Consider the following 224,770-nt stretch of genomic DNA (forward strand, 5'->3'; position numbering starts at 1 on the left):
CGTCGAGGAATTCGATCGGCTCGACACCAAGTTCTGGTTCGTTTCGGACGGCTGGAACAACGGAGCCCACCAGAATTGCACATGGTCGAAGAAACAGGTGGCTCTACAAGGCGGTGTCCTCGAGCTGCACTTCACCGACACCAGGACGGGCGAGCGCGACTACGCCTGCGGCGAGATCCAGACACGCGCCCGCTATGGCTACGGCACCTATGAAGTGCGCATGAAGGCGGCCACGGGCTCCGGCCTGAACTCCGCCTTCTTCAGCTACATCGGCCCGGTCGACAAGAAGCCGCATGACGAGATCGACTTCGAGGTTCTCGGCAAGAACACCGACGAGGTCCAGCTCAACCAGTATGTCGCCGGAAAAGGCGGAAACGAGAAGCTGGTGCCGGTTGCCGGTGGAGCCGACAAATCGTTCAACGACTATGCCTTCATCTGGGAAAAGGACCGCCTCCGATACTTCGTCAACGGCGAGCTCGTTCACGAAGTCACGGATGAATCGAAGATCCCTTCGAATGCCCAGAAGATCTTCCTCAGCCTCTGGGGGTCGGACAGGCTGCAGAACTGGATGGGACCGTTCTCCTATGTGCGGCCGTCCAGCATGAGCGTTGAACGCATTGCTTTCACGGCACTGGGGGAAGAGTGCCGTTTTCCGGAATCGGTGCTCTGTGCTCTCGACTGATCGGAGCGCCGGGTCGCATTCACCTCATCACGGCGGAGGCTGAGACGGATGACGCTGCAAATCCTCTATCTGGCGCATGATCTGGCGGATGCCGCTATCCGTCGACGCGTGCTGATGCTGAAGCAGGGCGGCGCGCGGGTGTCGGTGGCCGGGTTCCAACGTGCCGGAAACGTGCTTGCCGGCGAGGCCGACGTGCCGACGGTGGTGCTCGGGCGCACGGCCGATGCGCGCTTCGCACAGCGTGTTTCTGCGGTCATGTCCGCGGCCTTGCAGCTGAAGTCCAGTCTGGCTGGTTTGCCGGTCCCCGATATCATTGTCGCTCGAAACCTGGAGATGCTGGCGCTCGCGGCACGGGCCTCTGCCCTGCATGGGCCGCGGATTCCGGTGGTCTATGAATGCCTGGACGTCCATCGTCTGCTTCTGGATAGCAGGTTGGGAGGAGCACTCTTTCGGCGCGCCGAAGGCTTCTTCGGACGGCATGCGTCACTCCTGCTGACCAGTTCGCCGGCCTTTGTGGAGAATTATTTCCGGAGGCTGTCGCGGTTGAAGCTCCCGACGATGCTCGTCGAGAACAAGGTTCTCGATCTTTCGGGCGAATTCCGCACAATCCGGCCGCGAGCCCGCATGCCCAATGTCGGAGAACCCTGGAGGATCGGCTGGTTCGGCGCCATCCGCTGCCGCAAGTCGCTGGCCATCCTGACCGAGTTTGCGGAGCAGATGAAGGGCAGGGTGCAGATCGTGCTGCGGGGGCGTCCTGCGTATGGTGAGTTCGACGACTTCAATGCCCTGGTCCGGCAGTCGCCCTACATGAAATTCCACGGCGCGTACCGAAATCCTGAAGACCTTGCTGCGGTCTATGACGATGTCCAGTTCGTGTGGGCGATCGACTTCTTCGAAGAGGGGCTGAACTCGAACTGGCTGCTGCCGAACCGGCTCTATGAAGGGTCGCTTTTCGGAGCGGTCCCGATCGCCCTCAGTTCGACGGAAACGGGCCGTGTCCTGGACCGGCGCAATCTTGGATTGACGCTGGAGAAGGCCGATCCGCAGGAACTGGTTCGGCAGTTCGAGGCGATGGATGCGGACCGCTACCGGAGGCTGTTCGATGAAATCGGCAACACGCCCCGTTCCATGTGGCTGGCGAATGCCGATGACTGCAGCGCGCTGGTCACCCGGCTTGCGGGGCTGACGGCCATCCCGGCTATCCAGATGCCGCCTGCCAGCATTTCCTCGGTTCGTTCGTGAGGGACGTCATGACAACATCGGCTGCATCCCGGATGAAGACACTGATCGTCATTCCATGCCTCAACGAGGCGGCCAACATCGAACGGCTTCTCCGACAGCTTGCTGCAGGTCGGAGAGAAACGAACACCATCATCGTCGTCGCGGACGGAGGAAGCACCGACGGCACGCCCGAGATCGTCAAGCGACTGATGCCGGAGCTTGGGGGCATCGCGCTCCTCGACAATCCGAAGCGCCTGCAGGCGCCGGGAATAAACTTGGTGGTAGAGCGTTTCGGTGACGGGTGCGAATACCTGATCCGTATCGATGCCCATGGCGGTTATCCCGACGACTTCTGCCGGGTGCTTCTGGAGGAGGCGGAGAGCATGGGTGCCGACTCGGTGGTGGTCGGCATGAAGACGATCGGATTCGGTGCTCTCCAGAAGGCCGCTGCCGTGGCGCAGAACTCGAAACTCGGCAATGGCGGATCGAGGCACAGGGACGGCGGTGGTGGCGAGTGGGTGGATCACGGCCATCATGCCTTGATGCGTCTCGCCGCCTTTCGGGCCGTGGGTGGATATGACGAAAGCTTCAGCCACAACGAGGATGCCGAACTCGATCACCGGCTGCGGGAGGCAGGCTTCCGGATCTGGATGACCGGCAGGACCTTCATGATCTACTATCCCCGCTCGACGCTGCCGGCATTGTTCCGCCAGTATCTTGGATACGGGCGGGGGCGGGCCCGAAACCTGCTCAAGCATCGCGCGCTTCCGAAAATACGCCAGGCGCTTCCGCTGGCGGTCGTTCCCGCCTTCCTCGGACTGTTCCTGGCTCTGCTCCACTGGGTCGCGGCGGTCCCCTTTGTACTCTGGGCGAGCCTCTGCCTCGGCTACGGCATGTGGCTGGCGGTGGCTCAGAAAAACCCCCACGCACCGCTCGCAGCCGTCTCGGCGATGATCATGCATTTCGCCTGGTCGGCAGGCTTCTGGCTGGAGCTTCTTCGCTCGAGAATGGGGAAGGTCGGGTCATGAACGCAATCAGCACCCAAGCCCTGACATCCATTGACATCGGGATCTGCACGTTCCGCCGGCCGGAATTGCGCGAGACGCTCATCTCGCTGTTCGCGCTTGCCGTTCCGCCAGGCACCACCATCCGTCTGCTCGTTGCGGACAATGACGGGCAGCCCAGCGCCAAGCCCCTGGTGGACGAACTCCGAGAGCTGTCGCCTCATCCGATCACCTATGTGCATTGCCCGAGATCGAATATCTCCATCGCCCGCAATGCCTGCCTCGCCGAAAGCACCGGTGACTTCCTGGCTTTCATTGACGACGACGAGGTCGCCTCTCCGTCCTGGTTGTCGGAGCTGTATCGGAAGGTTTGCGAAACCGGTGCCGATGCGGTCCTCGGCCCGGTGCGGGCCGTCTATGGAGACGATTGCGCCCAGTGGCTGCGCCGAGGAGATTTCCACTCTACTCGGCCGGTTTGGGTGGGTGCTTTTATCCGCACCGGTTACACCTGCAACGTCATCCTCGACATGCGTTCGCCCCATATCGCAGGTCGGCGCTTCGATCTCGCTCTCGGACAAAGCGGCGGAGAGGATACCGCGTTCTTCAGCGCGATGACCGAGGCTGGCGGCCGGATCGACTTCGCACCGGATGCGATCCTGGAAGAGCCTGTCCCGGAAAACCGGGCGAGTTTCGGCTGGCTTCTCAAGCGGCGCTTCCGCTCCGGCCAGACGCACGGCCGCATCCTCGCCGGCCGGCATCAGGGGACGGCGCGTTTCCTGCAGGCCGCTCTCGCTTCGGCAAAGCTCGGCTACTGTTGCGCCGCATCTCTGGCGACGGCCTTTTCGCCGGTCGGCCGTAACCGCTTCGCCCTGCGCGCGGCTTTGCACGCCGGGGCGGTCAGCGGGCTCTTGGGTGTCCGGGAGATCCGGCAGTACGGATTGGTGGAAGCATGATGGGCCGGGAAAACGAGATCGATGTCAGTGTCGTCATCGCCGCCTACAATACGGAGGAGACGCTTGCCAGGGCGATCGACAGCGCCCTGGCGCAGGAGGATGTTTCGGTGGAAGTCATCGTGGTGGACGACTGCTCCACGGACGGCACCGCCGCCATTGCCCACAGCTTTTCCGATCCTCGGGTCCGGTTGCTGAGACAATTGCGGAACGGCGGACCGGGAAGGGCCCGCAACGCCGGCTTGCTGGCGGCGCAAGGGAAATGGGTGGCGATTCTCGACTCCGACGATGAGATAATGCCTGCCCGGTTGCGCAGGATGACGGAACGTGCGGCGGGAGCCGGTGCGCAGGTGGTGGTCGACAACCTCGACGTCGTTCCGATGACGGGTGGAGCGCCGCAAAGGATGTTCGGCGAGGCGGAACTTCGCCAGGCCGGTGAACTGACACTTGCCGACTACATAGATTCCAACGTCATTTTCCGGAGTACGTTTAACTACGGCTACATGAAACCGGTCTTCCGACGGGACTTCCTGCTTCGGCATGATCTGTGGTTCGACGAAACGCTTCGTATCGGCGAGGACTATGTTCTCATGGCGTCGGCTCTCGCCTGCGGCGCCCGCTGTGTCATCGAGCCCTCCGCAGGCTATGTCTATCATCTGAGGGAGGGTTCCATCTCCCGCGTGCTTGAACGGCATCATCTGGATTCGATGCTTCTGGCCGACGAGGCTTTTCTGGCGCGTTTCAAGCTCCCCCTCTCCGCGCAGGCCGCGCAGAGCCGCAGAACGCGCAGCCTGGTGGAGGCGCGGTCTTTCCTCACCCTCGTCGAGGAGATCAAGAAAAGGTCTCCTGGCGGGTTTCTCAAAGCTGCGATCCGCAACCCGCGTGCCGTCAGGCACCTGAGGATGCCGATCGCCGTTCGCATGCGCCGGCTCATGGGAGCGGTCGGCGTCAATCCAATCGGATAGGACAAGCCCTCCAGAAAGGACCAAATCATGAAGCACAGCAAGCCAGTCCGCAAGGCAGTGATACCGGTTGCAGGAAACGGAACCCGCTTCCTTCCCGCCACGAAGGCTATGCCCAAGGAGATGCTGACGATTGTCGATCGACCGGTGGTGCAGTATGCCGTGGACGAGGCCATGCAGGCGGGTATCGAGAACATCATCTTTGTGACCAGCCGCAACAAGACCGCGATCGAGGATTACTTCGACAGCACGCCCGAACTGGTCTCCTCCCTCACGCGCTCCGGCAAGACAGCCCAGGTCGCACAGCTGGAAAAGATGCTGCCGGTCGCCGGGACCGTCAGCTATACGCGCCAGCAGGTTCCTCTCGGTCTCGGCCACGCCGTATGGTGCGCCCGCGAACTCGTCGGCGACGAGCCCTTCGCGCTCCTGCTTCCCGACATGGTCTCCTTTGGCTCGCAAGGCTGCATGGCCGGCCTCATGGATCTCTATCACGAGGTCGGCGGCAACGTGATCGCGGTCGAGGAATGCGTGCCGCAGGAAACCTCCAGCTACGGCATCGTCGGTGTCGGCAGACAGGTCGAGCACGGTTTCGAGGTGACTGACATGGTCGAAAAACCCGATCCGGCTGTCGCGCCGTCCAATTACTACCTGAACGGACGGTATATCCTGCAGCCGGAGATTTTCGAGCTTCTAGCCTCGCAGGAGCGCGGTGCCGGAAACGAGATCCAGTTGACCGACAGCATGCAGCGGCTGGCAAGAATTCAGCCGTTCCACGCTCATCGCTATGCCGGTCGTACCTTCGATTGCGGCAGCAAGCGTGGTTTCATCGAAGCGAATGTCGCCTTCGCCCTGTTGAGGTCGGATATGGGGGATGAACTCGCCCTCTCGATCCAGGAACTGGTGAACGACCGCAACCGTCAAATGAAGGCGGCCTGAGTAGAGATATGCGGGAGGCGCCGCCGCGGTGCCTCCCCACCCATAGCCGAGGCGATATGACCATGGACCAGCTAAACTTTCGACCGAAGCCGGGTTTTCACAACCAGGGCCCCGAGAGCGACAGCTTCATCGATCTGGACAAGCTGTGGAGCGCGGTTCTCCGCCGGCTGGGGATCATCATCGCCTGCGTGATGGCCGCGATCGTCGTCGCCGGGCTCTATCTGTTCATGGCGCAGCCGATCTACACGGCGATGACGCAGATCCTCATAGACGAGAACCTCTCCCGCTTTGCGGAGGAGGAGGAAAACGTCCAGACGGCCCAGCAGATCGACAACCGCATGTCGAGCGCGGTGGAGATCCTGAAGTCGAAGACGCTGGCGCTGAGGGTGGTGGACGAGGCCGAGCTCGCGCAGAACGACCTCATCGTCGATCCGCCGAAATCACCTGGTGATCTGGCCAAGGGCGCGGTTCGCAGCGTTATTTCCGCCTTCCTGCCCGGAGGGCCGCCCGCGAGCGAGGAAGCTGCCCGGGCGGGGCGCCGGGAGAAGGCTGCGGCGGTCCTGCAGCAGTCGCTGACCGTGGAGCGGGTGGGGCGCAGTTCCGTCATCGCCCTTGCCATTCGCTCTCCGGATCCGCTGCTCTCGGCAAAAATCGCCAAGACCTATGCGAATGCCTATCTGGAAGAACAGCTCAATGCCAACTTCGACGCGACGGAGCGTGCCTCCGTCTGGCTGCAGGAGCGACTGACGGATCTCAATGCGCGTTCGCAGCAGGCCGCCCTGGCGGTCGAGCAGTACAAGATCGAACACGGACTGGTATCGCCGCGTGGCGAACTGCTCTCGACGCAGCAACTGGCAGACCTCAACAGTCAGCTGATCGTGGCACAGGCCGATGCCGCCACAGCCTCCGCACGCTACGAGCAGTACAAGGCGATCCTGGATCAGGGACCGGACGCAGCCGTGAAGAATGCCGTCGTTTCGTCGAGAGATACGGATAATTCGATCCTGCAGGATCTGCGGAAGCGGTACACAGCGATCGATGATCGCGAGCGGGCTATCGTCCAGCAGTACGGCGCCGACCATCCACAGGCCCTGGCCCTGAAGACGGAGAAGGAGGATCTGTCCCGGCAGATCTTCGCCGAGCTTCAACAACTGACCGGAAGCTTCCGGAACGAATACGAGGTCGCCAGTTCACGCGAGAAATCTCTTCGCGAGAGCATAGAAAAGGTGGCGGGAAACAATTCCGAAGCCAATGTCTCCATGGTGCAGCTTGCCGAACTGGAGCAGAAGGCGGCTGCCCTGAAGACGCTGTACCAGTCCTATCTCGCCCGCTTCGAGCAGGCATCTCAACAGCAATCCTTTCCGATCGCAAAGGCGCGGGTGATTTCGGAGGCGGGCGTGCCGACCGCGCCATCCAGCCCGAGAAAGACGCTGACCATGGCGCTCTCGGTGGTGATCGGACTGCTGGCTGGTGGTGCGGCCGCCGCCCTGCTGGAGTTCCGCGAGCGCTTCTTCCGCACCGGCGAGGACGTCCAGGAGAAGCTGGGTTTGCGCTTCCTCGGCTATCTTCCGCATGTCGGCACGTCAAAGAGCGGTCCGGTTGCTGCGGCGGCCCCTGCCGATGCCGATGTGAAGCAGTCGCCTTCCGGCGAGGGAGAGCCGGCAGACTTCCGGCAGATGATGCGTATTGCAGTCGATTCGCCGCGCTCCTACTTCGCGGAAACCCTCCGCAACACGCGGCTGGCCTGCGATGTCGTGCTGCAAGGCAGGAAGTGCCGTGTCATCGGCGTGGTCTCCTGCCTTCCCGGCGAGGGTAAATCCACCGTCTCGGCCAATTTCGCAGGCCTGCTTGCATCGAGCGGGCTGCGCACGCTCGTCATCGATGCGGATCTTCGTAATCCCGGCCTGACGAAGATGCTGGCGACCGAACCCGAGAGCGGGCTTGTGGAAGTGGCTTTGCAGGAGACGGATTGGACGAAGGCAGTTCGGGTCGACCGCCGATCGAAGCTCGCGATCATGCCGATCGCAAGCCGGGGAAAGAAGGTCGCCCATACGAGCGAGCTCCTGTCTTCCTCGGGCATGGCGCAGTTCCTCGACAGCGTCCGGGAAACTTTCGATGTCATCGTGGTGGATCTGGCGCCGCTCGTGCCGGTCATCGATGCGAAGGCCTTCGAGCCTTACGTCGATGGGTTCATCTTCGTGGCGAAATGGGGCGTCACGCCGGTAAAGACCGTGCAGAACGTGCTGTGGGCCGAGCCGGAAATCGCCGCCAAGACGATCGGCCTGGTGCTGAACGACACGGAGATGTCGCAACTGTCGCGATATGCCGATCCGGGAGCGCCGGAGCAGTTTCGCGAGCAGTATATGGCCTACTACCAGAGCTGACCTACAGCGCCGACTGAGCCGCCACATTGCGCGCCCGCGAAACCCAGGCCGCACCCTCGCGTGCATGGAGGAAGCCGTTCGACAGGGGAGCGCCGGGATAGATGGTTTCGACCCGAGCGATGGCCTCCTCCACACCGACACGATCCTGCAGGAGGTCGTTGAACACGGCGGCGATCCCGACCATGTCGCAATCCTGCGGCGACAGCCGGAAACGAGAGATGCCGGCTTCCCGCAAGGCGCGCATCTCGGCGGCCACCATCTGGCAGGTGTGGGAGACGGTCTGGACACCGTTCAGCACCAGGAAGGACTGCCGGTCGAGGGTGCGGACCGGGAGGCCGTCCGGTTCGTCGGCGCACACGAACTGGCAGTTGTCCTTGATATGTCCCTTGGATCTGGCATGGGCGCATCGCGCCGAGATGGCCAGCGGCATCCGGCCGAAAGCGAAGATCTCGTAGTCCACGTCCGGCGCCCCTGCCGCGATCGCGGAGATAGAATCCATCGGAAGTTCCGGAGGCAGGCAGATCGTTCTTGCTCCCCGCGCGGCGAGGAGGCGTGCGGTTGCCGCGTTGTAGACATTGATGAGCGGTCCGATCACGTGAGGCTTCCCGTTCAGGAGCCCCAGTGCGGAAAGGTCGCTGGCCTCCACCAGGTCCGCCGCGTTCGCGATCAGATTGCGCACATGCTGGGTTTCCCGCTCCAGCGTCACCATGGCGAGCGTCGAAAAGACGACTTCCTTTCCAGCGGCCGTAAGCCGCTCGACCACCTCCGCGATATGGGGTTCCGTGAAATGCAGTCGCTTCGAGCAGACGGTCTCGCCGATCACCACCCGACTCACATCGGCCTCATCTGCGATCCGGAAGTAGAAGTCACGCCACTTCGGCCCGTCCCAGAGATAGAGGACGGGGCCGAGCGTCAGGGTTGCGGTAGTTTGCGGCATGCGCCTATCTCCATCGTTTTTCATAGGCGCCCGAGGTCGTCTTCTGCCCCTCGCTCAGGTGGCGCAGCTTGCTCAGAAGCGCTTGCCGCTCCGCTCCCTGCGCCGTCAGCGATCGCCTCAAGGTGGACACGACTTCGGCGACATAGGCCTTGCCGCGCTGGCGGCCTTCCACCTTGAGCGCACTTACGCCGGCTTCGCGCAGAGCGTCGATATGATCCATGATGTCGAGGGAGACGGGGTCCTCGAATGCGTAGCCGTGGCTGTCGCCGACTTCGAAGCGCCCCTTGCACAGAGTTGGATATCCTGCCGCCTCTCCGGGAGGGAAACGATTGATCGTATAGTCACCCAGCTCGGAAACCAGTTCGCCCCCATCCTGCCGGTATCGCACATGCGTTGCCGGCGAACAGACGCCGTTCATGTTCGGCGACTTGCCCGTGGCATAGGAGGACAGAGAACAGCGTCCCTCCGCCATCACGCACAACCCGCCGAAGACGAAGACCTCGATCTCACAGTCGATCTTGCGCGCGATGCGCGCGATGTCCGGAATGGTCAGCGTGCGGGGCAATACCACCCGCTTCACGCCGAAGGCGGTGACGAGGAAACGGATCGCCTCCACATTCGAGGCCGACGCCTGTACCGAGGCATGCAAGCGCTGCTCCGGGTAGGTTTCCGCAACATGGGCCATCAAGCCGAAGTCGGCGACGATCAGGGCGTCGACGCCGAGGGCGACCGCATCGGCGGCCCGTTGATACCAGAGTGCCTCGCTCCCCGCCCGCATGAAGGTGTTGAGCGCCACCAGCGTCTGCACGCCCTTCTGCCGGGCATAGGCTATGGAGTTCCTCAGTTCCTCTCGGCTGAAGTTCAGCCCCGGAAAATTGCGTGCGTTGGTCTCGTCGTTGAAGCCGCAGTAGACCGCATCTGCGCCGGCGTCCACGGCTTCCCGGAAGGCGGCCGGTGTTCCTGCGGGACAAATCAGTTCCATCGATGCTGCTCCTGGGGAAGAACCCTGCCGCGAACGCCGGCGGCCGCCTTGCTTACGAGTGAAGCGAATGGCCCGGCGAGCTTGCCGAGTTCCGTCGGCAGGTCGATCAGGCTGTCGTCCAGGGCATTGCGCAGGGCGAGCATCGCCTCCATGTCCCCCGTCACCGTGATCTCACGAGCAAAGAACAGGGCATCGGCGTCGCACCGACCTTCCAGGAGGGAGAGAAGGTGAACGATCTTTGCTTCCACGGTACAGTCCGCCTTCGCGTCGTCCGATTTTCTCAGGACGGAGAGGGAAGGCCGCGAGGGGTCGACGACGAAGGCAACAGGCAGGTCGGTCGGACGAAAGGCGAACCGCTTTTCCCGATAAGTTCCCAATCGCGCGAAAAGATCGGGATGTTCCGAAAGGACCTTGCTGAAGACGATCCGCGTCACGCGTTCGATCAGGGGGATCGGTACGAAGTGCAGAGGCGCGGAGACCATTGGGGGAATTTTCATGTGACGTATCCTTGGAGGCATCCGAACCTAGCCACGATTCGTCAAAGGTACTTGAGCTAGAGCAAAGACATCTTCGTTTTTGCTCGCGACAGACGGCGCATGGATATGCACCCTACGCCCCGCCGATACGCATCGCTCCGCCATTTCGCGGAGGAACTCGAACGACGCGGGCGGTTGAAGCGCATCGCCCGGCCGGTCAGTCTCGTGCACGAGGTGACCGAGATTCACCGGCGCGTGCTGCTGGCCGGCGGGCCGGCTCTTCTGTTCGAGAAGCCCGTGGACGCTTGCGGCCGCGTATCGGACGTCCCTCTGCTGACCAACCTGTTCGGTACCCAGGAGCGGATAGAATGGGGGTTCGGGTTGGAGAGCGGCGGTATCGGCCACCTTGCTGAGACCCTCGCTGCGCTGCGTCATCCGGAGCCACCGAAATCCTTCCGGGACGTGATGGCGAAGGTGCCCCTCCTCACCGCGGCGCTTTCGATGCGGACGAAACAGGTTGCTGAGATCCCGGCGCAGGAAGTCGTTTGGCGGGGGGAGGACATCGATCTTTCGCGGCTGCCGATCCAGTGGTGCTGGCCCGGCGAGCCTGCACCTTTGGTGACCTGGCCCCTGGTGATTACGCGCAGCCCCGATGATCCGTCGGACGTCAATGTCGGCGTCTATCGTATGCAGGTGCTGGGAAAGGACCGGCTCATCATGCGCTGGCTCGCCCATCGCGGCGGCGCCCGTCACCACCGCATGTGGCAGCGGCGCGGGGAGGACATGCCGGTGGCGGTCGTCATCGGCGCCGATCCGGCCATGCTTCTTGCTGCCGTCATGCCACTGCCGGAGGGAATGAGCGAGATCGCGTTCTCGGGCGTCCTTCGCGGGCAGCGCACCCGCAGCGCCTCGGCCCTCACGGTGCCGATCTCCGTTCCGGCGAGCGCGGAGATCGTTCTGGAAGGCCGGGTCTCCGCCACGGATACGGCAGATGAAGGCCCCTATGGAGACCATACCGGCTATTACAACTCGGTGGAGCCGTTCCCCGTCATGACGCTGTCAGCCATCACCAGCCGGCGGGATCCGCTCTATCTCTCGACCTTCACCGGCCGGCCGCCTGACGAGCCTTCCGTGTTGGGGGAGGCGATGATGGAACTCTTCCTGCCGCTCGCAAAGCGGCAGTTCCCGGAGATCGTCGACCTGTGGATGCCGCCGGAGGCCTGTTCCTACAGGGCGATGGTCGTCTCTATCGACAAGCGATACCCCGGACAAGCCCGGCGGATCATGATGGGACTCTGGTCGATGCTGCCGCAGTTCAGCTACACCAAGCTGATCATCGCGGTGGATCCGGACATCAACGTGCGGAGCTGGAGCGATGTGATCTGGGCCCTGTCGACGCGGTTCGACGCGAGCCGCGATCTTCTGGTGATCCGCGACACCCCGATCGATTATCTCGACTTCGCGTCACCCCAGCCGGGGCTCGGGGGGAAACTCGGTCTCGATGCGACCACCAAGCTTCCTCCGGAAACGGATCGGGAGTGGGGGAGGGTTCTGTCCATGCCGCCGGAAATCGTCTCCAAGATGGATGCCCTCTGGGCGGATCTCGGGCTGGAGCAGCGGCCATGAGCAGCTTCAGGGTCGTCATCGGTATCTCGGGAGCGTCCGGCGCTCTGATACCACTCAGGATCATGCGGCTGCTGGCGGAGACGGGCTCGGTGGAAACCCATGTCGTGGTCTCGCCCTCGGCCGAGCGGACGCTCGCCCACGAGGTCGGTGCCGATGGAATGGAGCAGGTCAGGCAAGTTGCGCATCGCATCTACCGGCCCGACGATATCGGTGCGGCGATCGCCAGCGGCTCTTTCCGCACGGAGGGAATGATCATCGCGCCCTGTTCCATGCGCACCCTCGCCGCGGTCTCTGCCGGCACGTCGGACAATCTGCTTCTGAGAGCGGCCGACGTGCACCTGAAGGAGCGCAGGAAGCTCGTTCTGCTGGCGCGGGAGACTCCGCTGCATCTCGGCCATCTGCGTAACATGTGCGCCGTCACGGAAATGGGCGGCATCATCATGCCGCCGGTGCCGGCCTTCTATCATCGGCCGAAGACGGTGGAGGACATCGTCGATCACCTTGCCGCCCGCGCCGTAGACCAGTTGCAACTGCCGATCGTTTCCCGAACGCGGGAATGGGACCCGGACCGCGGCTAGACTAGAAGCCGGCGATCCGCGGCAGCCAGGTGGAAAGGGCGGGAATGAAGGTCACGAGAAGCAGGACCACGAGATAGGCGATGAGGAAGGGCGATATCTCGCGGGTGATTTCGCTGACCCTGATCTTGACGACGGACGACACCACGAAGAGCAGCGCGCCAACGGGCGGCGTGATCAAACCCACCGTGAGGTTCAGGATCACGATCATCGCGAACTGGATCGGGTCGATACCAAGCTGGAAGGAGATGGGGGCGAGGATCGGCACCAGGATCATGACGCCCGGCAGCGGGTCCATGAACATCCCGAACAACAACAGAAGTATGTTGACGGCCAGCAGGAAAACGATCGGGCTGAGGTCCCAGCCGATGATCGTGTCGGCAAGGAACTGCGGAACGCCCTCGATGATCAGCACCCAGGCGAACGCACGGGCGGAAGCGAGGATCAGCAGGATCCCCACGGTAACCATTGCAGAGCGGAAGATGATCTCGGGCAGGTCCTTCACCTTCAGGGACCGGTAGATGAACATGCCGCAGAAGAGTGCGTAGAAGACCGCGATCACGGAGGCTTCGGTGGGCGTGAACCAGCCGAGGCGGATGCCGCCGACGACGATGACGATGAGGGCCAGGGCAGGGACGGCATAGAGCGTGTTCGCCGCCATCTCCTTCACGCTCGGCCGGATGTCCATGGAGCGATAGTTGCGCTTGCGGGAGATGTAGAAGTTCACGACGCACATCGCCGCCGAAATGACCAGGCCCGGAACGACGCCTGCCAGGAATAGGCCGCCCACGGAGACCCGCTGGTCCTGCAGCGCATAGATGATCATGGTGATGGAGGGCGGGATGATGGGATCGACGACCGCGACCGCCGCCGCGAGAGCGGAGGCATACCGCTTGTCGTAGCCGCTCTTTTCCATCATGCGGCTCGACATCGCGCCAGGCCCGGCGGCAGCGGCGAGAGCCGAACCCGAGATTCCGGCAAACAGCGTTGTGGAGATGATGCTCGCATAGCCCAGGCCGCCGCGGGCCCTGCCGACGAACTGGGAGGCCAGTCGCAGGAGATGATGGGTCAGCGCGCCGCCGGTCATCAGTTCAGCCGCGAGAATGAAGAAGGGTACGGCCAGGAGCGGGAAACTGTCCACGCCGGTGAACATCTCCTTGATCACCACGATCTGCGGATAGTTGCTGCCGAGCACGACGGCGAGCCAGGTGGCAATGGCCAGCGTGAAGGCGACCGGCACGCCGAGGGCCAGCAGGATGAAGAACGAGGCGAAGAGGATGATGATCATGGTGTTCCGGCGTCTTCGGCTGGGCGTGATGGGGAGGGTGCGACGTCAACCCGCAACCGGCGGAACGTCTTCCCCTTGCTGGAGAGCGCCCATTCCGCCGAGAAGGTAGGTTCTAAGGACCAGCAGAAGGTGGGCGATAAGCAGCCCGAAACCGATGGGCATGGCGAGGTAGATGTAGCCGAAGGGGATCCTGGTCGACGGCGTCGTCTGGAACATCGTCCGTTCCACATAGATCTTTCCGGCCCAGATCATCGTCAGGAAGAAGGCGATCATGATGAGGGCCACCAGAGCGCGGAGCGCGCGCGCCGATCGCCCGCCCAGCGTGGCCTGCAGATTGTCGATCGCGACAAGACCTCCGTGGCGGAGCGTCAGGCCTGCGCCGATGAAGGTCAGCCAGATCATCAGATGACGCGATACCTCGTCCGACCAGGTGATGGAGTGGTTGGTGAAGTAACGGAGGCACACGTTCAGGAATACGAGAACCGCCATGGCCGACAGAATCCCGATCATCGCCCAGCGATTGGCCTCGACGAAGATCATTTCCGCCTTGCGTATCAGCATTTTCCGGTCTCCCGTCGGAAGGAGCCCCGCAATCCTGCGAGGCCCCTCGAAGATCATTTCGTGGCGATGATCTGGTCGATCAGGTCCTTGGAGAAGGTCTCGTAGTACTGGTCGTACGCGGCCTGGATCGCCTTCTGGAACTGCGCCTTCTGCTCGTCGCTTAGCACGTTCACCTGCATCCCCGCCTGCTTGGCGGTTTCCACGCCGTTCTTCTCGGAGTTGTCGACGAAGGCGCGCATGGCTTCCTTGCCCTTGAGCGCTCCGTCAGCGAAGATCTTCTTGTCCTCTTCCGACAGGCTGTCCCAGAAGGTAGGCGAGACGATCAGCATGGCGGGGGAATAGACGTGTCCCGAAACCGTCAGGTACTTCTGCACTTCCCAGAGCTTGGCTGACACGATGACCGACAGGGGGTTTTCCTGTCCGTCGATGGCGCCCTGCTGCAGAGCGGGAATGACCTCCGGCCACGACATCGGCGTGGGGGCGGCACCAGCCGTCTCGAAGGCGGTGATGTGGACGGGATTTTCCATGGTCCGGATCTTCAGGCCGGCAAGATCCTCGGGCTTCTCGATGGGCTGGCGGTTATTGGTAATGTGGCGGAAGCCCTGCTCGCCCCAGGCGAGCGCAATCAACTGCCGGTCGGTGAACTTCGAGAGGATGTCCTGGCCGATCGGACCGTCGAGCACGGCACGCGCGTGACCGAGATCGCGGAACAGGAAGGGAATGTCCGTCACGCCGATCTCCGGCACGAAGTTCGACAGTGCGCCCGAGGAAACGACGACGGCCTGGACGCCGGTGCCGAGCTGCAGGCCCTCGATGACCTCGCGCTCGCCGCCCTGAGCGGAGGAGGGGAAGTGCGTGAAGGTGAACCGGCCGCCGCTGGTCTCGGTGACATATTTGTCCCAGCCGTCGGCGGCTGCGCCGTAATGCGATTCCCGCGCCAGGGCGTAAGCGATCTTTACTTCGGTACTCTGGGCAAGAGCGCCGCCGGTCCAAAGAGTGGATGCAGCCAAACCGAGGGCGGCAAAGCGCCCGATGAGTATGTTCATGAATGTTTCCTCCTTCTTCAGACTGCACGTGCAAGGTTTTCGTCGTCCATCCGCGAAAACCGTAGCAGGGTCAAGCTGTCGGACAACCAGAGGAGTACGCTTGATCGGCCGCTGCAGAAATATTTTGCAGTCTGCGTGGAATAGGAAGGCGCCGCAAGACGTATATCAGGGCATGAACTCAGGCAGAGACCCCTTCGACGTCATAGGCCAGTTGGCCGCGCTCCGGCGCTACGCTCGCTCGCTCGCACGCGACGGCGACGAGGCGGAGGATCTCGTTCATGACGCGCTGGTCCGGGCTTACGAGAAGAAACAGACGTTCCGGACGGGCGGGAACCTGAGGAACTGGCTGCTGTCGATCGTCCACAACACCTACATAGACCGGCTTCGGCAATCCCGGTCGCAGCGCCGGAAAGCGGCTGCGGCGGCCGATCTTGCGCAGGCCGATGATTCCTCCAATCCGGAGCATACGGTGCGGCTCCGGCAGCTGCGGGGGGCCTTTTTTCGTCTGCCGGATGAGCAACGGGATGCGCTTCATCTCGTGGCGATCGAAGGACTGTCCTACCAGGAGGCGGCCGAGGCGCTTGGCATACCCATCGGAACGCTGATGTCACGAGTTTCGCGTGCGAGAGAAAAACTGCGGGCTCTCGAGCAGGATTCTGCAGACCTGCGGCGGAACTCCCATCTCAAGGTCATCGGAGGCGGTAAAGATGAAAATGACTGATCCGATCGTTGCCGGAGATCTTGATGCCTATATCGACGACCAGCTTGATGTCGGCAGGCGGATCGAGGTCGAGGCGTACCTTTCCGAGCATCCCGAGGCTGCCGCCCGCGTCATGGCCGATCTCCGCGTGAGGGGAGAGCTGCGGCTGGCGCTTGCGCGCAACGACGTCCACGGCCGAGCCGAAACCCGCGAGGCCGCGCGCCGCCTCCAGGGTGCCCTTTCCAACCGGCGGCTCTTCAGGGCGATACAGCGAATGGCGGCTGCCGTGGCACTGGTCAGCCTGGGCTGGACGGCCAATGCCTATCTTGAGCCCTTTTCGCCGCGCCAGGTGGTGGCATCGGTGCCTGTACCCGCCTTCGTCGAGGAGGCCGTCCGCGCCCACAGTACGGCGATGCTGCGGGAGCAGATTTCCCGGCGTGCAATATCGGGATTCGATCCCGCGGAGGTTCGGGCGGCGACTGGCATCGTGATGCCGGAGCTTCCGCAGGATTGGGACGTCACGGACATGCAGATCTTTCCGTCCGCCTTCGGGCCGAGCGTCGAGATGGCCATACTCCGTGACGATCAAAGCCGGCTGTCGCTTTTTGCCGTCAGGCCGGGCCGCTTCTCCGTGCAGCCGGTCACGGTCGCTCGCATCGACGGAACGGAGGCATCCTACTGGCAAGCGGGAGAGGTCGCCTATGCGCTCGTCGCGAACGACGGCGATTCCGATATTCAACGGCAGGCGGAACAGCTTGCCAAAAAACTTTACTAACCTGAGGAGAAACGCATGAACACCATCCCGCCCCGCTTCGGCTATCAGGCGGCACAGTCGCAGGCCCTGTTCGACGAGGGGCTGCGCCAGCACATGCTGCGCGTCTACAACTACATGGGCCTCGGGCTCGTTGTCACCGGCATCGTCGCCTTCATCGTCGGCAACACCCCGGCGCTCTACGTGCCGATCTTCCAGTCGCCGCTCAAGTGGGTGGTAATGCTGGCGCCGCTCGCCTTCGTCTTCTTCTTCTCGTTCCGCATCCAGACGATGTCGGCATCGACCGCGCAGATGACCTTCTGGGCTTTCTGCGCCGTCATGGGCCTGTCGCTCGCCTCGGTCTTCCTCGTCTTCACCGGCGCGAGCATCGCCCGCACCTTCTTCATCGCCGCCACGATGTTCGGCGCCACGAGCCTCTACGGTTACGTCACCAAGCGTGACCTGTCGAAGTTCGGCTCCTTCCTGATCATGGGCCTGATCGGCGTCGTCATCGCATCCGTCGTGAATATCTTTCTCGGGTCGAGCGCGCTGCAGTTCGCCATCTCGGTGATCGGGATCGTCGTGTTCGTCGGCCTGACGGCCTGGGACACGCAGAACATCAAGGAACAGTATGCGGAGAACTTCGACCAGGAAGCGCAGCAGAAGATCGCCGTCTTCGGTGCGCTGTCGCTCTACCTGAACTTCGTCAACATCTTCCAGCTGCTGCTCAACTTCACAGGCGAACGCGAAGGCTGATCGATCCGGAGAAGAGATTGAAGACGGCGCGGCGCTCCCGCGCCGTCTTTGCGTTCAGCAGCCGGTAACGATCCGACCTCTGCCTTATTTCCATCGTCTCCACCCGGTCTATAGTGCGGCTGTTCGAACCTGTCCGAGAGGGAGCCTGGATGACGCAGAAAAAGGTGCTGGTGGTTGGCGGAGCCGGCTATATCGGCTCGCATACATGCCTCGTGCTCGCGGAGCGCGGCTATCAGCCGATCGTCTTCGACAATCTCTCGAATGGCCATGCGGAGTTCGTGCGATGGGGGCCGCTGGAGGAAGGGGACATCCGCGACCGGCAGCGGCTCGACGAGGTTTTCGCAAAGCATCGGCCCGACGCCGTCCTGCATTTCGCTGCGCTGATCGAGGTCGGCGAATCCGTCAGGGATCCGGCTGCCTTCTACGACAACAACGTCACCGGCGCTCTCACGCTGCTCGGCGCCGCGCTTTCCGCAGGCTTGGATGCCTTCGTGTTCTCATCCACCTGCGCCACCTATGGCCTGCCTGAGCGGGTGCCGATGGATGAAACCCACCGGCAGGCGCCGATCAACCCCTACGGGCGCACCAAGTGGATCATCGAGCAGGCGCTGAAGGACTATGATCGCTACAAGGGGCTGCGTTCGGTCATGCTGCGCTACTTCAATGCGGCCGGGGCCGATCCGCAGGGGCGGATCGGGGAATGGCATACGCCGGAAACGCATGCCGTCCCGCTTGCCATCGAGGCGGCTCTCGGTCGTCGGGACGGTTTCAAGGTGTTCGGCAACGACTATGACACGCGGGACGGCACCTGTGTCCGCGACTACATCCATGTCCTCGACCTCGCAGATGCCCATGTTCGTGCGGTCGACTACCTCCTCGGAGGTGGCGAAACGGTCGAACTGAATCTGGGAACCGGAACAGGCACCACGGTGAAGGAACTGGTCGGTGCCATTTCCGAAGTGTCCGGACGGCCGTTTTCGGTCGAATATGTCGGACGGCGAGACGGCGACTCCACCTCCCTCGTTGCCAACAACGACAAGGCGCGCGAGGTACTGGGCTGGCAGCCGCAATACGGTCTCGGAGACATCATCCGCTCGGCCTGGAACTGGCATAGCCGCACCAATCATGGCAGCGGCTGAAATAAATGTTAACGATCCGTTATCTGCCTCCTTTGGATCATTCTGCCATCACAATCGTTCCCTCCAACTGAAAATCGCATGTGCTCCTCTGGGCGCGTGCGGGGGCGTTTAACAAGGAGACTACAGATGAAGAAGTTTATCGCGTCCGTTCTTTCTGCGACCATGGCATCGGCAGGCGCTTCGGCGGCCCTGGCGGCCGACGCCGTGCGTTATGAGGATCCGGCGCCTGTCTACGAGATGGACGCCCGCAACGGTGTGAAGATCGGCTACCTCACCTGCGATATCGGCGGCGGTGTCGGCTACGTATTGGGATCGGCCAAGGAGGTAAGTTGCGTCTTCACCTCCACGGACGGCGAGAGCCGGGATGCCTATACCGGCGCCATCCGCAAGATGGGAATCGACCTCGGCTTCACCACGCGCGGCAGGATGGTATGGGCCGTCTTCGCGCCTACGGCAGGCTACCACACGGGATCGCTCGGCGGCCTCTACCAGGGTGCGACGGCCGAGGCCACCGTGGGCGCCGGCATCGGCGCCAACATCCTCATCGGCGGTACGTCCGGATCCATCCATTTGCAGACGGTCAGCGTCCAGGGACAACTGGGCCTCAATGTCGCCGCGACGGGGACCTCCATGACCCTCACGCCCGCCGGCTGACCGGCTGGCCAGTTATAAGCCTTGGGAGTGGCCATCCGGAGGGCCATTCCCAAGGCTGGTTCGGATTCCGGTGACGGCCGGAATCATTTCTCCGGCACCACGTCGCGACTAACGTCCTCTTCGGGTTGAGTCTGCAGCCGATCCGGGGTATTCGCCCCCTTTCTTATGAGCAAGCTCTGAGGTTCGGCGTGGCCAGCGGCATCCAGACCCCCTACTATCTGATCGACAAGTCCAAGTTGCTCCGCAACATGGAGAAGATCGCCCATGTGCGCGAAGCGTCCGGTGCAAAGGCGCTGCTCGCGCTGAAATGCTTTGCCACCTGGTCCGTGTTCGACTTCATGCGCGACTACATGGACGGCACGACCTCCTCGTCCTTGAACGAGGTCCGCCTCGGCCACGAGCGGTTTGGCAAGGAAACGCATGCCTACTCCGTCGCCTATGCCGACTACGAGATCGACGAGGTGGTCAGCCATGCGGACAAGATCATCTTCAATTCGATCGGCCAGTTGCAGCGTTTCGAGAGCCAGTCCTCCGGCATCGTGCGTGGCCTGCGCCTGAACCCGGGGGTGTCGTCGTCCAGCTTCGATCTTGCCGACCCGGCCCGACCCTTCTCGCGGCTCGGTGAATGGGACGTCTCGAAGGTCGAGCCGATCATGGACATGATCACCGGCTTCATGATCCACAACAACTGCGAGAACAAGGATTTCGGTCTCTTCGACCGCATGCTTGGTCAGATCGAGGAGAGGTTCGGGTCCCTGCTGGCAAGGGCGGAGTGGGTGAGCCTCGGCGGCGGCATCCATTTCACCGGCGAGGACTATCCGATCGACAGCTTCGTTGAGCGTCTGAAGCGCTTTGCGGGTGACCATGGCGTCCAGGTCTACCTGGAACCGGGCGAGGCCTCGATCACCAAGTCGACCACGCTCGAAGTGACGGTGCTCGACAGACTTTACAACGGCAAGGATCTTGTCGTGGTGGATTCGTCCATCGAAGCGCACATGCTGGATCTTCTCATCTACCGTGAAAGCGCGAAGATCTCCCCTGACCAGGGACCACATCGTTACATGGTCTGCGGCAAATCTTGCCTGGCGGGCGACGTCTTCGGCGAGTTCGATTTCCGGAACGAGTTGAAGGTGGGCGACCGGATCTCCATCCAGGACGCCGCCGGTTATACGATGGTCAAGAAAAACTGGTTCAACGGCGTGAAAATGCCGGCAATCGCCATCCGGGAACTGGATGGCAGCATCAGATCGGTGCGCGAGTTCAGCTACGCGGACTACGAACAAAGCCTCTCCTGAGGCTTCTGACGATTGGACACAAGGAGTTGGTCCCCATCATGAAGAAGAACGTCCTCATCATCGGCGCCGGCGGCGTCGCCCAGGTGGTGGCGCACAAGTGCGCCCAGAACAACGACGTGCTGGGCGATATTCATATCGCATCGCGCACCAGGTCGAAGTGCGACGCCATCATCGCCTCCGTCCACGAGAAGAAGGCGATGAAGCAGCCGGGCGTGCTGGAAGCGCATGCGCTGGATGCGCTCGACATCGAGGCAACCAAGGATCTGATCCGCAAGACGAAGTCCGAGATCGTCATCAATGTCGGCACCGCCTTTCTCAACATGTCGGTGCTGCGCGCCTGCATGGATACGGGCGTCGCCTATATCGATACCGCGATCCACGAAGAGCCGAACAAGATCTGCGAAACGCCGCCGTGGTACGGAAACTATGAATGGAAGCGGGCCGCAGAGTGCGAGGAGAAGGGCATCACCGCCATCCTCGGCGCGGGCTTCGACCCCGGCGTCGTCAATGCCTATGCCCGCCTTGCGAAGGACGAATACCTCGACAAGGTGACGGACGTCGATATCGTCGACATCAACGCCGGCAGTCATGGGAAGTACTTCGCCACGAACTTCGACCCGGAGATCAATTTCCGGGAGTTCACCGGCGTGGTCTATTCTTGGCAGGGTGGCGAATGGAAGGTCAACAAGATGTTCGAGATCGGCAAGGACTACGACCTGCCGGTCGTCGGTACGCGCCGCGCCTATCTCTGCGGCCATGACGAGGTCCACTCGCTGGCAAAGAACATGGACGGAGCGGACGTCCGTTTCTGGATGGGCTTCGGCGACCACTACATCAACGTGTTCACGGTGCTGAAGAACATCGGCCTTCTTTCGGAGCAGCCGGTGAAGCTGGCGGATGGTTCGGAAGTGGTGCCGCTCAAGGTCGTCAAGGCGTGCCTGCCCGATCCGGCTTCGCTCGCGCCCGATTACGAAGGCAAGACCTGCATCGGCGACTTCGTGAAGGGCATCAAGGATGGCAAGGAGCGGACGGTGTTCATCTATAATGTCGCCGACCACAAGGAAGCCTACAACGAAGTCGGCAGCCAGGGCATTTCCTATACGGCGGGCGTGCCGCCGGTCGCCGCCGCCATGCTCGTGGCGACTGGGGAATGGGATGTGAAGAAGATGGCCAACGTGGAGGAACTGCCGCCGAAGCCGTTCCTCGACATCCTGAACCGGATCGGGCTTCCGACCTGGATCCGGGACGAGCAGGGCGAGCGGCCGCTCACCTTCTCCTGATCTAGCCTCTCTTTAGGAACGCCGCGGGAAACCGCGGCGTTTCTCATTTCGCGCCGAGCCAGTCGTTGAGTTCGGCTTCCGCCCGTTCCAGCGCGCTGTAATTGATGAGCTTGCGCAGAAGCGCCACGGCCACGGCGCGGCTGCGCAGGTTGTAGCGGCCCTCCTCGCCGTCGTCGCCCACGCGCTGATAGACGTTGAGCTTCTCGTAGAGCTGCTGCAGGCGGTTCTGCACGCTGCGCAGCGACAGGTTGTGGCGCCTGGCGATCATCCGGTCCGTCAGCCCGAGCGCGATGTCGATCAGGATCTCGTACTCGACATCGGTAAAGCCATTGATGTGGCCGAGGCTTTTCTGCTGCATGCCACGCACTTCGCGGTCAATGACGCATTGCGCCTCCATAAAGATGCTGCGCAGCGCCAGCCGCAACCGGTCGTCGGAGGCCGACTTGAGGACGTAGCCATAGGCCGCCCCTTCCGGCACGATCCGCGAGACCCCTCGCACATAGGCTTCGTCCGCATAATTGGACCAGAACAGGATGCGGGTATCGGGCCGCTCCTTCCAGATCGTACGGGCAGCCTCGATGCCGTTGCGCTCCGGCATCTGCAGGTCCATGACGATATGGGCGGAGCGGTGCTGGCGGGCGAGGCTTTCGCCGACACGGCCGTTCTCGGCCTCCAGTACGGTGTCACATTCCGGAAGCGCGGCGCGCACGGCATCGTGCAGGTAGGAGCGGTGCAGGGGGTCGTCTTCGACGATGAGGATTTCCATCGGTCTCTCTATTGATCCTTGCGCCGGCCGGCGCGGCGAAGCGGCAGGGTGACTTTGACGCCGGTGCCGGGACCATCGGCACTGTTGCCGATCTCGAAGCGGGCGCCGATCAGCCGGGCGCGCGTGCGCATGTTGTCGATGCCATGACCGATCCGCTCGTGCGGATCGCCGATGCCGGTGCCGTCGTCGGTCACGGTGATGACGACCTCGCTGTAGCCACAGTGGAGCTGAACTTCGACCCGTGACGGCTGGGCGTGACGGATGGCATTGTTGACGGCCTCCTGAACGATGCGGAACAGCGCGATCGTGACGGTCTGCTCCAGCGCATCGAGCTTGCCGTCGCCGTCATCGACCACCTGCCAGTCGATCGGCAGGCCGCTGTCTCGGACGGAGCGCTCAAGATGGTTCTCGATGGCCTGAGCGACGCCGAACAGGTGCAGCACCGAAGGCTTGGCTTCCTCGATGATCTGCCGGAGGTCGTGCATGCAGTGCTGCAGGCTGCGGAACAGCGGTTCCAGCGCATCGCCAGGGACATCCGGCAGATGCGTCAGGCGCTCCATGCGCCGCGCGAGCCGCGTGAGATCGGCCAGCGTCTGGTCATGCAGGTCCATGCCGATCCGCTGGCGTTCGGCCTCTAGCGCCTCCGTCAGCTTCAGCGCTCCGAGCCGCAAGCCTTCCTCGCGAGCGCGAGCTTCCGTCTCCACCACGGCAGACCTCTTCGCCTGTTCGGCTGCCCGCAAGGCAAAGAAATAGGGTGCCAGGAGATCCGCGATGGAGCGTGCGTTCTCCACGTCCTGCATCGTGTAAAAATCCGGCTGGTGGCTCGAGCAGCTCAAAGCGCCGATGATGTCGCCCTGCACCCTGAGCGGGACGTGCAGGCGGCTGCGCAAGGAGAGCGCGATGATCGGGCTGGAGAAGGCGCCGTCGAAGTGGAAGCGGGGGTCGTCGCAGGCATTGCCTGAGAGCAGGTGGCCTACCTCCCCGGACAAGAGGCTGCGGATCGGGCTGCCGGTCAGGAGGGCCGGAGGCTGTTTGCTCCAAGCCGTTTCCAGGCCGCTTTCGTAGGCGATGTGGTACTTGCCATCGAGCATCTTGATACAGACGTCCAGATGGTCGTGCGGGATGATGTGGCCGATCTCGACCGCGACCGCCTGGATGATGGAATTGAAATCGAGCTGGCCGGCGAGCAGGCGGGAGATGCCGAGGTAATGATCGAAGAGCGGGCTTCGCGCGGTGTTGAGCATGCGGACGTCCTCCCAGCCGTCGGCGGATCGGGTTGCCGTGGTGCTTCCCACCTGATTAAGCGCCACAGCTTGTCGCTTGTCTTGCGGGATCCCGCATATTTTGCGCGCTGATCCGCATTTCTGTTGCTTGGATGCACCTTTGCAAGAGCAGGCATCTCCTTCATTCTTCTTTTACTGAGCGTGGGAACGCCAGTGCAACATCAATTCGCGGGCTCTTGAGGAGTAGCCCCGTGATGAGCCCGCAGGGCAAGAGGGAGGAATACCATGACCATCAAGAAGATGCTTCTGGCATCCATCGCCATCGTATGCGTAGCCGCACCGTTGTCCGTCTCGGCCGAGACGGCGGATAAGAAGATCGCGCTTTCCAACAACTATGCCGGCAATTCCTGGCGTCAGGCGATGCTCACCAGCTGGGACAAGATTACCAAGGAAGCCGTGAGCAACGGCGTCGTCGCTGCGGCCGATGCGTTCACCACGGCGGAGAACCAGGCGACCGAGCAGGCCGCGCAGATCCAGAACCTCATCCTGCAGGGCTATGATGCCATCGTCATCAACGCCGCATCCCCGACCGCGCTGAACGGCGCGGTGAAGGAGGCCTGTGATGCGGGCATGGTCGTCGTGTCATTCGACGGCATCGTCACCGAGCCCTGCGCCTGGCGCATCGCCGTCGACTTCAAGGCGATGGGCGAGAGCCAGATCGAATACCTCGCTAAGAAGATGCCGGAAGGTGGCAATCTTCTCGAGGTTCGCGGACTTGCAGGCGTCTCGGTGGATGATGAAATCCATGCTGGCATTCAGGCAGGTGTCGAAAAGAACCCGCAGTTCAAGATCGTCGGATCCGTAAACGGTGACTGGGCCCAGGACGTGGCGCAGCGCGCGGTTGCCGGCATCCTGCCAAGCCTGCCCGAAATCAAGGCCGTCGTGACTCAGGGTGGTGACGGCTACGGCGCAGCTCAGGCCTTTGCCGCCGCAAATCGGCCGATCCCGACCATCGTGATGGGCAACCGCGAGGACGAGCTTCTGTGGTGGAAGCAGCAGAAGGATGCCAACGGCTACGAGACCATGTCGGTGTCGATCGCGCCGGGCGTCTCGACGCTCGCTTTCTGGGTCGCTCAGCAGATCCTCGACGGCAAAGATGTGAAGAAGGACCTCGTTGTGCCCTTCCTTCGGATCGACCAGGACAACCTCGAAGCCAATCTCGAAAAGACCGAGAAGGGTGGCGTCGCAAACGTCGAATATTCGCTCGAGGATGCCCAGAAGGTCATCGGCGCGGCCATGTAAGGAGCAAAGCTCCTCCTCCCGAGCTCCGGATGCGGTTCATGCCGAGCCGCGTCCGGTGCTTCCTGTCACAGAACCGCAAGGCAAGACAGCGTCTCCATGAATGAAGCAGTGATGAGAGAAGAGGTGGTGGCCGCCCGCGGCATCAAGGTCGCCTTTGGAGCGGTCAAGGCGCTCGACGGCGCCGATCTGGTGCTCCGGGCAGGCGAATGTGTCGGCCTTGTCGGCCACAACGGCGCCGGCAAGTCGACCATCGTCAACGTCATCAATGGCGGCCTCAGCCCGCAGGAAGGCACTGTCAGCTATGGAGGTGCGGCTGGGTATCATGGCATTGCCGCCGCGCGCGCCAGCGGCGTCCGCTGCGTCTTCCAGGAACTTTCGCTTTGCCCGAACCTGACGGTGACGGAGAACGTGCGCGTCATGCACGGCGACCTCAAGGGCTTCGGCTGGCGACGCAGGGGCCTGTCGTTGGTCTCTGGGCAACTCGACGAGATATTCCCCGGCCACCGCATCGACTGCGACAGCACCGTGGAAGACCTTTCCATCGCCGAGCGCCAGATGGTGGAGATCGCCATCAGCTTCGCGGCGTGTACCGAGCGACCGAGGCTGGTCATCCTCGACGAGCCGACCTCCTCGCTCGATGCGGGGCTGGCGGCGCAGTTGATGACCTATGTCCGGCGCTTCGTGGCGGCGGGCGGATCGGTACTTCTCATCTCGCATATCCTCGGGGAAATCCTTTCCACCTGCGACCGGATCGTCGTGATGAAAGACGGCAAGGTGGTCGCAGACAGGCCGGCAACCGACTTCGATACCCGCCGCTTGGTCGAGACCATGGGCAGCGTGGTGCGCGAACACGGCTTTCAGCGGACGGCGAAGGAGAAGGCCCGCGAGCCGATCCTGTCCATGGAGGCGCGACATGGCTCGCAGCTCGGGCTTCAAGCCTTCAGCGGCGAGATCATCGGCCTCGCCGGGCTTGGCGGTCACGGGCAGACGGAAGCCCTGCTCGATCTCTATTTGTCCGCCAACAGCAACTGGTGGCCGGCGCGCGAGCCCAAGATGGCCTTCGTTGCCGGAGACCGTGCCCTGAACGGAACGTTCTCGTTGTGGAGCATCCGCAGGAACCTCAGCATCTCTTCGCTCAAGGCTCTGTCTTCACGCTCCATGGTCGATCCGGCGCTTGAAGATGGCCTCAGCGACACCTGGAAGAAGCGGATCGAGATCCGCACCCCGGACATGCACAATCCCATTTTATCACTTTCGGGCGGGAACCAGCAGAAGGTACTGTTTGCCCGCGCCCTCGCGACGACTGCACGGATTGTGTTGATGGACGATCCGATGCGTGGCGTCGACGTGGGGACCAAACAGGAAGTCTACGAGATCCTGCGGGCGGAGGCGGCGGCAGGCCGCACGTTCATCTGGTACTCGACCGAGATGGACGAAATCCGGCTTTGCGATCGGGTCTATGTCTTCCGTGACGGTGCGATCGCGGCCGAACTGGTCGGAGACCAGATTACTGAAGCCAATGTTCTGGCGGCGTCGTTCGCCGGAGGGGAGGCGGCATGAGACTGTCATCCGGCACCATCCGCATGATCATCCCGGCTGCATCGCTCGCTGTGCTGCTGGTTGCCGTCTTCTATATGCAGCCGCGGGCGATGAGCTATACCGGCCTCAACCTGCTCTTCAACCTCGCGGTGCCGATCGCGCTCGCCACGATCGCCCAGATGCTCATCATGGCGGTCAACGACCTCGACCTTTCGATGGGTACCTTCGTCAGCTTCACGGCCTGCGTCACGGCGACCTTCCTGCAGTCGTCACCGGCGCTCGGCGTGCTCATCCTGCTTGGAGCTGTCGCGGCCTATGCCCTCATGGGGATCGTCATCTACGTGCGGCAGCTTCCCTCCATCGTGGTCACGCTCGGCATGAGCTTCGTCTGGGGAGGTCTCGCGGTGCTGATGCTGCCATCGCCGGGCGGAGAGGCGCCGGGCTGGGCACGGTGGCTGATGACCTCCAAGCCTCCTTATGTGCCCATGGCGATTGTCGCCAGCATCGTCATTGCGGTTCTAACCCACCTGCTCGTCATGCGCTCCTCGTTCGGCGTGCTGATCCGCGGCGTCGGCGGCAATGCGCGGTCGGTGGAGCGGGCGGGTTGGTCCGTGGTGGGCGTCCGCGCCGCCGCTTACGGCCTTGCGGGCTTCTTCGGCGTCTTGTCCGGCATTGCCCTCGTCGGCCTGACGACCGCGGCAGATGCCAACATCGCGCTTCGCTACACGCTGCTGTCGATCGCCGGTGTCATTCTCGGCGGGGGCGAATTCGTCGGCGGACGCATCTCTCCGATCGGCGCGGTGATCGGCGCATTGACGCTGACACTCGCCGGCTCCTTCCTGTCCTTCATGCGCATCTCGCCGGACTGGCAGATCGGCGCCCAGGGCGCGATCCTGATCGTCGTGCTGGCGCTCCGCCTGCTCCTGAACCGGCTGGAAAAGCGGGAGAACAACCGATGACAGCGACCCGTGCATTGTTCGGCAAGGCCTGGATCTGGTCTTTCGCTGCGACCGCCCTCGTGTGGATCGTCACCGTGCTCTTTACCGGCGGGGCGAGTTCTGTCGGTCTGTCGCAGGCGGCGCTGACGTTTGCCGCCTTCTCCGTCATCGTCGGCATCGGCCAGATGTTCGTCATCACGCTCGGACCCGGCAACATCGATCTTTCGGTGCCGGCCAACATGACGCTGTCCGGCACCCTCGCGCTCAAGCTGATGGACGTGCAGGACGGGATGATCCTCGCCGGTCTTCTCGTCTCGATCCTGATCGGGATCGCGATCGGCGTCTGCAATTTCGCGTTGATCAAGCTGCTGCGCATCCCGCCGATCATCGCGACGCTGTCGATGAGCTTCATCGTGCAGTCGACAGCGATCTGGGCGAACCGCGGCCTGCGCATCAAGCCGCCGGAAACCCTGGCGAGCTTCAGTACCGCCTATACCTTCGGCATCCCGAACGTGGCGCTTGTGGCTCTCCTCCTGTCGTTCGTCGCCTGGGTGCTCCTGGAAAAGACGATCTATGGTCGCTGGATCGCTGCGATCGGCCAGAGTCCCTTCGCTGCCCGGATGGCTGGTATCCCCGTCGACGGCACCCGTTTCGTCACCTATGTGCTCTGCGCCGTGCTGGCTGCGATCTGCGGTTACCTGCTCGCAAGCTTTTCCGGCGGGGCGGCACTCAACATGGGCGCCGAATACCTGCTGATGTCGATCGCCGTCGTCGTGATCGGTGGTACGGCGGTGGCCGGCGGCAACTCCAATGTTCCGGGGATCTGGGGTGCATCGCTCTTCATGTTCCTGGTGGTGTCTATGCTGAACACCTACGGCTTCGGCGCGGGCATCCGCCTCATCCTCACCGGTTTTATCATCATCGCAGTCATCCTGGCCGCCGGCGGAAAGCAGGCGACCCGTTGACCACCTTCCCTCATCCCTCGAACGGGACAGTATCCATGCCGCAGACGAACTCCATCTACGAAATCCATGACGAACGGTTCCGACGGCTGACGGTCGCAAGTTCGGCCCTCGAGGAGCTTTATTCCGGCTGCCGCTGGGCCGAGGGCCCGGTATGGTTCGCCGATACGCAATGCCTGATATTCAGCGATATTCCAAACGAGCGCATGCTGCGCTGGGTGCCGGGAGGCGGCGTCTCGGTCTTTCGCGCTCCCTCCAACTTCGTTAACGGCAATACCCGAGACCGGCAGGGACGGCTCCTTTCCTGCGAGCATGGCGGGCGGCGTGTGGTCCGCACGGAGTTGGACGGCTCGTTGACGGTATTGGCGGACAGGTATCGGGGAAAGCGCCTGAACTCCCCGAACGACGTCGTGGTCCGCTCCGACGACAGCATATGGTTCACCGATCCCACCTACGGGATTATGTCCGATTACGAAGGCTACAAGGCGGAACCCGAGCAGGAAACCCGCAACGTCTACCGCCTGGATCCCAGGACGGGCGAACTGGAGGCGGTGGTCACCGATTTCGGGCAGCCAAACGGCCTGGCCTTTTCTCCCGATGAGACAAAGCTTTACGTCGCCGATTCTGCATCCAGCCACGACGTCAGGGCGCCGCGCCATATCCGCGTCTTCGACGTGATCGACGGGCGCCGGCTGGCCAACGGCCGCGTCTTCTGCGATGTGGACAATGGCCTGCCGGACGGCTTCCGTGTTGACGTGGAGGGCAATGTCTGGACCAGCGCCGGCGACGGCGTGCACTGCTTCTCCCCCGAAGGAAAGCTTCTCGGGAAGATCAGGGTGCCGCAGGTGGTCGCGAACGTCGCCTTCGGGGGCGCGCGCCGCAACTGCCTGTTCATCACGGCGACCCACAGCCTCTACGCGGTCTATCTGGCCGTCAACGGCATCTGAGAGGGAGCCTCATCCAGCATCTTTGCCTCGATGCAGGCGTGCAGGAAGGCTTCGCGGGCTGCCTCTGTCAGTCCAGGGTGCTCGACGGCTTCAGCGCAGAGCACCTTCGCCTGGCGGTAGTGGTCGCCATCGACCGCCGGCCAGCGGTAGTGGAGATAGCTGAGCGCTTCGTGCGGAGTTCTGATGGTTTCCGGAAATCCGTAGCCGATGCGGACACGCACGGGAGTAAGCCAGCGAACGTCGCTGGTCCTGATCATCATGTTCATTGCAGTACCCTGAGTTCGGGCGAATGAACGTGGAGGACGGGAAAAAGTTGCATGCTGCCGGGAAAATTCAAAAGTGTCCGGGTCCGGCGCCGAGGCGCCGGATCCGGTCGGTCCTTGCGCTTACAGGCTGACCTTTTCGTTCTCGCCCATGTCCGGCTTGGCGCTGGAAACGGCGGCGGCAGCCATCTTGATATAGCTCATCACGGTGCCGGGACTATCCCAGTATTCGGCGAAGGACGGCGTGATCTTGAGGACGCGGATGGAAGGGTCTTCCGCACTTTCCCACCAGGCCTTGGCAGGCGTAGACCATATCTCGCGGATCAACTCGCGATCGTTGGAAATCTCCGCGGAGCCGGAGACGGAGACGTATTTCTGTCCCTTGGTGTCGGCGAACGCGAGGCAGACATTGGGCCAGCGGGCAACTTCATCGTCCTTGTGGCTGGCGAGGTCGGTGAGGAAGTAGATGGCGTTGTCATTCTTCTTCGTGTAGGCCGACATGGGACGCGAGCGGATGTCCCGGCCATCCTGGGTTGCCAGCATGCAGAAGCCGATCCGGTCGATGAGTTCCCACACCTTCGCAATGTCGTCGTGATTGGACATGGAATGATCTCCTTTGATTGAGATCAGGAGAAACCCCCGGCGTGGCGACCGGTTCCCCTTCATCCCATACAACTCCCCCGTGAACGTCTCGTTCAGCAATTGCTGATACCGTTACTGGAGGGTGGAGTGTGCGGTATGCGTGAGTTTCTAAGAAGCCGTGCGGGCAAACAGTTCTTGTTCGCCTGCCTTGCTGCATTTGTTCTGTGGGGTGCAGCGTTCACCTTCAGGAGCGAGATCGTCGAGCAACTGCGCGCCATCAGCGGCGACAAGGCTGTGATCCTGCTTATTACGGCCAACGTCGCAGGCTTGATCAGCTTCGTCTACTCCGTCCTTCGCATCCTCGACATGAAGAACGAGATGCTTCGGCGCCGCGAGGCGGAACGGCGTGCGGACTATATCGCAACTCATGATCATCTGACGAAGCTGCCCAACCGGTATGCGTTCGATCGGCAGGGCCTTTGCGCGGTCGCGTCGCCGGCGGTCGATGACGAAGAGGCCGTAGCTTCCTCTGCAACAGTCTATTCCATAGATCTGGACGGCTTCAAGAAAGTCAACGACCTCATGGGGCACCAGGGTGGGGATGCCCTGCTCAAGGAGGTCGCGCGGCGGATTTGCGCGCTGGCGGAGCAGGACTGCGTCTTCCGGTTCGGCGGCGACGAATTCATCGCGATCGGCAGGAACCTGACGCGGGAGAAGGAGGAGCGGTTCGCGCAGTTGCTCATCCAATCCATCACCCGGCCCGTTAGGATCGGCAGCCTTACCGCCGAAGTGGGGGCCAGCATCGGCTATGCGCGCTTGCCGGATCATGGTGCCACGCTGGAGGAGGTCTCGCATGTTTCCGACATCGCTCTTTATGAGGCCAAGAGCCGAGGTCCCAACAACTACATTCTGTTCGAACCGGAGATGCAGGCGAAAGTGGCCCGAAGGGCGAAGCTCGAAGGTGAGCTCCGCCGCGCGATCGATCAGGATCGGCTCGCTGTTCACTATCAGCCGCTCGTCGATCTGAGGACGGGAGACGTCTGCGGCTTCGAAGCCCTCGCACGCTGGACGAATGAGGATGGCGAGCAGGTGCCGCCCAACGTCTTCATCCCCCTGGCCGAGGAGACCGGGCTGATCACCTTGCTGTTCCAGCAACTCCTGCGCCAGGCCTGCGAAGCGGCAAAATCCTGGTCCGACGAGATGGTTCTTTCCTTCAACCTGTCACCCGTGCAGATGGAGGATCGGATGCTTCCCGCCCGTATCCTGGATATTCTCGGGAAGGCGGGCCTGCCGCCTCAAAGACTGGAGATCGAGATCACCGAAAACGCGCTCATCGCGGATCCTGCCCTGGCGGAACAGATCATGCAAAGCCTGAACGCGGCCGGCATCCAGATCGCGCTCGACGACTTCGGCACCGGATACTCCAACCTTTCGCAGCTTGCCCGCTTCCGCTTCGACAAGATCAAGATCGACAAGAGCTTCGTGGCGACCTGCGGCAAGGATGAGCGATCGGAGAAGATCATCCAGGCAATGCTGAGCCTCAGCCGCAGCCTCCATGCCCGGACGACCGTGGAAGGAGTGGAGGACTATGGGCAGCTTGCCCATTTCGTCAGTCATGGCTGCGATATCGGCCAGGGCTATTTCTTTGGAAAGCCTATACCCGCGGAAGAGGTTCCGGGTTTTCTGCGGAGACGGGAACGGGTGCTCAGCACAGCCTAGGTGCAGCCCGCCGTCTATCGGGGATTGCACCGGGCTCACGGCGGTCGTAAGCAAGCCGGTGACTTCAGAGTGCAACGGATCGACGATGAGCGAGAATACCTATTTTTCCAGACTTGGCGGCCTTCCGGGGCAGGCGGAACTGCTGTCCAGCAAGGCGGTATTCACCACCGCCTATGCCGTCATCCCGCGTTCCGTGATGACCGATATCGTCACCAGCGTTCTGCCGCACTGGGAAAAGACGCGGGCCTGGATCATCTCCCGGCCGCTGACCGGTTTCTCGGAGACCTTCGCGCAATATGTCATGGAGGTCGAGGCGGGCGGCGGCAGCGAGCGGCCGGAGCCGGATCCTCGTGCCCAGGCTGCGCTCTTCATGACGGAGGGCGAGATGACGGTGGAACTGGACGGGGAGGCGCATGAGCTGAGGGCGGGTTCCTTCGCCTATCTTCCCGCGGGCGCAAGATGGCGCCTGTATAACCAAACCTCTGCTGCCGCCCGTTTCCACTGGATCCGGAAAGCGTTCCAGACGGTAGACGGGCTCGAACCGCCGTCACCGATCTTCACGCACGAAAGCGAGCTGCAGATGGTCGCCATGCCGGATACGGACGGCACATGGGCGACGACGCGTTTCATCGACCCGGCGGATGTCCGCTACGACATGCATGTCAACATCGTGACCTTCGAGCCCGGCGGCACGATCCCGTTCATGGAAACCCATGTCATGGAGCACGGCCTTTACGTGCTCGAGGGCAAGGCAGTCTACCGGCTTAACAAGGACTGGGTGGAGGTGGAAGCCGGAGACTTCATGTGGCTGCGCGCCTTCTGCCCGCAGGCCTGCTATGCGGGTGGCCCCGGCCGTTTCCGCTACCTCCTCTACAAGGACGTCAATCGGCACGTACCGCTTTGGTAGACCAGAATTGTAACGCCTGGCAGTCGCGGCAGGGGACTGGTTCCCCTGCAAGGATGCCGGCTTCACGGGACTGCTAGGACAGCGTGAGGTCTGCCTTCCTGCTTGCCGTCCGCACCAGCAGGCCGTTCGGCAGGTCGTTCTCCCGCACCTTGGCCCGCGCAGCGGCATCGTCCAGGCCGAGGTCGTGCCAGCGGCGCATGAGACGTTCCTCCAGCACCTCCACCGGCGGCATCAGCATGATGGACCAGTCAAAGAGATCCGCAATCTGCGCCCAGCCGGGCCGGTCGAGAAGCAGATAGTTGCCCTCGACAAGAACGATCCGGTCGCCGAGCCCGACTACGTGTGCCGCGGCGATGGCGAGTTCGCGGGACCGGTCGAAGAGAGGAACCAGTACCTCCTCCTCGTTCTTCCGCAACGCTCGGAGAATGTCCGCCAGACCTCGCCGGTCGAAGGTCTCCGGCGCGCCCTTCCGTCTCGCCAGATCTTTTTCCCGCAAGACGCGGTCGTCCATGTGGAACCCGTCCATGGGCACGACGGCCGTGGGCTGTCCGATAGCCCGCAGTGCCTCCGCCAGTTCCTCTACGAAGGTCGACTTGCCGGCTCCCGGCGGCCCGGCGATCGCCACCAGGAATCGCTTTCTGTCTCTCGCTTCGGCGAGAAGTGTTGCCGCAACGGCCTCAGCATCCGGAGTCATGCGGCGACGGGTTCGGCAGGCGTCTTCGCGCCGGTCATGAAGGCGACCGCATCCGACATGCTGTAGTCCTTGGGGTTGATGACGCAAAGACGGCGCCCCAGCCGGTGAATGTGGATCCGGTCGGCCACCTCGAACACGTGCGGCATGTTGTGCGAGATCAGCACGATGGGAATGCCTCGGCGGCGGACATCGAGGATCAGTTCGAGGACGCGGCGGCTTTCCTTGACACCGAGGGCGGCCGTCGGCTCGTCGAGGATGATCACCTTCGAGCCGAAGGCGGCGGCCCGCGCCACGGCGACGCCCTGCCGCTGGCCGCCCGAGAGGGTTTCCACCGCCTGATTGATGTTCTGGATGGTCATCAGGCCGAGCTCCGACAGCTTGTCGCGGGAGAAGCGTTCCATGGCGGAACGGTCGAGCTTGCGGAACCATTTGCCCATCGGGCCGGGCTTGCGCAGCTCGCGACCGAGGAACATGTTATCGGCAATGGACAGCGCCGGAGACAGGGCGAGGTTCTGGTAGACCGTCTCGATACCTGCCTTGCGGGCCTCGATGGGCGAACGGAACTGCACCGGCTTTCCTTCCAGCCGGATTTCCCCCTCATCCGGGGTGATGGCCCCGGAGATCGCCTTGATCATGGAGGATTTTCCGGCACCGTTATCGCCGATCACTGCCAGGATCTCGCCGGGATAGAGATCGAAATCGGCGTTGTCGAGGGCGGTTACCCGGCCGTACCGCTTGACGAGACCGCGGGCGCTGAGAATGGGGTCCTGAACCATCAGCCTGCCACCTTTCTAATCCACTGGTCGATCGCGACCGCCGTGATGATGAGGACGCCGATCAGCAGATAGGTCCATTGGGGATCGGTGCCGATCAGCCGCAGCCCGAGCGAGAAGACGCCGACGATCAGTGCCCCGAAGAGCATGCCGAGGATGGAGCCGCGGCCGCCGAAAAGAGACAACCCGCCAATGACAACGGCCGTGATGGATTCGATGTTGGCAAACTGGCCGGCCGTAGGGGAGACCGAGCCGATGCGGCCGATGAGAGCCCAGCCCGCCAGGGCACAGATGAGGCCGGAAAGGGTGTAGACGGAGACCAGCATGCGCCTGACGTTGACGCCGGCGAGTTCGGCTGCGTCCGGATCATCACCGACAGCATAGACGTGCCTGCCCCAGGCGGTCTGGTTGAGCACGTACCAGAGCAGGGCGACCAGCAGCACCATGGCAATCACGCCATAGGTGAACACGGCTCCGCCGAGACGCAGGTTCTGCCCGAAGAACTGCAGGATCGGTGCCTGTGCCGAGATGTCCTGAGCGCGGATGGTTTCGTTGGCGGAGTAGAGGAAGTTGGAGGCGAGCACGATCTGCCACATGCCGAGCGTGACGATGAAGGGCGGCAGCTTCATGCGCGCCACCAACTGTCCGTTGATCCAGCCGCACAGCGCGCCAACCGCAAAGCCGCAGGCGATCGCAAGCGTCGGCGGCAACCCGTATCGGAAGGTGAACTGGCCCATGACCACCGAGGACAGCACCATGATGGCGCCGACGGAGAGATCGATGCCCGCGGTCAGGATGACCAGCGTCTGCGCTGCCCCGACGATGCCGACGATCGCCACCTGCTGGAGGATAAGCGTCAGTGTGAAGGCCGAGAAGAACTTGCCTCCGAGCACCAGGCCGAAGATAGCGAGCGACAGGACGAGGACGATGAGCGGTACGGCGGCAGGGTTGGAGTGCAGGAAATGCTGGCACTGCTGCAGCCATGTCTTGTCATGGGTCTCGAAGGACGCGACCTCCTTGGCGCTACCCGACAGAACCGTTTCGTACTCGTGCTGATGATGTGCGGTTGCCTGTGGCTCGCCCATGACTTTTCCTCCCAACGGCCCTCTCCCAGGGGTTGATGGCTGACGCATATTACCACGAGTGCGGCGGAGCAGTAGAAATGCCCGGTACATACCGGGGGTGTGGCAAAGCGTGCGGGAAGGGCAGGCTGAGGCTGCCCTTCCCGATCGTCAGAGGGCTGCCGTCAGCCCCAGCACTTATCCATGCCTTCCTTGGTGTCGATGGATTCGACGCCTTCGGCCGGCTTGTCGGTCACCAGCGCCACGCCGGTATCGAAGAAGTTCTTGCCTTCGGTCGCCGCCGGCTTTTCGCCGGTGTCGGCGAACTTCTTGATCGCTTCGATGCCCATGGATGCCATCAGCAGGGGATATTGCTGCGACGTGGCGCCGATGACGCCTTCGGCGACGTTCTTCACTCCCGGGCAGCCGCCGTCGACGGAGACGATCAGCACGTCGCTCTCACGCCCTACCGACTTCAGCGCCTCATAGGCCCCGGCCGCCGCCGGTTCGTTGATCGTGTGAACGACGTTGACGGTCGGGTCCTTCTGCAGAAGGTTCTCCATCGCCGTGCGACCGCCTTCCTCGTTGCCGTTCGTCACGTCATGGCCGACGATACGCGGATCATTCTCGTCTCCGATCTTGTTGATGTCGGCCACGTCGATCCCGAAGCCCTTCATGAAACCCTGGTTGCGCAGCACATCGACGGAGGGCTGCGACGGAGTGAGGTTCAGGAAGGCGATCCTTGCATCCTTGGCCGCATCGCCCAAGGTCGCTGCCGCCCACTTGCCGATCAGTTCGCCGGCAAGCAGGTTGTCGGTCGCGAAGGTCATGTCGGCGGAATCGATGGGTTCCAGCGGCGTGTCGAGGGCGATTACCAGGATGCCCGCATCCCGTGCTTTCTGAACGGCGGGGACGATGCCCTTCGTATCGGAGGCCGTCAGCAGGATGCCCTTGGCGCCGTCGGCGATGCAGGTTTCGATCGCGGCGACCTGGCTTTCGGAATCGCCATCGATCTTGCCGGCATAGGATTTGAGCGTCACGCCCAATTCCTGGGCCTTGGCGGTCGCGCCTTCCTTCATCTTCACGAAGAAGGGATTGGTGTCGGTCTTGGTGATAAGGCAGGCGGATACGCTTTGTGCCTTGGCAGGCGCGCAAAAGGCCACGCCCATTGCAAGGGCTGCAAAGGCGGTAGCGTAGACGGTTTTCCTCATGGTCTCCTCCCAGAGAATACAGGTGGCCGATGGTCGGATGGGGTCTCGGACGCAATCCGGCGGAAAGCCTCCTCCAAAGCCGCCGAACCCAACGCTCAACATTAAGGAAGAAGACCGCAGCCTTGTCAATAAATAATTCGGATTGATTTATTTATCATCCATTGCCAGTCTGTAGGCGGAAATGCTCTGTGCATTCCTGGGAGCGGACCATGTCGGCAAGGGAAAACGTGTTTCAAACAACCTTGGTGTCCCATCAGGGGAGCCTCACTGGCGGCGCCAACCAGGTTCGCGTCCGAGCTTACAACGAGCGGCTGGTCCTGTCGCTCGTTCGCCTGCACGGTTCGCTCTCGAAGGCGGACATCACCCGGCGAAGCGGTCTTTCGGCCCAAACTGTGTCGGTCATCATGCGCTCGCTGGAGAGGGAAGGACTGCTGCTGCGCGGCGAACCGATTCGGGGAAAGGTCGGGCAGCCCTCTATCCCGCTGCGGCTCAACCCGGACGCCGTTTATGCTTTCGGCGTGAAGATCGGGCGGCGCAGTGCCGACCTCGTGCTGATGGACTTCCTCGGCCAGATCCGGCTCCAGCACCACGAGATCTACGCCTATCCCCAGCCAGACCAGATCATGCAGATCATCACGAGCGGCATCGCGGGGCTCGAAGGGCAACTGAGTGCGGAGAAGCGCGAGCGCATTGCAGGCGTTGGCATTGCCGCACCATTCGAGCTGTGGAACTGGGCCGACGAGGTGGGCGCGCCGCCAGGAGCCATGGATGCATGGCGTGATTTCGACCTGCAGGCGGAAGTGGCCGCACGTGTCGGTCATCCGGTCTACCTGCAGAATGATGCGACGAGCGCCTGCGGCGCAGAACTCGTCTTCGGCGTGGGGCCTTCCTATCCGGATTTCATATACTTTTTCGTCGGCTCGTTCATCGGCGGCGGGGTGGTGCTGAATTCGGCCCTTTATTCGGGCCGCACAGGCACCGCCGGTGCAGTCGGTCCCCTGCCGGTGCGCGGCAAGGCGGGCGAAACCCGGCAGTTGCTCGATATCGCCTCGATCTTTGTCCTGGAAAACCTGTTGCGGGAGCGGGGAATGGATCCTCAGCCGCTCTGGTACTCCGCGGACGACTGGATCGATTTCGGTGAACCGCTGGAACTCTGGATACAGGAAAGCGCTGCGGCGCTGGCGCAGGCGATCGTTGCGGCGGCTTCCATTATCGACTTCGGTGCTGCGGTGATCGACGGAGGCTTCCCCGAATGGGTGCGCGAGCGGCTGGTCACGGCAACGATCGAGGCCGTGGCACGGCTCGATCTGCAGGGCGTCATCATCCCGGATATCATCGAGGGCAAGGTGGGTGCTCAGGCGCGCGCGATCGGCGGAGCAAGCCTGCCGATCTTCGCGCGGTATCTCGTCGACCAGAACGTGCTTTTCAAGAACCTGGCCGAGCTCTGATTCCCCCAGGTCAACCGAGGCTGAGGGGAGGGCGGAGGTTTGCTCCGCCCTCGGCTTGCATCAGTTGGACTGCCAGCTCTTCACCAGTTCGTCGTAGTTGACGGTGATCGGCTTTTCCTTCTCGTTCTCGATCTTCAACTGCGGCGCAAGATTGCCCTTGGCTACCGCATCCTTGTTCCAGTATTCGAGATCATGCTCCTCGGCGAGCTTGGGTCCGATGTCACCCTGGACGCCAGCCCGTTCCAGCCGCTGCAGGACCTTTTCCTGCTCGGCGCAGAGCGAATCCATCGCCTCCTGAGCGGTCTTGGCGCCCGAGGACGCATCCCCGATTGCCTGCCACCACAGCTGTGCTAGCTTCGGATAGTCGGGAATATTCGTGCCCGTCGGCGACCACTGGACACGCGCCGGCGAGCGGTAGAATTCGATCAGGCCGCCGAGCTTCGGCGCACGATCGGTGAAGCTCTGATGCTGGATCGAGCTTTCGCGCGTGAGCGTCAGACCGACATGGCTCTTCTTGACGTCGACGGTCTTGGACGTGACGAACTGCGCATAGAGCCAGGCCGCCTTGGCGCGATCGTCGGGCGTGGATTTCAGAAGCGTCCAGGAGCCTACATCCTGATAGCCGAGCTTCATGCCCTCCTTCCAGTAGACACCGTGCGGGCTCGGCGCAAAACGCCATTTCGGCGTGCCGTCCTCATTCACGACCGGCAGTCCATCCTTCACGAAGTCGGCCGTAAATGCGGTGTAGGTGAACATCTGCTGGGCCACTTCGCCCTGTGACGGCACCGGGCCGGATTCCGAGAAGGTCATGCCCGCGGCTGCGGCCGGCGCATAGGCCTTCAGCCAGTCGAGATACTTCTGGATGGCATAGACCGAGGCCGGCCCGTTGGTGTCGCCCCCGCGTGCGACGCAGGAACCGACCGGACGGGAGTTCTCGTCCACCTTGATGCCCCATTCGTCGACGGGAAGCCCATTCGGGAGGCCCCTGTCGCCGTTGCCGGCCATGGAAAGCCAGGCGTCGGTGAAGCGCCAGCCGAGCGAGGGGTCCTTCTTGCCGTAGTCCATGTGTCCATAGACCTTCTTGCCGTCGATCTCGCGGCCGGTGAAGAACTCCGCGATGTCTTCATAGGCCGACCAGTTGACCGGAACGCCGAGGTCGTAGCCGTACTTCTCCTTGAAGTCGGCCTTGTTCTTCTCGTCGTTGAACCAGTCGTAGCGGAACCAGTAGAGGTTCGCGAACTGCTGGTCGGGAAGCTGGTAGAGGTCGCCGTCCGGTGCTGTCGTGAATTTCAGGCCGATGAAATCCTCGAGGTCGAGACCGGGATTGGTGACGTCCTTGCCTTCGTTCGCCATCCAGTCGGTCAGCGAGCGGGCCTGCTGATAGCGCCAGTGGGTGCCGATTAGGTCCGAATCGTTGACATAGGCGTCGTAGACGTTTTCCCCCGACTGCATCTGCGTCTGCAGCTTTTCAACGACGTCGCCCTCGCCGATCAGGTCGTGGGTGATCTTGATCCCGGTGATCGCAGTGAAGGCGGGAGCCAGCACCTTCGATTCATATTCATGCGTGGTGATCGTCTCGGAGACCACCTTGATATCCATGCCGGCGAAAGGCTTCGCCGCATCGATGAACCACTGCATCTCCTTCTCCTGGTCGGCGCGGGAAAGCGACGACATGTCGCCGATTTCGGCGTCCAGGAACTGCTTTGCCTCCTCCATGCCCGCGAATGCGGTACCCGTCATTGCCAGCAGCACGGCTGCGGTCGTTGTCATCAGATGCCGTCGCATATCATCCTCCCAAGGTTGCGATTGCACTCATTCACGTGGAGGCCGGGCTTTCCGCCTCCGTATCCGCTTGCCTCAGACTGTCCTGAACACGACGATCGCGTAGAGGACGCTGAGGGCAAGAGCCCACCACAGGCTGAGGTCGAACAGTCCCAGCCATGCGAGATGGATGAAGGCCGAGCCGAGCAGCGATATGAACAGCCGGTCGCCACGGGTCGTTTCGAAGCGCAGAATACCGATACGGGGATGTCCGCCGGGCCGCGCATATTCCCACACCGCCATGAGGGCGAGGAGGGCGAAAATCGTCAGGAAGAACATTGCCGTGGGAAAGGACCAAGCCATCCAGCCTCCCGGCACGAGCGGCGCGAACCAGTCCCGCTCTCCGTCTTCCACCGGGAGGGACAAGGCCATCCAGAGAGCCGCCGCACAGTAGAGGAGAAGGACGACCCCGAGGGCGATCGGCCAGCGTCGGTTCGAGGCGGATGCTGCAGCCATCATACCCTCCCCAGGGCGAAGCCCTTGGCGATGTAGTTGCGGACGAAATAGATCACGAGCGCACCCGGGATGATGGTCAGGACGCCGGCTGCCGCCAGCACGCCCCAGTCGAGGCCGGAGGCGGAGACGGTACGCGTCATCGTCGCGGCGATCGGCTTGGCGTCCGTGGTGGTGAGCGTGCGCGCGATCAGAAGCTCGACCCAGGAAAACATGAAGCAGAAGAAGGCGGCCACGCCGATGCCGGAGGCGATCAGCGGCATGAATATCTTCACGAAGAAGCGCGGGAAGGAGTAACCGTCGATATAGGCGGTCTCGTCGATCTCCTTCGGTACGCCGGACATGAAGCCTTCCAGGATCCACACGGCCAGCGGGACGTTGAAGAGGCAGTGGGCGATAGCCACGGCGATATGCGTATCGATCAGGCCGAAGGCGGAATAGAGCTGGAAGAACGGCAAGGCAAAGACGGCAGGCGGCGCCATGCGGTTGGTCAGCAGCCAGAAGAACAGGTGCTTGTCACCGAGGAAGCGGTAACGCGAGAAGGCATAGGCGGCCGGCAGCGCGACGGTAACCGAAATCACGGTATTCAAGACCACGTAAATGATCGAATTGATGTAACCATTGTACCAGGAAGGGTCGGTGAAGATCACCCAGTAGTTCCTGAGCGTCGGATTCTGCGGCCAGAGCGAGAATGCCCCCAGGATCTCGGAATTGGTCTTGAAGCTCATGTTGACGAGCCAGTAGATCGGCAAGATCAGGAAGACGATGTAGAGGGTCGGGACGATCCAGGACCAGCGCGGCGTGACGTTCGTGCTCATGGCCTCTCTCCTATCGCTGCGTGTCGTGGCTGGTCATGACGGTATAGAAGACCCATGACAGTAGCAGGATGATCAGGAAGTAGATGATCGACATGGCCGCGGCCGGGCCGAGGTCGAACTGGCCGACGGCCATCTTCACGAGGTCGATCGACAGGAACGTCGTCGAATTGCCCGGCCCGCCGCCGGTCACGACGAAGGGTTCGGTATAGATCATGAAGCTGTCCATGAAGCGCAAAAGCACGGCGATCAGCAGGACCCGCTTCATCTTCGGAAGCTGGATGTAGCGGAAGACGGACCAGCGTGACGCGCCATCGATCTTGGCTGCCTGGTAATAGGCGTCCGGGATGGAGACCAGGCCGGCATAGCAGAGCAGCACGACAAGGCTCGTCCAGTGCCAGACGTCCATGATGATTACGGTGGCCCAGGCATCCACCGGATCCTGCGTGTAGTTGTAGTCGACGCCCAGCACGCGCAGGTAATGGCCGAGAAAGCCGATATCGACGCGCCCGAAGACCTGCCAGATGGTGCCGACGACGTTCCAGGGAATGAGCAGCGGCAATGCCATGAGCACGAGGCATACCGGTACGCCGATCCCGTGCTTCGGCATGTTCAGCGCTATGAAGATGCCGAGCGGAATCTGGATGGCCAGGACCACGAAGGAGAAGATCAGGTTGCGACCGAGAGCATCCCAGAAGCGGCCGGAATGCAGGATGTCGCGGAACCAGTCGGTGCCGGCCCAGAAGAACTCGTTGTTGCCGAAGGTATCCTGCACCGAATAGTTCACGACCGTCATCAACGGCACGATGGCCGAGAAGGCGACGAGAAGCAGTACCGGCAGCACCAGGAACCAGGCTTTGTTGTTCCACGGCTTGTCCATGGTCAGCCTCCCGCCTCTACACGCCAGGAGTCGGCGTAGATGTTGATCCCGTGCGGCTCGAAGACGACCCGCGGATCCGCAGGAATTTCCTGATCTTCGGAGATGATGGCGGCGAGCGGCACGCCTTCGAACAGGGCGCGGACGATCTTCTGTCGCCCGACGTCCTCCACCTTGGTGACCTGTATGGGCAAGCCTTCCCTGCCGATGCGGACGTATTCCGGACGGATGCCAAGTTCCACCCTTGCTTCCGGTACCACGGTGGGGCCGGAGGAGAGCGGGATAGTCTGCCTTCCCACCGTTGCGGAGGCTCCCGACAGTTCCGCCGGCAGCAGGTTCATGCCCGGTGATCCGATGAAATATCCTACGAACGTATGGCGGGGCTTTTCGAAAAGCTCGACCGGTGTGCCTATCTGCACGATCTCGCCCTCGTACATCACCACCACCTTTTCGGCGAAGGTCAGCGCTTCCGTCTGATCGTGGGTCACATAGACCATCGTGTGGCCGAACGTCTGATGCAGACGCTTCAACTGCGAACGCAGTATCCACTTCATATGGGGGTCGATGACCGTCAGCGGTTCGTCAAACAGGATGGCATTGACATCGCTGCGCACGAGGCCGCGGCCAAGCGAGATCTTCTGCTTCTGGTCCGCCGTCAGGCCGCGTGCCTTGCGGTCGGCCCAATCCACCAGGTCAATCATCGCAAGCGTCTCGCGTACCCGGCGATCGACCTCTGCTTCGGGCACCTTGCGGTTCCGCAGCGGGAAGGCGAGGTTGTCGTACACCGTCATGGTGTCGTAGATCACGGGGAACTGGAAAACCTGCGCTATGTTCCGGCTTTCGGTGGGAAGGCGGGTGACGTCGCGGCCGTCGAACAGGATTCGCCCCTCGGAGGGCGTCAGCAGGCCGGAGATGATGTTGAGCAAGGTGGTCTTGCCACAGCCGGACGGGCCGAGAAGGGCATAGGCTCCGCCGTCCTCCCACTGGTGGTGGACTTCCTTCAGCGCGTAATCCTTTTCTGCGGAAGGTTTGGGCCCGTAAGCGTGCCGGATATGGTCGAGGGTAATCCGCGCCATCGCTACACGTCCTCCCGGGCATTGCTGAGAGCCCTGCCGTCCGTTCCGAAAGCCATGACATGGCGGCTGTCGAGGAAGATCTCGATCTCCCGGTCCGGCGCGATCTCGTGGACGCCGTGCTCCAGCATGACCCAGCGATTTCCGAGGAAGTCCACATGGACGAAGCTTTCCGAGCCGCCGATTTCGGAGACCAGCGTGGTGACCGGCAGGCGCGTTGCGGTATCGGTAGGCGGGCGCAGGGACAGGTGGTGGGGCTGGAAGGCGATCGTCAGCGGCCCGTCCGGGACGGCCGACAAGTGTGGCGGCAGGGCGATCACCTCGCCTCCCCGGGTCACCAATCCCGCTTCCGACTTCCCCACTTCGATCGTGTTGAGAGGAGGATCGGCAAAGGTCCTTGCCGTCAGAAGATCCGCCGGGCGGCGATAGACGTCGATGGTCCGTCCGAACTGCGTGATCCTTCCCTGGCTGAGGGTGGCGGTGTTGCCGCCCAGCAGCAGCGCCTCCGTCGGCTCGGTCGTCGCGTAGACGAAGATGGTCCCCGACTCGGCGAAGATCTTCGGAAGCTCCAGGCGCAGTTCCTCGCGCAGCTTGTAGTCGAGGTTGGCGAGAGGCTCGTCGAGCAGGACCAGGCTGGCATTCTTGACCAAGGCCCGCGCAAGCGCCGTCCGCTGCTGCTGCCCACCCGAGAGGTTCAACGGGGTCCGGTCCAGATAGGGTGTGAGCTTCAGCAGGTCGGCGGCGCGCCGCACCTCGCGGTCGATCGCAGCCTTGTCCCTTCCGGCAATACGCATCGGGGAGGCGATGTTCTCGTAGACGGTCATCGCCGGATAGTTGATGAACTGCTGATAGACCATGGCGACGTTGCGATCCTGTACGCGAACGCCCGTCACATCTTTGCCGTCGAAATGGATGGAGCCGCCGGTCGGCCTGTCGAGGCCTGCCATCAGGCGCATGAGCGACGTCTTACCGGAAAGCGTCGGTCCCAAGAGGACGTTCAACGTTCCCCGTTCAAGTGCAAGGTTGGTCGGATGAACATGATGTTCACCAGCCACCACTTTTTCGACGTTTCGCAGTTCCAGCATTACGGTTCCCGGGCCTCCTCCTCCGCGGGGACCACATGCGGCTAGCCGACGGATGCCGCCGGCACAGCAGCCATGTATTCCTCCAATGCATTCACCTGTTCTGCGGAAAGGCGCAGACCCTGCTTGGTCCTGCGCCATAATACATCTTCGGCTCGGTCCGCCCATTCGTGGACCATCAGCCAATCTACCTCGATGCCGTAGAGATCACCCCCGAAATGTTGCCCGAGGTCATTTCCGGATCGCGCCTGGCCAAGCAGATCGAAAGCTGCCGTTCCATACGCCCGGACGAGGCGCTCGGCATGGGGTCGGTCAAGGAAGGGATAGGCCGACGAAAGCCGGCGAACCTGTTCCTCGTAGCCCTGGACGGGAAAATCCCCGCCAGGCAGGCGGCTTCCGGCTGTCCACGCAGCACCTATGGCGCCGATCCGCTCACCGATCTTCTCCAGGGCATGCTCCGCAAGCCTGCGATAGGTGGTCAGCTTGCCGCCGAAAACGTTGAGGAGCGGGGCACCTTCGATATCTTCGACCTTCAGGACGTAGTCCCTGGTCGCCTCTTGGGCCTTCGATGCGCCGTCGTCGTAGAGGGGCCGGACGGCGGAATAGGTCCATACGATATCCTGCCGTGTCACGGGTGCGGCAAAATACTCGCTCGCCGCGGCGCACAGATAATCGATCTCGTCGGGACTTATTCCGACGTCCGCCGGATCGCCGTGGAAATCGCGGTCGGTGGTGCCGATCAGCGTGTAGTCCTTTTCGTAAGGGATGGCGAAGATGATGCGGTTGTCGGGATTCTGGAAGAAATAGGCGCGTGGATCGGCGAACTTCTTCTTCACCACGATGTGGCTGCCCTGCACAAGCCTCACATTCCGGCGGTCGCCGTATCCGAGCACGCCGGCCAACACCTGATCAACCCAAGGACCTGCAGCATTGACAAGCATGCGTGCCGTCAGCGTGCGCCGCGTGCCGGTATTGCCATTCTCCACCGTGATGACCCAGGCGCCGTTCTCCTGCCGCGCCGAGACGACTTTCGTGCGGGCGAGGATCAGCGCGCCGCGATCTGCCGCATCCCGCGCGTTGAGGACGACGAGGCGGGCATCGTCGACCCAGCCGTCGGAGTATTCGAACGCCTTCGTGAAGAGCGGCTTCAGCGGCCTGCCCGCCGGATCGCGCCTCATGTCGAGGCTCCTGGTCGCGGGAAGCAGCTTGCGGCCGCCAAGGTGATCGTAGAGGAAGAGGCCGAGGCGGATCAGCCAGGCGGGACGCACTCCGCCCTTGTGAAAAGGCAGGACGAAGCGCATCGGCCAGATGATGTGCGGCGCCATCGCCCACAGAACCTCGCGCTCCATCAGCGCTTCCCGGACAAGGCGGAACTCGTAGTATTCGAGGTAACGGAGGCCCCCGTGAATCAGCTTGGTGGAACCGGAGGAGGTGCCGGAGCCGAAATCCTTCATCTCTGCAAGCGCGACCTTGTAGCCCCGGCCGGCGGCGTCACGGGCAATCCCGCATCCGTTGATGCCGCCGCCAATCACGAAGATGTCGAACTCCGGGTCAGTCACATGCGGTTCCAGTATTTCGGGTATTTTCTGATATGGGCTTGGATCGAAAGTCTCTCCACTTCATATGAAGTTCAATCGAATGTCAAATGAAACGTCTCCCCACTAGTTCACCGCATTCGTCTCGATGAGGTCGACACCGTTCTCGTGGCAGAGGCGACGCAGCGAGGGAATTGGGCAGCTGTCGGTAATGAACGTCTTCACCTGAGTGATCTGGCCGATGCGCACCGGAGCCGTCCGTTCGAATTTGGTTGAATCGGCAACCAGGATAACGTGGCGGGCGTTGGCGATGATCGCCTGGGCGACTTTCACCTCGCGGAAATCGAAATCGAGCAGCGCACCGTCCGCATCGATGGCGGAGGCGCCGATGACGGCGAAATCGACCTTGAACTGACGAATGAAATCGACGGCCGCCTCGCCGACGATGCCGCCGTCGGAACCTCGCACGACGCCGCCCGCAATGATCACTTCAATGGATGGGAGTATCCGCAAGCGGTTGGCGACATTGATGTTGTTCGTGATGACCATCATCTCCTGATGGTCGGTCAGCGCTTCGCCCACGGCCTCTGTGGTCGTCCCAATATTGATGAACAGGGAGGCGTTGTTCGGGATGAGCCCGGCCGCCGCCAGACCGATCGCCTGCTTCTCCTGGGCGGCGATCTTCCGGCGAGCCTCGTACTGCATGTTTTCGGTGGAGCTTGGAAAGGTGGCTCCGCCGTGGATGCGGTTGAGGAGCTGCTGATCGCACAGATCGTTCAGGTCCTTGCGGATCGTTTGCGGCGACACGGAGAAGCGTGCCGAAAGGTCTTCCACGAGGATGCGGCCCTGAACTTTCGCAAGTTCGACGATTTCCGCCTGCCTGGGAGTGAGGAACATGAAGTAGCCTTTCGTTTGGCTTCGCAACGAAAGGCCGCATCATGAACGAGATCGAAAGTGAAAGCCAGCGCCTGAACCGGCGCCGGCATGGTGGTTCTAATGCTGCTTGTCCCCGGCGCTTTGGCCGTCAGCGCTACGGGAACGCTCTTCGAAGCGATCCGGGCCTTTGGCAAGGTCCGATCCTTTCTGATGCTCGACCCGCTGTTCTTCCTTCGCGGCGCTTTCCTCGAGGCCGCGAGCGGATTGCTTGCCAGCCCCGGTCGGTGCTCGTTCGGTACCCATTGTCTCCTCCATGGGATGAATGATGGCAAACGCGCGAACGGTCCGCGTGTTCCGGAGCCGAAGGAACCGCCATTGCTTTCAAGCATTTCAACTCGCTACCGGTGTGGCCCGCGGAGAGAGTGCCGAGCAATGGTCGAGAATGAAGCAAGCTGGAAAGCAGGAACGGATTTCGGTCGCGAACGAGCCCATCTGTTCAGGCGTCTGCGTCGCCTGAACAACCTGGCCCGTTTCCTGGACACGGCTTTACGCGTTCCCGGCACGAGCACCCGCCTAGGCGCGGATTCCCTGATCGGGCTGTTGCCTATCGTCGGCGACGCCAGCGGCGCCATCGTCGGACTCGCCATCGTCAACGAAGGACGCAGGCTCGGCCTGCCGTCGGAGAAACTGGCGCGCATGCTGACGAACATTGCCGTGGATGCGGTTGTCGGCGCCGTTCCGTTGCTCGGAGATGCCTTCGACATCTATTTCAAGGCGCACCGACGCAATATCGGCATCATCCTCGAGCACTTTGGGGTCGATGCCACCGATCTGGAAAGTCCCGGCCGCGAGCGGCGGCAGGGACCGTCTTTCGATGCTAGCCCAAGAAGTCGGCGCGGTGGGGCGTGAAGGAGTCGACGAGACGACCTTCCTCGAGCGCCTTCACGCCGTGGACGACGTTCGACGGGACGATGAAGGCGTCGCCGGCTTCCAGGACATCCACCCTGTCGCCGACCGTCACCTCGAAGCGTCCTGCCGCCACGTAGCTTGCCTGAACGTGAGGATGGGAGTGGGGAGCGCCTATTCCGCCCTTCTCGAAGGCGAACTCCACCATCATGAGTTCATCGGTATGCAGGAGAACGCGGCGGCGGTTGCCGCTGCCGAGATCGGTCCACTCGCCCTCGCTCTTCCGGCAAAAGATCTTTGCTGCAGTCATGTCGAAACCTCGCAGATCAAGCGCCTATCGCAGCGTTTCCATGGGGACGGCATCGACGTCGGTGTAGTCGACGTTATCTCCAGCCATGGCCCAGATGAAGGCGTAGTTGGCGGTGCCGCATCCGGAGTGGATTGACCAGGGCGGTGAAACGACCGCCTCCTCGTTGGCCATGACAATGTGGCGGGTTTCGGTCGGTTCACCCATGAAATGAAAGACGCGTGCGGTCTCGGCCAAGTCGAAGTAGAGATATGCCTCCATCCGCCGGTCATGGATATGGCAGGGCATGGTGTTCCATACCGAGCCCGGCGCAAGTTGCGTCATCCCCACCACCAATTGGCAGGTCTTGGCGCCTTCCGCATGGATGAACTGGAAGATCGAACGCTCGTTGGAGGTGGCTTGGCTGCCGAGATCGAGGCGCTTCGCATCGCAGATGCGGATGAGCTTGGTGGGGTATTTCTGGTGCGCCGGGGCACTGAGAAGATAGAACTTCGCCGGCGCGGATGCGTCGTCGGAGGAGAAGGATACCTTGCTCCCCATGCCGACATAGAGCATGTCCCGGCTATCGAGCGCAAACGTCTCGCCGTCGACCAGGATCGAACCCTTGCCGCCGATGTTGACGGCGATCATCTCCCGGCGGTCGAGGAAGTTCGCGGTTCCGGTAGGCTTTATGGCCTCGAGCTCCAGCGCCGATCCCTGCGGGGTGGCGCCACCCACGACCATGCGGTCATAGTGGGTATAGGTGAGGTTGATACGACCGGGAACGAACAGACCGCCGATATGGAAGTTGGCGCGCAGTTCGGCGCTACCCATGCGCGCGCCTGCTTCCGGGTCGAAGGCCTGGCGGATGGAATAGTCTGTGTGGCTCGATGTCATGACATCCTCGCTCTGGGGGTTGGGCAAAGGGCGCTCAGCGAGCGGCCGTGGATCCGAAGCGGTATTCCGCCTGCTGGTCTGTTAGTCGCTCGCGATAGCGTTGCTGGCTCTCGCTGAGATGAGCCCGCATCGCCGCACGCGCGGCATCGGCGTCGCCTGCGGAGATCGCCCTCAGGATTGCGAGATGCTCACGTTGCAGCATCACCTGGTATTCCCGGGAGAGTATGCTCTCCGTCCCCCAGGGAGAGGTGATGTCGCAGGGGATGGCGCGCATGCCGAGTGCGTCGAGAACCTCGACATAGAACGGATTGTTGGTGGCTGCGGCGATGGCGCGATGAAACATGAAATCGCTGCGGCCGGTGGCCTCGCCGAGGGCCAACAGGCGATCGAACTCGAAGAAGGCCTCGTGGATGGCGGCCTCCTGGGCGGCGTTCCGCCGGGCGGCGGCGAGGCCGGCGCTTTCGATCTCCAGCCCCATCCGCACCTCGATGACGTTGAGGGCGTGGGAAATCTTCATGCCGATTTCCTGGGTGATCGAGGCGAAGGCCATGACGGGGCGTTCGCAGACAAAGACGCCTGCTCCCTGCCGCGATTCCACAAGACCGTCGGCGGCCAGATTGGCCACAGCTTCCCGGACGACCGTACGGCTGACCCCGAAGGTTTCCGTCAACTGGCTCTCGGTGGGAAGTTTTTCCCCCCCGCGCATTTCACCGGAAATGATCTGCGAGCGAAGTGTAGAGGCAACCCTCTCGGATAGCTTCGGCTTTCGCTCGACCTTCAGGGACGCAGGGAGATCCGCCGCCATGTCAGGACCTATCGAAATACGCTCGGCAGCCACAGCGATATGGCCGGCACATAGGTGACGAGACCCAGCACGACGACCCCGGCCAGATAGAAAGGCCAGATCGAGCGCATGGCCTGCCAGACGGTTATCTTGCCCACCGCACAGGCGACGAACTGCACCGCGCCCACGGGCGGAGTGTTGAGGCCGATGCCGAAGTTCAGGATCATGATGACGCCAAAGTGGACCGGATCGACCCCATACGCCTGCGCCACCGGCAGAAAAATCGGGGTTGCGATGATGATCGTCGGGCCCATGTCCATGAAGGTGCCCAGGAAGAGCATCAGGACATTGAGAAGCAACAATATGATCAGCGGATTGTCTGAAATGGTATTCATCCAGGCGATCAACGCCGCGGGAACCCTGAGGAAGGCCATCAGCCACGAGAACGCGGCTGCCATGCCGATGATGAGCAACACCATCGCCGTGGTGCGTACGGCGCCCATCGTGGCGTGAACGAAGCCTTCCCACGTCATCTGCCGGTAGACGAAGACCGTAATCAGCAGCGCGTAGATGACGGCGATGCAGGAGCTTTCAGTTGCCGTGAATATGCCCGAACGGACGCCGCCGAAGATGATGGCAATCAGCAGGAGGCCGGGGATCGCGACGGCTCCGAGCTGAAGCGCGACCTGGAAGCCTGGGAAGGATTCCACCGGGTACCCACGGCTGCGGGCGACAAAATAGGCGGTGATCATCAACGCGAGCGCGAAGAGGAGACCGGGGATAACGCCCGCGGTGAAAAGATCGGCAATGGAAATCTTCCCGCCGGCGGCGATGGAGTAGATGATCATGTTATGGGAGGGCGGCAGGAGCAGGGCGATCAACGCGGCCATGGAGGTCACGTTTACAGCATAGTCTGCGCCGTAGCCCCTTTCCTTCATTTGCGGGATCATCAAACCACCGACGGCGGCTGCCTCCGCAACTGCCGAACCGGAAATGCCACCGAAAAGGGTTGCGGTCACGATGTTGACCTGACCCAGGCCGCCGCGCACATGGCCCACGAGGGATGCGGCGAATGCCACGATCTTCTGGGCAATGCCGCCGCGAACCATCAGGTCGCCGGCATAGATGAAGAAGGGAATGGCAAGCATCGAAAAGACGCTCATGCCGGAGTTCAACCGTTGGAAAACGACCAGCGGGGGAAGTCCGATATAGGCTACGGTGGCGAAGCTGGCGACGCCAAGGCAAAAAGCAATCGGGGTGCCGATCAGCATCAAAAGCGTGAAGACGCCAAAGAGGATCCAGTATTCCATGAGCATCAAGCCTTCACGTTCGCGGTGTCGAGTTCGGCCGCCACTTCCGCAGGCGGCGCCTCATCCAGGATATCGTCGATGGGGGCACCGGCGAGCCTCAGCACGATCCGCTCCAGGGTGAACAGCACGATCAGGAAACCACCGCCGACCAGCGGAGCGTAGTCCCAAGCGCCTGAAATGCCGAGCGACGGCAGTGTCGTGTTCCAGGTCAGCAGGATGAGCTGCCAGCCGTACCAGATCATGCCGACGCCGAAGGCGAATGCGACGATGTCAGAGATCATGCGCAGCCATTTCTTGCCGCTGCCGGGCAGGACGTAGAGCAGAACGTCGAAGCCGAGATGATAGTTTTCCCGCACGCCAACCGCCGAGCCGAGGAAAATGAACCAGCTCATCAGCATGACAGCGCCGGGCTCGGTCCAACTGGGGGAGTCGTTGAGGACGTAACGGCAGAAAACCTGCCATGCCACGAACGCGGTCATCAGGACGAGGCCGATGCCGGCGCTCCAGAGCGCGAGGGTATTGATGCGGCCAAGAAAGCCGGCAGCAGCTTTGAGGGGATCGGACATGGTGCGCTCTTATGCTGATTCACCGGAGTGCAGTTTCGTCGGCAGGAGTGCCTGCCAGATGGAGGAGGACGGCTGAAGAACAACCGTCCTCTTCGGCCGTTACTGAACAGCCTTGATGTCTTCGACCATCTTGACGAGGACAGGATCTGTCACGTGCTTGGCGTAGACGGGGGCCATGGCATCGATGAAGCCCTGTTTCTCCGGCGTCGTGATCTGCGCACCCGCCTCTTCAACGATCTTGCGGGACTCGCTCACCTTCGCTGCCCAAAGCTCGCGCTGCTTGGCGACACTGTCTTTTCCGGCCTGGCGAAAGATTTCCTGATCCTCAGGCGTCAGCTGGTCGAAGGCAGCCTTGTTCATCACGAAGACTTCCGGAAGGATGGTGTGCTCGTCGAGCGAGAAGTGCTTGGCCACCTCGTAGTGCTTGGCTGTGTCGTAGCTCGGGAAGTTGTTCTCCGCTCCGTCGATGACGCCGGTTTCGATCGAAGAATAGACCTCGCCATAGGGCATCGGCGTCGCGTTGGCGCCGAGGGCGGCGACCATGTCGACGAAGATGTCCGACTGGATGACGCGGAACTTCAGGCCCTTCATGTCTTCAACGCTGTTGATGGGTTTCGTCCTGTTGTAGAAGGAGCGAGAACCCGCATCGTAGAAGGCCAGGACCACGAGACCGGCTCCTTCGAAGGCGGTCTTGATCTGATCGCCGATGGGGCCGTCCATGACCTTGTGCATGTGTTCTTCCGAGCGGAAGAGGTAGGGGAGGGCCGGAACGATTGATTCCTTCACCGTGCCGTTGAAGGGAGCCATGGAAACGCGGTTGAGTTCGAGAACGCCGGAGCGAACCTGCTCGATCGTATCCTTTTCCTCGCCGAGCTGGGCGGAGTGGTAGACTTCTACCTCGTAGCGGCCCTCGGTTCGCTCCTTGATCAGCTCGCCGAAATATTTCACGCCCTCAACGGTCGGATATCCGTCCGGGTGAGTGTCCGATGACTTCAACACTGTTTGCGCCAGCGCGGTGCTAGCAAACAGCGTTGCTGCGACCGTGAAGGCAGCAGCGACCTTTCCAAAATGCAACATGATGTTCTCCTCCCGTTTGTGTCGGCGCCCTACGCGCCAGTCAAAGCCGATACGCCTTCTTTGCCAGCGTATAGGCAAGCTCCTTGGCCAGATCGAAGGCTTCCTCTTCCCTCAACCTGTGTTCGGCGACGAGGCGCGCCAGGAAGGCGCAGTCCACTCGTCGCGCGATATCATGGCGCGCCGGTATCGACGGGAAGGCGCGCGTGTCGTCGTTGAATCCCACCGTGTTGTAGAAGCCGGCGGTCTCCGTTGTCATTTCGCGGAAACGGCGCATGCCTTCCGGACTGTCATGGAACCACCAAGCAGGACCAAGCTTGAGGGCCGGGTAGACCCCTGCAAGCGGCGCCAGTTCACGGGCATAGGAGGTTTCGTCGAGTGTAAAGAGGACGACTGTCAGGTCCTTTTCCAGCCCGACCGCGTCCAGCAGCGGCTTCAGCGCGCCCACATAATCGGTGCGGGTCGGGATGTCGAAGCCCATATCGCGCCCGTGGCGCGTCATCATGGCGGGCGAATGGTTGCGCCAGGAGCCGGGATGGATCTGCAGGACGAGGCCGTCGTCCAGGCTCATCTTCGCCATCTCGGTCAGCATCTGGCCGCGGAACAGGCGGCGATCGGCGGCCTCGGCCTTGCCGCTGCGCACCCGGTTGAAGAGGGCGGACGCCTCCGCCGTCGACAGGTTCGCCGTGTCGGCCGTGGCATGTCCATGGTCCGAGGACGTGGCGCCGAAAGACTTGAAATATGCCCGCCGCTGGCGATGGGCAGCGAGATAGCCGGACCAGGTGCCGGTATCTTCGCCGGTCAGTTGCCCGAACTGGTCGAGATTGGCCGGGAAACCCTCGAAATCCGGATCGACCACCGCATCCGGACGATAGGCCGTGACGACCCGTCCGTCCCAGCCGCTGTCACGGATCATCCGGTGCCAGCGGAGATCGTCGAGGGCGCCTTCCGTGGTCGCGATCACCTCGATATTGAACCGCTTGAACAGCGCCCGCGGTCGAAACTCCGGCTGGCGCAGCTTGTCCGCGATCTGCTCGTAGCTGGTCTCCGCGGTCTCCGGTCCGAGAGGTTCGTGGATCTGGAACAGCGAAGACATGACATAGTCCATCCAAAGCCGGGTCGGGGTGCCGCGGAAGAGATGGTAGTTCTCGGCAAAGAGCCTCCAGATCCGGCGACCATCGGCTTCCACCGGAGAGCCGTCCAGGCGGCGCACGCCGAGATCCTCCAAGGCAATGCCTTGACTGAAAAGCATGCGAAAGATGTAGTGATCCGGGACGATCAGCAACTGGGCGGGGTCGGCAAAGGCTTCGTCGAGGGCGTACCAGCGCGGGTCCGTGTGACCGTGCGGACTGATGATGGGCAGGCCGGCGACCGTCTGGTAAAGCGCGCGCGCCGTCGCCCGGATGCCGGGGTCGGATGGAAACAGGACGTCCGCATGTACGAGTGAAGTCATTCCGGTTGCCGCTCCTCCTCGGCCAAGAAAGGGCTAGAGCAGCAGGGGCCGGTATGTCAACATACAAAAATACGTATTTTGTATGATGACTTGAAATAGGAGTGGGAGGGGAAATGCGAATTGGTGTGATTGGATTGGGCATGGCGTCGGTACCGCATGCGCAGAGCCTTCACGACATGGAAGGTAGAGTGAAGGTCGCGGCAGCCTTCAGTCCCAGTGCAGATCGGCGCGAGGCTTTCGCCCGCCGATGGGGAATGCCGGTTGTTGAAGACGTCGACACGATCTTCGACAAGTCATCCATAGACGCAGTTCTCATCCTGACACCGCCGAACACGCACCGCGAGCTCGTGGAACGGGCGGCGGCATCCGGCCAGCACGTGTTGCTGGAAAAGCCGCTTGAGGTGTCCTTCACCAATGCCGAGGCATTGGTGAAGGCCGCCGAGAAAACCGGCGTCACCCTGGCTGTCGTGCTGCAGCACCGGTTCAGGCCCGTCAGCGTCGCGCTGTCTCAGATGGTTTCCAATGGCCGGCTCGGAGAGGTGGTGAGCGCGTCCGCCAAGCTCTCCAACTGGCGGCCTCAAAGCTATTACGATCAGCCGGGTCGCGGCACCAGGGCAAGGGACGGCGGCGGAGTTCTCCTGACCCAGGGGATCCATACGCTCGACCTCCTGATTTCGGTGGCTGGCCTGCCGGTCGAGGCGATGGCCTATGCCGTGACGACACCCGTTCACCGGATGGAAACGGAGGATCTCGTTGCCGGAGCGGTGCGTTTCGAGAATGGTGCGATAGGCACCGTGAGCGCAACGACCTGCGCCTATCCCGGCGTTCCGGATTCCATCGAGGTGATCGGAACGAAGGGCATGGCGCGGATCGAAGGTGCGACGCTCATCGCGAAGTTCCATGACGGCTCAGACATCGAGATGGACGATGGAGAGGTCGGAGGTGGTGCCGGAGCCGATCCCATGGCCTTCTCCCACATGCATCATCGAGCGGTGATCGAGGATTTCGTCGACGCGGTGCAGCGCGGCAGGCCACCACGGGTCAGCGGGAGGGAGGCGCTCAAGGTCCACCGCCTGATCGGTGCCCTGTTGCGATCTGCCGAAACGGGTCGTCGCGAACCGGTCTGAGGCTCAGCCGCTTCCGCTGAACGTCCGGACGAAAAGCGCGCGGAACTCGCTCATCGGAAGCGGCGGCCGGTCGTCGTCCGGAAGCGTGCCCCGCGGCCAGTCCCATGAGGCCGTATGCTCGATGGCAGCCGGCGGACCGATGATGTGGATCGGGACATCCCGGGAGGCGTCCTCGCCGGTAATGATGGCGGCCGGCTGGTGATCGCCAACGATGACCATCACCGTATTCCGGCCACGTCGCTCGATATAGGACGAGAGCGTTTCCAGCACATAGTCGAGGCATGCGAGGTAATGCTGCCGGACACGGCCGGGATCGGCCCAGAGCACTGCCGGCGGTTCCCCGGCGAGCGCCTGCTCGTCAAATATGCTGCCGTCCCCGACGTCGTCCCAGTCGATCATCTGCGGAACGGGAGTCCAGGGCGCATGGCTGGAGATCAACGCGATCTGCGCCATCACGGGGCCACTCCTTCCCGACCGTTCCAACCGTTCGAAAGCCGATAGTGTGTACTGGTCGGGCATCGTCACCCAGTTGAACGGCTTGCCGCGATAACCCAGTCCCTCTGCGTCTCGGACCCTGTCATAGCCGAAATACGCGCTCTCCGGCCAGGCCATCGTTATGGCGGGCATGATCGCCGTCGTCCGCCATCCGGCCCGTCGGAAGAGGGCATTGATGGTCGGCCGCAGGCTGGCGGTCATCCGGTCGTAGCGCAACTGGCTGTCGGTCCAGAGACCGGAAAGAAGCGCCCCATGCGCAAGCCAGCTGAGACCCGAGACGGTGGGGGATGTCAGCCAGCCGCTGCGGGCTTCCAGTCCGGCTGCTGCTGCGCTTGCTTCCATCTGCGCCAGTCTTTTTCGGATGCTGCCTGCATAACGCTGATCCGAAAGTGCACTTCTTCCGTAGGATTCGACGAAGATGAACAGAACATCCGTTCCCTCCAGCTTCGAGAAAAGCTGTTGCGGAGGCAGGGCGGCAAGGGGGTCTGTGGCGAGCTCGTGTTGGAATTCGGCGAGGTCCGCCATCGATTGGCGGATCATCGAGACGCGGCTCAGAAGAAGGGGTAAGGCATCTGCGGATACGCGGGGAATCGACGGAGGCAGGAGGAGTATGACGCACCCCAGGAGCAAAGTCCCGGCCATCGCGGCTGCGAGAACGCGCGAGGCTTGAGCCGGAATCTGCCGGAATCCCGCCAGTGACCGGAAGAGAGTTGCCGCGATGAGCAGGCATGCCGCTATACCTGCCGCAAGGGCAAGAGCCGCCTCAGTCCGCCCGATCGAGCGGCTCAGGAGATCCCAGCCATCGCTGATGATCTTCAGATCCAGATAGGGGTTGAACGGTCGCTGGAACGCGGCCTGCGTCCCGAGGTCCGCCAGCTTCAGCAAAAGGAGAAGGATCAGGATGGAAACCACCGCAGGCCGGAGGATTGCAAAGCCGGCCCGAGGCAGCAGGAGCGCGGCAAGGGCGATCGCCGGAAGTTCCAGTGGAATGCCGAGCCACCCGCTGAAGGAAAAATCCGCAAGCCGGCTCGGAAGGTCAAGTATGGCCGCCATGACGGTGAAAGCGATGGCTATCCTCCGCCATGCGGACCTGCCCGAGCCGCCTTTCCGGCCATGGTCGCCGGCTCTTCCCCGCTCCGGGGTCCGAAGTTTCTTGTCGATATGTTCGGTCATTGAGCATGCCAAAGGCGCAACCGCTGAGGCGATTTTGCGCCGTCCGGCCTGATCGCGGCGGTGAACTCAGGCCTCACCTGTGATCTTCCTGTCGTTCAGAAGGTAGGTCACATCGGCCGTAAATGAATAGAAAAGCAATGCAAGAGCGAGCCCGAGGAGGGGTGCCGACAGGGCATGGGGAACAATCGGCATAAGCGCGACGGCAAGCGCCGCCCCCTGCAAGACGCAAATCAGTTTGCGTCGCCACGAGTCCCGCAGGTCTCCCCGCATCCTTGGGATCAGCCACTGGGCGAGGACGAAGGCGTAGCGCATCAATCCGATCATCAGAACCCATGGACCTGCCTTGCCGGCGAGTGCAGCCAAGGCCGACAGGAGAAGAATGAGGAAGGCATCCACCTCCATGTCGAAGCGGGCGCCATATCGCGAGACGGTCCCGCTTTTTCGCGCGAGGTGGCCGTCGACACCGTCCAGTCCGAGAAAGACGGCGGCAACACCCGTGACGATCCAGAGCGTGGAGGAGAGGGGAGCCTGCGACGACGGCAGGGCGGCGGCAACGATTCCGCCGATACCCGCGGCAAGGGCGGCTCGGAACGTGGTCGTGGCGTTCGCGGGCCCGAATGCCCCGTGGGGATAGAGGTGCAGATACCGAAGAGCAAGAAATCCGATCACGGAGAAGATCATCAGGCCGGCAACCGAAGCCGTTCCCGTTATTCCGGTCGCAGGCCCCATGACGTCTGCCGCGAGAAAGACGACCAGAGCCGAAGCTGTCATATACAGTACGGCCTGGGCGTGTACAGGCGGAGGCCGGCCGCTCCAACTCCGGCCTGGCTTCAGGGGCCGGCCTCCGTCAAGATTGCTAACCATCTTCCGGCTCCGGCGGGAGATGCAGTTCATCTGAACCGGCCATGCCGTTCCTGCAGACCCGAATTTATGAACTATGCATGACAGTCTCCACGGCAGCAATACATGGCGCATTCCTCGCCGCCGGGCAGATAGCGTCAAATTAACGTGAAGCCACCGGGCTTGGTGCAAGTCGAGGATCTTGTCCTGACCGCCGTGCCCGCTAAGTCCGATGACACTTAGGGGAGAGGATGAACGGACGTGAGGATCGCAGAGATCGGTCGTTTGGCTGGAGACCGCGACAACCGGGCGAAGGCCCTGTGGTTCGAGGAAGCGCGCACCTGCGTCCTCCGCGATGAGCCGCTGCCGCCTCCGGGTCCGAAGGACGCGACGGTGCGGGCTTTGTTCAGCGGCATCAGCCGCGGGACGGAGGCATTGGTGTTCGAGGGCCATGTGCCGGAAAGCGAATACGACCGGATGCAGGGACCTCACCAGGGAGGAAAGCTGCCCTTTCCCGTCAAGTACGGCTATGCGGTGGTGGGCGTCGTGGAAGAGGGGCCGGCGGAGCTTTCAGGGCGCACTGTCTTCTGCCTCCATCCGCACCAGGACCGGTTCCGGGTCGAAGCGTCGGCGGTCCATCCGGTCCCTGAAGATGTGCCTGCTGGCCGTGCCGTTCTGGCCGCCAACATGGAGACGGCGCTGAACATCGTGTGGGACGCCGGCATCCTGCCCGGCGATCGGGTGGCGGTGTTCGGCGCGGGGGTGGTAGGCCTCCTGACCGCCTATATCGCATCCCGTATCCCCGGTACGGAAACCGTCATCTGCGACACCTCCCCCGTGCGCGGGACGCAGGCCGGCGCTCTGGGGCTGGCCTTCGCTCTGCCGCAGGAGGGGCCGGTGAACTGCGACGTGCTCGTCAACGCTTCCGCGGCCCCGGAGGCGCTCGCCGGTGCGATCGACCACGCCGGCTTCGAAGCAAAGATCGTCGAGGCGAGCTGGTACGGCGACAGGTTGGCTTCCCTCTGCCTCGGAGGCGCCTTCCATGCCCGGCGGCTCTCCATCGTCAGTTCCCAGGTCGGCTCCGTCGCGGCGGGTCGCCGCGCCCGCTGGAACCCTGCAAGACGGCTGCGCAAGGCGCTCGACCTGTTGGCCGATGAGCGGCTGGATGTGCTGATCTCCGGAGAGACGCCCTTCGCAGATATCGCCGAACCCTATCCCGGCATCATCGCTTCGCCGGATACGCTGTGTCATCGTATTCGATACTGAAAGGAAACCCATGTACGCCGTCGAGGTCCGTGACCATATCATGATCGCCCACAGCCTGCCGCGACCGGTGTTCGGTCCGGCGCAGGGCATGCACGGTGCGACCTTTGTCGTCGACGCGGCATTCTTCACCGCTGATCTCGATGATAACGGGCTGGCGGTCGACATCGGCCTTGCAACGGCAGCGCTGGCCGAGGCTCTGAAGCCGCTGAACTACCAGAACCTGGATGAGCTGGAGCCTTTCCGCGGCAAGGTCACCACCACCGAATTCCTGGCGAGGCATATCTTCGACCAGTTGGCCGATGCGATCGCGAACGGACGGCTCGGTGAGGGCGGCAGCCGTATCAGGCGGCTGCGGGTGCTGCTGCACGAGTCGCATGCCGCGCGCGGCTGGTACGAGGGGGAGCTTTGAGCGGAACGCTTTATTTCGCCTATCCGGGCGACCTCCAGGCACGAACCGGGGGATATGGTTACGATCGCAGGCTGGTTGCGGAACTCGGGCACATGGGCTGGGACGTGCGGCTCCTGCCGCTGGGCAGCGGTTTTCCCGATATTGATCCGCAGCGCCTTTCGAAGGCGGCCGAGGTGCTCGATGCAGTTCCCGACGGGGCACTCGTGCTGGTGGATGGTCTGGCCTTCGGCGTACTGGATGAATGGGCTGCCCGGCGGCATGACGATGTCCGTCTCCTTGCCCTGGTGCATCACCCGCTGGCGCTGGAGACGGGGCTTCCGGCAACCGTTCAGGAGGAATATCGTCGGCGCGAAAAGCACGCGCTTTCATTCGTGCGCGGTGCCATTGTCACCTCCGCCGCCACCGCGCGGGAGCTTGAACAGAACTATGGCCTGTCCCAGGCAGCCATCGCGATCGCTTCTCCGGGAACAGATCCGGCCCCGCTCGCTGGAGGCAGCGGCGATATACCGGCCATTCTGAGCGTCGGATCGCTGATCCGACGGAAGGGACATGACGTGCTGATCGATGCGCTGGCCATGCTGCGTGATCTTTCCTGGACGTGCAGGATCGTCGGCAGCCGGGCACTTGATCCCGCAGCCGCCGACGCGCTCGAAGCGCAGATACTTGCCGCGGGTCTGGCTGACCGCATTGCGCTCGTGGGCGAGGTGGAGGACGTGCGCACCGAATATATGCGTGCCGATGTCTTTGCGCTGGCAAGCCGTTACGAGGGCTACGGCATGGTGTTTGCGGAAGCCCTGGTACACGGTCTGCCGATCGTGGGCTGCGCAGCCGGCGCGGTTCCGGACGTGGTGCCGGAAGGGACAGGCCTGCTCGTGCCGCCGGATGACCCGCGGGCTCTGTCTAAGGCACTGCGGCGCGTGTTGACGGACACGAATTTGCGCTCCGCAATGGCGGATGCCGCGGCCGTTGGCGGTGCGTCACTTCCGTCCTGGCGCGAGACGGCAGCGGTCGTTGCCCGGTTCCTGGAGGAGCGCGGATGAGCGGGTTCGACATTCGTTGGCTCGACCTGCGAGAACCCGCCGACCGGCGGGCGCGGGACGCAGGACTATTGGCGGCGGCATTGGCAGCTATCCATCGGGCAGGAACGGCGCGGGTGCTCGATATCGGCTGCGGCACCGGCTCGACCTATCGCATGCTCAGGACGTGGCTCCGGTCGACGGTGCAATGGCAACTTCTCGACCGAGATCCGCGCCTGCTCGCCGAGGCCAGGCGGCGTCATGGCGGAGATGCCCTTACCTTTGTGGAGGGCGATCTGGCCGAACTGGAGAGGCTGCCATTGGAGGGGGCGGCGCTGGTGACGGCGTCGGCGCTCTTCGATCTCTGCTCTGCCGACTTCATGGCCCGCTTCGTGTGTCGCCTGCGCCGCGCGGGTGTGGGTCTCTACGCGGCGCTCAACTATGACGGCGAGATGTCATGGTCCCATCGGCATCCCCTGGACGATGAGGTGGTGAAGTCCTTCAACGCGCATCAGAGCAGGGATAAGGGTTTCGGTGCCGCCGCAGGGCCGGATGCGTGGAGCATCCTTTCCGACAATCTCCACGCGCAGGACTTTCGCATCATGACGGCGGCCAGCCCGTGGATTCTCGGGGGGCAGGATGCCGAGCTCCAGCGATCGCTGCTGGACGGTATAGTGGAGGCTGTTGCCGAGGAGGGGAACCTGAGCGCGAAGGACCTGCAGGATTGGCACGCCTACCGGATTGCCGCGATCACCAGTCCGGTAAGCTCATGCCGTGTCGGACATCAGGATGTTCTCGCTCTCTGCTGACGATACCCTTCGCCGGACGGACCGGAAGTCGCAATCGAAGACGAAGTCGGTGCCGATGTCATAGACATTCACCTTCGGGCGGCGGGCCTCCGAGAGGCGGTCCACAGGGGCCAGCGTCGTGCCCATCGGCCCTGACCCGATGATGATCGGCGCGATCGAGACATGCAGGCGATCGACGAGATCGGCATCGATGAAGCGGGCGATGGTCTTTGCGCCACCTTCGACCAGGATGCCGGTCAAGCCGCGGGCTGCCAGTTCATCCAGGATATCGCGGGGATGAAGCCCGCCGCCACGGCGGGGAAGCCTCACCACCTCGCTCTCCGGAGGTGGCTCGGGAGCATCATCGGCCTGCACGATCAGCACGGGCGCGCCTCCATCCCTCAGCATCTTGGCATTGGGTGGGATGCGGCCGTTGCAGTCGATCACGACCCGGACCGGATTGGGACCGGGAACGGCGCGAACGGAAAGGCTGGGATCGTCCGCCACCACCGTGCCGACGCCGACGACAACGGCGTCAACCAGGGCGCGGCAGCGATGAAGATGGGCAATTCCGTCGCAGCCGGAGACGTCCTGTGCGTCTCCCGTCGGCGTCGCGACCCGGCCGTCGAGGGACTGCCCGACCTGCGCGAGGACCAGGGGACGGTCGCGCAGTGCGATGGGGGCGTAGAGGCGCCACGCCGCTTCCGCGTTGTCGGGCGATTGCGATGTTGCCGAAGGGTCTCGGCGAAGGGCAAGGAGCCGCTGCCAGATTTCCTCGGTCATCCTTGCCGCGTACATTTCCCCTCCCAAAAGCATGCGATCGATAGCCGTCAATGCCCGGCCGATCCGGATGTTCCGGAGCGGAGGCTGCTTCCAGGCGTACGATCCCTCAACATCCTCCCCGGTGCAAGGCAGCCTGGATCAGGTGCTCCTTCCACCCAGATCATCGAGATAGGTATTTTCCGCCCGTGACGCCGCATAGGCTGACAGATCGATGTCCGTCACGAGCAGCGCCTCGCCCTCCGCTGCCGCTTCTGCAAGCAAAGAGCCGTCCGGCGCGGCGATCCGGGAAAGGCCGGCATAGGCGAAATGCGGGTCGGAGCCGCAGTGGTTGACATAGGCGACGAAGACCTGGTTCTCGAAGGCGCGCACGCGGATCATGTGCTCGGCGATGAAGCGGCCCGACGAGCCGGCCGGCAAAGCCGTCGGGACCACGACCAGTTCGGCGCCCGCCCGGGCGAGCCGCCGCACGTTTTCAGGGAACTCGACATCGTAGCAGATCAGCATGCCGATCCTGACGCCGTCCACCGATGTGAGGATCGAGGCGGGATTGGCCGGGCGGAACCAGCGTTTTTCGTAAGGTCCGTAGAGATGGGACTTTCGGTAGACGGTCTGTTGGCCTTCGCCCTCGGTGAGGAGGGCGCTGTTGTAGACGTCGTCGCCGTCCCTTTCCGCGAAGCCGGCGACGATGGCAAGGCCATGCCGGCTTGCAATGGCTGCAAGCCGTTCGGGAAGATCACCGTCCGCAGAGTCGGCGAGGTCAGGGAAATGCTCGGCCGCGCCATAGCCCGTCAGCGCCAGTTCGGGAGCTATGAGAAGCCGGGCGCCGGTCGCGGCAGCCTGGGCGGCGGCCGTCTCGATCTTCATGAGGTTGGCGTCGATGTTGCCGACTGTGGCCTGCATCTGCAGCCCGGCGATCTTCATCGCTCGTCTCCCATTGCTCCCAGGAGCTTCGGCAGGTCACCGAAACGGGCGACGAGGCCGAAGACGAGCGCCGCGATCGCCAGGAACAGGACGGTGACCGAGGCCATGGTCGGCGTATATCCGTAGCGCAGCGCGTTGAAGATCTTGATCGGCAGCGTTTCCATCGTGAAGCCGACGGTCATGTAGGCGACGATGTATTCGTTCAGCGACAGCACGAAGGCGAAGGCATAGCCGGAAACGATGTAGGGCAGGATCAGCGGCAGTACGACCGTGCGGAAAATCACCCGGTCATCGGCGCCCATGGTTGCGGCGGCTTCGACCAGCGAGCGGTCGATGGCGGAAAAGCCGAGTGACAGCGTGACGAGCGGCAGCGTGACGAAAAAGATGGCATGGCTGATGGCGGCGGTCCAAGGCTGGCCGTAGAAGCCGGTGGTGGCCCAGAAGGTCAGTAGGCCAAGTGCGGTGATGACCGGCGGCAGGGTGAAGGGCGCCACGCCCAGCAGTTGGAAGATGTTCGCCCAGGGCGCCACCCGCCGCCACAGGAACCAGGCGAGTGGGAGCGCGATCACCAGCGCAAGCGCTGCCGAAGTCGCGGCAAGCGTCAGGGATGCCACAAGTGCGCTGCGCCATTCCGGATTGGTGAAGATCTCACTATACCATGACAGCGAGAAACCCTGGGGCGGGAAGGCAAGTGTCTGCTTCTCGTTGATGGACACGCCGGCGACGACGATCAGGGGCAGGGCGAGGAACAGCCCCACGGCAAAGAAGAACAGACGCTTCAGCAGGGAAGTCATGCAGCCTCCTTGCGGCGTCCGGCATAGACCGCCAGGCCGACGAGTGCGAGCGAGACGAGCACGAGGAAGACGGCCATGGCGGCGGCGAAAGGCATGTTCGACTGGTAGATCGCCTGGTCGGTGATGAGCACGGAGAGCGTCCAGTGCTGGGGGCGGCCGAGAAGCTGCGGCAGCAGGTAGGAGCCGAGCGCAAAGATGAAGACCATGATCAGCGTCGCCAGGATAGTGTTGCGCAGTGCCGGCACCACGACGGTGAAGAAGGCGCGTATCGGGGAGGCGCCGAGGGTGCGGGCAGCTTCCGTCAAGGTGGGATCGAGACGGACGAGTGCCGGATAGAGAACCAGGACGGTGTAGGGCAGGGCCTGGTAGGTCATCGCCGTCATCACGGCGCCGAAACTTGGCGTCAGAGCCTGCGGCGTCTCCATTATGCCGATCGCGACGAGGAGGTTGGTCAGCCCGGCGGTGCGGGAGAACAGGGTGGACCAGGCAAAGCCGATCATCACCTCCGACAGCGACAGGATCGACAGCAGGGCGACGAGCCAGAGAATCTGCACCTTCCGGGCGGCCCTGGACATCAGATAGGTGAAGGGAACACCGATCACGATGCAGGCAACAGCGACGGCGACGGCGAGGAAAAGCGAAAAGCCGAGAACCTTGCCGAAGAAGAGGCTGAGGAAGCGGGCGTAATTGTCCCAGACGAAGGCCGGCTGGTAGAAGCCGCCCTGCTCGCGCTCGAAGAAGGAGACCGCGATCATCGTCGCGAAGGGGATCACGAAGAAGACGATCAGCATCCCCGCCGGGAAGAGGAGCGGGCCGTAGTCGGCGAGCCGCTGGGGCGGTTCGCGCCTCATCGGGCAAGCACCACGCTGGTCGCGGGGTCGAGCCGGATGCCGACCTGCTGACCGACCGTCACCTCCGGCCGTGTGCGTGGAGCGGAGACGGCGACGATCTGCTGGCCGGAAGCTTCCACGAAGGTTTCCACGGTGCCGCCGAGGTCGCGGATGAAGGTGACGCTACCGTCGATGGTGCCGTTGCCGGGTGCGGTGATCTGCACGTCTTCCGGCCGGACGGAAATCGTCCCCGCCATGGCACCGGCGAGCGCGAGGCCCTCGACAGGCGTTCCAAACACGGTGGCCCGGCCGCTGCCGTCGACGGTGTAGGGGAGAAGGTTGGTTGAGCCGATGAAATCGGCCACGAAGGAATCCGCCGGCCGGCGGTAGATATCGACGGGTGCGGCGGCCTGGCGGATTTCGCCGCCGTTCATCACCACCACCGTATCGGCCATGGTCATGGCTTCGCGCTGGTCGTGGGTGACGACGATGGTCGTGATACCGAGCTGCTGCTGCAACTGGCGCAGTTCCACCTGCATTGCCTCGCGCAGCTTTGCGTCGAGCGCCGAAAGCGGCTCGTCGAGCAGGAAGAGCTTGGGCGAAATAGCCAAGGCACGGGCGATCGCCACGCGCTGGCGCTGCCCGCCGGAGAGCTTCGTGACGGAGCGGTCGGCGAAGCCTCCCAGGTGGATCATCGCCAGCAACTCGTCGACCCGTTTCGTCTGCTCCTCCTTCGGCACGCCGCGGATGCGCAGCGCATAGGCGATGTTTTCCCCGACCGTCAGGTGCGGGAAGAGCGCCAGCGACTGGAAGACCATGCCCAGATTGCGCTTGTGGGTCGCAACCTGGGTAATGTCCTCGCCGCCCAGCCGGATCGAGCCGCGGGTCGGCAGGTCCAGGCCGGCGATCATGCGCATCAACGTTGTCTTGCCGCAGCCCGAGGGGCCGAGCAGGCACACGAAGGTACCGTCCGGAACCGACAGGCTCACGTCGTTGACGGCTGTGAACGTGCCGAACTGCTTCGTCACGTTGCTGAGGATAAGTCCAGACATTCGCTCTCCGCTCTGGTTGCGCGGGCGCTCTTAGCTCAAAGGCATTCAGGCGGCCACCCTCTTTCGAAGAAGGCGGCCGCGATATGTCAGCCGGCGATCATCTCCGTCCACTTCTGGTTCAGGAAGTCGGACTTCGTTTGATAGAGGTCGTAGCGCGGAATGATCGGCTCGATGTCGGACGACACGGCGTTGAATTCCTCTGCCGTCAGGTCAAGCAGGTCGCGCTTGACGGTCGGCGAGGTGCCGACCTTGCGCGACAGCGTCGCCTGGATCGCGGGCTGGCACATGTAGTCAATGAAGACATGCGCCTCTTCGGTCTTTTCCGAGGCTCGCGACAGCGCCCAGCAGCCGGAGTCGAGGATGCCGCCTTCCTTCGGGAAGGTCGAGCGGACCGGATGTCCGTCGGAGGCAGCAAGGCCGGTAACATCATGATAATACTGGCCCATCGGGATCTCGCCCGATTTCAGCGCCTGCTCGAACTGTGCCTCGTCGCGATACCAGAGGCGGACATTCGGCTTTACTTCCGCAAGTTTCTCGAAGACCTTGAGGATGCCTTCCTCGGTGTCGAGCGCGTCGGTGCCGCCAAAGTGCGTCTTGGCCGTTACTTCCAGCAGGAAGGAGTTGGACACCAGCGCCAGGAGGCCGATCTTGTCGACATTGGCCGAGTCCCACAGCGCCGTCCAGGAGGTCGGCGCCTCCTTGTAGACATCCGTGTTGGTGACAAGCGTGATGTACCAGGAAACAGCCCCGATGCCGGCCACGCGGCCGTCCGGATACTTGTTGACGAATGCGTCGATCAGGCCGGAGGCGTTCTTGATCTTCGCCATGTCGAGCGGCGTCCAGAGGTCGGTTGCCTGACCCTTGAGCATGGCGACCTGAGACATCATGGAAACATCGGCCGGGGCCTGGCCGGCGCGCGCTGCCTGTTCCAGCTGAACGAGCCAGGCTTCGCCCGTGGGCTCTGCGATGGATTCCACGGCGATGCCGGTCGCCTTGGTAAATTCCGGGAAAATGTTCTTGTCGAAGGAATCCTTGAAGTAGCCGCCATAGACGCCGACCTTCAGCGACTTGTCCTGCGCCCGCAGAATGGACGGCATGGCCAGCATTGAGGCGCCCGCGAGGCCGGCGCCGAGGATCGTCCGGCGGCTGGCCTGGGTCTTGAGGATGTCACGCATTGATGTTCTCCTGTGTTTGCCGGCAGGTTCTTTTCGCCTGCCCGGCGCGTTCCCACTTCGTTTGTTACCTTACGTCAGCCGCGGCCCGTCACGGAAGGGCTGAAGACCATCAGGCTGAGGATTTCGAACAGTATCTGGGCACCAGCCTGCGCCGTGTTGGTCGTGGCGTCGTATTGCGGAGCCACCTCCACGACATCGCCCCCGACAAGATTGATGCCCTTCAGGCCGCGAACGAGTTCGAGCACCTCGCGCGTCGTCAGCCCGCCGATTTCCGGCGTCCCGGTGCCCGGTGCGAAGCTCGGGTCGAGGCTGTCTATGTCGAAGGAGAGATAGGTCGGGCCATCGCCAACGACCTGCCGTGCCTTTTCGATGATCGCCGGCATCCCCATGCCGGTGACCTCTTCCGCATGGATGACGGTCATGCCGGAGGCATAGGAGAACTCCCAGATGTACTCTGCCGCACCCCGGATACCGATCTGGATGGTGCGGGTGGGGTCGAGGACGCCGTCCAATACCGCATTGCGGAACGGCCCGGCATGATGGAACTTGGTATGGTCGAAGGGGCCGCCGGTGTCGCAATGGGCGTCGATGTGGATCATGCCCACAGGTGCGTTCCTTCCGACGGCCTTCAGGATCGACTGGCTGATGGAATGATCCCCACCGACCGCGAGCGGAACGACACCCGCATCGACGATCTGGTTGAAGCGCTTCTCGATGTCCTCGTGACACATTTCCAGGCTGTAGCGGCTACGCAACGGAACGTCGCCGATGTCGGCGACCCGCAGATCGAAGACCGGCGCCGTCTTCAGAAAGTGATTGTAGGGGCCGATCCGTTCGATCGCGCGAAGCGCCCGCGGTCCGAAGCGTGAACCGTTGCGGTTCGTCACGCCGAGATCCATCGGCACGCCGGTGATGGCGACCTGGAGATTCCCGAAATCGGGATTTTCCGCCTCCACCGGCATGTGCGGCGCTGAAAGGAAAGTCGGAATTCCGGCGTAAGGGGCAAGACGGGTGCCGCTCTTGGAGAAGATCTTGTCCGCGACCTTCTTGAAGTCCGGATCGTACAGGTTGCCGCCGTGGCCCGAGCCGTATTTCTCGCGCAGCTCGCGGAGCTTGCTCTCATCCATCGCCATCATGTCCTGTCGTTGAAGCTGGCTTGCCTAATTTTGGTTCCCGGACGTTTTTCGCCTCTGTTTTGGGCATTATCGGCAGAACAGAGCTGGAAATGCAATTGACGTTGTTCTAGCAGATGCTGTGAGAAAAATTCACGTCAGGCTTATGGATGTCAAACCGTCTTCCCCCGCTCAATCCGTTGAAGGCCTTCGAGGCTGCCGCGCGCCTCGGCTCGGTATCGGCGGCGGCTCGTGAACTGCGGGTCACCCACGGCGCAATCAGCCATCAACTGAAAACGCTGGAGGAAGCGCTTGCGACCGCGCTCCTCGACCGCAGCGGCAAGCGGCTCAAACTGACATCGGCCGGTGCGCTGCTTCTGCCGGCAGTGACGCAGGCATTCGGAGGGATCGCGGCTGCCACGGCCCAGATGAAGCGGCCGGCGACGTCCGGCAAGCTCGCCATCACCTGCGTACCGGCGCTCCTCTCCTTCTGGATCGTGCCACGGCTCAATTCCTTCACGGAACAGTATCCCGACGTCACGCTGACGCTGGCGGCGTCCAACGATCCGGCACACCTGCAGTCGCCCGAGGTCGACATCTGCATCCTTTACGGTGACGGGAACTGGCCGGACGTCTGGACGAGGTTGTGGAGCCATTTGCAGCTTTTCCCGATCGCCAGCCCGACGCTCCTGAACAGCCGGCCGCTTCGCTCGGTGAAGGATCTCGAAGACCATGTGCTCCTGCATGGGGACACGGACGGGCGGGAATGGAAGACGTGGCTGGCGGCCGCCGACGGCGCGCACCTGTCTCGTTGCAGGCAGCATTTCATGGGGGACGCACGCTTCTCGACCGAGGCCGCACTGCATGGCCAAGGCATCGCGCTCGGCGACACGATCACGGCGGCGAAGATGATCGCCCAGGGGGACCTGCTCGTGCCGTTCGATCTCGGCGTGCCGGCGAACGACGCATTCTACGTCGCCTGCCGGCAGGAAATGCGTGCCGCGCCTATCGTCCGCGTCTTCATCGACTGGTTGTTTTCGTCGCTCGATGCCGATCGGCTGCCGGAGCCGCGAAGCATGGCGAGGACCGTCCTTGCAGGCCGCATGGCAAAGTCGTGAGCAGGACGTTAGTCTCTGGATGTGCGCCCGCACTGCGGCGTGAAGGAGCCTCGACATGAACGTCACTATCTACCACAATCCGGACTGCGGAACGTCGCGGAACGCGCTCGCGATGATCCGCAATTCCGGGATCGAACCGGCCGTCATCGAATATCTGAAGATGCCTCCAAGTCGCGACCAACTGGTCGACATGATTGAGGCCGCGGGACTTTCTGTAAGGGAAGCGATCCGCCAGAACGGCACACCTTATGCCGAGCTTGGACTGGACGATCCCAGCCTCGGCGACGAACAACTCTTGGATGCCATGCTTGCGCATCCCATCCTCATCAATCGGCCGTTTGTCGTATCGCCGCTCGGCACGCGTCTTTGCCGCCCCTCCGAGGTCGTGCTGGACATCCTGCCCGACACGCACCGGGGCGCGTTTGCGAAGGAGGATGGCGAGCCGGTTCTGGATCGGGACGGCCGGCGGATAGGCTGAGGACGCGCCGGCCCCGAAAATCCGGAACGGCAGGCCCGGAGGGGCTGCCGTTCAGGTTATTGATCAGGCTGCCAGCACTGCAGTATTCAGACCTTAGCGCTTTCGCCCGCTTCGCGCAGATTGGCGAAGCGCATGGTAACTGTGCGCAGGTTGTCGTCGAGCCATCTCGCCATGTTCTGCTCTTCCTGCAGGTTGGTCTGCAACGCAGACGTGGCGAAGGGGAAGCCTCCGAGTTCGGCCACCGTAAGGAGCGACTTGTAGGCGGCGATCTCGAAGTTTTCGAAAGCGAAGTTGGCGAAGGAGTTCTTGAGGATTTCGTCGCCCGCCATGGTATGGCCCATGGCCGCCATGGCGCCGGTAAACGAAAGAGCCATGTCCTTCATGGAGGAATGGCTTTCATCCAGTTGCTGGAGCAGTTCCTCCAGACGGGCGATCTGCCCTTCGGTTTCCCGAATGTGCTCCTCCAGCCGCCGTGCGACCTCGGGGTAGTTCTCGATCCGCGAGACCTGCGGCTTCATGATCGACAAAGCCTGGTTTTCCATCGCGTGGGCGTTCTTCAAGCCGGTCACGAAGATTTCGCGGGTTGCGCTGGTATCAGCCATTTCCTTCTCCATTCAAAGGTTGATGTGCCGGCACAGGAACCCTCGGCACAGCTGAAAGTTCCGGGACGTCGATGTCCTGCGGGCCGATGGATTTTCTCATCTGGCCGGTTTATCCAGTTAGCCTTGGTTGGGGGATGGCGTGGACTGGTTGGTACTGAGCGAAGAGGAATGGGTCGCAGTCCGGTTGAGCCTGAAGGTTGCAACGGTCGCGACGCTCTGCAGCCTGCCCGTGGGGATAGCCGTGGCCTATCTCCTGGCCCGCGGTCGGTTCTGGGGAAAATCGCTGGTGAACGGCATCGTGCATCTGCCGCTGATCCTGCCGCCCGTGGTCACCGGCTTCCTGCTGCTCCTCACATTCGGGCGCCGCGGCGCGGTCGGGCAGTTCCTCTACGACTGGTTCGCAATCAGCTTCTCGTTCCGCTGGACGGGGGCCGCCTTGGCCAGTGCCATCATGGGATTTCCCCTGATGGTCCGGTCGATCCGTCTTTCGATGGAGGCAGTCGATCAGAAGCTGGAGGAGGCGGCAGGAACGCTCGGGGCCGCGCCTCTATGGGTTTTCCTCACGGTCACATTGCCCCTGACGCTGCCGGGAATAGTGGCAGGAACAATCCTGGCGTTTGCGAAGGCCATGGGAGAGTTCGGCGCCACGATCACCTTCGTCTCCAATATTCCCGGAGAAACCCAGACGCTTTCAGCGGCCATCTATGTGCTGACCCAGGTTCCAGGGGGAGACGCGGGTGCATTGCGTCTTACCGTGGTCGCCATCGTCATCTCCTTTGCGGCCCTTCTCGCATCGGAATGGCTGGCGCGACTGGCCGCCCGGCGGGTGGACGCGTGATGAGGCTGTTCGTCGAGGTGAGACAATCGCTCGGGGCCTTCCATCTCGATGCATCCATCGCCGCCGACGGTGGTGTGACCGCTTTGTTCGGCCGGTCGGGCTCCGGCAAGACGTCGCTGATGCGGGTCATTGCAGGACTTGCCAGACCTCAGTGGGGCCGGGTCGTCTTCGACGAGACGGTGCTGCTGGACACGGAGCGGAGCATATTCGTGCCGCCTCACAAGCGTCGCTTCGGCTATGTTTTCCAGGAGGCGCGGCTGTTCCCGCATCTGAGCGTAAGGGGAAATCTCGGATATGGCCGGTGGTTTTCACCCCCTGCACGCGACCGTGAGGATTACGACCGGGTGGTGGAGTTGCTCGGGATCGCGCCCTTGCTGGACCGTGCACCGGCCAATCTCTCGGGCGGGGAGCGCCAGCGGGTTGCCATCGGCCGCGCCCTGCTGGCCTCGCCCCAACTGCTGCTCATGGACGAGCCGCTTGCTTCGCTGGACGAGGAGCGCAAGGGGGAGATACTTCCCTATCTGGAAAGGTTGCGCAACGAAACGGATATTCCGATCGTCTATGTCAGTCATTCGGTGGCCGAGGTGGGGCGCCTTGCCGATCGGGTCGCGATCATGGCGGGCGGGCGTGTCGCCGCGATAGGAACGCCTTCCGAGGTTCTCAAGGGGAAACTGCTGTCGGCCCACGAGCGCCGGGAAAGCGGCAGCATCCTCGCCGGTATCGTCCGGTCGGTCGACGGGCAGCACGGCCTGGCTACGGTGGCCGCGGACGGCCTTCTGGTGGCCGTTTCCGATCCGGCACTTCATGAGGGGCAATCTGTCCGGCTTCACATCCCGGAGAGGGACGTGATGATCGCCACTGTCATGCCGGTCGGTCTCAGCGCCCTCAACGTCTTCGAGGGGGTCATCTCGACGCTGGAGGATGAGGGCAGCGGCGTCGTCAGAGTTTGCATCGCCAGTGGTGACGCACAGATATTCGCCCGCGTCACGGCCTTTTCCTGCGAGCGCCTGGGTCTCATTGCGGGCCGGCCGGTCTATGCCGTCGTCAAGTCGGTGGCGCTGGCGCGCTGAAGGGTCCATCGGCAAATCGCAGATTAGGTTCGAGACGTGCTGGCGCATTCCCTCCGCTTGTGCAAAATCCGTCCGGAGCTTGGTGGAGGAGCCAGGGGAGGAATGTCCATGGATTTCGTGCTCGACGAAGAGCAGGCCGCCATACGGCAGATGGCGCAGGATTTCGCTGATGAGGAGATCACCCCGTTCGCTCTCGAGTGGGACCAGAACAAGCACTTTCCGGTCGACACCATTCGCAAGGCCGGAAGGCTTGGGATGGGAGGGATCTACATACGCGAGGATGTCGGTGGATCAGGTCTCGGCCGCGTCGAATCGGCACTCATCATCGAGGCGCTGGCGAGCGGATGCCCGGCGGTTGCGTCCTACATATCCATCCACAACATGTGTGCCTGGATGATCGACCGTTTCGGCAGCGACGAACAGCGCCGGCGCTGGCTGCCAGGCCTCGTTACCATGGACATGCTGTCGAGCTATTGCCTCACCGAGCCAGCATCCGGGTCCGACGCTGCGGCCCTCAAGACCAAAGCGGTGCGGGACGGCGACCACTACGTGGTGACCGGCGAGAAACAGTTTATCTCCGGTGCCGGTGCCTCCGACCTCTACGTCATCATGGTGCGAACGGGCGAGGACGGCCCGAAGGGCATTTCCACGCTGGTCGTTCCCGCAGACACGCCCGGCCTTTCCTTTGGCGCCAACGAGCGGAAGATGGGCTGGCACGCACAGCCGACGCGCGCCGTCATTCTTGATGGAGTACGGGTTCCGGTCGCCAACCGGCTGGGGGAGGAAGGGGACGGCTTCAGGATCGCGATGGCAGGGCTCGACGGCGGGCGGTTGAACATCGCTGCCGCTTCACTGGGCGGCGCCCAGGCCGCGTTCGACAGGGCGCTGGCCTACATGAAGGAGAGGAAGGCCTTCGGCCAGCCGCTGACCGCATTCCAGGCCCTGCAGTTTTCGCTGGCGGACATGGCAGCAAACCTCGAAATGTGCCGGACCTTCCTCTGGCGCGCCGCAACAGCCCTGGAGGCGAAGGCGGATGATGCGACGACGCTGTGCGCGATGGCCAAACGTCTGGTGACGGACCGTTGCTTCGAGGTGGCCAACAGCGCGCTGCAGTTGCATGGCGGCTACGGCTACCTCGCAGATTACGGGATCGAGAAGATCGTGCGCGACCTCAGGGTGCACCAGATTCTGGAGGGCACGAACGAGATCATGAACGTCATCGTCGCCCGCTCGATCCTCGCGCGCTCGTCCTGAAATCATAGCAATGGCATCCGGGCGGCAACCGTAACTCCGTCCGTTCATGGGAGGAAAACATGGCAAGCAATCTCGCATTCATCGGACTGGGCAACATGGGCGGGCCGATGGCCGCCAACCTGGTGAAAGCCGGTTACGGCGTGAAGGGTTTCGACCTCTCCCCGGAATCGTGCGAGGCGGCGACGGCCAACGGGGTCACGGTCGTTGCCGGTGCAGTGGATGCGGTGAAGGATGCGGACGTGGTGGTGACGATGCTGCCTGCGGGCAAGCATGTGATTTCCGTCTGGAAGGAAATCACCGCTGCCGTGCAACCGGGAACGCTGCTGATCGACTGCTCGACCATCGACGTCGATAGCGCCCGGCAAGCCCATGTCCTGGCCAAGGAGGCAAGCTGCCTCTCGCTCGATGCACCGGTCTCGGGCGGTACCGGAGGTGCGGCCGCCGGTACGCTGACCTTCATGGTCGGCGGTGCTGCCGAGGCTTTTGCCCGCGGCGAGGCGGTGCTGCAGAAGATGGGCAAGAAGATCGTCCATTGCGGCGATGCCGGAGCAGGGCAGGCCGCCAAGATCTGCAACAACATGATCCTAGGCATCACCATGGCGGGTGTCTGCGAGGCGTTCGTCCTTGGAGAGAAACTCGGGCTTTCGCATCAGGCCCTGTTCGACGTCGCCTCCACCTCTTCCGGCCAATGCTGGTCTATCAATACCTACTGCCCCGTTCCGGGGCCGGTGCCGACCTCGCCGGCCAACAACGGCTACAAGCCCGGCTTTGCCGCCGCGCTGATGCTGAAGGACCTCAAGCTGTCGCAGGAGGCTGCCGGGGCGGCAGGCGCAACCACCGAAATGGGTGCGCATGCGGCAGACCTCTATGAGCGGTTCAGCGCACTCGGCCACGGCGGCGACGACTTTTCGGGGCTGATCAACTTCCTGCGGGAGAAACGTTAGCAAAGGCGCCGGTTCAATCGTCGGAATAGCGCTCCTCCGCCCAAGGGTCGCCACGCATATGGTAGCCGTTCTGTTCCCAGAAACCTGCCCGGTCGGCCGAGAGGAATTCGATCCGATTGAGCCACTTCGCGCTCTTCCAGAAGTAGAGGTGCGGCACGACGAGCCGCACCGGGCCGCCATGCTCCAGGCTCAGCGGCTCCCCCTGCCAACGGTGGACGAGCATTGCATCCTCGGCGGCGAAATCGGACAGCAACAGGTTGGTAGTATAGCCGTCATAGCTCGTCAGCATCACGGCGGCGGCCTCCGCCTTCGGACGGACGACTTGGAGAAGATCGCGGGTGGAAACGCCGGTCCACCGGTTGTCGTAGCGCGACCAGGTGGTCACGCAGTGGATATCGGAACGGGTTTCTGCCTGCGGCAGCTCCAGAAATTCGCTCCAGTCGAAGGTGCGGGCATTGTCGACGAGACCGCTGACCTCCAGCCGCCACTGCGCAGCCGAGACCTGCGGTTGCTGGCCGAGGTCGAGCACCGGCCAGTTCTTCACCAGGTGCTGCCCCGGCGGCAGCCGTTCCGTTTCGGAGCGTGAGACCCTGCCTGTGAGAAAGCGGCCCTCATCCGCCCATTGTCGCTTTGTACGTGTGAGCTTGGTGTCCTCGGGAGTGGGCTCGTCGGCCATAACCTGTCCTTTCGTGGCGATCTCGTCCTTGCCAGCGGCGATATTCTGGTAAATGAGTGGGCAGATCAAATGCCGCGCGCCGTATCGGAGCGCCATCCTTGGAATGTCTATGCCCGCCTTCAATCCTCTCGTAGAAAGACTTGCTCCGCCGCCAGTTCCATCCGTCTTCGCCTGGGGCAGGTCGTATGACGGCTCGCGCGGACCGCTGATCGACCTGTCGCAAGCCGTTCCAGGCTATCCGCCACATCCTCACATGCTGTCCCTGCTGGGCGAGATGGCTTCATCGACCGCCTATTGCGGCTACGGGCCGATCGAAGGCGATTCCGGCCTTCGCAGCGCCTATGCCGCGCATGTGAGCCAGATTTATGGTGTCGCGCTAACGCCCGATAACATGCACATCACCTCGGGCTGCAACGAAGCGTTCGTCAGCGCGATCATGGCAGTGGCCGGCCCCGGCCAGACTGTACTCATGACCAATCCCTTCTATTTCAACCACGACACCACGCTGGCGATGATGGGCGTGAAGATGCGGACCGTCTCCTGCCATCCGGAGGACGGCTTCGTTCCGCGGGTGGAAGCCCTCGCCGCTGCCGTCACGGCAGAGGTCCGGGCCCTGGCGCTGGTGTCGCCGAACAATCCGACCGGCGCCGTTTATCCGCCGGATCTGCTGCTGCGGATTTTCGAACTCTGCCGCGACAAGGACATCTGGCTGATCCTCGACGAGACCTACCGCGATTTCCTGCCGGAGGCCGGCCGGCCTCCGCACGGTCTCTTTGCGCAGAAGGGCTGGCAGGACCGGCTGATCGGTCTCTACAGCTTTTCGAAATCCTTCTGCATTCCCGGCCATCGGCTCGGAGCCATTACGGCCGGCCCCAAAGTCGTCGAACAGGTCGCCAAGGTTATGGACAACCTGCAGATCTGTGCTCCCCGTGCGGCTCAGGCCGCCGTCGCCAAGGCTCTCCCGCTGCTTGCGGACTGGCGCGAGGAGAACCGCCGGGAGATCGTGCGCCGTGCGGAGGCGTTGAAAGCCGTTATGGCGACGGTGCCGGACTGGCGGGTGGATGCGGTCGGAGCCTATTTTGCCTTCGTCCGCCATCCGTTCCAGTCGCTGGAATCCGCTGCGGTGGCCGAGCGTCTTGCGAAGCAGGCAGGGATCCTCTGCATTCCCGGAGACTATTTCGGGGAAGGCCAGCAGCACTACCTGCGCTTCGCCTTCGCCAATGCCGACGTGGGCACCATCATGACGCTCGGGGATCGGCTTCGGGAGTTCGATAGCCTTCGTTCCGAATAATCCTGTTTAGTTCTCCTAAGGCTGCTATATGCGTCCGATCCGAAACATCGGCTCATGACATGGCACAGAGATCAGGCAGCGCCGACCTTCCCCTTCACGGCGGACGAGTGCCACCGTGGCTCGGCCAGCGAATGACGCGTCTCGGTGCGTTGATCACCGAGGCGATCGTTCACCACTACGGGCGTGACGAGTTCCTGCGGCGCATGGCGCATCCGTTCTGGTTCCAGTCGTTCGGTGCCGTCATGGGGATGGACTGGCATTCATCCGGCATCACCACGAGCGTCATCGGGTCGCTCAAACGCGGCCTGGCACCGCTCTCGCGGGAACTCGGCATCCATGTCTGCGGCGGGCGCGGCCAGCATTCCCGCAAGACGCCGGAGGAACTGGCGGCGATCAGCAACCGCGTCGGCATCGACGGCGGTGCCCTGGCCGGCACGAGCCGGCTGGTGGCGAAGGTCGACAGCGCCGCTGTCCAGGACGGCTTCGATCTCTACCTGCACGGCTTCATCGTCACCGACGACGGCAAGTGGGTGGTGGTGCAGCAGGGCATGAACGGCGACAGGCGCCAGGCCCGTCGTTACCATTGGCTGTCGGAAGGCCTGGAGGGCTTTCTTGATTCTCCCCACGCCGCGATCGAAGGGCGGGGGCAGGGGGAGATCATCAACCTGGCGGACCACCGGGCGCACGCCTCCCGCTCCGTTCAACTCGACCTGCTCGCCTCGCTCGGCCCCGACAGGATCGTCTCCGAGGTGATTGCGCTGGAAGGTCGCGGACCGGTGGAGCGGGCTCAGCCCATGCTGCCGCATCTGGTCATGCCCGCGCATCACGACGTGCGGGAAAGCGACGTGAACATGAAGCGCCTTCACGGAACCCTGGCGGCCGCCGCAGACAGGGGACCGGCGGATTTCGAGCAATTGCTCCTGGTACCCGGAGTGGGCGCCCGCACGGTCAAGGCGCTCGCCATGGTGGCGGAGGTCGTGCACGGTGCGCCGTGTCGTTTTTCCGATCCGGCGCGTTTCTCACTCGCCCACGGCGGAAAGGACCGCCATCCTTTCCCGGTGCCCCTCCAGGTCTATGACGAGACGATCAGGGTGATGAAGTCGGCGGTCGGCAAGGGCAGGCTTGGGCGGGAGGAGGAACTGCAGGCACTCAAACGCCTCGACGACCAGGCGCGCCAACTGGAACGCTATGCGACGGGGCCCGATCTCAAAGAGATCGTCGCAGGCGAGTTTCGTGCCTCGCCAGCCCTCGGCGGACGCAGCGTGTTCGGCTGGGAAACTTCATCCGGGCCGGAGGGCGCCGGAGGCGGTAACGGTGGCCGTCGCCGATCCTCCTCCAGCCGGCCGTAGATCCGATCAGGCGGTGGCGCGCCGGCCGGCGGGCGCCGTCAGTCGGTGAGCCAGATCGGAGATGCGCTTCATCGCCACGAGAAGGACGTCGTCCGGCACCGTCAGGGATATGCGAAGAAAGCCGCTCGCCTGCTCTCCGAATGACACTCCCGGCATTACCGCGACCTTCTCCTGGCGAAGCAGTTCCCATGCGAAGTCCAGGCCGGTCAGGCCGGTGGCGGAGACGTCGAGCAGGATGAACATGCCGCCTTCCGGCAGCATAGGCCTCACCAGATTATCGCCTGCCAAGGCCTCCTCCGCGAGGACGGCGCGACGGCGGTAGTTCGCACGCATCGTCGGAGCCATGTGGAAGTCGCGGGAGAGCGCCAACGCCGTCATGTCAGCGATGAAGGGTTGCACTCCGAACAGCATGGTTTCGGAGACCGGCAGCAATCTGCGGCAGAATTCGGCAGGACCGGCCGCCCAGCCGCTGCGGAAGCCGGGGGCGGCATGGGATTTCGAAATGGAGGAAACCACGATCGTCCGTTCCGCCAGTTCCGGCATGTCGAACGGAGACGCGAAGGTGACGTTGTCGAACACGAGTTGTTCGTAGACCTCGTCGCAGACGATCCAGAGGTCGTGCCTGCGGCAAACTTCGCCGATAGCGGCAATCTCCTCGGCCGTCAGAACGGCGCCCGTGGGATTGTGGGGGGTGTTCAGCATGACGACGCGCGATTGCGGCGTCACGGCACGCTCGAGGTCGTCTGCCTGCATGTGGAACCGCTTCTCCGGACGCAACGGAACCATTACCGGATGCGCGCCGGTGGACGAGATGACGCCTTCATAGGTGGCATAGAGGGGATCGCCGACGAGAACCGCATCGCCCGTTTCCACAAGTCCCGTCATCACGGCATAAAGGGCCGTCTGCGTACCGGGAAAGCAGAGGAAATTCTCTTCCGTCACACCCTGTCGGCGGGCAGAATACTTCTCCACGAGCGCCTTGAGCACGGATGCCTCGCCTCGTCCGTTCGAATACTTGATCCGGCCGGAATGCATGGATCGCGCGGCTTCATCCAGCAGGGCCTTATCGGGAGCGACATCCGGCTCGCCGATGGTGAGCTCGATGATGTCTGCCCCCTCCTCCTTCATCCGGCGGGCGGCGATATGGACGGCCCAGCGGCCGGAGCCGAGATCTGCCAGTCGGTCGGTGATGGAGGCATAACGCATGTCTGGTCCTTTGCTGGTCACAATCTTAAGACAGTTCACCCCGGGAAAGCCTCAGCAGTGCTTCTACGGAAATGATGGCTGTTTCTGCGATTTCCTGATCCTTGAACATGTCCGGCGCAAGGGTGCCTTCGAGCCACAGTCCGTCGATCAGGCCGTTGAGCGCGATCGCTTGAAAACGGCATTCCCGCGAAGGCACCTGTCGGCCGCATTCCCGGAAGAAGTCCATCAACAGTTTCTCGGTCTCGCCGAGGAAGGTCAGGTAGCTTTCCCGGTGGATGGCTGCGAATGCGGGATCAAGCGGTATGTGGCTGATGAAGGCTGCCCACAGGGACAGCGTCCGGCTGTCGGTGACCGGGGGCGTGACGTTGGCGACGATGAAGCGCCGAAGCCGGGTGCGGGCATCGGTTCCCTCGGCGGCCGATGTCGTCGTCTCGGTAATCCCGCTCATCAACTGCCGGTAGGCCGCCTGCAGCATCTGATCCTTCGTGTTGAAGTAGTGGCGAATCAGGCCCGGCGTCACGCCGGCGCGTGCGGCGATCTCGCGGACGGTGGCACCCTGGATGCCGGCCTCGGCGATGCAGTCGAGGGTTGCGGCGATCAGTTCCTCACGGCGCTCCGTCTCGCTGGCACGGTGGTAACTGCGGCGCGTGTTCATTCTGTCCTTGCTGGATATGCTGCGATCTGCGGGATGCGAGCGTCCGCCGCATTGCCTTTCATTCCGCTTTCCGTCTGTTGTTATACGTCCGGATAACAACTTGCAAGCCGCCAGTATGTTCGCTGCATCAGCGGCGGCCATCGGCCAATTTCGCTGCCGCGGGAAGGCGGCGCAACCGCAGCATTGCGGCAGCGCCGACGAAAGGGCCGATAGCGAGGATCGAAAAGGTCCACTGCCAACCGCCCAGCACTTGCGCCAACCGTGGCAGTATCCATATCATTGCGATCGTGAGGGCAAACCCCATGCCCATCTGGAGGGAGAGTGCCGTGCCGATATAATTGCGATCGGCAAGTTCGGTGACCGCAGCGGAGAACTGGGCGGAATCACCGATGATGGTAACGCCCCAGATGATGACGAGGAGCACCAGAAGCCATGGCGGACCCTCGAAAACAAAGCCGATCAACAGGGCGCAGGTTCCCGAGACGATCATCATGCCCGCGGTTGTAGCCGTGCGTCCGATCCGGTCGGACAGGATACCGCCTGCGAGGCAGCCGGCCACGCCGATGGCCACTGCCGCGAAGGTGAGAAGCGAGGCCTGCGCAGCCGTGCCATAGCTGCCGGCCTCAAAGGCGGCGGTAATATAGGCGAGCAGCCAGGCCCACATCGCATAGAGCTCCCACATATGCCCTAGATAGCCGATATTCACGAGGGCGACGTTACGATCCCGAAGTACCCGCCCGATCTGCCGTGGGTCGAACACCGCCTTGCCATAGGGGAACGGGCCTTCACGCACGCATACGAGGAAGATGAGCATGCTGCCGAAGGCGGCCGCGCTGGACAGGATGACGACCTGCTGCCATGCGACTCCGGCCATGACGCCACGGAACAGGTGCGGCATGGATGAACCGGCCGTTATCGCGCCGATGACACCGGCGAAGGCAAGGCCGCGGCCCTGGACGAACCAGGTCGATACGAGCTTCAGGGCCGATGGATAGACACCTGCGAGGGCAAAGCCCGTCATCACCCGGCACAGGACGGCCCATGCAGGTCCCGGTTCCAGCAGCAGGAGGCCGTTCGAGACAGCCGCGAGTGCGGATGAACCGGCCATCAGCCGGTTCATCCGGATCAGGTCCGGCAGGTTGAACAGGCTTGCGAGCAGCGCTCCCAGAACAAAGCCGATCTGGACGCCGTTGGTGAGCCAGGCCGCTGCTGCCGGCGAAAGGCCCCATGCCCGGCTGAGATCGGGGGCGATTGCGGTTGCGGAGAACCATGTGGAAAAAGACAGAACGACTGCAAGGCAGAGTATCGTGAAGGTCGTCCACTTTCCAAGGGTTTCGCTTTCCAGCGAGGGAGTCGATTCCGCCGCCAATCCTCAGTCCTCCAGCCGGGCGTGCAGCTACGGTCCGGTCACGGACTGCTGCACTCCTCTCCTGGCTCAACTGTATCTTCCCTGCCGATGACGTCCAGCCCACTTCGGGCCGGAGCGTCCCGAACGGGGGCACGCATCCGTCCGGCGGCGCATCGACGTCGGGGGAAGCTCTCTAGCCGCCGAGCCAGAACTTGATGATCAAGCCCAGGACACCCACGGCTAGGACGCCTGCCAGCCATAGTCCGACAAACCAGAATATCCGGCGCAAGGTGCCCGGCTCGGCCATCAGTGATATCCTTCTTCCGGATCCACCTTGCCGCGGAACACCCAATAGGCATAGCCGGTGTAAGCGAGGATCAGCGGGACGAGAATCAGGGCGCCGACGAGAAGGAAGGCGAGGCTTTCATCCGGCGCTGCGGCGTCCCAAATCGTGACCGAGGTGGGGACGATATAGGGATAGAAGCTGATGCCGATGCCCGCATAGCCGAGCACGAAGAGCCCGAGCGAGGCGAGAAAGGGCCGGCTGTCGTGCTGGGTCCGCAGGCCGTTGACCAACGCAAGGAAACAGCCGGCTACCAGCACCGGGACGATGATGCTGAAGGCGGCCGTCGGCCAGCCGAACCAGCGCTGCAGATAGGTCGGCTCCAGGAACGGCGTCCAGAGGCTGACGACGCCCATGGCAACCAGTGTCCCGAGCGCCGCGCTGTAGGCGTACCGCCTGGCCCGTTCGGCAAGTTCTCCGGTGGTTTTCATGACGAGCCAGGTTGCGCCCAGCAGGGCGTAGCCCACCAGGATGGCTAGCCCCGTGGCAAGGGAAAAGGGAGTGAGCCAGTCCCACCATCCCCCGGCATAGGCCCGGTTCTCCACCGGAATGCCCTGAACCAGGGCGCCGAGCGCGACGCCCTGGGCGAAAGCTGCGACCATCGAGCCGCCGGCGAACGCCCAGTTCCAGAGATACTCGCCCCTCGTGGTGCGCCAGCGGTACTCGAAAGCGACCCCCCGGAAGATCAGGCCGAGCAGCATTGCGATGATCGGGGCGTAAAGCGCCGGCAGGATCGTTGCATAGGCCAGAGGGAAAACGGCCAGAAGCCCGCCGCCGCCCAGCACCAGCCACGTTTCGTTGCCGTCCCAGACGGGCGCGACGCTGTTCATCATCACGTCCTTCTCGCGCTTTTCTGAGAAGAAGGGGAACAGGATGCCGACGCCGAGATCAAAGCCGTCCAGGATCACATAGGCGAGGACGGCGAAGGCGATGATCGCGGCCCAGATGAAAGCGAGATCAAGTTCCATGGCGGGCACCTTCGTGTTTGGTGGCCTGCGGGGCAGGGGTAATGCCGGCGGTCCTGATCGGGCCCTCGTCCAGATCTCCCATGGGATCGCGGGGCAGGCGTGACATGAGGCGAAGGAGGTAGAATGTCCCTGCGCCGAAGATCAGGAAATAGACGATGATGAATGCGACCAGCGACGCGCCGACGGCCGGTGCTGAGATGGGAGATACGGAATCCGCCGTCAGCAGATGGCCGTAGATCGTGAAGGGCTGCCGCCCGACCTCCGTTGTGATCCATCCCGCAAGGACAGCCACGAAGCCGGCCGGGCCCATGACGATCGCCACCCTATGCAACCACTCGTTCCGGTAAAGCGTGCCGCGCCAGCGGCAATAGAGGCTCCAGACCCCGAGACCCAGCATGGAGAAGCCGATCAGGATCATGACGCGGAACGACCAGAAGACGATTGGGACCGGCGGGTGCAGTTCCTCCGGCACCGTGTCCAAGCCGGCCAACGGTGCGTTGCGATCGTGCTTCAGGATCAGGCTGGAAAGTTTCGGGATTTCGATCGCATAGTCGATCCGCTTCTCCTCGGGGTTCGGGAGCCCGAACAGGATGAGGGGCGCTCCATCGGAGTGGCTTTCGTAGTGCCCCTCCATGGCCATGACCTTCACCGGCTGGTGTTCGAGCGTGTTGAGACCGTGCATATCCCCGGCGACGATCTGGATCGGGGCCACCAATGTGAGCATCCACATCGCCATCGAGAACATCGTGCCGGCCCGCAGCGGAGAGGTGCGGCGGAGAAGATGCAAAGCGCCGACGGCTCCGACCACGAGGGCAGTGGTCAGGTAGGCGGCGAGGACCATGTGCACCAGCCGGTAGGGGAAGGAGGGATTGAAGATCACCGCCCACCAGTCCGCCGGCACGAACTGGCCAACCTCGTTGATGGCGAAACCGGTGGGCGTCTGCATCCAGGAGTTCACCGCCAGGATCCATGTTGCGGACATCAGCGTGCCGAAAGCGACCATAAGGGTGGCGAAGAAATGCAGGCTTGGGCCGACGCGGTTTCGCCCGAACAGCATCACGCCCAGAAAGCCTGCTTCCAGGAAGAAGGCGGACAGCACCTCGTAGCCCATCAGCGGTCCGATCACCGGGCCGGCCTTGTCGGAGAACACGCTCCAGTTCGTTCCGAACTGATAGGACATGACGATGCCGGACACGACGCCCATGCCGAAGGTGACCGCAAAGATCGTCTTCCAGAAGTCGAACAATTCCAGATAGACGTCCTGCTTCGTTCGCAGCCATAGCGCTTCGAGAACCGCCAGATAGCTCGCCAGTCCGATCGAGAATGCGGGAAAGATGATGTGGAACGACACGGTGAAGGCAAACTGGAACCGGGCCAGAAGCGTGGCGTCGAAGTTCTCGAACATCGCGTCCATTCCTCTCTCTTCTCGGGCGGTCGTAGAGACACGGAGGAAGATGGGTTAGGACGGACCAACGTCAATGAAGACAGATTGTCCCACTTAGAACCCCGATGCAAAAAAGAAGCGCCTCCTGAGGAGGCGCCGAGGTGGGGAGGGTACTTATGACGCTGTCGGCTGCCCTGACGAGGCATTCGACGAGGCCTCAACCCGGCGGCTGTCGAATTGTTCCCGGTCGATCCTCCACATTTTTCCTGCGGAACAATCCTCGATAGCCCCGGTTCTGATCTGAAGAATCAGGAGGCAATCATGAGCAAATCGATCGAAACCACCGATCACCAGGAAATTCGGAACTGGATCGAAGAGCGAGGCGGACATCCCGCGCGGGTAAAGTCTTCCGGCGAGGGCGGTATCCTGCGGGTCGACTTCGGCGAGCCTGAGGAGGCGCTCGAGGAAATCGGGTGGGACGACTTCTTCGAGGTGTTCGACAAGAGCAAGCTCGCCTTCCTCTATCAGGAGGAAACGTCTGGCGGGAAAACCAGCCGCTTCAACAAGTTCGTCTCCCGCACCAAACATTGACGTTCAGCCGAAGGAGGCCCCAATGCCCACGAGCAAGCATCTCCGCCCAGATCGCCCATCAGATGCCGACTTGGAGTCGGATCCCGGCATAGGGCAGTCGAAAGGTACCTCGAGATATTCCGGAGAGGACGACGCTGTCGGAACAAACACCGAGGAAGGTGACGTGATGAACGACACGCTGCCCACCGGCGGCATCGATCCGAACCAGCGGGGCCGCACCAACAAGTAAGAGGAAGCGAGGCAAGTCATGCAAGGCAACAAGACCCACCAGCAGCAGCGCAATATCATCGAGAAGCGCGAGAACACCGCGAATGCCGACGAGAGCTTCGATGCACGCGCGGATCTGAATCGGAGCGAGGCCGCGCGCGAGGCCTTCCGGAAGGGAGACAACCTCAACATGCGCACGGCCGAACTTTCGATGACGGACGATCCGTCGATCGTCCGCGGCGTCAACCAGGAAAGCGAGCACAACAAGGGCAGCGGCTCCTAGGCGTGTGCGTCGGTCAGGCTCCCGGAATGCGTATGGTTGCGAGCAGGGGAAGGTGGTCGGATGCCCTTCGCGCGAGAGGGGTGGAGATTACCTCCGCATCCAGGACCTCGATATTGTCGGAAACGAAGATATGGTCCAGGCGCATCAGAGGATAGCGAGAGGGGAAGGTGGGGCGTAAGACTTTTCCCGTCGAGGACTGGACATCCTTCATATGTCGGGAAACCAGGCGGTATGCCGCCGATCGCCCGATGGAGTTCAGATCGCCGAGCAAAATCAGCGGCTGACCGTCTCCCGCCGGGCCATCCAGCCAGGACGGTCCGAGCAGCGTCCTCATCTGGGTTACACGATCCTGCCGGCGTAAGCCGAGATGGGTGTTGAATATCTGGATCGGCTTTCCTCCGATCGTGACTTCTGTCCAGAGCGCTCCCCTTTGCTCGCCCGATGACGGCAGCATTCCGGCCTTCACGAGCTTCATCGGCAACGACGTCAGGATTGCGTCGCCATATCGCTCCTCCGCCACATGAAGAGCCGCGTGAAAATGGAAATCCATCTGCAGAAGCGACGCGATGACGTGCGCCTGGTCCGCGCCGCCCGTGCGCCGCCTCCCCACATCCAGTTCCTGCAGCCCGATGACATCGGGTGCCACGCTGGCGATGACCTCGGCCACCCGGCCGCAATTCAGCTGGCGGTCGGTGCCGATGCAACTGTGGACATTGTAGCTGAGAACCTTGAGGATCATTTCCTGCCGGGCGGGCGGTGGGTGCGCGATGTCTGACATGAGGCGGGGAACCCGTTTCGCTTGCTTTCGTTCCCTCGTTACCGTCGAGAGAAGGGGGGAAGATGATCACGTGGCGCCGGGTTTTCCAGTTGCTCATCGTCATTGCGATCGGTGTCGCCGTCCTGCTCGTCTATCGCAGCCTGGGCCGCTACTCGATCGAGGAGATCGAGGAGTCGGTCATGGCGATCGGCCGCCACAGACTCGGCTTCGCTTTCGCCTTCGTGATCGCTTCCTACATCTGCCTGACAGGCTTCGACTGGCTGGCCGTCCGCTATGCGGGAAAACCGCTTGCCTATCGCCGGACCGCGGTCGCGTCCTTCACGAGCCTTTCCATCGGCCATAATGTCGGAATGGCCGCCTTAAGCAGCGGTGCCGTCCGCTACCGCTTCTATTCGCGGTGGGGGTTGACGGGCGAACAGGTGGCGAAGGTCATCGTCTTTTGCGGCTTCACGGTCGGGCTCGGCCTTGTCACCCTGGCCGGCGTGGCGCTGCTGGCATCCCGCGGCGAGGGAGGAAATCTCCTCGACTTGAGTGGTCCCATGACGCTCCTGCTGGGGGCGACATGCTGGCTGGTTCCACTAGGTTACGTGGTGATATGCTGGCACGTGAAGCGCCCGATCGTGCTGCATCGCTGGCGGTTCGATCCGCCTCCGCTACGTCTTGCGGTCGCGCAGATTATCATCGGTACGCTGAATTTCGCCTGCGTCGCCGGCTGCATCCATCAACTCATGCTGGCCCTGTCCGACGTGGACTACCTGACCGTGGCGACCGCCTATGTCACAGCCAACATCGCAGCCTTGATCAGTCATGTTCCCGGTGGTCTCGGGGTCCTGGAAGCGACGATCCTCGGGATCCTGCCGTCGAGCGCCTCGATCGGCGCGCTCGTCGTTTTCCGGGTGCTCTACTTCTTCGTTCCGCTTCTGGTAGGGGTGCCTACTCTGATTGCGAGCGAGGCCTATTTCCGTCGGCAACCGCCGCCGGCCACTTCAGGACCGCCGGCGGGTTAGGCGAGAAAATGCCCGTTTTACGAAGACCAGCATGGGCCTGACCGGCCAGAAGGGCTGCTTCGGATCGATGATGCCGGTGCCCAACAGGGACTCGGTATCGCCCGTCCGAGGATCGACGTCGAAGGGGCGAAGGCCTCGCATGGAGGTGTTCAGCCTCTCGATCGCTGCAATCATCGAGCCGGTCTGCGCAACCAGTGCGGATACGCTCTCCGGTGATGCATCCAGATGTTCGGCGAGCAGGTCGTCACGAACCAGCCGGATTGCCTCGCGGCCTTCCACCGAACGGGTCTCGATTGCCAGATCGCACTCGGTGTCCAATCCCTCGGAACGGTTGTTGAGGTTGGATGAGCCGACGCGCACGAAGCGGTCGTCCACGATGATCACCTTCGAGTGGACCACGATTTCCCTTTCTCCACCCTTGCCGTCGGGCGCAACGGCATAGAAGACCCTAAGCCGATCATAGCGATCCGCCCGCTTCAGACGACGGATCAGGCGGTTACGATTCCTCCCCATCATCAGTTGCTCAAGAAAGCCGTGCGACTCGCGCGTGACGATCACCACGATCTCGGGGCCATTTCGTTCCTTGAGCCGCTTCGCCAGCGTTCTCGCGACGCCGAACGAGGCGAGATACTGCGTCTCGATATACAGGTGGCGCTCCGCAGACCGCAGGGCGTCGTGGGTGAGACGGATCGCTTCCCGGTGGCCGCGGCGGCCTTTCCATTTCCAGGCTTCCGTCAGGGCGAGTGCCGTGTGGCAGTTCGTCAGGGCCGGAGGCAGGTCCTCGGGCCAGGGTGTCGGCCCCTCGATCCGTCGCTCCGGCGGAAGCGTCTCGCCCGTCAGCTTGCGCCAGCGGCGCCTTGCCACATCGCCGACGAGAGCGGCCGCCGCCCCGGCGACGATGCTCTGGACGTCATGAACCGGGCCATAGGACGTCCCGTCGGTGGATTTCCGGAGCGGATTGTCCGGCCTGTGCGTCCGGTCGTCCCACCGTCTCGCCGTGAGATCGATGCCGCCGAGGAAGGCGGTCCGGTCGTCGATCACGACGAGCTTCTGGTGGTGACTTGCGCGGAGCGGGTGTTTGAAGTCGAACTTCAGCATAATCCGGGGGTGGTCGCTCCATTCCATCTTCCCGAATATCTTCAGGCTTTTTCCGGAATAGACGGGCCCCATGCCCCAGACCAGCAGACGGATGTGAAGGTCGGGCTGTGCTTCCACCAGCGCCCTTAGACGGTCGCCCATGGTTGGGCAATCGGGGTCTTCCGGCCTTAACCGGATCGTCGGATTGAAATCCCATCCGATGATGAAGATCGATCGCCGGGCTTGTCCCAGCACCTGGTCCAGCCGGCGGAAGTAATCGGCGCCGTCGATCAGAAAGGCCGCCTTCTCGGCACGGGCGCTACGCCAGGCGTTACGGCCGGGCTTTATGATCGGATTGACCTGGAAACTGTCTTCTGACGAATAAGCGGTCGTCGTCACGTCCACCTGCACACCCCTTGCTTGCGATCGCGGATGAACGCACGGATCCTTCCGCTTGTTCCGAAGCAGGCTGCATATTGCTGGGTGCTAGACAGGGCCTAGTCAAGCATAGGCGGGTGGGTTGCGTGTCTCGTCGGGGTTCGGGGTTGGAGTTTCATCTGGCAGCCTGTCCGGCTCCGGCTCGTCGATAGCCGGCTCCGGGTTCAGGTCCGGAGTCGGGACTGGCGGCCTTTCGCGCGGTTCTCTCGGATCGGGCAATTCGTCCTCCATCAGGTTCCGGGGTGGCCGGAAAGTCCTAGTTTTCGACCGCACCCGTCGGCTGTTCGTTGCCGGTGGCGCGGCCAGCCGGAAGATCCTGCACTGTGTCGGTGGGTTCAGGCTCGGCGATTTCCGCCGTTTGCAGCGAGGATTGCAGGAAATAGCCTGCGATCACCATGAGAACGACTACGACGGCTGCGCCGATCAATGCCTTGGCCTGGTTGGAGTTGCGCATCTTTTTCCCTGGTTCTTACATCGGTCGCATGAAGAACCGGCCGCACGGCCCAAAGTTCCCTTGAAAGCCGGAACCGGTCGGATCGGCGTGGCGTTCAAGGCACGGAACTGCAGCAGGCTTGCATTCAGGAGAAGACCGTGACGCATATGATGGATCATTTGGCAGCATGGCTCCGGGATGCCCATGCCATGGAGGAGCAGGCCCTTGCCATGCTTACCGCGCAGGCGAAACGTATCCAGAGCTATCCAGACCTGAAGGCGCGGATTGAGCAGCATATCGTAGAGACCAAGGGCCATGTGCGGCTGCTGCAGGACCTGCTGGATGCGACGCCGGCGGCCAAGGTCTCGCGCCTGAAGGGTTTCACAGGCAGGTTGGCTGCAACGGCTCAAGGTTTCGGAGGCGCGCTGACTTCGGATGAGGTGGTCAAAGGGGCCATGGCGGCCTACTCCTTCGAGCACATTGAAATCGCAGCCTACCGCGTTCTCATCGCTACCGCGGACGAGCTCGGCGAGGCGGGGGCGAAATCGGTGTTCGAGCAGATACTGCAGGAAGAGATAGCCATGGCCGATTGGCTGGCAGACAATCTTGGCGAGACGACCCGCCTCTACCTCCTCCGGGATGAGCGTGAGCTGCAGGCCAAGCGCTGAAGATCGCACTACCCATGGAGGTGGAAACGAAGGTCCTTCTCTTCCCGGACACCCTGTCTATAAAGTTCGAATATGCGGGCGGCGAGATCGTTGGCGGCGTCGCCGCGATTGCTCAACCCGCGTTCGGCGCAGGCGCCGCTGAACAGCCTCTGTATGCAGGCAAGCTCTTGCGGTTCGAATGTATCGGCGTATCCATCGTGATTCATTGGCGGCCTCCGTGATCCGGAGCAGGGGACGGTAGTCCCGTCGCTTCCTAAATTGAGAGAGGCCAGCCTACTCCTTCCGCCACCGCTTGCAAGGGCGGCGGAAGGTCTTATCGCATCTGTTCAAGAATCTCACGCAGACGTTATTGATCGTCGTCCTGCAGATGATTGGCCCCGTGGTCATGGAACTGTTCGGTCTGCACAGCCTTGCTGTCGAGCCCACGTTCGCGCGAATGCTGCGACTTGTCCCGGTTGGACAGCACCATGTTTTCGGGAAGCATATCCTTGTCGATATCTGTCATCGCCCCGCTGCCGTCGGACTTGCCCTGCGCACCTGCGCCCATGTGCCTCGAACTCGCATTCGCCATAGCTTTTTCTCCTTCTCTTTCGTCTGCGGTGCGCCGCAGGTCCCAGGCGGTGGATCGCCCGGCAGACTCCAAACCGCAGTGGGGGGAATTTGATCCTTGCGGCGGCGGAATCTATTCGATTTCCAGGAGAAAAAAGGTCGTGGGGCCGTGAGGCGTCTCGTTGCTCATGTCCAGCCGGACAGGCCCGCTCCCGCGGTATAGTGGAGGGTGCACGACGCCATCCAGCCCCACGGGCGAAATCCTCCACCGGCCGGAGCGGCCAGCCAGGGCAAGCCTGACGCTCCCTGGACGGATGCGCACCGGCAACGTTCCGAAATCCTCGATCACCTTCTCTTCCGGGTCGCGGAAGCGCATCCTGGTACTGCGTGCATCGGTGGCGTAGACCAGCAGCATTCGCTTGCTGTCGAGCAGGGAAGGTGTCTGATCGATGGCAGAGAGGGCCAGCAGGCCGCTACCCTGGGCGCTCTCGACATGGAGGATGTCGAGAGCCGCCGGCGAGGGGAGGGACGAGAATGCGATCGCTTCGGTGCGGGGTGTGACGATCTTTAGGAGACTGTTTTCCGTATCCAGCTCAAGCTGGCCCGTGTCGCTCTCGAAGATGCCTTTGGCGAGGTCGGTGCGATTGGCCGCGGAAAGAAGACCGGCGGTCTTCAAGGCGGCGATCATGTCCCGCCCTTTCTCGGAACTGCGCGGCTGGTCCACGGCGTGGGGAGCCCGCAGGCCGTTGCCGCGGCGAAGGCCGATGGCGGAGACCAGCGCCAGCGAGGTCAGGTCGTCCGGCTCCCTCGCCTGCATGTCGCCGTCGAGGTCGTCCAGCCCACGCATTGCAAAGGGAATGGTGTTGGTGGCGGCGGAAACATCGCCTCGTCTGAAAAGAAGAGCGGCCAGCGTTTCTCCAGCCCGGGCGACCGGGTCAAGAGCAATGGCATAGGGCAACATGCCCCGCTTGTGTGGGAATGGTTCGCCGTATCGCAGCGCGATCGGCCCATGGCCGTGCCGGCAGAGGATGTCCCAGCCTTGGAGGGCTGCATAGGCGGGTATGACCAGCCCGCCTTCGTAGCGGTGACGGTTCCAGAACACGTGGTCGTATTCGCTGATCGCGAACGGCTTGCCCAGCCACCGAGCTGCCGCGGCGGCCCGAAGGTAGGCGGCGGCCCCTGAAATTGCGCTATCATCCTTGATGGATGAGCCCGGCTCATACCCGTTGACACCGTCGTGGTAGGTGTTCATGGCGACCGCCTGGAGCTCCGATCGCGTCAGCGCTGTCTGGACGGTGGGCCAGTTGTTGTAGGAACTTATCAGCCCCTTGTAGCCAAGGCCGCGGAGGATGTCCGTCATTCTCCGCAGCAACGCCTGTTCGCTGTGGATGAAGTAGGCTTGGAGGTCACGCATGCGCGGCGTGTCGAGGTACCTGTCGCGCGGCAGCTCGATGCTCCCCGCCTCTAGCCGCTCCGAGGGCTGCAGGTCTCCCCAGGCTTCGCGCAACTCCGCGGTGGTTCTGTACTGCTGTTGAAGCCACGTGTTGAACGGCTGCTTCAGGCTGCTGGGATAGTGAGGCCGCCCCGGAATTTCATGAACGACCGTCTCGAATTCCATGCCGCCCTCATTGGCCAGGATCAGCAGGCCGAGGGCTTCATCATGGATGGGTGCAGTGCCGGTATACGGGTTGACCCTGGTCAGCATCTCCGTGACAAGCTGGCGCCAGTGTTCGAATGCCCGGTCGTCGTAATGCATCTCCAGTTTCAACCCCGGCGCCGGACCCCACCGGTCGTCGAAGCCGCCGTGGCCTCCACGCCAAGAGGTCAAGCCGTCCACCATCCAGTAGATGCCGTTCCGCTTCAACGCAGCCATCAGATAGTGCACCCGATCCAACGTCTCCGGATCGAGGTCGAAGTCCCGGCGGCGGCCCATCATCAGACTGGCGTCGAGGAAATGAAAACGCGCGATGTTGTAGCCACGCATCGCTAGCTGACGTGCGTAGACATCCGCGGTGGCGTGATCGGGAAAACCGCCGGAAGCCGGGCTCCAGGCAAGCGATGCACAGTGAAAGACTTCTTTTCCTGTCGGCGAAGCCTGCCTCGCCAGATGACCGCCGTCACCGACAGTCAGCCGCGCCCCGGCGCCGTCGATCGGCCGGTTTCGCAAGAACCGAGAGAAGTCGAGCGGGCTTCCGGTTTGAATGGAGAGGTCGGTTTCGCGGACCGGGAGCCAATCATCCGAGGCGGTAGCGTGGTTCTGGCATGTGATGACCGTCAGCAGGCCCATCAGCCACAGCGTCTTCCGCATCCCGTCCTCCTACCTCACGGCTTTCGACCCACAGGCGCGGATCCAGTCGCGGCCTGAAATATCCGAACGGCAGGGCGGCCGTGTGAAAAAGCCAGGCGACCACCGTGTAGATCCCCATCCGCAGGCTTGCCTTGCGAATGGATACCAGCCCGACCACGCACCCGGCCAGCAAAGACACCACGAAAACGGCGGCCAGCTTCTGGGGAATGAACAGAAGAAGCGCCACCGACAACAGCATCCAGCAGGCTACAGCTGCCCATAGCCTCAGTTCGGGCAGGCCGCCCAGAACCTGTTTCAGGTAGGGCTGGCCCATGGAAGCCCGCAGTACCTCACCGATCCCGAACAGGTATTTGGTCTTCCAACGGCGAACCAGCAGGCTGTAGGCATTGACGGAGTGCCCGTAGTGGGAAACGAAACGCCGGTCGAGCCGGTGGAGGCTCCAGCCGGCATGGCGCAATCTTACGCCGAGGTCGAACTCCTCGTGGCAGTGTAGGTTGCGGTCGGTAAAGTAGCCGATGCCCTCGATGGCCGAGCGCCGGTAGACACCCCCGCCGTTCATCCGGTCGATGTCACCGACCCGCAGCTCCGGCGGATTGCGTCCGACCCGCCGGGCGTATTCGAGGTTGTCGAGCATCTTCTCCTCGACATGCCCCGTCACCCCCGCCGCCCGTGGATGATCATCGAGATATCCTATGGCTTCCTGGAGGAAATCCGGTTCCAGCTCCATGTCGCCGTCGATCAGGCAGACGTAGCGCCCCGTTGAATACTGGTACCCGAGTTGCGGGCCGATGCCGCAGCTCGGCTGCGCCGGGGGCATGATCTGGACGATCCGCACAGGATAGCCTGAGGCGATCTCTATCGTGCGGTCGGACGACCCGCTATCGGCTAGGATGATCTCGCCTGTCGTCACCGACAGCGCAGCCAGCGCCGCTTCTATCGTCTGCGCTATCCGTTTCTCTTCGTTCAGCGTCTTGATGATGATGGAGACGTTCAATGGGACCTCTTGCCGGTTCGTGCCTCCAGAACGGAGCGGTAGACATCGGCGGTCGTTCTCGCGATCGACGACCAGGTGTAGTTCCTTTCGACATGGCGGATGCGAGACAGGGCCCGAGGCTCCTCGAACGGCTCTGCCAGTTTCCGGCGCAGCGCGGCGGCAAGGGCTTCTATGTCGCCGGGAGGGAAATAGTCCTCCGGCGGGAGTTCCACCTCGTGATTTGCGGGAATGTCGCTTGCCAGAACCGGCAGGCCGTAGCTCAAGGCCTCGAGCAGGGAAATGGGCATGCCTTCGTGCAGGGAAGGAAGAACGAAGAGCCCGGCCTGCGAATACAGGGCCGCGAGGGCTTCGCCGCTCTGAAAACCGGTCATCACCACGCCCGGTACGGCATTGGCGAAGGCCTCCACCTCGTTGAAATAGCGGCTGCGATGGTCTGCGTCCCCGACAATCGCGAGCTTCCAACCGGCCTGCGGAAGCCTTGCAAAGGCCGCGATCAAGTCCATCTGGCGCTTTTCCGGCACGATCCGGGCTACCATCACGATATACCGGCGGCGTTCGAGGCCGAAGCGTTCCAGCATATCCGGCATGGCCGTCGCCGGCCGCACCCCGACGCCGTTCGGCACATGCGCGAGGTCTCGAGCGTAGCGACGCCTCATGCTTGCCTTCACATCACGCGAGACGGCGATGGCGGCATTCGACGTCTGAACGGCCAGTCGCTCCCCGAGCCGCAGAACTCTCTTCGCCAGAGGCCCCCATTTCTCGCGGTCGTAGTCATAGCCGTGATGGGTGGTGACGACCTTCAAGCCGAAGACGCGTGCGAGGGGTGTGAAAAGACCAGGACCGATGGCATGGATATGCAGGATGTCCGGCCTCTTGAAGGCGGCGTAGACGACACCGGCAAACGTATGGACGAACGCTTCCAGCATCATCGACCGCGGCGCCCAGAGCGGCGTGACGAGGATGCCTTTCCAGATGGCATCCGTTTGCGATCGTAGATAAGGACTCCGGCCGATGACCTCGACCCGCCAGCCGCCGCGGATAAGCTCCTGAGCGAGCATCTCCACGTGGCGCTCGACGCCACCTTGGATATCCGGAACGCCCCGAAGGCCAAGCATCATGACGTGCCGTCCTGCGTTGGCTGCCTTTTGCGTTCCATCGGTCGGAAAAAGAACTTCCGATAGGGGTAACGGTGCAAGGTCCGGCGCCTCTGCGGCAACCACGCGAAGCGCCCCGCTTTCTTTCTGCTGCCGGTACGGTTCGGCGTCATCCTCGCGGACGGGATCAAGGGAACTGTCGAGGGGGGGAGGCGCAATTGCACGGGGCTGTACCTGCGGGCGCTTCTTCGTCGTCTCCAGGTGCAGCATCTTGTCGATCATGGGGTCCGGTCCAGAAATCATTTCCGGTCCCGTTCTACCGACAGGATATTCCCGCTTTGCAAATCCGGATGATAAAATTCTAATGATCCTGTGCCTGTGTGGCACAGGATGGGGGAATTAAGTGTCTTCGTCCTGTCCTATTTCGAAAGGGCCGGCATCCTGGCCGTGATCGCGGGCGCGAGTTCGCCGTAGAGCGCCAGCATCCGGTCGCGATAGGACGTGCGGGAGAAATCGCGGGAAACCCACTCCCTTCCGGCGGCTCCCATCTCTCGTCGCCGCGCCGGGCCGGCGTCCGCCAGTTGCGAAAGGGTATCGGCCAGTGTATCGACGGAGGCTGCGGGCGACGTCAGGCCCGTTTCGCCGGCCCGGATCATTTCGGGGATGCCGCCGATCTCGCTGCCTATGACGGGCCTGGCAAGTGCGTAGGCTTCAAGGATGCTGATCGGCGCGTTTTCATACCATTCCGACGGCAGGATCAATGCACGGGATTGGCCGATCAGCCGATGCAGTGCTTCGCCTGCCACGAAACCTGCGAACGTGATGTCAGCCCCGGCTTCGTCGGCCAGTTTGCGCAGTGATGCCTCCTCGGGGCCGGTCCCCGCGATGACGACCTTCTGCTTTGCTTGAGCCGCCGCACGGATCAGCGTGGATATTCCCTTCTCGGGTGCTAGACGTCCGGCGAAGACGAAGTAGTCGCCTTCTTCCCAATCGGTCTGGAAGAGACCCAGATCGACGAAGTTGGGGATGTAGACCAGTCGCTCCGCCTCCCATCCCCATTCTTCGAGCTTGTTGCGGTAGAAGCGGCTGGGCACGACGATACGATCGACCTTTGTCCGGTAGGTCCCGAGCAGGCGATGCAGGGAGGTCTCCGCATAGACGACCGCGCTCAGGGGAAGGGAGCCCTTGATGCAGCGGTGAAGGACGACATTGTGGATCTTTCCTCCCTTGCATTCCTCGCATATGCGCCCGTCGCGCAGCATCTTGTACGAGGGGCAGGCGATCTTCAGGTCATGGGCCGTCATCACCGTCGGAATGCCGGCATCCTTCAAGGTCGAGAAGATCGCCGGCGAAAGGTGATGGTAGACGTTATGGGCATGGGCGATGTCCGGCCGAGCCCTGGAGAGAAGGCGGCCGAGGTTCGCCCGGGCCTCCAGGGAGTAGATGACCTTCGATGCCTGGATTGCCTTGGCCAGTGCTCCGCTCTGCTGGCCGTACTCGATCTCCGAGACAAAATAGTCGGACCAAGGGGAGGGCAGGTTCTTCTCGTGCCGCATCGAGAATGGCACGACATTCCAGCCGATCTCCTCGAAGAGGGAGGAGTGATCGAGGAAGACGGCCTCCGCGCCGCCTCGCCGATAGAAGTAGTTGTTGATGTTCAGCAGGCGGGGAGACGGATAGATGCCGGGATGCAGGTTCATCGAGCTTGCTCCCAGCCCAGCCGGCGGATGGCCTCGGCAACCGTGACGACCGCGCAGCCGGCCTGGGCGGCATGGCCCACGAGGTGATCGAAGGTCGCGGGCGTGCATCCGTACGGCGTCGGTTCGTCGCTCACGTCATGGGTGAAGAAGATAAGCCAGCCGGGATTCTCCCTCACGTCATCGATCCAGCGCGTCAGTTGAACGGCGTGATCCTCCGGCTGACGGATTTCCACCGACTTCAACATCCAGGGATCGACATCTCCCCGGTTCACCGCCTCGCCGGCGCCGCGGCAAGTGGCATATCTTTGCTTCAGCGTTCGCCGCGCCGTCGGCCAGGCGGCGTTGTAGGGGAAGGCAAAATTCGTCGGGCGCTTGATTCCCAGATCGGCCAGATAACGGCCGTTGCGATCGAGATCGTCGGACAAGGAGCGGCCATAGCTGCGGACGCTGCGATGCGCATGGGTGTGGCAGCCGATCTCGTGCCCCCGTTCGAAGAGGGCGCGGCATCCTGCCGGGGAGATCAGCCTGCGATCGGGCTCCACCCGATCTGCCAAGCCGCCTGCGATGTAGAAGGTGCCTCGTGCGCCATGGTTTTCCAGGATCGCCGCACCATTGGTCAAAGCCGTGTCTGGAACATCGTCGAAGGTGAACGAAACGAGCGGCACGGAGGTCGTGACCGACCGGGTCCGCGGCGCCATCGTCCAGATCAGCCGGTTGCCGAGGCGGTCGATGAGTTGGTTGGCGCGCAGGATGAGGTCAGACATCCCGGCTTCCTCCCGCTCGCGCGTCTGCAACCTGCTGTGCGTCGGCCTCGTACTGGATACCGAAAAGGGCGATACCGAACATGAACCAGGTGAGATTGTAGCCGCTGGAGCTTTCGAAGAAGAAGCTCTCCAGGCCGGCACCGAAGATGAGGTAGAGCCAGATGCGCAGATAGAGCCGGGCGGCATGGCTGACATGGCCGCTTCGGTCGATCCTGCCAAAGGCACGCACCGGCACGACCAGAAACCAGAGGAGCGAGAGGAACAGCCCCGGAAGCCCGGTGGTCAGCAGGATTTCCACGTAGCCATTGTGGCTGTGGGCAGCGGTGACGGCCCAGGTTGCGATACCGCTCCCGCCGTATACCAGTTCCTCGGTCCTCCAGAAGGATTTGAGTCCGTAGCCGGTAAGCGGAAACTCCGAAATGGCGTTCATGGCGAGTCTCCAGACATCGGCCCGGTTGGTGAACGTCGCATCAATGCCGAGGGACTCGACCAGGCCAGTCAACGAAGGGGAAACGGCAGCCCCAACGGCCAACAGGTTGAGAAGCAGGACACCGCCGACGGCGAGCGGGATGCGCAGCAGAGGGAAGCGTTCGAAAATCCACGCCAGCATCAGGATGGCCGGAAGCATCGCCGACGCGGTCTTGCCGCCAGTATGGAGCAGGAACCAGACGGCGCCTGCCAGCAGCAGCACTCCGATGGGCCGCGACCATGTGTTCATCACGAAGAGGGCACAGAACGCGACCAAAACCATGGCCGCGGCCGCGTTGTTCTTGTGCGGGAAGTAACCGCGCCACAGGCCGGCATGCATCGGCTCCACAACTTCCGCGGCCGAATGGATGGAAAGCTCAGGCATGAAGCGCAGGCCGTAATAGCAGAGAAGCAGAACGGCACCGGTTCCGATGGCGAGCAGCTTGCCGAGATGCGGCTCGGACCGGGGCAGGAGAAGACAGCAGTTGGCAGCAACAAGAACCAGCGACGACAGGACCAGCGCCTTGAAGCTGTTGAAGCTGTGATTGGAGATTAGGGAGACGAGCAGGAACCATAGGAAGGTCAGGCCTACCAGCCATGCCGGCGGCAGCAGCCTGGTGCGCATCGGCGTCGCCAATGCTGTCGCTGCGGCGGCGATCGGCAGGCAGAGAAACAGCAACTGATTGAACTTGTTCGAGTTGTCCGTCGAAATACTGGCCCGCGACTGGAGCGTGAGATCAACGAACGGATCCAGCGAAATCCAGAAGAACAGGAAGATCGACACGAAGAGCAGACTGGCGAACAGCTTCCTGTCGACGATCGGCGGAGCGGCTTCGGCGGTTTCAACCTGCACCATGCCCTCCTCACCAGGCCTGCGGCGCGGCCTGTGTCGCTGCCCGGCGAAGATGGCCGGTGAGGCCGAAGAGGAGTGCCAGCCCGATGCCCAGCGCGATACCGGCAACCGTTCCGGCACCGACAAGGATGACCGTGCGCGGAGGCCAGCTTTTCGCGCGTGGCGGCACGGCTGGAGAAATTACGCGGACATTGGTCGTGTCGATCTGTTGACGCTCGGTAATCTGATGGGTGCGGGCCAGGAAGGTCTCATAGACCGCCGCCTTCGCCTGCGCTTCCCGCTGCAGTTCCCGCAGGCGCACCTGGGCATCGTTGTTGGTATAGACGGTACTGCGTTCTTCCGTAGCACGGTCGCGGAACTCTGAAAGTGCCGCCTTGGCCTGGTCCATTTCCGTCCTTGCCGACTGAAGGATCCGCTGAGCTTCGTCTGCCAATGCCGTCTCCAGCGCCGCCTGCTCCGACTGCAGCGCAATGAGGCGCGGGTGGCGGGCTCCGTAGGTCCGGGACAAGGAGCCGATCTCTTGCCGCAGGGTGTTGTAGCTGGCGCGCAGATTGGTCATGGCGGGAGAATCGAAAACGGCCGCATTGGCGGTCTGGCGGTTATCGAGAGCGGTCTGCATCTGCGTGAAGCGCGCCTCCGCCTGTATCGCCCGCTGCTGGGCCTCGACTACCTGCGTATCCAGCAGCGACGAAATCCGGCTGTTGGCGAGTTCTCCCGCGGTCGATTGAAGATCGTTCTCGCGCCGGAATGCCTCGACCTTTTCCTCTGCTTCCGTTACGGCGTAGCGCAATTCATCCAGCCGCTCTGTCAGACCGGCAGCCACCCGACCGGCGCTCTCGGCGGTCGACTGGAACAGCTCCGCCTCGAAGGCCCGGACGATCGATTCGGACAGCTGCACGGCCTTTTCCGGGCTTTCGCTCCAAACGGACAGGACGACGACAAAGGACCGTTCCTCCCGCCCCGCGCTGACCCGCTCGCTCAACTGCCGGAGGACGACAAGTTCCCGTTCCTCCTGCGTCGGTGCCGACGACGCCAGCGTCGTCAGGGACTGAAGCAGACCCGGCTTGTTGAATTCTGGGTCCTCCGTCAGATCGAGGTCGGCGATCACCTGGCGCAGGACGTTGCGCGACGTCAGAACCCGCAAGCGGCTCTCCACCTCGAGCAGTTGCGCTTCGCGCTGCTGGCTGGAGGCGAAGACGTCGTCGGTCACGACGTTGAGGTTCTGCGGGTCGACGATCAAATCCGTATGGACGGTATAGCGCGGAGTCGCGGTGACGGCATAGCCGAGAGCGGCAAAGGCACCGATCAGCGCCATGGCTACGACCAGCCGGATGCGATGCTGTACCCACAGAAGCACGTCTGCCGGGCCGAGCTCGCCCAGGCTGCGGATCAGCACGTGGATCAGGTGCTGGAGGTTCGACCGGTCGTCGGTCAGGAGAACGGGAGTTTGTCTGCGGGGCGCGCCTTCAGCCTGCGGCGGTGCCGGGTTCGCTTCGGCCGCCATGCTGGTGTAGGCTGCAAGGTCGCGTTGGGCGCCGGAGCGCTCGATCAGGTCGAGAAGCGAGGAAGGGCGCCCGGCGGCAGAGCCGGCTGGAGCAGCTCTCCGATCCGCTCTTTGCTGTTCTGGCTCCTTCGGCCGATACATTCCAAACTCCAACCGAACTGTTTCGTAGGGAGAGACCGCGGGTACGCCAGACTAACCTCGATGGATAGGCGAACGGCGTGAAGTTTGGGTTAATGGAAGTCCGACAGGAGGCGGCTCCAGCTCTCGGAAGCCAATCCCCCGACATAGATGTCACCGCTTGCGGCGGCTCGGCGCAAGTCGTCGTGACGGCTCACCATGCAGAAGTAGCCGCGGTGCCTGAAGCGCATCCTTCTGTTGCGCATCAGGGCGTTCATCAGGAAGGGCTGGGACATTCCGCGGGCCGCAACATGGCCTTCGTGGTCGAGTTCGTGGAGCATGTGCGCCACAACCTCGGTCTCATGACCCGCAGAGGCGAGCACGTCCAGCACCTCCGCCGTTCGCCCGGGATTGCGGAAATAGAGCAGGCAGCCGATGTCCTTGCCGGCGGCGTCCGAGACGATCCGACACTGCAGCTCGCCGAGGGTCCTGTTCAACCGGGCGCCGTCCATCAGCCAACGGACCTCCTCGGTGGTCCAGGCGGGCCGCAGCCAGAACCGTTCCGTCATTTCCTCGGCGTAGCGGCGGAAGTCGGAACTCGTTGCGTTTCGGGAGCGCCATCCGCTCACGGGCTGCATCGTGAAGGCCGAGAGGCGGGACCGGATCAGCCCGTCGGCAAGACGAACAGGCAGGGAGGATGCCATGGGCCGAAGCCATGTGATCTTCGCTCCGGCCTTTTCGAGACAGGAGCCGATCGGCCGGAACGTACGGCGCCATTGGAGGCTCTGAACGGGCAGCATCATCCCGCCGCCGGTGGTCCAGTGGTCTGCGCTTACGGGCGATGCATTGTCCGAGAAGCAGAAATCCGGCTGCGAGACGCGGATTGCGCGCGCCAGGCGAGCGGCTCCGGCCAGTCCCGCCTTTCCGTCGGCCATGAAGGCGCACAGAAGACGGGCGGTAATCTCCTGCCCGCCCATGGAAAACGTCATGGGCAGAGCCAGGAGTGCGCTGTCTATGCCGCCGCTCGCATTCACGTGGACGATCGAGCCGTGTGCGGGATCATAGACCGGAGATTCGAAGAACAGTCGGTGCAGGTAGTCGAGCTGATCCGGCGAAGGATCTCCGCTCCGGCCGCGAAAGACCTTGTTGAAGAGCCTGGCGACGGCCGTCAGATCCTCCGCCCGCATGGGACGCACGCCGCGGCAGGACGCTACGGTGGGAGCCAGGCGCTCGTCTTTTTCAACGATCTGCCTCATTCCGCAGGTGCTCCCGAGCGCGGATAGCTTTCGCCGGCCGATCTGAGCAGGGTCCGCAGATAGGTCAGCCAGGCCGCCATCATCATCGCGATCTCGATGACGTAGTAGGAGATCAGGGTTCCCTGCGGTGCCGCGTACCATGTCGCCCAGGCGGCAAGGGCCGCCCCCATCAGGCTGCCGCCGCCCAGTACGGCGCCGCGGGCGCCCTGGTGTCCGGCCGCCCCGAGTGCTTCCAGCGGGATTGCCCAGCAGGCGACCGGCACCACGACCCAGCAGAGGTAACGGACGAAGGTGACGAGCGAGGTATATTCGTGACCGAAGAGATAGGGCAGAATAGGCGCGCAGATCCAGACGGTGACCGAAGCGGTGATGCTGATGGCGAGTGCTGCCAGGAAGATACGCCGCACCCTGCCGACGGCATTGTGAAGGCCACCCATGCTGGCGCGCGCCGTTCCAGGATAAAGAATCCGGTTGAGGGCATCTACGGACAGGTAGCTGCTCTCGATGATCCGCCGCGCGACGCTGTAGCTCGACATGATCTCGGCGCTGGTGACGAGGCTGAGGACGAGGAGATCGGCGTTCTGGCGGGCGGCCTTCAGGATGAACGGGATGCTGAAGAAGAGCCCCAGCCGCAATTCCTCGCGGACGAGCTGGAAGCGTGGCAGTCCTAAGGGGGCGAGCACCTTGATGCACGCAACGAGAAAAAGCGCGTGGGCCGAGAACTGCCAGATGATCCAGCCATCCAGCGTCGAGACGCCGAGGAGCAGGCATGCGCAGCCCGCAGCCGCAGTCCGGACCAGCGCAAAGCCCACGACGGCCTTGTTCGCCGATGCGAAATCGGAAAAGGCGATGAACACCTGCTCGGTGAAAAGAATGGCGCGGACGAGGACGATGTTCGTCGCCAGCATTACGGTGATCAGGACAATGTTGGCGACCGGGTCGTCCGCCACCTTGAAGAAGAACGGCAGCACCATTGCGCCGAGAATCACGAGCAGGAGGCCGCTCGTCGTGATGAGGATCAGGTTGTGGCCCAGCATGACCGGGTAGATCTGCGGGTCGCGCGCCACACGGCGCACCAGGCACTCGGTGGCGCCCAGACCGCACAAGTGAACCGCGATGTTCGCCACGGCCGTGATGGCGACGAACAGGCTGAATTCGTGAACGCCCAGAAAGCGGGCAAGAATGGCGAAAGTCAGCAGTTGCGCGGCGGAGCTGATGACCAGGCTGCCTCCCGAGGCGGCATAGGAGGCGATCATCGGGAGAAGGGCGCGGTATTTCCGTCCTGCGGCTGTGCCTGTGGTCATGGCGGTCACTCTGCGGCCGCAATCGTTGCAGCCGGCATGGCGGTCAACGTCGGAGGTGATTTCCTCACGAATTGTTTGTGCCACAGTTGGGTGGACAGGATCCCAACGAAGGCCGCATTGTCGCGGAAGCCCGATGCGGGGCTCGTCCGGCATTTCTGGTGCAGTCTCGTGACCGCTTTCGGATTAAAGAGGCCCGCCGCCGCGATTTCTCCTTCGCCCAGGCAATCGGTCACATAGGCGTGCCCGCCGGGAGCGACGAAGGCGCTGCTGTCGGGTGCTCGGTAGGGCTGTTTCGAACGGCGGAGGATCCCGTCCGGGACCACTCCCTTCGCGACCTTCCGCAGGATGTGCTTTTCTTCGAGACCCCGCAGCTTCATCTCGGGGGAGAGCCTGCTGGAGAATTCCACGAGGCGATGGTCGAGGAACGGGAAGCGGCCTTCCACCCCGTGCGCCATCGCCATCCGGTCTCCCTGGCTGGAAAGGATGTAGCCGGGCAGGAGAAAACGCGCCTCAAGATACTGCGCCTGGTGAAGCGGGTGCCATCGGCGGAAATCGGCGGGGAGGCGCGAGGCGAGCTCTTCGGCGGCATCATATCCCTTCAGCATCAAACGCAGGTCGTCGGAATAGAAGATCTTCGCCGCAGCCGTGCTGCGGAAGCGTGGTCTGTGGGAAAACAACGGATCTTCGGGATGGTCGCTGCCCGCCCCGAAGAAGGCGGCGAGATAGTCCGGAGACTGCTGCTTCAGGCCCGGAAGATAGGGATAGAGCCTACGGAAGAGGTGCGGGCGAAGGCGCGATTGCGGCTGTCGTGCGCAGAAGCGCCGCACACGGGCCTCGCGGAAGATGTCATAGCCGGCGAAAACCTCGTCGGCGCCTTCTCCGGTCAGGACAACCTTCATCCCGGCGCTCCTGACCAGGCCGGAGAGACGGTGAAGCGGTGCAGGCGCAGTCCTCAGCACCGGCCTTTCGGCGAAGCGAACGACCTCGGGAAAATCGGCTGCGATGTCGCCTGCACCGCAACGCACGGATCGGTGTCGGGTGCCGAGGTTCTCTGCCACCATCTGCTGGAAGGGACTCTCGTCGTGCTCCCTGCTGTCGAAGGCGACGGAGAAGGTGTTTAATCCCTGGGGCGCCATGGGTGCGGCAAGCGCGGTGATGAGGGATGAGTCGAGGCCGCCCGAGAGATAGGCGCCTACAGGCACGTCTGCGCGCATTCGCAGGCGGACGGCATCCATGAGCAGGGCCGCGAGTTCCTCCTCCCGCGCCACTTCCCCCCGATCGGCGGCATCCCCGATGTCAGGGAACTGCAGGCTCCAGTACGGCTTTTGCGTGAGGACGCCATCTTCCACCGTCAGAAGGCTGCCGGGCTCGAGTTCGAGGATATTCCTGAACGCCGTTCGCGGTGCGATGGGCGCCCAGAGCGTGAAGATCTGGTCGAGGGCCAGCACATCGAGTTCTGCCTCGACGCCTGGAACCTCCAGAAGCGCCTTGATTTCCGAAGCGAAGTAGAGGGTGCCGTGGGACCGGGTGTAGAAGAGAGGACGGACCCCCATGCGGTCGCGGGCGAGGAGCAGCCGATGCCTGCGGCCATCCCAGATCGCGAAGGCGAAATCGCCGTTCAGGCGCTGAAGGCATTCATCGCCGAAGGTCTCGTAGAGCTGCAGCAGCACCTCCGTATCGGTCTCGGTGCGGAAGCGGCATCCTCGCGCCTTCAGTTCGTTGCGAAGTTCGACATAGTTGAAGATCTCGCCGTTGAAGGCGATGACGATGTCGCCTTCGGCATTGGCCATGGGCTGGCGGCCATCGTTGAGTCCGACGATGGAAAGGCGGACATGCGCAAGGCCGATGGCGGCCGCTGCAAAGGTTCCCCGCCCGTCGGGTCCGCGATGGGCGATCGCCTCCGCCATCGCGCCTAGAAGGCGTTCTGTTCCACTTGGATGATCTGCCTCACCCAGAAATCCTGCAAATCCGCACATGCCCAGCCACCTTCCCGCGCCGGGAAGCTAGCGAAAAGCCCTGATTTCCAGGTTAAGGGTGACAGGCAAAAAGCGGAAAGGGTGAACGGAAGCTTAAATCGGGGACATCTCCTGGACGACCGTTGGCCAGAGCTCCGACACCGTGGGGTGGATAGGCACCGCCCAACGCAGCGTATCGAAGGTTGCTCCCGCGTTCATCATGTCCAGCACACCATGGATGGCCTCGTCTCCGCCGGTTCCCAGGATGGCTGCCCCGAGAATGCTGCGGGTATCGGCGTCGGCGACGATCTTCATGAAGCCTTGCGTCTCGCCCTTTTCAATCGCACGTCCCACACGGCTCATCGGCCGTTTGCCGACCAGGACCTTCTTCCCGGCCTTTACCGCCTGGGTTTCGGTCATGCCCACCCGCCCCAATGACGGATCGATGTAGAGCGCGTAGCCCGGGATCCGGTCGGAAACCCGCCGGTCTTCCCCATCCAGAAGATTGGCCGCCACGATCTCGAAATCGTTGTAGGCGGTGTGGGTAAAGGCGCCCTTTCCGTTGCAGTCGCCCAGGGCCCATATACCTTCGACGGTGGTGGAAAGGTCGTCCTGCACCTTGATGTAGCCGCGCTCGTCAACCTCCAGGCCCGCCTTGTCCACGCCCAGATCGTCGGTATTGGGACGTCTGCCGGTGGCGAGGAGGACGTCGGAGCCGATGACAGTGGGTGCACCTTCCGTGCAATCCACCCCGACTGCCATGCCGTCCGGATGAGGGTCGAGGCGGATGCATTCGGCTCCTGTCCGGAATCGGATGCCTTCCTCCTCCAGGATTTTCCGAATAGCCTCCGAAACATCCGGATCTTCCCTGCCGATGACGCGGTCGCCTTTTTCGACCACGGTGACCTCGGCGCCGAACCGGCGGTAGATCTGGGCGAACTCCAAGCCGATGTAACTGCCGCCGATGATGACAAGATGAGCTGGCACGCGATCCAGCAGGACAATGCTGCTGTTGGTCAGATAAGGCACGCGATCGATGCCGGGAAAGTCCGGAACTGCCGCTCTCCCGCCGACATTCACGAATATTCGCGGAGCGCGCAGAAGCTCCTCGCCGACCCGCACGGTATTTCGGGATTCGAAACGCGCATGCCCCTCGATCAGGCTGCATCTCTCCATCCCCTGCAACCACTCGATATTATTCTTTCGCGCGTTCAGCGTCACCTGATGGGAGCGGGCCTTGACCTTCGGCATGTCCACCCTCAGCGTTCCATCCAGCTCAAGGCCGTAATCGGAAGCCCGGCGGGCAAGGTGGGCGGCATAGGCACTGGCAACGAGCGCCTTCGTCGGCATGCAGCCGGTGTTGACGCATGTGCCTCCGACATGCTTGCGCTCGATGATGGCGACGGTCATTCCCTCTGCCGCCAGACGTCCGGCGAGCGGCGGCCCAGCCTGCCCGGTGCCGATAATGATGGCGTCGAAGTCCCTCATGACACGGCAAAGACGGTGAGCGCGTTGATGATCAGCCATGCGCCCACGACGGCGATCGCATCCTCGATGAAGGCGGCTGGCGCATCGCGGCGGAAGGCTTTCGCCATTGCGGAGCGAAAAGCCGCCCCGCCGAACGTACCGGCCACCGCTCCTATGGCACCGGCGGCGAGGGCGCCCGGCCATTGCCCGAATCCGGCGCCGATAGCCGCTCCGGCGAAGGCTCCCGTGATCACCCGGGTCGCGAACTGCATCGGTACGGTTCGCTTGGGTGTGCTGGGAAGCTGATCCGTTATCAGTTCGGCAATCGCCAGTGCCGTCAGGATCAGCACGGTCCAGATCGAGCCGAGGAAGGCCAACCAGGTGCCGGTCAATCCCAGGAAGCCGAAATAGGCCCCCCAGCTCACTGCGGCAGGAGCAGTCATGGCGCGCAATCCGGCGATTGTGCCCATCAAAAACGCAAGCAGATAGATCATCGGGCGCCTCTCCGCGGACGAGCTTGTTGACTATGCCCGCCGATGCAATCACGACCACCGGAAGAGTCAAGCTGCAAAGAGCGCATGCAATAGATGACTGCCGGGTAGGCAGGAGTTCTTCGCTGCGCGGAAGCATATGGGAAATATGCCCGGCATTCTCTATGATCGTGCGGGCCTGCCTGGAGGAGCCGAATACTTGCGACGCCGTACCCTTGTCTCAGCTGTGCTTTTTGTTCTGCTCGCAGTCGCCGCCGTTGTGGGAGGCGGAGAGATCGCAGCGCGCCGGTACATGGAGGAGACCGCCGCCCAGGCTCGCACCACGCTTCGTCTTGCCGTCTCCGCGCTGGAGGGGCACCTGAAGCGATACGAGGCGCTGCCCGCCCTCATCGCCGACCAGACGCTCGTCGAGGAACTGGTACAGCAGCCGCATGACGAACAGCTCAGGGCTCAGACCAATGCCTATCTGAAGGAGATCAACAGCCTTCTCACCTCTTCCGACATCTATGTCATGACGCCGGATGGCGAGACGATCGCCGCGAGCAATTACGACGGGCCCCTGAGCTTCGTCGGCGAAAACTTCAGCTATCGCCCCTATTTCCAGGACGCTGCATCCGGAAAGCAATCTCGATTCTACGCCCTGGGCACGACCTCCCTGAAGAGGGGCTACTATTTCGGCTCGCCCATCAGGGTGAATGGGGATGTACGCGGCGTGATCGTCTTCAAGGTCGACATCGACGGGATCGAGCGTTCCTGGACAGGTGGCGAGAGCCGTATCTTCGTCTCCGATCCGGAAGGCATCATCTTCATGACGGGATCGCCCGAATGGCTCTATTCGACGATCGAACCGCTGACGCCGGAGCGCCTGGCGCGAACGGAAGCCTCCCGCCGCTATGCGGACGCCTGGCTTCGGGAACTGCCGGTGAGGCGCGGCAGCTATGCCGGCCATGACAGCATGCTCATCTCTCAGAACGCCACCGAGCGCGAGTATCTCGTCGTTTCGGCCCCGATGCCGGACGCCGGCTGGACCGTCAATGTCCTCATGGACACGGGAACGGTGCGGGCGCAGACGCAGACGACAATGGCGGCCATTTTCCTTTTCCTCTGCCTCGCGGGGCTTTTCCTGGCGATCATCCTGCAGCGCCGGGCGCGTCTCAACGAGCGCATCCAGTTGCAAGCGGAGGCCCGCAACGAACTGGAACGGCGGGTTGCGGAACGCACGGCCGATCTCGCGCGGGTCAACAGCCGGATCGAGAAGGAGATCGCCGAGCGCCGGCTGACCGAGAAGCGTCTGCGCCAGACCCAGGCCGACCTTATCCAGGCCGGCAAGCTGGCCGGGCTCGGCCAGATGTCGGCCGCCCTTTCGCACGAGTTCAATCAGCCGCTCGCTGCCGCGAAGACCTATGCGGAGAGCGCTGCAGTGCTGATCGAACGCGGGCGGACGGAGGAGGCGAGCGACAACGTCCGGCGCATCTCGGCGCTGATCGACCGGATGGCGTCGATCAGCCGCCACCTTCGCAATTTCGCCCGCAAGCCGAACGAGAAGCTGGGCCCGGTGGCGCTCGACGAGGTGGTGCGCGATACGATGGAGATCGTGGCGGCCCGCCTCAATGCAGCCGATGCCAGGATCGAGGTGGAGCTCGACGAGCACCTGCCGCAGGTGAGGGCAGGCACGGTTCGGCTGCAGCAGGTTCTGGTCAACATCATCACCAATGCCGCAGATGCCGTGGAAGGGCTCGAGAACCGCGTCATAACGCTTTCGGCGAACCGGAACGGTGCCAAGGTCGAAGTGCTCGTCCGCGACCGTGGCCCAGGGGTTGCCTCCGCCATCCGGGAGCGGATATTCGACCCATTCTTCACCACCAAGGGAGTGGGGCGGGGCTTGGGTCTCGGACTTTCCATCTCCTACACCATCGTCAAGGATTTCGGCGGCAACCTGACGGTTGCGGATCATCCCGAAGGAGGAGCGGTCTTCCGCATCGAGCTGGATGCGGCGTCCGAATCGACGCTGGAGGCAGCCGAATGACCGAGCAGCGGGTTCTTCTGGTTGACGACGAGGAGGAACTGCGCCGTTCGACGGCGCAGGCGCTCGGGCTGTCGGGACTTTCTGTGCAGGCTTTTGCAAGCGCCGACCAGGTGCTGGAACTCATCGGCTACAGCTTCGACGGCGTTGTCGTGACCGACATCCGCATGCCTGGCATGGACGGCATGACGCTCCTGCACCGCATCCGCGAGCTCGATGCAGAGATCCCGGTGATCCTCGTGACGGGGCATGGGGACGTGCAACTGGCGGTGAAGGCGATGCGGGAGGGCGCATATGATTTCCTGGAGAAGCCGTTCACGCCGCAGCATCTTGCCGGCATCATCCGTCGTGCGCTGGACCGGCGCGGGCTGGTCCTCGAGAACCGGCGTCTGCGGGCCGTTGCGGGCAAACGCGACGATCTGGAGACGCGCCTGCCGGGGCGCACGCAGGTCATGGTCGATCTGCGCTATCGCATCCGGGCCATCGGTGCCACCGATGCGGATACGCTGATCATCGGAGATACGGGTGCAGGCAAGGAGGTCGTGGCGCGCGCAGTGCACGACATCAGCCCTCGGGCCAACCGCCCCTTCATTGCCATCAACTGTGCCGCGCTTCCGCAGAACCTCATCGAAAGCGAGCTCTTCGGCCACGAGGCCGGCGCCTTCCCGGGCGCCATTCGCGCCCGCTACGGCAAGTTCGAGCATGGCCGGGGCGGCACGATCCTCCTGGACGAAATCGGGTCCCTGCCGTTCGACCTGCAGGCGAAGTTCCTGCGCGTGTTGCAGGAGCGGGTCATCACCCGGTTAGGTTCCAACGAGGTCGTGCCCCTCGACGTCCGCTTCGTCGCCACCAGCAAGGTCGATCTGGCCGCCGAGGTGGCGGCGGGGCGCTTCCGCGCCGACCTGCTCTACCGGCTGAACGTTGCGACCATTCATGTGCCGTCGCTGGAGCAAAGGCGAGCGGACATACCGCTTCTTTTCCTGCAACTGGTCCGCGAGGCGGCTGCCCGCTACGGACGTGAGGATCCGCAAGTGCCGCCGGACGTGATTTCCGCGATCGCCCAGCGCGACTGGCCGGGCAATGTCCGGGAACTGCGCAATGCCGCGGACCGCCTCGTGCTCGGCCTGGAAGCCGGGCCGGGCGAGGCGGGTACAGGTCCGCGGGAGGGAGCCGGGCGCCTGGCGGACAAGGTCGCCGCCTTCGAGCGCAGCATCATCGCCGGGGCCATCGCCGCTCACGGCGGAGCGTTGAGGCCCGTCTACGAAGCGCTCGGCATCTCCCGCAAGACGCTCTACGAGAAGATGCAGAAATACGGATTGGACAAGCGGATGCTGGGTCCGGACCATATCCTTTACGAGGATCAGGACGGGTAGTTCTCGAATGGTATGGGTGGATTCCCACACATGCCCGGCGCCGTTGTTTCCGAATCCACCCAATTCCCGGCTCAAAGCTGAAAATTCTACTGCCGAACAATGGCACAAACGATTGCTTCGGACCCTGAGGGGGCAACAAGGTCCGGTCAGGCCGGCCTTGAGGAGCAGTGTCGGCTGGATTTTGGAGGATCCCAATGAAAATCATGAACGCCATTCTTGGCGCGACGGCGATCGCTGCCGTCTCTCTTTTCGCTGCAACCGCCGGGGCACAAACCTATCCGGAGCGCACCATCACTATGGTGGTGCCGTTCTCCGCGGGCGGTCCAACCGATACCGTCGCCCGGCTCGTTGCCGAATCCATGTCCAAGGACCTCGGCCAGCAGGTGCTCGTCGAGAACGTCGGCGGCGCCGGCGGCACCCTGGGTGCGGCTCGTGTCGCGAATGCCGAAGCAGACGGCTATACCGTGCTTCTGCACCATATCGGCATGGCAACCAGCGCCACGCTCTACCGTAAACTGCCCTACGACACCTTGAACGCGTTCGAATATGTCGGCCTCGTCACCGAGGTGCCGATGACGATCGTTGCCCGCAAGGACCTCGAACCGACGGACCTGAAGGGGCTCATCGAATACGCCAAGGCCAACAAGGATACGGTGACCGTGGCGAACGCCGGCATCGGCGCGGCCTCCCACCTGTGCGGCATGCTGTTCATGAGCGCGATCGAAACGCCGCTCGTGACGGTTCCCTACAAGGGTACCGGTCCGGCGATGACGGATCTGCTCGGCGGGCAGGTCGACATCATGTGCGACCAGACGACCAATACGACCAAGCAGATCCAGGGTGGCACGATCAAGGCCTACGCCGTGACGTCGCCGGAGCGCCTCGACGTGCTCAAGGATATTCCGACGGCAACCGAAGGCGGGCTGGCCGACTTCCAGGTCGGCATCTGGCACGGGATCTACGCACCCAAGGGCACGCCGGCGGAAGCCGTCGACCGTCTGTCGCAGTCACTCAAGGTCGCGCTGAAGGATCCGAACGTCGCTGCACGCTTCGCGGAACTCGGCACCGAGCCTTCGCCGGAAGCCGATGCGACGCCGGATGCCCTGAAGGCGAAGCTGGAAAGCGAGATCGCCCGCTGGAAGCCGGTGATCGAAGCTGCCGGCGAATACGCCGACTGAGTTCAAATCTCCCGCAATTCACGCCCTCTCTCCGTTCGCGGGGAGAGGGACGTGCCATGCCCGCCGAATCAGGGGCGGTACTGACCGAACTCCCTATTGTTCGAGCGATATTGCGGTGGCGTGAGGAGCGGCATTACCTGCCTGCTCCATCCTCGACGGAGACATCATGAAGTCCCTCAAATTCGACACGACCAACCTCTTGTGCGGTCTGCTGTTCATCGGCCTCGGCCTGTTCTTCGCTTTGCAGTCGCTTGCGCTGGAACTTGGAACCGCCTTCCGCATGGGCCCCGGCTATTTTCCGTTCGTGCTGGCCTGTGCGCTCATTCTGTTCGGGGCGATCATTCTGATCCAGTCGGTCCGGGTGGAAGGCGAGCCGATCGGCCATATCGCCTGGCGCGGCATCTTCTTCATTCTACCAGCCCCCGTCTTCTTCGGGCTGACGGTGCGGGGCCTTGGTTTCGTGCCGGCGCTCTTCCTGACGGCGCTGATCGCGTCCTTCGCTTCCGGCCGGATGCGACCGCTGACTGCCGTCATCCTGGCGGCCGGACTGACGATCTTCTCCGTGCTGGTCTTCAGCTACGGTCTCGGCTTGCCGTTCCGCCGTTTCGGCCCCTGGCTCGGTCTTTGAGAGGGACAGATGGATTTCTTCAATAACCTCGCGCTGGGCTTTTCTACCGCCTCATCCTTGGAAAACCTGTTCTTCTGCCTGATCGGGGTACTGCTGGGAACGCTGATCGGCGTCCTGCCGGGGATCGGCGCCACGGCCACCATCGCCATGCTGCTGCCGATCACCTTCCAGCTGGAGCCCGTCTCTTCACTCATCATGCTGGCCGGCATCTATTACGGTGCGCAATACGGCGGCTCGACGACCGCCATCCTCATCAACATGCCGGGGGAATCCTCCTCTGCCGTCACCGCCATCGACGGCTACCAGATGGCGAAGAGAGGGAGGGCAGGGGCAGCTCTGGCAATCGCCGCGCTCGGCTCCTTCTTCGCCGGAACGGTCTCGACGTTCCTCGTCGCCATCTTCGCCCCTCCGCTGACGGAGATCGCGCTGCAGTTCGGGGCGGCGGAGTATTTCTCGCTGATGATCGTCGGTCTCGTGTCGTCGATCGCGCTCGCCCACGGCTCCATCATCAAGGCGCTCGCCATGGTGGCGCTCGGGTTGCTGCTCGGCCTCGTGGGCACCGACATCTACACCGGCACGCCGCGTTTCACGCTCGGCATCCGTGAGTATTCCGACGGGTTGAACTTCGTTGCCGTTGCCGTCGGCGTCTTCGGTATCGCCGAAATTCTGCGCAACTTGGAAAGCGAGAAGACGCGCTCGCTGCTGATGGCGAAGGTCAGCGGTCTGCTGCCGACGAAGGACGACTTCCGCCGCATGGTCGGGCCGGTGCTGAGGGGCACCGCCATCGGCTCGGCACTCGGCATCCTGCCGGGCGGCGGTGCCATCCTTGCCTCCTTCGCTTCCTATACCGTGGAGAAGCGGGTGTCCGACCGGCCGGAGGAATTCGGCCAAGGATCCGTCGCCGGTGTCGCCGGTCCGGAATCGGCAAACAATGCCGGTGCCCAGACCTCCTTCATCCCGCTCCTGACCCTCGGCATCCCGGCGAACCCGGTGATGGCGCTGATGATCGGCGCCATGATCATCCAGGGCATCGTTCCGGGTCCCAACGTGGCGACGGAGCAGCCGGCATTGTTCTGGGGCATCATCGCCTCCATGTGGATCGGCAATCTGATGCTCGTGGTACTGAACCTGCCGCTGATCGGGCTGTGGGTGAAGCTGCTGACCATCCCCTATTACGTGCTCTTCCCGATCATCATGGCCTTCTGCTCGATCGGGGTCTACAGCGTGAATTCGAACGTCTACGACCTCTTCGCAGTCGCCTTCTTCGGCTTCATCGGCTACGTGCTGGTCAAGCTGCGCTGCGAGCCGGCGCCGCTGCTGCTCGGCTTCGTACTCGGGCCGTTGCTCGAAGAGAACCTGCGCCGGGCCATGATCCTGTCGCGGGGCGATCCGAGCACCTTCTTCACGCGCCCGATCAGCGCCACGCTGCTCTTCATCGCGCTCGTGGTGCTTGTGATCGTCTTCCTGCCCAGCGTGCGCAAGAAACGCGAAGAGGTCTTCCAGGAAGAAGATTGAGACAGCCGCTGCAGGCGCTCAGATCGAGTGGAGCGCCTGCAGTTCCGAGACCGGTGGCCGCTCGGCTATCCGGCGCAGCAGCAGCCGGCCCATGGTGGCGCCGGCCTCCGCCAGATCCTCATAAATCGTCTCGACACGCGGCCGGATCTGATCGAACAGGCCTGAGGTCTGCTTCGCCACCAGCATCACGTCGCGACAAAGTTCCAGTCCGCGATCGGAGGCGGCGGCCATCACCGCCATTGCGGAGACCTCGCCGCCGCAGATGAAACCATCCGGGCGATCCGGCTGCTGCAGCCGTCGATAGATCACCTCGCGTATGGCGTCCGACTTGCTGTCGAGGGTCACCTCGGTCGGAATGTCGAAGGGAATGCCCTCTTCCCGAATGGCGGTCATGAAGCCATGGCGCATGTGGTGCGCGAAGGTGAACCGATCCGGCGGCAGGACAATGCAGAGCTTGCGGGCGCCTGAGGCGATCAGCTTGCGTGCCGCCTGATAGGCGAAGGCGTAATTGTCGAAGTCCACGTAGGGATGTGGTGTCGCCAGTTCCGTCCGGCCGTGGCAGATGAAGGGAAAGTCCTTTTCCAGCAGCAGCCTCACGCGCTCGTCAGAGGGCTCGGTCCGGGTGAAGATGATCCCGTCGGCGAGACGGTTGCGCATGATGTAGCGTACCGGTTCGATTTGCGGCGTATCGGAGAAATGCGGCGTGATCACCAGGTGATAGGGTGTCCCGCGCAGGGCTTCCGTCAGGCCGTTGATCATCGAGGTGGCATAGCCCAGAATTTCCTCGTGAGGGTCGAGCACCAGGCTGATGACATTGGTGCGGCCGGTCCGCAGCCTTTGCGCCGCCCGGTCGGGATGATAGCCGATCTCATCGGCCGCCCTTCGAACGCGAAGGCGCGTTTCAAGGGCGATCTGCGGAGCATCGGCAAGGGCGCGAGACACGGTCGTGACAGCAAGACCCGTCAGTTCCGCGAGCGTCTTCAGCGTCGGCTTCGTTTCCGATGCCTGGGCCGCCGTCCCCTCCCGCACGGCGTGCTTCTTGCGTCTGTCGTCAGACATTCATCTGGCCCTCGTCTCCCCGCGCTCCCGCAGCACCGGTGCCAAATATATCGTTACAAATGCGTGTGGCAATGTGGCGCGAACCTTTTGTTCTCCCGTGGTGTGATTTCAAAAACAATAGGTTGACGGAATCGAAGGGCTATCGGCAGCGGTGGTCGTCGGGGTTGACATTCCCTCCGCTTGTATCGTTATAAATCGTTATCCGGAGAGGAGCCCGGATCTAGAGGGAGATTCTCATGAACATCAGAACGTTTACGAAGCTGGCCGCCGGCGCCGCCGTCATCGCGCTTACCGCAGGTGCGGCAAAGGCCCAGGAAAGCGTCGAAGTCCTCCATTGGTGGACCTCGGGCGGAGAGGCCGCAGCGCTCAACGTGCTCAAGGAAAACCTGCAGAAGCAGGGGATTTCCTGGCAAGACATGCCGGTCGCGGGCGGCTCGGGCGTCCAGGCCATGACGGCCCTTCGCGCCCGTGTCACCTCCGGCGATCCGCCGACGGCCGTCCAGATGCTCGGCTTCGACATCAAGGACTGGGCCGAAATGGGGGTCGTCGGCAACCTGAACGATCTCGCCAACGAGCAGGGCTGGGACAAGGTCATCCCGGCTGCGCTTCAGGAATTTTCCAAGTATGACGGCGACTGGATCGCTGCGCCCGTGAACGTCCACTCCACCAACTGGCTGTGGCTGAACAAGGCAGCGCTCGACAAGGCCGGCGGTAAGGCGCCGGAAAACATGGACGAGCTTTTCGCCGTTCTCGACAAGTTCAAGGAGCAGGGCATCACACCGCTCGCCCATGGCGGTCAGCCGTGGCAGGACGGCACGCTGTGGGAGGCCGTCGTCCTTTCGGTCGGCGGCATGGATTTCTACAAAAAGGCCGTCATCGACGCCGATGCGGAAGCGCTTTCCAGCGACACGATGCGCAAGGTCTTCGACAACATGTCCAAGCTGCGCGAGTATTTCGACCCGAACTTCTCCGGCCGCGACTGGAACCTTTCCACCGCGCTGGTGATCGAAGGCAAGGCCGGCGCCCAGCAGATGGGCGACTGGTCGAAGGGTGAATGGCTGCGCGCGGAAAAGAAGCCCGGCGAGGACTTCGTCTGCATCCGCTTCCCCGGCACGCAAGGTTCCGTGCTCTTCAACTCCGACCAGTTCGTGATGTTCGACGTCGGCGAGGACAAGCGCAACGCTCAGCTCAAGATGGCTGCTGCGGTCGAGGACCCGGCCTTCCAGATCGCCTTCAACACGGTCAAGGGCTCGGTCCCGGCCCGCACCGACGTCCCGGACACGGACTTCGACGACTGCGGCAAGAAGGGCATGAAGGACCTGGCCGAAGCCGCTGCAAGCGGCAATCTTGCAGGCTCGCTCGCGCATGGCCACGCTCAGCCGTCCTCCGTCAAGGAAGCCGTCTTCGACGTCGTCACGCAGCACCTGAACGGCCAGATCACCACCGATCAGGCCCTGGAGCGGCTGCCGCAGGCGGTAGCGTCCGCTCAGTAACCGCAACGCGATACGCAACTGGAAATGGCCGGGTCTCGCCCGGCCATTTCCACACCGACACATGGCAAGGATCCGGCTTCGACCGGAGGTGGTGCATGACTCCAATCGAACCCGTTCCGTTTGTCACGCCAGAGCGTCCCAGACGCACCGTCGCAACCCGTCTCGGCACGCTGTTGCCGAAGATCGTGCTGGCGCCGTCATTCGCGATCACCCTCGTCTTCGTCTATGGCTTCATCCTCTGGACGGTCTATCTTTCGTTCACGCGGTCGCGCATCCTGCCTGTCTACGACCTCGTCGGCTTCGATGCCTATTACCGTCTCTGGTCGCAGCCGAACTGGTACATGGCGATCAAGAACCTCGCCATCTTCGGCGTCCTCTATATCAGCCTGTGTATCGCCATCGGGCTCTTCATCGCGATCCTGATGGACCAGCGTATTCGGGCCGAAGGCCTGCTTCGGCCGATCTTTCTCTACCCCATGGCTCTTTCCTTCGTCGTCACCGGCACGGCCTGGAAGTGGTTCCTGAACCCGGGCCTCGGACTGGAGAAGACGATGCAGAACCTCGGCTGGGAGAGCTTCAAGTTCGACTGGCTGATCAATACCGACATGGCGATCTACACGATCGTCATCGCCGGCGTCTGGCAGGCGTCGGGCTTCGTCATGGCGATGTTCCTCGCCGGGCTGCGCGGGATCGACGGAGAGATCATCAAGGCGGCACAGATCGACGGCGCCTCGAATACGGCCATCTACCGGCGGATCATCATTCCGATGCTCCGGCCTGTCTTCCTGTCGGCGGTCATCGTGCTCGCCCACATGGCGATCAAGTCCTACGACCTCGTCATCGCGCTGACCGGCGGCGGTCCTGGGAATGCGACGGAGCTGCCTTCCACCTTCATGTATTCCTATACCTTCACGCGCAGCCAGATGGCCGTCGGCTCCGCGAGCGCGGTGATGATGCTGATGGGCATCACCGCCATCATCGTTCCCTATCTTTATTCCGAGCTTCGGGAGAAGCGTTCATGAGTGCCGCCAGCGAAACCGTCAGCGCAGGCTCCGCCCGGACCGCGCGCATCGTCATCTACGGCTTGCTGTTCCTGCTGGCGGCCGTCTATCTCCTGCCGCTCTACGTGATGCTGACGACGTCGCTGAAGTCGCTGGCCGAGATCCGCGGAGGCGACATGCTCGCGCTGCCGCGCGAGCCTTCGGCGGAGGCATGGGTAAAGGCGTGGGGACAGGCCTGCATCGGCGTGACCTGCGAGGGGATCAAGGGCTACTTCTGGAACTCGATCAAGATGGTCGTGCCGGCGGTCGCCATCTCGACGGTACTCGGCGCCCTGAACGGCTATGTCCTGACCAAATGGCGCTTCCCCGGCCACAAGATCGTCTTCGGGCTGATGCTCTTCGCCTGTTTCATCCCGTTCCAGGCGGTGCTGATCCCGATGGCGCGAGTGCTCGGCGTGTTCGGTCTCGCGAATTCGACGGCCGGGCTGGTCTTCGTGCACGTGGTGTACGGCCTCGGCTTCACGACGCTGTTCTTCCGTAACTATTACGAGGCTTTCCCGGACGAACTCGTCAAGGCGGCGATGATCGACGGCGCGGGCTTCTTCAAGATCTTCTGGCGGATCCTGCTGCCCAGTTCGGGTCCGATCATCGTTGTCACCGTGATCTACCAGTTCACCAATATCTGGAACGACTTCCTGTTCGGCGTGTCCTTTTCCTCGGGTGCTGAGTCGCCGATGACGGTGGCGCTGAACAACCTCGTTTCCTCCTCAACCGGCGTCAAGGAATACAATGTCGACATGGCTGCGGCCGTGTTCGCGGCACTGCCCACCTTGTTCGTCTACATCGTCGCCGGACGCTATTTCGTGCGCGGCCTGATGGCCGGCGCAGTCAAGGGATAAACGCAATGAGCTTTCTCGAGATCAGGAACCTGACCAAGAAAATCGGCAGCAACGAGGTCCTGAAGAATATCAGCATCGAACTGGAGAAGGGCGAGTTCCTGGTGCTGGTCGGCCCCTCCGGCTGCGGAAAGTCGACGCTTCTCAACGCCATTGCCGGACTGATGCCGCTGACGTCGGGTCAAATCATCCTCGATGGTCAGGTCATCAATGACCTGCATCCCTCCAAGCGTGACATCGCCATGGTTTTCCAGAGCTATGCGCTCTATCCGAACATGACCGTCGAGGAAAACATCGGCTTCGCGCTGGAGATGCGAGGCGTGGACAAGGTGAAACGCAAGGAGGCGATCCGGGACGTGGCCGGCACGCTCCAGATCGAACACCTTCTGGACCGCCGGCCAAGTCAGCTCTCTGGGGGGCAGCGGCAGCGCGTCGCCATGGGGCGGGCACTCGTGCGGCAGCCGCGGGTCTTCCTCTTCGACGAACCGCTCTCGAACCTCGATGCAAAGCTCAGGGTCGAGATGCGGGCCGAGATCAAGGCGCTGCACCACAACACGAACACCACCATCATCTACGTCACGCACGACCAGATCGAGGCGATGACGCTGGCAACCAAGATCGTAGTGCTGAGGGACGGAGCGATCCAGCAGGTCGGCACGCCCCACGAGATCTACAGCAGGCCAGCCAATCTGTTCGTCGCCGACTTCATGGGTTCGCCGGCAATGAACATGCTGAAGGGCAGGGTCGTCACCGTCGACGGCGCCCGCCGGATCGCGATCTTCGACAACACCGTCAATGTCGCTGTGCCGGCTTCCGTCACGGTTGATCTTGCGGAGGGCAGGGACGTCATTCTCGGCCTGCGTCCCGAAGGCATCACGGACGAGAGTCTTGCCGATCCCGCTGCCGGTTCGGTCACACGCGTCGATGCCGAGGTGGCACTCGTGGAACCGACAGGATCGGATACGTTCGTGACCGCCAAGCTGCAGGGCGGGACCTTCACCGCCCGCGTACGCGCCGATGTCTCGGTTGCTCCGAAGGAGCGGTTCACCTTCTTGTTCAACCTGGACAAGGCCGTCGTCTTCGACCCGGTCTCCAAGCAGCGCCTCTCGTAGGGGATCGTCCGGAACAAACAGGTATCGCCTCGGTTGGATCGGTGGACGAAATCGATTGAGAGGCGACGATGATGGGCAGAGACCAGTCTGCATCCGGCGGCTACCGCAATGATGGGCTACGAAGCGAACGCGATCCGGCGATGGACGAAGGCGGATCACGGCCTGAAGGCGATGCGGGCCGGCAGTCCGGTGACATGGCACGGGATGCCTACGGGCAGAACGAGATGTCGAAGGCCTGGGCGCGGGAATCCTATCGCGCCGACTATGGGCGAATCTCCCGGGAGACCCGCAACGATTTCGGCACCAGGCGCGTTGATCATGTCGAGGAGCCGCGCAAGCCGGAGTAGATCATCCGTCTCCCCGTGTGCATTCCGAAGTCCGCAGGAGCGAAAAATGACGCAATCGAGAAAGCCGTCCGACGCCGAGGCGATCAGGCACGACGCAAAGGCGCAGTTTGCCAACGTCAAGGCAGGCGCGAAGAGTTCCGGCGTCGCGAGCGCCAAGCCCACCGTCATCACCGGATCGGAGGATGCGACCGCCCACAAGGCGCCTCCGGGCAAGCAGATGCCCAAGAACGAATGGGATTCGAACTACGACGCCGGTGAACATCCTACCGACCGGTAACGATATCTTCTGCTGTCCCGGATCGGCTCGAAACAGACGGAGACGACGTCAAATAGGGACAGCAGAACCTGCTGCCGCCGACAGATTTTTACCCCGACCGCGAAATCTCCATTGCAGGCAATCGATAATATTGGACGCTTTCGAAAAAGCGGCTAAGAAGTCGTCGTGCTATATTAGCAAAGGGCGGGAAAATGCGGTTTTCTGCTGATGCGACGTGGACTGACGTCGCAGAGGGGGTGTGCTAGTGCGGAAACTTTTCCGGTTTTCGCGTTCTGTCCCCACAGCGTCCATCGGTGTCTATCTCGTGGCGCTTTCGGCTGTGGTCGCCCTGCCGCTTGTCGTTTTCGTCATGCTGCTCATGATGGAACTGGAGCGCAGGGACCGGGAAATACTCGCCGCAAACACGGCAGAAGAAGCGCAGACGGTGGCCCGCTCGATGGACCGTACGCTGCAGGACATGACCACCACGCTGCGCGTCCTGGCAACGTCGCCGGAGCTGGAAGCGGGCAATCTCCAATCCTTCCACAACAGAACCCAAAAGAGCCTGCGCTCCAACTCGCTTTACGTCCTGGCGGCTGCAGCCGACGGGCAGCAGTTGCTGAATACACGCGTTCCGTTCGGCGCTCCATTGCGGAAGGTCTCCGATCCGGAGTCACTTGCGACTGCGCTTGAGACCAGGGTGACTCATGTCTCCGATGTCTTCTTCGGCGCAACCAGCCAGCAGTTCGTCTTCAATGTCGTCATGCCGCTGCCCGAGGATGTTGCGCGCTCTTCGGGCGCCGCGGCGTTGATCATGACCCAGAATGCCGCCGATCTGGGGAGGTTGATCTCCATAGAAGGGCTGCCGCCGCAATGGTCGGTGGCGATCGTGGACGGAGCAGGCAAGATTGTCATGTCGGCGGGGGAAAGCAACGCGTCTTCCATCAGTGCCTTTCCGGAGGAAACGTTGAAGTTGATGACGGGTATCAACGGGACGATCGAAGACGTCGACGGAGAGCCGCGGCAAATCTATGGTTATGCACAGGTACTCGGCTCGACTTGGAAGGCGGTCGTCTGGGGTCCCATCGAGGCTGCCCAGAGTGCCGTGATCGCCACCTCGCGGCGCCTGCTGATCGGCAGCCTGCTTTTCCTCGGCATCGGGATGCTCTGCGGCTACTTGATCGCCCGTCAGCTCAGAATCCCGATCAGTCAGATCGCCCGGATGGCGGAACGCATCGGCAAGGGTGAGATCGTCTCTCCCGTCGAGACCCGAATCAAGGAGGCGAGCCAGATCGCCGTCGCGCTGTCCAATGCATCCTTCGACCGCAGTCAGGCGGAAGACCGGATGCATCTCATCCTTCATGAACTGGTCCACCGAACCAAGAACATCCTGACGCTGGTGCAGGCGATGATGCGGCAACTCGCCCGGCAGTCCCGAAGCATGGATGAGTTCCAGAAGGCGATCTCGGAGCGGTTGCAGGGCCTCGGCAAGTCGATCGAGGCTCTCGCCAGCGAGCAGTGGGCGGGAGTGCCGCTCAAGAGGCTCGTCACCATCCAGCTCGACACGTTCGCGGAGGCGTCGGACCGGGTGGAACTCGACGGGGAAGATTTTGCCCTGCGGGCGGAGGCGGTGCAGAACCTCGGCCTCGTGCTTCATGAACTTGCGACGAACTCGCTCAAGTATGGGGCACTTTCGGTGCCGGAGGGAAGGGTTCGGGTTTCCTGGAGGCAGGACGACCCGGCGGATCCGCATTCGCTGCTCCACCTGACCTGGGAGGAGTTGGACGGCCCGGCGGCGCATGAGCCGAGCGAGACAGGATTCGGTACGACCATCATCCGCCGGCACGCCGCAGCGGCATTCGGCGGCAACGTCCAGATACAGTACCTTCCCACCGGTCTTGTCTGGACGCTGGTCGCACCGCGCGAGGCGTTCGAGCGGGGTGCGGGCGATTCAGTGCAGGATCTGATGTCGGGATGAGCCGGTCCGGAACGAAGATCGCCGCTTGCCGTTCTATGGCCCATGGATGCCGTCACCGATCTTTCTGTTCTTGATGAACAGTATCTCCAGGCTGCGGGCCTGACCTATGTCAACGACACTGAACCCGGCATAAGGCGGCTGCGGAAAGGCAAGGGATTTTGCTACCGCCTTCCCGACGGAAGCCTTCTTTCCGACCCCGACGAAAAGCGCCGGATCACGTCCCTCGGACTTCCTCCGGCCTATGAGAACGTCTGGATCTGCCTTGATCCGCGCGGCCATCTGCAGGCAACCGGCTATGACGCCAGAGGACGCAAGCAATACCGCTACCATCAGGACTGGCAGGCGCTGCGCAGCGAGCTGAAGTTCGACCAACTGGTCCGCTTCGGAGAGGTGCTGCCGCGAATACGCCGTCGGATCGAGCGCGACCTTGCCCTCGGCCTGGATACGCCCGAGGCGGTTCTCGCAGCGATCGTGGCATTGATGGACACGGCGCATCTGCGCGTCGGCAACTTGGCCTATGCCAGGGAAAACCGAACCTACGGCGCCACCACGCTTCTGAAGCGTCACATGACCGTGTCTGACGAAGCGGTGATCCTGCGGTTCACGGCCAAGGGGGGCAAGAGGGTCAGCCATACGATCAAGCATCCGCGCCTGCAGCGCATCTTCGAGGAGATTGCCGACCTTCCGGGACGGCAGCTTTTCTCGTGGCCGGACGAGGGTGGCGTGCCGCGCGCCGTCGATTCCGGCAGGCTGAACGCATACCTCGCCGAGGTGGCAGGCTTTCCCGTGTCCGCGAAGACGTTTCGCACCTGGGGCGGAAGCCTTGCCGGCTTCTCCGCGGTCTGGCAGGCGGTGAAGGAGGGAGAGAGGCCGCGCGTCAAGCTCATCTGCCGTGCGGCGTCCGAACGGCTTCACAACACGCCGGCGGTCTGCCGTTCGAGCTACATCCACCCTGCCATCCTGTCTCTGGTGGATGATATGGCGCCGCTGGAAAGAATCTTTGCCACGCCGGGAAAGCTGCCGCAGGCGCGAGGACTGAGGGCAGACGAGCGACGCATGCTGGCATTCCTGAAGCACGCGGCCGAGGAGGCTGCATTTGCCACACCTGTCGAAAGGTGGCGGGCTGCTGCCGAGAGGGCATGATCAGGGGGCGCGGATGCCGCTCCACCTTCTCCCGTCTTCTCGACCGGGAGCCATGTCGCCTAAAGCCGGCCGCTCGACAAATCCCGCCCGTTGATCGAAGCGGGCACGCTGATTTCTTCCTGAGGTGCCTTGGGCAGCGGCAGTTCAACCGCTTCCGGAACAAGTACCTGCATTTCTTCGGAGTGTTGCTCCCTGGCCGCAGGCTCCGCCCTGCCGCTGATGCTGCCGAAAAACCGTCGGAAGAAGTTGTGCATCGTGACATCCTTTCCTGGAGAATGGGCGTCGGGCCCGGAACGAAAACACTTCACTGCCAGTAACGTTCCGCCTTTCTTTCGCCAAGAGATGGAACTTGATCAAGGCGAGGGAACAAAAGCCCCTTTGCGGAGTTGCAGCCGCAAGGCCAGCGGGGGTGTCCTCCGGAGGCAGTTTGGGGGCGAGGGGTGGCTTGGAGGATCTAGGCATTATCGAGGGATACGGTGTCGTAGGTCCGCGGCGCCGACGATCAGCAACAGACTGTCGTGGCGGGCGATGGGCCTGCATGCTCGGTGCGCTCTTCGTTTGTCTTTCCCTTTCCTCATGTTCGGGGGTTCAGTCGGCGCTCGATCCGGCAGGCTTGGAAGCTTCCAAGGTTGCGACGCTGTTCTACGTCATGCTGGCCGGCGGCGGCCTGATCTGGCTCGGAGTGGTCGGCGCACTTTTTTATGCGACGCGAACAGGAAGGGAGCCGCATTCGGAGCGATCGGCAGGCCGCGTGATCCTGTGGTGCGGTGTGATCGTTCCCGTGACGGTGTTGGCCGCGTTGCTCTCCTACGCAGTCTGGCTCATGCCGAATATGCGTCCTTGGGCGCCGGGCGGCGAGGGGGGATTGCGCCGGATCGAGGTGACGGGGGAGCAGTTCTGGTGGCGGGTGCGCTATCTCAGAGCCGACGGCAGCCTGTTGTTCGAAACGGCCAACGAGGTGTTCGTTCCTGTGGGTGAGCGCGTGCTCTTCGTGCTGAAGTCGCCTGACGTGATCCATTCCTTCTGGATTCCCTCCCTTGGCGGTAAGATGGACATGATCCCCGGGCGCATCAACCACGTTGCGCTAGAGGCCACGAAGCCGGGGACCTATCGCGGCGTCTGCGCCGAATTCTGCGGTCCCTCCCATGCGCTGATGGCTTTCTCGGTCGAAGCGGTCGATGCGGCTGAATTCGAGGATTGGATCGCTTCCCGCCGGGCCGGCCGACCTGCCGCGGACCCGGGCGGTCTCGAATTGTTCCTCCGGCACGGTTGCGATGCCTGCCATGCAATCGCCGGAACGACGGCCGACGGCACGATCGGGCCGAGCCTCACGGCATTCGGCGCTCGAGGCAGCGTCGGCGCGGGGACGTTGCCGAACACGGTGGAGGATGTCGCCCGCTTCATCCGTTATCCCGACGAAATCAAGCCCGGCTCGCGGATGCCTTCCTTCGGCATGCTGCCGGAGGGGGATGCGGAGCGGATCGCCGCCTATCTGAAGGGGCTCAGATGACGAAGGTACTTGGTGATTTCTCCCCGGAAGAGAGGGCGGCCCAGGAGGAGCGGCTTCGCAAGGTCTGGGAGACGCCGGGCGGCTGGCGTTACTGGACCTCGGTGAACAACAGCGACATCGGCCTCTGGTACGGCGTCGCGTCGTTCGGCTTCATGCTCTTTGCCGGAACGCTGGCGCTGCTCATGCGACTGCAACTGGCGGTGCCGGACAACGATCTGCTGACGGCGGACTTCTTCAACCAGGCCTTCACCCTGCACGGCACGGTGATGATGTTTCTCTTTGCGGTACCGATCTTCGAGGCGATCGCGATCTTCCTGCTGCCGTCGATGCTGGGGGCTCGCGAACTGCCGTTCCCCAGGCTGTCCGCCTTCGGATTCTGGAGCTTCCTGCTGGGCGGCGTCTTCGTGTGCGGCTCGATCTTCTTCAATTCGGCGCCCAGCACCGGCTGGTTCATGTACCCGCCGCTCGCGACCGACAAGGAATTTTCCGGCATCGGGGCGGACATCTGGCTCCTGGGCCTGTCGTTCATCGAGGTGGCATCCATCGCCGCTGCAGTCGAGATCATCGTCGGCATCATGAAATGCCGCGCTCCCGGCATGCGGATCAATCTCATGCCGATGTTCGCATGGTATCTCCTGATCGTCGCAGGGATGATCCTGTTCGCATTCCCGCCGCTGATCGCCGGGGACATCCTGTTCGAAATGGAGCGGATGTTCGACTGGCCGTTCTTTGACGCCGAGCGGGGCGGAGATCCGCTTCTCTGGCAGCATCTCTTCTGGATCTTCGGCCATCCGGAAGTCTACATCATCTTCCTGCCGGCCATCGCTCTCATGGCGATGATCGTGCCGACCTTCGCGCAGCGTCCGATCGTCGGCTATTCCTGGATCGTTCTGGCGGCGGTCGGGACCGGCTTCCTGAGCTTCGGCCTGTGGGTGCACCACATGTTCACCACGGGCCTGCCGCAGATCTCCCTCGCCTTCTTCTCAGCCGCATCTGAAGCCGTGGTCATCCCGACGGGCGTGCAGATATTCGTGTTCATCGCCACGATGCTCGCCGGCCGCGTGATCTTTTCCGTTCCCATGCTGTTCGGCGCGGGCGGCCTGATCACCTTCGTGATCGGCGGGCTGACCGGGGTCATGGTGGCGCTCGTGCCCTTCGACTGGCAGGCGCACGACACCTACTTCGTCGTTGCCCATCTCCACTACGTGCTGATCGGCGGAATGCTGTTCCCGGTGGTGGCGGGGATCTATTACTACTTCCCGTTCGTTACCGGAAAAAAGCTCAGCGACGCATGGGGCAAGGTCGCGTTCTGGCTGATGTTCATCGGCTTCAATGTCGGCTTCTTCCCCATGCACTTCTCAGGCCTGAGGGGCATGCCGCGCCGCGTCTTCACCTATCCGGGCGACCTCGGATGGGACTGGTTCAATCTTATCTCCACCATCGGCGCCTTCGTCTTCGCAGCCGGGGTGTTGACCATCATTGTCGACATGTTCCGGCCCAAGTACAAGCTGAACGACCTCAACCCGTGGCGCTCCGGAACCCTCGAGTGGACCAACAACCCAGACGAAAGCTGGGGGATGCGATCGGTACCGATCATCACCAGCCGCTATCCTCTGTGGGACCAGCCCAATCTGCAGCGCGACATCGACGAAGGACGATATTATCTGCCGGATGCCAAGTCGGGGCGGCGGGAGACGCTGGTTACGTCGGTGCTGGATGCGGAGCCTATCCAATGCCTTCGGGTCGGAGGAACCTCCTACGTTACGATCGTCGCCGCCATGGCTCTGGGTGGCGTCTTCATAGCGCTGACCTTCCACTGGTGGATCACGACCATCGTCTGCGCCATCATCACTTTGATGGCAATCCTGTACTGGCTATGGACGGGAACGGCCGAAATCCCGGAAGCACCGGAGATCGACGTCGGACTGGGCGAGCGCCTGCCCATCTACCGCTCCGGTCCGGCCTCCGTGGGGTGGTGGGCGATGTTCATCACGATGGTGGGCGACGGAACGGCTTTCGCCAGCCTCGTCTTCGGCTATTTCTTCTATTGGACCATCCATGAGGACTTCACCGCGGGCATCAGTGGGCCCGGCGCCTTCTGGCCGATGGCCGCGCTTCTGCTGTTTCTTTTCTCCTGGGTGCTGATGCTGGCGGCTCGTCATCTCAACCGCGACGACAATATCATTGCTGCCCGCACGGCATTGGTCGTCGCTTTGGTCGTGACAGTGGCTGCCTCGGTATCGGGTTTGATGGGACCGTTCACCCACGATATGGACCCGACATCCCATGTCTATCCGGCTACGGTCTGGATCATCTCGATCTGGACGGTTGTCCATGCCGTTGTCGGCTGCATCATGCAGGCCTACTGCCTGGCGCGCAGTTTCGCCGGCAGGATGACGGCGCGCTACGATCAGGACATCGTCAACGTGACCCTCTACTGGCACTTCCTGGCGGTCACCGCCATCGTATCCTTCGGCGTGCTCGGGCTGTTCCCGATGATGAGGTAGCGATGAGGAGCATCTTACCCCGCGAGATAGAAAGCCTTTGGACGCTGTTCACCGCGCCTGTCGTATGGGCGCTCCATTTCATCGTCTGTTATGTCGTGGTCGCGATCTACTGCGAGAAGGCCGGCGTCTGGGAAATCGATTTCAACAGCATCAGGATCGGTCTCGGCCTGCTGACGCTGGCGGCGCTCGGGATGATCGTCCTGTCCGCCTACCTGGCCTGGCGACAGTGGGGATTCGGTTCGGGCGACCCGCCCCATGACCGGCCTACGGACCATGACCGGCGGCTCTTCCAGGGTTTCGCCACCCTGCTGCTGTCGGGCCTGAGTTTCGTCGCCGTCGTCTATGTGGCCATTCCCCTGATCTTCATCGCGGGGTGTCAGCAATGAAGATCGCCTGCCTCTCGTTCGGCATTCTCCTTCTCGTCGTCGCATGGCTGGTGATCCTTCCCTTCGGCGGGCGTGGCTCCTTCACAATCCACATGATCGTGCACATGAGCGTCGTTGCCGGCGCCGCGCCGCTGATCGCCATCGCGCTGTCCGGCACGCGATACGACCTGACGATGCGCTGGTCATGGTTCTCCCCCGTCGTCGCGTCCCTGGTAGAGCTGTTCGCCGTCTGGGGATGGCATCTGCCGAGCGCGCGCGCCTTCGCGGAAGCCTCCTGGTTTGCGACCGCTCTGGAGCAGATGACCTTCTTCGGCGCCGGGACGCTGCTTTGGCTGTCTTGCCTCGGCGGGGCGCTGGATGGACGGGAGGGGCGCCGTCTGGCGGGCACGTGCGGGCTGCTCTTCACATCCATGCACATGACGCTCCTGGGGGCTCTGCTGGCATTGTCGCCCCGGCCGCTCTACGGCACCGCCGAGGTTACCTGCTTCGGCATTCCGTTGGGCGCAGGGGTCGATCAGCAGGCCGGCGGCGTCGTGATGCTGCTGGTGGGGGCCATCGTCTATCTGGCAGGCGGCGTCGTTCTCCTGTCCTCCGCGCTTGAACCCGGCAAAGCATCGGGAGGCCCTGCATGATCGTCCGCTGGAAACATCTGATCATCGGCGCCGTGCTGTTGCCCGTCATAGGATTGCTGGTCGGATGGTCCGGGTTGATCGGGGTGGGGGCCAGCAGCGGTCATTGGGCCGTTACCGACTGGTTTCTGCACTGGGTGATGCGCAACTCCGTCCGCACCGCTGCAATTTCGGTGGACGCTCCGCCGCTTGACGACCCGGCCCTGCTGCCGCACGCGGCCGGGCACTATGAAACCGGCTGCGCCATCTGTCACGGCTCGCCGACGCAGCCGCGCTCCGAGGCGGTGCTGGCCATGCTGCCGGTGCCTCCGGACCTGAAGATGGTGGTGCCGACCTGGACCGATGAGGAATTGTTCCAGATCGTGCAGCATGGCGTTCGCTTCACCGGCATGCCCGCATGGCCAACCGAGGTCAGGCCCGACGAAGTCTGGGCGATGGTGGCGTTTCTCCGCGAGCTTCCCGAAATGAGTGCGGAACGATATCATGAGGTGTCCGGCCTGCACCCACCCCCAATGGAAGGGGAGGTTTCGCCGCTTCCCATCACCTGCGAAAGTTGCCACAGCGAACGCAAGCTTTCGGCGAGCAGTCTGATTCCCAGTCTCGCCGGGCAGTCGGAAGCTTACTTGCTGGAGAGCTTGCGCGCCTATTCCGAAGGCGAACGGCCGAGCGGCATCATGGAGGTTGCAGCCGGGACGCTCCCCGAGGCTGCATTGCCGGATCTGGCGAGATATTATGCGAGGCAGCAGCGCCCGCAAAGGCCTCCGCTGCCGGCCGACCAGGCATTGCTCGACAAGGGCCGCATGCTGGCCGAGCGAGGGCGCCCGGGAGAGAAAGTGCCGGCCTGCCTTTCATGCCATGAAAAGGCGGGGGCGAACCCGGTTTATCCGAAGCTTTCAGGACAGAGCCGGCCTTACCTGGAGCGGCAGTTGAACTTGTTCAAGCAGGGGGTTCGCGGCGGCACGTCCTACAGCCACCTGATGACCGAGGCGGCGCGCAAGCTCACGGATGAAGACATAGCGGCGGCGGCGGCTTACTTCGCGCAGCGACGCGTCCCGTCCATGCCTTAGATCGGTACCACCATCATGTAGCAGGCGGCAACGACCATGACAAAGCCGGCTGCTTCGACCCATTCCCTGACCATGACTGCCTCCATTGCTCGTGAGCAGTGAACGACGACATGGTCATCCTGTTCCACGGAATGGACACAAAGATGACAAACCTGCCTTAAACGTGAAAATTTAGTTAGCGTCGGCCGCTGCGCGTGCTCGTGCTGCCTCCAGAATGGCGCGGATTTCCCGCGCCGAGGCGTTGGCGATCGCAAATCCCTCATCCGGCAGGACACCCGGATCCTCCTCGTTATCCTTGAAGGTGGCGTCGTCGCGCAGTCGCTGCAAGAATTGGGTGATCGTGATCTCGCCCCCGATCATGGCGGCGAGCATGTCGATCATCAGTTCGCGATGCGCATTGAGCCGGCCTTCGAGTGCCTCGATCGTGGGGGCTGTCATGGTCATGTCTCCTCACTTTGGCGATGCTTGAGAAATAGGCGCGCGGCAAGAAAGGGAACCAGGGACGTAGAGGCGAAGTTTAACACGGCAAAGGAGAATGCCATGGGAAGAATGGTCAATGCGGCCGCAGGCCCGATACGTGACGTGAAGGATCGGCTCATCATCGCCCTCTACGCGCAGTTGAAGGCCGAGAGGCATACGCGCGAAGCCCTCGAAGATGCCATCCGCAGTGGCGCTGTTTCATCGGAGGTGCTGGAGGCGATCGCAGGCGATCCCGTCCCTGTCGCCTCCGGCGATGACCTGGCGGCGATAGAGAGAGTGATCGCGATCGACAGGCGCAGGCGCCAAACTTTGTCCACCGTCCTTCATGAAGAGTGAATGCCATGAAAAAGTTCATAGTCCCGTTGATGTCCGTCCTGCTCCTCTCCGCCTGCGGCGACGGTGGAAACAACAGCCAGTCCGATCCCGTGGACAATACGCCCGCCAGCGGTGCAACATCGGCACCGGCAGATCAGGACCCGACACCCCAGACCGGCACCGGAGGGCAGAGCCCGGTCGAAAGTCCGGCCGGCACCGAGAAGCGATAATTGTCAACTGGTGGAAGGAACGAATGCTGCGTCGCTCCATTGTTAGGGAGTTACGCACAGGGGCGACGCATGAAATCCGAAAACCAGTCCTTCACAATCCAGCCCGGCAGTTGGTCCGAGCTCGGCGCGACGTATGATGGCGATGGCACCAATTTCGCGATCTTCTCGGCCCACGCGGAGCGGGTGGAGCTATGCCTCTTCGACAGCACGGGCACCAGGGAGATCGCGCGGCTCGAGCTTCCCGAATATACGCACGAGATCTGGCATGGATATGTCCCCGGCCTTAGGCCCGGTGCGCTGTATGGCTACCGCGTTTACGGCCCTTTCGAGCCGGAGAACGGCCACAGGTTCAACCCGAACAAGCTGGTGATCGACCCATACGCCCGCGAACTCGTGGGGGATGTGAACTGGAACGAGGCACACTTCGCCTATGATTTGCTGCATGAGGACAAGGACCTCACCTTCGACGAGCGCGACAGCGCGCCGTTCATGCCCAAGTGCCGGGTAACGGACCCGAACGGCTTCGACTGGCACGATGCGACCCGGCCCAACATCTCCTGGCCCTCGGCAATTGTCTATGAAACGCACGTGAAAGGCTTCACGCAGCTCAACCCGGCCATCCCTCAGGAGTTGCGGGGAACGTTCGAGGGCATGGGCCACAAGGCAAGCGTCGACTACATCAAGAGCCTGGGCATCACATCCGTCGAATTGATGCCCGTCCATTACTTCCCGGATGACCAGCATCTGCTGGACAAGGGGCTGCACAACTTCTGGGGCTACAACACCCTCGGATTCTTCGCACCCGCTCCCCGCTATTACGGGTCGCGCGGTCTGGAGGGCTTCCGGGAGATGGTCCGCAACTTCCACGACGCGGGGATCGAGGTGATCCTCGACGTCGTCTACAACCATACCGCCGAAGGCAACGAACTCGGGCCAACCCTGTCCTTCAAGGGGATCGACAACTTCTCCTACTACAGGACCATGCCCGACCAGCACCGGTACTACATCAACGATACCGGCACCGGAAACACGGTCAACACTTCGCATCCGCGGGTCCTGCAGATGATCATGGATTCGCTGCGCTACTGGGTGCAGCACATGCATGTCGACGGCTTCCGCTTCGACCTCGGCACGATTCTCGGCCGGGAGCCGGCGGGTTTTGACGAGCGGGGCGGCTTCTTCGACGCCGTAACGCAGGATCCGGTGCTCTCGAAGGTCAAGCTGATCGGCGAGCCTTGGGACATAGGTCCGGGTGGATATCAGGTCGGCGGCTTTCCCCCCGGCTGGGCGGAGTGGAATGATAAGTACAGGGATACCGTTCGCGAGTACTGGATGGGCGTCAACGTCTCGACCGACTTCGCCGCCCGCCTTCTAGGCTCCGGCGATATCTACGACCTGCGCGGCCGGCGCCCCTGGGCAAGCGTCAATTTCATCGCGGCCCATGACGGCTTTACCCTCAACGACCTCGTCTCCTACAACGAGAAGCACAACGAGGCGAACGGCGAGGACAACAACGACGGTCACAACGACAACCGCAGCTTCAACTACGGCGCCGAAGGCCCTACGGACGACGAGGGCATCAACGACGTCCGCGAGCGCCAGAAGCGCAACTTCCTGGCGACGCTCTTCCTGTCGCACGGTACGCCGATGCTGCTCGCCGGCGACGAGTTCGGCCGCAGCCAGATGGGCAACAACAACGGCTACTGCCAGGACAGCGAGATCTCCTGGGTCCACTGGGAGAACCTTCCCGATGCGAACGAGCAACTGCGAGAGTTCACTCGCCAGATCATCGCGCTGAGAAAGGCGCAGCCGATCTTCCGGCGCGAGAGCTGGCGCGACGGCATGGAGGTCCGCTGGTTCAACGCGGGAGGCGGCGAGCAGCTTCCGGAACAGTGGCAGGAGGGGACGACACTGGGCCTCAACCTCCGCCGTGCGGATCTTGCGGAGGAGGGGGTGTGGTCCAACGTCCTCGTGCTGTTCAATCCCTTCGAGGGAACGGTTCCGTTCCATATTCCTCGGATCGGAGAGGGTCGGTGGGTGATGGAACTCACCACCGCCGACCCATCCCTCCATGGGGTGGAGGTTGAGCAGGATCAGGATTTCGAACTCGAAGGCAGGACCTTGGTGGTGATGCGACGCACCTGAGGCGGACGCAGACGAAAGGAACCCCGCGCTGCGGGGTTCCGGCGCCCTAGCGCCTAGTTCTGATTATCATCGAAGGGGGCCACGGACCGGGGAACTGGCAGCTTTACGGACCAGGCTGGCATAGACCGTTGCATACTGCTGGGCGCTGCGATCCCAGGAGAACTTTGCTTTCATTCCCTGGTTCTGGAGCCGGGCCCATTGCTTCGGATCCTGGTAGACGTGCAAGGCACGGCGCAGCGCCATGCGCAGCCCGTCGACAGTCACCGGATGGAACTGAAACCCCGTCGCCACCCGCGCGGACATGGCGGCGTCGTTTGCATCAATGATCGTCTCGGAAAGACCGCCAGTGCGGGAGACCACGGGCACGGCACCGTAACGCAGGGCGTAAAGCTGGGTCAGGCCGCAGGGCTCGAACCGCGATGGCTGCACGATCGCATCCGAACCACCATGGATGAGGTGGGCGGTCGGTTCGTCATAACCGATGCGGACGGCCATCCGCCCTGGATGGCGGCCGGCCACCTCCATCAGCTGCTGCTCGATTGCATGATCCCCCTGACCGAAGACAATCAGCTTGCCGCCGTTCCAGATGATCTCGTCGGCCGTTTCGGCCAGCATGTCCATGCCCTTCTGCCACGTAAGGCGGCTGACAGCAGAGAAGACCGGGCCTGCGTCCTGGGCGTCGAGACCAAATTTCCCGAGGAGCGCCATTCGGTTCGCCCGCTTTCGCTTGAGGCTCGTTGCATCGTAGGTCACGGGCAGGTGCGGATCGGCAGCGGGATTCCACACGTCGAGGTCGATGCCGTTGACTATCCCCCTTAAGGCCGCTACGCGCTCATTCAATACCCCGTCCATACCCATGCCGAAGCGAGGCGTCAGGATTTCGCGTGCATAGGTGGGGCTCACGGTCGTGATGACGTCGGATGTCCGCAGGCCACCCTTCAGGTAGCTGATGTCCCCAAAGTACTCCAGGCAATCCATCGAGTACAGGTCCGGTCTCAACCCCAGTGCCGGCAGGAGACCGGCAGGGAACTGGCCTTGGAAGGCGATATTATGGATCGTCAATACCACCGGGGTCGGCAGCGACATCTCGCGCATGTAGACGGAGGTCAGCGCGGTCTGCCAGTCATGGGTATGAACCAACTCGGGGATCCAGCCGGGAAGCGCGCCATCGGCAAGTTCCGCAGCCGCGAGGCTGAGGACCGCGAAACGCTTCCAGTTGTCGGAATGGTCGATCCCGCCGGAGTTCACGTATGGCCCACCCTCTCTCAGGTAGAGCGCCGGGCAATGCAGTGCGAAAATGCTCAAACCATCGACCCGCCCGTAGAGCAGCGACGCCCGTTCTCCCAGCAGGTCATCGAAAAGCAGAAGAGGAGGGGCGCTGCCGAGCTTTTGCAGCACGGCCGGATAGCCGGGAACCAGGGTGATGGTTTCGATTCCGCAACGTTGCAGCGCCTTTGGCAGGGACCCGGTTACGTCGGCAAGCCCCCCCGTCTTGACCAGGGGGAAGACCTCCGAAGTGACGGAAAGCACCTTCATGGGCGAGATGCTTGGCGTTCGCGTCACCTGACGCAGAAAGTCGTCCGCAAAGCTCCCCGTCGGGAAGGGTTCAGGCGAGAAAAACGCGTTGGTCATGCCAGCCTCCACCGTGCACCGGGCCGGTTCTGTCCAACGGGAAGGGAGGCACATGCGTTCCAAGGAAGAAGAGAATTAGGATGTCCATAGCAGCGCACAGGGATTCCGCCTGACGAAACAAAGAGCACCCGGCTCGATGCCAGGGGCATTGTGTGGAGTTCAGTCTTGTTTCGGCGGCTTCTTGGCGCCTTTTGATCCAGCCTTTTTCGGCGCAGGCGACGATGACGCCAAGGAGCCTTTGGCCGCAGCGGCTGCCGAAGTGCGCGAGGCTCTTTTCGGCTTGTCTGCACGGAACGCCGCCAGTTCCTGTCGAGCCTTTTCCCAATGCTCGGCATGCTTCCCGGATGGACGCCCTTCTTCCTCCCAAAGCGAGTAGGCTCGCCTGCGAATCCATTCGTCCTCGTTGTCCGCCATTGATGTCTCCATTCGCCGGAGTTCGAAACGCACCGGCGGTAGGGAAGTTCCAGAAGTAAGGATGATTTTCAGACGCAGGCGAGATGAAGGGAACTTTTGGTCCCGCCGGGAGTTTGCACGCGCTGAAGGAGGATCATCATGAACAAGTACTGTGACATCATCCCGCACTGCGATGGATGGACCTACGTCCTGAACGGGGTCGAAGCAGGCTGCACGTTTCATACCTATGAACTTGCGGTGGAGGCCGCAAAGCGGCAACTGCTCCGGGAGCAGCGGGACCGGGTCTTCCGGCAAAAGGGACTGAACGGGGAGATGCTGCCGATCAGGCCGCCGGCGTTTCCTCAGGCCTCTTTCTGAGTTCAGTCGATAAAAAAGCCCGGCGTTACCGGGCTTTTTCGCTGTTACGCATGGCGCTCTGGTGCCATTCGCGCTCAGGCTGCCTTCTGCGCCGCGGCGTTGACGGCGGACTCGGCCAGTCCGGTCAGTGTCTCGTCCGTCTTGCTTTCTTCCGCGAGGGTTTCCTCCAGAAGACGCACGGCGTCCTTCAGGCCGAGTTGCTGAGCCCAGGCGCGCAGCGTGCCGTAGCGGCTGATCTCGTAATGTTCGACCGCCTGCGCAGCAGCGAGGAGACCGGCGTCGAGAGCTGGGGTGCCCTTGAACTCTTCGAGGATCTCTTCACCCTCTTCGATGATGCCGTCGATCGCCGGGCAGGTCTTGCCGCGGGCGCGCTTGCCGATGATTTCGAAGACTTCCTTCAGCCGCTCGATCTGGCCTTCGGTTTCTTCCTTGTGTTGCTGGAAGGCGGCCTTCAGCTTCTCGTCCTGAGCGCCGCGAGCCATCTTCGGCAGAGCCTTCACAATCTGGCGCTCCGCATAATAGATGTCCTTCAGCGTCTCGTAGAACAGGTCGTCGAGGGTCTTGCTAGCCATGCTTCGTCTCCTGATTTGGGTTGGGTGTTTCCGCTGCTGTTAACGGCGCGTCCCGGCAAAGGTTCCGCCTAACCGCTATTGCCTGAAGGTCGTCTGACGGCCGCCTTCAGGCTTGTCGTAGAGGCGCTCAACAGCCTCTTCCTGGCGAAGCTTTTCAGCCGCCCCGAGGCGTCGACGACGCATCAGCCCGTAGGCGATGACGATACCGAGAAGGACCGGTCCCAGCGCTACGATGATGAACCAAAGCTTGTCGGCCATGGATATCTCCTCTCCTCGAGATCAGTGGCGCTCGGCGGAGACGGTAAGCCGATTGTTGCAGCCCGTCACTCCGGCCACGGCCATTGCGCATTCCTCGGCGCGCCGGGCGTCCGCCTCGCGGGCCACCGAGCCCGTTAACGAGACCACACCGTCGTTGACCTCGACCATGATGTTCGTCGGATCGAGAAATGCATCCTGCGTCAGCGCCTCGTTGACCGCTGCCTGGACCTGATCGTCGGGTCGATCGTATCCAGCAGGGGCTACGTCGCGCTTTTTCTCCTGGCCCTCGTTCTCCGCGAAGATGTTCGCCTCTCCCTGCAGATAGCCGCTCGGACGGTTTTCCGCCGGGCCCTCCCAGCGGGGCCATTGCGAGGTTTCGCCGGGGCGACCGGGTTTCGGCTGTTCGTGTTTCATGGCGTTTCTCCGTCGTGAAGGTTCTATGTCGAGACAACCTGCTGACGGCCTCGAAGGTTCCGCCTACGCCCACCAATCCAGCACGTCCGGGACACTCGAAAGACGAAGCTGGGAGGAGAAACGGGTGCCGTAGAGCTCCAGTGTCGCATCATGGGTCTGGTCGGAAGTGCTGCAGATGGCGTCCTTGAGCAGGGTGATCGAGTAGCCGAGATCGACGGCCCCCATGACCGCAGCTAGGACGCAGACGTCGGTCTCTCCCCCGGATATGATGAGCGATGTCACCTCCTGTTCCTGCAGGAACCGGTGAAGCCGCCCGTCGAGCCAGGGAGAATAGATGGTCTTGTCGAATACTGTTGCTGGCGGCACCAACGCGCGCAGTTCCGGTAGGATATCCACCATTTCGTCCCCAAGGATGGCTCGCGTCATCATCGGCCATTTGCGGTAGTAGTCCCGCCACGTCCCTTGTCTGTCCTCCGCCTGCACCGGTGGAATAAACCGTGTAAATACGGTCTCCGCCGGATGTGCTGCCGCCAAGCGGGCAACCGGGCCCCGCACCTTGTCCATCCAGGGAACGTTCCACGGGGTGTCTTCCGCGAACATGCGCTGCATGTCGACGCACAGGTGACGACACCGAAGTGGATCTTCCATCTGCTCCTCCTGCTATCGGAGAGCTTGAACGGAAGGTCGCCGCCAAAGTTCCGGAGATGAGGGACGTGAAAGGAAGAGAGGCGCGTCTATCGGCGACGGGGGGTGCAGCAGAAGGAGATTCTGCGGATGATGTCAGGCAGAATAGGCTCCAGGACGCCTCGGACCGGGGACCTGTCTTCGTCTACTTCTCCAGCTTTTCCGAAAGGGCCTTCTGAAGTTGCTGGGCCAGTTCCAGGAGACGATCGGGCACGGGCTCGTTCTCGATCTCGTTGAGCAGGACTGCCACTTCGCGGCTGACGCGCCGTCCAAGCCGAAGTTCGGCCTCTGTCCCCTGATCGATTTTCTTTACCATTCCGACCTCTGACGATGGAGTGAAGGTCATCGCCCACCTTTTCGCCGACCTTACATTGTTCCTCCATACAGCAATATTGAAAACTTCGGAAATCCCGAAAAAGTCAGGGGTCAAAATAAGCGAAAGGCGACCTGCGTGCGGTCGCCTTTAGACAGATGCTTTCGCCTGCTATTTGGGTGGTGGTGGCGTTCCTGCAGGTATGGAAGTGGTGGTGGTGGCGACGGGGTCACTGGCGGGGAAGGTATCTTCCAGCCCCTCCTCCAATTCCTCTTCAAGAGCTGCGCGATCCTCCCGTTTCCGTGCAGAAGGGGTGACACCCTTTTCTTCTTCAGGTTTTTTCTGGTTATCGGCGATCATCTCTCGTCCTCCGTTTCCGAGTTGCGGGTGAACGTCGGGCCAAGGGCGAATGTTCCAGATGGCGCTGCCGCCTCGGAACCATTCCCGGTGCACCGCCGTTGCCCGCCATCGACGACGATCTGGAGGCTGTGATGGCGCCGCGTGCGTTCTGGAAGGGGTATCTGAAGCTCTCCCTGGTCACCTGCCGCGTGAGCATGACACCGGCCGTGTCGGAATCCGCAAAGGTCCGCTTCCACAATCTCAATCGCAAGACCCATAATCGCGTCATGAGCCAATATGTCGACGCGGTATCCGGTGAGGCGGTGGATGACGAGGATCAGGTCAAGGGATATCCGAAGGGCGAGAACGAATACGTCCTGTTCGAGGATGAAGAGATCGAGGATGTCGGGCTGGAAAGCACCCGCACCATCGACATAGAGACCTTCGTCCCGGTGGAATCGATCGGCTGGATCTGGTACGACCGTCCGCACTATCTGGCGCCCGACGACGAGGTGAGTGCCGAAGCCTTTGCGGTGATCCGTGAAGCGATGGCCAAGACCGGAACGGCGGGCATTGCCCGCCTGGTCATGTATCGCCGGGAACGGGCCGTCCTGCTCGTCCCCAAGGAGAACGGCATCGTCGTCTGGACTCTGCGATACGGCGACGAGGTGCGTGAGGCCGGTGATTATTTCGGGAACATCGAGCGGGACAAGCCCTCCTCGCAGCACCTCAGCATGATGAAGAAGCTGATCGAGGAGCGGACTGCGCACTGGAAGCCTTCCATGGCGGACGATCCCGTCCAGGACCGCCTGCTCGACATCATCGCGGCGCGCAAGAAGGGCAAGAAGGTCAAGAAGCCGGCAGAACCGAAACCGGAGCAGCCGAGCAATGTCATCGACATCATGAGCGCGCTCAAGAAGAGCCTCGCGGCGGAGCGCAAGTCATCCCGTTGAGAGGCTAACGCTTTCGCCTTGTCTTCCCCGCAACCGTGATTTCGGCCTCCGCCGCGCGGAAATCCGCCCATGGATCGTTTCCGAGTTGCTCAAGGCGGGCTACGGCATTGTTCACGGTGAAGTAGGCGGGTCCGATGGCTCCGCCCAATTCCTCCCACGCCACCGGCATGGAGACCGGCGCGCCGGCTCGGGCGCGTGTGGAATAGGGCGCCACCGCCGTCGCTCCCCGCCCGTTGCGCAGGTAATCGATGAGGATCTTGCCCTTGCGTTTGGATTTGGTGATCGTGGAGACGTAGCGGTCGGGACTGTCGCCCGCCATGCTGTCGGCCAGCGCCTTCATGGCGGCCTTCACGTCCGGCCATTCTGCCTTCGGTTTCACCGGAGCGACCACATGCAGTCCCTTGCCGCCTGAGGTTTTGACAAATCCGGCCAAACCCATGGCTTCGAAACGCGCTTTCACTTCGTGCGCGGCGGCAATGACGTCATCCCACGTGGTCCCTTCGCCCGGATCGAGGTCGATGTTGACCATGTCCGGCTTCTCCCAGCGATCGATGGTCGATCCCCAGGGATGAATTTCCAGCGTACCGCCCTGCACCAGGCCCAGAAGCCCGTCCAGGTCGTGGATGACGATGTCCTCCTCTGAAGGATCGGCCGGGTCCTTCGCCGTCCTGATCTGCTTGTTCATGCCTTTCCAGGCGTGCTTCTGGAAGAACAGCGCCTTGCCGATCCCGTCCGGTCCACGCACCAGGGCGAGAGGCCGGTTGACGACATAGGGCGCCATGAAGCGCCAGACCTGGATATAGTAGTCCGCAAGCCCCGCCTTGGTCACGCCCGCCTCCGGCCAGTATACCCTGTCGGGATGGGTCAGGTTGACGGTGCGCCTGGCCGGATCCTCCGGAGGCTCGGCTTTTGCTTCCATGGGACCTGTCTCCCGGATCACGTCGCGGGCCAGCTTGTCCTCCCTGAGGCCCCGGTAAGCCGCATGGCGGATGTGGGAATCCGCCGTCCACCCACGGAACTCCACCTCTGCCACCAGTTCAGGCTTCAGGAAGACGACATCCTTCTTCTCCACACCCGTCAGCTTCTCTCCGAAAGGGCTCCTGTCGGTCCGCAGATCCTGCAACTGGCGGAAGAGCGATTGCGCGACCTTGTTACTGTAACCCGTGCCCACGCGGCCGGCATGCTTCAGCGTGTCGCCATCGTAGTAACCCATGACCAGCGAGCCGATCGCATTGCTGGAGACGGACGAGGGGACATAGCCGGCGACCACGAACTCCTGCCGCGCAGAACATTTCGACTTGACCCAATCCCGGCCCCGACCGCCGCGATAGGGAGCATCGCCGATCTTCGAGATGATCCCCTCCAGGCTCAGGCGGCAGGCATGCTTGAGGACGAGCCCGCCTTCGTCGCCGAAGTGCTCGCTGTATCTCAGCACGGCCGCGCAGTCCGCGAGAATGGCTTCCAGTGCCTGCTTTCTGTCCAGGAGCTTCGCGCCGGTGAGATCATTTCTATCAAGGTGGAGGAGATCGAAGGCGAAGAAGACGAAGCGGTTCGTGCGGCCTTCGCTCAGGTCCTGTTGGAGGAGGGAGAAATCCGTTGCCCCCGATCCGCCATTGACCACGATTTCGCCGTCTATGATCGCCTGCTTGACCGGCAGTTGCCTGAGCGCGTCGACGATTGGCTTGCCGAACTTGTGTGTCCAATCCAGGCCTGTCCGCGTCAGCAACCGGACATCGCCGCCATCGATGCGTGCCTGAAGCCGATAACCGTCGAGCTTGATCTCGTGGATCCAGCGTTTGCCGGACGGGGCGCCCTTCACCAGCGTTGCAAGCTGCGGAGCAACGAAGTCCGGCAGGTTGGCCTTTCGTGCACCTTTGATCTTCTGTATATCGGGTGTGACGGGACCGTTGAGTTCCTTGTCCGTCGGAGGTTGGACGCCCGTTGCGGTTGTTCTTTTCTTCGCAAGCTTCTTGGGCGCTTTCCCGCCCTGGAGTTCCTCGATCACGCGTCCGGTCTTCACGGACTTCGGGAGTTCCTCGAGGATGTCCGGATCGCTCTCGGCTCGGGCAAACTCGTCCTCGCCCTTTATGAGCAGCCAGTTCTCGCGCTTCTCGCCCCTGCGATTGGCCATCTTCACCAGGTGCCATCGGCCCCGCAGTTTTTCGCCCTCGAGCTCGAATTCCATGTGGCCCTTCCTGTAGGCCTTGTGAGGATCTCCGGTTGCGCTCCAGGTGCCGCGGTCCCAGAGCAGGACGGCGCCGGCGCCGTAATTGCCTTCGGGTATGACGCCTTCGAAGCCGCCGTAGTCCAGCGGATGATCCTCCACATGGACCGAAAGCCTCTTTTCTCCCGGCACGAGGCTCGGGCCGCGGGTGACCGCCCAGCTTTTCAGAACGCCATCCATCTCGAGCCGGAAGTCATAGTGAAGCCGGCGCGCCGCATGCTTCTGGATGACGAAGCTCTTTCCGCCCGCTTTCGCTCTTTTTCCCTTGGGTTCGGGAGAAACAGTGAAGTCGCGTTTCTCATTGTAGGTTTCGAGCGCCATTGTCAGCCTGCCTTCCGTTGCGGCTGGGTGCCGGTCTTCGGCTTGCGGGCCGGCTTCTTGGCCGCGGACGCCTTCTTGCTACGTTTTGCATCGGCGCCGGCGCTCTGGCGAAGGGCATCGAGCAGGTTCGAAACCTTCTTCGGCTCCGGCTTCGGCTTCTTCGCCAGCTTGCGCCCCTCGATCTTCGCCTTGATCAAATCGGCAAGCGCCGTCTCGTAGCGGTCGTCGAATTCGGTCGGATCGAACTTGCCTTTCTTGGTGCCGATGATGTGCCGGGCGAGGTCGAGCATTTCGCCCTCGATCTTGAACTGGGCTATATCCGAGAATACCTCGCTGGCAGGCCTGACCTCATAGTCGTAGTTGAGAGTGCTGGCGATCAGGCCCTGATCCGTCGGGCGGATCAGCAACGTACGCAGTCTGCGAAACAAAACGGTCCGGGCAAGCGCCGCGACATTCTTCTCCTCCAGCCCCTTGCGGATCAGCGAGTAGACCTCGGTTGCCGCCTTGTCTGCCGGTGCAAGATAATAGGGACGATCCAGAAAGATCGTGTCCACCTCGCCGCAGGGAATGAAGCTTTCCAGTGCGAGCGTCTTGTCACTGTCGGGCACCGCCGCCTTGATCTCCTCCGGTTCGAGGATGACATACTGGCCGCTCGCGACTTCATAGCCCTTTACGATGTCCTCGTTATCCACTTCACGGCCGGTATCGGCATCGACGAGCTGGCGATGGACGCGATGCCCCGTCTCCCGGTTGACGATATGAAAACTGACGCGGTCGGCGGTCGAAGCGGCGGTATAGAGCGCCACCTGGCAGCTCAACTCTCCTACCTTGAGATAGCCCTTCCAGTTTGCTCTCGGTGCCACGGATCGAACTCCCCGAAAAGCCTTATCAACAGAGGCCGGTGGAACTTTGTTCCTTCTTCCGGTTGCAGCTCGATGGAGATGACGAATGTCAACCTGCTTCGGGGAACCAAAGGCGTGAACGGCGCGTTTGCCACCGTCATCCCGTCAGCGAGACTTCGGAGAGGTAGGCACGGTGTCTGAATCACAGTTGAATCGTGATCCTGCACGCGCAGACATAGTAAAGCTTATTCCCGCTCTCCGCGCGTTTGCCCGCACCTTCTGCCGCAATCCCACGGATGCCGACGATCTTGTTCAGGAAACGCTGATGAAGGCCCTGGCGAATCTCGACAAGTTCGAGCCCGGGACGAAGCTGAAGTCCTGGCTGTTCACCATCATGCGCAACACCTTCTACACCCGTTCCAAGGTGCTTGGCCGGGAGGCGCCGGGCATGGACGAGCCGGTGTCCGGAGATTCTCCGATGCCGGCGACCCAGGAGGTGAGTGCGCGCGCCAAGGAAGTGCAGCGCGCCCTGCAGAAACTGCCGCCGCATTACCGCGAGGTGCTGACGCTCGTGGCGATCCTCGGCGAGAGCTACGAGACGACCGCAGAAATTTGCGACTGTGCCGTCGGCACCGTCAAAAGCCGGCTGAACCGGGCACGGCACCAGATCCTGCTGGAGCTCGGCGAAGAGCCGGTGTGACGAACAGGAAGGCCAAGGGAGGTTCACATGGCAGGCAGATTGGTGGCAGCATTCGCGGCGGCGGCTTTCTTCGGCAGCGGCGCCACGGCTCAGGAGACGACAGCCACGGCAAAGTTCATCGGCGCGGACGGGGCCGAGGTCGGAACCGCAACGCTGACCGCGACGCCAGCCGGCGTTCTGGTCGAAGCCGAGGTTTCCGGACTGCCCGCGGGCCAGTGGGTCGGCTTCCATTTTCACGAGAACGGGACGTGCGATCACCAGAGCGGCCACGAGAGTGCAGGTGGACATTTCAATCCCCAGGGCAAGGAACACGGATACAGATCGGCCGGCGGCCCCCATGCGGGCGATATGCCCAATCAATATGTCGACGCCGAAGGCGTGCTGCGCGCCCAGGCCTTCAACACCTTCGTTTCTCTCGATCAGGGCGCCAACAGCGTCAAGGGGAAGTCGCTGATGATCCATGGCGGGTCCGACGACTACCAGAGCCAGCCCTCCGGCAAGGCAGGGGATCGTCTGGCCTGCGCAGTCATCCAATAGACTGCGCCGTGGCCTCAGCGATCGAGGTCCAGTTCGGGGTAATGGCGGAAGATGCCGGATTCGTTGAAGGCCGGCCTCCTGTCGGACTGAAGGTAGGCCCAGATATTCGGCCGCTTCTTCACCGCCTCTGCAAGCGCCGCCACCGCCGGCCAATCTGTCTCCACGTCGCGCATCGCGTTCGGAAACGCGTATCGAAGCCCCTCGACAACCTGAAACAGGGACAGATCGACATAACTGGTCTCATTCCCGACCAGATGGGTCGGGCCGGTCGGACTGGCGCTCAGGATCTTCTCGAAATAGCCCATGAATTTGGGCAGCCTGGACTGAATGAACCGGCGTGACCTCATCTTTGCCTCGTCCTTCTGGTCCTCATAATAGGCGTCCATTCCCAGAGGATGATGGGTATCGTGAATCTCCGTGACGAAGTCGGCGATGGTCAGTTGCAGGCCATGCGCAAAGGATCGGGCGTCCTCGCCGGCAGGTGCGAGGTTCAGTTTCGGCCCGAGATGCCGCAGGATGTTGGCGACATGCGAGATCACCCGGTCGCCATCCTTCAGGAAGGGCGGTGCGAATGGTATCTGATGGCCATGCTTCCCTTCCAGGAACGCCGTCATCTTCTCCGTACCGCCTGGCTCACGGGCGACGTCCCGGTACGATGCACCGGCGTCCTCAAGGACCAGCCTGACGAACGCGCCGCGGCCCTGGATGCCGTCCCAATAGTACAGCTCATAGGTCATGCGCTTCCTCCGCCTGTCACGAGACATAGTTTGCGATCTGCCGCAACTCGTCAATGAACCGCTGCCTCTCCTGGGCGGACTCCGGCCTGTCCATGGTTCTGAGGAGAGCAGAGGGATGAATGGTGACGAGCACCGACAGGCCGTCGGGCGCCTGCAGGACCCTGCCCCCGTCCCGGGTCACTTTGGCGTCCTTCCCCAGGAGGGAAAACAAGGCGGTTGCTCCAAGCGCGACCACGAGGGACGGACGGATGATGCGAAGCTCTGCTGCAAGCCACCACGCACAGGCCCTTGTTTCGCCGGCATTGGGCTTGGCGTGTATCCGCCGCTTGCCGCGGGGGGTGAACTTGAAGTGCTTCACGGCATTGGTGACGTAGCAGCGGGTACGGTCCACGTCAGCCTCCTCCAGGCATCGGTCCAGCAGCCGGCCGGCCGGTCCGACGAAGGGTCGGGCCGCGAGGTCTTCCTTGTCGCCCGGCTGTTCTCCGACGAGTACCACATCCGCATCGGGCGACCCTTCGCCGAACACGACATGGGTCGCGTGCCTGTAGAGGTCGCAGCGCGTACAGTCCTCGGCAATTGTACGAACGGCATGCAGATCGTCGCCAGGTTGACCGGGGGTCTGGAACGCCGGCCCCGCATGGTTGGATTCCATGGTCACCTCCGGCTTGGGAACACTGCGTCGCGCCCCTTGGTTCCATCTGGGCTCGAGCAACGGCCATGGCGTGGAACTTTCAGCCGAGCGATGGGTTGACGGTCGGGGGTTCGCGGCGCCAGCGGCGATCCGATGCAGCAGTCGGAACAGGATATTCATCATGGCTATTGTGATCACCACGATCGTTATGGGGCTTCTCGGGTTGGCCCTGACCGCCGGCGGCGCCTATCTCGTGAGCCTCGGCGGGAGCGTCTACTACCTCATTACCGGGATTGCCTTCATCCTCACCGCCGTCCTGCTCTACATGCGGCGGCCACTTGCCCTTCTCGTCTACGCGCTCATCGTCGTCGGTTCGCTCGCATGGGCGATTTGGGAAGTGGGGTTCGACTGGTGGCAGCTTGGCCCGCGCGGCGGCGTGATCGTTCTGCTCGGGCTGTGGTTGCTGACGCCTTGGGTCAGGAAGCCGTTGGGTTTCCAAAGCCCAACCGGAAATCGCTATCCGGTCGGTGCGACGCCGCTGGCAGTCTCGATCATGCTGGCGATCATCATCGCCGTTGGCTCCATGTTCACCGATCCCTACCGTATCGATGGCGAGCTTCCGGAGGAATCCGTCGCTGCGGCGCCCGCAATGGGCAATGCTGTGCCGCCCGGGGAATGGCATCAGTACGGACGAACAAACTATGGCCAGCGCTATTCGCCCCTGGACCAGATTACCGTGGAGAATGTCGACCAACTCGAGGAGGTCTGGCGGTACCAGACCGGAGACGTGAAGCTTCCGGAAGATGTCGGGGAAACCACTTATCAGGTCACGCCGCTGAAGGTCGGAAACAGCCTCTACCTCTGCACTCCCCATAACTGGGCCATCGCGATCGACGCCACCACGGGCGAGGAGAAGTGGAAGTTCGATCCGAACGCGGGGCTCAATCCCGACCGGCAGCACCAGACCTGCAGGGGGGTGACCTATTATGCCGATTCTGCCGCACAGCCCGGCGCACCATGCTCGCAACGTGTCTATCTGCCGACGTCGGACGCCCGGCTCATCGCCTTGGATGCAGCCAACGGTCAGGTCTGCCCCTCCTTCGCCGATCAGGGAACGCTGAGGCTTGAGGCCGGTATGCCCTACAATCCGGCCGGATACTATTATTCGACCTCTCCTCCCGTAGTTGCCGGCGGGAAGATCATCATCGGAGGGGCCGTCAACGACAACTATTCGGTACGTTCCCAGTCGGGAGTCATCCGCGCCTTCGACGTCGATACGGGAGAACTTGTCTGGAACTGGGATTCCGGTAACCCGACCCAAACGACACCCTTGCCGCCCGGTCAGACCTACACGCCCAATTCCCCCAACAGTTGGTCGGTGTTCAGCGTCGATGAAGAACTGGGGCTCGTCTATATTCCGCTCGGCAACCAGGTTCCCGACCAGTTGGGGATGGGCCGCAGCGAATCCGTCGAGAAATACTCGTCCTCGATCGTCGCGCTCGATATCAATACTGGCGCGGATCGGTGGGTATTCCAGACGGTACACCACGATCTGTGGGACATGGACGTGCCTGCGCAGCCGGTCCTGCTCGATCTTGCGCAGGAGGACGGAACCATGGTGCCCGCGCTGGTCGGGCCGACCAAGCAGGGCGACATCTACGTTCTCGACCGCCGGACGGGCGAGCCGATTATCGACGTAACGGAGGAACCTGCTCCGGGTGGCGCGATACCGGAAGACTTCACCGCCCCGACCCAGCCGACTTCTGCACTGACGTTCAAGCCGGAACCGCTGCAGGAAAAGGACATGTGGGGTATCTCCATGTTGGACCAGATGGTGTGCCGCATCCGGTTCCACCAGTTGAACTATGAGGGCCGGTATACACCCCCGTCGCTGAACGGGACGCTCGTCTATCCCGGCAATTTCGGCACGTTCAACTGGGGTAGTGTCGCCGTCGATCCGGAACGGCAGGTGATGTTCGGAATGCCCACCTATCTTGCCTTTACCGTGCGGCTGGTCCCCCGCGAGGAGATCCCGCCGAAGGGCGCGGACGAGAAGGGAAGCGAACAGGGGCTGAACCGCAACGAAGGAGCACCCTACGGCGTCTATATGGGGCCGTTCCTGGGCCCGCTTCAGATTCCGTGCCAGGCACCGCCATGGGGCTATGTCGCAGGAGCGGATCTACGCACGGGCGAAATCGCTTACAAGCGTCGCAACGGAACGGTCTACGACATGACGCCCCTGCCGCTGTCGTTCAAGGTTGGGGTCCCGGGTATAGGGGGGCCGATGATCACGAAAGGTGGCGTGGCCTTCCTTGGGGCGGCCGTCGATAACTATCTGCGCGCCTATGACCTCACCACCGGTGAACAGCTTTGGCGCGCTCGGCTGCCGGCCGGTGGACAAGCCACTCCCATGACTTATGCAGTCGACGACGGGCGCCAGTTCGTGGTGATGGTCGCTGGCGGTCACGGCTCCGTCGGGACGAAGCCGGGCGACTATATCATTGCCTATGCGTTGCCTCGCAACTGAGGAGAAAAGGGCCCGGCACCGTCCGGGCCTCAATTCTGAAGCGCGTCAAGCAATCCGGCCGGAGCGGATCTCGTTGCGTACGTCGCCTACGCCGTCCACGCTTCGGGCGATTTCCTCCGCTCGGGCGATCTCCTTCTCGTCCATGACAGAGCCGGTGAGGACGACGGTATTCCCTTCGACCACAACCTGTACGCCCGTCGCATCTATGCCGCCCGCCGCAGCCAGGCTGTCCGCCACGGCGCCTTCCAGCGTGGCGGCCGGCGGAAATTCGCTCTCGACGGTCGGCGGGATCTCATGAAAACTCTGATGCTTGAATACCACGGCAAATCCTCCAGCTGAGACTGGAGGATCAACGCGTGGCAGCAGGGTTGGTTCAGCGTTTCTGGATCGCCGACGAAAGGATCTCTGCCAGTTGCACCTGCGAAAACGGTTTCGACAGCTTCGGCAGCCTCTCTCCTTCGTTCGAGGGAAGCTCGGCATAGCCGGTCGCGAGGATGACGGGCAGTTCCGGCCATCGCCTGTGAACGCGGTCGGCCAGCTCGGCGCCGGTCATCTTGGGCATCGAGTGATCGGTCAGTAAAAGATCGACCCGCTCTCCTCCCTCCAGCATTTCCAGGGCCTGGGCGCCGTTATAGGCTTCGACGACCTGGTGCCCGAGATCCTCCAGCATCAGCGTCGTGTTCATCAGTACGAGAGCATCGTCATCCACGGCCATGACGCGCAAGGTCTCGGGCAGGGGAGGCAGGGCCTGCTCCTGCCGGTGATCCGACGTGACGTGTAGGGCCGACTGATCTGCGACGGGAAGTATGAGGGAAATGCTGGTGCCATGTCCCTTGCTGCTTTCGATCACCAGCTTTCCGCCCGATTGCTCGGCCAGTCCCTGGACCATTGAAAGTCCAAGACCGGTGCCTTTTCCGACGCCCTTCGTCGTGAAGAACGGGGTGGTCGCGCGCTCGATCGTTTCCGTGTCCATTCCCTCGCCCGTATCCTCCACCGATAGCTGGACGAATTCCTTGCCGTCTCCTGAGACCGAAGAGCTCGGGAGGGGGGTGCGACAGGCTCTGATGGTGATCCTGCCGCCTTGCGGCATCGCATCCCTGGCGTTGACGATAAGATTGAGCAGAGCCGTCTCCAGTTGCACCGCATCCGTCAGCACAAGGGGCAGATCGGGCGAGAACTCCGTCTCGATCTCGATCGCCGCGCCGACCGACCGGCGGACGAAATCCATCATGCCCCCGACGACGGAGGAAGTGTCGACGGGTGTCAGGTCGAGATCCTGCTTACGGGAGTAGGCCAGCATCCTCTGGATCAGCGCCACGCCGCGTTCGGCCCCCTGGATCGCGTTGTCCAGAAGCGGCATGAGAGAAGGATCCTGCGGCAGCCTCTTCTTTAGGATGCCGAGGCTTCCGAGGACCGCCATCAGGAGATTGTTGAAGTCATGGGCGATGCCTCCGGTCAACTGGCCGATTGCCTCCATCTTCTGCGCCTGGAAAAGCTCTTCGCGCGCCTGGTTCAAGGCGTTCTGCGCCTCGATCTTCTCCGTGATGTCATGGGTGACCTTGGCAAAGCCCAGAAGCTCGCCGCTTCTGTCACGGATCGCTTCTATGGTGACATGAGCCCAGAAACGGGTGCCATCCTTCCGGACCCTAATTCCTTCCTTCTCGAAACGGCCGTCTCGACGTGCTGCCTCCAAGCCGATTCCTGGCAGACCGGCGGCGCGGTCTTCATCCGTGTAAAAGCGAGAAAAATGGGACCCGATGACTTCTTCACCTCGGTAGCCCTTGATCAACTCGGCTCCCGAATTCCAATTGGTTATGTGGCCACTCGGGTCGAGCATATAGATGGCATAATCGCGAACTCCCTGTACCAGAAGTTGAAACTGCTGCTCGGTCCGCTTCAGTTCCTGCTCCACCCGCCTTCGCTCCGTCAGGTCGCGTGTCACCTTCGCGAAGCCTAGCAGTTCGTGCGAGGGGCTCCAGATCGGGTCTATGATGACGTCTGCCCAAAAGCGGGTACCGTCCTTTTTCACCCGCCAGCCTTCGTTTTCGAACCTACCTTGCGTGGCCGCAGTCTGCAGCGCGCGTCCGGGAAGGCCGTCCTCGCGATCCTCCTCCGTGTAGAAACGGGAGAAGTGGTGGCCGAGTATTTCGTGTTCCTTGTAGCCCTTGAAACGCTCCGCTCCGGGGTTCCAACTGCTCACCCGCCCCTCAGGGTCGAGCATGTAGATGGCATAGTCAGTAATCGAATCGACAAGGAGACGATAACGCTCCTCTTGAATCCCTAGAGTCTGCGGTTGAGTTCGCATTTAATGCATCATCCCCCTGGAACCGTGATCCACGGTTAACCCAATAAAATGTCGGTTTCAGCCGTTTGTTCCACGGATCGATAAAAAATTGACGATCATCAAGACCATAGTGACGGGGTTGTCTAATGGGCGGGACGTTCCGATCGAGTGTGATGCAGCCGGCCACCGCTGGAACTGGGACGAAGGAACGCATCCTGGGCCGCTTGCACGGCGGAATAGATGTAGTCTGACACGAAACGCACGCGAGGGACGTTGCTGAGATCCCTGTGGCAGACGAGCCAGTAATTGCGAGTAAGCGTAATCTCCCGCGGCAGCACGATCTGCAGGTCAGTCAGGGTGCCTGCGATGAAGTGCGGCAGCACGCAAAGGCCGAGGCCGTTCCTGGTCGCGGTCAGCTGGGCGAAAATGCTGGAGCTCTGGAACTGCGGCCTGATGCCCGGATGCACGTCGCCCAGATAGTCCAGCCCGGGCGCAAAGATCATGTCCTGGATATAACCGATAAACGGATGCTCCAGGAGATCGTCGCGCCGGCGGATGGGAGGCGCCTTGGCCAGATAGGCGGTGGATGCGTAGACGTTCAGATTGTAGTCGGTGATCTTCTCGGTCCGGTAGGGCCCCGCCTTCGGCGGGTCCAGCGTCACCGCAATGTCGGCTTCCTTGCGCGAAAGCGACATGATCTGCTGGATGGTCACCAGTTCCAGCGAGATGTTCGGATACTGGGCGAAGAACGCCCCTATCCGCTGCGAAAAGAAGAAGTTCGCAAAGCCCTCGGGAGCACTCAGCCGAATCACGCCCCGCTGCGCCATGGCTCCCGCCGCGACGTCCGCCTGCAGGCGATCGGTTTCGGCCTCCATCTTCTCGGCCGTCTCGACGAAGCGCTGGCCGACCGAGGTCAGGACATAGCCGCGGGGGTTCCGCTCGAAGAGCTTCACCTTCAGCGCGAACTCCAGACGATCGATGCGCCGCGATACCGTTGCGTGGCTGGTGCGCAGATGTCTGGCTGCCGTGGACAATTGTCCGGTTCTCGCGACGGCGAGAAAATACTGCAGGTCGTCCCAAGTGAAATTCGGGTTGCCGCTCATCGTTTCTTCTGTTCACAAATGCACAGAGTCTGTTTGCAATTAATTGGACCTCTTACCTTGCGTCAACCGGTGAAATCCGGAACCATAGCCGCGGTAAGGGTCGCCTTGAGGAGGGCGGCCTCCCAAAAATGAACAGATTCGCACTCTGGCTTTCTCTGGGAGGAGAATATCATGCGGAAGAACCTCATCACGTCGCTGGCATTCCTGCTGGCGGGCAGCACCGCTGCGCTGGCGCAGAGCGCCTCAGACGGCAAGGTCAAGATCGGCATCCTGAACGACCAGTCCGGCGTCTATGCGGACTTCGGCGGCAAGTCTTCCGTCGAGGCCGCGAAAATGGCCATAGAAGATTTCGGCGGCAAGGTGCTCGACGTGCCGGTGGAGATCGTCGACGCCGACCACCAGAACAAGCCGGACATCGCTTCGAACATCGCTCGCCAGTGGTACGACACCGAGCAGGTCGACTCCATCATGGAGCTGACGACATCGTCGGTTGCGCTCGCCGTGCAGGCGCTCAGCAAGGAAAAGAAGAAGATCAACATGGTCACGGGTGCCGCGACGACGGACCTGACCGGCAAGCAGTGCAGTCCCTACGGCTTCCATTGGGCCTATGACACCCATGCGCTCGCCGTCGGCACGGGTGGCGCGCTCGTGAAGCAGGGCGGCGACAGCTGGTTTTTCCTCACGGCCGACTACGCTTTCGGCTATTCGCTGGAAGAGCAGACCGGTACCTTCGTGAAGTCGGCCGGCGGTAACGTGGTGGGAGCTGTCCGCCATCCGCTCGCCACCAACGACTTCTCGTCATTCCTGCTGCAGGCGCAGTCTTCGGGCGCGAAGGTTATCGGCCTCGCCAATGCGGGCCTCGATACGGCAAACGCCATCAAGCAGGCGGCAGAATTCGGCATCACCGCCGGCGGGCAGAACCTCGCCGCACTGCTGTTCACGCTGGCGGAAGTCCATGGTCTCGGCGTCGAGGCGGCGCAGGGACTGACGCTGACGGAGGGCTATTACTGGAACCTCGACGACCAGAGCCGCGAGTTCGGCAAGCGCTTCTTCGAGCGTACCGGGAAGATGCCGAACATGATCCATGCCGGCACCTATTCCGCAGTCCTCCAGTATCTGAAGGCCGTGGAGAAGGCAGGCACGGACGAGACGGAAGCCGTCGCGAGGGCCCTGCATGAAATGCCGGTCGAGGATTTCTTCGCCCGCAACGGCACGGTCGGCGCGAACGGCCGGATGATCCACGACATGTATCTCCTGCAGGTGAAGAAGCCCGGTGAGAGCAGTGAGCCGTGGGACTATTTCAACGTGCTGGCGACGATTCCGGGCAAGGAAGCCTATATCGACCCGGCCAAGAGCGGCTGCGAGCTGGTGAAGTAAGCCGTCATGGCAAATACCGCAGTCCATGCGAACGAGGAGCCGCGGGTGGTGCTGTCCGCCCGCGGCCTCACCAAGGTCTTCGGCGCGTTCGCCGCCGTGAAGGATGTCGACCTCGATGTCCATCACGCCCGCGTGCATGCGCTGATTGGTCCAAACGGCGCCGGCAAGACCACCGTATTCAACCTCCTGACCAAGTTCCTGCAGCCATCCGCAGGCCGCATCACCCTGCTCGGAACGGACATCACCAATACCGCGCCGGACAAGGTGGCGCGCATGGGGCTGGTGCGCTCCTTCCAGATTTCAGCAGTCTTTCCGCACCTGACCGTGCTGGACAACGTCCGGGTTGCCCTGCAACGGCCCAACAGCCTCGCCACCCAGTTCTGGCTGCCCATGTCTTCGCTCGGCCGGCTTAACCAGCGTGCCGAGGAGCTTCTGTCGGCGGTTGGGCTGCTCGACGCCCGCAACACGATGGCCGCCGATCTCTCCTATGGCCGCAAGCGCGTGCTGGAGATCGCCACCACCCTGGCGCTCGATCCCAAGGTGCTGCTGCTCGACGAGCCCATGGCCGGCATGGGGCAGGAGGATATCGGCACCGTCTCCGGTATCATCCGCAACGTTGCCAGGGAGCGCGCCGTCCTGATGGTGGAGCACAATCTTTCGGTCGTTGCCGACATCTGCCATCACGTGACGGTGCTGCAGCGCGGCGAGATCCTGGCGGAAGGCGACTATGCGACCGTCAGTCAGGATCCGCGCGTGCGGACGGCCTATATGGGCACGGAGGAGGCGTGAGATGAAACCGCTTCTGGAAGTCCGTGGCCTCAATGCCTGGTATGGTGAAAGCCATGTGCTGCACGGCGTCGACATGACCGTGGGCGAGGGCGAGATGATCACCATCCTCGGCCGCAACGGAGTGGGCAAGACCACGACGCTGAGAACGATCATGGGCATCGTCCGCGAGCGCAAGGGCCAGATCATGTTCGACGGCCGCGACATGATGGGCGTGCCGCTCCATCGCACCGCCCATTCCGGGATAGGCTTCGTGCCGGAAGAGCGCGGCATCTTCGCGACACTGACGGTGGAGGAGAATCTCCTGCTGCCGCCGGTGGTCGCCGGCAGCGGCATGTCGCTGGACGAGATCTACGAACTCTTCCCCAATCTTCTCGAGCGGCGCTCCAGCCCCGGCACCAAGCTTTCCGGCGGCGAGCAGCAGATGCTGGCGATCGCCCGCATCCTGCGCACGGGGGTGCGCCTGCTCATCCTCGACGAGCCGACGGAAGGGCTGGCCCCGGTCATCGTGCAGCGGATCGGCGAGGTGCTGAAGACGCTGAAGGAACGCGGCATGACGGTTCTGCTGGTGGAACAGAACTTCCGCTTCGCCAGCCGCGTCGCCGATCGCTTCTACCTGATGGACCACGGCCAGATGGTGGCCGATTTCCCCGTCGGTGAACTGCCGGAGCGGATGGACATGCTGCATAAAGTGCTGGGAGTCTGACGATGACGATGATCTTCGGTATCCCCCTCCAGGCCTTTCTCGGTCAGTTGCTGATCGGCCTCATCAACGGCTCGTTCTACGCGCTCTTGAGTCTCGGGCTGGCTGTTATCTTCGGCCTTCTCAGGGTCATCAACTTCGCGCACGGTGCGCAGTACATGCTGGGGGCCTTCGTCGCGCTGCTGCTGCTTCAGTATTTCGGGATCAGCTATTGGCTGGCGCTCGTCATCGCGCCGATCGTCGTAGGCCTCGTGGGGGCTGTGATCGAGCGGACGATGCTGAGCCGCCTCTACAAGCTCGATCCCCTCTACGGCCTTCTCTTCACCTTCGGGCTGGCCCTGGCGATCGAGGGGACCTTCCGCTACCTCTACGGTGCGGCGGGGCAACCCTATTCGGTTCCGGCAGCGCTTGCGGGCGGCACCAATCTCGGCTTCATGTTCCTGCCGATCTACCGCGGCTGGGTGGTCGTCATCTCGCTCGTCGCCTGCATCGGCACCTGGCTCCTCATCGAGAAGACCAAGCTCGGCTCCTATCTGCGGGCAGCGACGGAGAATCCCGTTCTCGTCCAGGCCTTCGGCGTGAATGTGCCGATGCTTCTGACCTTGACCTATGGCCTCGGCGCCGGCCTCGCCGCGTTTGCCGGCGTGCTTGCGGCGCCCGTCTACCAGGTCTCGCCGCTGATGGGTACGAACCTCATCATCGTCGTCTTCGCGGTGGTCGTCGTCGGCGGCATGGGCTCGATCATGGGCGCCATCGTCACGGGTTACATGCTGGGCATCGCCGAAGGGCTGACCAAGGTCTTCTATCCGGAGGCATCGAACATCGTCATCTTCGTCATCATGGCGATCGTACTGCTCATCAGGCCGGCTGGCCTCTTCGGACGGGATGCGTGACATGAGCCATACGACCCACACGGCCACTGAAGTTCGGGCAGAACGAGCCCCCACGGCATCGTTCACCTATGCGGCGTTCCTGCTGGCGGGACTTGCCTTCCTGCTGGTCGCGCCGATGTTCTTCTACCCCATCTTCCTGATGAAGCTTCTCTGCTTCGCGCTCTTCGCCTGCGCCTTCAACCTGCTGCTCGGCTATACGGGGCTTCTCTCCTTCGGCCATGCCACCTTCTTCGGCGGGGCGGCCTATTTCACGGCACATGCGGTGAAGGAATGGGGCTGGACGCCGGAACTGGGCGTGCTGCTCGGCGTGGCCGGCGCGGCAGCGCTCGGCCTCGTCATGGGTTTCGTCGCCATCCGCCGCCAGGGCATCTATTTCGCGATGATCACGCTGGCGCTGTCGCAGATGTTCTTCTTCTTCTGCCTGCAGGCGGAGTTCACGCGCGGCGAGGACGGCATCCAGCAGGTGCCGCGCGGCCACCTCTTCGGCTTCATCGACCTCAACGTCGCGACCAACATGTATTACTTCGTGCTGGCCGTCTTCGTCATCGGCCTCGCGGTCATCTGGCGCTTCGTGAACTCGCCCTTCGGCATGATCCTCAAGTCGATCCGCGAGAACGAGGCGCGCGCCACCTCGCTCGGCTATTCCGTAGCGCACTACAAGCTCGGCGCCTTCGTCATGTCGGCGGCGCTCGCGGGGCTGGCTGGCGGGGTGAAATCGCTCGTCTTCCAGTTCGCGACGCTCACGGACGTCACCTGGCAGATGTCCGGTGAGGTGATCCTGATGACGCTTCTCGGCGGCATCGGCACGCTGATCGGGCCCATCTTCGGGGCGGGCCTGGTCGTCACGCTGCAGAACTACCTCGCGACCTCCGACTTCCCGGTCACGATCATCACCGGCGTCGTCTTCATGGTCTGCGTGCTTGTCTTCCGCCGCGGCATCATCGGCGAATTCTACGCATCGCGTCTCGGTCGTCGGCTGGGGTTCGAGCACAGGCACTGACGGCGGGGCCGGACGCGCCGGGCGCGCGTCCATCGGGAAAGATCGAGGCAGCCGGACCGCAGGCTTTCGTCTGTGGTGACGGCGAGCCTTTGGAGGCGTGTCATGGAACAGTACGACTATATCGTCGTGGGCGCAGGGAGCGCGGGATGCGTTCTCGCCAATCGGCTGTCGGCCGACAGCCGCAACCGGGTGCTCTTGCTGGAGGCGGGCGGGACGGACAACTACCACTGGGTTCATATTCCGGTAGGCTATCTCTACTGCATCAACAATCCGCGTACCGACTGGTGCTTCACCACGGAGAAGGAAGAAGGGCTCAACGGCCGCTCGCTCTTCTATCCGCGTGGAAAGCTGCTCGGCGGCTGTTCCTCCATCAACGGCATGATCTACATGCGCGGCCAGGCGCGCGATTACGACCTCTGGCGCCAGTCGGGCTGCGAGGGCTGGGGCTGGGACGACGTGCTGCCCTATTTCAGGAAGTCGGAGGATCATTATCGCGGGGCGGACGATCTGCACGGCGCCGGAGGCGAATGGCGGGTGGAGAAGTCGCGCGTACGCTGGGCCGTGCTCGACGCCTTCCAGAAGGCGGCGGAGGAGGCCGGGATCCCGATCACGGAGGATTTCAACCGCGGTTCGAACGAGGGATCCGGCTATTTCGACGTCAACCAGCGGGCCGGCATCCGCTGGAATACGTCGAAGGCCTTCCTTCGGCCGGCCAAGGGGCGGCGCAACCTGAGGATCCTCACCAAGGCCCATGCGCGGCGACTGATCGTCGAGGGTGGCGAGGTGAGGGGCGTGGAATTCCAGCACAACGGCGTCGCCAAGCGCGCGCTCGCGTCCCGTGAGACGATCCTCAGCGCCGGCTCGATCGGGTCGCCGCAGATCCTCGAGCTTTCCGGCATCGGCCGCGGGGAGGTGCTGCGGCAGGCGGGGATCGAGGTCCTCAAGGAGGTGAAGGGGGTGGGCGAGAACCTGCAGGACCACCTGCAACTACGCATGGTCTACAAGGTCACCGGCGTCCCGACGCTGAACGAGAAGGCGTCGCGGCTCATCGGCAAGGCGGCGATCGGCCTCGAATACGCCTTCCGCCGGTCAGGGCCCATGTCGATGGCGCCGAGCCAGCTCGGCATCTTCACGCGGTCGGGGCCGGACAAGGAAATGCCCGACCTGCAATACCACATCCAGCCCGTCTCGCTCGACAAGTTCGGAGACCCGGTGCACGGCTTCCCGGCGATGACGGCGAGCGTCTGTAACCTCAGGCCGGAAAGCCGCGGCTCGGTGCATGTGAAGAGCGGCGACTTCGCGGCCGCGCCCGCGATCAAGCCCAACTACCTTTCAGCACCGGCGGACCGTGACGTCGCGGTGAAGGCGATCCGGCTGACGCGCGAGATCGTCAAAAAGCCGTCCTTCGCCCGCTATCATCCCGAGGAGTACAAGCCGGGGCCGGGCTACGAAACGGATGCCGACCTGGAAAAGGCGGCGGGCGATATCGGCACGACGATCTTCCACCCGGTCGGCACCCTGCGGATGGGCGCCGACGTCGACAGCGTCGTGGATTCCCGCTTGCGTATGCGGGCACTCGGGAGGCTCAGGGTGGCGGATGCGTCGATCATGCCGAATATCGTTTCCGGCAACACCAATTCCCCGACTATCATGATCGCCGAAAAGGCGGCGGAGATGATTCTGGCCGACAATCGATGATGCCGGAGGACAGCGTGCGGGGCGTGGCGACGATGAGCGATGAAGTGATACTCGACCGGGCCGGCTCGGCGGCGGTGATCCGGCTCAACCGGCCGAAGGCGTTGAACAGCATCAACCTGCCGATGGTGCGGACCATTCATACCGCGCTGGCGCAGTATCTGGACGATCCAGCGGTCGGAGCCGTCATCTTGCAGGGCGAGGGCGAACGCGGGCTCTGCGCCGGCGGCGATATCCGCGTGCTGTACGACATGGGGAAAGCCGGCGATCCCGAGGCTACCCGATTCTGGCGGGAGGAGTTTCCCCTCAACTACGCGATCTCCCATTACCGCAAGCCCTATATCGCCCTGATGGACGGGATCACCATGGGCGGCGGCGTGGGGCTCTCCTCGCACGGCCGCCATCGGATCGTGACGGAGCGGACACGGCTCGCCATGCCCGAAACCGGCATCGGCTACTTCCCGGACGTCGGCGCCACTTGGCTCCTGCCGAAGGCTCCTGGCGAGGTCGGGACTTGGATCGGCCTGACGGGCGGGGAGATGGATGCCGCCGATGCCATCCACGCCGGGCTTGCGGATGCGCTTGTCCCGTCGGAGCGGCTGTCGGAACTCGTCGAAGCGATCGGCGCGCTGGAGGCGGATGCCGGCGACGAGGCTGTTGGAAAGGTGATTTCACGCTTCGCGGTCAGGCCTGGCGCGAGCAAGCTTCAGGCGAACCAGGCGACGATCGACCGCTGCTTCGGCTTCGACCGCGTCGAGGACATTCTGGAGGCGCTCGCCAGGGAGGAGGGGGAGTTCGCCGCTGCCGCCCGCGAAACCATGCTCAAGCGCTCCCCGACCAGCCTGAAGCTGACCTTGCGCCTGCTGCGCGCGGGACGGGAGAGTTCCGGTCTCGTGGAGTGCCTCGAACGGGAGTTCGGAGCAGGTGTGGAGATCCTGCGGAACCACGACTTCTACGAAGGCGTCCGTGCGGCGATCATAGACAAGGACCGTAATCCGCAATGGTCGCCGGCGACGCTCGACGAGGTGACGGCGGAGAGCATCGACCGGTACCTCGGCGGCAGGCACGGAAGTCTTTTCCCGGATCATCGGCTCTGACGCAGCTTTAGCGTCTGCACTCGATCGATGAAGCGTTGCTGTGATCCGGCAGAAAAAGAAATGGAAATTCTAAAGCGCGTGCCCGGTGGGGTCGTGGGTTTCTCGCGATCCCTTTCGTCTGCCGGTAGGTTCGGATCATCCTCGAATACCGGAGACCTTCATGAACCGCCTCCTCATCCTCGGCACCGCCGTTGCCGCCTTGTTCGCAGCGCCGGCTTTCGCGCAGTCGCCGACAACCCTTCTCAATGCCTCCTATGACGTGGCCCGCGAAGTCTTTGCCGCGGAGAATGAAGCGTTCATAAAGCAGCATCCCGGCGTCACCATCGACCAGTCGCATGCCGGCACCTCCAAGCAGGCGCGCGCCATCGTCGAGGGGTTGGAAGCGGATGTGGTCACCTTCAACCAGGTCACCGACATCGATTTCCTGGTGAAGCAGGGCTTCGTCTCCGACGACTGGCAGCAGGATTTCGCCAACAGCGCCTCGCCCTTCTATTCTTTCCCGTCCTTCCTCGTACGCGCGGGCAATCCCAAGAACATCAAGGATTGGAGCGACCTGGCCCGGGACGACGTGAAGGTCATCTTCCCGAACCCGAAGACGTCGGGTAACGCCCGTTACACCTACCTTGCCGCATTGGCCTACGCCAAGGAGGCGTTCAAGGGCGACGAGGAGCAGGTCGAGGCATTCATCGCGAAGATCTTCGACAACGTGCCCGTCTTCGATACCGGAGGCCGCGCGGCCACCACCACCTTCGTCGAGCGCGAGATCGGCGATGTGATCATCACCTTCGAATCCGAGACGCGTTCCATCGCCAAGGAATACGGAACCGACAAGTTCAAAGCCGTGGTTCCCTCGGTCAGCCTGCTTGCCGAATTCCCCGTCGCGATCGTCGACAAGGTGGTAGACAAGCGCGGTTCGCGCGACCTTGCCAAGACCTATCTCGACTTCCTCTACACCGAAGAAGGTCAACGTATCGCCGCTGAATTCGGTCACCGCGTCCACAACGAGAAGGTTTCCGCCGAGTTCAAGGACCAGTTCCCGGAGATCCGGCTGGTCAATGTCGATGATGTCTTCGGGGGCTGGAGCAAGATCCAGGAGGAGCACTTCGCCTCCGGCGCCACGCTCGACAAGCTGTACGGCAGCCGTTAATCCGTCTCCCAGGACGGACCCTCCCGGCGGTCGCAAGGCCGTCGGGTCTTTCGCATTCCGAGCACAGGGGAATAGGCTTGAGACGCAATGTCCTGCCGGGGCTTTCGTTATCGCTTGGCGTCACGCTCTTCTACGTCGGGCTGATCGTGGTGCTGCCGCTTGTCGCACTCATCTTCAAGGCGGCGAGCCTTGGGCCCGCCGACTACTGGTCGATCGTTTCCTCGCCGCGCGCGGTCGCCAGCTACCGTGTCACCGTGCTTTCGGCTCTCGGTGCCACTGCCTTCAATCTCGTCTTCGGGCTGGCGCTGGCCTGGGTTCTCACCCGCTACCGCTTCCCCGGCTGGCGCTTCGTAGACGCAATGGTGGATCTTCCGTTCGCCTTGCCGACGGCGGTCGCGGGCATTTCGCTGACCGCCCTCTTCGCCAGCAACGGCTGGTTCGGCTCGGTCCTCTCCGATCTCGGGATCAAGGTCGCCTATACGCCGCTCGGCATCATGATTGCCATGTGCTTCACCTCGCTGCCCTTCATCGTGCGGACGGTGCAGCCGGTGCTGGAGGATCTGGACCCGGCACTGGAGGAGGCGGCGCAGTCGCTTGGCGGCTCGGACTGGACGATCTTCGGCACGGTCATCTTCCCCTTGCTGAAGCCGGCGCTGCTGGCGGGCCTTTCGCTCTCTTTCGCGCGGTCGCTCGGGGAGTTCGGGGCGATCATCTTCATCGCCGGCAACCAACCCATGTCGACGGAGATCACGGCGCTTCTCGTCTTCATCCGGCTGGAGGAATATGACTACCAGGCCGCGGCTGCGATCGCCTCGGTCCTGCTCTTTACCGCCTTTGCCATGCTGGCGATCACCAACCTCCTGCAGGCGCGTGCCTTGCGCTATACCGCGAGGAACTGACCGATGTCCGCCGTCCATACCCGGCGCAAGCCACCACGCGTCGGCGACCAGCCGCTCTTCCGGCGCCTGCTGATCGCCACCGTGCTGATCCTCGGGGCGTTGCTGATCCTGGCGCCGCTCATCGTCATCGGCTTCGAAGCCTTCTCGGAAGGCTGGCGCGCCTATGCCTCTACGATCGCGCATCCCGACACGCGGCACGCGATCTTCCTCACAGTGGTCACGGCGCTCGTCGCCGTACCCGTCAACACGATCTTCGGGGTGGCCGCGGCATGGGCGATCACGAAGTTCGACTTTCCGGGCCGGCGGTTCCTGCTGGTGGTGATCGAAATCCCCTTTTCCATCTCGCCGATCGTCGCCGGGGTGGCCTATCTCTTCGTCTACGGATTGCAAGGTTTCTTCGGCCCCCTCCTCGAGGCCTACGAGATCAAGGTTCTCTTCGCGCTGCCAGGCATCGTTCTGGCCTCGATGTTCGTCACCGCTCCCTTCGTGGCGCGGGAACTCATTCCGCTGATGCAGGCCCAGGGGCGCGACCTGGAGGAGGCCGCGACCTCGCTCGGCGCGTCCGGCTGGCGCACCTTCTTCTCCGTCACGCTTCCCAACATCAAGTGGGCACTGCTCTACGGCGTGGTGCTCTGCAATGCCCGCGTGATGGGCGAGTTCGGTGCGGTGTCGGTGGTGTCCGGCAACATTCGCGGCCAAACGAACACTCTGCCGCTGCATATCGAACTGCTCTATCACGACTACCAGGCCGCGGGCGCATTTGCCTCGGCCTCCATTCTGGCGGTCATCGCCGTCTTCACCATCATCGCCAAGGTGGCGCTGGAACGGCAAGGAGCCGGCCGCATCCGTCGACCCGCCCTTGCCGCCGGTGCGGCCGCTTCTACCGAGTGAACCCATGAAGATCCGCCTCGATCACGTCGTCAAGACGTTCCACACCTTCCGCGCCGTGCGCGATGTCTCACTCGATATCGAGAGCGGCGAGCTTGTCGCGCTGCTCGGCCCCTCGGGATCCGGCAAGACGACCATCCTGCGCATGGTGGCCGGCCTCGAATATGCCGATGGCGGCCATATCTATTTCGGCGATCAAGACGCGACCGACATTCCGGTGCGCGACCGCGGCGTCGGCTTCGTCTTCCAGCACTATGCGCTCTTCCCGCATATGACCGTGGCCGAGAACATCGCCTTCGGCATGAAGGTCTCGAAGGTGAAGCGCGAGAAGGCTGCGATCGCCGCCCGCGTGGAGGAATTGCTGCGGCTCGTGCGGCTCGAAGGGCTGGGCGACAGGTTCCCGGCGCAGATCTCCGGCGGCCAGCGGCAGCGGGTGGCATTGGCGCGCGCGCTCGCCGTCGATCCCAAGGTGCTGCTGCTCGATGAACCCTTCGGGGCGCTCGATGCCAACGTCCGGCGGGAGTTGCGCCGGTGGCTGCGGGAAATCCACGACGAGCTCGGCATCACGACGCTGTTCGTCACCCACGACCAGGAAGAGGCGCTCGATCTCGCCGACCGCGTCGTCATCCTCAACGAGGGCACGATCGTCCAGCAGGGGACGCCGGAAGAAGTCTGCCGCTCGCCCGGCTCCGCCTTCGTGACCCGCTTCCTCGGGGATGCCAACCGGCTCGAGGCAGAAGTGCGCGGCGGCAAGGCCCATGTCGGCAGCGTCTCGCTTGCGGCCGACGGTATTCCCGATGGCGCAGCCGAAGTTTATGCGCGACCGAGCGACCTCGAATGGTCGGCCGCTGGGCCGGGCATCGCGGCCTCTATCACCCGTGTGCTCGACCGTCCCGGCGGCCGGCGGGTGATGGCCATCACCACGGGCGGAGAGCATCTGGAGTTCGACGTGGAGCCCGAGCTTGCTGTGCATGCGGGCCAGCAGGGCTTCGTAACCCTGCGCCGTGCACAGGTTTTCGCCCGCTGACGGTGCTGCGCGAACGAGAGCAGGACAAACGCCAAAGCCGGCAGGATGACCTGCCGGCTTTCGCCTTCTCCGCGTCAGGCCTCAGTTCATCTGCGTGACGAACCGGGTCTCCAGATAGGCTTCCACCGCTTCCGAGCCGCCCTCCGTGCCATAGCCGGAATCCTTGATGCCGCCGAAGGGCACTTCCGGGATCGACAGGCCGTTGTGGTTGATCGTCAGCATGCCGGCTTCCATGTGGCGGCTCAGGGCATGCGCCGTCTTCACGGAGCCGGTGAACGCGTAGGATGCAAGGCCGAAGGGCAGGCGGTTTGCCTCTTCGAGCGCGTCGTCCAGATGCGAGAACCGGTTGATGATGGCGAGCGGTCCGAAGGGTTCCTCGTTCATCATCTTGGCGGAGGTGGGCACTTCCGTCAGCACGGTCGGTTCAAAGAAATAGCCCTTGTTGCCGATCCGGCGGCCGCCGGTCTTCAGCTCAGCCCCCTTGCCGACCGCGTCGTTGATCATGTCTTCCATGGCGGGCATGCGGCGCTCGTTGGCGAGCGGCCCCATGGTCACGCCGTCTTCCAGGCCATTGCCCACCCTGATCGCCTGCGAGGCCTTCACGAAACCTTCCACGAAACGGTCGGCGATGCCGTCCTGAACCAGGAAACGGGTGGGCGCAACGCAGACCTGGCCGGCATTGCGGAACTTCGCTGCCGCCGTGACCTCGATCGCCTTCTCGATATCGGCGTCGTCGAAGATGATCGCCGGCGCATGTCCGCCGAGTTCCATGGTGGCACGCTTCATATGCTTGCCGGCCAGTGCCGCCAGATGCTTACCCACGGGCGTGGAGCCGGTGAAGGAGATCTTGCGGATCACCGGATGCGGGATGAGGTATTCCGAAATCTCCGAGGGGATGCCGTAGACGAGGTTGACGACACCGGCCGGCACGCCGGCATCGGCGAAAACCCGGATCAGTTCGGCCGGGGAGGCGGGTGTTTCTTCCGGCGCCTTGACGATGATCGAGCAGCCGGTGCAGAGCGCAGCCGACAGCTTGCGGACGATCTGGTTGATCGGGAAGTTCCACGGCGTAAAGGCCGCAACCGGGCCGACCGGGAGCTTGACCGTCATCTGGGAGACGCCGCTGAAGCGGGACGGGATGATCTGGCCGTAGGTTCGGCGGCCTTCCTCGGCGAACCAGTCGATCGTATCGGCGGCGCCGAGGATCTCCGTCTTCGACTGAGCCAGAGGCTTGCCCTGCTCGCGGGTCATCAGCCAGGCGACGTAGTCCACCCGCTGGCGCAGCAGGTCGGCCGCCTTGCGCATGATCTTCGACCGTTCGAGGGGCGAGGTCTCGCGCCAGACCTTGAAACCCCGTTCAGCCGCTTCCAGCGCCATGTCGAGGTCCGCCTGCCGGGCATGGGCAATCTTCCCGATGACTTCCTCCGTCGCCGGATCGGAAACCGGGATGGTCTCGCCCCCGGCGGCGTCGCGCCAGGTGCCGTTGATGAAGAGCTGGACGTCGGGATAGGAGTGCATCGGATCGACCTCGTTGCGGGTGGCGTCGTATCAGGCGCCTGAAGAAATGGCTGCGGGCTGCGGTCGTTGACACGACAACAGCGCCGCCGCCGGATGGCGGGAGTGGCGAGGGGGCTCGCCGCCGCTCCGGCGGAGACGATTCCCTTCGCAGGTCCTATGTAGGATGCCGGATCAGGCGAGCCAAGACACGTTGTCGGACAACGGACGTGTCTTCTGGCGCTGCGCCGCCCGACGGGCGCCTGTGGCGTTCGATCAGAAGAAGGCCTGGATTCCGGTCTGTGCGCGGCCGAGGATCAGGGCATGGACATCGTGCGTGCCCTCGTAGGTGTTGACCGTCTCGAGGTTCTGGGCGTGGCGCATTACGTGGTATTCGATCTGGATGCCGTTGCCGCCATGCATGTCGCGGGCCTGGCGGGCGATGTCGAGCGCCTTGCCGCAGTTGTTGCGCTTGACGATGGAAATCATCTCCGGCGCCATCTTCTTCTCGTCCATCAGTCGGCCGACGCGCAGTGAGCCCTGCAGGCCGAGCGCGATCTCCGTCTGCATGTCGGCAAGCTTCTTCTGGTAGAGTTGGGTGCCGGCGAGCGGCTTGCCGAACTGCTTGCGGTCGAGGCCGTACTGGCGGGCGCGGAACCAGCAGTCTTCCGCCGCGCCCATGACGCCCCAGGAGATGCCGTAGCGGGCGCGGTTGAGGCAGCCGAACGGCCCCTTGAGGCCCGAGACGTTCGGGAGCAGCGCATCCTCGCCGACCTCGACGCCGTCCATGACGATCTCGCCGGTGATGGAGGCGCGTAGTGAAAGCTTGCCGCCGATCTTCGGCGCGGAGAGGCCCTTCATCCCCTTCTCCAGCACGAAGCCCCGGATTTCGTTGTTGTGCGCTTCCGACTTCGCCCAGACGACGAAGACATCTGCGATCGGAGCGTTGGAGATCCACATCTTGGAGCCGCGCAGGCGATAGCCGCCGTCGATCTTCTCCGCCCGGGTCTTCATGCCGCCGGGGTCGGAGCCGGCATCCGGCTCCGTCAGCCCGAAGCAGCCGATCAACTCGCCGGATACGAGACCCGGCAGGTACTTGTCCTTCTGCTCCTCCGAGCCGTAGGCGTAGATCGGATAGATCACCAGCGACGACTGGACGCTCATCATCGAGCGGTAACCGGAATCGATGCGCTCCACCTCGCGGGCGACGAGGCCGTAGGCCACGTAGCTCGCATCCGCCGCACCGTATTTCTCCGGCAGCGTCACGCCGAGAAGGCCGGCCTGGCCCATCAGGCGGAAGAGTTCCGGTTCCGTCGTCTCGTTGAGGTAGGCCTCCTGCACGCGCGGCAGGAGTTCGGCCTTGCCGAAGGCGGCCGCGGCATCGCGGATCATCCGCTCCTCGTCGGTCAGTTGGTCCTCGAGCAGAAAGGGATCGTTCCAGGAAAATGCCGCGCGTGCGTTCACGATGATGCCTCCGGTTTGGTAGCGGATTATCGGGGAGGGCGGGCGGATCGGCAAGGCGCGTTTACTCATTCGGCCATGATTGATAGTAATACGACATGACAAGCCTCAGCCGCCGCCTCCTGCCCTCCACCGCCGCGCTCGCCGCCTTCGAATCCGTGGCGCGGCTGCGGAGTTTTTCGGCTGCGGCAGAGGAGCTGGCGCTGACGCAAGGCGCCATAAGCCGGCAGGTATCGGGACTTGAAGACCTGCTGGGCGTTCTCCTGTTCGAGCGCACCAGCCGCGGCGTCGTGCTGACGTCGGCGGGGGCCGAATATGCTAAGTCGGTGGGTGCCGCACTCTCGCAGATACGCTCGGCATCGCTGCAGGCCATGACGAAACGGCATAGCGACACGCTGAACCTCGCCATCCTGCCGACCTTCGGTACCCGTTGGCTCATGCCCCGCATCCCGGGCTTCGTCGCGCGCCATCCGGAGATCACGCTGAACTTCGCCACCCGCATCGGGATCTTCGACTTCGACCGGGACGGCATCGACATGGCGATCCACATCGGGCAGCCGGACTGGCCGGGCTCCGACTGCACCTTCCTGATGGAGGAGATGGTGGCGCCCGTCTGCAGCCCGTCCTTCCTTGCGGAGCATCCGGTCGCGCGGCCGGAGGACATCCTGGCGCTGCCCCTGCTGCACATGGCGTCACGGCCGGGTGCCTGGACCCACTGGTTCCAGAGCCTGGGCGTTGCCGGCGGCCCGGCGCAGGGCATGCGCTTCGAGCAGTTCGGCAGCGTGGCGCAGGCCTGCGCCGCCGGCCTCGGCGTCGCGCTGATGCCGCTCTTCCTGATCGATTCCGAACTGGCGACGGGCCAGATCGTCCAGGCCTATCCGCACCAGGTGCGCAGCCCGAGCGCCTATTATGCCGTCGCGCCGCTCACCAAGACGGATTTCAGGCCGGTGGTCGCCTTCCGCTCCTGGCTGCTGGAGGAGGTGGAACGGTATCGCGGCGGCGAGGTCATGGCCTGGTGAGGCGCGGAAGGCCACATAAATGTCACGAGCCGTCTTGCGGTCGCGGGGCTGCCGGTTAGGATCGGGTATCACCCACGACGCGACTCCCTTCGCATTCTCATCAGGACATAACCCATGGAAATGGTGTTCGACGGCCATAACGACGTGCTCTTGCGGCTTTGGCGGACGATGAAGGCTGGCGGCGATCCGGTTGCCGAATACGTGGAAGGGACGTCGGAAGGACATATCGATGCGCCGCGTGCCAAGGCAGGCGGGCTGGCTGGCGGTTTCTGCGCCATCTACATCCCGTCGGGCGACCTGATTCTCAAGGAACCGGACGCCACGGGTCACTATGACACACCGCTTGCGGCGCCGCTGACACTGGAGCCCTCGCTGGAGATCGCGCTTGAAAAGGCCGTGATCGCCTTGCGGCTGGAGCGGGCGGGGGCCTGGCGTATCTGCCGCTCTACCGCCGAGATCCGCCGGGCGATGGGCGACGGCGTGTTCGCCGCGGTCCTGCATATGGAAGGCTGCGAGGCGATCGACGCCGATCTAAGCAATCTGGAGGTCTTCTATGCGGTCGGGCTGCGTTCGCTCGGGCCCGTCTGGAGCCGCAACAATATCTTCGGCCACGGCGTGCCGTTCTCCTTCCCGAAGTCTCCCGACACCGGCCCCGGCCTCACCGAAGCCGGATTCGAACTCGTGCGCGCCTGCAACCGGATGGGCATCCTGATCGACCTCGCGCACATCACCGAGCAGGGTTTCTGGGATGTGGCGAAGACGACCGACCAGCCGCTCGTCGCCAGCCATTCGAACGTGCATGCGCTGACGCCCGTGGCACGGAACCTCACGGATCGGCAGTTGGATGCCGTTCGCGAATCAAAGGGTATCGTCGGCTTGAACTATGCGGTGACGATGCTTCGCCCCGACGGGCGGGACAGTGCGGAGACACCGCTTTCCGACATGGTCCGCCACGTGGACTACATGGTGGAGCGCATGGGGATAGACCATGTCGCGCTGGGTTCGGACTTCGACGGTGCGACAATTCCGGAAGACATCCGGGACGCCGCGGGCAATCAGAATCTGGTTGCGGCCCTCCGGGACGCGGGATACGCTGACAATGAATTGAAGAAGATATGCCGGGAGAACTGGCTCAGGATCTTGGCGTCTGCCTGGCGCGAATAGCCGCTCGACGGCTGACAAGCAGCTCATCAACAGGGGAATGAAAACAATGATCGACTTGCTGAACAAACGCGTGCGTCTGATGGCCACGAGCGCAGCGCTGGCGCTGCTTCTGGCGGGGACTCCGCAGGCATTTGCCGCCACCCCGGCGGACACGCTGGTTCAGGGCTGGGCCTTCGACGACATCATCACGCTCGACCCTGCGGAAGCCTTCGAAATCTCGACGGCGGAAGTGACCGCCAATACCTACAACAAGCTCGTCGCGCTCGACCTCAACGACACATCGAAGGTGGTCGGAGAACTCGCCGACAGCTGGACGGTCTCCGATGACGGCCTGACCTATACGTTCAAGCTGAAGTCAGGACTGACCTTCGCCTCCGGCAATCCGGTCACGGCAGAAGACGTCGCCTTCTCCTTCGAGCGGGCCGTCAAGCTCGATAAGTCTCCGGCCTTCCTGCTGACCCAGTTCGGACTTAACGGCGACAACGTGACCGAGAAAGCCAAGGCTTCCGATGAAAGCACCTTCGTTCTGACTGTCGACAAGCCCTACGCTCCAAGCTTTGTCCTCAACGTGCTGACCTCCACCGTCGCCTCCGTCGTCGACAAAAAGGTGGTGATGGAAAATGCCAAGTCGGTCACGCCGAGCGACGACTACAAATACGACAGCGATTTCGGCAACGAGTTCCTCAAGACTGGTTATGCAGGCTCGGGACCGTTCAAGCTGCGCGAATGGCGCGCGAACGAGGTGATCGTGCTTGAGCGCAACGACAGCTACTTCGGCGAGAAGCCGCCGCTGGCACGCGTCATCTACCGCCACATGAAGGAAAGCGCCGGCCAGCGTCTCGCGCTCGAGAATGGCGACATCGACGTCGCCCGTAACCTAGAGCCGGGCGACATCCAGGCGATCTCCGACAAGGAGGGCCTCGACACGACGTCCGCTCCGAAGGGCACGATCTACTACTTCAGCCTCAACCAGAAGAACGAAAACCTGGCGAAGCCGGAAGTCATCGAAGCCTTCAAGTATCTCGTCGACTATGACGCGATCGGTGAGACCCTAATCAAGGGCATAGGCACCATCCACCAGACTTTCCTTCCCGCCGGCCAACTTGGTGCGTTGGACGAAAAGCCCTACAGCCTGAATGTCGAGAAGGCGAAGGAACTGCTGGCCAAGGCAGGGCTTGCCGATGGCCTGACCGTCACGATGGATGTGCGCAATACCCAGCCGGTCACCGGCATCGCTGAAAACGTACAGCAGACGCTGGCGCAGGCCGGGATCAAGCTGGAGATCATCCCGGGCGACGGCAAGCAGACGCTCACCAAGTACCGTGCCCGCCAGCACGACATCTATATCGGCCAGTGGGGTTCGGACTATTTCGACCCGAACTCGAATGCCGAGACCTTCACCTTCAACCCGGACAATTCCGACGAAGGCACCAACAAGACGCTCGCCTGGCGTAATGCCTGGGACCCGGCCGAACTGAGCGAAAAGACGCAGGCCGCCCTGCTCGAGAAGGACAGCGCCAAGCGTGCTGCCATCTACGAGGAACTGCAGAAGGAAGTCCTGGCGCGCGGCCCGTTCGTGATCGTGTTCCAGCAAACGGAAGTGGCCGGATATTCGGACAAGCTGAAGAACTACAAGCTCGGCCCAAGCTTCGACACCAACTTCCTCTACGCCGTTTCCAAGGAATAGTCGGAACCTTGGCTATCTCTGACACCAATGCGACGCTTCGGCGCGGCGGAAGCCGCGCCAGGCGCCGCGGGCTGGCGATCCTCGGCTTCCTGCTGACGGTCGCCACCACATTCCTCGGCTTGCTGGCCGTCACCTTCTTCATCGGCCGCGTCGTGCCGATCGATCCGGCGCTCGCCATCGTCGGCGATCGGGCGCCAGCTCATGTAGTGGAGCGGGTGCGGCTGGAACTCGGCCTGCACCTGCCGCTCTACCAGCAGTTCTGGATCTACCTGAAGCAGGCTCTATCCGGTGACTTCGGTACTTCGGTGCTGACGACCAACCCGGTGCTCACGGACATAAAGAGGGTCTTCCCGGCGACGATGGAACTGGCCACCGTCGGCACCCTGATCGGTGCCGTCTTCGGCGTGCCGCTCGGCGTGCTGGCGGCCGTCAAGCGCGGCTCTGTCATCGACCAGATCGTGCGCGTGATCGGCCTCGTCGGTTATTCGGTGCCGATCTTCTGGCTCGGCCTCCTGGCGCTGCTCCTCTTCTACGCGAAGCTCGGCTGGGTCGCCTATCCGGGCCGTGTGGATATCGTCCACGAGTACAGCTTCACGCCGGTCACCGGCTTCTTCCTGCTCGATGCGACGATGCAGAGGCAGTGGGACGTGCTTTGGGACCTCTTCCGGCACATCATCCTGCCCGGTTCGCTGCTCGGCTATTTCTCGCTTGCCTATATCAGCCGCATGACGCGTTCCTTCATGCTCAACGAACTGTCCCAGGAATATGTCGTCGCCGCGCGCGCCAAGGGTCTTTCCGAGACCCGCATCATCTGGTTCCACGCGCTGCGCAATGCCGCGGTGCCTCTGGTCACCGTGATCGCGCTGTCCTATGCTGGACTCTTGGAAGGCTCGGTGCTGACGGAGACGATCTTCTCCTGGCCCGGCCTCGGCCTCTACATCACCAATTCGCTCCAGAACGCCGACATGAATGCCGTGCTGGGCGGAACCGTGGTCATCGGCTCCGTCTTCGTTGGCATCAACCTCCTGTCCGACCTTCTCTACCGGACGCTCGATCCAAGGACGCGCAGCCGATGAGCATCGTCGAGACCTCCCCGAGACCCTACAGCCGCGAATGGCTCCTGTCGGAGCGGCCGGCATCGCGCCGGCAGGCGCGGCTGGGCCGAGCCTATGTGATCTGGCGGCGCTTTTCGGAAAACAGGCTCGCGCTTCTCGGGCTGATGATCATCATCGGCTTGCTGGTCGTGGCAGCCTTCGCGGATGTCCTGGCGCCGCACAATCCGCTGCAGGGCGATTTGCGCAATGCACGCCTGCTGCCGCCGGGTGCAGACGGCTACCTCCTCGGCTCCGACGACCAGGGCCGGGACATCCTCTCCCGCCTCATCCACGGCACGCGGCTGACGCTGCTGGTGGTGGTGCTCGTGGCCACCATCGCCGCGCCGGTCGGGCTCATCGTCGGGACCGTCTCCGGCTATGCCGGCGGATGGATCGATGCGGTGTTGATGCGCATCACCGATATCTTCCTCGCCTTTCCGAAACTCGTGCTGGCGCTGGCGCTGGTCGCAGCCCTCGGGCCGGGAATTGAAAACGCGATCCTGGCGATCGCGGTCACGTCATGGCCGCCCTATGCCCGCATCGCCCGCGCCGAGACGATGACCTTCCGCCATTCGGAGTTCATCTCGGCCGTGCGGCTGATGGGGGCCTCACCCTTCCGCATCGTGCTGCGCCATGTGATGCCGCTCTGTCTCTCCTCTCTCATCGTGCGCGTCACGCTGGACATGGCAGGCATCATCCTCACCGCCGCGGGCCTCGGCTTCCTCGGGCTCGGTGCGCAGCCGCCGCTGCCGGAATGGGGTGCGATGATCGCCTCCGGCCGCCGTTTCATCCTGGACCAGTGGTGGGTCGCCGCCATGCCGGGGATCGCCATCCTGATCGTCAGCCTCGGCTTCAACCTGCTCGGCGACGGCCTGCGCGACGCGCTCGACCCGAAGGAGGCCGGCCAATGACGCTCCTGACGGTGGATGATCTGAAGGTAAGCTTTCCCACGCGCACCGGCGAAGTGAAGGCGGTGCGGGGCGTCTCCTTCACCCTCGGCCGCGAACGGCTCGGGATCGTCGGCGAGTCCGGCTCCGGCAAGTCGCAGACGGGCCGCGCGATCATGGGTTTGACCCCGCGTCAGGCGAAGATCACGGCCGATCGGCTGGCTTTCGGCGACACGGACCTTCTGTCGCTCGGCCTCAAGGAGCGGCGGCGCCTGCGCGGCAAGCGCATGGCGATGATCCTGCAGGACCCGAAATACTCGCTCAACCCGGTCATGACGATCGGGCGCCAGATCGTCGAGACGTTGAAGACCCATGAGGACATCGGCAGTGCGGAAGCCAAGGCGCGTACGTTGGCAATGCTGGAGGCCGTGCAGATCAGCGATCCGGAACGGGTCTTCAATCTCTATCCCCACGAAGTGTCGGGCGGCATGGGACAGCGGGCGATGATCGCCATGATGCTGATCTGCGGTCCGGAACTGCTGATCGCCGACGAGCCCACCTCGGCGCTGGACGTGACGGTGCAACTGGAAGTGCTGGACATCCTCGACAGGTTGGTGGCGGAGCGCGGCATGGGGCTGATCTTCATCAGCCACGACCTCAGGCTCGTCTCCACCTTCTGCGACCGCGTGCTGGTGATGTATGCGGGCCGGGTGGTCGAGGAGCTCTCCTCCGCCAACCTGCACGAGGCGAAGCATCCCTATACGCAGGGCCTCCTGAACTGCCTGCCGCAGATCGGCAGCCATCGCCATCCGCTTCCCGTGCTGGAGCGCAAGCCGGAGTGGGCGCTATGACGACGGCACTCTCCATCCGCGACATGCTGGTGCACTACGATGGGTTCGCCGCGCTGAACCGCGTCAGCGTCGATGTCGAGTACGGCCAATCCTACGGCATCGTCGGAGAATCCGGTTCAGGCAAGTCCACGCTGCTCAGGGCCGTCACCGGCCTCACGAGCTTCCAGGAAGGCAGCCTGACCGTGGATGGCCGCAGCTACAGCGGCCGCAAGCGCGACCATGCCTTCTACCGGACGGTTCAGATGGTGTTCCAGGACCCCTACGGGTCGCTGCATCCGCGCCAGACGGTGGACAGGCTGCTGCTCGAGCCGCTGACGATCCACGGTTTTGACAATGTCGATGCGCGCATTGCGCGGGCGCTGGACGAGGTCGGCCTCGGTTCGGGCTTCCGCTTCCGCTATTCGCACCAGCTTTCCGGCGGCCAGCGGCAGCGCATCGCGATCGCGCGGGCGCTCATCGTCGAGCCGAAGATTCTGCTTCTGGACGAACCGACCTCGGCGCTCGATGCTTCCATCCAGGCGGAAATCCTCAATCTGCTCGAACAGGCTCGCCACGATCGTAACCTCACCTTCGTTATGGTGAGCCACGATCTCGGCGTCATCAGCCACATGTGCGAGCGGGTGGCGGTGATGAAGGGCGGCGAGGTGGTCGAGACGGTGCCGGTCGACGCGCTGGAGAACCGGCAGTTCTCCGCCGACTATACCCGCCGGCTGCTGGTCGCCAGCGAGGGCTTTCGCCGTGACTGAGGCTCGCTCGACGTCATGAACCTGCGCGCCCTCATGTACTTCGACGAACTGGTGCGTACCAGGTCGATGCGCGCCGCCGCGGAAAACCTGGGGGTGGCGGCAACCGCCGTCAGCCGCCAGATCGAGAATCTCGAGGAGCATTTCGGTGCGCAGCTCGTCGAGCGGACCAATCGCGGTATCCGCCTGACGGCCGCCGGCCGGCTGCTTGCGGACCGGGCGGGCAAGACGCTGCGGGAGCTCGACCAGGTCCACCAGTTGATCGGCGATCTGCAGGGGCTGCAGAGCGGCAAGGTCGTGCTCTACGCCAATGGCGCCACGGTCGCCAACGTCATCGCGCCGGTGCTGGCCGAATTCAGCCTGCAGCATCCGAAGCTGCGCTTCGAAGTGGCGATCACCAGTGCACGCGAGGCGATCGACGCACTGACGAGCGGGGAGGCAGATATCGCCGTCACCCTGTTTGCGCCCGCCATGTCCGGCGTGAAGCTCAGGCTCAGGTCGGAGATCCGCTACGATGCGATCATTCATCCCCGGGAGGTGCCTTCCGGGGTAACCGAGATCGCACTCGCCGATCTTGCGAAAATGCCGCTTGCGCTGCCGGATCGCAGCTTCGCCGCCCGCCAGGCCATCGATGAGATCTTTGGCCGGGAAGGGCTTCACCTCGATCCGGTGTTCATCACCAGTTCGCTCGATATGCTGAAGGAGCTCGTCCTGCGCGGCGCGGCCGTGACGCTGCTTCCGCCGCTCTCCGTGCAACGCGAGGTCGAGGCGGGGATGCTCGTCGCAGTGCCGGTCGTGGAAGACGCGGCCGTGCGGACGGCCATCGACCTGTGCGTCGCGCCAGATCGGCAACTCTCCTTCGCCGCCAATGCTCTGGTCGCCTTCATCGAAAACCATATGCGCCGCTCAGTCCCGGAAGCATGATCGCACCGCTCGCATTGGTGTAGCTTTTTTGGCTACGCAGATCGCGCTGAATCGCTATTGTGTGTTCGCCGGGAAGATGCGATAGACCCTCCATCTTCGCCAATTCCTGGAGATCGACCATGCGCCGTTCTTTCTTCCCGCATGCTCCCGCCTTTCTTCACCGCTTCCTGCTGTCGGCAGCGCTCGTGGCCGGTACGGCTTTCGCCGCCGTTCAGGCCGAGGCCGCACCCAAAACCTCCGTCACGATAGGCATGTCGGTCGAGCCCACAGGACTTGATCCGACGATCGCCGCACCCGTCGCCATCGGGCAGGTGACATGGCAGAACATCTTCGAAGGGCTGACGACCGTCGACCGGACCGGCAAGGTGCAGCCGCAACTGGCGGAGAGCTGGGAGATTTCGCCGGACGGGCTCACCTACACGTTCAAGCTGCGCTCCGGCGTCACCTTCCACGACGGAGAGGTCTTCGATTCCTCCGTCGCCCGCTTTGCGATAGAGCGGGCGCGTGGCGAGACCTCTGTGAACCCGCAGAAGCGCTACTTCCAGACCATCACGTCCATCGAAACGCCGGATCCGCAGACCCTGGTGCTGAAGCTCTCGAAGCCGACCGGCAGCCTTCTCTACTGGCTCGCCTGGCCCTCTTCCAGCATCGTCGGCACCCGGTCGGCGGAGAACAACAAGACCACGCCGGTAGGCACTGGCCCCTTCCGCTTCGTCAGCTGGGCCAAAGGCGACAGGGTGGAGCTCGCCCGCAATCCCGACTACTGGAACAAGCAAGGTGCAGCCAGGCTCGAAAGAGCCGTCTTCCGGTTCATGTCCGAACCACAGGCGCAAGCCGCGGCGCTACAGGCGGGCGATATCGATGCCTTTCCGGAGTTCGCGGCGCCGGAACTGATGCAGAGCTTCGAAGGCCATGAGCGCCTCGTGACCGTGATCGGCAACACCGAGCTCAAGGTCGTCGCCGGCATGAACAATGCCCGCAAGCCCTTCGATGACAAGCGCGTCCGCCAGGCGCTGATGATGGCGATCGACCGCAACACGCTCATCGAAGGCGCATGGTCCGGCTTCGGCACGCCGATCGGCAGCCATTACACGCCGAACGATCCGGGTTACGTCGACCTGACCGGCACCTATCCCTACGATCCTGAAAAAGCGAAGGCACTGCTGGCGGAAGCCGGCTACGGCAACGGGCTTGCCTTCACCATCAAGGCGCCGCAGATGGCCTATGCCCAGCGTTCGTCGCAGATCATGCAGGCGATGTTTGCCGAGATCGGCGTGACGATGAACATCGAGACGACCGAGTTTCCTGCAAAATGGGTCTCCGATGTCTTCAAGGGCGCCGACTACGAGATGACCATCGTTGCGCATGCGGAGCCGATGGACATCGACATCTATGCGCGCGATCCCTACTACTTCAACTACGGGAACCCTGACTTCAACGCCGTGCTGGACAAGGTGCAACTGACCAGCGATGCTGCCGAGCAGGCTGTTCACTACGGCGAGGCACAGAAGATCCTCGCGGGGGATGTTCCGGCGCTCTATCTGTTCGTGATGCCGAAGCTCGGCGTGTGGGACAGGAAGCTGAAGGGCCTTTGGGAAAACGAGCCGATCCCGTCCAACGTGCTGACGGAGGTGTACTGGGAGGAGTAGCGTGCCGATAACGGACAGCCAGCGGCAACCCGTAGACCGGCATGCTGTATCGGTAATTGGGTCGGACCGTTGATAACGCTTCTTCTGCGCCGCCTCGTTGGCCTCGTCGTCTCGCTGCTGGTCGTGTCGGTCCTGATCTTCACGGTCATGGATCTGCTTCCGGGGGATCCGGCATCCATCATGCTGGGAACCTCGGCCAGCCCGGATACGCTCGCCGCGCTTCAGCGCGAGCTCGGGCTCGATCGGCCGCTTCCCGAGCGGTATCTCTCCTGGCTCGGCGGGGTTCTTACGGGAGATCTGGGGCAGTCTTATACCTACGGCGTACCTGTCGCCGGACTGATCGCCGAAAGGCTGACCCTGACCCTGCCGCTGGCGGCGATGGCCATCGCCATCGCGCTTTCCGTCGCCATCCCGCTGGGGGTGGAGGCCGCCCGGCGCCACGGCGGCGTCTGGGATTTCATGATCGGCCTCTTTTCCTATCTCGGCATCGCCCTTCCGGCCTTCTGGTTCGGCCTGCTGCTGATCCTGCTGTTCTCCGTGAGGCTGGGATGGATGCCGGCGGGCGGGTTCTCCGGCTGGCAGGAGGGATTTGCAGCTGGCATGCAGGCACTGCTTCTACCGGCGATCGCCCTGGCGCTACCCCAGGCCGCAGTCCTGACGCGAGTAACCCGCACCGCCGTCCTCGACAATATAGGCGAAGATTTCGTCCGCACCGCGCGTGCCAAGGGGCTGGGGGAGGGGGCGGCGATCTGGCGCCATGCATTCCCCGCGGCGCTGGTGCCGATCACGACGATGCTCGGCCTGCAGTTCAGCTTTCTCGTCGCCGGCGCCGTGCTGGTGGAGAACGTCTTCAACCTGCCGGGCCTCGGCAGGCTTGCCTTGCAGTCGCTGTCGCAGCGGGATGTGATCGTGATGCAGGACGTCGTCCTGTTCTTCGCTGCTCTGGTCATCACGGTCAACGTCCTCGTCGACCTTGTCCATCTGGTGGTGGATCCCCGGTTGAGAAGGGAGGCCGGGTGATGCGGGCTGGTCTCAGGCGCCCGATCCTGGCGGCAGGGCTGCTGCTGACGGCAGGCCTGGTGTCGCTGGCGGTGCTCTCCCTGTTCTGGACGCCGCGGCCGCCCGGGCAGATGCAGATCGCCATGCGCCTCAAGCCCCCGTTCGAGCAGGGGTTGCTCGGCACCGACCAGTTCGGGCGCGATGTCGCGTCGATGCTGATGTCCGGTGCGTGGAATTCCCTGTCGACCGCCATGGCAGCGGTCGCGCTGGGTGCTTCTCTCGGCTGCGCGCTGGGCCTCGGCGCCGCGGTGTGGCGTGGCTGGGCGCAGGCGCTGGTTCTGAGGGGCTGTGACATCGTCTTTGCCGTACCGCCGATCCTTTCGGCGATGATGCTGGCAGCCTTCCTGGGGCCGGGACGCGGAACGGCCATCATTGCGATCGCGACCTTCATGGTTCCGGTCTTCGCCCGCCTGACATTGGGCGGGGCGCGTCAGATCTGGAGCCGTCCCTATGTGGAGGCGGCGATCGGCATGGGACGGCCGCCGTGGAGGATCACGTTCCTACATGTCCTTCCCAACATCGCCGACCAGATCATCGTGCAGGCCACCATCCAGCTCGGCCTCGCGATCCTGACGGAAGCCGGGCTCAGCTTTCTCGGCCTCGGCATGGCTCCCCCGGCACCCACCTGGGGGCGTATGCTTGCGGATGCGCAGACCTTTCTCGGGCCTGCGCCCTGGCTGGCCATCCTTCCGGGGCTGGCCATTCTTCTCTCCGTGCTCGGCTTCAGTCTGTTGGGTGATGGCCTGCGCGACCTGCTCGATCCTCGGGCCTCCTAACCTCTGCTCTGGAACAAATCCGACCGAACAGCGTTCACTGCTCGCAGCATGGAGGGGCGGCCGTGCCAGTTTCGTTCCGCCCGGGAGGATCGGATGAAGGGCATTCTTCTGTGGCTGGTCGGCATTCCGGTCCCGTGATCATCCTGCTTTATCTTTTTGATTTCCTTTGACGTAACTCAAAAGAGCTCCGGCGCTGACCGATAGTCTGACGCAAAACCAGTACAGGAGAAGGACATGGCACCAGTGAACGCTTCCAACGAGCCGGCAGGCTCTTCCGCATCCTCGTCCCGAGGCGACATCGACGCTCAGTTGCAGCAGTTGCGCGACGACATCGCCGCTCTTGCGCGAAGCGTCGCGGCCGTCGGTGCGGATAAGGCCGATGATTATCGCAGCCGCGTGCGCAAGGCGACGAACGACGCCACCGATGCGTCCATGCAGATGGTCGAGGCTGCCCGCGAACAGGCCCTTTCCCTTGAGAAGGATCTGGAACGGAAGATCCGCACCAATCCCCTGCAGGCCGTTGCGATGGCGGCGGGCGTGGGCTTCCTGATCGCGCTTCTGGCTCGTCGCTGATGCTGTCCGGACTGGCCCCGCTTCTGGCATCCCTGGCCGCGATCGATGCCACGGCGTTCGTCCAGCGGCTGCGGCGGAATGCGATCCTGTACGCGCTGGTGCTGCTGTTCGTCCTCACGGCCTACGGCGCTCTGGTGGCGGCTGCAGCCCTGGCCATCGCCCAAAGCCTTGGGGCGATAGGGGCATTGCTGGTCGTTGCCGGTGGGGCGCTGCTTCTCGCATTGATCTTCTTCCTCGTCCTCCGGTCTACGGCTAAGGCGGAGGAGAGGCGAAAGCGGCAGGCGGCGGCGACCGGCGGAAGCCGTGCTCTGATGGTGACGGCCGCCCTGTCCGCACTGCCTGTGGTCGCCCGGTCGCGGCCCCTGGCCCTGATCGCGATAGCGGGAGGGCTGGGATTCCTCGCCATGAGGAACATGGACAAGGTTGCGCCGCTCTTGGGAAGAGGCCGCAGCGATCCCGGCGGAATAGACCGCGATCTGCGCTAGCCGTTCAGATGAACGGCCGGTGCCCTTCCTCCGGTGGGTGCCATCCCGCTACGCGATAGAGCCCTTCGGGGTTGACGATCTCGCATCCCCGGTCGAGCCAGCGGACAAGGCCCTGGTCCATCAGTTTCCGAAGCGTCTTGTTGGTATGGACCAGCGAAAGCCCGAGCGTATCGGCAACATGCTGCTGCGTGAGCGGCAGTTGCCGTGCGTGCCCGTCGGCCCCCATGGTCGCGTCGGCCCTGGCGTGCAGAAAGGCCAACAGATAGGCCGCACGTTCCTGGGCGCTTCGTCTGCCGACACTCAGCAAATGCTCGTCGAGCATCGATTCCTCGCGAGCCGCGATCCAGGTTATGTCGAAGGCAAGAGAGGGATGGTTGCGAAAGAGGTTCGGAAACCTCTCCCGCTCGAACGTGCACAAGGTCATGCGGGTGAGGGCCTCCACCGAATGCTGCATCTCCAGCATGACATTGCCTTGCAGCCCGATCATGTCCCCCGGCAGGACATAGTTGAGAATCTGCCGGCGCCCGTCCTCGAGGATCTTGTAGCGGAAGCCCCAGCCGCTGAGCACGGTATAGAGCGACGGATTCCGTTCCCCCTCCACCATGATCGCCATTCCAGGCTCCGCAGGCGTCTCGGAAACCTTGAAGCGCGAGACGAACTCCAGTTCGTCGGCGCTGAAGTCGCGGAAGGACGGCCGCTGCCGGAGCGGACAGCGCTGGCACGGAACACGCGGAGGGACGACGGGCTTTGATACGGCCATGAGAATCACTGGAACGGGAACGAACGACTAGCGCAGTCCGGTCATCGTTACTGTGTCTTTTTTAAATGACCAGCACCGTTACGGCACTCATAGAGGCGTTTCTGCGGAAGGAGAGCGTGATTCCCATTGTCCCAAAGATCCTGATTGTCGAGCGTGAATATCTCGTCGCGATGGAAGCCGAGCGCATACTGTCCGACGCGATGACCTGTACGACCCGGATCGCCACGCCGCATGATTACCTTCTGGCGCTGGGAGAAGACGGTTACGACATCCTCGTGATCGACGTCGATTTGCTGCGGGACGAACTCGTGGAAATCCTAAGGGATCGCCAGAGAAACGGCACGCGCATCGTCGTCACGACATTGACAAAGGGCTACGGCGACCGGCTGCCTCAATTGAGCGGCCTCGCCTTCGTCACGAAGCCCTTCCTTGATGAGGAACTGGCTTTCGCTGTCGGATTGTCGCAACCGTCTGGCCAACTGGACGCCTAGCTGCCGAATGCGCGCGCCGTAATGGCCGCATGACCGGCGTCCGGACCGAAATCGCCTTCTCCGGAAACCCCCAGCAGTTCCTGCAATCGCGTCCGTGCCCGGCTGACGCGGCTCTTGATCGTGCCGACAGCGCAGCCGCAGATCGTTGCAGCCTCCTCGTAGGCGAAGCCTGCCGCTCCGACCAGGATGATCGCCTCGCGCTGATCGTCGGGCAGCTTGTCCAGCGCCTTTCGGAAATCCTGCAGGTCGAGCCGGCCGTACTGCTCCGGGTGCACGGAAAAACGTTCGCTGAACAGGCCGTCGGTATCCTGGACCTCCCGGCCCCGCTTGCGCATCTGGCTGTAGAACTCGTTGCGAAGGATGGTGAACAGCCAGGCGCGCATGTTGGTGCCGGCCGTGAAGCTGGTCTGGTTCGCCCAAGCCTTCATGATCGTATCCTGGACGAGGTCATCGGCCTTGTCATGGCGGCCGGTCAGCGATACCGCGAACGCTCGGAGATTGGGCAAGGATGCGAGAAGGTCGCGCTTGAAGCCGCGATCGTCGTTCTCGGTCATCGTCATTTCACCTTCACCGACTTCGCGTTGCGCTCGGCGTCTTCCAGCTTCTCCAGAAGATCCAGAAAACGGTCAGGAATGCCTTCTTCCTGCACCGCGTCGTAAAACTCGCGGAGCTTCCGGGAAATCGATGCGTTTGGGGGCATCGATCCTGGTCTTATGTCTTGATGGGAGATGGTCATGTCCTGCTTTTTTCTGTTGTCGTCACTCATCACGCCGGCAGCCTGTTGCGATATCGTGACAAGAGAATGCATTGCCCGAAAAATAGTTCCACCCCTTGCGGAACTTTTTTTCAGGCCCCACGTTCCCCTCCTGTAATTGCCCGTCGGGCATCAGGGGAGAATTTCTGTATGTCACTTACCACACGCGTTGCATCACACCTTCCGTACCTGCGCCGATACGCGCGCGCCGTGACCGGGTCCCAGACTTCCGGTGACGCCTATGTGGCGGCGGTATTGGAAGCTTTGATCGCCGATGTTTCGATCTTTCCTGAAACATCCAAGGACCGTGTCTCGCTCTACAAACTATTCGTGGCAATCTTTGGTTCCACTTCGATCGAGATCAGACCGATCGAGTCTCCCTTCGCCTGGGAACAGCGGGCCGCCGCCAATCTGGCGTCGCTTCCTTCCATGGCCCGTCACGCCTTCCTGCTGGTGTCCGTCGAGGGTTTCACGATCGAAGAGACTGCGGAAGTGCTGGATGTCAGCGTCCAGAGGGCAACCGAACTTCTGGACGAGGCATCCAGAGAAATCTCCCGACAGGTTGCCACGGACATCATGATCATCGAGGACGAACCGCTGATCGCCTTGGATATCGAACAGATGGTGCAGGAGCTCGGCCACCGCGTGACCGGCATTGCGCGCACCCATAGGGAAGCGGTGGACCTGTTCCAGAGTTCCAATCCGAAGATGGTGCTCGCCGACATCCAGTTGGCCGACGGCAGTTCCGGCATCGACGCCGTCAATGAGATCCTCAAGTCCTCGAACGTTCCGGTGATCTTCATCACGGCGTTCCCGGAGCGTCTCCTGACGGGCGAGCGTCCGGAGCCGGCGTTCCTGGTGACGAAGCCCTTCAACCCGGACATGGTGAAGGCCCTGATCAGCCAGGCCCTGTTCTTCAACGAAACGGTGAAGGCGGCTGCCTGAACCCCATGACCAAAAGGGGACGCCGGATGTTTGTCCGCAGCCCCTCTTTGGAACAAAGGCTCGGGGTGCCGGTTTGCGCCAGACTTCGCGATCGCTTTGCAGCGAGGAGCTTTCTGCGCTGCGATAGGGCCGACGCACTCGAAGACCCGAGGTGATATGAGAAAAGGCGGGTTGTTGGCCCGATGGCCAGTCTCTATAACGATGCAGGCAGATCGGGGTATGACGGCATGTCCGCAGCCCCTTCCTTGAAACGAGACGGAGTTACAAATTGGTGCATCCGCTGACATGGCAGCGAGCTGGTCAGAGTGATGACAAGTTGCGAGAGTTTTTTATGCCTGCGCTGGTCGATCTCGGCGCGAGCATCATCATCCAGGATGGTGAGTATAACTATCTTCTCGTCGCTAACCTGCCAGAGGTGTGGTCCAAGGAGTACTCCGTCACGCCTACCGATATGCAGCTCTTCGGGGAAGATGTCGCCGCGCGCCTCGCAGCGTTGAAGGCGGACATGCTGGAGCCCGGCCGCAAGGGCCAGCTTGAGGTCGTCGTCGGAGCCGAGCAGTTTTTCGAATTCAGGGTGCAGGCCGTGGAATTCGCCTTTGGCGGGTTGCATCTCGTGACGACCATCGTGGACCGCTCGGAGGAGCGGCACAGGGAGCGGCTGCTGCGCGCGCTTCTGCGCGAGGTCAGCCACCGTTCAAAGAACCTTCTCGCCATCATCCAGAGCATCGCGTTGCAGACGGCACGATATTCGGGATCGCTCGATCTTTTCCTGCACAAGTTTCGCGGCCGGCTCTATTCGCTGTCGCAGTCCCAGGACCTGATCACCGATTCCAGCTGGCGCGGCGCCTATTTCTTCGATCTGGTGCAGCAGCAGACGGAGAAGTACCTGCCCGAGAACCGCCATCTCGTGAAGGTGAGCGGAGACAACCTGCTCCTCAGCCCGAACGCATCATTGCACCTGGGGCTTGCGCTGCATGAGCTGATCGTGAACGCCGTCAGCCACGGATCCCTGCTGCGAAGCGGACTGCCGGTAGAGGTGTCGTGCATGCGCAAGCGTGTGGACGATCACGACATGGTGGAAATGGTCTGGCACGAGCCCCTGCAGCCGGGTCATGGTCCGGGCGAGAATACGCAGCAGCTCAAGGCGCATTTCGGAAGCACCGTGCTCGAACGGGTCGTGCCCGCTTCGGTCAACGGCAAGGCAGAATACCTGATTTCCCGCCAGCGGATTTCCTATCACCTGACATTCCCTCTGGAGCCGGCGAACGAGTGACGCCTCTTGCCTGCCGCAGGGGGAAACGCAGAATTGGCCCGGTTCCAGGGGAACCGAGCCAACTCATCTCTTCGAGGGGGACTGAAGAGTATCGTCCGGAAGCTTTGTAGGGCGGGGGACGGGGGGTGCTTCCAGACCTCCACATAACGGCCAGATCTCGGGAACGTTCCGTCGCCCGCAAACTTTTTTGAATTTTTCTTCCGACCGGCTTTCTCTAGCGCTTCAAGGCCCGGGGATCGAGCGCATCGCGGATCGCATCGCCCATGAAGTTGACGCTGAGGACGGTGAGGGAGATCGCCAGTCCGGGCCACAGGACACGGGACGGCGTTAGCTGCATGAAATTGGCGCCGTCGTATAGGAGGCGGCCCCAGGTCGGAAAGTCGGACGGGAAGCCGAGCCCCAGGAAGCTGAGCGCCGATTCCGTGATGATGGCCGAAGCGATGCCGAGCGTGGCCGATACCATGATCGAACTCAGAACGTTCGGCAGGACGTGGCGGATGATGATCCGGTGCTCGCGCATGCCGCTGCTCTTCGCGGCCACGATGAATTCCTGGCTTTTCACCGCGAGAACATCGCCTCGGACGATGCGGGCGGTATGCATCCAACTGGTGATACCGATCACGAACACGATCAGGATGAAGATGCCAGTCTCCGGACCGAAGGCCGACCGCAGTGTATCGCGGAACAGCATCAGGATGACGAGCAGCAGCGGCAGGAGCGGCAGGGCCAGGAACAGGTCGGTCATGCGCATCAACGGCCCGTCCAGCCGCCGGAAATAGCCGGACAGCACGCCCACCAGCGTGCCGAGGAGAAGGGCCAGCAGCATGGCCGTTATCCCGACCGCGAGGGAAATCCGCCCGCCGGCCAGCACCTGTGCCAGCATGTCCTTGCCGAGATTGTCCGTGCCGAAGGGATGCGCCCATGACGGCCACTGGTTCCGTTCCCGGACGTTGATCGTGTTGGGAGCCACTTGGTGGATATAGGGGCCGACATAGACGGCAAGCACGATGAAGACGAAGACGAAAAGCCCGGCGAGCCCGCCCCGGTGGGCGCGGAACTGCCGCCAGATATCGCCGGCCACCGACCGGGACGGCGCGATTCCGGGAAGGGGTGCCGTGGCGGAAGCATCAGTCATAGCGGATCCTCGGGTCCAGGATGCCGTAAAGCACGTCGGCAATCAGGTTGAAGAGGACGATCAGCAAAGCGAAGATGAAGGTCAGCGTCTGGACCAGTGGAATATCGGCTCCCTGGACTGCGGTGATCAGCAGTTGGCCCAGACCGTTCACGCGGAAGATCTGCTCTGTGATGATCGCGCCTGAGAAGATGGTGGGGACGCCGAGGGCGACGACCGTGACCACGGGAATGAGACTGTTTCGAAGGACGTGGACGAGAAGGACCGCCTTCTCCTTGACGCCCTTTGCGCGGGCGGTCCGCACGTAATCCTGGTTGAGGTTGTCAAGCATCGAAGCGCGCACGAAGCGCGTGATCTGCGAGGCGTTGTAGAGCGCCAGAACCGCGACCGGCATCGCCATCTGCTTCACCTGCAGCCACAGGCTGTCGAGATCGGTGACCCGCAGATTGGTATCGTAGACGGACGGAAACCACTGCAGATAGGAGCTGAAGACGACGATCATCACGATGCCGGTGAAGAAGGTGGGGACGGAATAGCCGACCATCGAGACGAAGGTGCCCACCTGATCAAAGATGGAATACTGCTTGTAGGCGGATATCACACCGATCGGGATCGCGATGAGGATCCCGAACAGGTAGGCCAGCCCGACGACCCAGAGCGTCTGCGGCAGGCGCTGGACGATCAGGTCCACCACCGGGCTTCGGGTCGCCCAGGACAGCACGCGCATGCGCTCCCCGTCGCCGAACTGCCAGCCGGTCAGGCTCTCCAGCAGGTTCAGGGGCTCGTTCACGAAGAACTGCTGCAGCCACTTGAGGTAGCGGATCAGGAAGGTCTGGTCGAGACCGAGGGAGGCCCGGATCTGCTCGCGGACCTCGGGAGGAATGGTGAGAGGCAGGTCGCCCGTCGGATCGCTGGGAGCGAGGTCGAGCAGGGCGAAGATCACGAAGCTGATGACCAGCAGGGTCGGGATCGCGAAGAACAATCGCCGAAGGGTGTAGGTAAACATGCAGGCGTCTCCAGACGGCGCGGAGGTAGCGCAGCCGCGGGGCCGGCCTTCCAGCCGGCCCCGCGGACGGCATCACTTCTTGCGCGACCAGTCGGCGACGTTCCAGAGTTCGGAATCCCAGGCATTCATCCTGAGGCCTTCGATGCTGAGCGAAACGGCAGAAGGCTGTCCGCGGTGGATGAGCGGGATGTGCGCGCCCTCGGCGGTCAGCATGTCATTGGCCTTCCTCGCCAGTTCCGCGCGCTTTCCGAGGTCACCCGTCTTGGCCAGTTCGGCGACTAGCTTGTCGTATTCCGGATTGCAGTAGCGCGGGATGTTCTGGCCCTGCCAGCCGTTCTCCGGCCCAGGAACCTTGTCGCAAAGCCACTCTGCCAGGTATTTCTCAGGATCGGTGCCGTCGAAGTTGTTCGTGTACATCTCGACGTCCGCATAGAACTTCTGGAAGGTGTCCGGGCTTGCAGGATCGCCACCGAAGAAGACGGAGGCGCTGACGTTGCGCAGTTCCGATGCCACGCCGATCTGCGACCACATGTCCTTCACCAGTTCCTGGGTCGCTTGGCGGACCGAATTGGTCGAGGTCTGGTAGAGGAAGGAGAGGCGCACGCCGTCCTTGGCGCGGATGCCGTCCGGGCCGGGCGTCCAGCCGGCTTCGTCAAGAAGCTTCTTGGCGCCTTCGATGTCCTGGGTGAGGCACCAGTCATTTGCCGTGGATATGTACATATCCGGGGCGGGGACGATGTTGCATGTGGGCTGGCCCGACTCCCCGTAGCCGGCCTCGTCGATGATGGTCCGATCGATCGCCATGGAGAGGGCGCGGCGGACTGCGGGGTCGGACAGCGCGGGATGCGGACCGGCTTCCTTGGTTGAACGCTTGTCGCCGAGCGCCGGATCCGGGTTGTACCAGTTGAGGTTGATACGCTCGACCTGTGTTCCGAAGGCGGTCTCGATCTTGCCCTTGCCCGCCTGCAGCATAGTAGCCAGGACTTCGGGCTCGACCTGCATGTTCCAGGCGTAGTCGAACTCGCCGGTCTCGAGTACCGCGCGGGCCGCGGACGTCGCGTCGCCGCCACCCTTGAGTGTCACCGTGGCGAAGGCCGGCTTGGCGGGATCGCGGTAGTTCGGGTTTGCCTCGAAGGTGATCACGTCGTTCGGCTTGAAGTCCTTCACGACGAAGGGCCCGGTGCCGATCGGTCCGAAGTTGGCCGATGTGCATCCAGGCGCCTTGGCGCCGACGCAATCCTTGAACTGCGCCTTCTGGATGATCGGCGACTGGGCACCGACGAAGGCGCTGTAGGGATAGTATTTCGGTTCGCTGAAGGTAATCTTGACAGTCTGCGGGTCGACCGCTTCTACGGATTTGACGCCTTCGTACTGCGCCGCCTGGGCGCAGCCGCCGTCGGGTGCCGTGCAGTATTGCCAGGTGAAGACGACATCCTCGGCGGTAAAGGGCGTTCCGTCCGACCATTTGACATCCGGGATGAGCTTCCAGGTCATGCTCATCATGTCGGGGGAAACACCGCCGTTGTCGGCCGTGGGGATTTCCGTCACCAGCGTCGGAGTAAGTTCGCCTTTCTCGTCGTAGCGGGCTAGAGGCTCGATCACCATGGACGAGCTGTAGACTTCCTTCGTGCCACCCGAGAGATACGGATTGAGTGTCGATACGGCCTGCCAGAAGAGGATCTTCAGCTCTCCGTCCGTGCCCCTTTCGGCGTGTGCCACGGACCCCGAGACGGCGAGCGCCGCCACCGTTCCGGCGAGCAGGATCTTGACTTTCCTCATGCTACTGTTCCCCTTTGTCGTTATCGTAAAGGTTGCATTGCGCGTCGGAAGCGAAAAATGCTCCTTCAGCGCCAACTCGGTATCAGCATGGAGTGATGTGATTGATTTGGCAGAAGGCTTTCTAAACGTCCCTCCTTCGGATGGCCTGCAGGTGCGTGCCGGATCCCGCACTCCCAGTTGTGCGTGACCAAATTTTGAGCCATCTAAGCATAGGCCTATTTTACGTTCAAGTCGGAAAATTGAAGCTTGCAAAGTGATCGTAGGGCATCGCAATATCCGCGGACAAAGTGGGAAAAACGACAACCAAAGACGAGGTCGCGGGATGCCTGTGCTCAATCGTGCAGCGGAAATGCAGGAGGAAGTCGCGGGCTGGAGGCGTCACCTGCACGAACACCCTGAGATCCTCTACGACGTGCACAAGACCGCCGCCTTCGTCGCCGACAAGCTTCGCTCGTTCGGCTGCGATGTCGTCGAGACGGGTGTCGGCCGCACCGGCGTGGTGGCTATCATCAAGGGACGCCTGGGCGAGGGGCCGGTCGTCGGGTTCCGGGCCGACATGGACGCGCTCCCGATCCTGGAGACAAGCGGCAAGCCCTGGGCTTCCAAAACTCCCGGAAAGGCTCATTCCTGCGGCCACGACGGTCATACGGCCATGCTGCTCGGTGCAGCGCAGTACCTCGCGGAAACCCGCAATTTCAAAGGCTCGGTCGCCTTGATCTTCCAGCCTGCGGAGGAGGGCGGTGCCGGTGCGCTCGCCATGGTGGAGGACGGCTTCCTCGACAAGTATGGGATCGGCCAGGTCTACGGCATGCACAATTCGCCGGGGCTGCCGCTCGGCCGGTTCGCCATCCGCAAGGGCTCGGTCATGGCGGCGGCGGATACGTTCGAGATCACCATCAACGGGCGCGGCAGCCATGCGGCCCAGCCCCATCACTCCGTCGATCCGGTGCTGGTTTCATCCTACGTGGTGCTGGCGCTGCAGTCGATCGTGTCGCGGCAGACGGACCCGCTGCACTCGCTGGTCGTGACGGTTGCCTCCATCCACGGCGGTGAGGCCAACAACGTCATCCCGGACACTGTGACGATGGGCGGTACGGTCCGCACACTGCTTCCGGAAACGCGGGATTTCGCCGAGAAGCGCCTCAAGGACGTGGTGCAGGCGACCGCGCTTGCCCACGGCGCCTCGGCAGAGATCAACTATCGTCGCGGCTATCCGGTCACGTTCAACCACGATGCCGAGACCGATTTTGCCGCCGAGGTGGCCGGCAAGGTCGGCGGGCCGAACACGGTGGACATGGCCATGGCGCCGCATATGGGGGCGGAGGACTTCTCCTACATGCTGGAGCGCCGTCCCGGCGCCTTCATCTTCATCGGCAACGGCGACACGGCCAACCTTCACAATCCGGCCTATGATTTCAATGATGAGGCGCTGCCCTACGGCATCAGCTACTGGGTCACCCTCGCCGAAACGGCCCTCGCCGCCTGACGATCCACGTCCACAGAACGGGAGTATCGCATGTCGCTTGCGGAAACGGCGTCCCAGGAGGTGAGCGGTTCGACGCAGCCGGTGCTCTCGGTCCGGAACCTGACCACGTCCTTCAAGGTCGAGAACCGGTGGCGACCGGTGGTCAAGGACATTTCGTTCGACGTTGCGCCGGGGGAGACGGTGGCCATCGTCGGCGAGTCGGGGTCGGGAAAGAGCGTGACCTCGCTTTCCATCATGCGTCTTCTGCCGAAGAACTCCAGCCGCGTCGAGGGCAGCGTCCGGCTCACGGGGCGCGAACTCCTGACGCTGCCGGACGAGCAGATGCGGCAGGTGCGCGGCAACGAGATCTCGATGATCTTCCAGGAGCCGATGACGTCGCTCAACCCGATCTTCCCGATCGGCAAGCAGATCGCAGAGGCGCTGACCGTCCACAAGGACATAAGCAAGTCCGAGGCGAGGGCGGAGGTGGTCCGGCTTCTGGAAAAGGTAAGGATCCCCAACGCCAAGGATCGTTACGACGAGTTTCCGCACCAGTTCTCGGGCGGGATGCGCCAGCGCGTTATGATCGCCATGGCGCTGGCGTCGAAGCCGAAGCTGCTCATCGCGGACGAGCCGACCACGGCGCTCGACGTCACGATCCAGGGGCAGATTCTCGATCTCATCAAGACGTTGCAGGACGAGGAGGGAATGTCCGTCCTCTTCATCACCCATGACATGGGCGTGGTCGCGGAAGTCGCGGATCGGACCATCGTGATGTTCCGGGGCGAGGCGGTCGAGACAGGGCCGACCGGCGAAATCTTCCTCCGTGGCCGGCACCCCTATACGCGGGCGCTTCTTTCGGCGGTGCCGCGGCTGGGCTCCATGGCGGACCGCAAGCTGCCGCTGCGTTTTCCGAGCATCAGCATCGAAACCGGCGAGCAGGTCGAACTTCAGGAGGTGACGGATACGGTCGCCAGGAACAAATTGCCGATCGTCGACGTCAGGAACCTCACGACCCGGTTCGACATTCACTCCGGGCTGTTCGGCCGCAAGACGGGCGCCGTTCATGCGGTGGAAAAGGTGTCCTTCCAGCTTTTCGAAGGAGAGACACTGGCCCTGGTCGGAGAATCGGGCTGCGGAAAATCCACCACGGGTCGCTCCGTCACCCGGTTGATCACACCCACGAGCGGCGACGTGACGATCGACGGCTACAATGTCCTGCAACTCGACAAGACCAGCTTGCGCAGCATGCGCCGCTCGATCCAGATGGTGTTCCAGGATCCGTTTGCCAGCCTCAACCCGCGCATGAGCATCGGCTCCGCCGTCATGGAGCCCTATCTGGAGCACCGGCTGGGCACGAAGGGCCAGGCCCGTGACAAGGCGGCCGATCTTCTGGAGAAGGTCGGTCTGTCGGCGGACATGATGGGGCGCTTTCCGCACGAGTTCTCGGGCGGGCAGCGGCAGCGCATCGCCATCGCGCGTGCCCTGATGCTGGATCCGAAGGTGATCGTGGCGGACGAGGCGGTGTCGGCGCTCGACGTCTCCATCAAGGCGCAGGTGTGCAACCTGCTTCTCGACCTGCAGCAGAGCCTCAAGCTCGCCTATCTCTTCATCAGCCATGACATGGCCGTCGTCGAACGGGTCAGCCATCGCGTCGCCGTGATGTATCTCGGCGAGATCGTGGAGATCGGGCCGCGCGCCGCGGTCTTCGAGAACCCGCAGCATTCCTATACGCGCAAGCTGATGGCGGCGGTGCCGATCCCCGATCCCTCGCGCCGGGGAATCAAGCGCAACACCGCAGTGGACGAGATCAGGAGCCCGATCCGTCCGCCCGGCTACGTTCCTCCTCCAAGGCAATACCGGGAAGTCTCAGCCGGCCATCTCGTGCAGGTCTCCTGACGCCGCAGCGTCCGTCCGGATGTTTGACATGCGGCGGCGAAGCATGGCAGCAACACTGCGGCGGAGGACGTGATATGGCCAAACGGTCCGACATTCATGGAAGGCTGGACGATGCGGCACGGGCGGGCTGGCTCTACTATGTGGCCGGCCGCACGCAGGACGAGATCGCAGCCGCCATGGGAATATCGCGCCAGTCGGCGCAGCGCCTGGTTTCGCTGGCCGTGGCCGAGCGCCTGATCAAGGTGAGGCTGGATCATCCGATCGCCGCCTGCCTCGAACTGGGCGAGGCGCTGCGGGGGAGGTTCGGCCTGCGGCAGGTGGAAGTCGTGCCCAGCGATCCCGCCGGCACATCCGCGACCGTGGGTATAGCAGAGGCGGGAGCCGCCGAAATCGAACGCTGGCTGAAGCGCCCCGAGCCGATCATCCTCGCCGTCGGGACGGGACGGACGCTGAAGGCCGCCGTGGACCAGCTGCCGCCGATGGAATGCCCGCAACACCGGATCGTCTCGCTCACCGGGAATATCGGACCGGACGGGTCCGCGGCCTACTACAACGTCATCTTCTCGATGGCCGATGCCATCAAGTCGCGGCATTTCCCGATGCCGCTGCCGGTGCTCTGCTCCTCGGCGGAGGAGCGGGAGACGCTCCACGAGCAGGCGCTCGTGCGCTCGACGCTGGCGCTGGGCGCCAAGGCGGACGTGACCTTCGTCGGGATCGGCGAACTCGGTCCCGAGGGTCCGCTCTGCGTCGACGGCTTCCTGGCGCGAGAGGAAATGGCGCGCCTCGTCGAAAGCGGCGCGGCCGGCGAGATCTGCGGCTGGATGTTCGATCACGACGGCAGGCTCTTGCGGGAATCGGTCAACGAGCGCGTCGCCAGCGTGCCGATCCCGTCCATCGAGACCTCCTGCGTCATCGGACTGGCGCAGGGGCGACGCAAGCTGGGGGCGGTCCGGGCGGCCTTGAAGGGCAGGCTCATCAACGGGCTGATCACCGACGAAGCGACTGCCGAGCAATTGCTCGGCAGTTAAGCAGAAATTTTTCCATCAATTCAGGAGCTTGTTTGCACGTGCTGCAGTGCAGCATCGAATCGCCGTTGACTTGCGAGGCTCAAAGGTGGGTAATTGCTCACGGGCAAAGCGAATGCTCGTTTCCATCTTCTGGGAGGAAGATATGACACTGAAGACGATTCTGCTGGGCGCCTGCTCGGCGCTGGTCCTTGCCGGCATGGCTTCGGCCGAAACCCTCACCATCGCGACCGTCAACAATGGCGACATGATCCGCATGCAGGGGCTGACGGAGGATTTCACCTCCAAGAACCCGGACATCCAGCTCGAATGGGTAACTCTTGAAGAAAACGTCCTGCGTGAGCGCGTCACCACCGACATCGCAACGGGCGGCGGCCAGTACGACATCCTGACCATCGGCAACTACGAGGTTCCGATCTGGGCCAAGCAGGGTTGGCTGATGGAACTGAACGGCCTTGGCGATTCCTACGACGTGGATGACCTTCTGCCGGCGATCCGCGGCGGCCTGTCGGTCGACGGCAAGCTCTATGCCGCGCCGTTCTACGGCGAGTCGGCGATGATCATGTATCGCACCGACCTCTTCGAGAAGGCCGGGCTGAAGATGCCGGAAAGCCCGACCTGGGAATTCATCGGGGATGCAGCTCGCAAGATCACCGACCGTGATGCCGACATCAACGGCATCTGCCTGCGCGGCAAGGCCGGCTGGGGCGAGAACATGGCCTTCCTCACCGCGCTGACGAATTCGTTCGGCGGACGCTGGTTCGACGAGAACTGGCAGCCGCAGTTCGACCAGCCGGAGTGGAAGGAGGCGCTGCAGTTTTACGTCGACCTGATGAAGGATGCCGGCCCGGCCGGTGCCTCTTCCAACGGCTTTAACGAGAACCTGACGCTCTTCCAGCAGGGCAAGTGCGGCATGTGGATGGATGCGACCGTCGCAGCCTCCTTCGTCTCCAACCCGAAGGATTCGACCGTCGCGGACAAGGTCGGCTATGCGATCTTCCCTTCGAAGGAAGGCGTGGACAATCACGGTCACTGGCTGTGGTCGTGGAACCTTGCCATCCCCTCGAGCTCGAAGAACGCCGAGGCCGCCCAGAAGTTCATCTCATGGGCGACAAGCAAGGAATACACCGAGCTCGTCGCATCCAAGGAAGGCTGGGCCAACGTTCCTCCGGGTACGCGCACCTCGCTCTACGAGAACGAGGAATACAAGAAGGCGGCGCCGTTCGCGGAGCCGACCCTTGCTGCCATGCAGGCCGCCGACATCACCAAGCCTTCGGTGAAGCCGGTTCCCTATACGGGCGGGCAGTTCGTGGCGATTCCTGAATTCCAGGCGATCGGCACCAATGTCGGGCAGCTCTTCTCGGCGGTGGTCGCAGGTCAGTCGTCGGTGGACGATGCGCTGGCCCAGGCGCAGTCCGCGACGGTGCGCGAGATGACCCGCGCCGGCTACATCAAGTAAGCTCCTCCCGAGCGCTTGCCGTCCGGCCTGGAGCCGGGCGGCCTTTTCCAGTCTGCCTCATTGAACGAAGAACATGCCGGCTCGGTCTTCGAGATAAAAAGTCAACGGCATTTGGAGGGAGGACGCCGGTATGGCAACGCAGAATACGAAAGGACTGGCACGCCTGATGATGGCGCCGTCCGTCATTCTCCTGCTGGTCTGGATGATCGTGCCCTTGTCCATGACGCTGTGGTTCTCGTTTCAGAACTACAACCTGCTCAATCCGGCCAATGTCAGCTTCGCGGGCCTGTTCAACTACAAGTTCTTCTATTCCGATCCGGCCTTCTTCCAGTCGATCTGGAATACGCTCGTCATCGTCGGAGGCGTGCTCCTCATCACCGTCATCGGCGGCACGCTGATCGCGCTCCTCATCGACCAGCCGATCTTCGGGCAGGGCATCGTCCGCATCCTGGTGATCTCGCCCTTCTTCGTCATGCCGCCGGTCGCCGCGCTGGTGTGGAAGAACATGATCATGCATCCCGGCTACGGCGTGCTGGCCGATTTCAACCGCTTCTTTGGGCTGCAGCCGGTCGACTGGTTCGCGCAGTATCCGCTGCTTTCCATCGTCATCATTGTCGCCTGGCAATGGCTGCCGTTCGCGACGCTGATCCTGCTGACAGCATTGCAGTCGCTCGACAGCGAGCAGAAGGAGGCGGCGGAGATGGACGGCGCCAATGTCTTCAACCGCTTCATCTACCTGACGCTGCCGCATCTCGCTCGGGCCATCACCGTCGTCATCCTGATCCAGACGATCTTCCTGCTCGGTGTCTATGCGGAGATCCTCGTCACCACCAATGGCGGTCCCGGCTACGCCTCCACCAACCTGGTCTTCCTGATCTATCGCACCGCGCTGCTCGGCTATGACGTGGGCGGTGCGTCGGCCGGCGGCATCATCGCCATCATCCTCGCCAACATCGTCGCCATCTTTCTGATGCGTGCGGTGGGCCGGAACCTGGACCGATAGGAGCCGATCATGGCACGCGCAGTCACCACCCGCCACAAGGTCATCGCCACCGCTGCCGCCTGGGCGGTCGCGCTCGTGATCTTCTTTCCGATCCTCTACACGCTGATCACCAGCATCAAGACGGAGCCCGAGGCGATCGCTGGCTTCAGCCTCATCCCCTCCGGCACGTTCGAGAACTACGTGACGGTGCAGACCCAGCGGGACTACATCAAGCCGTTCATGAATTCGGTGATCCTGTCGGTCGGCTCGACCATCCTGGCGCTGATCATCGGCATCCCGTCCGCCTGGGCAATGGCGTTCTCGCCCACAAAGCGCACGAAGGACGTGCTGATGTGGATGCTGTCGACGAAGATGATGCCGGCAGTCGCAGTATTGGTGCCGATCTACCTGATGTTTCGCGACTTCGGTCTCCTCGACACCCGCATCGGCCTGGCGATCATGCTGACGCTGATCAACCTGCCGATCGTCATCTGGATGCTCTACACCTATTTCCGCGAGATACCGGGGGAGATCCTCGAAGCCGCGCGCATGGACGGCGCGGGGCTCTGGCAGGAGATCGTCTACGTGCTCACGCCGATGGCGGTGCCGGGGATCGCCTCGACCCTCCTCCTCAACATCATCCTCGCCTGGAACGAAAGCTTCTGGACGATCCGCCTGACGACCACCAATGCGGCGCCGTTGACGGCCTTCATCGCCTCCTTCTCCAGTCCGCAGGGCCTGTTCTGGGCAAAGCTCTCGGCCGCCTCCACGATGGCGATCGCGCCGATCCTGATCATGGGCTGGTTCAGCCAGAAACAACTCGTTCGCGGCCTCACCTTCGGCGCGGTTAAGTAGGGGAAGACGAAGATGGGCAGCATCACGCTCAGCAACGTGTCGAAATCCTTCGGGGAGGCCAAGGTCATCCCGTCCATCGACCTTGAAATCCGGGATGGGGAGTTCGTCGTCTTCGTCGGCCCCTCCGGATGCGGAAAGTCCACGCTCCTGCGCCTCATCGCGGGGCTCGAGGACGTCAGCGGCGGCCGGATCCTGATCGATGGCCAGGACGTGACGCAGAAGGCGCCGGCGCAGCGGGGGCTTGCCATGGTCTTCCAGTCCTATGCGCTCTACCCGCATATGAGCGTGCGCAACAACATCGCCTTTCCGCTGAAGATGGCGAAGGTGGACAAGGCGGTCATCGACAAGAAGGTCAGCGATGCCGCCGGCATCCTGAACCTGACCGACTATCTGGAACGCCGCCCGTCGCAACTCTCCGGCGGCCAACGCCAGCGCGTCGCGATCGGCCGCGCCATCGTCCGCGAGCCTTCAGCCTTCCTGTTCGACGAGCCGCTGTCCAACCTCGACGCCGCCCTTCGCGGCACGATGCGGCTCGAAATCAGCGAACTGCACAACCAGTTGAAGACGACGATGATCTACGTGACCCACGACCAGGTGGAGGCCATGACGATGGCCGACAAGATCGTCGTGCTGAACCGCGGCAACATCGAGCAGGTGGGCTCGCCGCTGGAGCTCTATTCCAAACCGCGCAACCTCTTCGTGGCCGGCTTCATAGGTTCCCCGCGGATGAACCTGATCGAGGGCGAGTTTGCCCGCTCAAAGGGTGCCAAGACCGTCGGTGTCCGTCCCGAGCACTTCGCGCTGTCTCACGAGAGCGGCCTGTGGAGCGGAATAGTGACCGTCGCGGAACACCTCGGGTCCGACACCTTCCTCCATGTCAACGTCGATGGGATTGGCCAGGTCAACGCGCGCTGTGACGGCGAGTTTGGAGCTCGTCACGGTGACCGGATCTATCTGACGCCGAACGAAACGAAGCTTCATCGGTTCGATGAGCAAGGCCTGGCGATCTAGCGTCGGAGTGGAGCAAGCAATGGCAGTGAAACTATCATCGGCGGCGCTGGGTGAGATTGCCCACATGGCTGCTGTCCCGGCCTATGACCCGATCATGCTGACGCCCGGCATCCTCCACTTCGGTGTCGGCAACTTCCACCGCGCCCACCAGGCGGTCTATCTCGACGACCTGTTCAACAAGGGCCACGGGCTGGACTGGGCCATCGTCGGTGCGGGCGTGATGCCATCCGACGCGCGGATGCGCGAGAAGCTCGCCGGGCAGGATTTCCTGACCACTGTCGTCGAGCAGGACAACAACAGGACGGCGGCTCGCGTCACGGCGCCGATGATCGACATCATTGCCCCCGCCGATACCGACAAGATCATCGCTGCGCTTGCCGACCCGCGGATTCGGATCGTCTCGATGACGATTACGGAAGGCGGCTACTTCATAGACGCGTCTGGTGCGTTCAACCCAGGCCATCCGGCCATCTTCCATGACGGCCAGAACCCGGACAGGCCGAAGACGGTCTTCGGCCTCATCGTAGCCGGCCTCAAGCGTCGCCGGGGGGCAGGCCTTGCGCCATTCACGATCATGTCCTGCGACAACATTCCCGGCAACGGTGAAGTGACTGAGAATGCGGTAGTGGGTCTCGCGGCCCTGTCCGATCCCGCCTTCGCCGAGTGGATTGCCGGTAACGTCGCCTTCCCGAACTCGATGGTCGATCGCATTACGCCGGCAACCGGCCAGCGCGAGATGGACTTCCTGCGGGATACCTTCGGTATCGAGGACAACTGGCCGGTCTTCTGCGAAGAATTCAAGCAGTGGGTGATGGAGGACAATTTCCCGGCCGGCCGCCCGCCGCTGGAGAAAGTCGGCGTCCAGTTCGTACCGGACGTCGCTCCCTACGAGCACATGAAGATCCGCATCCTCAACGGCGGGCATGCCGCGATCGCCTATCCTGCCGCACTCCTCGACATCCATTTCGTCCACGAGGCGATGGAGCATCCGCTGATCCGGGCCTTCCTGGCAAAGCTGGAAAAGGAGGAGATCATCCCGATCGTGCCGCCGGTGCCGGATACCGACCTCAACGAGTATTACGGCCTGATCGAGCGCCGCTTCTCCAATCCCAAGATCGGCGACACCATTCCGCGTCTTGCTCAGGACGGCTCCAACCGGCAGCCGAAGTTCATCCTTCCGTCGACCGCCGACCGGCTGCGCGAGGGCAAGGACATCGTCGGCCTGTCGCTCGTCTCGGCGCTCTGGTGCCGCTACTTCGAAGGCACCAGCGACAGCGGCAAGCAGATCATCTTCAACGATACAAGCGCCGACAAGCTCCAGGCGGCTGCAAGGCAGGCCAGGGACAACCCGGAGGCCTTCCTCGTCTTCGACGAGATTTTCGGAGAGGTTGCCCATTCCGAGCTGTTCCGCCGCCGTTTCTCCCATGCGGTCAGGACGCTCTGGGCCGAGGGAACGGCGAAGACGCTGGAGCTTTATCTTTCGGATGCTCTGGCGAGGTAGGGAGTAAGGCTCGGGTGGAAGGGGAGCGGTTACTGTTGATCTTCGATTGCGACGGCGTGCTGGTGGACAGCGAGCCGCTTTCGGTCGGCGTTCTGGTCGAGGCGCTGACCCGGCGCGGCGTCGTCATCAGCGAGGACCAGGCCTATGCCCGCTTCCTCGGGCGCAGCCTCTCCACCGTGGCGCAGATCCTGCACGAAGACTTCGACCACAGTATCGATGGCGCGTTCCTGGAAGACCTTCGCCACCACCTCTACGACCGGTTCCGCCTGAGTCTGCAGCCGGTGCCGGGGGTCGCGGCGGCGCTGGACGGGCTGGATTGGCCGAGATGCGTCGCGTCCTCCAGCCAGCCGGAGCGGATCCGCCTTTCCCTGTCGCTCACGGGTCTTCTGGAGCGCTTCGAACCACACATCTTCAGCGCCAGCATGGTCGAGCGCGGCAAGCCGGCGCCAGATCTCTTCCTCCATGCGGCGAACGCCATGGGGGCCGAACCTGCCGATTGCATCGTGGTCGAAGACAGTCCCGCGGGCATCGAGGCGGCGCGCCGCGCCGGGATGACCGTATTCGCCTTTATCGGCGGGTCCCATGCCGGGGCGCCCGGCTACCGGGAGCGCGTGGCAGCTCTTGCACCCGACGTCACATTTGACGCGATGCCGGATTTGATCCACCTTGTCCGAAAACATGCGGAAGGCCCCGCCGGACGTCCCCGGCACGCGATATAGCCGTAGTGCGAGGCATCCGAGGAGCCCAGGGGGCAGGGAACAGGTCCTGATGCGAGATCACGTGGTGGCGGTCGACATCGGCACGGCAAGCGCCCGCGCCGGTGTCTTCGATCGCACCGGGCGACTTCTGGCCCGGGCAAAGCATGCGATCGTGATGCAGCGGCCGCGCGAGGACCATGCCGAGCACGACTCCGAAGATATCTGGCGGGCGACCTGCCATGCCGTGCGAACCGCCATGTCCGAAGCCGGCATCGGCCCGGAACGGATCGCTGCCCTCGGCTTCGATGCCACGTGTTCGCTCGTCGTGCGAAACGGTGACGGCGGGCAGTTGACGGTATCGACCACCGGGGAAGATCGCTTCGATACGATCGTATGGCTCGATCATCGGGCGATGCTCGAGGCGGAGGACCTGTCGGCTACGGGCCATCCGGTGTTGGGGTTCTCCGGCGGCTCCCTATCCCCGGAGATGCAGATGCCGAAGCTCCTGTGGCTGAAGCGCAACCTGCCGCAGACGTGGGCGCGCGCCGGTCACTTCTTCGATCTGGCCGATTTCATGACGTGGAGGGCGACGGGATCCACCGCCCGTTCCCGCTGCACGCTGACCGCCAAGTGGAATTATCTGGCGCACGAGGACGAGGGTTGGCGCCAGGATTTTCTGGTGCTTGCCGGACTGGAAGACGTGCTTGCGCGGGGTGCTCTTCCGGCCGTTACCGTGGCGGCCGGAAAGAGCGTCGGCAGGCTTTCGGTCGACGCCGCGCGGGAGCTCGGCCTCGATACCGGTTGCTGCGTCTCGGCCGGCCTGATCGACGCCTATGCGGGCGCATTCGGCGTGCTTGCAGGCGCGGGGGAGGGAAAGTCCCTGGAACAGGCTGTGGCCTTGATCGGCGGCACGTCCAGCTGCATCGTCTCCCTTTCTGCCGACGCAAAACCCGGCCGCAGCTTGTGGGGTCCCTATTACGAGGCGGTACTTCCGGGGCACTGGCTGGTGGAGGGCGGCCAGTCGGCGACCGGAGCGCTCCTGGACCACGTCGTGCGGATGCATGCTGCGGGAGGCGAGCCGGATGCGGATCTTCACGGCAGCATCGTGGCGCGGGTCCGGCAGCTGCGGGCGGAGCAGGGAACGGACCTGGCATGCGGTCTGCACATGCTGCCGGACTTTCACGGCAACCGCTCGCCGCTGGCCGATCCCCATGTGAGGGGGGTCATCAGCGGGCTCACCCTCGATACGTCCTTCGACGGTCTCTGCCGCCTCTACTGGAGGACCTGTGTCGCCATCGCGCTGGGTATCCGGCATATCCTGGATACCATGGAGGAATATGGCTATCGTTTCGAGGCCCTGCACGTCACCGGCGGCCACGTCCATAATCCGCTGCTTCTCGAACTTTATGCGGACGTGACAGGCCGAAAGGTGGTCGTGCCGCAGACGCAGGACGCGGTGCTCCTCGGCACCGCCATGACCGCCGCCGCGGCGGGCGGCGTATATGCGGATGTGGCCGAGGCAGGACGCAGGATGGCGGCGCCGGGACGCGAGCTCCTGCCCGAGTTCGGCCGCGCCGGACACTACGATCGGGACTATCGCCGGTTCCTGACGATGATCCGGCACCGGGACGAACTGAACAGCATCGTTTAACCCTGCCGCCGCCGGCGGTGATGCATCTCTGGAGGCCAGCCATGTACTACGCCATCCTCGCCTATCACGCCGAAGGTATCGTGGAGTCCTGGAGCAAGGAGGAGGACGAGGCCCTCATGACCGAACTGCTCCGGATCAACGACCGTCTCGTGCGGGAGAAATCGCTTGGTCCGGCCGCGCGTCTCGGCCCCACCCAAAAGGCGGTGACGCTCCGAGGCGCGGGCGACGGCATGGTGATCGACGGCCCTTTCGCCGAGACCAAGGAACAGCTTCTCGGCTTCTATGTCGTCGACTTTCCCGATATCGAGGGTGCGATCGCTGCGGCCCGTGAGCTTCGCCGCGCCAATCCAACGGCCGTCTACGAAATCAGGCCGGTCCTGCTTTACCTGCCGGGCGCTTCGCTGGAGACCGGCGGTCAGGGCTGACGCGGGCCCGGCGCTTGTTCCACCGGTTCGGGGCGCCTACATCTTCACGGCAACCGGAGACGCTTCATGATCCTCGACGCCGCTCGCCTTTCGCTCGTGAACCTCTTCGCGCCGGAGACCCGGTCCGTCTTCTGGAAGGTCCTGGGGCTGACCATTCTCGTCCTCGTGGGGCTGTGGCTGGCCCTGCGGCAGACCTTCGTCACCGTCGTCTGGCCGTGGTTCGCGGTCTACATGCCGGATGTGCCGGACTGGGCCGGCTGGCTGACCTTCATTGCCACGATCTTCGCTGGCATCGGGCTGGCGCTGGCATTGGCGCTTCTGATCGCACCGATCACCGCGCTGATCGCTGGCCTGTTCCTCGACGATGTGGCGGAAGTGGTGGAGAAGCGCGACTACCCGTCCGATACACCCGGCCACGCCATGCCGCTTGGCCAGGCGATCATCAGTTCGCTCCAGTTCCTGGGCGTGGTCATCCTCGGCAACATCGTCGCCCTCCTGCTGCTCCTGGTGCCCGGCATCAATCTCGTCGCCTTCTTCCTGGTGAACGGTTACCTGCTCGGCCGCGAATTCTTCGAGTTCGCTGCCATGCGGTTTCGTTCGCCGCCAGAGGCCCGCGCGTTCCGCTCCAAGCACCGCGGCACCGTCTTCCTGGCCGGCCTGCTGATCGCCGGCTTCCTGGCGATTCCGATCGTCAACCTGCTGACGCCGCTCTTTGCGGCCGGGCTGATGGTGCATCTCCACAAGAAGATCTCGCGCCGCGACCCCGCCTTCCGCCTGGCACCCGTGTCTGCGGGATGATGTGCTGACGGAGCGGGCGCCGCCGCCCTTGCGAAGGCGGCGCGTGCTATGGGAGAAGGGAATCTTCTCCCGCGAAAGCCAGCTCATGCCGCAAACCAGCCCCATCACCGCACCTCTGTTCGAAGGCCCTTCGACAAGGGATCCGCTTGCCGTGCTGCGGGACGTCTACGGATATGACAGCTTTCGCGGCCAGCAGGCCGCAGTGATCGACCGCATACTGTCGGGCGGGGACGCCGTCGTTCTGTTCCCGACCGGCGCGGGCAAGTCGCTGTGCTTCCAGGTGCCGGCGCTCTGCCGGGACGGGGTCGGGATCGTCGTTTCGCCGCTGATCGCGCTGATGCGCGACCAGGTGGAGGCGCTGAGGCAGCTCGGGGTGCGCGCAGCCGCGCTCAATTCCTCGCTTTCCCCGGAGGAGTTTTCCGAGATTCGCCGTGCGTTGAGTGAGCGTGCGCTCGACCTTCTCTACGTTACTCCCGAGCGGATCGTGACGCCCGGCTTCAGGGACATGATCGGTCCCGCGAAGATCGCTCTCTTCGCCATCGACGAAGCGCATTGCGTCAGCCAGTGGGGGCATGACTTCCGTCCGGAATACCGGGAGCTGGGGCAGTTGGCCGATCTCTATCCGGGTGTTCCGCGCATGGCGCTGACGGCAACGGCCGATCCGCATACCCGCGACGATATCATCGAGCGGCTGGCGCTCCGATCGGCGGAGGTCTTCACCACCTCCTTCGACCGGCCCAATATCGCGTATGAAATCGTCGAGCGGGATCAGCCCCGCCAGCAGCTCCTGCAATTCCTCTCGCGACACAGGGGCTCGAGCGGCATCGTCTATTGTCTGTCCCGCGCCAAGGTGGAGGAGACGGCCGAATGGCTGAACGGCCAGGGCATCCGGGCGCTGGCCTATCATGCCGGCATGGATCGTGCCGTTCGCGACGCCAATCAGGACGCTTTCATCAAGGAGGAGGAGCTTTGCCTTATCGCCACCGTTGCCTTCGGCATGGGCATCGACAAGCCGAACGTCCGCTATGTCGCCCATCTCGACCTGCCGGGATCGGTGGAGGCCTATTATCAGGAGACGGGACGGGCGGGGCGGGACGGGCTGCCGTCGGAAGTCTGGATGGCCTATGGCATGACGGACGTCATCCAGCGCGGCAGGATGATCGATAGCGGCCAGTCGAGCGACGAGATCAAGCGCGTGGAGCGGGCGAAGCTGAACGCGCTTTTGGCGATCTGCGAGACCGCCGGCTGCCGCCGCCAGGCAATCCTCGCGCATTTCGGCGAGGCGCATCCGGGGGGATGCGGCAATTGCGATACCTGCCTCAAACCGGTCGAGACCTGGGACGGAACGGAAGCGGCGATCAAGGCGCTTGCCGCGATCTACCGCACCGGGGAGAGGTTCGGCACCGGCCACCTCATCGACGTGCTCACCGGCAACGAGAACGAGAAGACGATCCGCTTCGGCCATGTCGACATGCCGGTTTTCGGCGCCGGCAGGGATGTGGCGGCGAAGACGTGGCAGTCGGTCTACCGCCAGCTTCTCGCCGCCGGGCTCGTCAGTGTCGACCACGAGGCGTTCGGAGCCTTGAAGCTGGGACTGGATGCGCGATCTGTTTTCCGACGCGAACGGGAAGTCCGCTTCCGCAAGGACCGGCCCAAGGCGGGCAGATCGGCGAAGGCATCGGGTTCCGCTGCTGCCGCCAAGCGCTCCTCGCTCGAAGGCGCAGACATGGAGCTCTTCGAGGCGCTCCGCCGGACGCGGCTGGAGATTGCCAAGGCGCTGTCGGTTCCACCCTATGTCGTCTTTCCCGACACCACCCTCATCGCCTTCGCCACCAGCCGGCCGGCAGACCGTGAGGCGCTGCTTTCCATCTCCGGCGTCGGGCAATCGAAGCTGGAACACTACGGCGACCAGTTCCTTGAGGTCATCCGGGCGCACAGGGCCTAGCCGCTATTCCACCGCCTCACCAATCCGCTGGGGCGGCAGTTCGACCAGCGGCGCCGGGACGTCGCAGGTCTTTTCCGGCGATTTGCAGAGATCTGCGATCACGCAGTGCTCGCATTCCGGCTTGCGCGCCTTGCAGGTGTAGCGGCCGTGCAGGATCAGCCAGTGATGGGTGTGGAAAAGATACTGCTTGGGGATCACCTTGAGGAAGCGCTCCTCCACCTCGTCCGGCGTCTTTCCCGGCGCCATCAGCAACCGGTTTCCCAGCCGGAACACATGGGTGTCCACCGCGAGGGTTGGAATTCCGAAGGCCATGGACATCACCACGTTGGCGGTCTTGCGGCCGACGCCGGGAAGCGTCACCAGTTCCTCGCGCGTCTTCGGAACCTCACCGCCGAATTCCGCTATCAGCTTCTGCGACAGCGCGATGACGTTCTTCGCCTTGTTGCGGTAGAGGCCGATCGTCTTGATGTGCTGGATCACGCCATCTTCGCCGAGCGCCAGCATCTTTTCCGGCGTGTCGGCCACTTTGAAGAGAGCGCGCGTCGCCTTGTTCACGCCTGCATCCGTTGCCTGTGCGGACAGTGCCACTGCGACGAGCAGGGTGAAGGGATTGGTATGCTCCAGCTCCCCCTTCGGTTCCGGCCGCTGGATGGAGAAGCGGCGGAAGATTTCTTCCATTTCCGCCTTGGAATAGCGACTGCGGATATGCCTGCGGGCGCGGGTGCCGGCGGAAATTGATTTTTGTGAAGAAGCCGTGCTGGACTTGGTTTTCGGAATGACCATATCGTCTCTATTGCCAGCGCATGCGAGGGAAGGCAACGTGCAGATTACCGATGACCCGCCCGTTTTTGCCGCCGAGTTGACGCCCTACAGGTCGCTCGGGCGGACGGGGTTTCACGTCCTGCTCATCCTGACCGGCGGCATCTGCTTCATCTACGGCGTCTTCTTCCTGGTGACCGGTGCCTGGCCGATCGGGCTGTTCCTCGGGCTCGACTTTCTGGCCCTCTATATCGCCTTCAAGCTCAGCTATCGCTCCGGCCGGGCCCGCGAGGAGGTGACGGTCACGCGGACGAAGCTGTCGATCCGCAAATTCTCGCCGGCGGGCAAGGTGGTGGAGCACCGCTTCAACCCGTTCTGGGCGCGCTTCCGCGTCAACCGTCATGACGAATTCGGCATCACCTCCATGTATGTGACGGGGGAGGGGCGCTGGACCGATATAGGGTCCTTCCTCAATCCCGATGACCGCGAAAGCTTCGCCAAGGCATTTCGCGGAGCGCTGGCAACGGTGACGCAAAGACTGTAGGCCGCACAAGAAACGGGTGGTCTTGCGTCGACCGCCGCGGCATTCTTCGGGCAAAGGAGAAACGCGATGAACGCAGTTGCCCAACTCGCACAACCTGCGCTCGACGTGACGCCTGATGGCGGAGACTACGAAACGGTGCGCCGGGTGATCGAGCTCATCTCTCTCGACTACCGTCAGCAGCCGTCGCTGGAGGCGATCGCCTCGGAACTCGGCCAGTCTCCGACCCAGTTGCAGAAGGTTTTCACCCGCTGGGCAGGGCTATCGCCGAAGGCCTTCCTGCAGGCGGTCACCCTCGATCACGCAAAGCGGCTATTGGGTAGGGAAGGCCTGCCCTTGCTGGAGACATCCTACGAGGTCGGCCTGTCCGGCCCGGGCCGGCTCCACGATCTCTTCGTGACTCACGAGGCGATGTCGCCCGGAGAGTGGAAGGCAAGGGGAGGCGGACTTACCATCCGCTACGGCTTCCATCCCTCGCCGTTCGGCATCGCGCTGGTGATGGCCACCGATCGAGGCCTTGCGGGGCTCGCCTTCGCGGATTTCGGCTGCGACAAAGCGTGTCTCGAAGACATGACCTGCCGCTGGCCGAACGCCAAGTATGTCGAGGACCTGGAGGCGACGGCGCCCTATATCCGGCGTATCTTCGACCGTTCGCAATGGTCGTCCGACCAGCCCTTGAAGGTCGTGCTGATCGGCTCGGACTTCCAGGTGCGCGTCTGGCAGAGCCTGTTGAAGATCCCTTTCGGCAAGGCCGTCACCTATTCCGACGTCGCCCGCGATATCGGGCAGCCGTCCGCCAGCCGGGCTGTCGGTGCCGCGATCGGCCGCAATCCCATCTCCTTCGTCGTCCCCTGCCACCGGGCGCTCGGCAAGAGTGGCGCGCTCACCGGTTATCACTGGGGCCTGACCCGAAAGCGGGCGATCCTCGGCTGGGAGGCGGGGAAGCTCTAGAAACATTCTTGCCATATGCAGCCGCTGTGAGAAGATACGGCCATGAAAAGCAGCATCGAACTTTCCGACGATCTGGACCGCCGCCTGGAATTGGTCGCGTCCCGCACCAAACGGACGCGCAGCGAGATCATTGAAGATGCCTTGTCGCATGGACGTTCGCTGGCATGGCAGGAAAAATGGGTGGCCGGAGTGATGGCAGGGATAGCCGATGCCGACCGGGGCAGCTTTGCCAGTGAGGCGGAGATTGCAGCCGTCTTGCTTCGATATGATACCCCGTGATGCCTCGTGAAGGTCGTCTGGACCCGCCGTTATCTCGCTGAATTACGGACGATCGGCGATTACATTGCGGAGCGCAATCCGCGTGCCGCCGCACGCCTGGTCAAGGAAATCCATGGCCGGACGGAGGTGCTGCTCTCCTCCAACCCTTTCATCGGCCGGCCAGGCGAGATCGAGGGAACGCGGGAACTGGTTGTTTCGGGCACGCGCTACATCGTTGCCTATCGTATTCGAGACAACCATGTGGAGGTGCTGTTTGTTCAGCACGGAGCGCGTGAATGGCCGGATGATGTTTAGTCGCTGATCGTCAACAACTCCCTCGCTGCCCCCTCGTCCGTAATCAGCGTGTTGCAGCCGATGCGGCGGATGGTGGCGCGGATGGCGAGGGCGCGGTGGGCTCCGCCGGAGGAAAGCACGATGTGCTTGGCCTTCTTCAGCGTGTCGAGATCGACCGACATCACCCGCTCGTTGATCGGATGATCGACCGAGCGGCCCTCGGTGTCGAGGAAGTTGAACATCGTGTCGCAGACGCAGCCGGCGGCGACCAGTTCTTCCAGCTCAGTCTTCGAGATGAAACCTTCGGAGAGGGAGGTGGAGCGCTGGCCGATATCGCCGCAGCTGACAACGGCGAGATCCATCTGTTCGGCGAGGTCGTAGATCGCCTTCAGCCCGCATTTCTCGATCAGGGCCTGCTTGGTCGCGACCGAATCGACGAGCAGCGGGGCGAGGAAGAGATAGCATTCCGCACCGAACTGGCTGGCCAGCCGCCAGGTGTAATCGATCGGGTTCGTCTGGTGCACGGCGACGATGCCGCCGAGAAGCGAGACGACCTTGCAGTCGGAGCGCCGCGGCGGACGGAAGCTCGAAAGCGACGCCGTCATCGTCCGTCCCCAGCCGACGCCGATCGTCATGCCGTCATGGATGACCTCCGAGAGAAACTGGCCGAGCGCCAGTCCCACCGATTGCGCCAGGGCTTCCGCCTTGCCGTCCCGCGGCTCCGGAACGACGATCGCCTCATCGAGCCCGTAGGCCTGCTCCAGCCGCGCCGCAAGCGAAAGGCAGTCGTCGATTCCGGCATTGATCCAGATCTGCACTTCCGACCGCTTCATCGCCTCATCCAGCATGCGGATGACGGTCGAGCGGCTCACGCCGAGACGTTCTGCAACGTCCTTTTGCGTCATTCCCTGATTGTAGTAGAGCCACGCCGCCCGCAGCCTCAGTGAAGAGGTTTCGGTCATCCCCGGATGGGTTTCCCGCCTGAGTTTCGCCAAGACATCTCCCGTCGCATGCCGATTGTCCGGAGCATGATACTTATGTCGATCGCGTTGAGCAAATGTCTTGACTTGGCCATGTTCGGCTGGTGATAGTCGAGCCGAGGACAACCCTCGCTGGCCCGTCCGCCCCTTACCCCTTGATCCGAAGGATTCCGGCATGACGTCGAAACTCGAACAGCTCCGCTCCATGACCACGGTGGTCGCCGATACCGGCGACATCGAAGCGGTCGCACGCCTCAAGCCCGTCGATTGCACGACCAACCCGACGATCGTCCTGAAGGCGCTCGGTACGCCGACGTTCGGCGATGCGGTCAAGGAAGCCATCACCTGGGGCAAATCGCAGAATGGCGGCTCGGATGCGGTCATCGCCGCTGTCGCGGATCGTCTCGCGATTTCCGTCGGGGCCGCGCTTGCCAATATCGTGCCGGGCCGCGTCTCGACGGAAGTCGATGCCGATCTCTCCTTCGATACGGAGGCCTCCATCGCCAAGGCGCGCGGCATCATCGCAGCCTACAAGGAGCGGGGCATCGACCGTGATCGCGTCCTGATCAAGCTCGCCTCCACCTGGGAAGGCATCAAGGCGGCCGAGGTGCTGCAGACGGAAGGCATCGATTGCAATCTGACGCTGCTCTTCTCCAAGGCCCAGGCGGTCGCCTGCGCCGATGCGAAGGTCTTCCTGATCTCGCCCTTCGTCGGTCGCATCCTTGACTGGTACAAGAAGTCGACCGGGCAGGAATATACGGCGGAGACGGATCCTGGCGTCATTTCCGTTCGCCAGATCTACAACTACTACAAGGCCAACGGCATCGAGACGATCGTCATGGGGGCCTCCTTCCGCAATGCCGGGGAGATCGAGGCGCTGGCCGGTTGCGATCGCCTGACGATCAGCCCGGCGCTGCTCGACGAGCTCGACAAGGACCAGGGAAAGCTGGAGCGCAAGCTGTCGCCGGACAACATCACCGAGGATCCCTTCCAGCCGATCGACGAGAAGACGTTTCGCTGGATGCTCAATGAGGATGCCATGGCAACGGAAAAGCTCGCCGAAGGCATCCGTTCGTTCGCCAAGGACCTCGTGGCGCTGCGCGAGATGGTGAAGAAGGAACTGGCTGCGGCCTGATCCTCGGCAAAGCCAGCCATTGTCATGGGCGGCGGTCTCCGCGGAGGGGCCGCCTCCTATTTCAAGACGAAGCCGGTCGCCCCCGGTTCGCCGACGTCGTCTTCAAGAAAGCGATGATGAACATTGCCGTCATCATGAGCACGATGGTGGGTGCCGGCGCACTGTCGAGGAAGAAGCTCAGGTAGATACCGAGAACCGTGGCACTGACGGCAATGACGACCGCGGTCAAAAGCATGAGCCCGAACCGTCGCGTCAGCAGGAATGCAATGGCGCCCGGCGCCACGAGCAAGGCGATCGACAGGATGATGCCGACCGCCTTCAGTGCGCCTACCACGACAAGCGACAGCACCGCGAGCAGCCCGTAATGCAGCAGGCGGGTCGGCAGGCCGATCGCCTTGGCATGCTGTTCGTCGAAGGACTGCACCAGCAGGTCCTTGCGCAGGATGACGAGGAACAGCGTCGCCGCGAGCGCGATCAGCGCGGTTTCGGCCATGTCGAAGGTGGTGATGCCGAGCATGTCGCCGAAGAGGATATGGTCGAGGTGCACGTCGCTCTGCACCTTGACGTAGAGCACGAGGCCCAATCCGAACATGCCGGAAAAGACGATGCCGAGAACGGTATCTTCCTTGATGCGGCTGTTCTCCTTCAAAAAACCGGTCGCCAGCGCGCAGGTCATCCCGGCGGCGAAGGCACCGATGGCGAGCGGGATGGAGAAGATATAGGCCAGCACCACACCGGGAAAGACGGCGTGCGAGACTGCGTCGCCCATCAGCGACCAGCCCTTGAGCACGAGGAAGCAGGAGAGGATTGCCATCGGCACGGCGATCATCAGCGTCACCAGGAAGGCGCGCTGCATGAAGTCGATCTGGAACGGGAAGGTGGCAAGGTCGATGAAGTCGAGGACGCCGCTCATGCCGTCTCCTCTAGCGTTGCCCGGATCCTGCGCCGCGCCGCCAGCATTCCATGCTTCGGCGCGAACAGGAAGGCGAGGAGGAAGAGTGCGGTCTGCAGCACGACGATGATGCCACCCGTTGCGCCGTCGAGGAAGTAGCTCAGATAGGCGCCGACGAAGCTGGTCGCGGCACCGATCGCAAGGGCAAGCAAGATGACACGCTGGAAGCGGTCGCTCAGCAGATAGGCGGTGGCGCCGGGCGTCACGACCATGGCCACCACCAGGAAGGCGCCGACCGTCTGCAGGGCGGCGACCGTGGAGGCGGACAGCAGCGTGAAGAACAGCACCCTGAGGAGGCCGGGCTTGAGCCCGATGGTGCGGGCATGGTTCTCGTCGAAGAAGGCGACCATGAGGTCCTTCCACTTGAGCGCCAGGATCATGAGGCTGACACCACCGATGATGAGGAGCTGTAGCGTGTCGCCCGGCGTGATCGCAAGGATGTTTCCGAGCACGATCGTCTGGATGTTCACCGAGGTGGGCGAGAGAGAAACCATGAACAGGCCGAGCCCGAAGAAGGAGGTGAAGATCAGTCCGATGATGGCGTCTTCCTTCAAGCGGGTGCGCTGGTTGAGGAACAGCATGGCGCCTGCGGCAAGCCCGCCGGAGAGGAAGGCACCGAGCGCGAAGGGCAGGCCCAGCATATAGGCGCCGGCAACGCCCGGCACGATCGAATGGGAAAGCGCGTCGCCGATCAGCGACCAGCCCTTCAGCATCAGATAGGCCGAGAGGAAGCCGCAGACGCAGCCAACCAACGCGCTGACCCAGATGGCGTTTCGCATGTAATCATAGGCGAAGGGTTCAAGAAGGGTCTGGAGCATCGTCCTGCGCCTTCTGCTTCTGCTGCCGGTCGCCATAGAGGACGAAGGGCCGCTCGTCGTCGCTGATGACCTTGAGATGCCGGGGATCGGCGTCGTCGTGCAGATCGGTTCCGCTCAGGATGAAATGGCGCAGCACGCCGCCGAAGGCCGTCTCCAGATTGGCCTCCGTAAACGTATCCTCCGTCCTGCCATAGGCGAGGACGGTGCCCTTGACGAAAACCGTGCGGTCGCAGAAATCCGGAACGCTGCCGAGATTGTGCGTGGAGACCAGCATTACCCGGCCCTCGTCGCGCAGGCTCTTCAGGAGTTCTATGATCTGCTCCTCGGTGGTGACGTCGACGCCGGTGAAAGGCTCGTCGAGCAGGATGATCTGGCCTTCCTGGGCAAGCGCCCGGGCAAGGAAAACCCGCTTGCGCTGGCCGCCGGACAGTTCGCCGATCTGCCGCTTGCGGTAGTCCAGCATGTTCACCCGCCCGAGGGCCTCCGTCACCATGTCGTGGTCGCGGCGGGAAGGTATCCGCAGGAAATTCATGTGGCCGTAACGGCCCATCATCACCACGTCCTCGACCAGGACGGGGAAGTTCCAGTCGACCTCCTCCGCCTGCGGGACATACGCCACGAGGTTCCTGCGGAGCGCATCGCGTGCCGGCATGCCGAGAATTTCAACCGATCCCTCCGAAAGGGGGACGAAGCCCATGATCGCCTTGAACAGGGTCGATTTGCCGGCGCCGTTGACGCCGACGAGGGCAGTGATCGTTCCTCTGGGAACGGTGAAGCTTGCATGGCGCAATGCCGTCAGGCCGTTGCGGTAGGCCACTGTGATATCGTCCACCAGCAGCCCGGCGGGCGCAGGCTTCATCTTGCCCATCATCATGAGGCAAGGCCCTTCGCGATGGTATCGACGGTCACCGTGAGCAGGTCGAGATAGGTGGGCACCGGACCGTCCTCCTCGCTCAGCGAGTCGACATAGAGGACGCCGCCATAGGCGGCACCGGTTTCACGCGCCACCTGTTCCGCCGGGTCTGAGGAAACGGTGCTCTCGCTGAAGACGACCTTGATATTGTGCTCGCGCACGGCATCGATCACAGCCCGGACCTGCTGCGGCGTGCCCTGGCTGTCGGCGTTGACGGGCCAGAGATAGAGCTCCTTCAGGCCGAAATCGCGGGCGAGATAGGAGAAAGCGCCCTCGCTCGTGACGAGCCAGCGCTCTTCCTCCGGCAGGGCGGCAAGCCGGTCGCGGATCGGCTGCACCGCCGCCTTCAGCTTGTCGGTATAGGCCTTGGCATTGGCCGCATAGGTCTCGGCGTTGGCGGGATCGACGTCACTCAAGCCCTTGCGGATGTTCTCCACGTAGATGACGGCATTGTCGAGCGACATCCAGGCATGCGGGTTTGGCTTGCCTTCGTATGCGCCCCCTGCAATCGCCATGGGCTCGACGCCGTCAGAAACCGTGACGCTCGGAATGTCGCCCAGATTGGCAAGGAACCTCTCGAACCAGAGCTCCAGGTTCAGCCCGTTGCGAAGGATGAGGTCGGCGTCGCGTGCCCGCAGCAGGTCGCGCGGCGTCGGCTGGTAGTTATGGATCTCGGCACCCGGCTTGGTGATGCTTTCGACATCGGCAGCGTCGCCGGCCACGTTGCGGGCCATGTCGGCGATCACGGTGAAGGTCGTCACGACCTTCGGCTTGTCACCGGCAACAGCCGATGCCGCCGGAGCGAGGATGAGCGCCACGAGGGCGAGGCCGCGGAGAAGGGAGAGGGTCATGCGCCAAATCAACCTCTTTTGCAATTAAGTTGCAATACCAGTAGTCATCAAAAAATCAGAAATCAACCGCTGATGCAAGTCATTCGCATGTTAGCTCGACTAAAAGAGGAATGATCCGGACATCCGAAGGTTCCGCTTAAATCTTCGTCAAGAACCTTGATGCACTGTCGCTCCACCGTCCCATCAGTATTTGCGTCATGAGGTTGGAGTGCCGGAGCTTTGCGGATAAAAACGATCGTGTCCCGCATTCCGCGAAAGCTCCTTCTGGTTCTCGCGGGCGTAACCGTGCTTGGAGGCGGAAGTGGCGCCGCGGCCGTCTATATTGGCGCGGAAAGGCTGCTGGGCCCGTCCTATTCCAGTATTAACGGATTGGCGTGCACAGTTGTCGAGACCGTCAGGATCAGGAGGGCGGACCGCTACTGGATCCGCAAATACGTCACGACCGACAAGCCTGGCGACGGGATCTCCAGGCTCAGGACCGCGCTACGGGTCGCCCGCAAGGTCCAGGAGACCGAGCATTCCGATCTTGTCCAGGTCACGGTGCTGGATCCGGCCGGACCGAGTGAACGCTCCGCGATGCGTGGGCGCGCCATCGGTGCGCAGGTCGTCTACATTCCCGATATGTCCAGCATTCCGCATCCGGCGCGGGTCGAACCGATCAGCGCCTATTACGTCGACGGCCCCGCGAGTGCGACCGGCGAGTTCTGGGGGCTCAGGATCGACCTGCCGCTGGAGGATGCCGAAGCTTTGTTGGCGGCGCTCACGGATGATGCGGACTGCCTCGAACCGGTTGTCGAGGGGGCCGGTGACGGCCACGGCAAGGCCGCCGGCCATGGCGAGGCGAAGGATCACGGAGCGTCGAAAGGCGGACATGACGAAGAGCCTGAGACCGGCCCTCACGGCGCCCCTTCGGGCGAGCATGGCGACGGCACGCCTGTCGCGGGCCACGAAGCGGACGGCGAGCCGGGCCTGCTTGCCTCGCTGACGGCAATGGTCGGTCTCGGCGGAGAAGCTGCGGAGACTGCTCACGAGGCCGGAGATGCGGCAGGCCACGATCTGCCGCCGGATCACCATGTCGAGCCGAAACAGGATGCGTCGTCCGGTTCCCAGGAAACGGAGCAGGACCGTGCTTCCGCCGATCCCTCCGGCGAAGCCGCAAGGCAGGCTCCGGCAGAGGACAAGGGCTGGCTCGACAGCATCAAGGGCATGGTCGGGCTGGACACAGGCGTCGCCGGGACGGAACCACGGGCCGAGCCGGCCGCCGATGCCGGTGACGCGCCGGTCAAGGCGGAGGAGCCGCAAGCGCCTAATGTCGCCACGGAAAAAAGCGAGACCGATGGCGTTTCGCCGAAGCCCGTTGGCGATCACGGCTCCGATTGGCTGGCCAAGATGCGCGCGCAGCCGCTCACGCCGGAGACGGCCAGCGAACCGGCTGCGGATGAGGTGCCACAGGGCGTGTCAACCGCGGCAGCGAAACCGCAGGGGGCGATGGTCGCCAAGGATGACGACCCGGAAAAGCACCGAAGAAGCCGGAGCCCGTCAAAACCCATTGAGGTCCGTAGGCCGAAGATATGAAAAAGGCGGCTCGCGGCCGCCATTTTCATATGAAATCAGTTCGTCCTGCTCCGCTGCGCCGGGAACAGGATCACGTCTCGAATGGACGGTGCATCCGTCAGCAGCATGATCAGGCGGTCGACGCCGATGCCGAGGCCCCCGGCGGGCGGCATGCCCTGGTCGATCGCGTCCAGGAACTCCTCGTCCAACTGCTTGTCCTTCTCGCCGCGCGCATGCGCCTGTTCGAGTTGCTCGACCATGCGGGCGCGCTGCTCTTCCGGATCGTTGAGTTCCGAGAAGGCGTTGCCGATCTCCCAGGTGTTGCAATAGGTCTCGAAGCGTTCCACGAGCCGCGGCTCGCCCGGCACTTCCTTGGCGAAGGGCGAGATGTCCTTGGGGAAATGCGTCACATGCGACGGCTGGACCAGCGTCGATTCCACCTTCTCCTCGAAGATGAAGGCCAGGCACTCGCCCCAGGTCCAGTCCTTCTCGACCTCGAAGCCGGCGGCCCTGGCCGCGGCACGGGCTTCCTCGTCCGTCTTGATGGCTAGGAAATCTATCCCGGTCACTTCCTTCACGGCGTCCGGCATCGGCACGCGGCGGAAGGGGCCCTTGAACGAGATCTCCCTGTCGCCGTACTTGAACTCCGTGGAGCCGTGGATGGTCATCGCAAGCCGCGCGAAGAGGCGCTCGACGAGGTCCATCATGTCCTCGTAGTCGGCATAGGCCCAGTAGCACTCCATCATGGTGAATTCGGGATTGTGCCGTGTGGAGACGCCTTCGTTGCGGAAGTTGCGGTTGATCTCGAACACCTTGTCCGAGAGGCCCGAAACCAGCGTGCGCTTCAGGAACAGTTCCGGCGCGATGCGCAGGTACATGTCGAGCTTCAGCGTGTTGTGGTGCGTCTTGAAGGGCTCGGCCGTCGCGCCGCCGTAGATCGACTGCAGCATCGGCGTCTCGACTTCCATGAAGCCGTCGTCTTCCATGAAGCGGCGGATGCCGGACACGATGCGCGAGCGCTGCTGGAAGCGGAGCTTGGACTCTTCGTTCGACAGGATGTCGAGATGGCGCTTGCGGTAGCGCAGCTCGATGTCGGCCAGGCCGTGGTACTTCTCCGGCATCGGCAGGAGAGACTTGGTCAGCATGGTGATTTGCTGCGCGTTGATCGTCAGTTCGCCGCGCTTGGTGCGGCGCACTACGCCGGTGACGCCGATGATGTCGCCGAGGTCGATCATCGGCAGCATGTCGCGCGCCTCTTCAGGCGTCGTATCCTTGTGGCTGAAGATCTGGATCTTGCCGGAAGCGTCGCGCAGGTCGATGAACATGCCGGAATTGCGCATAGAATAGACGCGGCCGGCCACCGTCACGATGTCCTGCGTCTCCACGTCCGCCTCGAGGTTCTTGTACTTCTCGGCGAGGTCGGCATTGGTCATCGTCCGGTGAAAGTGCGCCGGGTAGACGTCGCCGATCTTCTCGCGCAGAAGCTTGAGCTTCTGTGCGCGCACTTCCGTCGCGTCGGAGGAGAGGGCGGTTTCGTTGTTGCTATCGGTCATTCTGCGGGACCTTCCTTTATTCAGCGCCGACCATGGAAGCCACCACCGTGGCGGCAATCTTCAGCCGCTGGCGCACGACCGAACGGCCGAGGAGCGCCATGGAATCGAAGAGCGGCAGGGAGCGCGACGAGCCGGACATGGCAACGAAGAGGGGCGGCGTGACGACGCGCAGCTTCTTGCCGAGCTTGTCGGCGACATTGCGCAGTTCCTGGTCGATTGCCTCGACATTCCACTCCAGCAGCTTTTCGAGGTCCGCCTGAACGGTGTTGATGATCTCCAGCGTTTCCGCCGGGCTCGTCTTCAGTCCCGCGAAGGAGGCCGGCGTCAGGCCGACATCGTTTGCCAGCAGGAAGCCGGCAAGCTGCGGCAGTTCGCCGAGCTTGGAGATGCGGCTCTGCGACAGCTTCAGGCCTTCGGTCAGGCGCGCGTTCTCCGATGCCCAGTCCAGGGTGCGGGCGATGAAGTCCTCCGGCGTCAGCTTCTCACGGATCCAGCGGCCGTTCAGCCAGTCGAGCTTCTGGATGTCGAAGATCGCGCCGGCCTTGGACAGGTTGTCCGGGTCGAACTTCTCCGCCAGTTCCTCCATGGTCAGCAGTTCCTCGCCTTCGGCGATCTGAATGAAGAACAGGCCGAGGAAGTTCATCAGCGCTTCCGGCAAGTAGCCCAGCGCGGAGTAGTAGGAGATCGAGGTCGGGTTCTTGCGCTTCGACAGCTTCGACTTGTCGGCATTGCGCATCAGCGACAGGTGCATGAACTTCGGCTCGTCCCAGCCGAAGTAGCGGTAGAGCAGGATGTGCTTCGGAACCGAAGCCAGCCATTCCTCGCCCCGTGCAACATGGGTGATCTTCATCAGGTGGTCGTCGATCACGTTGGCCATGTGGTAGGTCGGCATGCCATCGGCCTTGATCAGCACCTGCATGTCGACCGAGTCCCATGGGATCGACACATCGCCATAGACGCCGTCGTGGAAATCGCAGGAGCCTTCCGCCGGGATCTTCATCCGGACAACCGACGCTTCGCCCGCTTCCATCCGGGCGATCACTTCCTCGGCCTTCAGGTTGAGGCAGAGGCCGTCATACTTGGGGGGCTTGCCGGCGGCGCGCTGCGCCTCGCGCATCTGCTCCAGCCGTTCCGGCGTGCAGAAGCAGCGGAAGGCGTGGCCCTTGTCCAGCAGGTCCTGTGCATAGGGCTGGTACATTTCCTTCCGGTCGGACTGGCGGTAAGGGCCATAGGGGCCGCCGACATCGGGTCCTTCCGACCAGGTGAGACCCGTCCACTTCAACGCATCCAGCACCTTCTGCTCGAATTCCGGCGTCGACCGGGTCGCGTCGGTGTCCTCGATGCGCAGGATGAACTCGCCGCCCATCTTCTTGGCGAAGAGGTAGTTGAACAGGGCGATATAGACGGTGCCCACATGCGGCTCGCCAGTGGGCGAGGGGGCGATGCGGACGCGGGGGCCGGAAGTGCTCATGGATGATGCTCGATTTGGCGCCTGGTGCGGCGCGGACCTGCGTGTGTCGGGATTGCAGGCCTTAGCGCATATTCAGCGCCGAGCGTCAAGACTTGAGGGCCATGCTAGCCCACGGGCCAGACCCACAGCAGCACCGGAACGCTGACCAGCACGATGATGAGGGAGAGCGGCAGGCCGAGGCGGGGATAGTCGCTGAACTTGTAGCCGCCCGGTCCCATGACCAGCGTGTTGCACTGGTGGCCCACCGGCGTGAGGAAGTCGCAGCCCGCACCGATTGCGACAGCCATCAGGAAGGCCTCCGGCCGGTAGCTGAGCGCCGTCGCGAAGCTCGCCGCGATCGGCCCCATGACCAGCACGGTCGCGGCATTGTTGAGAAAGGGTGTCACGGCCATGGCCGTCAGCAGGATCATCCCCAGCGCAGCATAGGCAGGTAGCCCTCCCGCCATCTGGCCGAGCCAGGCCGCGATCAGCTCGCTTGCCCCGGAAGTGCGCAAGGTGTCGGAGACGGGGATCAGCGCCGCCAGCATGACCAGAATGGGCCCATCCACTGCCTTGTAGACGTCGGTAAGGGGAATGGCGCGGAAGATCGCCATGCCGAGGGCCGCCGCGAAGAAGGCCACCGCGACCGGTGCCCAGCCGAAGGCCGTGGCGATCATGGCGGCTGCCAGGATGACAAGCGGAATGAAGGCGCGGCGCTGGGTGCCCAGCATGACCTCGCGCTGGGCCAGCGGCAGGAGGTCGAAATCCTGCATCACGCCCGGAAGCGCGTTGCGATTGCCCTGCAGCACGATGACGTCACCTGCCACCAATGTCAGGTCCCTCAGGCGCTCGCTCAGGCGCTGGCCACGACGGCTGACGGCAAGCAGGTTGACGCCCCTGGTGTAGGACAGCGCAAGCTCGCGCGCAGAAAGGCCGGACAGAGGCGACTCGCGCGAGATAATCGCTTCGACCGAAACGAGATCGTCCCGCTGTTGGCCCTTGCCCTTGAGGGGCTTGCCCGAGAGCTGCAGCTTTGCATTGGAGACGACGCGGTCGATGGCGGCCGAGCGGCCCTCCAGGATGAGGGTGTCGAACTCGCGCAGCGCCAGGTCGGGAAAGGGGGACATGCGCGTGGTCCCGCGCAGGACGGCCGTTGCGAGCACCTCGCCGTCCCCGAGCTTCAGCAACTCGCTCAGGGGCTTGCCGACGACGGCCGACTGCGCGGGGATGGTCGCCTCCGACGTGTAGTTGGCGATCTCGACTGCGTCCTCGATGGAATTGTTCTGCTTCGTGCGGGACGGTACCAGCCAATGGAAGAACAGCAGGAAGGTGATGCCGACCAGCGTCAGGACGGCGCCGACCGGCGTGAAGTCGAACATCGTGAAGGGGGTCCCCGTCAGGTCCGCGCGAAGTTGAGAGACGACGATGTTCGGCGACGTTCCGATCTGCGTCATCAATCCGCCGAGCAATGCCGAGAAGGCCATCGGCATCAGGTATTTCGACGGCGAGACACCGGAGCGGCGGGAAAACTGGAAGGCCACCGGCATCATGATCGCAAGCGCGCCTATGTTCTTGATGAAGGCGGACAGGACGGCCACGACGATCATCAACAGGGCGAGCTGCGTGCGCACGGAATTCAGGTTCGGGAAGAACTTCTTGATGGCTATGTCGACGATACCCGACCGGGCTACCGCCGCGCTGACCACGAGCGCGCTGCCGACGATGATGACGATGTCGTCGGAGAAGCCGGAAAAGGCTTCCTCCACCGGAACGATGCCGACCGCCACCGCAGCGACGAGTGCGCAGCACGCGACCATGTCGTAACGGAACCGATCCCAGATGAAGACGGCCATCATCACGCCGATGACGGTGAAAGCAAGGATCTGATCTGTCGACATGGGGCCCCAAGAGAACGTGAAGTGCACCGGGTACGCGTGCACCGCAGGATATGCATAACACGGGGATTGCCGGAAGATATCCCGGCCGAGGAAAATAAAGATGGCCCGGACGATGCCGGGCCAGACGGGTGACGATCAGTGGACCGTGCTGTCCGGCTTCTTGCGCCGGCGCGCGTTGCGGGCGAGCATGTTGAGGACCTCCACCAGCGCCGAGAAAGCCATGGCGGCGTAGATGTAGCCCTTAGGAACATGGAAGCCCATGCCTTCGGCGATCAGCGTGGTGCCGATCATCAGGAGGAAGCCGAGCGCCAGCATGACGATCGTCGGGTTCTTCTCGATGAAGTTGGCAAGCGGAGTGGCAGCGAGCAGCATGACGGTGACGGCGGCGATCACGGCGACGACCATGATCGGGAGATGAGGCGTCATGCCAACCGCGGTGATGATGCTGTCGATTGAGAATACAAGGTCGAGAAGCAGGATCTGCGCGATGGCGGAGCCGAAGGTGATAGCTGCGGCGCCGCCGATCATGTCTTCCTTGTGGTCCACGGGATCGACGGAATGGTGGATTTCACGCGTCGCCTTCCAGACGAGGAAGAGGCCGCCGGCGATGAGGATGAGATCCTTCCAGGAGAAGGGATGGCCGAAGACCTCGAAGATGGGGTTCGTGAGCTGCACGATCCATGCGACGGTTCCGAGCAGTCCGAGCCGCATGATGAGCGCGAGGCCAATGCCGATCTTACGGGCCCTTTCTCGGTGTTCCGGCGGCAGCTTGTTGGTCAGGATCGAGATGAAGATCAGGTTGTCGATGCCGAGCACGACCTCCATGACGACTAGCGTTACCAGCGCGACCCAGGCCGTCGGATCCTGTATAAGCCCCAAAATACCTTGCACGTTTAGCCCCTCTGAATCGGCGTAATTTCCGTCCGATTTAAGATGTCGCGGGACAAAGACAAGAGGAGGAGCAGGCGCCGGTGGTGCCTTGCGAGGTTCAGGCCGCGTTTCCGGAGAAGCCGGAGCGGCCGTAGGCGGCCATGAAGACGCGGATCGCGCTCTTCACCACGTGATCCAGCTCTTCCTGCGGAGGCACGTCGTCGAGATCGCCGAAGAGCCGGAACTTGAAGAAGGTGCCGCTTGCGAGCTCGATGAACTGGCGGGCGGCGAGATCCGTGTCGTCCACCGCCAGGGTGCCTGCCGCCACATGGCGCTTGATGAAGTCCTCGAGGACGGTGCGAACGTTGGCCGGCGAATGGAAGAAGCGGCTGCAGAGCTTCGGCATCCGGTTCCTGACGCCGATCAGGGTGCGCATGGCGTTGATGGTCTGCGGCGAGGTGATGTGGGTCGCGAAGCCGAGGCCGAAGCGGTACAGGCCGTCCTCGACCTCCTCGCTGCCCGCAAGGATATCCTTCAGCTTCAGGGTGATGCGCTCGCGCTCCTGCTCGATGATGGCGCCGAACAGGTCTTCCTTGTTCTCGAAGTAGACGTAGATGGTGCCCTTCGAGACGCCGGCCTCGCGGGTGATGTCGTTCATACTGGCCGCATCGAAGCCAAGCGTCATGAAGACGCGTTTCGCCCCCTCGATGATCTGCCCGCGTTTGACCGGGTCTTCACCGGCCGCGAAGCGGCCCTGATGGTGAGGCAGACATTGATCTTCGGTTTTTTCCCTGGCCATCACAGATCTTCTTAACTTTGCGAACCAATCGGTTCGATTTGTACTTGATATGCGTAGCGGGAGGCTCTATGTCAAGTTCTCCGAACCGATCGGTTCGATAGACGCAATCCTGAGATGGTACCCCCATGACCGCATCCTCTTCCGCAGGCGCGCTTCGCGCAATAGCCAATGACGGTGAAGGCGAAAAAGGCAAACTGCCGGATGGCGACGCCGCTCGGCCCGTCGCCGAGCAGGCGCCTGTGCCGGAAAAGAAGAAGCGGCGCAGCCCGGTTCTTCCGCTCATCCTCGCAGCGTTGCTCGCAGGCGGCGCCTGGTACGGATATGGCTGGTGGACGGACGGCCGTTTCCTGGTGTCGACGGACGATGCGTATATCGAAGGGGATATGGCCATCATCTCCCCAAAGGTGTCGGGCTATGTCGAGAGGGTGAACGTCGTCGAGAACCAGCGGGTGAAGGCCGGCGATCCGCTCGTCACCCTCGACGCCCGTGACTACCAGCTCGCACTCGAGCGCGCCGAGAACGCCATCGAGAGCGCACAGCTCGCCGTCAAGCGGATCGATGCGCAGATCGTGGGCGCGGAGGCTGCGCTGAAGCAGGCCGAGGCGCAGCGCGGCGCCCTGGAGGCAGCCTTGCGGGGAGCCGAGATCACCGAAAGGCGCGCAAGCGGACTCGCCGCGAAATCGATCGGCACGGCCGCCGAGTTGGACAACGCCAAGGTCGCGCTCGATCAGGCCCGCGCCAATCTGGTCGCCGGAGAGGCGAGCGTATCGTCCGCCGAGGCCAATATCGGCCTTCTGCGGGCGCAACGCGACGAGGCGCTGAACACCATCCATTCCCAGGAGCTGGCACGCGACCAGGCGCAGCGAGATCTGGATTTCACCGTGCTGAAGGCGCCTTATGACGGCGTGATCGGCAACCTCGCCGTCCAGACGGGCGATCTTGTCTCGGCCGGCAAGCGGCTCGCGGCGCTTGTTCCGCTCACCGAGCTCTATGTCGAGGCGAACTTCAAGGAGACGCAGATCGGCGACCTCGTTCCGGGCTCCAAGGTGCGCGTCCATGTCGACGCCTTCGAGGAGCACGCCATCGAGGGCACCGTGCAGTCGATCTCCCCGGCATCGGGAGCCGTCTTCTCGATGCTGCCGGCCGAGAATGCGACCGGCAATTTCACCAAGGTGGTGCAGCGCGTGCCGGTCCGTATCTCGCTGCCAGCGGAAGACCTGGCCCGCAAGCATCTGCGCGCGGGCCTCAGCGTCGTCGTGGACGTCGATACCCGCACGGCTCCCTCCGACCATGCCGTAGCCCGGGCAGACTGACCGGCGGAAACCCAAGGAGAGCGGCCATGGCAACAGCGGCCGTCGCGGGCGCGCTTCCCGCCGATCAATCCATGGGCAAGCGGAAGATGATCGCCTTCTTCGCGATGGTCTTCGGCATGTTCATGTCGATCCTCGACATCCAGATCGTCTCCGCCTCGCTGGCGGAGATTCAGGCCGGTCTCGGGGCGGGATCGGACGACGTGGCATGGGTGCAGACCTCTTATCTGATTGCGGAAGTGATCATGATTCCGCTGTCCGGCACGCTTGCCCGCATCCTGTCGACGCGCGTCCTCTTCAGCATCTGCGCCGCCGGCTTCACGATCGCCAGCGCGCTCTGCGCCACCGCCACGAACATCGAGCAGATGATCGTCTACCGTGCGATCCAGGGCTTCATCGGCGGCGGAATGATCCCCTCGGTCTTCGCGGCGGCCTTTACCATCTTCCCGCCGTCCAAGCGTGCGGTCGTTTCCCCGATCATCGGTCTCGTCGCGACGCTCGCGCCGACGATCGGCCCGACCGTCGGCGGCTATCTCAGCCACGCCTTCTCCTGGCACTGGCTCTTTCTGGTCAACATCGTGCCCGGTATCCTCGTCACGGCCGTTGCCTGGAGCATGATCGATTTCGACGAGCCGGAGATGAGCCTCTGGAAGAAGTTCGACTGGTGGGGGCTCCTGTCGATGGGGCTGTTCCTCGGCTCGCTGGAATACGTCCTGGAAGAAGGCAACAACAAGGACTGGTTCAGCGACGAGCACATCGTCCTGGGCACGGTCGCCATGGCGGCGGGGGCGGTCGTGTTCTTCTGGCGCGCCTTCCGGGTCGAGTTCCCTGTCGTCGACCTGCGTGCCTTCGCCAACCGCAACTTCGCGTTCGGCTCGCTCTTCTCCTTCGTGATGGGCATAGGCCTCTATGGCCTCACCTACCTCTATCCCCTCTATCTGGGGCGCATCCGCGGCTATGACTCACTGATGATCGGCGAAACGATGTTCGTCTCGGGTCTGGCGATGTTCCTGACGGCCCCGGTTGCCGGCATGCTTTCGAACCGCCTCGACCCGCGCGTGATGATGGCGATCGGCTTCTTCGGCTTTGCGCTCGGCACCTATCTGATGACGGGGCTCACCGGCGACTGGGATTTCTACGAGTTGCTGATCCCGCAGATCCTGCGCGGCTGCTCGATGATGCTGTGCATGGTGCCGATCAACAACATCGCGCTCGGGACACTGCCGCCGGCCCGCATCCGCAATGCCTCGGGCCTCTTCAACCTGACCCGCAACCTTGGTGGCGCCGTCGGGCTCGCCGTCATCAACACCATGCTGACCCAGCGCTCCGACGAGCACTACGCCCGGCTTTCGGAGCATCTGAGCTACGGCAATCCGGCCGCTCTCGACTGGCTGGGCAGCGTCGGCGCCAACTACGACAGCTTCGGGCTCGACGGCGGTGCCGTCGCGCTGCAGAAGCTTTCCGGCATGGTCACGCAGCAATCCTGGCTCCTGTCCTTCATCGACGTCTTCATGGCGCTGACGGTGCTGTTCGCCGGCCTGATCCTGCTGGTCATGCTGATTTCCAAGCCCTCCGCCCAGGCTGGCGGAGGCGGCGGCCACTGAATCCCGAGCTCCACCGCCGGAAGGGGCTGCCGCCGACGCGGCGGCCTTTTCTGTTTTGCCGCACATGCCGAGGCTACCCGTTTTCTGATTTACGTACCTCAAAAATTCCGCTACCACGATGGCGGGAGGACGGATGAAGCCGACGGTTCACGATATCGCGCGTCTTGCGGGCGTCAGCCTCGCCACGGTCGACCGCGTCCTCAACGGCCGTCCGGGGGTGCGCGGCGTCACCCGCGAAAAGGTAGAGCGGGCGATCGGGTCGCTCGGCTATGTCCGCGATCTCGCTGCGGCCAATCTTGCAAAGGGGCGCACCTACAGGTTCACCTTCATCCTGCCTTGCAACGACAACTCCTTCATGATCGGTCTGAAGCGGGAGGTCGAGGCGGCGATGGAACGGTCTTCGGTCGAACGGACGCGGATCGACATCGCGACGGTTCCGGCCTTTGATGCGGATGCCCTGGTCCGCAAGCTCGAACACTTCCTCATCGAGGGACCTGATGGCGTTGCTTTCGTCGCCATCGACGAGCCGCGGGTCAGATCCGCTGCCGAAAGGCTGGTGGAGGCCGGCATCGCCGTCGTCACGCTGGTATCCGATCTCAGCGCCTCGTCCCGCCAGCATTATGCGGGGATCGACAACATCGCCGCCGGGCGTACTGCGGCCAATCTCATGGGGCGCTTCCTCAGTAAGGTGGATGGCCGGGTCGGGGTTCTGGCGGGATCGATGATGGTGCGCGACCACCGCGAACGGCTCGAGGGATTTCTTTCGGTTCTTTCGGAGGATTTTCCCCAGGTGGCGATCCTGCCTGTCATGGAAGCCCGCGATGATGCCGCTGTTACGGAGGCGCTGGTGCGGGAGGCGCTGCGCCGTCACGTCGGACTGAACGGCATTTACAGCCTGGGTGCGGGCAATCGCGGTCTCATCCGCGCCCTGCGCGAGGTTCCCCCGGGGAAAAGGCCTGTCGTCATCGCCCATGAACTGACCGCCTCCACCCGCCAGGCGCTGCTCGACGGCACCATAGACGCCGTGCTCAACCAGGATGCGGGCCATGAGGTGCGCAGCGCCATCCGGGTGCTGAAGGCCAAGGCGGACGGACTGCCGGTGCTCGCCGCCCAGGAGCGCATCCGCATCGATATTTTCCTCAAGGACAACCTGCCCTAAGGGCAGAAGGAAGGAGCGATATGTATCTCGGTCTCGACCTCGGAACGTCAGGCGTCAAGGCGATGCTGATCGATGCCGACCAGAAGATCATCGGTTCGGCGAGCGGCGGACTCGATGTATCGCGGCCGCATCCGGGTTGGTCGGAACAGGATCCGGCGCATTGGATAAGGGCCACGGAAGAGGCGGTCGCCGGGCTCAAGGCCAAGTTTCCGAAGGAGCTTTCCGCCGTGAAAGGCATCGGCCTCTCGGGGCAGATGCACGGCGCGACCCTGCTCGACAAGGACGACAAGGTGCTGCGGCCCTGCATCCTCTGGAACGACACGCGCTCTCATCAGGAGGCGGCGGAACTCGATGCGGATCCCCGCTTCCGCAAGATCACCGGCAATATCGTCTTTCCCGGCTTCACGGCGCCCAAGCTCGTCTGGTTGAAGAACAACGAGCCGGAGATCTTTGCCGGGGTTGCCAAGGTGCTGCTGCCGAAGGATTACCTGCGCCTCTGGCTGACGGGCGAGCACATCTCCGAGATGTCGGATTCCGCCGGCACCTCCTGGCTCGATACCGGCGCCCGCCAATGGTCGGCGGAGCTTCTGGCGGCAACCGGACTTTCGGAGGATCACATGCCGTCGCTGGTCGAGGGCACGGAACAGGGGGGCAGGCTGCGGGCCGGGCTCGCCTCCGAATGGGGCATGGGCGAGGGTGTCGTGGTGGCCGGTGGCGCGGGGGACAATGCCGCCTCGGCCTGCGGGATGGGTACCGTTGCGGAAGGCAATGCTTTCGTCTCGCTGGGAACTTCCGGCGTGCTCTTCGCGGCCAACGGCTCCTATCTGCCGAAACCGGAAAGCGCCGTGCACGCCTTCTGCCATGCGCTTGCGAACACCTGGCACCAGATGGGCGTCATCCTGTCCGCCACCGATGCACTGAACTGGTATTCGGGCGTCACGGAAAAATCTGCGGCAGACCTGACGGCTGAGCTGGGCGACAGTCTCAAGGCGCCGACCGCTATCACCTTCCTTCCCTATCTCTCCGGCGAACGGACCCCGCACAATGATGCGCAGATCCGTGGCGGCTTCATCGGCCTCGGACACGAATCGAGCCGTGCCGTTCTGACGCAAGCGGTGATCGAAGGCGTCACCTTCGCCATCCGAGACAATCTGGAGGCGTTGAAATCCGCCGGCACGTCGATCTCGCGGGTCACTGCCATCGGCGGCGGCTCGCGCTCGCGCTATTGGCTCGCGTCGATCGCCACCTCGCTGGGCGTTCCGGTCGACATTCCGGCCGACGGCGATTTCGGCGCTGCCTTCGGCGCTGCGCGGCTCGGCCTCATCGCCGCCACGGGTGCCGATCCGGTCGCGGTTTGCCAGCCTCCCAGGACGGCAGACACGATCGATCCGGTCTCGTCGCTCTCGCAGGCCTATGAGACCGCCTACGCCCGTTACCGCGCCGCCTATCCGGCGATCCGCTCCCTCACGCACTAAGAGAAACATTGACTCCCAGGAGGAACACATGAGCACAGGCTTTTTCGGAGACATCCAGAAGATCAAGTATGAAGGCCCGGACAGCACCAATCCGCTTGCCTTCCGCCACTATAAACCGGACGAGATCGTCGCCGGCAAGCGCATGGAGGACCATCTGAGGTTCGCCGTCGCCTACTGGCACACCTTCACCTGGCCGGGCGGCGACCCCTTCGGCGGGCAGACCTTCCAGCGCCCCTGGTTCGAGGACACGATGCAGGCGGCGAAGATGAAGGCGGATGTCGCCTTCGAATTCTACCAGCTGCTCGGCGCGCCCTTCTACTGCTTCCACGATGCGGACGTCCGGCCGGAAGGCAACAGCTTCGCCGAGAACACCCGGAACCTTAACGAGATCGTCGACTACTTCGAGAAGAAGCAGGCCGAGACCGGCGTGAAGCTTCTGTGGGGTACGGCGAACCTCTTCTCGCACCGTCGCTTCATGGCCGGCGCTTCCACCAATCCGGATCCGGACGTCTTCGCCTTCTCCGCGGCGACCGTGAAGACCTGCCTGGATGCCACCAAGCGCCTCGGCGGCGTCAACTACGTGCTGTGGGGCGGCCGTGAAGGTTACGAGACCCTGCTCAACACTGACCTGTCCCGCGAACTCGATCAGATGGGCCGCTTCCTCAATCTCGTTGTCGAGTACAAGTACAAGATCGGCTTCGAGGGTACGATCCTGATCGAGCCGAAGCCGCAGGAGCCCACCAAGCACCAGTACGATTACGATGTCGCGACCGTCTATGCCTTCCTGCAGAAGCATGGGCTGGACAAGGAGGTGAAGGTCAACATCGAGCAGGGCCACGCGATCCTCGCCGGTCATTCCTTCGAGCACGAGATCGCCATGGCCAACGCCTTCGGCATCTTCGGCTCGATCGACATGAACCGCAACGACTACCAGTCCGGCTGGGATACCGACCAGTTCCCCAACAACGTGCCGGAAATGGCGCTTGCCTACTACCATATCCTCCAGGGTGGTGGCTTCAGGAACGGCGGCACCAACTTCGACGCCAAGCTGCGCCGCCAGTCGCTCGATCCGCAGGATCTGCTGATCGGCCATATCGGCGGCATGGATTGCTGCGCCCGCGGTCTGAAGGCGGCAGCCAGGATGATCGAGGAGGGTGCGCTGTCGAAACCGCTCGAGGAGCGCTATGCCGGCTGGAACAGCCCCGAGGCGCAGAAGATGCTGCGTGGGGAATACAAGCTGGACGACATCGCGGCCCTGGTGGAGCGCGAAAACATCAACCCCGAGCCGCGCTCGGGGCGCCAGGAGTATCTGGAAAACGTCGTCAACCGCTACGTCTGATGGGGTGAGGCGAGGCCGGCATCATCCGCCGGCCTCGCCTGGCATCTTCGATCATCATGGTGCGGCGTCATTCCAATTCTGAACTCAAAGCTGCTTTACGTACCTCAAAATCTTGGCTAGCCTGAAATCGGGAGGAAGTTCAGGTGCACCGAATAAAGACAGTGCGGCCCGGCATTTGCCGGGCGGGTGGAGTTGCTGCGGCTTTCGAAGCCTCGGCCGCGGGTGGTGTTCGATGACGCCCGAACCCTCTCCGAACCCATCGCCGATCCTGGAGGCCCGAAGTCTTTCGAAGGCATTCGGGCCGGTGGAGGTTCTGCGCGATGTCGGGCTCACCGTCTTGCCCGGAGAGGTTCATGCCATCATCGGGGAGAACGGCGCGGGCAAGTCGACGCTGATGAAGATCCTCGCCGGCAATCATCAGCCGACCCGCGGCGAGATCCTTATCGACGGCCAGCCGGTGCATTTCGCTGGGCCGGTCGATGCGGAAAGCCGGGGCATCGTGCTGGTGCACCAGGAAATCCTGCTCGCCCCTGATCTGACGGTCGCCCAGAACATCTATCTTGGCCGCGAGATCGGCAAGGGACTGACCGTTGACGACAAGGCGATGAACGAGGGCGCCGCCAAGGGGCTGCGCGATCTGGGGGCCGACATCGACCCGAAAGCCATCGTCGGCAGCCTGTCGATTGCCCAGCGCCAACTGGTGCAGATCGCCCGGGTGCTGCTCGTGCCGCACCGTATCGTCATCTTCGATGAGCCGACCGCGTCGCTGACGCCATTCGAGACGGAAGCGCTGCTCAAGGTCATCAACGACATCCGCGCCAAGGGCGTTGGCGTCCTCTACATCTCGCACCGCCTGCCGGAGGTGAAGCAGATCGCCGATCGTGTGACCGTGCTTCGGGACGGCCGGCTTGTGGCCAGTCACGATGCCGCCGACCTGGAACCGGCCGACATGGCACGGCTGATGGTCGGCCGCGACGTCGCCAAACTCTATCCGGATCGTCAT

Annotated in this window: 220 protein-coding genes and 3 pseudogenes (2 of these 223 running past the window's edge); 122 read left to right on the top strand and 101 right to left on the bottom strand. The window is 63.0% G+C overall.

The genetic code is table 11. From position 1 onward, the window contains the following. The 7 genes from exoK to RTCK_RS10120 form a co-directional block, all read left to right on the top strand. Positions 1–682, top strand: the 3' portion of a protein-coding gene (exoK, locus tag RTCK_RS10090; protein WP_142592715.1) for an endo-1,3-1,4-beta-glycanase ExoK. The gene continues 113 nt to the left of window position 1, outside the view; 682 of the gene's 795 nt are visible here — the last part of the coding sequence; its start codon lies off the left edge, out of view; the stop codon is at positions 680–682. A gap of 48 nt (positions 683–730) precedes the next feature. Beyond that, complete coding sequence (locus RTCK_RS10095; RefSeq protein WP_185927983.1) at positions 731–1,924, top strand: glycosyltransferase family protein; 1,194 nt, start codon at positions 731–733, stop codon at positions 1,922–1,924. An 8-nt stretch (positions 1,925–1,932) separates the two neighbouring features. Continuing rightward, complete coding sequence (locus tag RTCK_RS10100; protein ID WP_185927984.1) at positions 1,933–2,931, top strand: glycosyltransferase family 2 protein; 999 nt, start codon at positions 1,933–1,935, stop codon at positions 2,929–2,931. Further along, a complete protein-coding gene (locus RTCK_RS10105) occupies positions 2,928–3,860 on the top strand; it encodes a glycosyltransferase family 2 protein (protein ID WP_142592716.1) in 933 nt (310 codons plus the stop codon). Before RTCK_RS10100 ends, RTCK_RS10105 begins: the two co-directional genes overlap by 4 nt. Further along, positions 3,857–4,822, top strand: a complete 966-nt coding sequence (locus tag RTCK_RS10110; protein ID WP_142592717.1) for a glycosyltransferase family 2 protein — start codon at positions 3,857–3,859, stop codon at positions 4,820–4,822. The genes RTCK_RS10105 and RTCK_RS10110 overlap by 4 nt, the downstream gene beginning before the upstream one ends. Positions 4,823–4,849: 27 nt before the next feature. Beyond that, complete coding sequence (locus tag RTCK_RS10115) at positions 4,850–5,755, top strand: UTP--glucose-1-phosphate uridylyltransferase (RefSeq protein WP_142592718.1); 906 nt, start codon at positions 4,850–4,852, stop codon at positions 5,753–5,755. Positions 5,756–5,817: 62 nt separating this feature from the next. Next, on the top strand, positions 5,818–8,139 hold the full coding sequence (locus RTCK_RS10120) for a Wzz/FepE/Etk N-terminal domain-containing protein (protein WP_142592719.1): 2,322 nt from the start codon (positions 5,818–5,820) through the stop codon (positions 8,137–8,139). Position 8,140: 1 nt separating this feature from the next. Here the strand turns inward: RTCK_RS10120 and ubiV are convergent, their stop codons facing one another. Genes ubiV through ubiT form a run of 3 tightly spaced genes read right to left on the bottom strand, consistent with a single transcriptional unit; the run spans position 8,141 to position 10,555 of the window. Then, a complete protein-coding gene (ubiV, locus tag RTCK_RS10125; protein WP_142592720.1) occupies positions 8,141–9,076 on the bottom strand; it encodes a ubiquinone anaerobic biosynthesis protein UbiV in 936 nt (311 codons plus the stop codon). Positions 9,077–9,080: 4 nt separating this feature from the next. Then, a complete protein-coding gene (gene ubiU / locus RTCK_RS10130; RefSeq protein ID WP_142519519.1) occupies positions 9,081–10,058 on the bottom strand; it encodes a ubiquinone anaerobic biosynthesis protein UbiU in 978 nt (325 codons plus the stop codon). Then, positions 10,049–10,555: a ubiquinone anaerobic biosynthesis accessory factor UbiT gene (gene ubiT / locus RTCK_RS10135; RefSeq protein WP_142519520.1), complete on the bottom strand. Its 507-nt coding sequence runs from the start codon at positions 10,553–10,555 to the stop codon at positions 10,049–10,051. Before ubiT ends, ubiU begins: the two co-directional genes overlap by 10 nt. A gap of 99 nt (positions 10,556–10,654) precedes the next feature. On the opposite strand from ubiT, the gene RTCK_RS10140 reads away from it, so the two are divergent. Beyond that, on the top strand, positions 10,655–12,160 hold the full coding sequence (locus RTCK_RS10140) for a UbiD family decarboxylase (protein ID WP_142592721.1): 1,506 nt from the start codon (positions 10,655–10,657) through the stop codon (positions 12,158–12,160). Continuing rightward, the gene (locus RTCK_RS10145) at positions 12,157–12,738 is read left to right on the top strand and encodes a UbiX family flavin prenyltransferase (protein WP_142592722.1); all 582 of its coding nucleotides are present in this window, start codon (positions 12,157–12,159) and stop codon (positions 12,736–12,738) included. The genes RTCK_RS10140 and RTCK_RS10145 overlap by 4 nt, the downstream gene beginning before the upstream one ends. Before the next feature lies 1 nt (position 12,739). On the opposite strand, the gene RTCK_RS10150 is transcribed toward RTCK_RS10145, so the two are convergent. The 3 genes from RTCK_RS10150 to RTCK_RS10160 are packed head-to-tail and all read right to left on the bottom strand — an operon-like array spanning position 12,740 to position 15,630. Next, positions 12,740–14,023 (bottom strand): TRAP transporter large permease, encoded by a 1,284-nt coding sequence (locus RTCK_RS10150; RefSeq protein WP_142592723.1) that lies wholly within the window; start codon positions 14,021–14,023, stop codon positions 12,740–12,742. 45 nt (positions 14,024–14,068) lie between these two features. Further along, positions 14,069–14,584 (bottom strand): TRAP transporter small permease, encoded by a 516-nt coding sequence (locus tag RTCK_RS10155; RefSeq protein WP_211181453.1) that lies wholly within the window; start codon positions 14,582–14,584, stop codon positions 14,069–14,071. 53 nt (positions 14,585–14,637) lie between these two features. Continuing rightward, entirely contained in the window at positions 14,638–15,630 is a 993-nt protein-coding gene (locus tag RTCK_RS10160; RefSeq protein ID WP_142592724.1) for a TRAP transporter substrate-binding protein, read from the bottom strand. 172 nt (positions 15,631–15,802) lie between these two features. Here RTCK_RS10160 and RTCK_RS10165 point away from each other — a divergent pair, with 172 nt between their 5' ends. From RTCK_RS10165 to RTCK_RS10195, 7 genes are all read left to right on the top strand, one after another. Next, positions 15,803–16,351, top strand: coding sequence for a sigma-70 family RNA polymerase sigma factor (locus tag RTCK_RS10165; protein WP_142592725.1), 549 nt, complete (start codon positions 15,803–15,805; stop codon positions 16,349–16,351). After that, entirely contained in the window at positions 16,338–17,105 is a 768-nt protein-coding gene (locus RTCK_RS10170; protein WP_142592726.1) for an anti-sigma factor family protein, read from the top strand. The genes RTCK_RS10165 and RTCK_RS10170 overlap by 14 nt, the downstream gene beginning before the upstream one ends. Positions 17,106–17,120: 15 nt before the next feature. Continuing rightward, positions 17,121–17,837, top strand: coding sequence for a Bax inhibitor-1/YccA family protein (locus tag RTCK_RS10175; protein WP_142519527.1), 717 nt, complete (start codon positions 17,121–17,123; stop codon positions 17,835–17,837). A gap of 149 nt (positions 17,838–17,986) precedes the next feature. After that, positions 17,987–18,976, top strand: a complete 990-nt coding sequence (gene galE / locus RTCK_RS10180) for a UDP-glucose 4-epimerase GalE (protein WP_142592727.1) — start codon at positions 17,987–17,989, stop codon at positions 18,974–18,976. Positions 18,977–19,102: 126 nt separating this feature from the next. Then, on the top strand, positions 19,103–19,630 hold the full coding sequence (locus RTCK_RS10185) for a DUF992 domain-containing protein (RefSeq protein WP_142519529.1): 528 nt from the start codon (positions 19,103–19,105) through the stop codon (positions 19,628–19,630). A 248-nt stretch (positions 19,631–19,878) separates the two neighbouring features. Then, positions 19,879–20,925 carry a carboxynorspermidine decarboxylase gene (locus RTCK_RS10190; protein ID WP_142522786.1) on the top strand — a complete coding sequence of 349 codons (1,047 nt, stop codon included), beginning with the start codon at positions 19,879–19,881 and terminating at the stop codon, positions 20,923–20,925. Positions 20,926–20,963: 38 nt separating this feature from the next. After that, the gene (locus tag RTCK_RS10195; protein ID WP_142519530.1) at positions 20,964–22,205 is read left to right on the top strand and encodes a saccharopine dehydrogenase family protein; all 1,242 of its coding nucleotides are present in this window, start codon (positions 20,964–20,966) and stop codon (positions 22,203–22,205) included. A gap of 43 nt (positions 22,206–22,248) precedes the next feature. On the opposite strand, the gene RTCK_RS10200 is transcribed toward RTCK_RS10195, so the two are convergent. Together RTCK_RS10200 and RTCK_RS10205 are read right to left on the bottom strand one after the other, a co-directional pair. Next, positions 22,249–22,971, bottom strand: coding sequence for a response regulator transcription factor (locus tag RTCK_RS10200; RefSeq protein WP_142519531.1), 723 nt, complete (start codon positions 22,969–22,971; stop codon positions 22,249–22,251). An 8-nt stretch (positions 22,972–22,979) separates the two neighbouring features. Further along, positions 22,980–24,215, bottom strand: a complete 1,236-nt coding sequence (locus tag RTCK_RS10205) for a GAF domain-containing sensor histidine kinase (protein WP_142519532.1) — start codon at positions 24,213–24,215, stop codon at positions 22,980–22,982. A gap of 264 nt (positions 24,216–24,479) precedes the next feature. On the opposite strand from RTCK_RS10205, the gene RTCK_RS10210 reads away from it, so the two are divergent. The 5 genes from RTCK_RS10210 (at position 24,480) to RTCK_RS10230 (ending at position 29,882) form a co-directional block, all read left to right on the top strand. After that, positions 24,480–25,496 carry an ABC transporter substrate-binding protein gene (locus RTCK_RS10210; RefSeq protein WP_142519533.1) on the top strand — a complete coding sequence of 339 codons (1,017 nt, stop codon included), beginning with the start codon at positions 24,480–24,482 and terminating at the stop codon, positions 25,494–25,496. 96 nt (positions 25,497–25,592) lie between these two features. Continuing rightward, a complete protein-coding gene (locus RTCK_RS10215; RefSeq protein WP_142592728.1) occupies positions 25,593–27,056 on the top strand; it encodes a sugar ABC transporter ATP-binding protein in 1,464 nt (487 codons plus the stop codon). After that, on the top strand, positions 27,053–27,994 hold the full coding sequence (locus RTCK_RS10220) for an ABC transporter permease (protein ID WP_142519535.1): 942 nt from the start codon (positions 27,053–27,055) through the stop codon (positions 27,992–27,994). The genes RTCK_RS10215 and RTCK_RS10220 overlap by 4 nt, the downstream gene beginning before the upstream one ends. Beyond that, positions 27,991–28,938, top strand: a complete 948-nt coding sequence (locus RTCK_RS10225) for an ABC transporter permease (RefSeq protein WP_142519536.1) — start codon at positions 27,991–27,993, stop codon at positions 28,936–28,938. Before RTCK_RS10220 ends, RTCK_RS10225 begins: the two co-directional genes overlap by 4 nt. Positions 28,939–28,973: 35 nt before the next feature. After that, the gene (locus RTCK_RS10230) at positions 28,974–29,882 is read left to right on the top strand and encodes an SMP-30/gluconolactonase/LRE family protein (protein ID WP_142592729.1); all 909 of its coding nucleotides are present in this window, start codon (positions 28,974–28,976) and stop codon (positions 29,880–29,882) included. Here RTCK_RS10230 and RTCK_RS10235 read toward each other — a convergent pair. After that, on the bottom strand, positions 29,858–30,148 hold the full coding sequence (locus RTCK_RS10235; RefSeq protein ID WP_142592730.1) for a DUF982 domain-containing protein: 291 nt from the start codon (positions 30,146–30,148) through the stop codon (positions 29,858–29,860). The genes RTCK_RS10230 and RTCK_RS10235 overlap by 25 nt on opposite strands. Before the next feature lie 120 nt (positions 30,149–30,268). Further along, positions 30,269–30,748 carry a pyridoxamine 5'-phosphate oxidase family protein gene (locus RTCK_RS10240; protein WP_142592731.1) on the bottom strand — a complete coding sequence of 160 codons (480 nt, stop codon included), beginning with the start codon at positions 30,746–30,748 and terminating at the stop codon, positions 30,269–30,271. A gap of 135 nt (positions 30,749–30,883) precedes the next feature. Here RTCK_RS10240 and RTCK_RS10245 point away from each other — a divergent pair, with 135 nt between their 5' ends. Both RTCK_RS10245 and RTCK_RS10250 read left to right on the top strand, forming a co-directional pair. Next, complete coding sequence (locus RTCK_RS10245; protein WP_142592732.1) at positions 30,884–32,446, top strand: putative bifunctional diguanylate cyclase/phosphodiesterase; 1,563 nt, start codon at positions 30,884–30,886, stop codon at positions 32,444–32,446. 85 nt (positions 32,447–32,531) lie between these two features. Continuing rightward, positions 32,532–33,353: a bifunctional allantoicase/(S)-ureidoglycine aminohydrolase gene (locus RTCK_RS10250; RefSeq protein ID WP_142592733.1), complete on the top strand. Its 822-nt coding sequence runs from the start codon at positions 32,532–32,534 to the stop codon at positions 33,351–33,353. A 73-nt stretch (positions 33,354–33,426) separates the two neighbouring features. Here RTCK_RS10250 and RTCK_RS10255 read toward each other — a convergent pair whose 3' ends face one another. The 4 genes from RTCK_RS10255 to RTCK_RS10270 all read right to left on the bottom strand — a co-directional run bounded on the left by RTCK_RS10255 (position 33,427) and on the right by RTCK_RS10270 (position 37,092). After that, positions 33,427–34,047, bottom strand: coding sequence for a nucleoside triphosphate hydrolase (locus RTCK_RS10255; protein ID WP_142592734.1), 621 nt, complete (start codon positions 34,045–34,047; stop codon positions 33,427–33,429). Continuing rightward, positions 34,044–34,823: an ATP-binding cassette domain-containing protein gene (locus RTCK_RS10260; protein ID WP_142592735.1), complete on the bottom strand. Its 780-nt coding sequence runs from the start codon at positions 34,821–34,823 to the stop codon at positions 34,044–34,046. Before RTCK_RS10260 ends, RTCK_RS10255 begins: the two co-directional genes overlap by 4 nt. Beyond that, positions 34,823–35,905 carry an ABC transporter permease gene (locus RTCK_RS10265; protein ID WP_142592736.1) on the bottom strand — a complete coding sequence of 361 codons (1,083 nt, stop codon included), beginning with the start codon at positions 35,903–35,905 and terminating at the stop codon, positions 34,823–34,825. Before RTCK_RS10265 ends, RTCK_RS10260 begins: the two co-directional genes overlap by 1 nt. A 161-nt stretch (positions 35,906–36,066) precedes the next feature. Further along, positions 36,067–37,092 carry a sugar ABC transporter substrate-binding protein gene (locus tag RTCK_RS10270; protein WP_142592737.1) on the bottom strand — a complete coding sequence of 342 codons (1,026 nt, stop codon included), beginning with the start codon at positions 37,090–37,092 and terminating at the stop codon, positions 36,067–36,069. A gap of 209 nt (positions 37,093–37,301) precedes the next feature. On the opposite strand from RTCK_RS10270, the gene RTCK_RS10275 reads away from it, so the two are divergent. Beyond that, positions 37,302–38,540, top strand: coding sequence for an ROK family transcriptional regulator (locus RTCK_RS10275; protein ID WP_142592738.1), 1,239 nt, complete (start codon positions 37,302–37,304; stop codon positions 38,538–38,540). Positions 38,541–38,600: 60 nt separating this feature from the next. Here the strand turns inward: RTCK_RS10275 and RTCK_RS10280 are convergent, their stop codons facing one another. The 10 genes and pseudogenes from RTCK_RS10280 to RTCK_RS10315 form a co-directional block, all read right to left on the bottom strand. Further along, a complete protein-coding gene (locus RTCK_RS10280; RefSeq protein WP_142519547.1) occupies positions 38,601–40,325 on the bottom strand; it encodes an ABC transporter substrate-binding protein in 1,725 nt (574 codons plus the stop codon). A 72-nt stretch (positions 40,326–40,397) separates the two neighbouring features. Beyond that, positions 40,398–40,817: a DUF2160 domain-containing protein gene (locus RTCK_RS10285; RefSeq protein ID WP_142592739.1), complete on the bottom strand. Its 420-nt coding sequence runs from the start codon at positions 40,815–40,817 to the stop codon at positions 40,398–40,400. Further along, entirely contained in the window at positions 40,817–41,632 is an 816-nt protein-coding gene (locus RTCK_RS10290; protein WP_142592740.1) for a carbohydrate ABC transporter permease, read from the bottom strand. Before RTCK_RS10290 ends, RTCK_RS10285 begins: the two co-directional genes overlap by 1 nt. Positions 41,633–41,642: 10 nt before the next feature. Then, positions 41,643–42,509 carry a carbohydrate ABC transporter permease gene (locus tag RTCK_RS10295; protein WP_142592741.1) on the bottom strand — a complete coding sequence of 289 codons (867 nt, stop codon included), beginning with the start codon at positions 42,507–42,509 and terminating at the stop codon, positions 41,643–41,645. 2 nt (positions 42,510–42,511) lie between these two features. Continuing rightward, positions 42,512–42,754: pseudogene (locus RTCK_RS21215) on the bottom strand (ABC transporter ATP-binding protein); the annotation flags it as partial. A 30-nt stretch (positions 42,755–42,784) separates the two neighbouring features. Then, positions 42,785–42,847, bottom strand: a pseudogene (locus RTCK_RS21220) (hypothetical protein); the annotation flags it as partial. Next, positions 42,829–43,582 (bottom strand): annotated as a pseudogene (locus RTCK_RS10300) (ABC transporter ATP-binding protein); the annotation flags it as partial. The pseudogenes RTCK_RS21220 and RTCK_RS10300, both read right to left, overlap by 19 nt. Before the next feature lie 2 nt (positions 43,583–43,584). Further along, positions 43,585–44,664 (bottom strand): ABC transporter ATP-binding protein, encoded by a 1,080-nt coding sequence (locus tag RTCK_RS10305; RefSeq protein ID WP_142592743.1) that lies wholly within the window; start codon positions 44,662–44,664, stop codon positions 43,585–43,587. Between the two features lie 41 nt (positions 44,665–44,705). Beyond that, positions 44,706–46,220: a glycerol-3-phosphate dehydrogenase gene (gene glpD / locus RTCK_RS10310; protein ID WP_142592744.1), complete on the bottom strand. Its 1,515-nt coding sequence runs from the start codon at positions 46,218–46,220 to the stop codon at positions 44,706–44,708. Positions 46,221–46,322: 102 nt separating this feature from the next. After that, positions 46,323–47,093 carry a DeoR/GlpR family DNA-binding transcription regulator gene (locus RTCK_RS10315; protein ID WP_142592745.1) on the bottom strand — a complete coding sequence of 257 codons (771 nt, stop codon included), beginning with the start codon at positions 47,091–47,093 and terminating at the stop codon, positions 46,323–46,325. 411 nt (positions 47,094–47,504) lie between these two features. Between RTCK_RS10315 and RTCK_RS10320 the strand changes: the two genes are divergently transcribed. After that, complete coding sequence (locus RTCK_RS10320) at positions 47,505–47,981, top strand: DUF4112 domain-containing protein (RefSeq protein ID WP_142592746.1); 477 nt, start codon at positions 47,505–47,507, stop codon at positions 47,979–47,981. Here RTCK_RS10320 and RTCK_RS10325 read toward each other — a convergent pair. From RTCK_RS10325 to uxaC, 7 genes are all read right to left on the bottom strand, one after another. Next, positions 47,950–48,288 (bottom strand): cupin domain-containing protein, encoded by a 339-nt coding sequence (locus RTCK_RS10325; RefSeq protein WP_142519557.1) that lies wholly within the window; start codon positions 48,286–48,288, stop codon positions 47,950–47,952. The two genes, RTCK_RS10320 and RTCK_RS10325, sit on opposite strands and share 32 nt — an antisense overlap. Positions 48,289–48,312: 24 nt before the next feature. Beyond that, entirely contained in the window at positions 48,313–49,161 is an 849-nt protein-coding gene (gene kduI / locus RTCK_RS10330) for a 5-dehydro-4-deoxy-D-glucuronate isomerase (RefSeq protein ID WP_142592747.1), read from the bottom strand. A gap of 34 nt (positions 49,162–49,195) precedes the next feature. Continuing rightward, a complete protein-coding gene (locus RTCK_RS10335; RefSeq protein WP_142592748.1) occupies positions 49,196–49,966 on the bottom strand; it encodes a FadR/GntR family transcriptional regulator in 771 nt (256 codons plus the stop codon). An 8-nt stretch (positions 49,967–49,974) separates the two neighbouring features. Continuing rightward, positions 49,975–51,255, bottom strand: a complete 1,281-nt coding sequence (locus RTCK_RS10340; protein ID WP_142522787.1) for a TRAP transporter large permease — start codon at positions 51,253–51,255, stop codon at positions 49,975–49,977. A gap of 5 nt (positions 51,256–51,260) precedes the next feature. After that, positions 51,261–51,821: a TRAP transporter small permease gene (locus RTCK_RS10345; protein ID WP_142519560.1), complete on the bottom strand. Its 561-nt coding sequence runs from the start codon at positions 51,819–51,821 to the stop codon at positions 51,261–51,263. Positions 51,822–51,920: 99 nt separating this feature from the next. Continuing rightward, complete coding sequence (locus RTCK_RS10350) at positions 51,921–52,898, bottom strand: TRAP transporter substrate-binding protein (protein WP_142519561.1); 978 nt, start codon at positions 52,896–52,898, stop codon at positions 51,921–51,923. Between the two features lie 40 nt (positions 52,899–52,938). After that, positions 52,939–54,348: a glucuronate isomerase gene (gene uxaC, locus RTCK_RS10355; protein ID WP_142519562.1), complete on the bottom strand. Its 1,410-nt coding sequence runs from the start codon at positions 54,346–54,348 to the stop codon at positions 52,939–52,941. Positions 54,349–54,488: 140 nt separating this feature from the next. Between uxaC and RTCK_RS10360 the strand changes: the two genes are divergently transcribed. Next, positions 54,489–55,475, top strand: coding sequence for a Gfo/Idh/MocA family protein (locus RTCK_RS10360; protein WP_235988660.1), 987 nt, complete (start codon positions 54,489–54,491; stop codon positions 55,473–55,475). Between the two features lie 3 nt (positions 55,476–55,478). Here the strand turns inward: RTCK_RS10360 and RTCK_RS10365 are convergent, their stop codons facing one another. Further along, entirely contained in the window at positions 55,479–57,143 is a 1,665-nt protein-coding gene (locus tag RTCK_RS10365; RefSeq protein WP_142592750.1) for a sulfatase-like hydrolase/transferase, read from the bottom strand. Between the two features lie 66 nt (positions 57,144–57,209). Further along, positions 57,210–57,914 (bottom strand): CDP-alcohol phosphatidyltransferase family protein, encoded by a 705-nt coding sequence (locus RTCK_RS10370; protein ID WP_185927985.1) that lies wholly within the window; start codon positions 57,912–57,914, stop codon positions 57,210–57,212. 330 nt (positions 57,915–58,244) lie between these two features. Between RTCK_RS10370 and RTCK_RS10375 the strand changes: the two genes are divergently transcribed. Genes RTCK_RS10375 through RTCK_RS10390 form a run of 4 tightly spaced genes read left to right on the top strand, consistent with a single transcriptional unit; the run spans position 58,245 to position 61,483 of the window. Continuing rightward, entirely contained in the window at positions 58,245–59,249 is a 1,005-nt protein-coding gene (locus tag RTCK_RS10375) for a zinc-dependent alcohol dehydrogenase (RefSeq protein ID WP_235988661.1), read from the top strand. 10 nt (positions 59,250–59,259) lie between these two features. Next, positions 59,260–59,658 (top strand): 6-pyruvoyl trahydropterin synthase family protein, encoded by a 399-nt coding sequence (locus RTCK_RS10380; RefSeq protein WP_142592752.1) that lies wholly within the window; start codon positions 59,260–59,262, stop codon positions 59,656–59,658. Continuing rightward, entirely contained in the window at positions 59,655–60,698 is a 1,044-nt protein-coding gene (locus RTCK_RS10385; RefSeq protein ID WP_142592753.1) for a glycosyltransferase family 4 protein, read from the top strand. The genes RTCK_RS10380 and RTCK_RS10385 overlap by 4 nt, the downstream gene beginning before the upstream one ends. Continuing rightward, complete coding sequence (locus RTCK_RS10390; RefSeq protein ID WP_142519568.1) at positions 60,695–61,483, top strand: class I SAM-dependent methyltransferase; 789 nt, start codon at positions 60,695–60,697, stop codon at positions 61,481–61,483. Before RTCK_RS10385 ends, RTCK_RS10390 begins: the two co-directional genes overlap by 4 nt. Here RTCK_RS10390 and RTCK_RS10395 read toward each other — a convergent pair. The 7 genes from RTCK_RS10395 to speB all read right to left on the bottom strand — a co-directional run bounded on the left by RTCK_RS10395 (position 61,442) and on the right by speB (position 68,150). Continuing rightward, a complete protein-coding gene (locus tag RTCK_RS10395) occupies positions 61,442–62,260 on the bottom strand; it encodes a RibD family protein (RefSeq protein ID WP_142519569.1) in 819 nt (272 codons plus the stop codon). The two genes, RTCK_RS10390 and RTCK_RS10395, sit on opposite strands and share 42 nt — an antisense overlap. Positions 62,261–62,383: 123 nt before the next feature. Beyond that, positions 62,384–63,166 carry a carbon-nitrogen hydrolase family protein gene (locus RTCK_RS10400; RefSeq protein ID WP_142592754.1) on the bottom strand — a complete coding sequence of 261 codons (783 nt, stop codon included), beginning with the start codon at positions 63,164–63,166 and terminating at the stop codon, positions 62,384–62,386. Continuing rightward, complete coding sequence (locus tag RTCK_RS10405) at positions 63,163–63,960, bottom strand: ABC transporter permease (RefSeq protein ID WP_142592755.1); 798 nt, start codon at positions 63,958–63,960, stop codon at positions 63,163–63,165. Before RTCK_RS10405 ends, RTCK_RS10400 begins: the two co-directional genes overlap by 4 nt. Then, positions 63,957–64,811, bottom strand: coding sequence for an ABC transporter permease (locus tag RTCK_RS10410; RefSeq protein ID WP_142519572.1), 855 nt, complete (start codon positions 64,809–64,811; stop codon positions 63,957–63,959). The genes RTCK_RS10405 and RTCK_RS10410 overlap by 4 nt, the downstream gene beginning before the upstream one ends. After that, positions 64,808–65,842 carry an ABC transporter ATP-binding protein gene (locus RTCK_RS10415; protein ID WP_142519573.1) on the bottom strand — a complete coding sequence of 345 codons (1,035 nt, stop codon included), beginning with the start codon at positions 65,840–65,842 and terminating at the stop codon, positions 64,808–64,810. Before RTCK_RS10415 ends, RTCK_RS10410 begins: the two co-directional genes overlap by 4 nt. A gap of 86 nt (positions 65,843–65,928) precedes the next feature. After that, entirely contained in the window at positions 65,929–67,017 is a 1,089-nt protein-coding gene (locus RTCK_RS10420; RefSeq protein WP_142592756.1) for an ABC transporter substrate-binding protein, read from the bottom strand. 74 nt (positions 67,018–67,091) lie between these two features. After that, positions 67,092–68,150, bottom strand: a complete 1,059-nt coding sequence (speB, locus tag RTCK_RS10425; RefSeq protein WP_142593104.1) for an agmatinase — start codon at positions 68,148–68,150, stop codon at positions 67,092–67,094. 149 nt (positions 68,151–68,299) lie between these two features. Here speB and RTCK_RS10430 point away from each other — a divergent pair, with 149 nt between their 5' ends. Beyond that, a complete protein-coding gene (locus tag RTCK_RS10430; protein ID WP_142592757.1) occupies positions 68,300–69,247 on the top strand; it encodes a LysR substrate-binding domain-containing protein in 948 nt (315 codons plus the stop codon). Positions 69,248–69,302: 55 nt separating this feature from the next. Beyond that, positions 69,303–69,725 (top strand): arsenate reductase (glutaredoxin), encoded by a 423-nt coding sequence (gene arsC / locus RTCK_RS10435; RefSeq protein ID WP_142592758.1) that lies wholly within the window; start codon positions 69,303–69,305, stop codon positions 69,723–69,725. An 86-nt stretch (positions 69,726–69,811) separates the two neighbouring features. On the opposite strand, the gene RTCK_RS10440 is transcribed toward arsC, so the two are convergent. Further along, entirely contained in the window at positions 69,812–70,327 is a 516-nt protein-coding gene (locus RTCK_RS10440; RefSeq protein WP_142519577.1) for a ferritin-like domain-containing protein, read from the bottom strand. 139 nt (positions 70,328–70,466) lie between these two features. Between RTCK_RS10440 and modB the strand changes: the two genes are divergently transcribed. The 4 genes from modB to mmsB all read left to right on the top strand — a co-directional run bounded on the left by modB (position 70,467) and on the right by mmsB (position 74,433). Continuing rightward, entirely contained in the window at positions 70,467–71,165 is a 699-nt protein-coding gene (gene modB / locus RTCK_RS10445) for a molybdate ABC transporter permease subunit (RefSeq protein ID WP_142592759.1), read from the top strand. After that, positions 71,165–72,235 carry a molybdenum ABC transporter ATP-binding protein gene (modC, locus tag RTCK_RS10450; protein WP_142592760.1) on the top strand — a complete coding sequence of 357 codons (1,071 nt, stop codon included), beginning with the start codon at positions 71,165–71,167 and terminating at the stop codon, positions 72,233–72,235. Before modB ends, modC begins: the two co-directional genes overlap by 1 nt. A gap of 108 nt (positions 72,236–72,343) precedes the next feature. Next, complete coding sequence (locus RTCK_RS10455; RefSeq protein WP_142592761.1) at positions 72,344–73,489, top strand: isobutyryl-CoA dehydrogenase; 1,146 nt, start codon at positions 72,344–72,346, stop codon at positions 73,487–73,489. A gap of 59 nt (positions 73,490–73,548) precedes the next feature. After that, complete coding sequence (gene mmsB / locus RTCK_RS10460; protein WP_142592762.1) at positions 73,549–74,433, top strand: 3-hydroxyisobutyrate dehydrogenase; 885 nt, start codon at positions 73,549–73,551, stop codon at positions 74,431–74,433. Positions 74,434–74,446: 13 nt separating this feature from the next. Here mmsB and RTCK_RS10465 read toward each other — a convergent pair whose 3' ends face one another. Further along, positions 74,447–75,109, bottom strand: a complete 663-nt coding sequence (locus RTCK_RS10465; RefSeq protein WP_142592763.1) for a sulfite oxidase-like oxidoreductase — start codon at positions 75,107–75,109, stop codon at positions 74,447–74,449. Positions 75,110–75,218: 109 nt separating this feature from the next. Here RTCK_RS10465 and RTCK_RS10470 point away from each other — a divergent pair, with 109 nt between their 5' ends. Continuing rightward, positions 75,219–76,400, top strand: coding sequence for an aminotransferase (locus RTCK_RS10470; RefSeq protein ID WP_142593105.1), 1,182 nt, complete (start codon positions 75,219–75,221; stop codon positions 76,398–76,400). A gap of 59 nt (positions 76,401–76,459) precedes the next feature. Continuing rightward, on the top strand, positions 76,460–77,749 hold the full coding sequence (locus RTCK_RS10475) for a DUF763 domain-containing protein (RefSeq protein WP_142592764.1): 1,290 nt from the start codon (positions 76,460–76,462) through the stop codon (positions 77,747–77,749). Between the two features lie 6 nt (positions 77,750–77,755). Here the strand turns inward: RTCK_RS10475 and RTCK_RS10480 are convergent, their stop codons facing one another. From RTCK_RS10480 to RTCK_RS10500, 5 genes are all read right to left on the bottom strand, one after another. Next, positions 77,756–78,955 carry a pyridoxal phosphate-dependent aminotransferase gene (locus RTCK_RS10480; protein WP_142592765.1) on the bottom strand — a complete coding sequence of 400 codons (1,200 nt, stop codon included), beginning with the start codon at positions 78,953–78,955 and terminating at the stop codon, positions 77,756–77,758. Positions 78,956–78,980: 25 nt separating this feature from the next. After that, positions 78,981–79,610: a TetR family transcriptional regulator C-terminal domain-containing protein gene (locus RTCK_RS10485; protein WP_142519586.1), complete on the bottom strand. Its 630-nt coding sequence runs from the start codon at positions 79,608–79,610 to the stop codon at positions 78,981–78,983. Between the two features lie 127 nt (positions 79,611–79,737). Beyond that, positions 79,738–80,979: an MFS transporter gene (locus tag RTCK_RS10490; protein ID WP_211181454.1), complete on the bottom strand. Its 1,242-nt coding sequence runs from the start codon at positions 80,977–80,979 to the stop codon at positions 79,738–79,740. Between the two features lie 285 nt (positions 80,980–81,264). Continuing rightward, entirely contained in the window at positions 81,265–82,269 is a 1,005-nt protein-coding gene (gene cydB, locus RTCK_RS10495; protein ID WP_142592766.1) for a cytochrome d ubiquinol oxidase subunit II, read from the bottom strand. Next, positions 82,259–83,674: a cytochrome ubiquinol oxidase subunit I gene (locus RTCK_RS10500; RefSeq protein ID WP_142593107.1), complete on the bottom strand. Its 1,416-nt coding sequence runs from the start codon at positions 83,672–83,674 to the stop codon at positions 82,259–82,261. The genes cydB and RTCK_RS10500 overlap by 11 nt, the downstream gene beginning before the upstream one ends. Before the next feature lie 300 nt (positions 83,675–83,974). Between RTCK_RS10500 and RTCK_RS10505 the strand changes: the two genes are divergently transcribed. From RTCK_RS10505 to RTCK_RS10515, 3 genes are read left to right on the top strand one after another with little or no spacing between them, the layout of a single operon-like run. Next, positions 83,975–84,244 (top strand): hypothetical protein, encoded by a 270-nt coding sequence (locus tag RTCK_RS10505; protein WP_142592767.1) that lies wholly within the window; start codon positions 83,975–83,977, stop codon positions 84,242–84,244. A 22-nt stretch (positions 84,245–84,266) separates the two neighbouring features. After that, the gene (locus RTCK_RS10510; RefSeq protein ID WP_142592768.1) at positions 84,267–84,473 is read left to right on the top strand and encodes a hypothetical protein; all 207 of its coding nucleotides are present in this window, start codon (positions 84,267–84,269) and stop codon (positions 84,471–84,473) included. Between the two features lie 18 nt (positions 84,474–84,491). Further along, positions 84,492–84,734 (top strand): hypothetical protein, encoded by a 243-nt coding sequence (locus RTCK_RS10515; protein ID WP_142592769.1) that lies wholly within the window; start codon positions 84,492–84,494, stop codon positions 84,732–84,734. A gap of 13 nt (positions 84,735–84,747) precedes the next feature. On the opposite strand, the gene RTCK_RS10520 is transcribed toward RTCK_RS10515, so the two are convergent. Beyond that, on the bottom strand, positions 84,748–85,512 hold the full coding sequence (locus tag RTCK_RS10520) for an endonuclease/exonuclease/phosphatase family protein (protein WP_235988662.1): 765 nt from the start codon (positions 85,510–85,512) through the stop codon (positions 84,748–84,750). A 62-nt stretch (positions 85,513–85,574) separates the two neighbouring features. Here RTCK_RS10520 and RTCK_RS10525 point away from each other — a divergent pair, with 62 nt between their 5' ends. After that, the gene (locus RTCK_RS10525) at positions 85,575–86,519 is read left to right on the top strand and encodes a lysylphosphatidylglycerol synthase domain-containing protein (RefSeq protein ID WP_142592770.1); all 945 of its coding nucleotides are present in this window, start codon (positions 85,575–85,577) and stop codon (positions 86,517–86,519) included. On the opposite strand, the gene RTCK_RS10530 is transcribed toward RTCK_RS10525, so the two are convergent. Together RTCK_RS10530 and RTCK_RS10535 are read right to left on the bottom strand one after the other, a co-directional pair. Then, entirely contained in the window at positions 86,499–87,995 is a 1,497-nt protein-coding gene (locus tag RTCK_RS10530; protein WP_235988663.1) for a phospholipase D-like domain-containing protein, read from the bottom strand. The genes RTCK_RS10525 and RTCK_RS10530 overlap by 21 nt on opposite strands. 295 nt (positions 87,996–88,290) lie before the next feature. Beyond that, positions 88,291–88,488 carry a hypothetical protein gene (locus RTCK_RS10535; RefSeq protein ID WP_142519593.1) on the bottom strand — a complete coding sequence of 66 codons (198 nt, stop codon included), beginning with the start codon at positions 88,486–88,488 and terminating at the stop codon, positions 88,291–88,293. Between the two features lie 146 nt (positions 88,489–88,634). Here RTCK_RS10535 and RTCK_RS10540 point away from each other — a divergent pair, with 146 nt between their 5' ends. Both RTCK_RS10540 and RTCK_RS10545 read left to right on the top strand, forming a co-directional pair. Next, a complete protein-coding gene (locus RTCK_RS10540) occupies positions 88,635–89,135 on the top strand; it encodes a ferritin-like domain-containing protein (RefSeq protein ID WP_185928005.1) in 501 nt (166 codons plus the stop codon). Between the two features lie 14 nt (positions 89,136–89,149). Beyond that, on the top strand, positions 89,150–89,356 hold the full coding sequence (locus RTCK_RS10545; RefSeq protein ID WP_142592773.1) for a hypothetical protein: 207 nt from the start codon (positions 89,150–89,152) through the stop codon (positions 89,354–89,356). Between the two features lie 125 nt (positions 89,357–89,481). Here RTCK_RS10545 and RTCK_RS10550 read toward each other — a convergent pair whose 3' ends face one another. The 13 genes from RTCK_RS10550 to RTCK_RS10610 all read right to left on the bottom strand — a co-directional run bounded on the left by RTCK_RS10550 (position 89,482) and on the right by RTCK_RS10610 (position 105,962). Further along, complete coding sequence (locus RTCK_RS10550; RefSeq protein ID WP_142592774.1) at positions 89,482–89,706, bottom strand: hypothetical protein; 225 nt, start codon at positions 89,704–89,706, stop codon at positions 89,482–89,484. Positions 89,707–89,817: 111 nt separating this feature from the next. Further along, positions 89,818–91,992 carry a glycoside hydrolase gene (locus RTCK_RS10555; RefSeq protein WP_142592775.1) on the bottom strand — a complete coding sequence of 725 codons (2,175 nt, stop codon included), beginning with the start codon at positions 91,990–91,992 and terminating at the stop codon, positions 89,818–89,820. After that, positions 91,919–92,986: a glycosyltransferase gene (locus tag RTCK_RS10560; RefSeq protein ID WP_142592776.1), complete on the bottom strand. Its 1,068-nt coding sequence runs from the start codon at positions 92,984–92,986 to the stop codon at positions 91,919–91,921. Before RTCK_RS10560 ends, RTCK_RS10555 begins: the two co-directional genes overlap by 74 nt. After that, the gene (locus RTCK_RS10565; protein ID WP_235988664.1) at positions 92,983–94,362 is read right to left on the bottom strand and encodes a glycosyltransferase family 4 protein; all 1,380 of its coding nucleotides are present in this window, start codon (positions 94,360–94,362) and stop codon (positions 92,983–92,985) included. The genes RTCK_RS10560 and RTCK_RS10565 overlap by 4 nt, the downstream gene beginning before the upstream one ends. Before the next feature lie 137 nt (positions 94,363–94,499). Then, the gene (locus tag RTCK_RS10570) at positions 94,500–95,780 is read right to left on the bottom strand and encodes a glycosyltransferase family 4 protein (RefSeq protein ID WP_142592777.1); all 1,281 of its coding nucleotides are present in this window, start codon (positions 95,778–95,780) and stop codon (positions 94,500–94,502) included. Next, a complete protein-coding gene (locus tag RTCK_RS10575) occupies positions 95,777–96,544 on the bottom strand; it encodes a polysaccharide deacetylase family protein (RefSeq protein WP_142592778.1) in 768 nt (255 codons plus the stop codon). Before RTCK_RS10575 ends, RTCK_RS10570 begins: the two co-directional genes overlap by 4 nt. Continuing rightward, entirely contained in the window at positions 96,537–97,868 is a 1,332-nt protein-coding gene (locus RTCK_RS10580) for an O-antigen ligase family protein (RefSeq protein ID WP_142592779.1), read from the bottom strand. The genes RTCK_RS10575 and RTCK_RS10580 overlap by 8 nt, the downstream gene beginning before the upstream one ends. Positions 97,869–97,875: 7 nt before the next feature. After that, positions 97,876–99,510 (bottom strand): GumC family protein, encoded by a 1,635-nt coding sequence (locus tag RTCK_RS10585; protein ID WP_142592780.1) that lies wholly within the window; start codon positions 99,508–99,510, stop codon positions 97,876–97,878. An 89-nt stretch (positions 99,511–99,599) separates the two neighbouring features. Continuing rightward, a complete protein-coding gene (locus tag RTCK_RS10590; RefSeq protein ID WP_235988666.1) occupies positions 99,600–100,742 on the bottom strand; it encodes a GNAT family N-acetyltransferase in 1,143 nt (380 codons plus the stop codon). After that, entirely contained in the window at positions 100,739–102,046 is a 1,308-nt protein-coding gene (locus RTCK_RS10595; RefSeq protein ID WP_142592781.1) for a lipopolysaccharide biosynthesis protein, read from the bottom strand. The genes RTCK_RS10590 and RTCK_RS10595 overlap by 4 nt, the downstream gene beginning before the upstream one ends. 5 nt (positions 102,047–102,051) lie before the next feature. Further along, positions 102,052–104,022, bottom strand: a complete 1,971-nt coding sequence (gene asnB / locus RTCK_RS10600) for an asparagine synthase (glutamine-hydrolyzing) (RefSeq protein ID WP_142592782.1) — start codon at positions 104,020–104,022, stop codon at positions 102,052–102,054. Positions 104,023–104,115: 93 nt separating this feature from the next. Next, entirely contained in the window at positions 104,116–105,528 is a 1,413-nt protein-coding gene (locus RTCK_RS10605) for an FAD-containing oxidoreductase (protein WP_235988667.1), read from the bottom strand. Then, complete coding sequence (locus tag RTCK_RS10610) at positions 105,486–105,962, bottom strand: DUF4126 family protein (RefSeq protein ID WP_142519606.1); 477 nt, start codon at positions 105,960–105,962, stop codon at positions 105,486–105,488. Before RTCK_RS10610 ends, RTCK_RS10605 begins: the two co-directional genes overlap by 43 nt. A gap of 196 nt (positions 105,963–106,158) precedes the next feature. Between RTCK_RS10610 and RTCK_RS10615 the strand changes: the two genes are divergently transcribed. From RTCK_RS10615 to RTCK_RS10635, 5 genes are all read left to right on the top strand, one after another. Further along, positions 106,159–107,985, top strand: a complete 1,827-nt coding sequence (locus tag RTCK_RS10615; protein WP_408004524.1) for a sensor histidine kinase — start codon at positions 106,159–106,161, stop codon at positions 107,983–107,985. Continuing rightward, the gene (locus RTCK_RS10620; protein ID WP_142592784.1) at positions 107,982–109,355 is read left to right on the top strand and encodes a sigma-54-dependent transcriptional regulator; all 1,374 of its coding nucleotides are present in this window, start codon (positions 107,982–107,984) and stop codon (positions 109,353–109,355) included. Before RTCK_RS10615 ends, RTCK_RS10620 begins: the two co-directional genes overlap by 4 nt. A 194-nt stretch (positions 109,356–109,549) precedes the next feature. Then, on the top strand, positions 109,550–110,533 hold the full coding sequence (locus RTCK_RS10625; RefSeq protein ID WP_142519608.1) for a tripartite tricarboxylate transporter substrate-binding protein: 984 nt from the start codon (positions 109,550–109,552) through the stop codon (positions 110,531–110,533). Positions 110,534–110,699: 166 nt separating this feature from the next. Continuing rightward, positions 110,700–111,161: a tripartite tricarboxylate transporter TctB family protein gene (locus tag RTCK_RS10630; RefSeq protein WP_142519609.1), complete on the top strand. Its 462-nt coding sequence runs from the start codon at positions 110,700–110,702 to the stop codon at positions 111,159–111,161. A gap of 9 nt (positions 111,162–111,170) precedes the next feature. Continuing rightward, on the top strand, positions 111,171–112,676 hold the full coding sequence (locus RTCK_RS10635; RefSeq protein ID WP_142592785.1) for a tripartite tricarboxylate transporter permease: 1,506 nt from the start codon (positions 111,171–111,173) through the stop codon (positions 112,674–112,676). Positions 112,677–112,694: 18 nt separating this feature from the next. On the opposite strand, the gene RTCK_RS10640 is transcribed toward RTCK_RS10635, so the two are convergent. Next, entirely contained in the window at positions 112,695–113,735 is a 1,041-nt protein-coding gene (locus RTCK_RS10640; RefSeq protein ID WP_142519611.1) for a LacI family transcriptional regulator, read from the bottom strand. 236 nt (positions 113,736–113,971) lie between these two features. Between RTCK_RS10640 and RTCK_RS10645 the strand changes: the two genes are divergently transcribed. The 8 genes from RTCK_RS10645 (at position 113,972) to RTCK_RS10680 (ending at position 121,961) form a co-directional block, all read left to right on the top strand. Then, positions 113,972–115,228 carry an ABC transporter substrate-binding protein gene (locus RTCK_RS10645; protein ID WP_142519612.1) on the top strand — a complete coding sequence of 419 codons (1,257 nt, stop codon included), beginning with the start codon at positions 113,972–113,974 and terminating at the stop codon, positions 115,226–115,228. Between the two features lie 95 nt (positions 115,229–115,323). Continuing rightward, on the top strand, positions 115,324–116,250 hold the full coding sequence (locus RTCK_RS10650; RefSeq protein ID WP_142592786.1) for a carbohydrate ABC transporter permease: 927 nt from the start codon (positions 115,324–115,326) through the stop codon (positions 116,248–116,250). Then, entirely contained in the window at positions 116,247–117,128 is an 882-nt protein-coding gene (locus RTCK_RS10655; RefSeq protein WP_142519614.1) for a carbohydrate ABC transporter permease, read from the top strand. Before RTCK_RS10650 ends, RTCK_RS10655 begins: the two co-directional genes overlap by 4 nt. 5 nt (positions 117,129–117,133) lie before the next feature. Further along, positions 117,134–118,237 carry an ABC transporter ATP-binding protein gene (locus RTCK_RS10660; protein ID WP_142592787.1) on the top strand — a complete coding sequence of 368 codons (1,104 nt, stop codon included), beginning with the start codon at positions 117,134–117,136 and terminating at the stop codon, positions 118,235–118,237. 68 nt (positions 118,238–118,305) lie between these two features. Beyond that, positions 118,306–118,584: a hypothetical protein gene (locus RTCK_RS10665; protein ID WP_142592788.1), complete on the top strand. Its 279-nt coding sequence runs from the start codon at positions 118,306–118,308 to the stop codon at positions 118,582–118,584. A 46-nt stretch (positions 118,585–118,630) separates the two neighbouring features. Beyond that, positions 118,631–118,861 carry a hypothetical protein gene (locus RTCK_RS10670; protein WP_142592789.1) on the top strand — a complete coding sequence of 77 codons (231 nt, stop codon included), beginning with the start codon at positions 118,631–118,633 and terminating at the stop codon, positions 118,859–118,861. Positions 118,862–119,105: 244 nt separating this feature from the next. Beyond that, positions 119,106–120,818 (top strand): sensor histidine kinase, encoded by a 1,713-nt coding sequence (locus RTCK_RS10675; protein WP_408004525.1) that lies wholly within the window; start codon positions 119,106–119,108, stop codon positions 120,816–120,818. 42 nt (positions 120,819–120,860) lie between these two features. After that, positions 120,861–121,961, top strand: a complete 1,101-nt coding sequence (locus RTCK_RS10680; protein WP_142592790.1) for a DNA topoisomerase IB — start codon at positions 120,861–120,863, stop codon at positions 121,959–121,961. 59 nt (positions 121,962–122,020) lie between these two features. Here RTCK_RS10680 and RTCK_RS10685 read toward each other — a convergent pair whose 3' ends face one another. Beyond that, positions 122,021–122,215 carry a hypothetical protein gene (locus RTCK_RS10685; RefSeq protein WP_142592791.1) on the bottom strand — a complete coding sequence of 65 codons (195 nt, stop codon included), beginning with the start codon at positions 122,213–122,215 and terminating at the stop codon, positions 122,021–122,023. A 359-nt stretch (positions 122,216–122,574) separates the two neighbouring features. Here RTCK_RS10685 and coxB point away from each other — a divergent pair, with 359 nt between their 5' ends. From coxB to RTCK_RS10710, 5 genes are read left to right on the top strand one after another with little or no spacing between them, the layout of a single operon-like run. After that, entirely contained in the window at positions 122,575–123,471 is an 897-nt protein-coding gene (gene coxB / locus RTCK_RS10690; protein WP_235988669.1) for a cytochrome c oxidase subunit II, read from the top strand. Beyond that, positions 123,468–125,978 carry a cytochrome c oxidase subunit I gene (gene ctaD / locus RTCK_RS10695; protein WP_142592793.1) on the top strand — a complete coding sequence of 837 codons (2,511 nt, stop codon included), beginning with the start codon at positions 123,468–123,470 and terminating at the stop codon, positions 125,976–125,978. The genes coxB and ctaD overlap by 4 nt, the downstream gene beginning before the upstream one ends. Positions 125,979–125,980: 2 nt before the next feature. Further along, positions 125,981–126,364, top strand: a complete 384-nt coding sequence (locus tag RTCK_RS10700) for a hypothetical protein (RefSeq protein WP_142519623.1) — start codon at positions 125,981–125,983, stop codon at positions 126,362–126,364. Beyond that, positions 126,361–126,996, top strand: a complete 636-nt coding sequence (locus tag RTCK_RS10705) for a cytochrome c oxidase assembly protein (protein ID WP_142592794.1) — start codon at positions 126,361–126,363, stop codon at positions 126,994–126,996. Before RTCK_RS10700 ends, RTCK_RS10705 begins: the two co-directional genes overlap by 4 nt. Then, positions 126,993–128,060 carry a c-type cytochrome gene (locus RTCK_RS10710; RefSeq protein WP_142592795.1) on the top strand — a complete coding sequence of 356 codons (1,068 nt, stop codon included), beginning with the start codon at positions 126,993–126,995 and terminating at the stop codon, positions 128,058–128,060. The genes RTCK_RS10705 and RTCK_RS10710 overlap by 4 nt, the downstream gene beginning before the upstream one ends. Here RTCK_RS10710 and RTCK_RS21010 read toward each other — a convergent pair. Next, positions 128,057–128,188: a hypothetical protein gene (locus RTCK_RS21010; protein WP_268963129.1), complete on the bottom strand. Its 132-nt coding sequence runs from the start codon at positions 128,186–128,188 to the stop codon at positions 128,057–128,059. The two genes, RTCK_RS10710 and RTCK_RS21010, sit on opposite strands and share 4 nt — an antisense overlap. Positions 128,189–128,231: 43 nt before the next feature. Continuing rightward, on the bottom strand, positions 128,232–128,498 hold the full coding sequence (locus RTCK_RS10715; protein ID WP_142592796.1) for a hypothetical protein: 267 nt from the start codon (positions 128,496–128,498) through the stop codon (positions 128,232–128,234). A gap of 102 nt (positions 128,499–128,600) precedes the next feature. On the opposite strand from RTCK_RS10715, the gene RTCK_RS10720 reads away from it, so the two are divergent. The 3 genes from RTCK_RS10720 (at position 128,601) to glgX (ending at position 131,230) form a co-directional block, all read left to right on the top strand. Then, positions 128,601–128,876 carry a hypothetical protein gene (locus tag RTCK_RS10720; RefSeq protein WP_142592797.1) on the top strand — a complete coding sequence of 92 codons (276 nt, stop codon included), beginning with the start codon at positions 128,601–128,603 and terminating at the stop codon, positions 128,874–128,876. 5 nt (positions 128,877–128,881) lie between these two features. Next, a complete protein-coding gene (locus tag RTCK_RS10725) occupies positions 128,882–129,085 on the top strand; it encodes a hypothetical protein (RefSeq protein WP_142519628.1) in 204 nt (67 codons plus the stop codon). Between the two features lie 69 nt (positions 129,086–129,154). Next, on the top strand, positions 129,155–131,230 hold the full coding sequence (glgX, locus tag RTCK_RS10730; protein ID WP_142592798.1) for a glycogen debranching protein GlgX: 2,076 nt from the start codon (positions 129,155–129,157) through the stop codon (positions 131,228–131,230). Between the two features lie 66 nt (positions 131,231–131,296). Here the strand turns inward: glgX and glgA are convergent, their stop codons facing one another. Both glgA and RTCK_RS10740 read right to left on the bottom strand, forming a co-directional pair. Next, on the bottom strand, positions 131,297–132,766 hold the full coding sequence (gene glgA / locus RTCK_RS10735; protein WP_142593112.1) for a glycogen synthase GlgA: 1,470 nt from the start codon (positions 132,764–132,766) through the stop codon (positions 131,297–131,299). A gap of 255 nt (positions 132,767–133,021) precedes the next feature. Further along, positions 133,022–133,276, bottom strand: a complete 255-nt coding sequence (locus RTCK_RS10740) for a DUF2934 domain-containing protein (protein ID WP_185927986.1) — start codon at positions 133,274–133,276, stop codon at positions 133,022–133,024. Between the two features lie 138 nt (positions 133,277–133,414). On the opposite strand from RTCK_RS10740, the gene RTCK_RS10745 reads away from it, so the two are divergent. Beyond that, positions 133,415–133,633 (top strand): hypothetical protein, encoded by a 219-nt coding sequence (locus RTCK_RS10745; RefSeq protein ID WP_185927987.1) that lies wholly within the window; start codon positions 133,415–133,417, stop codon positions 133,631–133,633. Between the two features lie 74 nt (positions 133,634–133,707). Here RTCK_RS10745 and RTCK_RS10750 read toward each other — a convergent pair whose 3' ends face one another. The 6 genes from RTCK_RS10750 to RTCK_RS10775 all read right to left on the bottom strand — a co-directional run bounded on the left by RTCK_RS10750 (position 133,708) and on the right by RTCK_RS10775 (position 136,234). Then, positions 133,708–134,205: a YciE/YciF ferroxidase family protein gene (locus tag RTCK_RS10750; RefSeq protein WP_142519632.1), complete on the bottom strand. Its 498-nt coding sequence runs from the start codon at positions 134,203–134,205 to the stop codon at positions 133,708–133,710. Between the two features lie 75 nt (positions 134,206–134,280). Continuing rightward, positions 134,281–134,463, bottom strand: a complete 183-nt coding sequence (locus RTCK_RS10755; protein WP_142519633.1) for a hypothetical protein — start codon at positions 134,461–134,463, stop codon at positions 134,281–134,283. 21 nt (positions 134,464–134,484) lie between these two features. Next, on the bottom strand, positions 134,485–134,877 hold the full coding sequence (locus RTCK_RS10760) for a BON domain-containing protein (protein ID WP_142592800.1): 393 nt from the start codon (positions 134,875–134,877) through the stop codon (positions 134,485–134,487). A 63-nt stretch (positions 134,878–134,940) separates the two neighbouring features. After that, the gene (locus RTCK_RS10765; RefSeq protein WP_142592801.1) at positions 134,941–135,525 is read right to left on the bottom strand and encodes an isochorismatase family cysteine hydrolase; all 585 of its coding nucleotides are present in this window, start codon (positions 135,523–135,525) and stop codon (positions 134,941–134,943) included. 181 nt (positions 135,526–135,706) lie between these two features. Then, positions 135,707–135,877, bottom strand: coding sequence for a hypothetical protein (locus RTCK_RS10770; RefSeq protein WP_185928010.1), 171 nt, complete (start codon positions 135,875–135,877; stop codon positions 135,707–135,709). Positions 135,878–136,045: 168 nt separating this feature from the next. Continuing rightward, positions 136,046–136,234, bottom strand: coding sequence for a hypothetical protein (locus tag RTCK_RS10775; RefSeq protein WP_142592802.1), 189 nt, complete (start codon positions 136,232–136,234; stop codon positions 136,046–136,048). A gap of 131 nt (positions 136,235–136,365) precedes the next feature. On the opposite strand from RTCK_RS10775, the gene ku (RTCK_RS10780) reads away from it, so the two are divergent. Beyond that, positions 136,366–137,166, top strand: coding sequence for a non-homologous end joining protein Ku (gene ku / locus RTCK_RS10780; RefSeq protein ID WP_142592803.1), 801 nt, complete (start codon positions 136,366–136,368; stop codon positions 137,164–137,166). 4 nt (positions 137,167–137,170) lie between these two features. On the opposite strand, the gene ligD is transcribed toward ku (RTCK_RS10780), so the two are convergent. Both ligD and ku (RTCK_RS10790) read right to left on the bottom strand, forming a co-directional pair. Continuing rightward, complete coding sequence (gene ligD, locus RTCK_RS10785; RefSeq protein WP_142592804.1) at positions 137,171–139,711, bottom strand: DNA ligase D; 2,541 nt, start codon at positions 139,709–139,711, stop codon at positions 137,171–137,173. Positions 139,712–139,713: 2 nt separating this feature from the next. Next, complete coding sequence (gene ku / locus RTCK_RS10790) at positions 139,714–140,574, bottom strand: non-homologous end joining protein Ku (protein ID WP_142592805.1); 861 nt, start codon at positions 140,572–140,574, stop codon at positions 139,714–139,716. A 172-nt stretch (positions 140,575–140,746) separates the two neighbouring features. Here ku (RTCK_RS10790) and RTCK_RS10795 point away from each other — a divergent pair, with 172 nt between their 5' ends. Further along, a complete protein-coding gene (locus RTCK_RS10795; RefSeq protein ID WP_408004526.1) occupies positions 140,747–141,253 on the top strand; it encodes a sigma-70 family RNA polymerase sigma factor in 507 nt (168 codons plus the stop codon). 27 nt (positions 141,254–141,280) lie between these two features. Continuing rightward, entirely contained in the window at positions 141,281–141,790 is a 510-nt protein-coding gene (locus tag RTCK_RS10800; RefSeq protein ID WP_142519640.1) for a superoxide dismutase family protein, read from the top strand. A 14-nt stretch (positions 141,791–141,804) separates the two neighbouring features. Here the strand turns inward: RTCK_RS10800 and RTCK_RS10805 are convergent, their stop codons facing one another. After that, positions 141,805–142,527: a glutathione S-transferase gene (locus tag RTCK_RS10805; protein ID WP_142592806.1), complete on the bottom strand. Its 723-nt coding sequence runs from the start codon at positions 142,525–142,527 to the stop codon at positions 141,805–141,807. Between the two features lie 16 nt (positions 142,528–142,543). Then, positions 142,544–143,179 (bottom strand): UdgX family uracil-DNA binding protein, encoded by a 636-nt coding sequence (locus RTCK_RS10810; protein ID WP_142592807.1) that lies wholly within the window; start codon positions 143,177–143,179, stop codon positions 142,544–142,546. A gap of 160 nt (positions 143,180–143,339) precedes the next feature. On the opposite strand from RTCK_RS10810, the gene RTCK_RS10815 reads away from it, so the two are divergent. Further along, entirely contained in the window at positions 143,340–145,685 is a 2,346-nt protein-coding gene (locus RTCK_RS10815; RefSeq protein WP_142592808.1) for a glucose/quinate/shikimate family membrane-bound PQQ-dependent dehydrogenase, read from the top strand. Between the two features lie 45 nt (positions 145,686–145,730). Here RTCK_RS10815 and RTCK_RS10820 read toward each other — a convergent pair whose 3' ends face one another. The 3 genes from RTCK_RS10820 to RTCK_RS10830 form a co-directional block, all read right to left on the bottom strand. Next, the gene (locus tag RTCK_RS10820; protein ID WP_142592809.1) at positions 145,731–146,006 is read right to left on the bottom strand and encodes a BON domain-containing protein; all 276 of its coding nucleotides are present in this window, start codon (positions 146,004–146,006) and stop codon (positions 145,731–145,733) included. Positions 146,007–146,058: 52 nt separating this feature from the next. Continuing rightward, entirely contained in the window at positions 146,059–147,990 is a 1,932-nt protein-coding gene (locus RTCK_RS10825) for a hybrid sensor histidine kinase/response regulator (protein ID WP_142592810.1), read from the bottom strand. Positions 147,991–148,112: 122 nt separating this feature from the next. Then, complete coding sequence (locus RTCK_RS10830; protein ID WP_142519646.1) at positions 148,113–149,072, bottom strand: LysR family transcriptional regulator; 960 nt, start codon at positions 149,070–149,072, stop codon at positions 148,113–148,115. A 171-nt stretch (positions 149,073–149,243) separates the two neighbouring features. Between RTCK_RS10830 and RTCK_RS10835 the strand changes: the two genes are divergently transcribed. The 11 genes from RTCK_RS10835 (at position 149,244) to RTCK_RS10885 (ending at position 160,584) form a co-directional block, all read left to right on the top strand. After that, complete coding sequence (locus RTCK_RS10835) at positions 149,244–150,449, top strand: ABC transporter substrate-binding protein (protein WP_142592811.1); 1,206 nt, start codon at positions 149,244–149,246, stop codon at positions 150,447–150,449. Between the two features lie 6 nt (positions 150,450–150,455). Continuing rightward, positions 150,456–151,238, top strand: a complete 783-nt coding sequence (locus tag RTCK_RS10840; protein ID WP_142519648.1) for an ABC transporter ATP-binding protein — start codon at positions 150,456–150,458, stop codon at positions 151,236–151,238. 1 nt (position 151,239) lies between these two features. Beyond that, positions 151,240–151,941, top strand: a complete 702-nt coding sequence (locus tag RTCK_RS10845; RefSeq protein ID WP_142519649.1) for an ABC transporter ATP-binding protein — start codon at positions 151,240–151,242, stop codon at positions 151,939–151,941. A 2-nt stretch (positions 151,942–151,943) separates the two neighbouring features. Next, the gene (locus tag RTCK_RS10850) at positions 151,944–152,831 is read left to right on the top strand and encodes a branched-chain amino acid ABC transporter permease (protein ID WP_142519650.1); all 888 of its coding nucleotides are present in this window, start codon (positions 151,944–151,946) and stop codon (positions 152,829–152,831) included. A 1-nt stretch (position 152,832) separates the two neighbouring features. Further along, the gene (locus RTCK_RS10855; protein ID WP_142519651.1) at positions 152,833–153,831 is read left to right on the top strand and encodes a branched-chain amino acid ABC transporter permease; all 999 of its coding nucleotides are present in this window, start codon (positions 152,833–152,835) and stop codon (positions 153,829–153,831) included. Between the two features lie 102 nt (positions 153,832–153,933). Further along, positions 153,934–155,529 carry a GMC family oxidoreductase gene (locus tag RTCK_RS10860; RefSeq protein WP_142592812.1) on the top strand — a complete coding sequence of 532 codons (1,596 nt, stop codon included), beginning with the start codon at positions 153,934–153,936 and terminating at the stop codon, positions 155,527–155,529. Further along, on the top strand, positions 155,526–156,623 hold the full coding sequence (locus RTCK_RS10865) for an enoyl-CoA hydratase/isomerase family protein (protein WP_408004527.1): 1,098 nt from the start codon (positions 155,526–155,528) through the stop codon (positions 156,621–156,623). Before RTCK_RS10860 ends, RTCK_RS10865 begins: the two co-directional genes overlap by 4 nt. A 160-nt stretch (positions 156,624–156,783) precedes the next feature. Continuing rightward, positions 156,784–157,770, top strand: coding sequence for a thiosulfate ABC transporter substrate-binding protein CysP (gene cysP / locus RTCK_RS10870; RefSeq protein ID WP_142592814.1), 987 nt, complete (start codon positions 156,784–156,786; stop codon positions 157,768–157,770). A gap of 77 nt (positions 157,771–157,847) precedes the next feature. After that, on the top strand, positions 157,848–158,669 hold the full coding sequence (cysT, locus tag RTCK_RS10875) for a sulfate ABC transporter permease subunit CysT (protein WP_142592815.1): 822 nt from the start codon (positions 157,848–157,850) through the stop codon (positions 158,667–158,669). A 3-nt stretch (positions 158,670–158,672) separates the two neighbouring features. Next, positions 158,673–159,560, top strand: coding sequence for a sulfate ABC transporter permease subunit CysW (cysW, locus tag RTCK_RS10880; RefSeq protein ID WP_142592816.1), 888 nt, complete (start codon positions 158,673–158,675; stop codon positions 159,558–159,560). A gap of 4 nt (positions 159,561–159,564) precedes the next feature. Then, on the top strand, positions 159,565–160,584 hold the full coding sequence (locus RTCK_RS10885) for a sulfate/molybdate ABC transporter ATP-binding protein (RefSeq protein ID WP_142592817.1): 1,020 nt from the start codon (positions 159,565–159,567) through the stop codon (positions 160,582–160,584). An 81-nt stretch (positions 160,585–160,665) separates the two neighbouring features. On the opposite strand, the gene RTCK_RS10890 is transcribed toward RTCK_RS10885, so the two are convergent. Beyond that, entirely contained in the window at positions 160,666–162,102 is a 1,437-nt protein-coding gene (locus tag RTCK_RS10890; protein ID WP_142592818.1) for an NAD-dependent succinate-semialdehyde dehydrogenase, read from the bottom strand. Positions 162,103–162,354: 252 nt separating this feature from the next. Next, positions 162,355–163,542: an acyl-CoA dehydrogenase gene (locus tag RTCK_RS10895; protein ID WP_142519659.1), complete on the bottom strand. Its 1,188-nt coding sequence runs from the start codon at positions 163,540–163,542 to the stop codon at positions 162,355–162,357. Positions 163,543–163,637: 95 nt separating this feature from the next. Here RTCK_RS10895 and RTCK_RS10900 point away from each other — a divergent pair, with 95 nt between their 5' ends. The 13 genes from RTCK_RS10900 (at position 163,638) to RTCK_RS10960 (ending at position 176,450) form a co-directional block, all read left to right on the top strand. Next, entirely contained in the window at positions 163,638–164,558 is a 921-nt protein-coding gene (locus tag RTCK_RS10900) for a LysR family transcriptional regulator (RefSeq protein ID WP_142519660.1), read from the top strand. Positions 164,559–164,672: 114 nt separating this feature from the next. Next, positions 164,673–165,722 carry a dipeptidase gene (locus RTCK_RS10905; RefSeq protein WP_142592819.1) on the top strand — a complete coding sequence of 350 codons (1,050 nt, stop codon included), beginning with the start codon at positions 164,673–164,675 and terminating at the stop codon, positions 165,720–165,722. A gap of 46 nt (positions 165,723–165,768) precedes the next feature. Next, positions 165,769–167,409 (top strand): ABC transporter substrate-binding protein, encoded by a 1,641-nt coding sequence (locus RTCK_RS10910; protein ID WP_142592820.1) that lies wholly within the window; start codon positions 165,769–165,771, stop codon positions 167,407–167,409. A gap of 14 nt (positions 167,410–167,423) precedes the next feature. After that, positions 167,424–168,485: an ABC transporter permease gene (locus RTCK_RS10915; protein ID WP_408004538.1), complete on the top strand. Its 1,062-nt coding sequence runs from the start codon at positions 167,424–167,426 to the stop codon at positions 168,483–168,485. After that, complete coding sequence (locus RTCK_RS10920; protein WP_142592822.1) at positions 168,482–169,414, top strand: ABC transporter permease; 933 nt, start codon at positions 168,482–168,484, stop codon at positions 169,412–169,414. Before RTCK_RS10915 ends, RTCK_RS10920 begins: the two co-directional genes overlap by 4 nt. Beyond that, a complete protein-coding gene (locus tag RTCK_RS10925) occupies positions 169,411–170,241 on the top strand; it encodes an ABC transporter ATP-binding protein (protein ID WP_142592823.1) in 831 nt (276 codons plus the stop codon). The genes RTCK_RS10920 and RTCK_RS10925 overlap by 4 nt, the downstream gene beginning before the upstream one ends. Next, on the top strand, positions 170,238–170,987 hold the full coding sequence (locus tag RTCK_RS10930; RefSeq protein WP_142592824.1) for an ABC transporter ATP-binding protein: 750 nt from the start codon (positions 170,238–170,240) through the stop codon (positions 170,985–170,987). The genes RTCK_RS10925 and RTCK_RS10930 overlap by 4 nt, the downstream gene beginning before the upstream one ends. A gap of 15 nt (positions 170,988–171,002) precedes the next feature. Continuing rightward, positions 171,003–171,908: a LysR family transcriptional regulator gene (locus tag RTCK_RS10935; RefSeq protein WP_142592825.1), complete on the top strand. Its 906-nt coding sequence runs from the start codon at positions 171,003–171,005 to the stop codon at positions 171,906–171,908. A gap of 119 nt (positions 171,909–172,027) precedes the next feature. Continuing rightward, the gene (locus RTCK_RS10940) at positions 172,028–173,557 is read left to right on the top strand and encodes an ABC transporter substrate-binding protein (RefSeq protein ID WP_142592826.1); all 1,530 of its coding nucleotides are present in this window, start codon (positions 172,028–172,030) and stop codon (positions 173,555–173,557) included. A gap of 69 nt (positions 173,558–173,626) precedes the next feature. Further along, positions 173,627–174,577: an ABC transporter permease gene (locus RTCK_RS10945; RefSeq protein ID WP_142592827.1), complete on the top strand. Its 951-nt coding sequence runs from the start codon at positions 173,627–173,629 to the stop codon at positions 174,575–174,577. Further along, positions 174,577–175,392, top strand: coding sequence for an ABC transporter permease (locus tag RTCK_RS10950; protein WP_142592828.1), 816 nt, complete (start codon positions 174,577–174,579; stop codon positions 175,390–175,392). Before RTCK_RS10945 ends, RTCK_RS10950 begins: the two co-directional genes overlap by 1 nt. A 234-nt stretch (positions 175,393–175,626) precedes the next feature. Then, the gene (locus RTCK_RS10955) at positions 175,627–175,965 is read left to right on the top strand and encodes a DUF883 family protein (protein ID WP_142592829.1); all 339 of its coding nucleotides are present in this window, start codon (positions 175,627–175,629) and stop codon (positions 175,963–175,965) included. Continuing rightward, entirely contained in the window at positions 175,965–176,450 is a 486-nt protein-coding gene (locus RTCK_RS10960; protein ID WP_142592830.1) for a hypothetical protein, read from the top strand. Before RTCK_RS10955 ends, RTCK_RS10960 begins: the two co-directional genes overlap by 1 nt. 4 nt (positions 176,451–176,454) lie before the next feature. Here the strand turns inward: RTCK_RS10960 and RTCK_RS10965 are convergent, their stop codons facing one another. Continuing rightward, positions 176,455–177,210: a Crp/Fnr family transcriptional regulator gene (locus RTCK_RS10965; RefSeq protein ID WP_142592831.1), complete on the bottom strand. Its 756-nt coding sequence runs from the start codon at positions 177,208–177,210 to the stop codon at positions 176,455–176,457. Between the two features lie 116 nt (positions 177,211–177,326). Here RTCK_RS10965 and RTCK_RS10970 point away from each other — a divergent pair, with 116 nt between their 5' ends. Further along, the gene (locus RTCK_RS10970) at positions 177,327–177,701 is read left to right on the top strand and encodes a DNA-binding transcriptional response regulator (protein WP_185927988.1); all 375 of its coding nucleotides are present in this window, start codon (positions 177,327–177,329) and stop codon (positions 177,699–177,701) included. Here the strand turns inward: RTCK_RS10970 and RTCK_RS10975 are convergent. Both RTCK_RS10975 and RTCK_RS10980 read right to left on the bottom strand, forming a co-directional pair. After that, entirely contained in the window at positions 177,698–178,255 is a 558-nt protein-coding gene (locus tag RTCK_RS10975) for an RNA polymerase sigma factor (RefSeq protein ID WP_408004528.1), read from the bottom strand. The genes RTCK_RS10970 and RTCK_RS10975 overlap by 4 nt on opposite strands. Before the next feature lie 2 nt (positions 178,256–178,257). Next, positions 178,258–178,437, bottom strand: coding sequence for a NepR family anti-sigma factor (locus RTCK_RS10980; RefSeq protein WP_142522798.1), 180 nt, complete (start codon positions 178,435–178,437; stop codon positions 178,258–178,260). Positions 178,438–178,605: 168 nt separating this feature from the next. On the opposite strand from RTCK_RS10980, the gene RTCK_RS10985 reads away from it, so the two are divergent. Both RTCK_RS10985 and RTCK_RS10990 read left to right on the top strand, forming a co-directional pair. Further along, positions 178,606–179,400, top strand: coding sequence for a response regulator (locus RTCK_RS10985; protein WP_142519676.1), 795 nt, complete (start codon positions 178,606–178,608; stop codon positions 179,398–179,400). A gap of 331 nt (positions 179,401–179,731) precedes the next feature. Next, on the top strand, positions 179,732–180,673 hold the full coding sequence (locus RTCK_RS10990) for a sensor histidine kinase (protein WP_235988670.1): 942 nt from the start codon (positions 179,732–179,734) through the stop codon (positions 180,671–180,673). A gap of 214 nt (positions 180,674–180,887) precedes the next feature. Here the strand turns inward: RTCK_RS10990 and RTCK_RS10995 are convergent, their stop codons facing one another. The 3 genes from RTCK_RS10995 to RTCK_RS11005 all read right to left on the bottom strand — a co-directional run bounded on the left by RTCK_RS10995 (position 180,888) and on the right by RTCK_RS11005 (position 184,590). Next, the gene (locus tag RTCK_RS10995) at positions 180,888–181,808 is read right to left on the bottom strand and encodes an ABC transporter permease (RefSeq protein ID WP_142592833.1); all 921 of its coding nucleotides are present in this window, start codon (positions 181,806–181,808) and stop codon (positions 180,888–180,890) included. Next, positions 181,801–182,811, bottom strand: a complete 1,011-nt coding sequence (locus RTCK_RS11000) for an ABC transporter permease (RefSeq protein WP_142592834.1) — start codon at positions 182,809–182,811, stop codon at positions 181,801–181,803. Before RTCK_RS11000 ends, RTCK_RS10995 begins: the two co-directional genes overlap by 8 nt. 72 nt (positions 182,812–182,883) lie before the next feature. Then, the gene (locus RTCK_RS11005) at positions 182,884–184,590 is read right to left on the bottom strand and encodes a peptide ABC transporter substrate-binding protein (RefSeq protein ID WP_142592835.1); all 1,707 of its coding nucleotides are present in this window, start codon (positions 184,588–184,590) and stop codon (positions 182,884–182,886) included. A 322-nt stretch (positions 184,591–184,912) separates the two neighbouring features. Here RTCK_RS11005 and RTCK_RS11010 point away from each other — a divergent pair, with 322 nt between their 5' ends. The 13 genes from RTCK_RS11010 to recQ all read left to right on the top strand — a co-directional run bounded on the left by RTCK_RS11010 (position 184,913) and on the right by recQ (position 200,304). Further along, positions 184,913–186,076 carry a M20 aminoacylase family protein gene (locus tag RTCK_RS11010; RefSeq protein WP_142592836.1) on the top strand — a complete coding sequence of 388 codons (1,164 nt, stop codon included), beginning with the start codon at positions 184,913–184,915 and terminating at the stop codon, positions 186,074–186,076. Positions 186,077–186,106: 30 nt separating this feature from the next. Further along, a complete protein-coding gene (locus tag RTCK_RS11015) occupies positions 186,107–187,954 on the top strand; it encodes an ABC transporter ATP-binding protein (protein WP_142592837.1) in 1,848 nt (615 codons plus the stop codon). A 74-nt stretch (positions 187,955–188,028) separates the two neighbouring features. Then, positions 188,029–188,982 (top strand): sugar-binding transcriptional regulator, encoded by a 954-nt coding sequence (locus tag RTCK_RS11020; protein ID WP_142519682.1) that lies wholly within the window; start codon positions 188,029–188,031, stop codon positions 188,980–188,982. A 142-nt stretch (positions 188,983–189,124) separates the two neighbouring features. After that, positions 189,125–190,438, top strand: a complete 1,314-nt coding sequence (locus tag RTCK_RS11025) for an ABC transporter substrate-binding protein (RefSeq protein ID WP_142519683.1) — start codon at positions 189,125–189,127, stop codon at positions 190,436–190,438. Positions 190,439–190,568: 130 nt separating this feature from the next. Next, the gene (locus RTCK_RS11030; protein WP_142592838.1) at positions 190,569–191,441 is read left to right on the top strand and encodes a carbohydrate ABC transporter permease; all 873 of its coding nucleotides are present in this window, start codon (positions 190,569–190,571) and stop codon (positions 191,439–191,441) included. Positions 191,442–191,450: 9 nt separating this feature from the next. Then, positions 191,451–192,275: a carbohydrate ABC transporter permease gene (locus RTCK_RS11035; RefSeq protein ID WP_142592839.1), complete on the top strand. Its 825-nt coding sequence runs from the start codon at positions 191,451–191,453 to the stop codon at positions 192,273–192,275. 12 nt (positions 192,276–192,287) lie between these two features. Continuing rightward, entirely contained in the window at positions 192,288–193,286 is a 999-nt protein-coding gene (locus tag RTCK_RS11040; protein ID WP_142592840.1) for an ABC transporter ATP-binding protein, read from the top strand. 19 nt (positions 193,287–193,305) lie between these two features. Continuing rightward, positions 193,306–194,787: a mannitol dehydrogenase family protein gene (locus RTCK_RS11045; RefSeq protein WP_142592841.1), complete on the top strand. Its 1,482-nt coding sequence runs from the start codon at positions 193,306–193,308 to the stop codon at positions 194,785–194,787. A gap of 14 nt (positions 194,788–194,801) precedes the next feature. Continuing rightward, on the top strand, positions 194,802–195,506 hold the full coding sequence (locus tag RTCK_RS11050) for an HAD family hydrolase (protein ID WP_408004529.1): 705 nt from the start codon (positions 194,802–194,804) through the stop codon (positions 195,504–195,506). Positions 195,507–195,555: 49 nt separating this feature from the next. Further along, on the top strand, positions 195,556–197,136 hold the full coding sequence (locus RTCK_RS11055; RefSeq protein ID WP_142592843.1) for an FGGY-family carbohydrate kinase: 1,581 nt from the start codon (positions 195,556–195,558) through the stop codon (positions 197,134–197,136). A 41-nt stretch (positions 197,137–197,177) separates the two neighbouring features. Further along, positions 197,178–197,561 (top strand): YciI family protein, encoded by a 384-nt coding sequence (locus RTCK_RS11060; RefSeq protein ID WP_142592844.1) that lies wholly within the window; start codon positions 197,178–197,180, stop codon positions 197,559–197,561. A gap of 66 nt (positions 197,562–197,627) precedes the next feature. Beyond that, positions 197,628–198,359, top strand: coding sequence for a sulfate transporter family protein (locus RTCK_RS11065; protein WP_142592845.1), 732 nt, complete (start codon positions 197,628–197,630; stop codon positions 198,357–198,359). An 85-nt stretch (positions 198,360–198,444) separates the two neighbouring features. Next, entirely contained in the window at positions 198,445–200,304 is a 1,860-nt protein-coding gene (recQ, locus tag RTCK_RS11070) for a DNA helicase RecQ (RefSeq protein WP_142592846.1), read from the top strand. 3 nt (positions 200,305–200,307) lie between these two features. Here the strand turns inward: recQ and nth are convergent, their stop codons facing one another. Beyond that, positions 200,308–201,087, bottom strand: a complete 780-nt coding sequence (gene nth, locus RTCK_RS11075) for an endonuclease III (RefSeq protein ID WP_142592847.1) — start codon at positions 201,085–201,087, stop codon at positions 200,308–200,310. Here nth and RTCK_RS11080 point away from each other — a divergent pair. From RTCK_RS11080 to RTCK_RS11095, 4 genes are all read left to right on the top strand, one after another. Continuing rightward, positions 201,080–201,607 carry a DUF2244 domain-containing protein gene (locus RTCK_RS11080; RefSeq protein WP_185927990.1) on the top strand — a complete coding sequence of 176 codons (528 nt, stop codon included), beginning with the start codon at positions 201,080–201,082 and terminating at the stop codon, positions 201,605–201,607. The genes nth and RTCK_RS11080 overlap by 8 nt on opposite strands. A gap of 66 nt (positions 201,608–201,673) precedes the next feature. Beyond that, positions 201,674–202,555 carry a methylated-DNA--[protein]-cysteine S-methyltransferase gene (locus RTCK_RS11085; protein WP_142592848.1) on the top strand — a complete coding sequence of 294 codons (882 nt, stop codon included), beginning with the start codon at positions 201,674–201,676 and terminating at the stop codon, positions 202,553–202,555. Positions 202,556–202,597: 42 nt separating this feature from the next. After that, positions 202,598–202,834 (top strand): CopG family ribbon-helix-helix protein, encoded by a 237-nt coding sequence (locus RTCK_RS11090; RefSeq protein WP_142592849.1) that lies wholly within the window; start codon positions 202,598–202,600, stop codon positions 202,832–202,834. 6 nt (positions 202,835–202,840) lie between these two features. Next, a complete protein-coding gene (locus tag RTCK_RS11095; protein WP_142592850.1) occupies positions 202,841–203,128 on the top strand; it encodes a type II toxin-antitoxin system RelE/ParE family toxin in 288 nt (95 codons plus the stop codon). Here the strand turns inward: RTCK_RS11095 and RTCK_RS11100 are convergent. Continuing rightward, positions 203,125–204,102 carry a sugar-binding transcriptional regulator gene (locus RTCK_RS11100; RefSeq protein WP_142592851.1) on the bottom strand — a complete coding sequence of 326 codons (978 nt, stop codon included), beginning with the start codon at positions 204,100–204,102 and terminating at the stop codon, positions 203,125–203,127. The genes RTCK_RS11095 and RTCK_RS11100 overlap by 4 nt on opposite strands. Positions 204,103–204,262: 160 nt before the next feature. On the opposite strand from RTCK_RS11100, the gene tal reads away from it, so the two are divergent. Then, positions 204,263–205,222 (top strand): transaldolase, encoded by a 960-nt coding sequence (tal, locus tag RTCK_RS11105; protein WP_142592852.1) that lies wholly within the window; start codon positions 204,263–204,265, stop codon positions 205,220–205,222. A 61-nt stretch (positions 205,223–205,283) separates the two neighbouring features. Here tal and RTCK_RS11110 read toward each other — a convergent pair whose 3' ends face one another. The 4 genes from RTCK_RS11110 to RTCK_RS11125 are packed head-to-tail and all read right to left on the bottom strand — an operon-like array spanning position 205,284 to position 208,756. After that, positions 205,284–206,135, bottom strand: coding sequence for a metal ABC transporter permease (locus RTCK_RS11110; protein WP_142592853.1), 852 nt, complete (start codon positions 206,133–206,135; stop codon positions 205,284–205,286). After that, positions 206,132–206,992: a metal ABC transporter permease gene (locus RTCK_RS11115; RefSeq protein WP_142592854.1), complete on the bottom strand. Its 861-nt coding sequence runs from the start codon at positions 206,990–206,992 to the stop codon at positions 206,132–206,134. Before RTCK_RS11115 ends, RTCK_RS11110 begins: the two co-directional genes overlap by 4 nt. Then, positions 206,973–207,866 carry a manganese/iron ABC transporter ATP-binding protein gene (locus RTCK_RS11120; RefSeq protein WP_408004530.1) on the bottom strand — a complete coding sequence of 298 codons (894 nt, stop codon included), beginning with the start codon at positions 207,864–207,866 and terminating at the stop codon, positions 206,973–206,975. The genes RTCK_RS11115 and RTCK_RS11120 overlap by 20 nt, the downstream gene beginning before the upstream one ends. Beyond that, on the bottom strand, positions 207,863–208,756 hold the full coding sequence (locus tag RTCK_RS11125; protein WP_142592856.1) for a metal ABC transporter substrate-binding protein: 894 nt from the start codon (positions 208,754–208,756) through the stop codon (positions 207,863–207,865). The genes RTCK_RS11120 and RTCK_RS11125 overlap by 4 nt, the downstream gene beginning before the upstream one ends. Before the next feature lie 237 nt (positions 208,757–208,993). On the opposite strand from RTCK_RS11125, the gene RTCK_RS11130 reads away from it, so the two are divergent. Next, entirely contained in the window at positions 208,994–210,331 is a 1,338-nt protein-coding gene (locus RTCK_RS11130; RefSeq protein ID WP_142519704.1) for a hypothetical protein, read from the top strand. Between the two features lie 35 nt (positions 210,332–210,366). On the opposite strand, the gene lysS is transcribed toward RTCK_RS11130, so the two are convergent. The 5 genes from lysS to RTCK_RS11155 all read right to left on the bottom strand — a co-directional run bounded on the left by lysS (position 210,367) and on the right by RTCK_RS11155 (position 216,880). Continuing rightward, positions 210,367–211,863, bottom strand: coding sequence for a lysine--tRNA ligase (gene lysS, locus RTCK_RS11135; RefSeq protein ID WP_142519705.1), 1,497 nt, complete (start codon positions 211,861–211,863; stop codon positions 210,367–210,369). A gap of 16 nt (positions 211,864–211,879) precedes the next feature. Further along, complete coding sequence (gene gltX / locus RTCK_RS11140) at positions 211,880–213,334, bottom strand: glutamate--tRNA ligase (protein WP_142519706.1); 1,455 nt, start codon at positions 213,332–213,334, stop codon at positions 211,880–211,882. A gap of 104 nt (positions 213,335–213,438) precedes the next feature. Continuing rightward, positions 213,439–215,211 (bottom strand): SLC13 family permease, encoded by a 1,773-nt coding sequence (locus tag RTCK_RS11145; protein WP_142592857.1) that lies wholly within the window; start codon positions 215,209–215,211, stop codon positions 213,439–213,441. A 135-nt stretch (positions 215,212–215,346) separates the two neighbouring features. Further along, positions 215,347–216,102, bottom strand: coding sequence for a TerC family protein (locus RTCK_RS11150; protein WP_142519708.1), 756 nt, complete (start codon positions 216,100–216,102; stop codon positions 215,347–215,349). Between the two features lie 97 nt (positions 216,103–216,199). Further along, positions 216,200–216,880, bottom strand: a complete 681-nt coding sequence (locus RTCK_RS11155; RefSeq protein ID WP_142592858.1) for a TetR/AcrR family transcriptional regulator — start codon at positions 216,878–216,880, stop codon at positions 216,200–216,202. 125 nt (positions 216,881–217,005) lie between these two features. Between RTCK_RS11155 and RTCK_RS11160 the strand changes: the two genes are divergently transcribed. From RTCK_RS11160 to RTCK_RS11185, 6 genes are all read left to right on the top strand, one after another. Continuing rightward, positions 217,006–218,193 (top strand): HlyD family secretion protein, encoded by a 1,188-nt coding sequence (locus RTCK_RS11160; protein ID WP_142592859.1) that lies wholly within the window; start codon positions 217,006–217,008, stop codon positions 218,191–218,193. A gap of 26 nt (positions 218,194–218,219) precedes the next feature. Then, a complete protein-coding gene (locus RTCK_RS11165; RefSeq protein ID WP_142592860.1) occupies positions 218,220–219,794 on the top strand; it encodes a DHA2 family efflux MFS transporter permease subunit in 1,575 nt (524 codons plus the stop codon). A gap of 133 nt (positions 219,795–219,927) precedes the next feature. Continuing rightward, positions 219,928–220,953 carry a LacI family DNA-binding transcriptional regulator gene (locus tag RTCK_RS11170; protein WP_142592861.1) on the top strand — a complete coding sequence of 342 codons (1,026 nt, stop codon included), beginning with the start codon at positions 219,928–219,930 and terminating at the stop codon, positions 220,951–220,953. 20 nt (positions 220,954–220,973) lie between these two features. After that, positions 220,974–222,428 (top strand): xylulokinase, encoded by a 1,455-nt coding sequence (gene xylB, locus RTCK_RS11175; RefSeq protein ID WP_142519713.1) that lies wholly within the window; start codon positions 220,974–220,976, stop codon positions 222,426–222,428. Positions 222,429–222,456: 28 nt separating this feature from the next. Next, positions 222,457–223,767, top strand: a complete 1,311-nt coding sequence (gene xylA / locus RTCK_RS11180; RefSeq protein ID WP_142592862.1) for a xylose isomerase — start codon at positions 222,457–222,459, stop codon at positions 223,765–223,767. Between the two features lie 232 nt (positions 223,768–223,999). Further along, positions 224,000–224,770, top strand: the 5' portion of a protein-coding gene (locus RTCK_RS11185; protein WP_142519715.1) for a sugar ABC transporter ATP-binding protein. It continues 753 nt past the right edge of the window; 771 of the gene's 1,524 nt are visible here — the first part of the coding sequence; it begins with the start codon at positions 224,000–224,002; its stop codon lies beyond the right edge, outside the window.

The organism is Pseudorhizobium endolithicum, from assembly GCF_902153245.2.
Lineage (GTDB): Bacteria > Pseudomonadota > Alphaproteobacteria > Rhizobiales > Rhizobiaceae > Neorhizobium > Neorhizobium endolithicum.

What these genes read in the sequence shown, in the direction of transcription:
- RTCK_RS10095 (WP_185927983.1), top strand. Translation starts at nt 731, where the DNA reads ATGACGCTGCAAATCCTCTATCTGGCGCATGATCTGGCGGATGCCGCT.
- RTCK_RS10100 (WP_185927984.1), top strand. Translation starts at nt 1,933, where the DNA reads ATGACAACATCGGCTGCATCCCGGATGAAGACACTGATCGTCATTCCA.
- RTCK_RS10105 (WP_142592716.1), top strand. Translation starts at nt 2,928, where the DNA reads ATGAACGCAATCAGCACCCAAGCCCTGACATCCATTGACATCGGGATC.
- RTCK_RS10110 (WP_142592717.1), top strand. Translation starts at nt 3,857, where the DNA reads ATGATGGGCCGGGAAAACGAGATCGATGTCAGTGTCGTCATCGCCGCC.
- RTCK_RS10115 (WP_142592718.1), top strand. Translation starts at nt 4,850, where the DNA reads ATGAAGCACAGCAAGCCAGTCCGCAAGGCAGTGATACCGGTTGCAGGA.
- RTCK_RS10120 (WP_142592719.1), top strand. Translation starts at nt 5,818, where the DNA reads ATGGACCAGCTAAACTTTCGACCGAAGCCGGGTTTTCACAACCAGGGC.
- ubiV (WP_142592720.1), bottom strand. Translation starts at nt 9,076, where the DNA reads ATGCCGCAAACTACCGCAACCCTGACGCTCGGCCCCGTCCTCTATCTC.
- ubiU (WP_142519519.1), bottom strand. Translation starts at nt 10,058, where the DNA reads ATGGAACTGATTTGTCCCGCAGGAACACCGGCCGCCTTCCGGGAAGCC.
- ubiT (WP_142519520.1), bottom strand. Translation starts at nt 10,555, where the DNA reads ATGAAAATTCCCCCAATGGTCTCCGCGCCTCTGCACTTCGTACCGATC.
- RTCK_RS10140 (WP_142592721.1), top strand. Translation starts at nt 10,655, where the DNA reads ATGGATATGCACCCTACGCCCCGCCGATACGCATCGCTCCGCCATTTC.
- RTCK_RS10145 (WP_142592722.1), top strand. Translation starts at nt 12,157, where the DNA reads ATGAGCAGCTTCAGGGTCGTCATCGGTATCTCGGGAGCGTCCGGCGCT.
- RTCK_RS10150 (WP_142592723.1), bottom strand. Translation starts at nt 14,023, where the DNA reads ATGATCATCATCCTCTTCGCCTCGTTCTTCATCCTGCTGGCCCTCGGC.
- RTCK_RS10155 (WP_211181453.1), bottom strand. Translation starts at nt 14,584, where the DNA reads ATGCTGATACGCAAGGCGGAAATGATCTTCGTCGAGGCCAATCGCTGG.
- RTCK_RS10160 (WP_142592724.1), bottom strand. Translation starts at nt 15,630, where the DNA reads ATGAACATACTCATCGGGCGCTTTGCCGCCCTCGGTTTGGCTGCATCC.
- RTCK_RS10165 (WP_142592725.1), top strand. Translation starts at nt 15,803, where the DNA reads ATGAACTCAGGCAGAGACCCCTTCGACGTCATAGGCCAGTTGGCCGCG.
- RTCK_RS10170 (WP_142592726.1), top strand. Translation starts at nt 16,338, where the DNA reads ATGAAAATGACTGATCCGATCGTTGCCGGAGATCTTGATGCCTATATC.
- RTCK_RS10175 (WP_142519527.1), top strand. Translation starts at nt 17,121, where the DNA reads ATGAACACCATCCCGCCCCGCTTCGGCTATCAGGCGGCACAGTCGCAG.
- galE (WP_142592727.1), top strand. Translation starts at nt 17,987, where the DNA reads ATGACGCAGAAAAAGGTGCTGGTGGTTGGCGGAGCCGGCTATATCGGC.
- RTCK_RS10185 (WP_142519529.1), top strand. Translation starts at nt 19,103, where the DNA reads ATGAAGAAGTTTATCGCGTCCGTTCTTTCTGCGACCATGGCATCGGCA.
- RTCK_RS10190 (WP_142522786.1), top strand. Translation starts at nt 19,879, where the DNA reads ATGGAGAAGATCGCCCATGTGCGCGAAGCGTCCGGTGCAAAGGCGCTG.
- RTCK_RS10195 (WP_142519530.1), top strand. Translation starts at nt 20,964, where the DNA reads ATGAAGAAGAACGTCCTCATCATCGGCGCCGGCGGCGTCGCCCAGGTG.
- RTCK_RS10200 (WP_142519531.1), bottom strand. Translation starts at nt 22,971, where the DNA reads ATGGAAATCCTCATCGTCGAAGACGACCCCCTGCACCGCTCCTACCTG.
- RTCK_RS10205 (WP_142519532.1), bottom strand. Translation starts at nt 24,215, where the DNA reads ATGCTCAACACCGCGCGAAGCCCGCTCTTCGATCATTACCTCGGCATC.
- RTCK_RS10210 (WP_142519533.1), top strand. Translation starts at nt 24,480, where the DNA reads ATGACCATCAAGAAGATGCTTCTGGCATCCATCGCCATCGTATGCGTA.
- RTCK_RS10215 (WP_142592728.1), top strand. Translation starts at nt 25,593, where the DNA reads ATGAATGAAGCAGTGATGAGAGAAGAGGTGGTGGCCGCCCGCGGCATC.
- RTCK_RS10220 (WP_142519535.1), top strand. Translation starts at nt 27,053, where the DNA reads ATGAGACTGTCATCCGGCACCATCCGCATGATCATCCCGGCTGCATCG.
- RTCK_RS10225 (WP_142519536.1), top strand. Translation starts at nt 27,991, where the DNA reads ATGACAGCGACCCGTGCATTGTTCGGCAAGGCCTGGATCTGGTCTTTC.
- RTCK_RS10230 (WP_142592729.1), top strand. Translation starts at nt 28,974, where the DNA reads ATGCCGCAGACGAACTCCATCTACGAAATCCATGACGAACGGTTCCGA.
- RTCK_RS10235 (WP_142592730.1), bottom strand. Translation starts at nt 30,148, where the DNA reads ATGAACATGATGATCAGGACCAGCGACGTTCGCTGGCTTACTCCCGTG.
- RTCK_RS10240 (WP_142592731.1), bottom strand. Translation starts at nt 30,748, where the DNA reads ATGTCCAATCACGACGACATTGCGAAGGTGTGGGAACTCATCGACCGG.
- RTCK_RS10245 (WP_142592732.1), top strand. Translation starts at nt 30,884, where the DNA reads ATGCGTGAGTTTCTAAGAAGCCGTGCGGGCAAACAGTTCTTGTTCGCC.
- RTCK_RS10250 (WP_142592733.1), top strand. Translation starts at nt 32,532, where the DNA reads ATGAGCGAGAATACCTATTTTTCCAGACTTGGCGGCCTTCCGGGGCAG.
- RTCK_RS10255 (WP_142592734.1), bottom strand. Translation starts at nt 34,047, where the DNA reads ATGACTCCGGATGCTGAGGCCGTTGCGGCAACACTTCTCGCCGAAGCG.
- RTCK_RS10260 (WP_142592735.1), bottom strand. Translation starts at nt 34,823, where the DNA reads ATGGTTCAGGACCCCATTCTCAGCGCCCGCGGTCTCGTCAAGCGGTAC.
- RTCK_RS10265 (WP_142592736.1), bottom strand. Translation starts at nt 35,905, where the DNA reads ATGGGCGAGCCACAGGCAACCGCACATCATCAGCACGAGTACGAAACG.
- RTCK_RS10270 (WP_142592737.1), bottom strand. Translation starts at nt 37,092, where the DNA reads ATGAGGAAAACCGTCTACGCTACCGCCTTTGCAGCCCTTGCAATGGGC.
- RTCK_RS10275 (WP_142592738.1), top strand. Translation starts at nt 37,302, where the DNA reads ATGTCGGCAAGGGAAAACGTGTTTCAAACAACCTTGGTGTCCCATCAG.
- RTCK_RS10280 (WP_142519547.1), bottom strand. Translation starts at nt 40,325, where the DNA reads ATGCGACGGCATCTGATGACAACGACCGCAGCCGTGCTGCTGGCAATG.
- RTCK_RS10285 (WP_142592739.1), bottom strand. Translation starts at nt 40,817, where the DNA reads ATGGCTGCAGCATCCGCCTCGAACCGACGCTGGCCGATCGCCCTCGGG.
- RTCK_RS10290 (WP_142592740.1), bottom strand. Translation starts at nt 41,632, where the DNA reads ATGAGCACGAACGTCACGCCGCGCTGGTCCTGGATCGTCCCGACCCTC.
- RTCK_RS10295 (WP_142592741.1), bottom strand. Translation starts at nt 42,509, where the DNA reads ATGGACAAGCCGTGGAACAACAAAGCCTGGTTCCTGGTGCTGCCGGTA.
- RTCK_RS10305 (WP_142592743.1), bottom strand. Translation starts at nt 44,664, where the DNA reads ATGCTGGAACTGCGAAACGTCGAAAAAGTGGTGGCTGGTGAACATCAT.
- RTCK_RS10315 (WP_142592745.1), bottom strand. Translation starts at nt 47,093, where the DNA reads ATGTTCCTCACTCCCAGGCAGGCGGAAATCGTCGAACTTGCGAAAGTT.
- RTCK_RS10320 (WP_142592746.1), top strand. Translation starts at nt 47,505, where the DNA reads ATGGTCGAGAATGAAGCAAGCTGGAAAGCAGGAACGGATTTCGGTCGC.
- RTCK_RS10325 (WP_142519557.1), bottom strand. Translation starts at nt 48,288, where the DNA reads ATGACTGCAGCAAAGATCTTTTGCCGGAAGAGCGAGGGCGAGTGGACC.
- kduI (WP_142592747.1), bottom strand. Translation starts at nt 49,161, where the DNA reads ATGACATCGAGCCACACAGACTATTCCATCCGCCAGGCCTTCGACCCG.
- RTCK_RS10335 (WP_142592748.1), bottom strand. Translation starts at nt 49,966, where the DNA reads ATGGCGGCGGATCTCCCTGCGTCCCTGAAGGTCGAGCGAAAGCCGAAG.
- RTCK_RS10340 (WP_142522787.1), bottom strand. Translation starts at nt 51,255, where the DNA reads ATGGAATACTGGATCCTCTTTGGCGTCTTCACGCTTTTGATGCTGATC.
- RTCK_RS10345 (WP_142519560.1), bottom strand. Translation starts at nt 51,821, where the DNA reads ATGTCCGATCCCCTCAAAGCTGCTGCCGGCTTTCTTGGCCGCATCAAT.
- RTCK_RS10350 (WP_142519561.1), bottom strand. Translation starts at nt 52,898, where the DNA reads ATGTTGCATTTTGGAAAGGTCGCTGCTGCCTTCACGGTCGCAGCAACG.
- uxaC (WP_142519562.1), bottom strand. Translation starts at nt 54,348, where the DNA reads ATGACTTCACTCGTACATGCGGACGTCCTGTTTCCATCCGACCCCGGC.
- RTCK_RS10360 (WP_235988660.1), top strand. Translation starts at nt 54,489, where the DNA reads ATGGCGTCGGTACCGCATGCGCAGAGCCTTCACGACATGGAAGGTAGA.
- RTCK_RS10365 (WP_142592750.1), bottom strand. Translation starts at nt 57,143, where the DNA reads ATGACCGAACATATCGACAAGAAACTTCGGACCCCGGAGCGGGGAAGA.
- RTCK_RS10370 (WP_185927985.1), bottom strand. Translation starts at nt 57,914, where the DNA reads ATGACAGCTTCGGCTCTGGTCGTCTTTCTCGCGGCAGACGTCATGGGG.
- RTCK_RS10380 (WP_142592752.1), top strand. Translation starts at nt 59,260, where the DNA reads ATGTACGCCGTCGAGGTCCGTGACCATATCATGATCGCCCACAGCCTG.
- RTCK_RS10390 (WP_142519568.1), top strand. Translation starts at nt 60,695, where the DNA reads ATGAGCGGGTTCGACATTCGTTGGCTCGACCTGCGAGAACCCGCCGAC.
- RTCK_RS10395 (WP_142519569.1), bottom strand. Translation starts at nt 62,260, where the DNA reads ATGTACGCGGCAAGGATGACCGAGGAAATCTGGCAGCGGCTCCTTGCC.
- RTCK_RS10400 (WP_142592754.1), bottom strand. Translation starts at nt 63,166, where the DNA reads ATGAAGATCGCCGGGCTGCAGATGCAGGCCACAGTCGGCAACATCGAC.
- RTCK_RS10405 (WP_142592755.1), bottom strand. Translation starts at nt 63,960, where the DNA reads ATGACTTCCCTGCTGAAGCGTCTGTTCTTCTTTGCCGTGGGGCTGTTC.
- RTCK_RS10410 (WP_142519572.1), bottom strand. Translation starts at nt 64,811, where the DNA reads ATGAGGCGCGAACCGCCCCAGCGGCTCGCCGACTACGGCCCGCTCCTC.
- RTCK_RS10415 (WP_142519573.1), bottom strand. Translation starts at nt 65,842, where the DNA reads ATGTCTGGACTTATCCTCAGCAACGTGACGAAGCAGTTCGGCACGTTC.
- RTCK_RS10420 (WP_142592756.1), bottom strand. Translation starts at nt 67,017, where the DNA reads ATGCGTGACATCCTCAAGACCCAGGCCAGCCGCCGGACGATCCTCGGC.
- speB (WP_142593104.1), bottom strand. Translation starts at nt 68,150, where the DNA reads ATGGCGATGGATGAGAGCAAGCTCCGCGAGCTGCGCGAGAAATACGGC.
- RTCK_RS10430 (WP_142592757.1), top strand. Translation starts at nt 68,300, where the DNA reads ATGTCAAACCGTCTTCCCCCGCTCAATCCGTTGAAGGCCTTCGAGGCT.
- arsC (WP_142592758.1), top strand. Translation starts at nt 69,303, where the DNA reads ATGAACGTCACTATCTACCACAATCCGGACTGCGGAACGTCGCGGAAC.
- RTCK_RS10440 (WP_142519577.1), bottom strand. Translation starts at nt 70,327, where the DNA reads ATGGCTGATACCAGCGCAACCCGCGAAATCTTCGTGACCGGCTTGAAG.
- modC (WP_142592760.1), top strand. Translation starts at nt 71,165, where the DNA reads ATGAGGCTGTTCGTCGAGGTGAGACAATCGCTCGGGGCCTTCCATCTC.
- RTCK_RS10455 (WP_142592761.1), top strand. Translation starts at nt 72,344, where the DNA reads ATGGATTTCGTGCTCGACGAAGAGCAGGCCGCCATACGGCAGATGGCG.
- mmsB (WP_142592762.1), top strand. Translation starts at nt 73,549, where the DNA reads ATGGCAAGCAATCTCGCATTCATCGGACTGGGCAACATGGGCGGGCCG.
- RTCK_RS10465 (WP_142592763.1), bottom strand. Translation starts at nt 75,109, where the DNA reads ATGGCCGACGAGCCCACTCCCGAGGACACCAAGCTCACACGTACAAAG.
- RTCK_RS10470 (WP_142593105.1), top strand. Translation starts at nt 75,219, where the DNA reads ATGCCCGCCTTCAATCCTCTCGTAGAAAGACTTGCTCCGCCGCCAGTT.
- RTCK_RS10475 (WP_142592764.1), top strand. Translation starts at nt 76,460, where the DNA reads ATGGCACAGAGATCAGGCAGCGCCGACCTTCCCCTTCACGGCGGACGA.
- RTCK_RS10480 (WP_142592765.1), bottom strand. Translation starts at nt 78,955, where the DNA reads ATGCGTTATGCCTCCATCACCGACCGACTGGCAGATCTCGGCTCCGGC.
- RTCK_RS10485 (WP_142519586.1), bottom strand. Translation starts at nt 79,610, where the DNA reads ATGAACACGCGCCGCAGTTACCACCGTGCCAGCGAGACGGAGCGCCGT.
- cydB (WP_142592766.1), bottom strand. Translation starts at nt 82,269, where the DNA reads ATGGAACTTGATCTCGCTTTCATCTGGGCCGCGATCATCGCCTTCGCC.
- RTCK_RS10500 (WP_142593107.1), bottom strand. Translation starts at nt 83,674, where the DNA reads ATGTTCGAGAACTTCGACGCCACGCTTCTGGCCCGGTTCCAGTTTGCC.
- RTCK_RS10505 (WP_142592767.1), top strand. Translation starts at nt 83,975, where the DNA reads ATGAGCAAATCGATCGAAACCACCGATCACCAGGAAATTCGGAACTGG.
- RTCK_RS10510 (WP_142592768.1), top strand. Translation starts at nt 84,267, where the DNA reads ATGCCCACGAGCAAGCATCTCCGCCCAGATCGCCCATCAGATGCCGAC.
- RTCK_RS10515 (WP_142592769.1), top strand. Translation starts at nt 84,492, where the DNA reads ATGCAAGGCAACAAGACCCACCAGCAGCAGCGCAATATCATCGAGAAG.
- RTCK_RS10520 (WP_235988662.1), bottom strand. Translation starts at nt 85,512, where the DNA reads ATGTCAGACATCGCGCACCCACCGCCCGCCCGGCAGGAAATGATCCTC.
- RTCK_RS10525 (WP_142592770.1), top strand. Translation starts at nt 85,575, where the DNA reads ATGATCACGTGGCGCCGGGTTTTCCAGTTGCTCATCGTCATTGCGATC.
- RTCK_RS10535 (WP_142519593.1), bottom strand. Translation starts at nt 88,488, where the DNA reads ATGCGCAACTCCAACCAGGCCAAGGCATTGATCGGCGCAGCCGTCGTA.
- RTCK_RS10540 (WP_185928005.1), top strand. Translation starts at nt 88,635, where the DNA reads ATGATGGATCATTTGGCAGCATGGCTCCGGGATGCCCATGCCATGGAG.
- RTCK_RS10545 (WP_142592773.1), top strand. Translation starts at nt 89,150, where the DNA reads ATGGAGGTGGAAACGAAGGTCCTTCTCTTCCCGGACACCCTGTCTATA.
- RTCK_RS10550 (WP_142592774.1), bottom strand. Translation starts at nt 89,706, where the DNA reads ATGGCGAATGCGAGTTCGAGGCACATGGGCGCAGGTGCGCAGGGCAAG.
- RTCK_RS10555 (WP_142592775.1), bottom strand. Translation starts at nt 91,992, where the DNA reads ATGCGGAAGACGCTGTGGCTGATGGGCCTGCTGACGGTCATCACATGC.
- RTCK_RS10565 (WP_235988664.1), bottom strand. Translation starts at nt 94,362, where the DNA reads ATGATCGACAAGATGCTGCACCTGGAGACGACGAAGAAGCGCCCGCAG.
- RTCK_RS10570 (WP_142592777.1), bottom strand. Translation starts at nt 95,780, where the DNA reads ATGAACCTGCATCCCGGCATCTATCCGTCTCCCCGCCTGCTGAACATC.
- RTCK_RS10575 (WP_142592778.1), bottom strand. Translation starts at nt 96,544, where the DNA reads ATGTCTGACCTCATCCTGCGCGCCAACCAACTCATCGACCGCCTCGGC.
- RTCK_RS10580 (WP_142592779.1), bottom strand. Translation starts at nt 97,868, where the DNA reads ATGGTGCAGGTTGAAACCGCCGAAGCCGCTCCGCCGATCGTCGACAGG.
- RTCK_RS10585 (WP_142592780.1), bottom strand. Translation starts at nt 99,510, where the DNA reads ATGTATCGGCCGAAGGAGCCAGAACAGCAAAGAGCGGATCGGAGAGCT.
- RTCK_RS10590 (WP_235988666.1), bottom strand. Translation starts at nt 100,742, where the DNA reads ATGAGGCAGATCGTTGAAAAAGACGAGCGCCTGGCTCCCACCGTAGCG.
- RTCK_RS10595 (WP_142592781.1), bottom strand. Translation starts at nt 102,046, where the DNA reads ATGACCACAGGCACAGCCGCAGGACGGAAATACCGCGCCCTTCTCCCG.
- asnB (WP_142592782.1), bottom strand. Translation starts at nt 104,022, where the DNA reads ATGTGCGGATTTGCAGGATTTCTGGGTGAGGCAGATCATCCAAGTGGA.
- RTCK_RS10605 (WP_235988667.1), bottom strand. Translation starts at nt 105,528, where the DNA reads ATGGCTGATCATCAACGCGCTCACCGTCTTTGCCGTGTCATGAGGGAC.
- RTCK_RS10610 (WP_142519606.1), bottom strand. Translation starts at nt 105,962, where the DNA reads ATGATCTATCTGCTTGCGTTTTTGATGGGCACAATCGCCGGATTGCGC.
- RTCK_RS10620 (WP_142592784.1), top strand. Translation starts at nt 107,982, where the DNA reads ATGACCGAGCAGCGGGTTCTTCTGGTTGACGACGAGGAGGAACTGCGC.
- RTCK_RS10625 (WP_142519608.1), top strand. Translation starts at nt 109,550, where the DNA reads ATGAAAATCATGAACGCCATTCTTGGCGCGACGGCGATCGCTGCCGTC.
- RTCK_RS10630 (WP_142519609.1), top strand. Translation starts at nt 110,700, where the DNA reads ATGAAGTCCCTCAAATTCGACACGACCAACCTCTTGTGCGGTCTGCTG.
- RTCK_RS10635 (WP_142592785.1), top strand. Translation starts at nt 111,171, where the DNA reads ATGGATTTCTTCAATAACCTCGCGCTGGGCTTTTCTACCGCCTCATCC.
- RTCK_RS10640 (WP_142519611.1), bottom strand. Translation starts at nt 113,735, where the DNA reads ATGTCTGACGACAGACGCAAGAAGCACGCCGTGCGGGAGGGGACGGCG.
- RTCK_RS10645 (WP_142519612.1), top strand. Translation starts at nt 113,972, where the DNA reads ATGAACATCAGAACGTTTACGAAGCTGGCCGCCGGCGCCGCCGTCATC.
- RTCK_RS10650 (WP_142592786.1), top strand. Translation starts at nt 115,324, where the DNA reads ATGACTCCAATCGAACCCGTTCCGTTTGTCACGCCAGAGCGTCCCAGA.
- RTCK_RS10655 (WP_142519614.1), top strand. Translation starts at nt 116,247, where the DNA reads ATGAGTGCCGCCAGCGAAACCGTCAGCGCAGGCTCCGCCCGGACCGCG.
- RTCK_RS10660 (WP_142592787.1), top strand. Translation starts at nt 117,134, where the DNA reads ATGAGCTTTCTCGAGATCAGGAACCTGACCAAGAAAATCGGCAGCAAC.
- RTCK_RS10665 (WP_142592788.1), top strand. Translation starts at nt 118,306, where the DNA reads ATGATGGGCAGAGACCAGTCTGCATCCGGCGGCTACCGCAATGATGGG.
- RTCK_RS10670 (WP_142592789.1), top strand. Translation starts at nt 118,631, where the DNA reads ATGACGCAATCGAGAAAGCCGTCCGACGCCGAGGCGATCAGGCACGAC.
- RTCK_RS10680 (WP_142592790.1), top strand. Translation starts at nt 120,861, where the DNA reads ATGGATGCCGTCACCGATCTTTCTGTTCTTGATGAACAGTATCTCCAG.
- RTCK_RS10685 (WP_142592791.1), bottom strand. Translation starts at nt 122,215, where the DNA reads ATGCACAACTTCTTCCGACGGTTTTTCGGCAGCATCAGCGGCAGGGCG.
- ctaD (WP_142592793.1), top strand. Translation starts at nt 123,468, where the DNA reads ATGACGAAGGTACTTGGTGATTTCTCCCCGGAAGAGAGGGCGGCCCAG.
- RTCK_RS10700 (WP_142519623.1), top strand. Translation starts at nt 125,981, where the DNA reads ATGAGGAGCATCTTACCCCGCGAGATAGAAAGCCTTTGGACGCTGTTC.
- RTCK_RS10705 (WP_142592794.1), top strand. Translation starts at nt 126,361, where the DNA reads ATGAAGATCGCCTGCCTCTCGTTCGGCATTCTCCTTCTCGTCGTCGCA.
- RTCK_RS10710 (WP_142592795.1), top strand. Translation starts at nt 126,993, where the DNA reads ATGATCGTCCGCTGGAAACATCTGATCATCGGCGCCGTGCTGTTGCCC.
- RTCK_RS10715 (WP_142592796.1), bottom strand. Translation starts at nt 128,498, where the DNA reads ATGACAGCCCCCACGATCGAGGCACTCGAAGGCCGGCTCAATGCGCAT.
- RTCK_RS10720 (WP_142592797.1), top strand. Translation starts at nt 128,601, where the DNA reads ATGGGAAGAATGGTCAATGCGGCCGCAGGCCCGATACGTGACGTGAAG.
- RTCK_RS10725 (WP_142519628.1), top strand. Translation starts at nt 128,882, where the DNA reads ATGAAAAAGTTCATAGTCCCGTTGATGTCCGTCCTGCTCCTCTCCGCC.
- glgX (WP_142592798.1), top strand. Translation starts at nt 129,155, where the DNA reads ATGAAATCCGAAAACCAGTCCTTCACAATCCAGCCCGGCAGTTGGTCC.
- glgA (WP_142593112.1), bottom strand. Translation starts at nt 132,766, where the DNA reads ATGAAGGTGCTTTCCGTCACTTCGGAGGTCTTCCCCCTGGTCAAGACG.
- RTCK_RS10740 (WP_185927986.1), bottom strand. Translation starts at nt 133,276, where the DNA reads ATGGCGGACAACGAGGACGAATGGATTCGCAGGCGAGCCTACTCGCTT.
- RTCK_RS10745 (WP_185927987.1), top strand. Translation starts at nt 133,415, where the DNA reads ATGAACAAGTACTGTGACATCATCCCGCACTGCGATGGATGGACCTAC.
- RTCK_RS10750 (WP_142519632.1), bottom strand. Translation starts at nt 134,205, where the DNA reads ATGGCTAGCAAGACCCTCGACGACCTGTTCTACGAGACGCTGAAGGAC.
- RTCK_RS10755 (WP_142519633.1), bottom strand. Translation starts at nt 134,463, where the DNA reads ATGGCCGACAAGCTTTGGTTCATCATCGTAGCGCTGGGACCGGTCCTT.
- RTCK_RS10760 (WP_142592800.1), bottom strand. Translation starts at nt 134,877, where the DNA reads ATGAAACACGAACAGCCGAAACCCGGTCGCCCCGGCGAAACCTCGCAA.
- RTCK_RS10765 (WP_142592801.1), bottom strand. Translation starts at nt 135,525, where the DNA reads ATGGAAGATCCACTTCGGTGTCGTCACCTGTGCGTCGACATGCAGCGC.
- RTCK_RS10770 (WP_185928010.1), bottom strand. Translation starts at nt 135,877, where the DNA reads ATGGTAAAGAAAATCGATCAGGGGACAGAGGCCGAACTTCGGCTTGGA.
- RTCK_RS10775 (WP_142592802.1), bottom strand. Translation starts at nt 136,234, where the DNA reads ATGATCGCCGATAACCAGAAAAAACCTGAAGAAGAAAAGGGTGTCACC.
- ku (WP_142592803.1), top strand. Translation starts at nt 136,366, where the DNA reads ATGGCGCCGCGTGCGTTCTGGAAGGGGTATCTGAAGCTCTCCCTGGTC.
- ligD (WP_142592804.1), bottom strand. Translation starts at nt 139,711, where the DNA reads ATGGCGCTCGAAACCTACAATGAGAAACGCGACTTCACTGTTTCTCCC.
- RTCK_RS10800 (WP_142519640.1), top strand. Translation starts at nt 141,281, where the DNA reads ATGGCAGGCAGATTGGTGGCAGCATTCGCGGCGGCGGCTTTCTTCGGC.
- RTCK_RS10805 (WP_142592806.1), bottom strand. Translation starts at nt 142,527, where the DNA reads ATGACCTATGAGCTGTACTATTGGGACGGCATCCAGGGCCGCGGCGCG.
- RTCK_RS10810 (WP_142592807.1), bottom strand. Translation starts at nt 143,179, where the DNA reads ATGGAATCCAACCATGCGGGGCCGGCGTTCCAGACCCCCGGTCAACCT.
- RTCK_RS10815 (WP_142592808.1), top strand. Translation starts at nt 143,340, where the DNA reads ATGGCTATTGTGATCACCACGATCGTTATGGGGCTTCTCGGGTTGGCC.
- RTCK_RS10825 (WP_142592810.1), bottom strand. Translation starts at nt 147,990, where the DNA reads ATGCGAACTCAACCGCAGACTCTAGGGATTCAAGAGGAGCGTTATCGT.
- RTCK_RS10830 (WP_142519646.1), bottom strand. Translation starts at nt 149,072, where the DNA reads ATGAGCGGCAACCCGAATTTCACTTGGGACGACCTGCAGTATTTTCTC.
- RTCK_RS10835 (WP_142592811.1), top strand. Translation starts at nt 149,244, where the DNA reads ATGCGGAAGAACCTCATCACGTCGCTGGCATTCCTGCTGGCGGGCAGC.
- RTCK_RS10840 (WP_142519648.1), top strand. Translation starts at nt 150,456, where the DNA reads ATGGCAAATACCGCAGTCCATGCGAACGAGGAGCCGCGGGTGGTGCTG.
- RTCK_RS10845 (WP_142519649.1), top strand. Translation starts at nt 151,240, where the DNA reads ATGAAACCGCTTCTGGAAGTCCGTGGCCTCAATGCCTGGTATGGTGAA.
- RTCK_RS10850 (WP_142519650.1), top strand. Translation starts at nt 151,944, where the DNA reads ATGACGATGATCTTCGGTATCCCCCTCCAGGCCTTTCTCGGTCAGTTG.
- RTCK_RS10855 (WP_142519651.1), top strand. Translation starts at nt 152,833, where the DNA reads ATGAGCCATACGACCCACACGGCCACTGAAGTTCGGGCAGAACGAGCC.
- RTCK_RS10860 (WP_142592812.1), top strand. Translation starts at nt 153,934, where the DNA reads ATGGAACAGTACGACTATATCGTCGTGGGCGCAGGGAGCGCGGGATGC.
- RTCK_RS10865 (WP_408004527.1), top strand. Translation starts at nt 155,526, where the DNA reads ATGATGCCGGAGGACAGCGTGCGGGGCGTGGCGACGATGAGCGATGAA.
- cysP (WP_142592814.1), top strand. Translation starts at nt 156,784, where the DNA reads ATGAACCGCCTCCTCATCCTCGGCACCGCCGTTGCCGCCTTGTTCGCA.
- cysW (WP_142592816.1), top strand. Translation starts at nt 158,673, where the DNA reads ATGTCCGCCGTCCATACCCGGCGCAAGCCACCACGCGTCGGCGACCAG.
- RTCK_RS10885 (WP_142592817.1), top strand. Translation starts at nt 159,565, where the DNA reads ATGAAGATCCGCCTCGATCACGTCGTCAAGACGTTCCACACCTTCCGC.
- RTCK_RS10890 (WP_142592818.1), bottom strand. Translation starts at nt 162,102, where the DNA reads ATGCACTCCTATCCCGACGTCCAGCTCTTCATCAACGGCACCTGGCGC.
- RTCK_RS10900 (WP_142519660.1), top strand. Translation starts at nt 163,638, where the DNA reads ATGACAAGCCTCAGCCGCCGCCTCCTGCCCTCCACCGCCGCGCTCGCC.
- RTCK_RS10905 (WP_142592819.1), top strand. Translation starts at nt 164,673, where the DNA reads ATGGAAATGGTGTTCGACGGCCATAACGACGTGCTCTTGCGGCTTTGG.
- RTCK_RS10910 (WP_142592820.1), top strand. Translation starts at nt 165,769, where the DNA reads ATGATCGACTTGCTGAACAAACGCGTGCGTCTGATGGCCACGAGCGCA.
- RTCK_RS10920 (WP_142592822.1), top strand. Translation starts at nt 168,482, where the DNA reads ATGAGCATCGTCGAGACCTCCCCGAGACCCTACAGCCGCGAATGGCTC.
- RTCK_RS10925 (WP_142592823.1), top strand. Translation starts at nt 169,411, where the DNA reads ATGACGCTCCTGACGGTGGATGATCTGAAGGTAAGCTTTCCCACGCGC.
- RTCK_RS10930 (WP_142592824.1), top strand. Translation starts at nt 170,238, where the DNA reads ATGACGACGGCACTCTCCATCCGCGACATGCTGGTGCACTACGATGGG.
- RTCK_RS10935 (WP_142592825.1), top strand. Translation starts at nt 171,003, where the DNA reads ATGAACCTGCGCGCCCTCATGTACTTCGACGAACTGGTGCGTACCAGG.
- RTCK_RS10940 (WP_142592826.1), top strand. Translation starts at nt 172,028, where the DNA reads ATGCGCCGTTCTTTCTTCCCGCATGCTCCCGCCTTTCTTCACCGCTTC.
- RTCK_RS10950 (WP_142592828.1), top strand. Translation starts at nt 174,577, where the DNA reads ATGCGGGCTGGTCTCAGGCGCCCGATCCTGGCGGCAGGGCTGCTGCTG.
- RTCK_RS10955 (WP_142592829.1), top strand. Translation starts at nt 175,627, where the DNA reads ATGGCACCAGTGAACGCTTCCAACGAGCCGGCAGGCTCTTCCGCATCC.
- RTCK_RS10960 (WP_142592830.1), top strand. Translation starts at nt 175,965, where the DNA reads ATGCTGTCCGGACTGGCCCCGCTTCTGGCATCCCTGGCCGCGATCGAT.
- RTCK_RS10965 (WP_142592831.1), bottom strand. Translation starts at nt 177,210, where the DNA reads ATGGCCGTATCAAAGCCCGTCGTCCCTCCGCGTGTTCCGTGCCAGCGC.
- RTCK_RS10975 (WP_408004528.1), bottom strand. Translation starts at nt 178,255, where the DNA reads ATGACCGAGAACGACGATCGCGGCTTCAAGCGCGACCTTCTCGCATCC.
- RTCK_RS10980 (WP_142522798.1), bottom strand. Translation starts at nt 178,437, where the DNA reads ATGACCATCTCCCATCAAGACATAAGACCAGGATCGATGCCCCCAAAC.
- RTCK_RS10985 (WP_142519676.1), top strand. Translation starts at nt 178,606, where the DNA reads ATGTCACTTACCACACGCGTTGCATCACACCTTCCGTACCTGCGCCGA.
- RTCK_RS10990 (WP_235988670.1), top strand. Translation starts at nt 179,732, where the DNA reads ATGCCTGCGCTGGTCGATCTCGGCGCGAGCATCATCATCCAGGATGGT.
- RTCK_RS10995 (WP_142592833.1), bottom strand. Translation starts at nt 181,808, where the DNA reads ATGACTGATGCTTCCGCCACGGCACCCCTTCCCGGAATCGCGCCGTCC.
- RTCK_RS11000 (WP_142592834.1), bottom strand. Translation starts at nt 182,811, where the DNA reads ATGTTTACCTACACCCTTCGGCGATTGTTCTTCGCGATCCCGACCCTG.
- RTCK_RS11005 (WP_142592835.1), bottom strand. Translation starts at nt 184,590, where the DNA reads ATGAGGAAAGTCAAGATCCTGCTCGCCGGAACGGTGGCGGCGCTCGCC.
- RTCK_RS11010 (WP_142592836.1), top strand. Translation starts at nt 184,913, where the DNA reads ATGCCTGTGCTCAATCGTGCAGCGGAAATGCAGGAGGAAGTCGCGGGC.
- RTCK_RS11015 (WP_142592837.1), top strand. Translation starts at nt 186,107, where the DNA reads ATGTCGCTTGCGGAAACGGCGTCCCAGGAGGTGAGCGGTTCGACGCAG.
- RTCK_RS11020 (WP_142519682.1), top strand. Translation starts at nt 188,029, where the DNA reads ATGGCCAAACGGTCCGACATTCATGGAAGGCTGGACGATGCGGCACGG.
- RTCK_RS11025 (WP_142519683.1), top strand. Translation starts at nt 189,125, where the DNA reads ATGACACTGAAGACGATTCTGCTGGGCGCCTGCTCGGCGCTGGTCCTT.
- RTCK_RS11030 (WP_142592838.1), top strand. Translation starts at nt 190,569, where the DNA reads ATGGCAACGCAGAATACGAAAGGACTGGCACGCCTGATGATGGCGCCG.
- RTCK_RS11035 (WP_142592839.1), top strand. Translation starts at nt 191,451, where the DNA reads ATGGCACGCGCAGTCACCACCCGCCACAAGGTCATCGCCACCGCTGCC.
- RTCK_RS11040 (WP_142592840.1), top strand. Translation starts at nt 192,288, where the DNA reads ATGGGCAGCATCACGCTCAGCAACGTGTCGAAATCCTTCGGGGAGGCC.
- RTCK_RS11045 (WP_142592841.1), top strand. Translation starts at nt 193,306, where the DNA reads ATGGCAGTGAAACTATCATCGGCGGCGCTGGGTGAGATTGCCCACATG.
- RTCK_RS11055 (WP_142592843.1), top strand. Translation starts at nt 195,556, where the DNA reads ATGCGAGATCACGTGGTGGCGGTCGACATCGGCACGGCAAGCGCCCGC.
- RTCK_RS11060 (WP_142592844.1), top strand. Translation starts at nt 197,178, where the DNA reads ATGTACTACGCCATCCTCGCCTATCACGCCGAAGGTATCGTGGAGTCC.
- RTCK_RS11065 (WP_142592845.1), top strand. Translation starts at nt 197,628, where the DNA reads ATGATCCTCGACGCCGCTCGCCTTTCGCTCGTGAACCTCTTCGCGCCG.
- recQ (WP_142592846.1), top strand. Translation starts at nt 198,445, where the DNA reads ATGCCGCAAACCAGCCCCATCACCGCACCTCTGTTCGAAGGCCCTTCG.
- RTCK_RS11080 (WP_185927990.1), top strand. Translation starts at nt 201,080, where the DNA reads ATGACCATATCGTCTCTATTGCCAGCGCATGCGAGGGAAGGCAACGTG.
- nth (WP_142592847.1), bottom strand. Translation starts at nt 201,087, where the DNA reads ATGGTCATTCCGAAAACCAAGTCCAGCACGGCTTCTTCACAAAAATCA.
- RTCK_RS11085 (WP_142592848.1), top strand. Translation starts at nt 201,674, where the DNA reads ATGAACGCAGTTGCCCAACTCGCACAACCTGCGCTCGACGTGACGCCT.
- RTCK_RS11090 (WP_142592849.1), top strand. Translation starts at nt 202,598, where the DNA reads ATGAAAAGCAGCATCGAACTTTCCGACGATCTGGACCGCCGCCTGGAA.
- tal (WP_142592852.1), top strand. Translation starts at nt 204,263, where the DNA reads ATGACGTCGAAACTCGAACAGCTCCGCTCCATGACCACGGTGGTCGCC.
- RTCK_RS11110 (WP_142592853.1), bottom strand. Translation starts at nt 206,135, where the DNA reads ATGAGCGGCGTCCTCGACTTCATCGACCTTGCCACCTTCCCGTTCCAG.
- RTCK_RS11115 (WP_142592854.1), bottom strand. Translation starts at nt 206,992, where the DNA reads ATGCTCCAGACCCTTCTTGAACCCTTCGCCTATGATTACATGCGAAAC.
- RTCK_RS11120 (WP_408004530.1), bottom strand. Translation starts at nt 207,866, where the DNA reads ATGATGATGGGCAAGATGAAGCCTGCGCCCGCCGGGCTGCTGGTGGAC.
- RTCK_RS11125 (WP_142592856.1), bottom strand. Translation starts at nt 208,756, where the DNA reads ATGACCCTCTCCCTTCTCCGCGGCCTCGCCCTCGTGGCGCTCATCCTC.
- lysS (WP_142519705.1), bottom strand. Translation starts at nt 211,863, where the DNA reads ATGACCGATAGCAACAACGAAACCGCCCTCTCCTCCGACGCGACGGAA.
- gltX (WP_142519706.1), bottom strand. Translation starts at nt 213,334, where the DNA reads ATGAGCACTTCCGGCCCCCGCGTCCGCATCGCCCCCTCGCCCACTGGC.
- RTCK_RS11145 (WP_142592857.1), bottom strand. Translation starts at nt 215,211, where the DNA reads ATGTCGACAGATCAGATCCTTGCTTTCACCGTCATCGGCGTGATGATG.
- RTCK_RS11155 (WP_142592858.1), bottom strand. Translation starts at nt 216,880, where the DNA reads ATGGCCAGGGAAAAAACCGAAGATCAATGTCTGCCTCACCATCAGGGC.
- RTCK_RS11160 (WP_142592859.1), top strand. Translation starts at nt 217,006, where the DNA reads ATGACCGCATCCTCTTCCGCAGGCGCGCTTCGCGCAATAGCCAATGAC.
- RTCK_RS11165 (WP_142592860.1), top strand. Translation starts at nt 218,220, where the DNA reads ATGGCAACAGCGGCCGTCGCGGGCGCGCTTCCCGCCGATCAATCCATG.
- RTCK_RS11170 (WP_142592861.1), top strand. Translation starts at nt 219,928, where the DNA reads ATGAAGCCGACGGTTCACGATATCGCGCGTCTTGCGGGCGTCAGCCTC.
- xylB (WP_142519713.1), top strand. Translation starts at nt 220,974, where the DNA reads ATGTATCTCGGTCTCGACCTCGGAACGTCAGGCGTCAAGGCGATGCTG.
- xylA (WP_142592862.1), top strand. Translation starts at nt 222,457, where the DNA reads ATGAGCACAGGCTTTTTCGGAGACATCCAGAAGATCAAGTATGAAGGC.